This is a genomic window from Roseobacter sp. FCG-D35 (genome assembly GCF_033436665.1).
In the GTDB taxonomy this organism is placed as follows: Bacteria; Pseudomonadota; Alphaproteobacteria; order Rhodobacterales; family Rhodobacteraceae; genus JAWQFO01.
Window position 1 is genome coordinate 169,580 of record NZ_JAWQFO010000002.1, and the last position, 225,489, is coordinate 395,068.

The 225,489-nt window shown below is 66.3% G+C and carries 218 protein-coding genes and 3 tRNA genes (2 of these 221 only partly in view); 114 read left to right on the plus strand and 107 right to left on the minus strand.

What is annotated here, in order from left to right; translation table 11 throughout:
• On the minus strand, positions 1-88 hold the 5' portion of the coding sequence (locus R5H30_RS04935; protein WP_318326943.1) for a threonine-phosphate decarboxylase. It extends 884 nt beyond the left edge of the window; only the first 88 of its 972 coding nucleotides appear in the window; it begins with the start codon at positions 86-88; the stop codon falls past the left edge of the window.
• 146 nt (positions 89-234) lie between these two features.
• Here R5H30_RS04935 and R5H30_RS04940 point away from each other — a divergent pair, with 146 nt between their 5' ends.
• A complete protein-coding gene (locus R5H30_RS04940; RefSeq protein ID WP_318326944.1) occupies positions 235-618 on the plus strand; it encodes a response regulator transcription factor in 384 nt (127 codons plus the stop codon).
• Between the two features lie 28 nt (positions 619-646).
• On the opposite strand, the gene R5H30_RS04945 is transcribed toward R5H30_RS04940, so the two are convergent.
• The gene (locus tag R5H30_RS04945) at positions 647-1,621 is read right to left on the minus strand and encodes a glutathione S-transferase family protein (protein ID WP_318326945.1); all 975 of its coding nucleotides are present in this window, start codon (positions 1,619-1,621) and stop codon (positions 647-649) included.
• Positions 1,622-1,798: 177 nt separating this feature from the next.
• On the opposite strand from R5H30_RS04945, the gene R5H30_RS04950 reads away from it, so the two are divergent.
• On the plus strand, positions 1,799-2,161 hold the full coding sequence (locus R5H30_RS04950; protein ID WP_318326947.1) for a hypothetical protein: 363 nt from the start codon (positions 1,799-1,801) through the stop codon (positions 2,159-2,161).
• 18 nt (positions 2,162-2,179) lie between these two features.
• Here R5H30_RS04950 and R5H30_RS04955 read toward each other — a convergent pair whose 3' ends face one another.
• Positions 2,180-3,349, minus strand: coding sequence for a MalY/PatB family protein (locus R5H30_RS04955; protein ID WP_318326948.1), 1,170 nt, complete (start codon positions 3,347-3,349; stop codon positions 2,180-2,182).
• Positions 3,350-3,450: 101 nt separating this feature from the next.
• Here R5H30_RS04955 and def (R5H30_RS04960) point away from each other — a divergent pair, with 101 nt between their 5' ends.
• The 4 genes from def (R5H30_RS04960) to fmt are packed head-to-tail and all read left to right on the plus strand — an operon-like array spanning position 3,451 to position 5,891.
• Positions 3,451-3,969, plus strand: coding sequence for a peptide deformylase (gene def, locus R5H30_RS04960; protein ID WP_318326949.1), 519 nt, complete (start codon positions 3,451-3,453; stop codon positions 3,967-3,969).
• On the plus strand, positions 3,966-4,469 hold the full coding sequence (gene def / locus R5H30_RS04965; protein ID WP_318326950.1) for a peptide deformylase: 504 nt from the start codon (positions 3,966-3,968) through the stop codon (positions 4,467-4,469). Before def (R5H30_RS04960) ends, def (R5H30_RS04965) begins: the two co-directional genes overlap by 4 nt.
• The gene (gene def, locus R5H30_RS04970) at positions 4,466-4,963 is read left to right on the plus strand and encodes a peptide deformylase (RefSeq protein ID WP_318326951.1); all 498 of its coding nucleotides are present in this window, start codon (positions 4,466-4,468) and stop codon (positions 4,961-4,963) included. The genes def (R5H30_RS04965) and def (R5H30_RS04970) overlap by 4 nt, the downstream gene beginning before the upstream one ends.
• Positions 4,964-4,982: 19 nt before the next feature.
• Positions 4,983-5,891, plus strand: coding sequence for a methionyl-tRNA formyltransferase (fmt, locus tag R5H30_RS04975; protein WP_318326952.1), 909 nt, complete (start codon positions 4,983-4,985; stop codon positions 5,889-5,891).
• Positions 5,892-5,963: 72 nt separating this feature from the next.
• On the opposite strand, the gene R5H30_RS04980 is transcribed toward fmt, so the two are convergent.
• The 14 genes from R5H30_RS04980 to R5H30_RS05045 all read right to left on the minus strand — a co-directional run bounded on the left by R5H30_RS04980 (position 5,964) and on the right by R5H30_RS05045 (position 17,110).
• On the minus strand, positions 5,964-9,380 hold the full coding sequence (locus R5H30_RS04980) for an indolepyruvate ferredoxin oxidoreductase family protein (RefSeq protein ID WP_318326953.1): 3,417 nt from the start codon (positions 9,378-9,380) through the stop codon (positions 5,964-5,966).
• A 162-nt stretch (positions 9,381-9,542) separates the two neighbouring features.
• Entirely contained in the window at positions 9,543-10,175 is a 633-nt protein-coding gene (gene ureG, locus R5H30_RS04985; protein ID WP_318326954.1) for an urease accessory protein UreG, read from the minus strand.
• A complete protein-coding gene (locus tag R5H30_RS04990; RefSeq protein WP_318326955.1) occupies positions 10,172-10,819 on the minus strand; it encodes an urease accessory protein UreF in 648 nt (215 codons plus the stop codon). Before R5H30_RS04990 ends, ureG begins: the two co-directional genes overlap by 4 nt.
• A complete protein-coding gene (gene ureE / locus R5H30_RS04995) occupies positions 10,809-11,306 on the minus strand; it encodes an urease accessory protein UreE (protein WP_318326956.1) in 498 nt (165 codons plus the stop codon). Before ureE ends, R5H30_RS04990 begins: the two co-directional genes overlap by 11 nt.
• Positions 11,307-11,388: 82 nt before the next feature.
• On the minus strand, positions 11,389-13,098 hold the full coding sequence (gene ureC, locus R5H30_RS05000; RefSeq protein WP_318326957.1) for an urease subunit alpha: 1,710 nt from the start codon (positions 13,096-13,098) through the stop codon (positions 11,389-11,391).
• Positions 13,099-13,109: 11 nt separating this feature from the next.
• Entirely contained in the window at positions 13,110-13,547 is a 438-nt protein-coding gene (locus R5H30_RS05005; protein ID WP_318326958.1) for a hypothetical protein, read from the minus strand.
• Entirely contained in the window at positions 13,544-13,864 is a 321-nt protein-coding gene (locus R5H30_RS05010; RefSeq protein WP_318326959.1) for an antifreeze protein, read from the minus strand. The genes R5H30_RS05005 and R5H30_RS05010 overlap by 4 nt, the downstream gene beginning before the upstream one ends.
• 2 nt (positions 13,865-13,866) lie before the next feature.
• On the minus strand, positions 13,867-14,253 hold the full coding sequence (locus R5H30_RS05015; protein ID WP_318326960.1) for a carboxymuconolactone decarboxylase family protein: 387 nt from the start codon (positions 14,251-14,253) through the stop codon (positions 13,867-13,869).
• 11 nt (positions 14,254-14,264) lie between these two features.
• Positions 14,265-14,636, minus strand: a complete 372-nt coding sequence (locus R5H30_RS05020) for a lysozyme inhibitor LprI family protein (protein ID WP_318326961.1) — start codon at positions 14,634-14,636, stop codon at positions 14,265-14,267.
• Entirely contained in the window at positions 14,636-15,454 is an 819-nt protein-coding gene (locus tag R5H30_RS05025; protein WP_318326962.1) for a cyclase family protein, read from the minus strand. Before R5H30_RS05025 ends, R5H30_RS05020 begins: the two co-directional genes overlap by 1 nt.
• A 25-nt stretch (positions 15,455-15,479) precedes the next feature.
• Positions 15,480-15,785, minus strand: coding sequence for an urease subunit beta (locus R5H30_RS05030; RefSeq protein WP_318326963.1), 306 nt, complete (start codon positions 15,783-15,785; stop codon positions 15,480-15,482).
• Positions 15,782-15,952: a hypothetical protein gene (locus R5H30_RS05035; protein WP_318326964.1), complete on the minus strand. Its 171-nt coding sequence runs from the start codon at positions 15,950-15,952 to the stop codon at positions 15,782-15,784. The genes R5H30_RS05030 and R5H30_RS05035 overlap by 4 nt, the downstream gene beginning before the upstream one ends.
• 22 nt (positions 15,953-15,974) lie before the next feature.
• The gene (locus tag R5H30_RS05040; RefSeq protein WP_318326965.1) at positions 15,975-16,277 is read right to left on the minus strand and encodes an urease subunit gamma; all 303 of its coding nucleotides are present in this window, start codon (positions 16,275-16,277) and stop codon (positions 15,975-15,977) included.
• A gap of 5 nt (positions 16,278-16,282) precedes the next feature.
• Positions 16,283-17,110, minus strand: a complete 828-nt coding sequence (locus R5H30_RS05045) for an urease accessory protein UreD (protein ID WP_318327715.1) — start codon at positions 17,108-17,110, stop codon at positions 16,283-16,285.
• A gap of 294 nt (positions 17,111-17,404) precedes the next feature.
• Between R5H30_RS05045 and R5H30_RS05050 the strand changes: the two genes are divergently transcribed.
• The 7 genes from R5H30_RS05050 (at position 17,405) to R5H30_RS05080 (ending at position 23,162) form a co-directional block, all read left to right on the plus strand.
• Positions 17,405-18,331 (plus strand): choline ABC transporter substrate-binding protein, encoded by a 927-nt coding sequence (locus R5H30_RS05050; protein WP_318326966.1) that lies wholly within the window; start codon positions 17,405-17,407, stop codon positions 18,329-18,331.
• A gap of 92 nt (positions 18,332-18,423) precedes the next feature.
• Positions 18,424-19,257, plus strand: a complete 834-nt coding sequence (gene choW / locus R5H30_RS05055) for a choline ABC transporter permease subunit (RefSeq protein ID WP_318326967.1) — start codon at positions 18,424-18,426, stop codon at positions 19,255-19,257.
• Positions 19,254-20,267, plus strand: a complete 1,014-nt coding sequence (choV, locus tag R5H30_RS05060) for a choline ABC transporter ATP-binding protein (RefSeq protein ID WP_318326968.1) — start codon at positions 19,254-19,256, stop codon at positions 20,265-20,267. Before choW ends, choV begins: the two co-directional genes overlap by 4 nt.
• 258 nt (positions 20,268-20,525) lie before the next feature.
• On the plus strand, positions 20,526-21,026 hold the full coding sequence (locus R5H30_RS05065) for a type III secretion system chaperone family protein (RefSeq protein ID WP_318326969.1): 501 nt from the start codon (positions 20,526-20,528) through the stop codon (positions 21,024-21,026).
• A 39-nt stretch (positions 21,027-21,065) separates the two neighbouring features.
• On the plus strand, positions 21,066-21,881 hold the full coding sequence (gene proC / locus R5H30_RS05070; RefSeq protein WP_318326970.1) for a pyrroline-5-carboxylate reductase: 816 nt from the start codon (positions 21,066-21,068) through the stop codon (positions 21,879-21,881).
• Positions 21,874-22,212: a tRNA-binding protein gene (locus R5H30_RS05075; RefSeq protein ID WP_318326973.1), complete on the plus strand. Its 339-nt coding sequence runs from the start codon at positions 21,874-21,876 to the stop codon at positions 22,210-22,212. The genes proC and R5H30_RS05075 overlap by 8 nt, the downstream gene beginning before the upstream one ends.
• An 11-nt stretch (positions 22,213-22,223) precedes the next feature.
• The gene (locus R5H30_RS05080) at positions 22,224-23,162 is read left to right on the plus strand and encodes a 2-hydroxyacid dehydrogenase (protein ID WP_318326974.1); all 939 of its coding nucleotides are present in this window, start codon (positions 22,224-22,226) and stop codon (positions 23,160-23,162) included.
• On the opposite strand, the gene R5H30_RS05085 is transcribed toward R5H30_RS05080, so the two are convergent.
• The gene (locus tag R5H30_RS05085) at positions 23,159-23,749 is read right to left on the minus strand and encodes a thymidine kinase (RefSeq protein WP_318327716.1); all 591 of its coding nucleotides are present in this window, start codon (positions 23,747-23,749) and stop codon (positions 23,159-23,161) included. The two genes, R5H30_RS05080 and R5H30_RS05085, sit on opposite strands and share 4 nt — an antisense overlap.
• Positions 23,750-24,099: 350 nt before the next feature.
• Between R5H30_RS05085 and R5H30_RS05090 the strand changes: the two genes are divergently transcribed.
• Positions 24,100-24,963: a LysR family transcriptional regulator gene (locus R5H30_RS05090; protein WP_318326975.1), complete on the plus strand. Its 864-nt coding sequence runs from the start codon at positions 24,100-24,102 to the stop codon at positions 24,961-24,963.
• Between the two features lie 4 nt (positions 24,964-24,967).
• Here R5H30_RS05090 and R5H30_RS05095 read toward each other — a convergent pair whose 3' ends face one another.
• Both R5H30_RS05095 and R5H30_RS05100 read right to left on the minus strand, forming a co-directional pair.
• Positions 24,968-26,092 (minus strand): beta-ketoacyl-ACP synthase III, encoded by a 1,125-nt coding sequence (locus R5H30_RS05095; RefSeq protein ID WP_318326976.1) that lies wholly within the window; start codon positions 26,090-26,092, stop codon positions 24,968-24,970.
• A gap of 124 nt (positions 26,093-26,216) precedes the next feature.
• Positions 26,217-26,513: a hypothetical protein gene (locus R5H30_RS05100; RefSeq protein WP_318326977.1), complete on the minus strand. Its 297-nt coding sequence runs from the start codon at positions 26,511-26,513 to the stop codon at positions 26,217-26,219.
• A 220-nt stretch (positions 26,514-26,733) separates the two neighbouring features.
• Between R5H30_RS05100 and R5H30_RS05105 the strand changes: the two genes are divergently transcribed.
• Complete coding sequence (locus tag R5H30_RS05105) at positions 26,734-27,258, plus strand: VPLPA-CTERM sorting domain-containing protein (RefSeq protein ID WP_318326978.1); 525 nt, start codon at positions 26,734-26,736, stop codon at positions 27,256-27,258.
• An 84-nt stretch (positions 27,259-27,342) separates the two neighbouring features.
• Here R5H30_RS05105 and carB read toward each other — a convergent pair whose 3' ends face one another.
• Entirely contained in the window at positions 27,343-30,672 is a 3,330-nt protein-coding gene (carB, locus tag R5H30_RS05110) for a carbamoyl-phosphate synthase large subunit (protein WP_318326979.1), read from the minus strand.
• A gap of 376 nt (positions 30,673-31,048) precedes the next feature.
• On the opposite strand from carB, the gene R5H30_RS05115 reads away from it, so the two are divergent.
• Positions 31,049-31,210 carry a hypothetical protein gene (locus R5H30_RS05115; RefSeq protein WP_318326980.1) on the plus strand — a complete coding sequence of 54 codons (162 nt, stop codon included), beginning with the start codon at positions 31,049-31,051 and terminating at the stop codon, positions 31,208-31,210.
• Between the two features lie 96 nt (positions 31,211-31,306).
• Here R5H30_RS05115 and R5H30_RS05120 read toward each other — a convergent pair whose 3' ends face one another.
• Positions 31,307-32,068 (minus strand): alpha/beta fold hydrolase, encoded by a 762-nt coding sequence (locus R5H30_RS05120; RefSeq protein ID WP_318326981.1) that lies wholly within the window; start codon positions 32,066-32,068, stop codon positions 31,307-31,309.
• A gap of 78 nt (positions 32,069-32,146) precedes the next feature.
• Here R5H30_RS05120 and R5H30_RS05125 point away from each other — a divergent pair, with 78 nt between their 5' ends.
• A complete protein-coding gene (locus R5H30_RS05125) occupies positions 32,147-32,521 on the plus strand; it encodes a hypothetical protein (protein ID WP_318326982.1) in 375 nt (124 codons plus the stop codon).
• Here R5H30_RS05125 and R5H30_RS05130 read toward each other — a convergent pair.
• The 10 genes from R5H30_RS05130 to R5H30_RS05175 form a co-directional block, all read right to left on the minus strand.
• Positions 32,518-32,709, minus strand: a complete 192-nt coding sequence (locus tag R5H30_RS05130; protein WP_318326983.1) for a hypothetical protein — start codon at positions 32,707-32,709, stop codon at positions 32,518-32,520. The two genes, R5H30_RS05125 and R5H30_RS05130, sit on opposite strands and share 4 nt — an antisense overlap.
• A 79-nt stretch (positions 32,710-32,788) precedes the next feature.
• A complete protein-coding gene (locus tag R5H30_RS05135; protein WP_318326986.1) occupies positions 32,789-33,196 on the minus strand; it encodes a (R)-mandelonitrile lyase in 408 nt (135 codons plus the stop codon).
• Between the two features lie 47 nt (positions 33,197-33,243).
• Positions 33,244-34,503, minus strand: coding sequence for a hypothetical protein (locus R5H30_RS05140; protein WP_318326988.1), 1,260 nt, complete (start codon positions 34,501-34,503; stop codon positions 33,244-33,246).
• On the minus strand, positions 34,500-36,008 hold the full coding sequence (locus R5H30_RS05145; RefSeq protein WP_318326990.1) for a VWA domain-containing protein: 1,509 nt from the start codon (positions 36,006-36,008) through the stop codon (positions 34,500-34,502). Before R5H30_RS05145 ends, R5H30_RS05140 begins: the two co-directional genes overlap by 4 nt.
• Positions 36,005-37,003 (minus strand): VWA domain-containing protein, encoded by a 999-nt coding sequence (locus tag R5H30_RS05150; protein ID WP_318326992.1) that lies wholly within the window; start codon positions 37,001-37,003, stop codon positions 36,005-36,007. The genes R5H30_RS05145 and R5H30_RS05150 overlap by 4 nt, the downstream gene beginning before the upstream one ends.
• Positions 37,000-37,470, minus strand: a complete 471-nt coding sequence (locus R5H30_RS05155) for a DUF4381 domain-containing protein (protein WP_318326994.1) — start codon at positions 37,468-37,470, stop codon at positions 37,000-37,002. Before R5H30_RS05155 ends, R5H30_RS05150 begins: the two co-directional genes overlap by 4 nt.
• Positions 37,467-38,453, minus strand: coding sequence for a DUF58 domain-containing protein (locus R5H30_RS05160; protein WP_318326996.1), 987 nt, complete (start codon positions 38,451-38,453; stop codon positions 37,467-37,469). Before R5H30_RS05160 ends, R5H30_RS05155 begins: the two co-directional genes overlap by 4 nt.
• 4 nt (positions 38,454-38,457) lie before the next feature.
• Positions 38,458-39,447, minus strand: coding sequence for an AAA family ATPase (locus tag R5H30_RS05165; RefSeq protein ID WP_318326998.1), 990 nt, complete (start codon positions 39,445-39,447; stop codon positions 38,458-38,460).
• Positions 39,444-40,418, minus strand: coding sequence for an HAD family hydrolase (locus R5H30_RS05170; RefSeq protein WP_318327000.1), 975 nt, complete (start codon positions 40,416-40,418; stop codon positions 39,444-39,446). Before R5H30_RS05170 ends, R5H30_RS05165 begins: the two co-directional genes overlap by 4 nt.
• Before the next feature lie 73 nt (positions 40,419-40,491).
• Positions 40,492-42,150: an arylsulfatase gene (locus tag R5H30_RS05175; protein WP_318327001.1), complete on the minus strand. Its 1,659-nt coding sequence runs from the start codon at positions 42,148-42,150 to the stop codon at positions 40,492-40,494.
• A gap of 765 nt (positions 42,151-42,915) precedes the next feature.
• On the opposite strand from R5H30_RS05175, the gene R5H30_RS05180 reads away from it, so the two are divergent.
• Positions 42,916-43,428 (plus strand): universal stress protein, encoded by a 513-nt coding sequence (locus R5H30_RS05180; protein WP_318327002.1) that lies wholly within the window; start codon positions 42,916-42,918, stop codon positions 43,426-43,428.
• Positions 43,429-43,471: 43 nt separating this feature from the next.
• Complete coding sequence (locus tag R5H30_RS05185) at positions 43,472-45,130, plus strand: BCCT family transporter (protein WP_318327003.1); 1,659 nt, start codon at positions 43,472-43,474, stop codon at positions 45,128-45,130.
• A 52-nt stretch (positions 45,131-45,182) separates the two neighbouring features.
• Here R5H30_RS05185 and qhpR read toward each other — a convergent pair whose 3' ends face one another.
• On the minus strand, positions 45,183-46,259 hold the full coding sequence (gene qhpR / locus R5H30_RS05190; RefSeq protein ID WP_318327004.1) for an AraC-like transcriptional regulator QhpR: 1,077 nt from the start codon (positions 46,257-46,259) through the stop codon (positions 45,183-45,185).
• A gap of 94 nt (positions 46,260-46,353) precedes the next feature.
• Between qhpR and qhpG the strand changes: the two genes are divergently transcribed.
• From qhpG to R5H30_RS05225, 7 genes are read left to right on the plus strand one after another with little or no spacing between them, the layout of a single operon-like run.
• Positions 46,354-47,634, plus strand: coding sequence for a flavin-dependent monooxygenase QhpG (gene qhpG / locus R5H30_RS05195; protein ID WP_318327005.1), 1,281 nt, complete (start codon positions 46,354-46,356; stop codon positions 47,632-47,634).
• Complete coding sequence (gene peaA / locus R5H30_RS05200) at positions 47,631-49,145, plus strand: quinohemoprotein amine dehydrogenase subunit alpha (protein WP_318327006.1); 1,515 nt, start codon at positions 47,631-47,633, stop codon at positions 49,143-49,145. Before qhpG ends, peaA begins: the two co-directional genes overlap by 4 nt.
• Before the next feature lie 11 nt (positions 49,146-49,156).
• Positions 49,157-50,590, plus strand: a complete 1,434-nt coding sequence (peaB, locus tag R5H30_RS05205) for a quinohemoprotein amine dehydrogenase maturation protein (RefSeq protein WP_318327007.1) — start codon at positions 49,157-49,159, stop codon at positions 50,588-50,590.
• A complete protein-coding gene (qhpC, locus tag R5H30_RS05210) occupies positions 50,587-50,910 on the plus strand; it encodes a quinohemoprotein amine dehydrogenase subunit gamma (RefSeq protein ID WP_318327008.1) in 324 nt (107 codons plus the stop codon). The genes peaB and qhpC overlap by 4 nt, the downstream gene beginning before the upstream one ends.
• 7 nt (positions 50,911-50,917) lie before the next feature.
• Entirely contained in the window at positions 50,918-51,994 is a 1,077-nt protein-coding gene (gene peaD, locus R5H30_RS05215) for a quinohemoprotein amine dehydrogenase subunit beta (RefSeq protein WP_318327009.1), read from the plus strand.
• Positions 51,991-53,706, plus strand: a complete 1,716-nt coding sequence (locus tag R5H30_RS05220) for an ABC transporter ATP-binding protein (protein ID WP_318327010.1) — start codon at positions 51,991-51,993, stop codon at positions 53,704-53,706. The genes peaD and R5H30_RS05220 overlap by 4 nt, the downstream gene beginning before the upstream one ends.
• Positions 53,703-54,338, plus strand: a complete 636-nt coding sequence (locus R5H30_RS05225) for a hypothetical protein (RefSeq protein WP_318327011.1) — start codon at positions 53,703-53,705, stop codon at positions 54,336-54,338. The genes R5H30_RS05220 and R5H30_RS05225 overlap by 4 nt, the downstream gene beginning before the upstream one ends.
• A gap of 4 nt (positions 54,339-54,342) precedes the next feature.
• Here R5H30_RS05225 and R5H30_RS05230 read toward each other — a convergent pair whose 3' ends face one another.
• From R5H30_RS05230 to dctP, 3 genes are read right to left on the minus strand one after another with little or no spacing between them, the layout of a single operon-like run.
• Positions 54,343-55,638 carry a TRAP transporter large permease gene (locus tag R5H30_RS05230; RefSeq protein ID WP_318327013.1) on the minus strand — a complete coding sequence of 432 codons (1,296 nt, stop codon included), beginning with the start codon at positions 55,636-55,638 and terminating at the stop codon, positions 54,343-54,345.
• Positions 55,635-56,177 carry a TRAP transporter small permease gene (locus R5H30_RS05235; RefSeq protein WP_318327014.1) on the minus strand — a complete coding sequence of 181 codons (543 nt, stop codon included), beginning with the start codon at positions 56,175-56,177 and terminating at the stop codon, positions 55,635-55,637. Before R5H30_RS05235 ends, R5H30_RS05230 begins: the two co-directional genes overlap by 4 nt.
• A gap of 42 nt (positions 56,178-56,219) precedes the next feature.
• Entirely contained in the window at positions 56,220-57,224 is a 1,005-nt protein-coding gene (gene dctP / locus R5H30_RS05240) for a TRAP transporter substrate-binding protein DctP (RefSeq protein WP_318327015.1), read from the minus strand.
• A gap of 206 nt (positions 57,225-57,430) precedes the next feature.
• Between dctP and R5H30_RS05245 the strand changes: the two genes are divergently transcribed.
• The 3 genes from R5H30_RS05245 to R5H30_RS05255 are packed head-to-tail and all read left to right on the plus strand — an operon-like array spanning position 57,431 to position 60,012.
• On the plus strand, positions 57,431-58,462 hold the full coding sequence (locus R5H30_RS05245) for a Gfo/Idh/MocA family protein (RefSeq protein ID WP_318327016.1): 1,032 nt from the start codon (positions 57,431-57,433) through the stop codon (positions 58,460-58,462).
• Between the two features lie 15 nt (positions 58,463-58,477).
• Positions 58,478-59,248 carry an HpcH/HpaI aldolase family protein gene (locus R5H30_RS05250; RefSeq protein WP_318327017.1) on the plus strand — a complete coding sequence of 257 codons (771 nt, stop codon included), beginning with the start codon at positions 58,478-58,480 and terminating at the stop codon, positions 59,246-59,248.
• Entirely contained in the window at positions 59,245-60,012 is a 768-nt protein-coding gene (locus R5H30_RS05255) for a triose-phosphate isomerase (protein ID WP_318327018.1), read from the plus strand. Before R5H30_RS05250 ends, R5H30_RS05255 begins: the two co-directional genes overlap by 4 nt.
• Positions 60,013-60,026: 14 nt before the next feature.
• Here the strand turns inward: R5H30_RS05255 and dhaL are convergent, their stop codons facing one another.
• Positions 60,027-61,778 carry a dihydroxyacetone kinase subunit DhaL gene (gene dhaL / locus R5H30_RS05260; RefSeq protein ID WP_318327020.1) on the minus strand — a complete coding sequence of 584 codons (1,752 nt, stop codon included), beginning with the start codon at positions 61,776-61,778 and terminating at the stop codon, positions 60,027-60,029.
• A gap of 155 nt (positions 61,779-61,933) precedes the next feature.
• Here dhaL and R5H30_RS05265 point away from each other — a divergent pair, with 155 nt between their 5' ends.
• The 3 genes from R5H30_RS05265 to R5H30_RS05275 all read left to right on the plus strand — a co-directional run bounded on the left by R5H30_RS05265 (position 61,934) and on the right by R5H30_RS05275 (position 65,529).
• A complete protein-coding gene (locus R5H30_RS05265) occupies positions 61,934-63,106 on the plus strand; it encodes a fumarylacetoacetate hydrolase family protein (RefSeq protein ID WP_318327021.1) in 1,173 nt (390 codons plus the stop codon).
• Entirely contained in the window at positions 63,103-64,875 is a 1,773-nt protein-coding gene (locus R5H30_RS05270; RefSeq protein ID WP_318327022.1) for an IlvD/Edd family dehydratase, read from the plus strand. Before R5H30_RS05265 ends, R5H30_RS05270 begins: the two co-directional genes overlap by 4 nt.
• A gap of 66 nt (positions 64,876-64,941) precedes the next feature.
• Positions 64,942-65,529: a YdeI/OmpD-associated family protein gene (locus R5H30_RS05275; protein WP_318327023.1), complete on the plus strand. Its 588-nt coding sequence runs from the start codon at positions 64,942-64,944 to the stop codon at positions 65,527-65,529.
• A gap of 3 nt (positions 65,530-65,532) precedes the next feature.
• Here R5H30_RS05275 and kce read toward each other — a convergent pair whose 3' ends face one another.
• Complete coding sequence (gene kce, locus R5H30_RS05280; RefSeq protein ID WP_318327024.1) at positions 65,533-66,468, minus strand: 3,5-dioxohexanoate:acetyl-CoA acetone transferase; 936 nt, start codon at positions 66,466-66,468, stop codon at positions 65,533-65,535.
• A gap of 146 nt (positions 66,469-66,614) precedes the next feature.
• On the opposite strand from kce, the gene R5H30_RS05285 reads away from it, so the two are divergent.
• The 3 genes from R5H30_RS05285 to R5H30_RS05295 all read left to right on the plus strand — a co-directional run bounded on the left by R5H30_RS05285 (position 66,615) and on the right by R5H30_RS05295 (position 70,148).
• On the plus strand, positions 66,615-67,187 hold the full coding sequence (locus tag R5H30_RS05285) for a GNAT family N-acetyltransferase (protein WP_318327025.1): 573 nt from the start codon (positions 66,615-66,617) through the stop codon (positions 67,185-67,187).
• Between the two features lie 128 nt (positions 67,188-67,315).
• Positions 67,316-68,713: a hypothetical protein gene (locus R5H30_RS05290; protein ID WP_318327026.1), complete on the plus strand. Its 1,398-nt coding sequence runs from the start codon at positions 67,316-67,318 to the stop codon at positions 68,711-68,713.
• A gap of 100 nt (positions 68,714-68,813) precedes the next feature.
• Complete coding sequence (locus tag R5H30_RS05295; RefSeq protein WP_318327028.1) at positions 68,814-70,148, plus strand: c-type cytochrome; 1,335 nt, start codon at positions 68,814-68,816, stop codon at positions 70,146-70,148.
• 6 nt (positions 70,149-70,154) lie between these two features.
• Here R5H30_RS05295 and ugpC read toward each other — a convergent pair whose 3' ends face one another.
• From ugpC to R5H30_RS05325, 6 genes are all read right to left on the minus strand, one after another.
• Positions 70,155-71,156 (minus strand): sn-glycerol-3-phosphate ABC transporter ATP-binding protein UgpC, encoded by a 1,002-nt coding sequence (gene ugpC / locus R5H30_RS05300; protein ID WP_318327029.1) that lies wholly within the window; start codon positions 71,154-71,156, stop codon positions 70,155-70,157.
• A complete protein-coding gene (ugpE, locus tag R5H30_RS05305; RefSeq protein ID WP_318327718.1) occupies positions 71,156-71,992 on the minus strand; it encodes a sn-glycerol-3-phosphate ABC transporter permease UgpE in 837 nt (278 codons plus the stop codon). The genes ugpC and ugpE overlap by 1 nt, the downstream gene beginning before the upstream one ends.
• Positions 71,993-72,009: 17 nt before the next feature.
• On the minus strand, positions 72,010-72,891 hold the full coding sequence (gene ugpA, locus R5H30_RS05310) for a sn-glycerol-3-phosphate ABC transporter permease UgpA (protein ID WP_318327031.1): 882 nt from the start codon (positions 72,889-72,891) through the stop codon (positions 72,010-72,012).
• Positions 72,892-72,966: 75 nt separating this feature from the next.
• Entirely contained in the window at positions 72,967-74,277 is a 1,311-nt protein-coding gene (ugpB, locus tag R5H30_RS05315; protein ID WP_318327032.1) for a sn-glycerol-3-phosphate ABC transporter substrate-binding protein UgpB, read from the minus strand.
• 469 nt (positions 74,278-74,746) lie between these two features.
• A complete protein-coding gene (locus R5H30_RS05320; RefSeq protein ID WP_318327033.1) occupies positions 74,747-74,899 on the minus strand; it encodes a hypothetical protein in 153 nt (50 codons plus the stop codon).
• A 39-nt stretch (positions 74,900-74,938) separates the two neighbouring features.
• Positions 74,939-75,706: a DUF1194 domain-containing protein gene (locus R5H30_RS05325; RefSeq protein WP_318327035.1), complete on the minus strand. Its 768-nt coding sequence runs from the start codon at positions 75,704-75,706 to the stop codon at positions 74,939-74,941.
• A gap of 215 nt (positions 75,707-75,921) precedes the next feature.
• Here R5H30_RS05325 and R5H30_RS05330 point away from each other — a divergent pair, with 215 nt between their 5' ends.
• Positions 75,922-76,440, plus strand: a complete 519-nt coding sequence (locus tag R5H30_RS05330; protein ID WP_318327037.1) for a redoxin domain-containing protein — start codon at positions 75,922-75,924, stop codon at positions 76,438-76,440.
• Between the two features lie 117 nt (positions 76,441-76,557).
• Here R5H30_RS05330 and R5H30_RS05335 read toward each other — a convergent pair.
• The 3 genes from R5H30_RS05335 to R5H30_RS05345 all read right to left on the minus strand — a co-directional run bounded on the left by R5H30_RS05335 (position 76,558) and on the right by R5H30_RS05345 (position 78,025).
• A tRNA-Thr gene (locus R5H30_RS05335) sits at positions 76,558-76,633 on the minus strand.
• A 355-nt stretch (positions 76,634-76,988) separates the two neighbouring features.
• Positions 76,989-77,291, minus strand: a complete 303-nt coding sequence (locus tag R5H30_RS05340) for a lipid-A-disaccharide synthase N-terminal domain-containing protein (protein WP_318327038.1) — start codon at positions 77,289-77,291, stop codon at positions 76,989-76,991.
• Positions 77,288-78,025, minus strand: coding sequence for a glycosyltransferase family 2 protein (locus R5H30_RS05345; RefSeq protein ID WP_318327039.1), 738 nt, complete (start codon positions 78,023-78,025; stop codon positions 77,288-77,290). Before R5H30_RS05345 ends, R5H30_RS05340 begins: the two co-directional genes overlap by 4 nt.
• A gap of 147 nt (positions 78,026-78,172) precedes the next feature.
• Between R5H30_RS05345 and R5H30_RS05350 the strand changes: the two genes are divergently transcribed.
• From R5H30_RS05350 to R5H30_RS05360, 3 genes are all read left to right on the plus strand, one after another.
• Positions 78,173-79,600, plus strand: a complete 1,428-nt coding sequence (locus tag R5H30_RS05350) for an ArnT family glycosyltransferase (protein WP_318327040.1) — start codon at positions 78,173-78,175, stop codon at positions 79,598-79,600.
• A gap of 90 nt (positions 79,601-79,690) precedes the next feature.
• The gene (locus R5H30_RS05355) at positions 79,691-81,205 is read left to right on the plus strand and encodes an FAD-dependent oxidoreductase (RefSeq protein ID WP_318327041.1); all 1,515 of its coding nucleotides are present in this window, start codon (positions 79,691-79,693) and stop codon (positions 81,203-81,205) included.
• A gap of 100 nt (positions 81,206-81,305) precedes the next feature.
• A complete protein-coding gene (locus tag R5H30_RS05360; RefSeq protein ID WP_318327042.1) occupies positions 81,306-83,105 on the plus strand; it encodes an NAD(P)-binding domain-containing protein in 1,800 nt (599 codons plus the stop codon).
• 39 nt (positions 83,106-83,144) lie between these two features.
• Here R5H30_RS05360 and arsJ read toward each other — a convergent pair whose 3' ends face one another.
• From arsJ to R5H30_RS05375, 3 genes are read right to left on the minus strand one after another with little or no spacing between them, the layout of a single operon-like run.
• Positions 83,145-84,410 (minus strand): organoarsenical effux MFS transporter ArsJ, encoded by a 1,266-nt coding sequence (gene arsJ, locus R5H30_RS05365; RefSeq protein ID WP_318327043.1) that lies wholly within the window; start codon positions 84,408-84,410, stop codon positions 83,145-83,147.
• Positions 84,407-85,405 carry an ArsJ-associated glyceraldehyde-3-phosphate dehydrogenase gene (locus tag R5H30_RS05370; RefSeq protein ID WP_318327044.1) on the minus strand — a complete coding sequence of 333 codons (999 nt, stop codon included), beginning with the start codon at positions 85,403-85,405 and terminating at the stop codon, positions 84,407-84,409. Before R5H30_RS05370 ends, arsJ begins: the two co-directional genes overlap by 4 nt.
• Before the next feature lie 6 nt (positions 85,406-85,411).
• Entirely contained in the window at positions 85,412-86,245 is an 834-nt protein-coding gene (locus R5H30_RS05375) for an arsenate reductase/protein-tyrosine-phosphatase family protein (protein WP_318327045.1), read from the minus strand.
• Between the two features lie 108 nt (positions 86,246-86,353).
• Between R5H30_RS05375 and R5H30_RS05380 the strand changes: the two genes are divergently transcribed.
• From R5H30_RS05380 to R5H30_RS05395, 4 genes are read left to right on the plus strand one after another with little or no spacing between them, the layout of a single operon-like run.
• Entirely contained in the window at positions 86,354-86,701 is a 348-nt protein-coding gene (locus tag R5H30_RS05380) for a peptidoglycan-binding domain-containing protein (protein WP_318327046.1), read from the plus strand.
• Between the two features lie 42 nt (positions 86,702-86,743).
• Positions 86,744-87,241 carry a hypothetical protein gene (locus R5H30_RS05385; protein WP_318327047.1) on the plus strand — a complete coding sequence of 166 codons (498 nt, stop codon included), beginning with the start codon at positions 86,744-86,746 and terminating at the stop codon, positions 87,239-87,241.
• On the plus strand, positions 87,220-87,921 hold the full coding sequence (locus R5H30_RS05390) for a hypothetical protein (RefSeq protein WP_318327048.1): 702 nt from the start codon (positions 87,220-87,222) through the stop codon (positions 87,919-87,921). Before R5H30_RS05385 ends, R5H30_RS05390 begins: the two co-directional genes overlap by 22 nt.
• Positions 87,918-89,003: a tetratricopeptide repeat protein gene (locus R5H30_RS05395; RefSeq protein ID WP_318327049.1), complete on the plus strand. Its 1,086-nt coding sequence runs from the start codon at positions 87,918-87,920 to the stop codon at positions 89,001-89,003. Before R5H30_RS05390 ends, R5H30_RS05395 begins: the two co-directional genes overlap by 4 nt.
• Before the next feature lie 6 nt (positions 89,004-89,009).
• Here R5H30_RS05395 and R5H30_RS05400 read toward each other — a convergent pair whose 3' ends face one another.
• From R5H30_RS05400 to R5H30_RS05410, 3 genes are all read right to left on the minus strand, one after another.
• A complete protein-coding gene (locus R5H30_RS05400) occupies positions 89,010-89,942 on the minus strand; it encodes a calcium/sodium antiporter (protein ID WP_318327050.1) in 933 nt (310 codons plus the stop codon).
• A 233-nt stretch (positions 89,943-90,175) separates the two neighbouring features.
• A complete protein-coding gene (locus R5H30_RS05405) occupies positions 90,176-91,018 on the minus strand; it encodes a fumarylacetoacetate hydrolase family protein (protein WP_318327052.1) in 843 nt (280 codons plus the stop codon).
• Between the two features lie 13 nt (positions 91,019-91,031).
• Positions 91,032-91,772, minus strand: coding sequence for an SDR family oxidoreductase (locus R5H30_RS05410; RefSeq protein WP_318327053.1), 741 nt, complete (start codon positions 91,770-91,772; stop codon positions 91,032-91,034).
• A gap of 250 nt (positions 91,773-92,022) precedes the next feature.
• On the opposite strand from R5H30_RS05410, the gene R5H30_RS05415 reads away from it, so the two are divergent.
• The 6 genes from R5H30_RS05415 (at position 92,023) to R5H30_RS05440 (ending at position 98,312) form a co-directional block, all read left to right on the plus strand.
• Positions 92,023-92,907, plus strand: a complete 885-nt coding sequence (locus R5H30_RS05415; protein WP_318327055.1) for an MBL fold metallo-hydrolase — start codon at positions 92,023-92,025, stop codon at positions 92,905-92,907.
• Positions 92,908-93,036: 129 nt separating this feature from the next.
• A complete protein-coding gene (locus R5H30_RS05420; protein ID WP_318327720.1) occupies positions 93,037-93,618 on the plus strand; it encodes a VOC family protein in 582 nt (193 codons plus the stop codon).
• Positions 93,619-93,834: 216 nt separating this feature from the next.
• Positions 93,835-95,202 carry a hypothetical protein gene (locus R5H30_RS05425; protein ID WP_318327056.1) on the plus strand — a complete coding sequence of 456 codons (1,368 nt, stop codon included), beginning with the start codon at positions 93,835-93,837 and terminating at the stop codon, positions 95,200-95,202.
• On the plus strand, positions 95,199-95,990 hold the full coding sequence (locus tag R5H30_RS05430; RefSeq protein WP_318327057.1) for a COG3904 family protein: 792 nt from the start codon (positions 95,199-95,201) through the stop codon (positions 95,988-95,990). Before R5H30_RS05425 ends, R5H30_RS05430 begins: the two co-directional genes overlap by 4 nt.
• 64 nt (positions 95,991-96,054) lie before the next feature.
• Positions 96,055-97,218 carry an acyl-CoA dehydrogenase family protein gene (locus R5H30_RS05435; protein ID WP_318327058.1) on the plus strand — a complete coding sequence of 388 codons (1,164 nt, stop codon included), beginning with the start codon at positions 96,055-96,057 and terminating at the stop codon, positions 97,216-97,218.
• A complete protein-coding gene (locus R5H30_RS05440) occupies positions 97,218-98,312 on the plus strand; it encodes a CaiB/BaiF CoA transferase family protein (protein ID WP_318327059.1) in 1,095 nt (364 codons plus the stop codon). Before R5H30_RS05435 ends, R5H30_RS05440 begins: the two co-directional genes overlap by 1 nt.
• Positions 98,313-98,324: 12 nt before the next feature.
• Here R5H30_RS05440 and R5H30_RS05445 read toward each other — a convergent pair whose 3' ends face one another.
• Positions 98,325-99,992, minus strand: coding sequence for an FAD/NAD(P)-binding protein (locus R5H30_RS05445; RefSeq protein WP_318327060.1), 1,668 nt, complete (start codon positions 99,990-99,992; stop codon positions 98,325-98,327).
• Positions 99,993-100,125: 133 nt separating this feature from the next.
• Here R5H30_RS05445 and R5H30_RS05450 point away from each other — a divergent pair, with 133 nt between their 5' ends.
• Positions 100,126-100,680, plus strand: coding sequence for a thioredoxin family protein (locus R5H30_RS05450; protein ID WP_318327061.1), 555 nt, complete (start codon positions 100,126-100,128; stop codon positions 100,678-100,680).
• A gap of 122 nt (positions 100,681-100,802) precedes the next feature.
• On the opposite strand, the gene R5H30_RS05455 is transcribed toward R5H30_RS05450, so the two are convergent.
• From R5H30_RS05455 to R5H30_RS05465, 3 genes are all read right to left on the minus strand, one after another.
• On the minus strand, positions 100,803-101,654 hold the full coding sequence (locus R5H30_RS05455) for a shikimate dehydrogenase family protein (RefSeq protein ID WP_318327062.1): 852 nt from the start codon (positions 101,652-101,654) through the stop codon (positions 100,803-100,805).
• A 171-nt stretch (positions 101,655-101,825) separates the two neighbouring features.
• Complete coding sequence (locus R5H30_RS05460) at positions 101,826-103,040, minus strand: lytic murein transglycosylase (protein WP_318327721.1); 1,215 nt, start codon at positions 103,038-103,040, stop codon at positions 101,826-101,828.
• A 377-nt stretch (positions 103,041-103,417) separates the two neighbouring features.
• Positions 103,418-104,080, minus strand: a complete 663-nt coding sequence (locus R5H30_RS05465; RefSeq protein WP_318327063.1) for a Crp/Fnr family transcriptional regulator — start codon at positions 104,078-104,080, stop codon at positions 103,418-103,420.
• A 100-nt stretch (positions 104,081-104,180) separates the two neighbouring features.
• Here R5H30_RS05465 and R5H30_RS05470 point away from each other — a divergent pair, with 100 nt between their 5' ends.
• Positions 104,181-105,761 carry an arylsulfatase gene (locus R5H30_RS05470; RefSeq protein ID WP_318327064.1) on the plus strand — a complete coding sequence of 527 codons (1,581 nt, stop codon included), beginning with the start codon at positions 104,181-104,183 and terminating at the stop codon, positions 105,759-105,761.
• A gap of 128 nt (positions 105,762-105,889) precedes the next feature.
• Here the strand turns inward: R5H30_RS05470 and R5H30_RS05475 are convergent.
• Positions 105,890-105,973, minus strand: a tRNA-Tyr gene (locus R5H30_RS05475).
• Between the two features lie 109 nt (positions 105,974-106,082).
• Here R5H30_RS05475 and rlmB point away from each other — a divergent pair.
• Entirely contained in the window at positions 106,083-106,865 is a 783-nt protein-coding gene (gene rlmB, locus R5H30_RS05480; RefSeq protein ID WP_318327066.1) for a 23S rRNA (guanosine(2251)-2'-O)-methyltransferase RlmB, read from the plus strand.
• Positions 106,866-107,094: 229 nt separating this feature from the next.
• Entirely contained in the window at positions 107,095-107,562 is a 468-nt protein-coding gene (locus R5H30_RS05485; protein WP_318327067.1) for a CoA-binding protein, read from the plus strand.
• Between the two features lie 3 nt (positions 107,563-107,565).
• Here R5H30_RS05485 and R5H30_RS05490 read toward each other — a convergent pair whose 3' ends face one another.
• From R5H30_RS05490 to hisA, 3 genes are read right to left on the minus strand one after another with little or no spacing between them, the layout of a single operon-like run.
• Positions 107,566-107,874 (minus strand): phosphoribosyl-ATP diphosphatase, encoded by a 309-nt coding sequence (locus R5H30_RS05490; protein WP_318327068.1) that lies wholly within the window; start codon positions 107,872-107,874, stop codon positions 107,566-107,568.
• Positions 107,871-108,632 carry an imidazole glycerol phosphate synthase subunit HisF gene (hisF, locus tag R5H30_RS05495; protein ID WP_318327069.1) on the minus strand — a complete coding sequence of 254 codons (762 nt, stop codon included), beginning with the start codon at positions 108,630-108,632 and terminating at the stop codon, positions 107,871-107,873. Before hisF ends, R5H30_RS05490 begins: the two co-directional genes overlap by 4 nt.
• A gap of 48 nt (positions 108,633-108,680) precedes the next feature.
• Positions 108,681-109,400, minus strand: coding sequence for a 1-(5-phosphoribosyl)-5-[(5-phosphoribosylamino)methylideneamino]imidazole-4-carboxamide isomerase (gene hisA / locus R5H30_RS05500; RefSeq protein WP_318327070.1), 720 nt, complete (start codon positions 109,398-109,400; stop codon positions 108,681-108,683).
• Positions 109,401-109,536: 136 nt separating this feature from the next.
• Here hisA and R5H30_RS05505 point away from each other — a divergent pair, with 136 nt between their 5' ends.
• Complete coding sequence (locus R5H30_RS05505) at positions 109,537-109,929, plus strand: DUF2147 domain-containing protein (RefSeq protein ID WP_318327071.1); 393 nt, start codon at positions 109,537-109,539, stop codon at positions 109,927-109,929.
• Positions 109,930-109,965: 36 nt separating this feature from the next.
• Here R5H30_RS05505 and hisH read toward each other — a convergent pair whose 3' ends face one another.
• Positions 109,966-110,604 (minus strand): imidazole glycerol phosphate synthase subunit HisH, encoded by a 639-nt coding sequence (gene hisH, locus R5H30_RS05510; RefSeq protein ID WP_318327072.1) that lies wholly within the window; start codon positions 110,602-110,604, stop codon positions 109,966-109,968.
• A gap of 3 nt (positions 110,605-110,607) precedes the next feature.
• Positions 110,608-111,195, minus strand: coding sequence for an imidazoleglycerol-phosphate dehydratase HisB (hisB, locus tag R5H30_RS05515; protein ID WP_318327073.1), 588 nt, complete (start codon positions 111,193-111,195; stop codon positions 110,608-110,610).
• 144 nt (positions 111,196-111,339) lie between these two features.
• Between hisB and R5H30_RS05520 the strand changes: the two genes are divergently transcribed.
• Together R5H30_RS05520 and R5H30_RS05525 are read left to right on the plus strand one after the other, a co-directional pair.
• Positions 111,340-111,579: an Lrp/AsnC ligand binding domain-containing protein gene (locus R5H30_RS05520; protein ID WP_318327074.1), complete on the plus strand. Its 240-nt coding sequence runs from the start codon at positions 111,340-111,342 to the stop codon at positions 111,577-111,579.
• 2 nt (positions 111,580-111,581) lie between these two features.
• Positions 111,582-111,929 (plus strand): hypothetical protein, encoded by a 348-nt coding sequence (locus R5H30_RS05525; protein ID WP_318327075.1) that lies wholly within the window; start codon positions 111,582-111,584, stop codon positions 111,927-111,929.
• Between the two features lie 178 nt (positions 111,930-112,107).
• On the opposite strand, the gene R5H30_RS05530 is transcribed toward R5H30_RS05525, so the two are convergent.
• Positions 112,108-112,182, minus strand: a tRNA-Gly gene (locus R5H30_RS05530).
• A 241-nt stretch (positions 112,183-112,423) separates the two neighbouring features.
• Here R5H30_RS05530 and R5H30_RS05535 point away from each other — a divergent pair.
• Positions 112,424-113,287 carry a hypothetical protein gene (locus R5H30_RS05535; protein WP_318327077.1) on the plus strand — a complete coding sequence of 288 codons (864 nt, stop codon included), beginning with the start codon at positions 112,424-112,426 and terminating at the stop codon, positions 113,285-113,287.
• A gap of 16 nt (positions 113,288-113,303) precedes the next feature.
• Here the strand turns inward: R5H30_RS05535 and R5H30_RS05540 are convergent, their stop codons facing one another.
• Complete coding sequence (locus R5H30_RS05540) at positions 113,304-113,729, minus strand: VOC family protein (RefSeq protein WP_318327078.1); 426 nt, start codon at positions 113,727-113,729, stop codon at positions 113,304-113,306.
• Positions 113,730-113,951: 222 nt separating this feature from the next.
• Here R5H30_RS05540 and R5H30_RS05545 point away from each other — a divergent pair, with 222 nt between their 5' ends.
• Positions 113,952-115,187 (plus strand): hypothetical protein, encoded by a 1,236-nt coding sequence (locus R5H30_RS05545; protein WP_318327079.1) that lies wholly within the window; start codon positions 113,952-113,954, stop codon positions 115,185-115,187.
• Positions 115,188-115,236: 49 nt separating this feature from the next.
• On the opposite strand, the gene R5H30_RS05550 is transcribed toward R5H30_RS05545, so the two are convergent.
• Positions 115,237-118,680, minus strand: a complete 3,444-nt coding sequence (locus R5H30_RS05550; RefSeq protein ID WP_318327080.1) for a pyruvate carboxylase — start codon at positions 118,678-118,680, stop codon at positions 115,237-115,239.
• Between the two features lie 156 nt (positions 118,681-118,836).
• On the minus strand, positions 118,837-119,976 hold the full coding sequence (locus tag R5H30_RS05555; RefSeq protein ID WP_318327081.1) for an alpha-hydroxy acid oxidase: 1,140 nt from the start codon (positions 119,974-119,976) through the stop codon (positions 118,837-118,839).
• Positions 119,977-120,207: 231 nt separating this feature from the next.
• Here R5H30_RS05555 and R5H30_RS05560 point away from each other — a divergent pair, with 231 nt between their 5' ends.
• Positions 120,208-122,550: an ATP-dependent helicase gene (locus tag R5H30_RS05560; RefSeq protein WP_318327082.1), complete on the plus strand. Its 2,343-nt coding sequence runs from the start codon at positions 120,208-120,210 to the stop codon at positions 122,548-122,550.
• Between the two features lie 699 nt (positions 122,551-123,249).
• On the opposite strand, the gene R5H30_RS05565 is transcribed toward R5H30_RS05560, so the two are convergent.
• Positions 123,250-123,480, minus strand: coding sequence for a DUF1127 domain-containing protein (locus R5H30_RS05565; protein ID WP_318327083.1), 231 nt, complete (start codon positions 123,478-123,480; stop codon positions 123,250-123,252).
• A gap of 219 nt (positions 123,481-123,699) precedes the next feature.
• Here R5H30_RS05565 and R5H30_RS05570 point away from each other — a divergent pair, with 219 nt between their 5' ends.
• The 11 genes from R5H30_RS05570 (at position 123,700) to murD (ending at position 136,248) form a co-directional block, all read left to right on the plus strand.
• Positions 123,700-124,764, plus strand: coding sequence for an Mrp/NBP35 family ATP-binding protein (locus tag R5H30_RS05570; RefSeq protein WP_318327084.1), 1,065 nt, complete (start codon positions 123,700-123,702; stop codon positions 124,762-124,764).
• A gap of 127 nt (positions 124,765-124,891) precedes the next feature.
• Complete coding sequence (locus tag R5H30_RS05575) at positions 124,892-125,809, plus strand: PLP-dependent cysteine synthase family protein (RefSeq protein WP_318327085.1); 918 nt, start codon at positions 124,892-124,894, stop codon at positions 125,807-125,809.
• Between the two features lie 709 nt (positions 125,810-126,518).
• Positions 126,519-127,022: a division/cell wall cluster transcriptional repressor MraZ gene (gene mraZ, locus R5H30_RS05580; RefSeq protein WP_318327086.1), complete on the plus strand. Its 504-nt coding sequence runs from the start codon at positions 126,519-126,521 to the stop codon at positions 127,020-127,022.
• 3 nt (positions 127,023-127,025) lie between these two features.
• Positions 127,026-128,018: a 16S rRNA (cytosine(1402)-N(4))-methyltransferase RsmH gene (rsmH, locus tag R5H30_RS05585; RefSeq protein WP_318327087.1), complete on the plus strand. Its 993-nt coding sequence runs from the start codon at positions 127,026-127,028 to the stop codon at positions 128,016-128,018.
• Positions 128,018-128,374, plus strand: a complete 357-nt coding sequence (gene ftsL, locus R5H30_RS05590) for a cell division protein FtsL (protein WP_318327088.1) — start codon at positions 128,018-128,020, stop codon at positions 128,372-128,374. Before rsmH ends, ftsL begins: the two co-directional genes overlap by 1 nt.
• Entirely contained in the window at positions 128,371-130,152 is a 1,782-nt protein-coding gene (locus R5H30_RS05595) for a peptidoglycan D,D-transpeptidase FtsI family protein (protein WP_318327089.1), read from the plus strand. Before ftsL ends, R5H30_RS05595 begins: the two co-directional genes overlap by 4 nt.
• Before the next feature lie 19 nt (positions 130,153-130,171).
• On the plus strand, positions 130,172-131,653 hold the full coding sequence (locus R5H30_RS05600) for a UDP-N-acetylmuramoyl-L-alanyl-D-glutamate--2,6-diaminopimelate ligase (protein ID WP_318327090.1): 1,482 nt from the start codon (positions 130,172-130,174) through the stop codon (positions 131,651-131,653).
• Positions 131,650-133,104, plus strand: a complete 1,455-nt coding sequence (locus tag R5H30_RS05605; RefSeq protein ID WP_318327091.1) for a UDP-N-acetylmuramoyl-tripeptide--D-alanyl-D-alanine ligase — start codon at positions 131,650-131,652, stop codon at positions 133,102-133,104. Before R5H30_RS05600 ends, R5H30_RS05605 begins: the two co-directional genes overlap by 4 nt.
• Complete coding sequence (gene mraY / locus R5H30_RS05610; protein ID WP_318327092.1) at positions 133,104-134,186, plus strand: phospho-N-acetylmuramoyl-pentapeptide-transferase; 1,083 nt, start codon at positions 133,104-133,106, stop codon at positions 134,184-134,186. Before R5H30_RS05605 ends, mraY begins: the two co-directional genes overlap by 1 nt.
• Before the next feature lie 77 nt (positions 134,187-134,263).
• Positions 134,264-134,857 (plus strand): DedA family protein, encoded by a 594-nt coding sequence (locus tag R5H30_RS05615; protein ID WP_318327093.1) that lies wholly within the window; start codon positions 134,264-134,266, stop codon positions 134,855-134,857.
• Positions 134,854-136,248 (plus strand): UDP-N-acetylmuramoyl-L-alanine--D-glutamate ligase, encoded by a 1,395-nt coding sequence (gene murD / locus R5H30_RS05620; protein WP_318327094.1) that lies wholly within the window; start codon positions 134,854-134,856, stop codon positions 136,246-136,248. Before R5H30_RS05615 ends, murD begins: the two co-directional genes overlap by 4 nt.
• Before the next feature lie 77 nt (positions 136,249-136,325).
• Here murD and R5H30_RS05625 read toward each other — a convergent pair whose 3' ends face one another.
• Positions 136,326-137,507, minus strand: coding sequence for a BaiN/RdsA family NAD(P)/FAD-dependent oxidoreductase (locus R5H30_RS05625; protein ID WP_318327095.1), 1,182 nt, complete (start codon positions 137,505-137,507; stop codon positions 136,326-136,328).
• A gap of 138 nt (positions 137,508-137,645) precedes the next feature.
• Here R5H30_RS05625 and ftsW point away from each other — a divergent pair, with 138 nt between their 5' ends.
• From ftsW to R5H30_RS05695, 14 genes are all read left to right on the plus strand, one after another.
• Positions 137,646-138,815 carry a putative lipid II flippase FtsW gene (gene ftsW / locus R5H30_RS05630; protein ID WP_318327096.1) on the plus strand — a complete coding sequence of 390 codons (1,170 nt, stop codon included), beginning with the start codon at positions 137,646-137,648 and terminating at the stop codon, positions 138,813-138,815.
• 17 nt (positions 138,816-138,832) lie between these two features.
• The gene (locus R5H30_RS05635) at positions 138,833-139,915 is read left to right on the plus strand and encodes a UDP-N-acetylglucosamine--N-acetylmuramyl-(pentapeptide) pyrophosphoryl-undecaprenol N-acetylglucosamine transferase (protein ID WP_318327723.1); all 1,083 of its coding nucleotides are present in this window, start codon (positions 138,833-138,835) and stop codon (positions 139,913-139,915) included.
• On the plus strand, positions 139,912-141,318 hold the full coding sequence (murC, locus tag R5H30_RS05640; protein ID WP_318327097.1) for a UDP-N-acetylmuramate--L-alanine ligase: 1,407 nt from the start codon (positions 139,912-139,914) through the stop codon (positions 141,316-141,318). Before R5H30_RS05635 ends, murC begins: the two co-directional genes overlap by 4 nt.
• Positions 141,315-141,566 carry a DUF2484 family protein gene (locus tag R5H30_RS05645; RefSeq protein WP_318327098.1) on the plus strand — a complete coding sequence of 84 codons (252 nt, stop codon included), beginning with the start codon at positions 141,315-141,317 and terminating at the stop codon, positions 141,564-141,566. Before murC ends, R5H30_RS05645 begins: the two co-directional genes overlap by 4 nt.
• A gap of 2 nt (positions 141,567-141,568) precedes the next feature.
• Positions 141,569-141,829: a hypothetical protein gene (locus tag R5H30_RS05650; protein WP_318327099.1), complete on the plus strand. Its 261-nt coding sequence runs from the start codon at positions 141,569-141,571 to the stop codon at positions 141,827-141,829.
• Positions 141,826-142,779 (plus strand): UDP-N-acetylmuramate dehydrogenase, encoded by a 954-nt coding sequence (murB, locus tag R5H30_RS05655; protein WP_318327100.1) that lies wholly within the window; start codon positions 141,826-141,828, stop codon positions 142,777-142,779. The genes R5H30_RS05650 and murB overlap by 4 nt, the downstream gene beginning before the upstream one ends.
• Positions 142,780-142,863: 84 nt before the next feature.
• Entirely contained in the window at positions 142,864-143,742 is an 879-nt protein-coding gene (locus R5H30_RS05660; RefSeq protein ID WP_318327724.1) for a D-alanine--D-alanine ligase, read from the plus strand.
• Positions 143,730-144,608 carry a cell division protein FtsQ/DivIB gene (locus R5H30_RS05665; RefSeq protein ID WP_318327101.1) on the plus strand — a complete coding sequence of 293 codons (879 nt, stop codon included), beginning with the start codon at positions 143,730-143,732 and terminating at the stop codon, positions 144,606-144,608. The genes R5H30_RS05660 and R5H30_RS05665 overlap by 13 nt, the downstream gene beginning before the upstream one ends.
• 1 nt (position 144,609) lies before the next feature.
• A complete protein-coding gene (gene ftsA / locus R5H30_RS05670; protein WP_318327102.1) occupies positions 144,610-145,944 on the plus strand; it encodes a cell division protein FtsA in 1,335 nt (444 codons plus the stop codon).
• Between the two features lie 354 nt (positions 145,945-146,298).
• Positions 146,299-147,903, plus strand: a complete 1,605-nt coding sequence (gene ftsZ / locus R5H30_RS05675) for a cell division protein FtsZ (RefSeq protein WP_318327103.1) — start codon at positions 146,299-146,301, stop codon at positions 147,901-147,903.
• A gap of 207 nt (positions 147,904-148,110) precedes the next feature.
• Complete coding sequence (gene lpxC / locus R5H30_RS05680) at positions 148,111-149,034, plus strand: UDP-3-O-acyl-N-acetylglucosamine deacetylase (protein ID WP_318327104.1); 924 nt, start codon at positions 148,111-148,113, stop codon at positions 149,032-149,034.
• 203 nt (positions 149,035-149,237) lie between these two features.
• A complete protein-coding gene (locus tag R5H30_RS05685; RefSeq protein WP_318327105.1) occupies positions 149,238-150,104 on the plus strand; it encodes an outer membrane protein assembly factor BamD in 867 nt (288 codons plus the stop codon).
• Positions 150,105-150,141: 37 nt separating this feature from the next.
• Entirely contained in the window at positions 150,142-151,791 is a 1,650-nt protein-coding gene (gene recN, locus R5H30_RS05690; protein WP_318327106.1) for a DNA repair protein RecN, read from the plus strand.
• A gap of 71 nt (positions 151,792-151,862) precedes the next feature.
• The gene (locus tag R5H30_RS05695) at positions 151,863-153,548 is read left to right on the plus strand and encodes a chloride channel protein (protein ID WP_318327107.1); all 1,686 of its coding nucleotides are present in this window, start codon (positions 151,863-151,865) and stop codon (positions 153,546-153,548) included.
• Positions 153,549-153,552: 4 nt separating this feature from the next.
• Here the strand turns inward: R5H30_RS05695 and R5H30_RS05700 are convergent, their stop codons facing one another.
• The 3 genes from R5H30_RS05700 to cobT all read right to left on the minus strand — a co-directional run bounded on the left by R5H30_RS05700 (position 153,553) and on the right by cobT (position 157,678).
• Complete coding sequence (locus tag R5H30_RS05700) at positions 153,553-153,897, minus strand: DUF427 domain-containing protein (RefSeq protein ID WP_318327108.1); 345 nt, start codon at positions 153,895-153,897, stop codon at positions 153,553-153,555.
• A gap of 66 nt (positions 153,898-153,963) precedes the next feature.
• Positions 153,964-155,751 carry an aminopeptidase P family protein gene (locus R5H30_RS05705; protein WP_318327109.1) on the minus strand — a complete coding sequence of 596 codons (1,788 nt, stop codon included), beginning with the start codon at positions 155,749-155,751 and terminating at the stop codon, positions 153,964-153,966.
• A gap of 55 nt (positions 155,752-155,806) precedes the next feature.
• Positions 155,807-157,678: a cobaltochelatase subunit CobT gene (gene cobT, locus R5H30_RS05710; protein WP_318327110.1), complete on the minus strand. Its 1,872-nt coding sequence runs from the start codon at positions 157,676-157,678 to the stop codon at positions 155,807-155,809.
• A 237-nt stretch (positions 157,679-157,915) separates the two neighbouring features.
• Between cobT and R5H30_RS05715 the strand changes: the two genes are divergently transcribed.
• Positions 157,916-158,668 (plus strand): PRC-barrel domain-containing protein, encoded by a 753-nt coding sequence (locus R5H30_RS05715; protein ID WP_318327111.1) that lies wholly within the window; start codon positions 157,916-157,918, stop codon positions 158,666-158,668.
• Positions 158,669-158,784: 116 nt separating this feature from the next.
• Here R5H30_RS05715 and cobS read toward each other — a convergent pair whose 3' ends face one another.
• Together cobS and R5H30_RS05725 are read right to left on the minus strand one after the other, a co-directional pair.
• Positions 158,785-159,771 carry a cobaltochelatase subunit CobS gene (cobS, locus tag R5H30_RS05720; protein WP_318327726.1) on the minus strand — a complete coding sequence of 329 codons (987 nt, stop codon included), beginning with the start codon at positions 159,769-159,771 and terminating at the stop codon, positions 158,785-158,787.
• 120 nt (positions 159,772-159,891) lie between these two features.
• Complete coding sequence (locus R5H30_RS05725) at positions 159,892-160,521, minus strand: DnaJ domain-containing protein (RefSeq protein WP_318327112.1); 630 nt, start codon at positions 160,519-160,521, stop codon at positions 159,892-159,894.
• A gap of 74 nt (positions 160,522-160,595) precedes the next feature.
• On the opposite strand from R5H30_RS05725, the gene R5H30_RS05730 reads away from it, so the two are divergent.
• The gene (locus R5H30_RS05730; protein WP_318327113.1) at positions 160,596-160,853 is read left to right on the plus strand and encodes a BolA family protein; all 258 of its coding nucleotides are present in this window, start codon (positions 160,596-160,598) and stop codon (positions 160,851-160,853) included.
• Positions 160,854-160,863: 10 nt separating this feature from the next.
• Here R5H30_RS05730 and R5H30_RS05735 read toward each other — a convergent pair whose 3' ends face one another.
• From R5H30_RS05735 to R5H30_RS05750, 4 genes are all read right to left on the minus strand, one after another.
• Positions 160,864-161,352, minus strand: coding sequence for a DUF4177 domain-containing protein (locus tag R5H30_RS05735; RefSeq protein WP_318327114.1), 489 nt, complete (start codon positions 161,350-161,352; stop codon positions 160,864-160,866).
• A 189-nt stretch (positions 161,353-161,541) separates the two neighbouring features.
• Complete coding sequence (gene gatB / locus R5H30_RS05740; protein ID WP_318327115.1) at positions 161,542-163,053, minus strand: Asp-tRNA(Asn)/Glu-tRNA(Gln) amidotransferase subunit GatB; 1,512 nt, start codon at positions 163,051-163,053, stop codon at positions 161,542-161,544.
• A 173-nt stretch (positions 163,054-163,226) separates the two neighbouring features.
• On the minus strand, positions 163,227-163,730 hold the full coding sequence (locus R5H30_RS05745) for a hypothetical protein (RefSeq protein WP_318327116.1): 504 nt from the start codon (positions 163,728-163,730) through the stop codon (positions 163,227-163,229).
• A 4-nt stretch (positions 163,731-163,734) separates the two neighbouring features.
• Positions 163,735-164,976, minus strand: coding sequence for a hypothetical protein (locus R5H30_RS05750; protein ID WP_318327117.1), 1,242 nt, complete (start codon positions 164,974-164,976; stop codon positions 163,735-163,737).
• Between the two features lie 249 nt (positions 164,977-165,225).
• On the opposite strand from R5H30_RS05750, the gene R5H30_RS05755 reads away from it, so the two are divergent.
• The gene (locus tag R5H30_RS05755) at positions 165,226-166,029 is read left to right on the plus strand and encodes a transglycosylase SLT domain-containing protein (RefSeq protein ID WP_318327118.1); all 804 of its coding nucleotides are present in this window, start codon (positions 165,226-165,228) and stop codon (positions 166,027-166,029) included.
• Positions 166,030-166,035: 6 nt separating this feature from the next.
• On the opposite strand, the gene R5H30_RS05760 is transcribed toward R5H30_RS05755, so the two are convergent.
• Complete coding sequence (locus tag R5H30_RS05760; protein ID WP_318327119.1) at positions 166,036-166,473, minus strand: hypothetical protein; 438 nt, start codon at positions 166,471-166,473, stop codon at positions 166,036-166,038.
• A 36-nt stretch (positions 166,474-166,509) separates the two neighbouring features.
• Positions 166,510-169,059: an aminopeptidase N gene (gene pepN / locus R5H30_RS05765; protein WP_318327120.1), complete on the minus strand. Its 2,550-nt coding sequence runs from the start codon at positions 169,057-169,059 to the stop codon at positions 166,510-166,512.
• Positions 169,060-169,163: 104 nt separating this feature from the next.
• On the opposite strand from pepN, the gene R5H30_RS05770 reads away from it, so the two are divergent.
• The 9 genes from R5H30_RS05770 to R5H30_RS05810 all read left to right on the plus strand — a co-directional run bounded on the left by R5H30_RS05770 (position 169,164) and on the right by R5H30_RS05810 (position 176,775).
• Entirely contained in the window at positions 169,164-169,424 is a 261-nt protein-coding gene (locus R5H30_RS05770; protein ID WP_318327121.1) for a hypothetical protein, read from the plus strand.
• Between the two features lie 197 nt (positions 169,425-169,621).
• On the plus strand, positions 169,622-169,939 hold the full coding sequence (locus tag R5H30_RS05775; RefSeq protein WP_318327122.1) for a hypothetical protein: 318 nt from the start codon (positions 169,622-169,624) through the stop codon (positions 169,937-169,939).
• Positions 169,940-169,945: 6 nt separating this feature from the next.
• Positions 169,946-170,314 carry a VPLPA-CTERM sorting domain-containing protein gene (locus R5H30_RS05780; protein WP_318327123.1) on the plus strand — a complete coding sequence of 123 codons (369 nt, stop codon included), beginning with the start codon at positions 169,946-169,948 and terminating at the stop codon, positions 170,312-170,314.
• A 161-nt stretch (positions 170,315-170,475) separates the two neighbouring features.
• Positions 170,476-172,617, plus strand: a complete 2,142-nt coding sequence (locus tag R5H30_RS05785) for a malate synthase G (protein ID WP_318327124.1) — start codon at positions 170,476-170,478, stop codon at positions 172,615-172,617.
• Positions 172,618-172,715: 98 nt separating this feature from the next.
• The gene (locus R5H30_RS05790) at positions 172,716-173,141 is read left to right on the plus strand and encodes a GlcG/HbpS family heme-binding protein (protein ID WP_318327125.1); all 426 of its coding nucleotides are present in this window, start codon (positions 172,716-172,718) and stop codon (positions 173,139-173,141) included.
• 127 nt (positions 173,142-173,268) lie between these two features.
• A complete protein-coding gene (locus tag R5H30_RS05795; RefSeq protein WP_318327126.1) occupies positions 173,269-174,045 on the plus strand; it encodes a gamma-glutamyl-gamma-aminobutyrate hydrolase family protein in 777 nt (258 codons plus the stop codon).
• A 303-nt stretch (positions 174,046-174,348) separates the two neighbouring features.
• A complete protein-coding gene (locus R5H30_RS05800; protein WP_318327127.1) occupies positions 174,349-174,981 on the plus strand; it encodes an ATP-dependent Clp protease proteolytic subunit in 633 nt (210 codons plus the stop codon).
• 152 nt (positions 174,982-175,133) lie between these two features.
• Positions 175,134-176,399, plus strand: a complete 1,266-nt coding sequence (gene clpX / locus R5H30_RS05805; RefSeq protein WP_318327128.1) for an ATP-dependent Clp protease ATP-binding subunit ClpX — start codon at positions 175,134-175,136, stop codon at positions 176,397-176,399.
• A gap of 4 nt (positions 176,400-176,403) precedes the next feature.
• Complete coding sequence (locus R5H30_RS05810) at positions 176,404-176,775, plus strand: RidA family protein (protein WP_318327129.1); 372 nt, start codon at positions 176,404-176,406, stop codon at positions 176,773-176,775.
• 7 nt (positions 176,776-176,782) lie between these two features.
• On the opposite strand, the gene R5H30_RS05815 is transcribed toward R5H30_RS05810, so the two are convergent.
• Positions 176,783-178,567: an FkbM family methyltransferase gene (locus R5H30_RS05815; protein ID WP_318327130.1), complete on the minus strand. Its 1,785-nt coding sequence runs from the start codon at positions 178,565-178,567 to the stop codon at positions 176,783-176,785.
• 117 nt (positions 178,568-178,684) lie between these two features.
• Between R5H30_RS05815 and R5H30_RS05820 the strand changes: the two genes are divergently transcribed.
• Genes R5H30_RS05820 through R5H30_RS05830 form a run of 3 tightly spaced genes read left to right on the plus strand, consistent with a single transcriptional unit; the run spans position 178,685 to position 179,901 of the window.
• The gene (locus R5H30_RS05820; RefSeq protein WP_318327131.1) at positions 178,685-179,068 is read left to right on the plus strand and encodes an NADH:ubiquinone oxidoreductase subunit NDUFA12; all 384 of its coding nucleotides are present in this window, start codon (positions 178,685-178,687) and stop codon (positions 179,066-179,068) included.
• A 24-nt stretch (positions 179,069-179,092) separates the two neighbouring features.
• Positions 179,093-179,551: an outer membrane lipid asymmetry maintenance protein MlaD gene (gene mlaD / locus R5H30_RS05825; RefSeq protein WP_318327132.1), complete on the plus strand. Its 459-nt coding sequence runs from the start codon at positions 179,093-179,095 to the stop codon at positions 179,549-179,551.
• Positions 179,548-179,901, plus strand: coding sequence for a DUF2155 domain-containing protein (locus R5H30_RS05830; protein WP_318327133.1), 354 nt, complete (start codon positions 179,548-179,550; stop codon positions 179,899-179,901). Before mlaD ends, R5H30_RS05830 begins: the two co-directional genes overlap by 4 nt.
• On the opposite strand, the gene aat is transcribed toward R5H30_RS05830, so the two are convergent.
• The 3 genes from aat to accB are packed head-to-tail and all read right to left on the minus strand — an operon-like array spanning position 179,865 to position 182,379.
• Positions 179,865-180,500, minus strand: a complete 636-nt coding sequence (gene aat / locus R5H30_RS05835; protein WP_318327135.1) for a leucyl/phenylalanyl-tRNA--protein transferase — start codon at positions 180,498-180,500, stop codon at positions 179,865-179,867. The two genes, R5H30_RS05830 and aat, sit on opposite strands and share 37 nt — an antisense overlap.
• Positions 180,501-180,515: 15 nt before the next feature.
• Positions 180,516-181,868, minus strand: a complete 1,353-nt coding sequence (gene accC / locus R5H30_RS05840; RefSeq protein WP_318327136.1) for an acetyl-CoA carboxylase biotin carboxylase subunit — start codon at positions 181,866-181,868, stop codon at positions 180,516-180,518.
• Between the two features lie 10 nt (positions 181,869-181,878).
• The gene (gene accB, locus R5H30_RS05845; RefSeq protein ID WP_318327138.1) at positions 181,879-182,379 is read right to left on the minus strand and encodes an acetyl-CoA carboxylase biotin carboxyl carrier protein; all 501 of its coding nucleotides are present in this window, start codon (positions 182,377-182,379) and stop codon (positions 181,879-181,881) included.
• Between the two features lie 146 nt (positions 182,380-182,525).
• Here accB and R5H30_RS05850 point away from each other — a divergent pair, with 146 nt between their 5' ends.
• Positions 182,526-184,034 carry a class I adenylate-forming enzyme family protein gene (locus R5H30_RS05850; protein ID WP_318327139.1) on the plus strand — a complete coding sequence of 503 codons (1,509 nt, stop codon included), beginning with the start codon at positions 182,526-182,528 and terminating at the stop codon, positions 184,032-184,034.
• An 84-nt stretch (positions 184,035-184,118) separates the two neighbouring features.
• Here the strand turns inward: R5H30_RS05850 and R5H30_RS05855 are convergent, their stop codons facing one another.
• The 6 genes from R5H30_RS05855 to R5H30_RS05880 all read right to left on the minus strand — a co-directional run bounded on the left by R5H30_RS05855 (position 184,119) and on the right by R5H30_RS05880 (position 189,793).
• Entirely contained in the window at positions 184,119-184,295 is a 177-nt protein-coding gene (locus R5H30_RS05855) for a hypothetical protein (RefSeq protein ID WP_318327140.1), read from the minus strand.
• Between the two features lie 230 nt (positions 184,296-184,525).
• Entirely contained in the window at positions 184,526-185,281 is a 756-nt protein-coding gene (locus R5H30_RS05860) for an ABC transporter ATP-binding protein (RefSeq protein ID WP_318327142.1), read from the minus strand.
• A gap of 50 nt (positions 185,282-185,331) precedes the next feature.
• On the minus strand, positions 185,332-186,096 hold the full coding sequence (locus tag R5H30_RS05865) for an ABC transporter ATP-binding protein (protein ID WP_318327143.1): 765 nt from the start codon (positions 186,094-186,096) through the stop codon (positions 185,332-185,334).
• 11 nt (positions 186,097-186,107) lie between these two features.
• Positions 186,108-187,298: a branched-chain amino acid ABC transporter permease gene (locus R5H30_RS05870; protein WP_318327144.1), complete on the minus strand. Its 1,191-nt coding sequence runs from the start codon at positions 187,296-187,298 to the stop codon at positions 186,108-186,110.
• Between the two features lie 6 nt (positions 187,299-187,304).
• Positions 187,305-188,336 carry a branched-chain amino acid ABC transporter permease gene (locus tag R5H30_RS05875; protein ID WP_318327145.1) on the minus strand — a complete coding sequence of 344 codons (1,032 nt, stop codon included), beginning with the start codon at positions 188,334-188,336 and terminating at the stop codon, positions 187,305-187,307.
• A gap of 104 nt (positions 188,337-188,440) precedes the next feature.
• Entirely contained in the window at positions 188,441-189,793 is a 1,353-nt protein-coding gene (locus R5H30_RS05880; RefSeq protein WP_318327146.1) for a substrate-binding protein, read from the minus strand.
• Positions 189,794-190,019: 226 nt separating this feature from the next.
• Here R5H30_RS05880 and R5H30_RS05885 point away from each other — a divergent pair, with 226 nt between their 5' ends.
• Entirely contained in the window at positions 190,020-191,321 is a 1,302-nt protein-coding gene (locus R5H30_RS05885) for a short-chain fatty acyl-CoA regulator family protein (RefSeq protein ID WP_318327727.1), read from the plus strand.
• A gap of 63 nt (positions 191,322-191,384) precedes the next feature.
• Here the strand turns inward: R5H30_RS05885 and R5H30_RS05890 are convergent, their stop codons facing one another.
• From R5H30_RS05890 to R5H30_RS05940, 11 genes are all read right to left on the minus strand, one after another.
• Positions 191,385-192,131, minus strand: coding sequence for an ABC transporter ATP-binding protein (locus tag R5H30_RS05890; protein WP_318327147.1), 747 nt, complete (start codon positions 192,129-192,131; stop codon positions 191,385-191,387).
• Complete coding sequence (locus R5H30_RS05895; RefSeq protein WP_318327148.1) at positions 192,128-192,901, minus strand: MlaE family ABC transporter permease; 774 nt, start codon at positions 192,899-192,901, stop codon at positions 192,128-192,130. Before R5H30_RS05895 ends, R5H30_RS05890 begins: the two co-directional genes overlap by 4 nt.
• On the minus strand, positions 192,898-193,932 hold the full coding sequence (alr, locus tag R5H30_RS05900) for an alanine racemase (protein ID WP_318327149.1): 1,035 nt from the start codon (positions 193,930-193,932) through the stop codon (positions 192,898-192,900). Before alr ends, R5H30_RS05895 begins: the two co-directional genes overlap by 4 nt.
• A 75-nt stretch (positions 193,933-194,007) precedes the next feature.
• Entirely contained in the window at positions 194,008-194,802 is a 795-nt protein-coding gene (locus R5H30_RS05905) for a DUF1194 domain-containing protein (protein ID WP_318327150.1), read from the minus strand.
• A 47-nt stretch (positions 194,803-194,849) separates the two neighbouring features.
• Positions 194,850-196,343 (minus strand): replicative DNA helicase, encoded by a 1,494-nt coding sequence (locus tag R5H30_RS05910; RefSeq protein WP_318327151.1) that lies wholly within the window; start codon positions 196,341-196,343, stop codon positions 194,850-194,852.
• A 154-nt stretch (positions 196,344-196,497) separates the two neighbouring features.
• On the minus strand, positions 196,498-197,178 hold the full coding sequence (locus R5H30_RS05915; RefSeq protein WP_318327152.1) for an orotate phosphoribosyltransferase: 681 nt from the start codon (positions 197,176-197,178) through the stop codon (positions 196,498-196,500).
• Positions 197,179-197,244: 66 nt separating this feature from the next.
• Positions 197,245-198,279, minus strand: a complete 1,035-nt coding sequence (gene pyrC, locus R5H30_RS05920; RefSeq protein WP_318327153.1) for a dihydroorotase — start codon at positions 198,277-198,279, stop codon at positions 197,245-197,247.
• A 38-nt stretch (positions 198,280-198,317) separates the two neighbouring features.
• A complete protein-coding gene (locus R5H30_RS05925) occupies positions 198,318-199,115 on the minus strand; it encodes a phosphoadenosine phosphosulfate reductase (RefSeq protein ID WP_318327154.1) in 798 nt (265 codons plus the stop codon).
• A gap of 480 nt (positions 199,116-199,595) precedes the next feature.
• Complete coding sequence (locus R5H30_RS05930; protein WP_318327155.1) at positions 199,596-201,929, minus strand: glycosyltransferase family 2 protein; 2,334 nt, start codon at positions 201,927-201,929, stop codon at positions 199,596-199,598.
• 1 nt (position 201,930) lies between these two features.
• Entirely contained in the window at positions 201,931-202,551 is a 621-nt protein-coding gene (locus tag R5H30_RS05935; RefSeq protein WP_318327156.1) for a hypothetical protein, read from the minus strand.
• Entirely contained in the window at positions 202,548-203,579 is a 1,032-nt protein-coding gene (locus R5H30_RS05940; protein WP_318327157.1) for a glycosyltransferase family 2 protein, read from the minus strand. The genes R5H30_RS05935 and R5H30_RS05940 overlap by 4 nt, the downstream gene beginning before the upstream one ends.
• 222 nt (positions 203,580-203,801) lie before the next feature.
• Here R5H30_RS05940 and R5H30_RS05945 point away from each other — a divergent pair, with 222 nt between their 5' ends.
• Genes R5H30_RS05945 through R5H30_RS05955 form a run of 3 tightly spaced genes read left to right on the plus strand, consistent with a single transcriptional unit; the run spans position 203,802 to position 206,749 of the window.
• Positions 203,802-204,710, plus strand: a complete 909-nt coding sequence (locus tag R5H30_RS05945) for an AAA family ATPase (protein ID WP_318327158.1) — start codon at positions 203,802-203,804, stop codon at positions 204,708-204,710.
• 54 nt (positions 204,711-204,764) lie between these two features.
• On the plus strand, positions 204,765-205,487 hold the full coding sequence (locus R5H30_RS05950) for a hypothetical protein (protein ID WP_318327159.1): 723 nt from the start codon (positions 204,765-204,767) through the stop codon (positions 205,485-205,487).
• Entirely contained in the window at positions 205,487-206,749 is a 1,263-nt protein-coding gene (locus R5H30_RS05955) for a vWA domain-containing protein (RefSeq protein WP_318327160.1), read from the plus strand. The genes R5H30_RS05950 and R5H30_RS05955 overlap by 1 nt, the downstream gene beginning before the upstream one ends.
• A 4-nt stretch (positions 206,750-206,753) precedes the next feature.
• Here R5H30_RS05955 and purL read toward each other — a convergent pair whose 3' ends face one another.
• From purL to R5H30_RS05970, 3 genes are all read right to left on the minus strand, one after another.
• Positions 206,754-208,913: a phosphoribosylformylglycinamidine synthase subunit PurL gene (gene purL / locus R5H30_RS05960; RefSeq protein ID WP_318327161.1), complete on the minus strand. Its 2,160-nt coding sequence runs from the start codon at positions 208,911-208,913 to the stop codon at positions 206,754-206,756.
• A 147-nt stretch (positions 208,914-209,060) separates the two neighbouring features.
• Positions 209,061-209,495 carry a PRC-barrel domain-containing protein gene (locus R5H30_RS05965; RefSeq protein WP_318327162.1) on the minus strand — a complete coding sequence of 145 codons (435 nt, stop codon included), beginning with the start codon at positions 209,493-209,495 and terminating at the stop codon, positions 209,061-209,063.
• A 376-nt stretch (positions 209,496-209,871) separates the two neighbouring features.
• Complete coding sequence (locus R5H30_RS05970) at positions 209,872-210,777, minus strand: LysR family transcriptional regulator (protein ID WP_318327163.1); 906 nt, start codon at positions 210,775-210,777, stop codon at positions 209,872-209,874.
• A gap of 172 nt (positions 210,778-210,949) precedes the next feature.
• Here R5H30_RS05970 and R5H30_RS05975 point away from each other — a divergent pair, with 172 nt between their 5' ends.
• From R5H30_RS05975 to R5H30_RS06020, 10 genes are all read left to right on the plus strand, one after another.
• Positions 210,950-214,366 (plus strand): indolepyruvate ferredoxin oxidoreductase family protein, encoded by a 3,417-nt coding sequence (locus R5H30_RS05975; protein WP_318327164.1) that lies wholly within the window; start codon positions 210,950-210,952, stop codon positions 214,364-214,366.
• A 76-nt stretch (positions 214,367-214,442) separates the two neighbouring features.
• Positions 214,443-215,324, plus strand: a complete 882-nt coding sequence (locus tag R5H30_RS05980; RefSeq protein ID WP_318327166.1) for a lysophospholipid acyltransferase family protein — start codon at positions 214,443-214,445, stop codon at positions 215,322-215,324.
• 23 nt (positions 215,325-215,347) lie between these two features.
• Positions 215,348-216,157: a glutamate racemase gene (locus R5H30_RS05985; RefSeq protein WP_318327167.1), complete on the plus strand. Its 810-nt coding sequence runs from the start codon at positions 215,348-215,350 to the stop codon at positions 216,155-216,157.
• A 46-nt stretch (positions 216,158-216,203) separates the two neighbouring features.
• Positions 216,204-217,232 (plus strand): N-acetyl-gamma-glutamyl-phosphate reductase, encoded by a 1,029-nt coding sequence (argC, locus tag R5H30_RS05990; protein WP_318327168.1) that lies wholly within the window; start codon positions 216,204-216,206, stop codon positions 217,230-217,232.
• Positions 217,233-217,239: 7 nt separating this feature from the next.
• Entirely contained in the window at positions 217,240-217,683 is a 444-nt protein-coding gene (gene ccmE, locus R5H30_RS05995; RefSeq protein WP_318327169.1) for a cytochrome c maturation protein CcmE, read from the plus strand.
• 100 nt (positions 217,684-217,783) lie between these two features.
• Entirely contained in the window at positions 217,784-218,395 is a 612-nt protein-coding gene (locus R5H30_RS06000) for a holin-associated N-acetylmuramidase (RefSeq protein WP_318327170.1), read from the plus strand.
• Entirely contained in the window at positions 218,386-218,964 is a 579-nt protein-coding gene (locus tag R5H30_RS06005; protein WP_318327171.1) for a holin family protein, read from the plus strand. The genes R5H30_RS06000 and R5H30_RS06005 overlap by 10 nt, the downstream gene beginning before the upstream one ends.
• Positions 218,965-219,051: 87 nt before the next feature.
• Positions 219,052-221,019, plus strand: a complete 1,968-nt coding sequence (locus R5H30_RS06010) for a heme lyase CcmF/NrfE family subunit (protein ID WP_318327172.1) — start codon at positions 219,052-219,054, stop codon at positions 221,017-221,019.
• Positions 221,016-221,477, plus strand: coding sequence for a cytochrome c-type biogenesis protein (locus R5H30_RS06015; protein WP_318327173.1), 462 nt, complete (start codon positions 221,016-221,018; stop codon positions 221,475-221,477). Before R5H30_RS06010 ends, R5H30_RS06015 begins: the two co-directional genes overlap by 4 nt.
• A 73-nt stretch (positions 221,478-221,550) precedes the next feature.
• Positions 221,551-222,327 carry an enoyl-CoA hydratase-related protein gene (locus R5H30_RS06020; protein WP_318327174.1) on the plus strand — a complete coding sequence of 259 codons (777 nt, stop codon included), beginning with the start codon at positions 221,551-221,553 and terminating at the stop codon, positions 222,325-222,327.
• Positions 222,328-222,342: 15 nt separating this feature from the next.
• Here the strand turns inward: R5H30_RS06020 and R5H30_RS06025 are convergent, their stop codons facing one another.
• The 3 genes from R5H30_RS06025 to gltX all read right to left on the minus strand — a co-directional run.
• Positions 222,343-222,591, minus strand: a complete 249-nt coding sequence (locus R5H30_RS06025) for a hypothetical protein (RefSeq protein ID WP_318327175.1) — start codon at positions 222,589-222,591, stop codon at positions 222,343-222,345.
• 404 nt (positions 222,592-222,995) lie between these two features.
• Positions 222,996-224,291 (minus strand): citrate synthase, encoded by a 1,296-nt coding sequence (locus R5H30_RS06030; RefSeq protein WP_318327176.1) that lies wholly within the window; start codon positions 224,289-224,291, stop codon positions 222,996-222,998.
• Positions 224,292-224,375: 84 nt separating this feature from the next.
• Positions 224,376-225,489: the 3' portion of a glutamate--tRNA ligase gene (gene gltX, locus R5H30_RS06035; RefSeq protein ID WP_318327177.1), read on the minus strand. It continues 308 nt past the right edge of the window; 1,114 of the gene's 1,422 nt are visible here — the last part of the coding sequence; its start codon lies off the right edge, out of view; the stop codon is at positions 224,376-224,378.

Below are 225,489 nucleotides of genomic sequence, written 5' to 3' on the forward strand. Positions count from 1 at the left end.
CGCCATGCACGGCGATCGCGGCATCGAGACCGCCTCCGTGGTCGCGCTGGGGGGGATTCAGCTTCACGTTCCGTCCTGTCTGGCACATCGCAGGCCGGCTTTCGGATAGCGTCGGTCCCTGCGCCAGTGCAACGACGATCTTAACCGGAACCCGGAATTTTTAAGCACTTATTAAAGTTATGGGCCGAAAAATGGTGGGCAAACCGTCCAAACGAAAGGACGTCGGCGTGTGAGATGAGAGTTCTGATCGTTGAAAGCAGCCCCGAACTGGGAAGGATCTGGGAACGCCACCTGCGGAGGCTCGGGATGGTCGTGTTGCGTTGCGGCGGGCAATCGGAGGCTTTCGCGAAAATCGCGGTGGATGCGCCGGATGTCATCATCCTCGACCTCGTGCTGTCGGACGGGTCCGCGCTGGCGGTCTCGGACTACGCCAGCTACCGGCTACCGGACGCGCAGATCATCTTCGTGACCAACACTTCGTTCTTTTCGGACGGCTCGATCTTTGCGCTCGCCGCAAATGCCTGCGCTTTCGTTCAGAGCGAGACCCCGCCGGAGGATCTGGCGGCGATGGTCGAGCACTTCGGCAGCTCCGAACGTCGCGGGCCGCTCTGCGTCTGAGCATGGGTGGCGCGCCTCGGCCGGACGATCAGCTGCGATCGTGTGGCGCCAGGAAGTCCGACTCGGGGCCGATCGGCACGATCCGGTGCGGGTTTATGGTCTCGTGGCTGTAGTGGTAGTGACGCACGATGTGATCGAAATGGGTGGTCTCTGCCACGCCGGGCACCTGGTAGAGATCGCGGGTGTAGGCCCACAAGTTGGGATAATCGATCAGGCGGGCCCGGTTGCACTTGAAGTGATGGTAATAGACCTTGTCGAAGCGCAACAGAGTCGTGAGCAGGCGCCAGTCGGCCTCGGTGATACGGTCGCCCATCAGATATCGGCTGGACGCCAGGCGCTCTTCCAGCCAGTCCATCGTGTCGAAAAGCGGATGCACGGCCTCGTCATAGGCCTCCTGAGAGGTCGCGAAGCCGGACTTGTAGACGCCGTTGTTGAGCGTGTCGTAGATGCGGTCGTTGACCGGTTCGATATCCGCGCGCAAGTCCTCGGGCCAGTAATCGTCCGTGTTCCCGGTGATGCCGTCGAAGGCCGTGTTGAACATGCGGATGATCTCGGCCGATTCGTTCGACACGATCGTGTCGCGCTCTGAATCCCACAGGATCGGCACCGTCACGCGCCCGGTGAAATCCGGCTTGGCCCGCGTGTAGAGATCGCGCGCGAACGGCAGGTCGAATTGCCGGTCGCCCGTCGCACCGTCGAAGGCGGTGTCGAAGGACCAGCCATCCCCCATCATGTCGGGATGCACCACCGAGACGCCGATATGCGGCTCCAGTCCTTTCAGCGCCCGGAAGATCAGCGTGCGGTGCGCCCAGGGGCAGGCGTAGCTAACGTAGAGATGATAGCGACCGGAGGCGGCTTCGAACCCGCCCTCTCCGGAGGGTCCGGGGCTGCCGTCGGCAGTGATCCAGTTCCGGAACTTGGCGCTGTCCCGCTCGAACTTTCCGCCCGACTTCTTGGTGTCGTACCACTTGTCGCGCCAGGCGCCATCGACCAGCAATCCCATCGCTGTCTCCTCTTCTTGCCGGACCAAAGGTAACAGCCCGGCAGACAAGGCAAAGCCGACCGGCCGCGCACCCGCCCTGCGAGAATGCACAGGACGGAAACGTCATGCAGCCAAAGTTTACTTGATTTTCATCGGCGCTGTGGCACTTCTTGGCGCATAGTCCGGGGGGATTTGAAGATGGAAGCTGTTTTCTCGAAGGAAATCCAGGCAGGGCTTGACCAGGCCCGCATCGACGCGATGCGGCGCAGCTCGCGCCTGCGCATCGTCATCGGCGGAGAGGTGTATCCGGTCCTGCGCCTGTGGAAGTCGGGTTTCGCGCTCGAGGCCGGGCGCGCTCCGGGCTTGCGCGGGTTCGTGGACCTTTACGACGGGGCCAACCATCTCTTCCAGTGCCTTATCGTGGCAAGCGAGGAAGAAGCCGGCGAGCGCCTGTTCGAGTTCAAGCGCGCGACGGCCATCGCCCGCGGTCCGGCGCTGGATTTCGAGCGTTCTGCCAATGCGCCCGTCGCCCTGATCGAATCCGAAGACCGGGTCGCCTGAACCGTTCGGTCCTCCAGATTACTGAAGGTCGGCGAAGGCCTGTCCAAGTCGGTCGCAGGCCTCGGCCACGCGCGCCCGCGGCGTGGCGAGGTTGAAGCGCAGGAAATCCGCACCTCCCGCGCCGAACGTCGGGCCGTGGTTGACCGCGATCATCGCGTCCTGTTCGACCCGAGCCGTGAACTCGGCCGGGGACATCCCGGTCCCCGAAAAATCCACCCAGGCGAGATAGGTCGCCTCGAGCGGCATCGACCTGAGTCCCGGAAGAGCGTTCACCGCGTCGTCGAACAGACGCCGGTTGCCGTCGATGTAGGCGCAGAGGTCGTCGACCCATTGCGCGCCCTCGGGGCTGTAGGCGGCCATCACCATGTGCAGCCCGAAGCTGTTCGGCGACAGTCCCAGGGCCGTCAGTCTTTGCGCGAAGCGGGCGCGCATCTTTGGTTCGGCAATGATAACGTTGCCCACATGTGCGCCGGCGATGTTGAAGGTCTTCGTGGTCGAGTTCATCATCACCAGCCGGTCGGTCACGCCCGCGACGTTGGCCATGGGAACATGCGTGTGACCGGGCATGACGATATCCTGGTGGATCTCGTCGGAGACCAGGACCAGATCGTGGCGCCTGGCGAAGTCCGAGACCTCCCGCAATTCGGCCTCTGTCCAGACTCGCCCGCCGGGATTGTGCGGCGAGCAGAGCACCACCATCTTCTCGCTCCCGGTCATGGCAGCATCGTAGGCGTCGAAATCCATCTCGTAGCGCCCGTCGACCTGCACCAGCGGGCACTCGACGACCTCGCGCTCCGCGGCTTTGATGACGCGTGCGAAAGCATGGTAGACCGGGGTGAAGAGCACGATGCCGTCGCCGGGATCGGTATAGGCATCGACACAAAGCGAGATGCCGTTAACGAGGCCGTGCGTCGTAAAGATCCAGTCAGGATCGACGCTGTAGCCATGCCGCGTGTCCAGCCACCACCGGATGGCGTCCTTGTAGTCCCGGTCATCGCCGAAATATCCGAAAATGCCGTGGTCGACGAGCGATTGCAGCTTTTCGCGCACCACCTGCGGCGGGCGGAAGTCCATGTCGGCGACCCACATCGGGATCCCACGATCGGCGGGAACGCCGTAGACCTGCTCCATGTTGTCCCACTTCGCACAGTGGGTGCCGCGCCGCTCGATGATCTCGTCAAAACTCATTAAGTGCTCTCGCCTAGTTGTGCGCCGCAACCTAGCTTCGCGCTTGGCAGGCACAAGCCCCGCTTATTGCGATTGACCTCCGCTTGACCTAAATCGGCGACATGAAACGCAATATCCTTCTCCATCCCGATCCGCGGCTCAAGAAGGCCGCCGATCCGGTGGCCGATCTGTCCGACGACCTGCGTGCGCTGTCCGACGACATGCTCGAGACGATGTACGATGCGCCCGGGATCGGGCTAGCCGCGCCGCAGGTCGGCGTTCTCAAGCGCCTGATTGTGCTCGATTGTGTGAAGGAGGAAGGCGAGTTGCCGCGCCCGCTGGTGATGTTCAACCCTGAAGTCGTCGCATCCTCGGACGAAACCAGCGTTTACGAGGAAGGCTGCCTGTCGATCCCGGAGCAGTACGCCGAGGTGACCCGCCCGGCGGAGGTCGAGGTGCGCTGGATCGACCGCGATGGCACCGAACGGAGCGAGACCTTCGACAAGCTGTGGGCGACCTGCGTCCAGCACGAGATCGACCACCTCGACGGCAAGCTCTTCATCGACTACCTCAAGCCGCTCAAACGCCAGATGATCACCCGCAAGATGGTCAAGATGAAGCGCGAGTTGGCGCGCGGATGAGCGTTCTGCCGATTCTCACCTGGCCGGACCGGCAACTCGCCACGCCCTGCGAGCCCATCGCGCGGGTCGATGCTGCGGTCCGTAAGCTGGCCGAGGACATGCTCGAGACGATGTATGCCGCTCCGGGGCGTGGGCTGGCCGGGCCCCAGGTCGGCGTGTTGCGGCGTATCTTCGTCATGGACGCGGGCTGGAAAGAAGGCGCGCCGGCGCCGCTGGTCTTCGTCAACCCGGTTGTGACCGCGCTGGGCAAGTCGCGCGTGCGCGGATCGGAAGGGTGCCTTTCCATTCCCGGATTGATGGTCGAGGTCGAACGGTTCGAGCGCGTGCGTGTGGACTGGACCGATCTCGATGGCGCCGCCCGCTCACGGGAGTTCGACGGTTTCGAAGCGATCTGCGTGCAGCACGAAGCGGACCACCTGGACGGGATCGTGACTCTGAATCGCCTCGACCAGAACGCCCGCGCGGCGGCACTCGCCGCCTACGAAGGGTACGCGGCGTGAGCGTGCGCAAGCTGCTGCGCTGGCCCGACAAGCGGTTGCGGACGGCGGCGCAGCCGGTCGACGAGATCACCGACGAGATCCGCGCGCTCTGGGACGACATGATCGAGACGATGGACGCGATGCCCGGCGTCGGGCTGGCCGCGCCGCAAATGGGCGTCATGCTGCAGCTTGCCGTCGTCGACGCCTCCGAAGCGCGTGACCGGCGGCACCGGCTCGCCAACCCCGTGATCCTCGATACTTCCGCGGTGATGCGCGAGTACGAGGAGGCAAGCCCGAACCTGCCCGGCGTCTCGGCCAAGATCTCGCGCCCGCGTGGCGTGACGGTGCGCTTTCTCGACGAAAGCTGTGTCTGGACGCGGCGCGATTTCGTCGGTCTCGAGGCGACCAGCGTGCAGCACCAGATCGACCACCTGCAGGGCCGGATGTACTTTGACCGACTCGGCAAGGTGAAACGCGACATGCTGCTGCGCAAGGCGCGCAAGCTCAAGGGCTGAGCGGGACGGGAGAGCCGATATGCGGATCGTATTCATGGGTACCCCGGAATTCTCGGTGCCGTCGCTCGATGCGCTGGTGAACGCCGGACACGAGGTGCTCTGTGCCTATTGCCAGCCGCCGCGCCCGGCCGGTCGGGGCAAGAAGGACCGGCCAAGCCCGGTACAGACCCGTGCCGAGGCGCTGGGCATCCCGGTGCGGCACCCGGTCAGCCTGAAGGACGCCGCCGAGCAGGATGCCTTTGCCGCGCTCGGGGCGGAGGTCGCGGTGGTGGTGGCCTACGGGCTGATCCTGCCGCAACCGGTGCTCGACGCACCGCGGCACGGATGTCTCAACATCCATGGCAGCCTGTTGCCGCGCTGGCGCGGCGCCGCGCCGATCCACCGCGCGATCATGGCCGGCGACGGTGAGACCGGGGTCTGCATCATGCAGATGGAGGCGGGGCTCGACACCGGGCCGGTACTGTTGCGCGCCGCCACCCCGATCGGCGCGGAGGACACCACCGGCGCGCTGCACGACCGGCTGAGCGTGCTTGGCGCGCGGCTTGTCACCGAGGCGCTCGCGCAGTTGGGCAGCACCGTACCCGATCCGCAGCCCGAGACCGGCGTGACCTATGCCGCCAAGATCGACAAGGCCGAGGCCCGGATCGACTGGACCCGACCGGCGGTCGAGGTCGACCGGCAGATTCGCGGTCTGTCGCCGTTCCCCGGCGCCTGGTTCGAGGTCGACGGCACAAGGATCAAAGCCCTGGGGTCGCTTCTCGCGGAAGGGTCGGGTGCGCCCGGCACCGTGCTGCGGGACCCGCTACGCGTGGTCTGCGGCGATGGGGCTGTCGAACTCACCCGGCTGCAGCGCGCTGGCAAGGGAGCGCAGTCCGCGCAGGAGTTTCTCAACGGCCTGCCGTTGCCTGACGGTTCCACGCTCGGCTGAAACCGTCGCGTTCGCCTTTCCGCGCCGACCGCTAGTGCCTTCGCGCTCCTGCTGAGGGTCAGGACGGTGTTGTCAGCCGAGCAACTCCGCAACCTCGGCCTGGACCTTTTCCGCTGCCGCCTCCTTGACCGGGCCGTAGCCGCGGATGTCGAGAGGGGCGGCGGCAATCCGCAGCGCCCCGGTGTCGTCGAGCTCCGTCAGGCGACGAGGCAGGCGCTCCAGCACCTCTTCGAACCAGCCGATCAGCGCCACTTCGAGCTTGCGGTCGGCGTGGTAAGAAAACGGGTCGTACCAGCGGCCGCGAATGCTCTTCATCCCGGCGAGCACTCCGAAGGCCTGTCCCATCCAGGGGCCGAAGCTGCGCTTCTTCGGGTGTCCGCGCGCGTCCCTCCCCGCGGGCAGCAGGGGCGGGGCGAGATGGTATCGCACCTTGTAGTCGCCCTCGAAGGCTTCGGCGATGCGATCCGAAAAGCCGGTCTGGCTGTGCAGGCGCGCGACCTCGTACTCGTCCTTGTAAGCCATCAGCTTGAACAGGGATTTTGCCGCAGCGACGACGAGGTCCGCCGCTGCGTCGGGTGGCAGGGCCTCCGTGAAGGCCGCCAGCGTAGCGCAATAGCGCGCGGCATAATCCGCATCCTGGTAGTCGGTCAGGAAAGCGGCCCGGCGGTCGATCACCGCCTCTGGCGTCTCGTCGCGGGGTGCCTCGTCTGGCAGGGCCTCGCGCAGCCGGTCAGGGTTTTCGGCCATCACCCGTCCGTAGGAGAACGCCATCATGTTGCGCTCGGGGGTCACGCCGTTGAGCGTGATCGCCTCGCTCAGCGCATCCAGACCCACCGGCACCAGCCCCTTCTGCCAAGCAAAGCCGAGCATCATCATGTTGGCATAGACGCTGTCGCCCAGAAGCGCCTCGGCCATGCGGTTGGCGTCGAAAGAGGACAGGTTCTCGGCCCCGATGGCCCCGGCGATCACCTCGCGCCGGGTGTCGATCCTGAGGTCGGCATCGCGGTTCAGCACCAGGTCGCCGGTCGGCATCTCGGCGAGGTTCAGCACCATCTTCGTGCCGGACCGGTAATGCGCCGAGGCTTTCGGAGCAGAGGACACCACCGCGTCGCAACCGATCACCGCGTCGGCCTGCGCCTGGTCGATGCGGACCTGGTGGACCATCTCAGGCGTCGCGGCGAGGCGCACGTAGCCCAGCACGGTGCCGAATTTCTGCGCGAAGCCGGTGAAGTCGAGCACGCTCGACCCCAGTCCTTCGAGATGCGCGGCCATGGAGATCACCGCGCCCACGGTGATGACGCCGGTGCCGCCGACACCGGTGACCAGCAGGTCGTAGGGGGTGTCGAGATCGGGCAAGGCGGGATCGGGCAGATCGGCGGTCAGCGCCGCGACGTCGAAACCCGCGCCGTCCTTCCTGCGTCTTGTCGCGCCCTCGACGGTCACGAAGCTGGGGCAGAAGCCGTCGAGGCAGGAGTAATCCTTGTTGCAGGAGTTCTGGTTGATTGTGCGCTTGGTGCCGAACACGGTCGGTTTCGGCTCGACGCTCAGGCAGTTGCTCGCGACCGAGCAATCGCCGCAGCCCTCGCAGACCAGGTCGTTGATTATCACGAAGCGCTTGGGATCCTCCATCTTGCCGCGCTTGCGCCGCCGGCGCTTTTCGGTGGCGCAGGTCTGCTCGTAGATCAGTGCGGTGACGCCGGGGATCTCGCGCAGCTCGCGCTGGATCGCGTCGAGCCTGCCCCGGTCGTCGAAACTGGTGCCGGACGGGAACTCCGCGCGGTCGAACTTAGAGATGTCGTCCGAGAGCACGGCGATCCGGTCGACCCCCTCCGCCCGGCAGCTTTGGGCGATGGCCGCCGCCGAGACCGGTCCGTCGACGGGCTGGCCGCCGGTCATGGCGACGGCGTCGTTGTAGAGGATCTTGTAGGTGATGTTGGTCTTGGCCGCGACCGCCTGCCGGATCGCAAGCACGCCCGAGTGGTACCAGGTGCCTTCGCCGAGGTTCTGGAAGATGTGCTTGCCGCCGTTGAACATCGACTGGGCGATCCAGGGCACGCCTTCGCCACCCATCTGTGCGTAGCCGACGGTTTCGCGATTCATCCAGCTGGCCATGACGTGGCAGCCGATGCCCGAGGCGGCCTGCGAGCCTTCGGGCACGCGGGTCGAGGTGTTGTGCGGGCAGCCTGAGCAGAAATAGGGCGTGCGGGTCGCCCCCTTGACGTTCAAGAGTTGCGGCACGGTCTCGGTCAACCGGCGCGCTTTTTCGGGAAAACCCTCATCGGGGAAGAAAGCGTCAAGACGCGCGGCGATGATCGGCAGCAGCAGGCGCGGCGACAGCTCGCCCGTCCACGGCACCAGCGGGTTCATCTCCTCGTCGAACTTGCCGACCATGCGTTCGGGTTTGCGCCCCGGCCAGTCGTAGAAATGCTCCTTGAACTGGCTTTCGATGATGCCGCGCTTTTCCTCGATCACCAGGACCTCGCGCTTGCCGGTCACGAAGTCGAGCGCCGAGTTGTGCGCAAGCGGCCAGACCATGCCGACCTTGTAGATGTCGATGCCGAGGGTCCGACAACGCGCCTCGTCGAGCCCCAGAAGGCGCAGCGCCTCCATCAGGTCGAGATGGCCCTTGCCGGTCGAGACGAAGCCGAATTTTGCGCCATCGATCCCGTAGATCGCGTGGTCGATCGGGTTGGCCTCGACAAAGGCCTGCACCGCGTCGAGCTTGTGGCGGATGCGGGTCTCGATCTCGGGCGAGGGCAGGTCGGCCACGCGCACGTGCAGGCCGCCCGGCGGGGCGGTGTAGTCGGGCTGCACGAAAACCCGGTCGGCGGCCAATTCGACGGACTGGCCGGATTCCACCGTCTCGGAGATCGCCTTGAACCCGACCCAGGTGCCGGTGAACCGCGACAAGGCAAAGCCGTATTCGCCGAAGGCCTGGTACTCGGCCACCGAGGCCGGGTTCAGCGTCGGCATGAACCAGGCCATGAAGGCGACGTCGGACTGGTGCGGCATCGACGAGGAGACGCAGCCGTGGTCATCCCCGGCCACGACCAGCACGCCGCCCTTGGGCGAAGATCCGTAGGCGTTGCCGTGTTTCAGCGCGTCGCCGGAACGGTCGACGCCGGGGCCCTTCCCGTACCACATGGAAAACACGCCCTCGATCTCGCAGGCAGGGTCGAGCGTGGCCTGCTGGGCTCCGAGCACCGCTGTCGCCCCGAGATCCTCGTTGACCGCGGGCAGGAAGCGGATGTTTTCCTGCGCGACCAGCTTGGAATTGCGCCAGAGTTCCTGGTCGAGCCCACCGAGCGGCGACCCGCGGTACCCCGAGACGAACCCGGCCGTGTTCAGCCCCGCGGCGCGGTCGCGCCGGGCCTGGTCGAGCATGATCCGGACCAGCGCCTGGGTGCCGGTCAGAAAGACGCGGCCCTCGGTCTTGGTGTAGCGATCCGACAGCGCATATGTGGCGGGCGTGCGGGCGTGCTGGGTCATGGCTGGCTCCTGTCCGGACGGGACTCACCTCGTCAGTGTGCCAGAAGCCGAACGAAAGCGCTGGTCAGAATTACGTACACGAGCCGCCCGAACGGAAGATTTTTTCACGGCGCCGGGCCTTGCGAAACGATTTCTCTGGTTGTGCCGCGATCCGCGTCTTCGTCACGGATCTGCCGGGGTCAGCCCAAGCCCCGAGACGGCGCGCAATTCCTTGACGATGCGATCGACGCCCTCGCCGTGGCGCAGCGCCGCGAAGACAAATGGCCGCCCGGCGCGCATGCGCGTGGCATCCCGCTCCATGATTTCGAGCGAGGCGCCGACATGCGGGGCGAGGTCGGTCTTGTTGATGATCAGGATGTCCGAGCGGGTGATCGCCGGACCGCCCTTGCGCGGGATTTCCTCTCCAGCCGCCACGTCGATCACGTAGATCGTCACGTCGGCCAGTTCCGGCGAGAAGGTGGCCGAGAGGTTGTCGCCGCCGCTTTCGATCAGGATCGCTTCGACCTCGGGGTGGCGTTGCCGCATCTCGGCAACGGCGGCCAGGTTGATCGAGGCATCCTCGCGGATGGCGGTATGCGGGCATCCGCCGGTTTCGACCCCGATGATCCGGTCCTGCGGCAGGATCTGCAGGCGCATCAGCGCCTCCGCATCTTCGCGCGTGTAGATGTCGTTGGTAATGACGCCGATGGAATGTGTGGGCGATAGCGCCCGGGCCAGCGCCGCGGTGAGCGTCGTCTTTCCGGCGCCCACCGGGCCGCCGATGCCGATGCGCAGAGGTCCGTTCGGAGAAATCATGTGCGGAATACCCTCGAATGCTGGGTTTCGTGGCGCATCGCCGCGATATCAGCGGCGAAGCAGTGCGAGGCGAGGTCGTCGAGGTTTGTAGCGGCGGCATCGGCCGCGGTGTCGCGGATCAGCGCGCCGAGCCGCGCGAGCGCGGCCTGACCCTCGGTCTGGCCCAGCGGCACCAGCCGCACAGCGGCCGAGATGAGGTTGGCGGCGAAGGCATGCAGGTACATGCGTGCTGTCAGGCCCAGCGGCAAACCTCGACAGGCGGCGGCATGGCCGACCGCGACGGGATAGGTCAGCGCGCCGAGCTCGGTGTCCCAGATTGCATCGACCGTCGCCGCGAAGGAACGCCCCTGAGCCACGGTTTCCAGAAGCCGCTCGGACGAGGCCGCGAAGGCACGCGCCGTGGCGTCGATGCCGGGCAGACTGCCGGGGGTGGCGCGATAGGCCGCGGCCAGCAGTACGACGTCGGCGCGGCCACCGCCGTACGCCACGAGATCGACGAGCCACAACTCTAGAGTCTCCGCATCCCGCAGGTCGCCGGTGTCGATGACCTGCTCGAGCCCGTGCGAATAGGCGAAGGCCCCGACCGGGAAACCCGGCGACAGCCATTGCTGCAACGTCAGGATCGCGTCCGCCTCAGTGGTCATGGGCGTGCGGGTGCGCGTGATCGTGGTGATGGCCTTCGGGCCCGTGCTGGGCGCCGTGATCGTGCCCGTGGGTGCGTCCGTGCCCGTAAGCGCCGCCCTCCGGCGTGAAAGGCTCGACCACCTCGCGCACATGCGCCCCGAGCCGGTCGAGCATCCCGGCCATGACGTGATCGCGCTGGATCAGCAGACGGGTGGCTTCGATCTGGCAGGGCGTATGCCGGTTGCCGATATGCCAGGCGATGCGGTGCAGGCTGTCGCCGGATACCTCCAGCAGCGGCTCGGGTGCGGCGCGGATGCCGATCAGCGTGCCGTCCGTGGTCTCCAGCGCATCGCCGTGGTTCAGCGAGGTCGTCTGCGGAAGATCGACCAGCAGCCTCGCCCCGCCATCCGTGCCGAGCACCTTCCGGCGCAAAAAGCGGGCATCGTAGTCGAGCGTCACGGTGTCCGTGACGTCGTGGGCGTGGATGATCTTGTGTGCGGTCAGCATTGTCAGTTCCAGAAACTGCGGTCGAAAGCGGGTTGGCGTGGCACCGGGCCTTCTGACTGCGATACGGTTGGAATGTTCATGTTCAGAACAGGAAATACCGCTGCGCCATTGGCAGCACATCGGCGGGCTGGCAGGTCAGCAACTCCCCGTCGGCGCGGACCTCGTAGGTTTCGGGATCGACTTCGACCACCGGAAGGGCGTCGTTCAGTACAAGGTCGCGTTTTCCGATGCCGCGGGTCTTCTTCACCGCCACCACGTCCTTGGCCAGACCGAGTCGAGACCCGATGCCATCGGCTTCGGCCGCGGCCGAAACGAAGGTGACCGCAGAGCGTTCGACCGAGCGCCCGAAGGCTCCGAACATCGGCCGGGTATAGACCGGCTGCGGGGTCGGGATCGAGGCATTCGGGTCGCCCATCTGGGCCACGACGATGGTACCGGCCATCAGCACCATCTCGGGCTTCACGCCGAAGAACGCGGGGTTCCATAGCACCAGGTCGGCGCGCTTGCCTTCCTCGATCGAGCCGATCTCGTGGCTGATGCCATGCGCGATTGCGGGGTTCACCGTGTACTTGGCGATGTAGCGGCGGACCCGGAAATTGTCGTTCTCGCCGGTCTCTTCCGAGAGCCGTCCGCGCTGCTTGCGCATCTTGTCGGCGGTCTGCCAGGTGCGGATGATAACTTCGCCCACGCGGCCCATCGCCTGGCTGTCGCTGGCGATGATCGAAAAGGCGCCCATGTCGTGCAGGATATCCTCGGCAGCGATGGTTTCGCGCCGGATACGGCTTTCGGCAAAGGCCACGTCCTCGGGGATCGACTTGTCGAGGTGATGGCAGACCATCAGCATGTCGAGATGTTCCTCGAGCGTGTTGACCGTGAAGGGCCGCGTCGGGTTGGTCGAGGACGGGATCACGAATTCCTCGCCGCAAATCTTGATGATGTCTGGCGCGTGGCCGCCGCCCGCGCCCTCGGTGTGAAAGGCGTGGATCGTGCGGCCTTTCATCGCCGCGACGGTGTTCTCGACGAAGCCGGATTCGTTGAGCGTGTCGGTGTGGATCATCACCTGCACGTCCATGTCGTCGGCCACGCTCAGGCAGCAGTCGATGGCGCCGGGCGTGGTACCCCAGTCTTCGTGCAGCTTCAGCGCACAGGCGCCGCCGTGGATCATCTCGATCAGCGCGCCCGGCAGCGAGGCATTGCCCTTGCCGGAAATGCCGAAGTTCATCGGGAAGGCGTCGAGCGCCTGCAGCATCCGCCCGATGTGCCAGGGGCCGGGCGTACAGGTGGTGGCAAGCGTGCCATGCGCCGGGCCCGTGCCGCCGCCGAGCATGGTCGTGACGCCCGAATGCAGCGCGTCTTCGATCTGCTGCGGGGCGATGAAATGGATGTGGCTGTCAAAGCCCCCGGCGGTGAGGATCTTGCCCTCTCCGGCGATGGCCTCGGTGCCCGGACCCACGACGATGTCGACTCCCGCTTGCGTGTCGGGGTTCCCGGCCTTGCCGATCTTGTGGATGCGCCCGTTGCGCAGCCCGACGTCGGCCTTGTAGATGCCGGTGTGATCGACGATCAGCACGTTGGTGATCACCGTGTCGACGGCCCCGTCGGCGCGGCTGACCTGGCTCTGGCCCATGCCGTCGCGGATCACCTTGCCGCCGCCGAACTTGACCTCCTCGCCATAAGTCGTGAGGTCGCGCTCGACCTCGATCACGAGGTCGGTGTCGGCCAGCCGGACGCGGTCGCCTGTTGTGGGGCCGAACATGGCAGCATAGTCGGAGCGGGCGATCTTGGTGGGCATGAAGGTCTCTTTCAGAGAATGTCGTTGACGTAGAGCCAGAAGGCGAGGGCGGCGATACATGCGAGTAGCCAGTAGCCGCCCGACGTCGCTTCGATGGCGCGGCGCAGCAGCCCGCCCCTGTTGGCGTTGCGGTTGAACCCGAGCGCTTCGGTCGCAAGCACTTCGTTTTCGAGCCGCGTGAGATGCGTGAGCGAGGAGACGATGACGAGATAAAGCGTGAGGCAGCGCAGCCCGGCGAGTGCGAGGATAACGAAGGGAATGGCGCTGATGAAGATCCGCGCATCCTCCAGCCCCTCGACGATCCCGGTGACCGAGAAGGAGGCGAAGGCCGCGGCACCGGCCACGGCCAGCCGCTCGGTCGAGGTGATGAGCCCGATGTACTGGCGCATCGTCTCGCCCAGTTCCTTGTATTCGGCGAGCGCGAAATCCCTGTCGAAACTTTCGCTCATCGCAGCTTGGGTCCGCGTTTGGCCAGCCGTCGCGAGTTTGAGCGGGTCTTCTGGCGCAGCGGACGGATCGCCACGTCCAGCACCTCGTCCGGGCGCTTGCCGCGCATCGCGGCGAAGGCGGCGTTGAGCGCCGACTGGGTCATCGCGCCGGCCTTTTCGCTGACCATGCGCTGACGCTCGAACGGCGTGACGTTCCAGAACCCGGCAAATCCCCAGAGACGCATCGCGATCACCGCCTGCGCCTCGGCGGCCAGAAACCCGACCTGCAAGCCGGACTGGACAAGATCGAACGGGGAGGGGGCACGGGACCGCGGCATCGTCAGGTTCCTTCCGGTAGGAATTCGGGGTCGACGGGAACTTGCAACGCGGTGGCGAGCGCATTCGTCTGGCTTGCCATCGCGATCACCGACAAAAGCTCGCCGTGCTGGGCGGCGGTCATGCCCTTGGCGCGCGCAGCCGCCGTGTGCGATGTGATGCAGTAGTCGCAGCCGTTGGTGACGGAGACGGCGATATAGAGCATCTCCTTGACCAGCGGATCGAGTTCGCCCGGGCCCATCACCAGCTTCAGGCGCGCCCAGGTGGCGGCGAGAAGGGCGGGGTCGTTGGCCAGCGCGCGCCAGAAATTGTTGATGAAATCGGTGCCGCGTGTCGCGCGGATGTCGTCGAAGACGGCTCGCACCTCGGGGCTCGCGTCGGCGTCGCTCACAAGAGGCGCGGTCAATTCAGCAGGCCCCCGAGATCGGCGTTGCGCTGCTCGGTCAGACGGCGCATGCAGCTCCAGTAGATCAGCGGCGCGATCGAGCCGCCGGCGAATGTCGCCTGTTCGTAGGCGCAGGTGGCGTCGCGATGGGCAAGCCAGGCGCGCTGGGCGCCGAGAAGCTGGTCGCCGAGACCCATGCCGTCTGCCTGCGGCTTGACCTGCGACCAGAGCTGGTTGAGCGTCGCATCGGCCTGCGACCACTCGATTTCGGCGCAGCGGTTCATGTCGAGCTGCGTGACCGCGTTGGCGCAATCCTGCGCCTGGCCCGTCACGGGAAGCAGGACGGCCGCGAGGGCCGCCACTGCGAGATATTCGGGTCCGCGCCGCATCACACCATCGCGAAGATGCGGGCCGGGCCGCCGGTGCCGCCGGCGTGGTTCGGCGCGCCGACGACCAGGGTCGCCCCGGCGGGTGGGACCTCGCCCAGTCCCTTGATGTTCTCGATCCCGTAGCGCCCGGCGGGAAGCCAGGCGTAATGGGTGGCGAAATCGCCCGACTGGCCGAAATCGAGCGACAGCGTGTCGACGGCCATCGCCGAGGCGGTGGTCTCTTCGAGCAGCATCTGCGTGGCCTCGATATGGAAGCCGGGGAAATGCATCCCGTTGTCCGACCGGCCGACATAGGCGTCGCTTTCGACCTTCTCGGCCCAGCCCGAGTGCATCGCGACGCAGGCGCGTTCGGGAATCGGGCCGTTGGCGTCGATCCAGGCCTTCAGATCGTCGGGCGTGACCTGCGCGTCGGGATCCGAGGCGGCGCGCTCGTGGATGTGGATGACGCAGAGCGGCACCACGAGATCCTCGACCGGGATCTCGTCGACGCTTGCCCCGTCGGCCGAGAAATGCAGCGGCGCGTCGATATGCGTCGCCGTGTGTTCGTTGATCGCAAGGTCGTAGAGGTTGAAGCCGTCCTTCTCGAAGGCGAACTTCTGGGTCATCGAGATGCCCGGCTCGCCGAAGAAGGTCGGGAATTCGGGCGACAGCTTGTGCGTCATGTCGACGACGCTGCCGTGGCCCGCCGCCAGCGCCTTTGGCGCCGTGGCGATGCCGCCGACCGTGACGGCCGCGCCCGCGGCCGCCGATGCGCGGAAGAAGTCTCGTCGCGACAGCATCCTGTCCTTCACAGAGTTGATTACGCAGATGTCGCACATGGTCCTTCTCCCTTGGTTGCGGCGATCACAGATCGCCCATGATCTCCTGGTTGAACCCGTAGACCCGGCGCTGGCCACCGTACGGAATCAGGTGAACCTCGCGGCGCTGCCCCGGTTCGAACCTGACCGCGGTGCCCGCGGCGATGTCGAGCCTGCGCCCGTGCGCGGCGGCGCGGTCGAAGTCGAGCGCCGGATTGGTCTCGGCGAAATGGTAGTGCGATCCGACCTGCACCGGCCGGTCGCCGGTGTTGGCGACCATCAGCGTGACGGCCTCGGCCCCGTCGTTGAGCGTGATCTCGCCCGGGGCCGTCATCACTTCGCCCGGGATCATTTTTGACGCCACGCGATGAGCGCTGCACCGGCGACGGCGAGCAGCCCCGCGAGGATCGGCCCCCAGACCGCACTGTCGGCATGCGGATGCAGATGCGCGCCCTCGTGGGCCAGCGCGGGGCTGGCGACGGCGAATGTGGCGAGGATGAGGGAAGGTCGGCTGATCAAGGTCTGTGGCTCCTTTGCGGGGTCATCGGATCGGGTTGTGAACGGTCACCAGCTTGGTGCCATCCGGAAATGTGGCTTCGACCTGCACGTCGTGGATCATCTCGGGCACGCCCTCCATGCACTGGTCGCGGGTGATCACCTGCGCACCGGCCTCCATCATCTCGGCGACCGAGCGTCCGTCGCGCGCGCCTTCGACCACCGCGTCGGTGATCAGCGCGATTGCCTCAGGGTGGTTCAGCTTGACGCCGCGGTCGAGGCGGCGGCGCGCCACATCGGCGGCCATCGAAATCAGAAGCTTGTCCTTTTCGCGGGGGGTGAGCTGCATGTGGTTCAAAGTCTCCAGCTGGTCGGCAGTCGGTCGTCGGTCAGACGGCCGAGCACGGGCAACAGAACCTGCCGCAGCTCGAAGCCGTCCCGGGCGAGCAGGCGCAGGTGCAAGACCCCGTCCGAGAGAAGACTGGCACCGCCGCGCCCCTCGATCAATCCCTGCAAACAGCGCATTTGTGCTTCGGCCTCGGGCGCGCAGACAAGCACGCTCGCCATCGCCCGCGCGCCGCCGCCGATCGCGGGGCGGTCGAGTTGTGCGGCCACGTCGCCGTGCAGGTGCAGCCCGTCCCGGAAGAGCGGTCGGCCTGCGCGGCGCACCTCGACCCGGTCGTCGAAGCGGATGGCACGCAGATCCTCGCCGCGCGCGGTGCGCCCGAAGATCAGCGGCTCCACCATCACGAAGCGCGCGGTCTCCGCCAGATCCACGGTCAGCGACCGGTGCAGGGCCGCGCCCTCGAAGAGGATCGTCTCCTGCGGCAGCCAGTGAAGCCGCGCATCTGCCTCGGCCTCGAGCCGTGTGGTCACGCACCCGGTCTGGCCGTCCTGCGCGCGGTAGACCCGTTCGGCGGCCTGTGTGGTCAGCACCAGCGCCGAGTCGCGCCCGGCACGGCCCGACAGTTCGAACCGGTCGCCGCCGGTGACGCCGCCGGCAGTGTTGACGAGGATCGCCGTCACCGCGGTGCGGCTGCGCGGAAACAGCAGTTTGGACGCGCCGGACTGGTGCAGCGCGGCGATGTGGCTGCCCCCGTCGCGGGCCTTGGTCGCCAGCCTGGCGCTGCCGATGGCGCGCGGCTGGTCTCGGTGGGTCGCCTGGGGCGGGGCGGGCGTCATCAGCACAAAAGGCGGCCTTCGGACGGGTGGAACTTCCCGCGGACCTTGTCATGCGCAGGGCGGCGAAGGCGAGTCTCCGCAGCGGCGCGGGCGCGGCGCGGCGGCGCACTGCCGCTTTTTTGGGCAGCGTTACACGCCCTCCGGTCCTGCGCCTTCAACCCCCGCGAGAGGCGAGGCCGGAGACAGGGGTGGTGCGACCGGTCCGGGTCAAGTAAACCCGATTGCAAATACGTCGTTCTGCCCCATTATCGGGCGAAACACCGAAGAAAAAACAGATCACGGGGAGCTCCATCCATGACGATCAGACTGACCACATCGGCCCTCGCGCTGAGCCTCGCGGCCGGCATGGCCTCGGCGCAATGCGACAGCGTCACCTTCTCGGACGTCGGCTGGACCGACATCACAGCAACCACGGCGGCCACGACGGTCGTGCTCGAGGCGCTGGGCTACGAGACCGACATCAAGATCCTGTCAGTGCCGGTGACCTACACCTCGCTCGCCAATGGCGACATCGACGTGTTCCTTGGCAACTGGATGCCGACGATGGAGGCCGACATCGCCCCCTACCGCGAAGCCGGCACCGTCGATACGGTGCGCGCCAACCTCGAAGGCGCCAAGTACACGCTCGCGGCCAACAAGGCGGCGGCGGATCTCGGCGTGACCAGCTTCGGCGACATCGCCGCCCAGCAGGAGGCGCTCGACGGCAAGATCTACGGGATCGAGCCGGGCAACGACGGCAACCGCCTGATCCAGTCGATGATCGACGAGGATGCCTTCGGCCTGTCGGGATTCGAGGTCGTCGAAAGCTCTGAGCAGGGGATGCTGGCACAGGTCGCCCGCGCCGACCGCCGCGAGGAACCGGTGGTATTCCTGGGCTGGGAGCCGCACCCGATGAACGCCAATTTCGACCTGACCTACCTTGAGGGCGGCGACGATTACTTCGGGCCCAACCTCGGCGGGGCGACGGTGCACACCAATACCCGCGCAGGCTATGTCGGTGAATGCGAAAACGTCGGCAAGCTGCTGACCAACCTCGAGTTCTCGCTGGCCATGGAGAACGAGATCATGGGCGCGATCCTCGATGACGGGCAGGATCCGCCGGAGGCGGCAAAGGCCTGGCTGTCGGAGAACGCGGACGTTCTCGACGCCTGGCTCGACGGCGTGACGACCAAGGACGGCGGCGATGCCGTCGAGGCAGTCAAGTCGGCCATCTCGGGCTGACAGCGTCCGGACCGGCCCGGCGCGCCTGACAGCCGGGCCGATCCCCGCGGGCGTACCCCGCCCGCCCGGCGCACCGATCCCGGAAGGTTGCGATGAACTGGCTCACCGAAAACAAGATCCCGGTCGACGACGCGGCCGAGGCCGCGTTCGACTGGCTGCAGATCAACGGCGCGTGGTTCTTCGACAGCCTCGCTCTGGCGATGGAACGGCTGATCGACGGTATCCTCTGGCTGCTGCAGTCGCCGCCGCCGCTCTTGATCGTGGCGATCTTCGCGCTTCTGACCTGGGTGATCCAGCGCGACTGGAAGGTGGTGGCCTTCGTGATCGTGGGCTTTCTGTTCATCCTCAACCAGGGGTACTGGGAGGAGACCACCGAAAGCCTGACGCTCGTGCTGTCGGCCTGTCTGGTCTGCATGGGCATCGGCGTGCCGATCGGCATCGCCGCGGCGCACCGTCCGCGCCTTTATGCCTGGATGCGGCCGGTGCTCGACCTGATGCAGACCCTGCCGACCTTCGTCTACCTGATCCCGGCCATCGTGTTCTTCGGCATCGGGCTGGTGCCGGGGTTGATCGCCACGGTGATCTTCGTGCTGCCGGCGCCGATCCGCCTGACCCAGCTTGGCATCTCCTCGACGCCGACGGCCCTTCTGGAAGCGGCCGAGGCCTTCGGGGCAAAGCCGAGCCAGACGCTGTGGAAGATCGAACTGCCCTATGCGTTGCCGCAGATCATGACCGGGCTCAACCAGACCATCATGCTGTCGCTGTCGATGGTGGTGATTGCGGCGCTTGTGGGCGCGGACGGGCTCGGCGTGCCGGTTGTTCGGGCGCTCAACCAGGTCAATACCGGCCTCGGCTTTGAAAGCGGGCTGATCATCGTCGTCGTGGCGATCATGCTCGACCGGATGCTGCGTGTGGGCGGCAGATGACCAACGCCGTCGAGTTCGACAACGTCTCCATCGTTTTCGGCGAACGGCCCGAGAAGGCGCTGCCGCTGATGGACGCCGGCAAGTCGCGGGCCGAGATCCAGGAGGCGACCGACCAGGTGCTCGGCGTGCACGACTGCACGCTCGACGTCGCCGAGGGCGAGATCCTTGTGCTGATGGGCCTCTCGGGATCGGGCAAGTCGACGCTTCTGCGCGCGGTCAACGGGCTGAACAAGACCGCGCGCGGCACGGTGCGGATCAACGACGGCGACTGGTCCTGCGACGTCGCCCACGCCGCGCCCGCGGATCTGCGCCGGGTGCGGCGCGAATGCGTTTCGATGGTCTTCCAGCAGTTCGGTCTGCTGCCCTGGCGCACGGTGCGCGAGAACGTGGCACTGGGGTTGGAATTGTCCGGCGTGCCCCGGGGCGAGCGGCTGAAACGTGCCGACCGGCAGTTGCAGCTTGTCGGTCTGACCGACTGGGCGGATCGCAAGGTGGGCGAGCTTTCGGGCGGCATGCAGCAGCGTGTCGGACTGGCGCGTGCCTTTGCGACCGAGGCTCCGATCCTGTTGATGGACGAGCCGTTTTCGGCGCTCGATCCGCTGATCCGCACGCGGTTGCAGGACGAGTTGCTGGACCTGCAGCGCGAGCTGAGGCGTACGATCATCTTCGTCAGCCACGACCTCGACGAGGCCTTTAAGCTCGGCGGGCGGATCGCGATTATGGAAGGCGGCCGGATCGTGCAATGCGGCACCCCGCGCGAGATTTTCTCCGATCCCGCTTCGGATTACGTGGCCGAGTTCGTGGCCAACATGAACCCGCTTGGCGTGCTGACGGCGCGCGATGTGATGGGCCCGGCGAGGCCCGGCGGCCCGACCGTCGAGGCGGAAACGCCCGTGCGCGAGCTCATCGGACGGCTCGGCGAGACGGGCGAGGGCCTGACCGTCGAGGAGGACGGCCGCGCAATCGGCACGGTGAGCGCGCAGAGCATCGTGACGCGCCTCTCTGAATAGCCGCCCGCAGGAAACCTCGCGCGGCACACCCTCCTTCGTTCGTTAATCCCGGATCAACCGGAAGCAGCATTTTGGGGCGGGGTTAAAACATTCCCCAACTTATTGCGGTAATCCACAGAATAAGGCTTGCAAGCAACGCGCAAGGATCGCACCATATCTTGTATAGGCGCGGGGGATCGCCCCGGTCTGTAGCACAGGCACCTAGCTTTGGGGCCACTCACGGACCTCATCGCTAGAGCGACAATAAGAGGTGGCGTTATGGCCCTTTCCGAGCAGTACCTGGAAGAAGACATTCATCCCATCGACATCGTCGAGACCCTCGCGGCGCACCACGAGTGGGACTTCGACCGGATTTCCGACGAGCAGATCGCCATGGCCGTGGAAGGCCAGTGGCGCACCTACTCGCTCACGCTCGCCTGGTCGGCCTACGACGAAACGCTGCGCATGGTCTGCACCTTCGACATGGAGCCGCCCGACGAAAAGCGCGGCGAGCTCTACCACCTGCTGAACCTGATCAACGACCAATGCTGGGCGGGCGCCTTCACGTTCTGGCCCGAGCAGAAGATGATGGTGTATCGCTACGGGCTTGTCCTTGCCGGCGGGCACGTCGCGTCGGCGGACCAGATCGACACGATGATCGGGGCCGCCGTGCTCAGCGCGGAACGCTACTACCCGGCGCTGCAACTGCTCGCCTGGGGCGACCGAAGCCCGGAAGAGGCCTTGCAGGTCGCCATTGCGGAGGCCTACGGGCGCGCCTAAGACTCGCCCCCGAACAGGGACAGATGTTTGGGGGATTTCATGCAAGACAGTCGTATCGCGGCGCAGGGCCTTGTCCTGCTGGGCTGCGGGAAGATGGGTTCGGCCATGTTGGCCGGCTGGCTCGATCGCGGCTTGCCGGCCACAAGCGTCTGGGTCGTCGATCCGCACCCGAGCGACTGGGTGCGGGGCACCGGCGTGCACGTCAACGCCGACCTGCCCGCGGCGCCGGCGGTCGTCATCGTCGCGGTCAAGCCGCAGATTATGGCCGAAGCGCTGCCGACGCTGCAGGCGATGGGAGAGGGCGAGACCGTCTTTGTCAGTATCGCGGCGGGAACGACAATTTCCCATTTCGAGAAGACGCTCGGGGCGGGAACGCCCATCGTCCGGGCGATGCCGAACACGCCCGCCGCGATATCGCGCGGGATCACGGCGATCGTCGGCAACGATAGGGCAGGCGCAACCGCGTTGGACGAGGCCGAGGCGCTGTTGCGGGCTGTCGGCGCGGTCGTTCGCCTCGAAGACGAATCCCAGATCGACGCGGTGACCGGGGTCAGCGGGTCTGGGCCGGCCTACGTGTTCCACATGATCGAGTCGATGGCCGCGGCAGGCGAAGCGGAAGGGCTGGCGCCCGAGCTTGCGCTGCAATTGGCCAAGGCGACGGTCGCCGGTGCCGGGGCGTTGGCGATGGAGGCGGACGAGCACCCGTCGCAATTGCGGCGCAACGTGACCTCGCCCAACGGCACCACGCAGGCGGCGCTCGAGGTTCTTATGGACGAGAGTGACGGTCTCCCAACCCTGCTGAAACGCGCGGTCCGGGCGGCGACGGAACGTTCGCGGGAGCTGGCCGATGGCTGAGATCAGTTTCGACGAGTTCCTCAAGGTGGACATCCGCGTCGGCACCGTGACCCGCGCCGAAGCCTTTCCCGAGGCCCGCAAACCGGCCTACAAGCTCTGGGTCGATTACGGACCCGAGATCGGGGAAAAGAAGTCCTCGGCGCAGATCACGGTGCATTACGCGCTCGAAGACCTCGTCGGCATGAAGGTGCTCGGCGTGGTCAATTTCCCGCCGCGCCAGATCGGGCCGTTCATGTCCGAGGCGCTTGTACTGGGCGCGCCGGACGCGGAGGGCGAGGTGGTGTTGCTACGCCCGGACAAGGACGTGCCAAACGGAGGACGGATGTTTTGACCAGGGTCTGGATGACGCGGCCGTTGCCGCAGGAGGTACAGGACGAGGCGGCCAAGCATTTCGATGTAACCGTGCGCGAGAACACCGCGCCGATGAATTCGGACGAGTTGCGGGCGGGGCTGCGCGACTACGACGGCGTGATCCCGACATTGGGCGATCTCTACACGCCGCAAGTTTTTGACGACGTGCCGGACCCGCGGTGCCGGATCCTCGCCAACTTCGGCGTCGGCTACAATCATATCGATGTGACGGCGGCGACCGCCGCCGGGCTGGTCGTGACCAACACACCAGGCGCTGTCACTGAGGCCACCGCCGACACCGCGATGACGCTGATCCTGATGAGCTGCCGCCGCGCCGGAGAAGGAGAACGGCTGGTGCGCGCAGGCGAATGGGAAGGCTGGCATCCCACCCAGCTGCTCGGGTTGCATCTTGGCGGCCGCACGGTCGGGATCGTCGGCATGGGGCGCATCGGTCAGGCCATCGCGCGGCGCTGTCATTCCGGGTTCGGCATGAAGGTGGCTTACCACTCGCGCTCGCCCAAGACGCTCGATTTCCCCGCCGAGCGCAAGGAGAGCCTTTCGGATCTCGCCCGGGCGGTCGATGTCATGGTCGTGGCGGTGCCGGGCGGAGACGAAACCCACCACCTCGTCGATGCCAAAGTGCTGGCGGCGATGCAGCCACATGCCCATCTGGTGAACATCGCCCGTGGCAACGTGGTCGACGAGGCCGCGCTGATCGCGGCGCTGGAACAGCGGCGCATTGGCGGGGCGGGTCTCGACGTCTACGAGTTCGAGCCGAAGGTGCCGCAAGCGCTCAAGGCGCTCGAGAACGTGGTGCTGCTGCCGCATATCGGGACCGCGGCGCTGGAGGTTCGGACCGAGATGGGGCTGATGAGCGTGGAGAACCTGCGCGCTTTCTTTGCCGGTGAGGCCGTGCCGAACCCGGTCTAGGCCGGAGCGTCGTCACCGACCGCCGCGCGCCAGTGACGCCGGCACAGCGACAGGTAGGTCTCGTTTCCGCCGATCTGCACCTGCGCGCCCTCGCGAAGCGCCTTGCCGTCGGGACCGAGCCGAACGACCATCGTCGCCTTCTTGCCGCAATGGCAGATCGTGCGCACCTCGCGCATCTCGTCGGCCAGCGCCAGCAAAGTAGCGGAGCCGGGGAACAGCTGGCCGCGGAAGTCGACGCGCAACCCGTAGCACATTACCGGCACCCGCAGGTCGTCGACCGCGCGGGCCAACTGCCAGACCTGCTCTTCCGAAAGAAATTGCGCCTCGTCGATGAAGACACAGGCCACCGGTCCCGCCTTTTGACGGGCTTCGATCTTGCCAAAGAGTTCTTCTCCGGGTTCGAACGTGTCGGCGTCCTGCCCGATCCCGATGCGCGAGGCTATGCGGCCCTCTCCGGCGCGCCGGTCGAAGCGCGCGGTGATCAGGTAGGGGACCATGCCGCGTTCGCGGTAGTTGTGCGCGGCCTGCAGAAGCACGGTCGATTTGCCGGCGTTCATGGTCGAGAAATGAAAGTAGAGCTTGGCCATGCGCGCCGGGATACGGCAGGCCGCAGGATCGGGCAAGAGCGGGCGGACCGTCGTGGTCACCGTGCGGTGCGCCAGTGCAGACGCCGGGGCCAGGACGGGACGCGCCAACGCAACCGACCGCAGGCTTCGACGATCCGGTGCAGGGCGCGCGGCCCTGCTCCGGCGTGGCGCGCGTAGAACTCTGTTTCCGCGTCGCGGCACGTTCTGGCACCCTCAAACGAGGAAAGACCTCTCGGCGGCAGGATCAGAAGGGGCGTGGTCATGATTTGTCCTTTCTTCTCTCTTCGGTTGCCAACAACCTAAGGATCGCCGAACCTGTCTGTAACGACATGAGATGAAGAGGTCGTTTCATGAATGAAAAGGATGAATTCGACCGACCGGGCCCGGCGGAGGGCAAAGCGGGACGCGGTGCTGGTGTCGATTGGGATGATCTGGCCGCTTTCCTGGCCGTCGCGCGCACTGGCGGGCTTTCGGCTGCCGCGCGCGAGATCGGGTCGAGTGCGCCGACGCTGGGTCGCCGGATGCGGGCACTCGAACGCGCGCTCGGGCGCGAGCTTTTCGTGCGGCGCACCCATGGCTACGAGCTGACAGAGGACGGTGCGCGGCTGTGCGCCGACCTGCGCGTGGCCGAGGCGTCGATTGCGCGGGCGACGGCCTCGGCGGCAGAGGATGTCCTGCCTCTGGTCAAGGTCGCGGCCGGAACCTGGACCATGCTGTCGCTTGCGGAAAACCTGAAAGCGTTTGCCGGCGATCCTCCGGACCTGCGCCTGCGGCTGCTCTCCGGCGAGGACGTGCTGTCGATCCCCCGGCGCGAGGCGGCCATCGGCTTTCGCACCCGGCGCCCGACCGAGGCGGGGCTTGCGGGACGGCGGCTCCGTCCCGTCGCCTTCGCCGCCTATGCCGCGCCGGGTGCGCCGGAGGACTGGATCGTGGTGCGTGCAGGCACCGCCTCGGCCCGCTGGGTGGCCGAGCGCTGCGGCGACCGGATCGCGGTCGAGACCACGGCGCCGAGGCTGGCGCTCGATCTCGCGTTGAACAGCTTCGGTCGCGTCCTGCTGCCGACATTCATCGCTGACGCGCAGCCCGGCCTCGAACGCTGTAGCGAAGATGTCGCGGAACTGTCTCACGACCAGTGGCTTGTCACCCATGACGAGGACCGCAGGCTGCCCGAGGTGCGCCGGGCGCTCGACAGGATCGCCGAGGTGTTCGGGTGAGAGCTCAGGCGTGCCGCTCGACCAGCACCGACCCCACCGAATAACCGGCTCCGAACGAGCAGATCAGGCCGCGGTCGCCGTCCTTCAGATCGTCCGAGAATTTCGAGAAGGCGATGATCGAACCGGCGGAGGACGTGTTGGCGTAGTCCTGCAGGATGTTCGGCTGCTCGCCCGGCTCGGGCTCGCGCCCCAGAACCTTGCGCCCGATGAAATCGTTCATCGTCTTGTTGGCCTGGTGCAGCCAGAGCCGCTTGAGCTCCGCCGCGTCGAGACCTTCGTCGGCCATGTGGTCCGCGATATGCGCCGAGACCATCGGCAGCACTTCCTTGAAGACCTTGCGGCCGTTCTGCATGAACTGCATGTCGCGCCGGTCTTTCATGCCATCAGGACGCGAGCGGCGCAGGTAGCCGTTGTTGTTGCGGATGTTGTTTGAGAACTCGGTGGCACAGCGCGTCGAGCGGATCTTGAAGTACGGACCCGTCGCGGCCTCCTCGGTCTCGATCAGCACCGCGGTGGCGACATCGCCGAAGATGAAGTGACAGTCGCGGTCGCGCCATTCGAGATGCGCCGAGCAGATCTCGGGGTTGACGACCAGCGCCCCCTTGATGCTGCCGGACCGGACCATGTCGGCCGCCGCCTGAATACCGAAAGTGGCCGAGGAACAGGCGACGTTCATGTCGAAGGCAAAGCCCGGGACGCCCAGAAGCTGCTGGATCTCGATGGCGACGGCCGGGTAGGCGCGTTCCATGTTGGAGGCCGCGCAGATCACGGCACTGACGTCCTCGGGGCGCTTGCCGGCCTGCTTCAGGGCCGCGCGCGCCGCCGTGACGGCCATCTCGGCCATGATCGAGGGTTCGTCGTCCGAGCGCTGGCGCAGCAGCGGATGCATCACCCGGGGATCCAGAACGCCTGTCTTGTCGACCACGTGGCGCTGTTCGATCCCGCTGGCCTTGACGATGAACTCTTCCGAGGAATGCTCCTTTGCGGCAAGCGTTCCGGCGGCGATCTGCTCGGCGTGCTCGGCGTTGTAGAGATCGGCATAGGCGTTGAAGGCCGCGACCAGCTCGGCGTTGCTGATGATGTCTTCGGGCGTGAAGACACCGGTGCCGGTGATGACGGGAGTTGGCATCCTGATAGCTCCAGACGGTTAGGCGTCCAGTATCGCCAAGATACCGGCCAAAGACCAGCGCGCCGGACCCGTCACAAGACCCGGAACGCGCGGGGAGCGCCCGTTCCGGCCGGGTATCGTCGCGTCAGCCGCGCGGGACCGAGTAGATCACGAAACCTTCGCGCCGGTCGACTTCGATCGCGCCGGTGTCCGTGACGAAGACCCCGAGGTTCTCCATGTCCTCGGGGCAGCCGACCAGATCGGCGGAATCGTCCAGGAACTGATTGGTGTAGTCGTCCTCGCCGAGCCTGCGGCACGAGTCGTTCATGAATCGGTATCCGGTGCCGAAAAACGGCAGCGAGCCGGTCACCGGGTCCGGTTCAGGTGCGGTGGTCGCGCAGGCGGCCAGAAAGGCCGCGGGAATCAGTGCAAGGGATCGCATGTCATGGCTCCGTCGGTATGTGGGTGATAGCCTAGCAAAGATGATCCGGCCTGTCCCGTACTACCCGTTTGCCGAGAAAAGCGGCATTGCCCGGTTCAACACGGCAAAATTTCGCCAATAAGTAGAATTCGCCTATAAGTTGACACAATTCGGCCTCACTAGTTGACCTACCGTGGACCACAACGCCTGTAAGTTAAGGTTAACCAGGAAAGGTTGAACTATGTTCAAGAAACTTCTTCTCGGTGCGGCGCTGGCATTTGCCGCGCAGACCGCACAGGCCTCCCTCGTCGGCGACAGCTTCAGTTTCAATCTGCAGGAAGACGGCGCACCGACTGCGCTGATCAATGCCATGCCGACCGTCGGCAGCGGCCCGGAAATCTTCAGCGTCGATATCAATTCCGGTCTCTTTCTCGCGGATATCTCCGACGACCTGCTGACGCTCGTCATGGCCGAGTTCGTGCCGATCGGCGCCACGACATGGAGCTTTACCGGCCTCGACTATTCCGACGGTTCGGTCATCTCCGGCTTTACACTGCTGAACGGCAGTTCGCCGGTCGGCACCGGCTTCGGCTCCGATTTCCTGACGGTCAACATCGGCGACATCTCCGCGCCCGGCATATGGGTTTTCAACATCGCCACCGAGCCGGGAACACCGCCGTCGGTGATTCCGTTGCCCGCCGGTGGGGCGCTGCTGATTGCAGGCCTCGGGAGCCTGATCCTTTTGCGCCGGCGCGCCCGCGGCTGATCGAAAATTCCCGCCCGGCACGGGGCGGGTCATGCCGATTTCCCTCGGCAAACAAGAACGCCCGGCCTCGGCCGGGCGTTTTCGTCAGCCCTGGAGCGCCTTGACGCCCACCTCGCCGTCAGCCTGGGCGCGGATCGCGAGCGCCGCCGCAAAGCTGCCGGCCGCGGTCGTGAAATACGGAATCTTTTCGTAGAGCGCGATGGAACGGATCGACTTGGAATCCTCGACGGCCTGCGCCCCCTCGGTCGAATTCATCACCAGGTGGATCTCGCCGTTCTTGAGCATGTCGGTCACGTCCGGGCGACCTTCGTAGACCTTGTTGACTACGTCGCAGGCCAGATCGTGCGCCTGCAGCCAGGCCGCGGTGCCGCGTGTGGCGACGATGGAAAACCCGAGGTCGAGCAGAATGCGTGCAGCGCTCAGCATGTCATCGGTCTTGTCGTCGTCCTTGATCGACAGGAAGGCGCAGCCTTCGGTAGGCAGCTTCATGCCGGCGCCCATCTGCGCCTTGAGGAAGGCGCGCGGGAAGTCGCGGTCCCAGCCCATGACTTCGCCGGTCGAGCGCATTTCGGGGCCGAGGATGGTGTCGACGCCGGGAAAGCGGTTGAAGGGCAGCACCGCCTCCTTGACCGAGAACCAGGGCATGTCGGGATCGGCCAGCGTCATCGGGTCGCCCAGCGGCAGGACATCCTCGTAGGCGGCATTGGCGTCATAGGGCGCGCGCATCGCGAAATTGGACAGCGGCTCGCCCGCCATGATGCGCGCAGCGATCGAGGCGATGGCCGAGTCGGTGGCCTTGGCGACGAAGGGCACGGTGCGCGAGGCGCGCGGATTGACCTCGATGAGGTAGATTTCGCCGTTCTTGATGGCGAACTGGACGTTCATCAGCCCGACGACGTTGAGCCCAAGTGCCAGCTTGCGCGTCTGCTCCTTGATCTCGTCGATCAGCGAGGCCGACAGAGAGTAGGGCGGCAGCGAACAGGCGCTGTCGCCGGAATGCACGCCGGCTTCCTCGATATGCTGCATGATGCCGGCGACATGCACGTTCTCGCCGTCGCAGAGCGCGTCGACATCGAGTTCCACGGCTCCCGAGAGGTAGCTGTCGAGCAGAACTGGGCTGTCGCCCGAGACAACCACCGCGTCGCGGATGTAGCGCTCGAGCCCGGCCATGTCGCGCACGATCTCCATCGCCCGCCCGCCAAGCACGTAGGAGGGGCGGATCACCAGCGGAAAGCCGATGCCCTCGGCGATTTCCAGCGCCTCGGCGTCGGAATGCGCGATGCCGTTCCTCGGTTGTTTCAGTTCGAGACGGTTCACAAGGTCCTGGAATCGTTCGCGGTCCTCGGCGAGGTCGATCATGTCAGGGGTCGTCCCGAGGATCGGGATACCCGCATCATGCAGCGCATTGGCAAGTTTCAGGGGGGTCTGGCCGCCGAACTGGACGATCACGCCGTGCAGCGTGCCCGCCTCCTGCTCGACGCGCAGGACTTCCATCACATGTTCGAAAGTCAGCGGCTCGAAATAAAGCCGGTCCGAGGTGTCGTAGTCGGTCGAGACCGTCTCGGGGTTGCAGTTGACCATGATGGTCTCGAAGCCCGCGTCGGTCAGTGCATAGCAGGCGTGACAGCAGCAGTAGTCGAACTCGATCCCCTGGCCGATCCGGTTCGGACCGCCGCCGAGGATGACCACCTTCTTGCGGTCCGAGGGGCGCGCCTCGCATTCCACCTCGCCCCAGACCGGAGCTTCGTAGGTCGAGTACATGTAGGGCGTCTGCGCCTCGAACTCGGCCGCGCAGGTGTCGATACGCTTGAAGACCGCCGTCACGCCCGCGTCGATCCGGGCCTTGCGCACCGCGGCCTCCGACTGGCCGGTCAGGATGGCAAGCCGCGCATCGGTGAAGCCCATCATCTTCAGATGCCGCAGCGCGGCCTCGGACGTCGGCAGGCCGGACTCGGCCACCTCGGCCTCGGTGTCCACGATTTCGCGGATGCGGGCGAGGAACCAAGGATCGTACATGGTGACGCCGTGGATCTCGTCGTCCGAAAGCCCGTGGCGCATCGCCTGGGCGATGGTGCGCAGCCGGTCGGGGGTCTGCTGGCTGATCGCCTTGACCACCGCCGCCTTTTCCGGGGCACCGGGAATCTCCACCTCGTCGAAGCCGGTCAAGCCGGATTCCATCGAGGCCAGCGCCTTCTGCATCGATTCGTGGATCGTGCGGCCGATCGACATCGCCTCGCCCACCGACTTCATCGCCGTGGTCAGCGTCGGCTCGGCGCCGGGGAACTTCTCGAAGGCGAACTTCGGGATCTTCGTCACGACATAGTCGATGGTCGGCTCGAACGAGGCCGGCGTGACCTTGGTGATGTCGTTGTCGAGCTCGTCGAGCGTGTAGCCCACGGCGAGCTTCGCCGCGATCTTGGCGATCGGAAAGCCGGTGGCCTTCGAGGCCAGCGCGGAGGAGCGCGAAACGCGCGGGTTCATTTCGATCACGACCATGCGCCCATCGTCGGGGTTGATCGCCCATTGCACGTTCGACCCGCCGGTCTCGACACCGATCTCGCGCAGCACGGCAATCGAGTGATTGCGCATGATCTGATATTCCTTGTCGGTCAGCGTCAGCGCCGGGGCGACGGTGATCGAGTCTCCGGTATGCACGCCCATCGGGTCGACGTTCTCGATGGAGCAGACGATGATGGCGTTGTCGGCGGTGTCGCGCACCACCTCCATCTCGAATTCCTTCCAGCCCAGCAGGCTTTCGTCGACGAGGATCTGGCCGGTGGGCGAGGCGTCCATGCCCGAGCGGCAGATGCGTTCGTAGTCGTCGCGGTTGTAGGCCACGCCGCCGCCGGTGCCGCCCATGGTGAAGGCGGGGCGGATGATCGCAGGAAGGCCCACGTCCTCGAGCGCCGCGAGCGCCAGCCGCACGCCGCCCGCGAGGTCCTTCTTGCCGTTGAGTTTCGGCGCGGTGACGATGGTGGCGCGGGGATTCTCGATCCCGAGCCGGTCCATCGCTTCGCGGAAGAGCTTGCGGTCCTCGGCCATCTCGATGGCGGCGCGCTTGGCGCCGATCATCTCGACCCCGAAGCGGTCGAGCACGCCCATCTCCTCGAGCGCGAGTGCCGTGTTCAACCCGGTCTGGCCGCCCATCGTCGGCAGCAGCGCATCCGGGCGCTCCTTCTCGATGATCTTGGCGACCATCTCGGGCGTGATCGGCTCGATGTAAGTGGCGTCGGCGAGCCCGGGATCAGTCATGATCGTCGCCGGGTTCGAGTTCACCAGGATAACCCGGTAACCCTCTTCCTTGAGTGCCTTGCACGCCTGCGCGCCGGAGTAGTCGAATTCGCACGCCTGGCCGATGATGATGGGGCCGGCGCCGATGATCATGATGGATTTGATATCGGTTCTTTTCGGCATGTCCCGGGCCCCTCGTGCAAGCAAATTGTCTGCGTTATAGGCATGCGCCGCCTGCGCGCAAGGGGCGATCCGCCGCGATCCTGGGCCAATTGGGGTGTGCCGCGCCCCGGACATGCGGCGGGCTGGCGAAGAGCTGCCATCGGGTCGGTGATTTCCTGCAATAGAACCGGGAACGAACACCGTGTCTTGGCATACGGCGGCCCACCAAAAGGACAGCCTTGTGCCGTCGTCACGGCAGTCATGACGGATGCGCATCCCTTGCAGATGCTGCATGGCAGCATTCGAAACCTGTGCGTTGTGCAAACCCGCGCGCGATACCAGTTTGAGGGCACGGGAGACGAGGTGTTTCCCGAACCGGACACAAAGGATCTACGCAATGGCACTGATCGAAAAACTCCGCACCGCCGCGCACAAGCGGGCCGTCTACAACCGCACCGTCCGCGAACTCAGCACCATGCCGCTCGACACCGCGCTGGACCTCGGCCTTTACCGCGAAGACGCACGCGCCAACGCGCACCGCGCCGTTTATGGATACTGACGGCAGGCCCTGCGGGGCGGACAGACACAAAGACTGAAACGGGCAGGTCGCAAGGCGCTGCCCGTTTTTCTTTCCAGAGGTGGGACCGCGCGCCTGTCAGAGGTCCATCGACAGGAAGGCCCGCAGCGCCGCCTCGAATTCGCGCGGCTTGTCGGCATGCAGCCAATGGCCCGCCTGCGGGATTTTCGCGAACCGCGCCTCCGGAAAAAGCGCCTTGATCGGTTCGCGGTGCTCGGTACGCACGTAATCCGACCCTGCTCCGGACAGGAAAAGCGCTGGTCCGTCGAAGCGCTTGTCGACCTCGGGAAAGGACAGGATCTTGTCCATCTCGGCGGCCAGCGTGTCGAGGTTGAGCCGCCACCGCTTGCCGGCGACATCCAGCGACTGGGTGAAAAAGCTCTGCAGCGCCGGTTCGACACCAAGCGCGCCAAGCTGCGCTTCGGCATCCGACCGGCGGCTCACGGTTTCGAGATCGACACCGCGCATCGCGTCGATGAACTGCATCTGGCTGTGACCGTAGGCCACGGGTGCGATGTCTGCCACGATGAGCCGGTCGAGAAGATCCGGCCGTTCCAGCGCCAACATCATGGCGGCTTTCCCGCCCATCGAATGCCCGCAGACATGCATCGGCGCACCGAGATGTTCGATCAGCTCCGCAAGATCCGCTGCAAGATCGGCGTAAGCGTGGGTCTCGGTGCGCGGGCTGCTGCCGTGGTTGCGCAGGTCGCAGGTGACGACACGGTAGCTGTCCGACAGGCGCTTGGCGATCACACCCCAGTTGCGGCCCGACCCGAAGAGGCCGTGCACGATCAGAAGACGCGGCGCCTCTGCGGAGCCGAATTCGGTGTGGGCGAGCATTGGTAGTGGCTATCGGTTTTGGCCACGGGAGACCAGAGCCATTGCGCAGCCGCACAGGTCGGGACTATTCTGCCGCGGATGACGGGGGATACCGAGATAACGCGCCGCGCGGAGGCGCTGAAACTGCTGCTGAAGGAACGGCTCGGCGTGGGCGGGCGCGATCTTGCCGTGGCGCTGCGGCGCGCGCGCTGGCGATTGCCGCGGCGGCTGCGGGGACAGGCGGACATGGTCGCCTCGGCCGCGCGCATGGGCGCCAACCCCAAGCTGGCACGGCGGCTGAACGGTCCGGCGCTCGATGCGGCGTTCCGCGATCTGCGCGGGTATCTAAAGGGCATCGACGTCGGCGAGGTGCGCAAGGACCGCATCCTTGGCTGGCTCAGCGTCATCGTCTTCGACCTGATCCTCATCGCCGGCGCTTTCGTGCTCTGGCTGTGGTGGCGCGGCTACGTCTAGGCGTCTTTCGCGACCGGCAGGGTCGCGGATGCCGGCATCCCGGCCATCTCATGCTTGTCCGAATGAACGCCAACCTTGCCGAACGGGCAAGGCACAGCACTCGGGTCGCTGGTTGCGACGCTGGCGACAAGGCCGAGAGCGATGGCAAGGCTGGTCACGGGAATGGAGTTTCTGAGGGGCAGGCGCATGTGGATCTCCGGCGTTTTTGCGTGACGTCGATGGTTCCACGTACCGATTGAAGAAATCCGTCGCGGAAATTGCAGGAAATCAATCCTGCGGGGTTCCGAGGTAATCGTCGTCTGACACCTGCTCCAACCAACTGACCGGGCTGCCGTTCTCGACCTCCTGGATCGCGAGGTGCGTCATCGCACAGTCCGGGGCCGCGCCGTGCCAGTGTTTTTCTCCCGGCGGGATCCAGACGGTGTCGCCGGGACGCAAGGCGCGGACGGCTTCGCCTTCCGTTTGCGCACGGCCCGCGCCGGAGAGAACGAACAGCGTCTGGCCCAGCGGATGCGTGTGCCAGGCTGTGCGCGCGCCCGGCTCGAAGGTGACCGCGGCCGCGCGCACCCGCGCAGGCTCGGCGGCAGACACAACCGGATCGATCCGCACCCGACCGGTGAAGTACTCCTTTGGACCTGTCTCGGATGGCCGACTCCCGGCCCGCATGATGTCCATCGTTTTTGCCTTTCTGTTGGTTCGGTGGCGGGCAACTCCGCGGCCTGTCAGCTCGGGTTGAGCGGTGCCAGCGTGACGTTGCCCGGTTCGACCCGCCCGCGGCCCCTTTGTTGAAGCGCCACTTTGAGCGCAGTCCAATCGGCATCTGGCACCTGGTCGGGGTGCGGTCCGAAGCGGTGCGCCCCGATGCGCGTCATCGCCTCGGATATCGCCTGCAGACGCGGCGCTTCCGTGACTGGCGCGCGCCGGGCCCATTCGTCGATCCAGCGCCGTGCGCCGTCGAGATCGCGCGCCCGAATCGCCCGCATGGCCTCACGTTCCGCATGGGCCTTGCCGGCCAGACGGGCCGCCTGACGCGCGTGCCGCGCCGCAACCAGCCGCGGCCAGGCAAAGCGCAGCAGCAAAGCCAGCGCGACAAGCACGGCGACGCCGGCGGCGATCAGGCGCGGATCGAGCCGGTCGGCGAGGGTGGGCTGGTCGCGCGGCGGCCCGCTCACTGAGACGTCGAAACCCTCGACGCTCGCGGTTTCGATCTCGCCGGTGTCGAGGTTGTACCAGTCGAGCGTCAGCGCCGGCACCGTGCCCGCACCGCCGCCCGCGGCCATGAGCGTCTCGCTTTCTACCCGCGTGCCGGACAATTCGCCGCGGTTCTCGGCCTCGGTGATCCTCGGCTCGTCCGGGTAGATGTCCACTCCGGTTATCTGCACGTCGCTCAGGAGCGGCGGCAGGACGATCGGCGAGGCGCCCTCGATCGTCGCCGTGACCGTCCGGGTCACACCGGCACCGAGATCGAGGTCCGTGGTCGGACCCGAAAGCTCCTGTTCCAGTGAAAGCCCGGTTGCGGCGATGAAGGGATCGAGCCCCTCTGCGCCCTGCGGCAGCACGCCTGCGATCGACACCGGGTCGGTCTCGACCGTGACCACCAGCGGATCCGTTGCGGCGCCGGTCTCTGGATCGGCATAGGTCACGCGCACTGACCGGGACGGAATATCAAAGCGACCCGGCACCATCGGCGACAGTCGGTAGCGCCGGCTGACGCCTGACCAGGTCTCGCCGTCGACGTTCTGGCTGGTGGGGTTCGTGGAGTTTTCCGGCAGCAGGACGCGCAGGTTCGGCATCTCGAAGCTCGGGAATTCGACCGGTTTCGGCATGAAGGTGGGCACCAGCACCGTGACCCGCATCGTCAGGTACTGGCCGGGGATCGCCTCGGTCTCCTCCATATCGATGCGGACCACCGGCGCGGATGCATCCTGCGCGGCCAGTGAGACCGGCACCATCAGAAGCAGGATCGCGAACCAGCGCATCATCGCCGCGCCGCCTCGATCGCGAAACGCTGGCGCAGGAAGTCGCCGGTCTGCGTGTCCACCGTGTTCATCCACTGATCGGCCGTCAGCAGGCCTTCGCCATCCTCGCTGGCCTCGATCTGGGTATCCGCGCCGCGCGCCTCCTCGTTGTCGAACACGATGTCGTCGGCGCCTTCGCCGGTGTTCTCGCCGGTGTCCGACTGCTCGCGCGTGGTCTCGACGTAGTCGAGGATGCGCTTGGCCGTTTCGAGGTTCTCGGCCGCGCCGGGAAAGTCGGGGTCGCGTTCGAGCGTCGTCTCGTAGGCCGCAATGCCGTCGCGATAGGCGCGGCTGCGGATATGCGCGAGACCCTCGGCAAAGGACGCCTCGGGGGTCTCGATCCGGTGGAACGCCTCTGCCGCGGCTTCGTACTGGCCATCCCTGAACATGGCGAAGGCCTTCCACATCGGATCGGTGAAGCGCTCGGCGGCAACGTCGAATTCCTTGCGCTGGTAGGCAAGGCGGCCCTGCTGGTCCGGGGTCAGGAACCAGTCGGCGATGCCGTCGGCGCGCGCGGGATTGGCGGGTGTCATGCCGCCCGCGAGCGTCAGCAGGATCACCCAGCGCATCGTCCAGCCGCGCCGGAACCAGAACAGCGCCACGAAGGCTGCAGGCCAGGCCAGCACCCAGCCGCGATCGTCCCAGGGCTGCGTGCCGTCCTCCGTCAGCGCGCGCTGGTAGGCGGCATTGAGACTGCGGTCGAGCGCGCGAATGTCGGCATCGTCGGGCGTCACCCGAACGACCGGGACGTCGCCCGCATCGCCACCCGAGCCCTCGGGCAGCACGGCGAGGACCGCGAGGCTGTCCGCTGCGGTTCCGTCGCCGTCGTCCGGTGCGGGTTGGGGTGGCGCAGGCGTGTCGGTCACCAGCAGGATGCCGCCGGGGGTCTGCTCGCCCGCGAGGATGTCGCGCGCCATGGCGAGCGCATCCTCGGCGTTGTCCCCCTCGTCCGGCATCACCTCCGGCAAAAGACCTTGCAGATAGGGATGCAGGACATTGGCGTCCTCGGTCATCGGAACGACGGAATGCGCCGTGCCGCCATAGGCGACAAGGGCCGTGCGTGCGCCGGCGCGCAATTCGACCAGGTCGCGGATCTTCTGCTTGGCACGCTCGAGACGGGAGGGCGCGACATCGTCCGTTTCCATAGACGGCGCGACCTTCAGCGCGATGACCACGGGCGCGGTCTGCGCCACGAAGGGGTCCGGTACGCGCGACCACGTCGGACCGGCGGCCCCCAGGACCGCCAGCACCAGGCCGAGTGCGACGAGGTCGATGGGCAGGATGCGGCGGCTTTCGCGTCCGCCGACGCTGAGCGCGTCGCGCAGATGCGGGGCGAGCCCCTCGACCACCAGCGGGCCGGCCGCGACCCGGCGCCGTGCGAGCCACCACAGCAAGGCGATCATCGGCAGCAGCAGCAGGGCCAGAGGACGCAGGAAGTGGAATGCCTCGAGAGCGACGGCCAAATTCATGCGGCGACCCTCGCGCGTCCACGCCTGCCGCGCCGTCCGCCGAGGCCGCGTGCCGCGACCGTCAGCGTGCCCAGCAGCGCGGCAAGGCCCAGCGGGATCCAGGCCAGCGCCTGGCGCGGACGGTAGGAGAGCGTATCCGTTGTGCGCGGGGCGAGGTCGTCGATGCGGTCGTAGACCTCCGTCAGCCCTTCCTGGTCCTCGGCGAAATAGAATTCTCCACCGGTCCGGGCGGCGATGTCCTGAAGCGTCGGGATATCGACCTTTTCCTCGCCCGAGGCGTCCGGGTCGCCGACGGCGATGGTGTAGATCTCGATGTCGCGATCGTTCGCGATTTCGGCAGCATTCACCGGGCTCATCCGGCTCGCCGTGTCGGTGCCGTCCGACAGCAGGATCAGCAGACGCTGGTCGACGTCGCTGGCCTCGAAGGTCCGGATCGCAAGCCCGATGGCATCGCCGAGCGCGGTATGGGGTCCGGCCATGCCGACCTCGGTCTGCGCCAGCAGATCGGTGATGGTCCGCAGGTCCTCGGTCAAGGGTGCCTGAACGTAGGCCTTCGTGCCGAAGACGATCAGCGCCATGCGGTCGCCCTCGCGGTCGGCGACGAAGCCATCGACGACCGAACGGACCCCGGCCAGACGTTGAGTGTTGTCGCCGTCGCTGCCGGCAAAGTCGCGGGCGTCCATCGAGCCCGAGATGTCGATGGCCAGCACCAGATCGCGCGCGGCCTTCTCGACGGTCACCGGATCGCCGACCCGTTCCGGCCGGGCCATCGCCAGCACGATCAGCGCCCAGATCACCACGCCGGCGATGATCTGAAGGCGCGATTTCGTCAGCACCACCGACCCCGGCCCGGCCTCGGTTCCCGCGGCATCGACGATGCGCCGGAAGAAGGGAAAGCGCAGGGCCGGCACGCGCTCGCGGTGCGGCGCGATCAGCCGCCAGACCAGCGGCAGCGGCAGGGCCAGCAAGGCCCAGGGGAAGGCCAGCGAGATCATGTCGCGCGCGCTCGCCTGTGGTGCCGAATCCAGTCCGCCACCGCGGCGCCGAGCCCGTCCGGGGCAGGGGCGCCGCTGTAGGGGGCGCTGGTCACCGCGCGCCCGGGACCGGTGCTGAAATCGCCCGAGGGCAGTGTGCGGTCCAGAAAGGCAAGCCAGTCCGCGCCGGACAGCCCGGCCACGTCATGGCGCGGGAAGGCCGACAGGGCCGTGCGGCGCAGGATCGCGGCTACGGCTTCGGCATCATCGCCGGCAGCCTCGAGCGCGCGCAGCGCGGCGCGCCGGTAGGCGTTGGCGCGCCGGTGCGCCGCGAGCCGGTAAAGACCGTAGCCGACCAGCGCCAGCAGCAGCAGCGCCAGCGCCACCCAGCCCCAGGTCTGCGGCATCATCGACACCGGTGCCGGTTCGTCCGGCGGCACGATCTGGTCGATCAGGTCGACAAGGGAGACTGGCCCGTCCTGGTTCATCGCCGCGCCCCGGCAAGACCCATCAGGCGGCGCATCTGGGTTACGCTGTCCTCGGCGGTGGTCAGAGGCAGCACCGGAACGCCAAGCGACCTCTGCCAGTCGAGGATCGCGGCAAGCCGGCCCTGGGCCATGTCGGCAAGACTGCGGTGCGTCGCCCGGTCGCCGGTGTCGATCTCCGCCTGCAGGGCACCGTCGGAGACCACGAAGCGCGCGTCCGGCGGCAGGTCGTCCGCAAACGGATCCGAAACCAGCCCGATCACCAGGTCGTTGCGCCGCGCGAGCCCCGCCACGAGGCGATGCGTGGTCGCGTCGACCTCGTCGAAATCGCTGAAGATCAGCACGAGATGATTGCGCGGCGCAATCCGGGCAACCGACTCAAGCACCCGGTTCATCGGCATGGGCGTGGCAGGCGGGGCATCCGCGGCGAGCAGCGCGTTGGCCTCGGCAAGGGCGGTGAGAAACGTGGTAAGCGCGCGGCGGCTTCGGGCCGGACGGATCTCGGCGATGGTCTCGTCACCGAAGACGATGCCGCCGACCCGGTCGCCCTGGTCGAGAATGCGGTGCGCGGCAAGGGCGGCACATTCGCCGGCCGTCACCGCCTTCATGTTCAGCACCGAGCCGAAGAACATCGACATGCGCTGGTCGACGACGATCAGGGTCGGGCGGTCGCGCTCTTCGGTGTAGACGCGGACATGCGGCGTGCCGGTGCGCGCCGTAACCTTCCAGTCGATCGTGCGGATGTCGTCATTGGGCAGGTAGTCGCGCAACTCCTCGAAGTTCAGCCCGCGCCCGCGCAGGCGTGACGCGTGGCGACCATTGAGGATGCTGCGCGCAGGCTGGCGCGGCAGGAAGCTGATCCGCCGGGCCTGCGCCTCGAGCGCGCGAAGGTGCGGCAGGGTCAGACGGATGCGTGGATCGCTGTCCTCCGGGGCGGAGACCTGCGGCATGGTGCCGGTGCGTATGCGGGCGGCCTCGTCCCTCATCGGGTCACGGCAGGGCGACCTGCTTGAGCAGCTCCTCGACGACCTTGTCCGGCGTGACGCCTTCGCCCTGCGCCTCGAACGTGAGGCCAAGCCGGTGCCGCAGCACGTCGGGCGCGATCGCGCGCACATCTTCGGGGTCGACATAGTCGCGGCCCGCCATCCAGGCGTGGGTGCGCGAGCATTTGTCGAGCCCCAACGATGCGCGCGGGCTTGCCCCGACTTCGATCCAGCGCTTCAGGTCGTCGCCGAACTCGGCGGGAATGCGGGTCGCGTTGACCAGATCGGCCATGTAGCGTTCCATCGCCTCGGAAACATGGATCGCCCCGATCTCACGCCGAGCGTCGAAGACGGCCGATTGCGGGATCGGGGCGGGTTTCTCCTTCGCGGGCGCGCCTTCGCGTTCTTCCATCGCGGCGATCTCCTCGCCCCGTACGAGCTTGATGACCTCGACCTCGTCCTCGACCGGCGGGTAGGTGATCATCACGTGCATCAGGAACCGGTCCATCTGCGCCTCGGGCAGCGGGTAGGTGCCTTCCTGCTCGATCGGGTTCTGGGTCGCCATGACCATGAACAGCGGCTCCATCCGGTGGGTCTTGCCCGCCACCGTGACCTGCCGTTCCTCCATCGCCTCGAGAAGTGCCGCCTGCACCTTGGCGGGCGCCCGGTTGATCTCGTCGGCGAGCACGATATTGGCGAAGATCGGACCCGGCTCGAACCGGAACTCGGACTGGTCGCCGGACTGGTAGTAGACCTCCGTTCCGGTCACGTCCGAGGGCAGCAGGTCGGGCGTGAACTGGATGCGGCTGAAATCGGCCTCCATGTTCTTTGCCAGCGCCTTGATCGCCCGGGTCTTGGCAAGGCCGGGCAGACCTTCGACCAGCAGGTTGCCGTTGGCGAGAAGCCCGATCAGCAACCGGTCGATCACGTCGCGCTGGCCGATGATCGCCTCGCCCATGCGCACGCGCAGGGCGTCGATCTGGTCGCGTGAACTCACTGGTTGCCCATCCATATCCGGCTCCAGTCCTGCGCCATGTCGACAAGCGTCCAGCCACGTTCGCCGGCCTCGTCGAGGCCGCGGTTCAGCACCCCGATATGACCCTCGCGGTCGTAGGCGAATTCGCGTTCGCCGTCGGTGTGATGCACGATCAGGCCAAAGCGCGGCCCGTCGCCGGCCGTGGTCCATTCCAGCATGGCGAAGTCGCCGTCCGAGTTTCCGCTGGCGAAGATCGGGCGCTGGCCGATGTGGCGCATGATGCCGACGGGCTTGCCTTCCTTGTCGTCGACGAAGGACACGCCGCCGTCTTTCATGACCGTCGGCGTCCCGCTGTCTGCGGAATAGGAGGTGTTGCCTTCGGTGCCGACCACCTGCCACGGGGGTATTCCGTAGGCCTCCTCGGAGATGGCGCGGATGAAGTCGATCCCGCCGCCCGAGACGATGTAGGTGGTGAAATCCTCGTCGCGCAGGTAGCGCAGCAGTTCGACCATTGGCTGATATGTCATGTCGGAAAAGACCATCCCGGTCGTGGGATGCGGCGTTGTGGTCAGCCAGTCGTATGCCGAGGCCTTGAAGTCCTCGGGCGTGATACCGCCGTGCGAGACATTGATGACCTCGACCAGACCTTCCACCCCGCCCGCCATCATGCCTTCCATGTCGCCCTCGGCAGCGGCCTTGAGCACGTCCGACCCGAGGATCGAAGGATCGTCGGCCGCCTTCTGTTTCAGGACGTCGATGGCGTAGAGAAGCTGAAAATACGCGGGCTGTTCGGCCCAGAGGTTGCCGTCGTTGTCGAAGACTGCGATGCGGTCGTGCACGGGTACGAAGTCTTCGGACGCCGGATCGGTCACGGCCTCGACAAAGGAGATGATCGCAACCTTGCTGTCGCCCGCGTTCCAGGACGGCAGCGGGTCGGCAAGGCTCGGGAACGCGAGCAAGGCAAGAAATGGCGTGGCGAACAGGGCGCGCATGATCGTCTCCAAAGGAAAATTCGTCGAAAGACCGCCCCGGACAGTCCGGGGCGGCCCGATTTCGTGGCGATCATTACTGCGTCGTCGTCGGCTCCGAGAGCTTCTCCATTACCTTGTCGAGGCTGAAAGACGCTGCCTCCTGACGCGGCGGGTACTCCTGGAATGTCTCCAAAAACTGCGCGACGTACTGCTGCGCCGGAACTAGCATGAACGCGCGGTCGAGCATCCAGTCATAGTAGGTGTTCGACGTGCGATATGCGCGCTCGTAGGGGTCGCGGCGCAGGTTGAAGATCAACGGCGTTCGCAGCGGCGTGAGCGGTTCGATCCACGCGCGCAGGGTCGCCCATTCCTTCTGCTCCAGGAAGGTGATCTTCCAGTCGGCGTAACGCAGCGCCATCAGATCGCCGTCATCCGAGAAGTAGAAAATCTCCTTGCGGGGGCTTTCGTCGGTCTCGCCGGTCAGCATCGGAAGGATGTTGTAGCCATCGAGATGTACGCGGTAGTCACGGCCTTCGCCGACTTCGGCCACCGTGATGCCGTCAAGCAGGTCTTCCTTGATGGTCGTGTTGCCCGCGGCAGCGAGGAAGGTCGGCAGCCAGTCCATATGGTGCACGATCTCGTTGCTGATCGTGTCCTCCGGAATCTTGCCGGGCCAGCGCACCATCGCCGGGACGCGCCATGCACCTTCCCAGTTGGTGTTCTTCTCACTCCAAAACGGCGTCATCGCCGCGTCCGGCCAGGTGTTCATGTGCGGGCCGTTGTCGGTCGAGTAAAACACAATGGTGTTGTCCTCGATGCCAAGCTCTTCGAGCTTGTCGAGGAACATGCCGATGTGCATGTCGTGCTGGATCATGCCGGCCTGGTATTCGCTGAGGCTGCGCCCGGCGATTTCATTGGCCTGCTGGCGGAAATCATCCGCGACGTGGGTGCGGAAGTGCATCCGCGTCCCGCTCCACCAGACGAACCAGGGTGTGCCCTCGTTGGTTTTGCGCTCGATGAAGTCGATGGCCGCGGCCGCGGTTTCGTCGTCCACCGTTTCCATGCGCTGGCGCGTCAGCGGACCGGTGTCCTCGATTTCCCCGTCCGCGGACGAGCGGATAACGCCGCGCGGGCCGAAGCGCTCGCGGAAGGTCTCGCCGCCCGGGAGCACGAGATCGTTCGGATAGTCCTCGTTCTCCGGTTCTTCCTCGGCGTTGAGGTGGTAGAGGTTGCCGAAGAACTCGTCGAAGCCGTGGTTGGTCGGCAGGTGCTCGTCACGGTCGCCGAGGTGGTTCTTGCCGAACTGGCCGGTGTCGTAGCCTTCCGCTTTCAGCAGGCCGGCGATGGTCGGATCCTCGACCTGCATGCCCTCTTCGGCACCGGGCAGACCGACCTTCGACAGGCCGGTGCGGAATACCGACTGTCCCATGATGAAGGAGGACCGGCCCGCGGTGCACGACTGTTCGCCGTAGTAATCGGTGAACATCATGCCTTCGGCTGCGATGCTGTCGATATTGGGTGTTTCGTAGCCCATCAGGCCCATCGTGTAGGCCGAGATGTTCGACTGGCCGATGTCGTCGCCCCAGATCACCAGGATGTTCGGCTTGTCGCTGCTGCCGCCTTCGGCAGCCTGTTCCGTGCCGGCGTCCGTCTCTTCAGTGGTCGTGTCCTGAGCGAACGCCGTACCACTGGCAAAAGCAAGAACGAGGGCGGCAAGGCCCGCCCGTCTTGCGTGTCGTAATTCGATTATCATGAAGTTGCTCCCTGCTTGAGGACATCCGCCCCGTACCGACGGTTGAATCAGTTCCAGCCGCCTCACAGAGGGATACTAGTGCATCGTGACCCCGCGTCATGCCATCTTCAACCCAAATTTTCGCGCGCGGTCATGTGTCTGGTATTGGCGGGCTGTAATACCCGCGTGACACTTCGATTCGCGTTCCGGATAAGCGTGCCAACGGCCGGAAAACCGCGTCGCTGCGGCACCGCCGTCGCGGGGCCTTGGTGATGCCCGGCAAGATTTAGCGCTAGAATTCTGCAAGTTGCCCGGCCGATGCGGGGCGAGAGCAGGTCGGCTGGGGTGCGCAGACTTCCGCGTCGTACCCCGGCACACACGGCTTGGCGGCGTTGGGGGGCAAGGTCATGCGGCCTGTCCTTCGCAACTGCGCGCAACAGGCGTTCCCGTTCGGCGGCCGGGTGCCACGCGCCGTTGCGCGAGGGTCAGGCGCGCGCGGCGGGCCGTCCCGCCAAAGGTCCGAGTTCGGGGTGGTATCGTCGCGCTCTGGTTGCATTGCGTCACTAGTGCGTCGTGTCGTGACCAGACCGCGACATACGAGGCCGTGGCGACCCGAACGGTCGACCACAGCCTGCCGAGCGGGTGCAACGGGCGCGACGGCACGGCCTGTAGGCCCGGCCCATAGGTGTCCTCGCCCCGTCCCGCATCGCCGGCGTTGCGGGACATCAAAATTTCTTTTGGCCACCGGCGTTTGAAAGTTGTGACCAGAAATGCGACACTTTGAACGTGACCGGGCGGCAGACCCGGCGGGATCCCGAAAGTGCGCGGCGCACCGCGCAGCCGGAAACGGGCCGCTCTGGGCGGCCGGATGCAGGAGGGAAGATGTTCAGCAAGATTGCCGTACCCGTGGATCTGGCGCATGAGGCCGGGCTCGCGAAGGCGCTCAAGGCCGCATTCGAACTGGCTAGGGCCGGAGGAGCCGAAATCTGTTTCGTCGGCGTGACGGCCACGACGCCGGGCGCGGTTGCCCGGACACCGGAGGAATTCAAGAGAAAGCTTGCGGATTTCGCCGCGGCGCAGGGCGATGCCGCCGGCGTTTCCACCTCCGCGCACACGATCCTGAGCCATGACCCGTCGGTGCAGATGGATCGCGAGCTAGAGAAAGCGATTGCCGATATCGGTGCGGATCTGGTCGTGATGGCGACACACTTACCCAACGTCAGCGATTATGTCTGGTCCGGGCACGGCGCTCATGTCGCAGCCCACAGCAAGGCGTCCGTGCTGCTCGTGCGGGACTGAGGTCCGCGCTCCGGCGAACCATCAGAACAGGAAAGGAGGCCAAATGGCCGAACAGACACCTGAAATGGAGGGGCTCGAGGGAATTCCCAGCCCCGATGGCACCGTTCAGCTCATAGAGACCGAGTATGAGGTCGGGCAGGACAACGTCGAAGGCACCGTCGGTCCCTTCGGCTTCGACATCCACAATCCCGTCTTCCTGATCTCCGGCGCGACTATCGTTGCCTTCGTCTTCTACACGCTCGCGCTCCCCGAGCAGTCCGGCGCGCTTTTTGGCTGGCTCTTCGGCGCGGTCACCAAGGGATTCGACTGGTTCTTCCTCGGAGCGGCCAACATCTTCGTGCTGTTCTGCCTCGTGCTGATCGTGACGCCCTGGGGCAGCGTGCGTCTCGGCGGAACCGAGGCGGTGCCGGACTACAGCTACATCGGCTGGTTCGCGATGCTCTTTGCCGCCGGCATGGGCATCGGCCTGATGTTCTACGGCGTCTCCGAGCCGATGAGCCACTTCTCGTCCGCGATGGCCGGTGTCACCGAGGAGAACGGCGTTCGAACCGACTGGGCGCCGCTGGGTGGTGCCGCCGGTGATGCGGATGCGGCGGTCAGGCTGGGCATGGCGGCGACGATCTTCCACTGGGGTCTGCATCCGTGGGCGATCTATGCGGTGGTGGCACTGTCACTGGCGCTTTTCACCTACAACAAGGGTCTGCCGCTGACGATCCGTTCGGCCTTCTACCCGATCTTCGGAGATGCGGTCTGGGGCTGGGCGGGCCACGTCATCGACATCCTCGCGGTCTTCGCCACGCTCTTCGGCCTCGCAACCTCGCTGGGCTTTGGTGCCACGCAGGCCAATGCGGGTCTCAATGAACTCTTCGGCCTGCCAATCGGCTCGACGACCGAGGTCATCCTGATTTCGGCCATCACCGCGGTGGCGCTGGTCTCGGTCATGCGCGGCCTCGACGGTGGTGTGAAGGTGCTGTCCGAGATCAACATGGGGCTGGCCTTCCTGTTGCTTCTGTTCGTGCTGCTGGTCGGACCGACCGTCTACCTGATCCAACTCTTCTTCGGGTCGCTTGTGGCCTATCTCGAGTACCTGCCGGCGCTGTCGAACCCGATCGGGCGCGAGGACACCAACTTCAGCCAGGGCTGGACCGCCTTCTACTGGGCCTGGTGGATCAGTTGGTCGCCCTTCGTGGGCATGTTCATAGCCCGCGTCAGCCGTGGCCGCACGGTGCGCGAGTTCGTGATCTGCGTACTGCTGATCCCGTCGCTGGTCTGCGTGCTCTGGATGTCGGTATTTGGCGGAACGGCGCTGCACCAGGTCATCACCGACGGCTATACCGAGGCGCAGGACGCGGCGCTCGAGCTCAAGCTCTTCAAGATGCTCGACGTCATGCCGCTGGCCGGGATCACCTCACTGGTGGGCATCATCCTTGTGGTGGTGTTCTTCGTGACGTCGTCGGATTCGGGCTCGCTGGTGATCGACACGATCACCGCCGGCGGCAAGATCGACGCGCCGGTGCCGCAGCGGGCCTTTTGGTGCATCTTCGAAGGCGCCGTGGCGATCGTACTGCTGCTCAGCGTCGGCGGATTGCAGTCATTGCAGTCGATGGTCATCTCGACCGGGCTGCCCTTCACCATCGTGCTGCTGCTGATGTGCTTTGCCATCGCAAAGGGTCTGTCCTCGGAACGGCAGGCGATGAAATAGGCGAGACCGCGGGAGCCGCTCTGGCGGCTTCCGCACTTTAACTTCCGGTCAGTCAGGAGAGGTCCGGCGACCAGGTGCGGCGGAACCGCGCCGGTGTAATGCCGAGACGGCGCGTGAAGGCGCGTTCAAAGGCGCTCGCCTCCGAATAGCCGAGCCGCTCGGCGATCTCGGGGATCGGTAGCGGCGTCTGGCGCAGCAGAAGCCGCGCATGACCCTCGCGGCAATCCGCCAACAACTCGGCAAAGCCCGTGCCCTCGTCTTCGAGCCGCCGCCGCAGGGTACGGCGCGACATGCCGAGGGCCTGAGCGATGTGGGTCTGATCGAGCGCATCGGTGCCGAGTGTCATCGCGATCAGGCGACGCACGCGGGTGCGCAACGCCGCGGAGCGTTCCGAGGCCAGCGCTTGGCGTGTCAGGTCCGAGGCAGCCCGGCGGAATCGATCCGGCGCGCATCCCGGCATCGGCCGGTCCAGCAGGGATGTCGGGAAGCTGATGAAATTTTTCGGCGCAAGATAGCTGATCCGGCAGTGCGGGCTGAGCTGTGCCACCCGGTCCGCGCCGTTGGGCGCATGTTCGAACCCCATGGCCAGCGGCTGCCAACCGGGTCCGGCGACGCGGGCGATCATCGTGCGGAACACGCCGATGGTCAGTTCCGCATCCTGGTCGCGCGGCCAGATGTCGGGGTCAAGAATCCGGTAGGACAAGGTCGCCTCGTCGTCCTGCAGCTCGAGGCGAAGTTCGGTATCGCTCTGCACCGAGGCGAAGGCCTGCTCGACAAGACGCAGTGCCGCGCCGAGCGTCGGGGCGGCCAGCGCCGCCCGACCGACGTCGCCGATATTGGCGAAATCGAACCGCGATCCGACAAGGCGGCCGAAATGCGGGGCGTGCAACCGTTGCGACGCCATCTGGTTGAAGGTGACGAAAGAGGTCAGCGGCAGCGTCGACACCCCGGTCGCGACGTCCGGTGCAGCGATCCTGCCGGCAACGCAGACCTCGCGCATGTCCCCCCCGAGTTCTCGAATCACGGAAAAGGGATCGCGCATCGCGGAGGCGACGATCTGGGCGGCTTGAACCATGTGGACATGACCCTGGCTGCAACTGTCGCCCAGCTTAGCACCGGTTTCGGCCATGACGGAAGCGTCCCCGGGCCCGACGGGGCGCGTGTGGTCCAGTTTGTCCGGAATTGTCGGATTGCCTGACGCGGCGTCGTCCTAGCCTGAGACGATGGGTGGGATCGCGAGAACAGACAGGTGTGACATCGCCATCGCGGGCGGCGGCCCGGCGGGCGCGCTGGCCGCGATTCTGTTGCAGCGCGCAGGCGCGCGCGTGGCGCTGGTCGATGCGGGCACCGGCACGGACCGTCTCGAAGGCGCGGCTCCGCGGCTGGTCGCTGCCTTGAGAGCCCAGAGGATCGGGATCGCCGGCCTCGGACCCTTGCTGCCACGCCGGGCGCGCTGGGGTGATCTGGCCGAGGTGCCGAACCGCGAACACGCGCTGCGCCGCCCGGCCTTCGATGCGGGTTTGCGGGCGCAGGCGGCGGATGAGGGGGTCCACCTCGTCGCGGGCACGGTGCGCCGCGTGTCGCCGGGCCGGATCGAGATCGTGGATCGACCTTCGATCACCGCCGGTCTGGTCTTCGAAGCGCGCGGACGGCGCGCGCCTGCAGGCCCGGCGCATCTGCGCGGCCCAGCCAGCATCACCATCGGCGGCTGGGGCGCGCCTTGCGACGGCGCCGAGGTCGTGGCGGGCGCGCACGGCTGGCGCTGGAGCATCGGCGCGGATGGCCCGAGCTGGCGACAGGCGACGCTGTCGGCTCGGGCGCTGCGCACGGGGCTTGCGGAGGCCTGGGGACGGCTCTGGGACCTGCCGTTGCCGCAAGACCCTCACGTTCACGCTTCCGAGTTGCGCCTGACCGCGCCGGACCTCGACCCGGCGCTTCCGCGCCTAGGCGATGCGGCGGTGGCGATGGATCCGCTGTCGGGCCACGGTCTGTTCTGGGCGCTGGCCTCGGCGCTGCAGGCGGTGCCTCTCGCTCGCGCGCTGTTCGACGGAGCGGCGCAACTGGCCGGTGATTTCTACCGGGACCGGGTCGCGGGCACCTTCTGGCGGCAGGCCCGCGTCGGACGCGACTTCTACCGGCTGGCGAACCTCGACACGCCGTTCTGGACCGAGCGCCGAGGCTGGCCCGACGACCTCGCCGCCGAAACCCCTGCGCCGGAAACGGTGCGGATCACGCCGCGCGTCATCGTCCGCGACGGACGGCTGGCGCGGGCCGAGGTGCTGGTAACGCCGCAGGAGCCCGATGGCGTCGCCTTCGTCCACGATGTCGAGATCGCGCCGATCCTGTCGCGGCTCGGCGCCGCCCCGCTTCCGGACCGCGCGGATTTTGCCGCGCGCATCCTGCCGCATGTTCCGCCCGACCGGGCGGGACGGGTTCACGACTGGCTGACAAGCCGCGGCATCGCGACCGCGGACCGGCCGTTACACAAGGAGGTTCTCCAATGACACGACTGACCGGCATCGCGGCCCTGGCGGCGGCGACGGCCCTGACCGGAGCGGCGGCTTCCGCCGACGAGGCGCTGCTCGAGGCGTCCTGCGGCGGTTGCCACGCCGTGACTGACAGCGGACTGAGCCGCATCGCGGGCCAGCGCAAGACGCCCGAGGGCTGGCTGATGACAATCGTGCGCATGCGCATCGCCCATGACGTCGACATCTCGGAGGCCGATCAGAGCGCGCTGGTCAGCTACCTGTCGGACACGCAGGGCATGGCGCCCTCGGAGACGGCGGACTGGCGCTATGCGCTGCAGAAAGACCCCGCGCATGTCGAGCAGAGCGAGGAGCCGATGGCCTCGATGTGCGGGCGTTGCCACACGGTGGCGCGCGCGGCGCTGCAACGTCGCACGGCGGACGAGTGGATGACGCACATGCATTTCCACGTCGGCCAGTTTCCGACGATCGAGTACCAGGCGCTGGGCCGCGACCGCGAGTGGTTCAGGATCGCGACCGAGGAGATCGCGCCCTACCTCGCCGAGACCTATCCGCTGGAAACCGAGGCCTGGAGCGCTTGGCAGGCCGCGGAGAAACCGCAGGTCGCCGGCGACTGGGTGGTGCTGACCGACCTGCCGGAACATGGCGCGGTCTACGGCGTGCTCAGCGTGTCGGGCGACGCCTCGCCCTATGCGTTGTCGGGATCGCTGACCGCGCAGGACGGCAGCAGCGTCGATGTCGGCGGGCAGATGAACCTCTACACCGGGTATGAATGGCGCGGCAGCGTGACCATCGACGGCACCGCATACCGTCAGGTACTGGCGGTCTCCGAGGACGGATCACGGCTCGAGGGCCGGCAATTCCGGACCGACGACGACAGCCTGGGCGGCATGTTGAGCGGCGCGAAGGCCGGTGGCGATCCGGTGCTGCTGGGCGTCGTGCCCGAAGCAGCCGCGCCGGGAACGGTGACGGCGCAGGCGGTGGGCGTGGGCCTGGATGACCTTGGCGCAGGCAGCACCGAGGCCAATGCCGCCGGCGCCACCGTGACGCTCGAAGGGGCCGCGGGCGAGGTGGCGACCCTGGCCGCTGGTGGCGATGAGGCGACGGTCGCCTTTTTCGACGCCGTCGACCGGCTCACGGTCGAGCCTGCGTTCACCATCGCCCGTGTCGGCGGCGGATCGGACGTCGGCCCCGCGCCGGTACCCGCCCAGTTCAAGGCGATCGGCTGGTGGAACGGCCCCGACGGCCAGCCGGAGACCGAGGACGACATCCGCGTGGGCGCGCTCGACGCGGACTGGTCCGTGGAGAACCACAACGAGATGGCCGCGCAGATGGAGGACGCGAAATTTGCCGGGACCATCGAGGCCAACGGCATCTTCATGCCCGCCGTGGCGGGCCCCAACCCCGAGCGTCCGTTCTCGACCAACAACGCGGGTGATCTGAAAATCGTCGCGGAAGCCGGCGGGCAGAGTGGCGAGGCGCAGCTGATCGTGACGGTCCAGCGCTTCATCGACCCGCCCATCCGCTGAGGAGGACCAAAATGGGATATCTGCATTTCCAACCCCAGAACGCCCACAGGGTCCGGGTGGAGGAGCGCGACATGCTCTTCCACGTGCCGACGACGTCGCTTTTCGAGCTCGACGCGCTCGACGGCGAGGTGCTGGGATTTCTGGCCGAGAAGGGTCAGGTGGCCGAAGCCGACGTGCGCGACCGCTTCGCCGGGCGCGACCCTGCCGATGTGGCCGAAAAGCTTCGCGGGCTGCTTGATCTCGAGATCGTCACCGATGGCGGGCCGCCGAAAGCCGAACGGCCCGCGATCCGGATCGAGAACTTCCCGCTCTCGACCATCGTGCTCAACGTCAACACCGGCTGCAACCTGGCCTGCTCCTATTGCTACAAGGAGGATCTCGACACGCCGAGCAAGGGCCGGAAGATGGCCTTCGACACAGCGGTCAAGAGCATCGATCTGCTGCTAAAGGAAAGCCCGGACCGCGACAGCTACAACATCGTCTTTTTCGGTGGCGAGCCGCTGTCGAACCTGCCGCTGATCAAGGACGTCGTGGCCCATGCCGAACCGCGCTTTGCCGCGCTGGGCAAGGAGGTGAGCTTTACCCTGACTACCAACGCGACGCTTCTGAACGAGGGGCTCGTCGACTGGCTCGACGCGCATCGCTTCGGCCTGACGGTCTCGATGGACGGTCCCAAGGCGCTTCACGACCTCAACCGCAAGACGGTCGGCGGCAAGGGGTCCTATGACGCGGTCGCAGCCAAGGCGCGGATGCTTCTGGCGCGCTACCGCTCGCGCCCGGTGGGTGCGCGGGTGACGCTGACGGCGGGGGTCACGGCGGTCGAAGAAATCTGGGATCACCTCAAGAACGATATCGGTTTCGCCGAAGTCGGGTTCTCGCCGGTGACCTCCGGCGACATGACCGCCTTCAATCTCGACGGCACGGAACTGCTGGAGGTGTTCGAGGGCATGAAGTCACTCGGGCGGCGCTATCACCGTGAGGCGCTGGAGGGGCGCAACATCGGCTTTTCCAACATGCACCAGCTGATGCAGGACCTCTGGGAAGGCCGGTCCAAGGCGCTGCCTTGCGGGGCGGGCGTCGGTATGCTTGCCGTCGATCACGAGGGCACGCTCAACCTCTGCCACCGTTTCACCGGCTCCGAGATGGAGACCTACGGCACGGTCGACAGCGGGGTGAAACGCAAGGAACTGTCGAGCTTTCTCGAAAGCAGGCTCGACCGGACCGACAAGGGCTGCGCGACCTGCCGCATCCGCAATCTCTGTGCGGGCGGCTGCTACCACGAAAGCTATGCGCATTTCTCCGACCCGCTGATGCCGGCCTACCACTATTGCGACCTGATGCGGGACTGGGTCGATTTCGGGATCGGGGTCTACGGCGACCTGATCGCGACGAACCCGTCCTATTTCCACGATCACATCGCGCCGAGGAGGGCGAACAACAAATGAAACCGATGAACCAGAAGGCCGCGCGTACGCTGCAGGCCGCGTCCGAGGACAAGATGGACGAGGTCCGCGCGATGCAGACCGTCACGGCGGGCTGTTCGACCACCTTCGATCCGGGTTGGGAGGTCGATCCCTTCGGTGGGGTCGCCGCACTCTGCCAGCCGATGGAGGCGGATCTTTACGGCTGCTCGGACCCCTGCTGGTGGCCCGCGCAGGTGCCCGACACGATGGTCACCTACCCCGATTGGAGCGCCGATGCCCCGAACGCCGCCGACGACTGGCGTTCGCTCGGCACCGTGTTCCCGAAAGACGCCAACACGTGAGGATGCCATGAGACAGCTCAGTATTCTGGCGGCCGTCCTGCTGGCCGCAGCACCCGCAGGCGCCAAGGACCTGCTGGTCACCATCGCCAAGCCCGGCAACCTCTACGTCTTCGACGCGGCGGCCCGGGAGCTGGTCAAGGACTGCCCGCTCGAGGTCGAGATGAGCCCGGCGGTCATCCAGATGTCGCCTGACGGCACGGTGGCCTACGCGCTGGTCAATCGCTGGGAGGACGTGATCGGCGTGAACATCGAGACCTGCGAGCGGGTCTTTTACGCCGCCCAGTCCGAGGCGGATATCAAGCGCCGCTCGATCGCCTCGCTGGCGGTGTCGCCGGACGGGGCCGAAGTCTACACGATCCGCAATCCCGTGAAGCACCACTCGGACCGCTACGAGGTCATGGAGCCGGAGTTCGCCGTTTTCGACACGAGCTCTGGAACCGAGGCGCAGCCGGTGCGGACCTATCCCGCGCCGCGGCGCTCGACGGTGATGCAGACCGGCGACGACGGCACGGTCTATGTGGGCGGGCATGACATCTACGCCATCGACCCCGCCTCGGGCGCGGTCTCGGTCAAGATCCCGAACGCCTCGTGGGAGCGCGAGAAGTACAGCCCGCCCGACGTTCTGGCCTTCTGGCCGGTGGGAAAGCAGAACGACGAGTTCATGCTGATGTATACCGCCGCGGTCTTCGCCGATGATGCGATGACCGAGATCGCCGATTTCGTCTGGGGGTTCTCCTCGGTCGATCTGGAAAGCGGCGAGACCACGCTGCAGGATTTCGCCTCGCTCGAGGTGCTGATGTTCTCGGGCGTGCGTGATCCGAACGCGGAGAACCTGCTCTACGGCGTCTACACGCAGCTTTCGAAGCACGACGTGGAGACCCGCGAGCTGATCAAGCGCGTGGATCTGCCGCACACCTACTACGTCATCAACATCTCCTCGGACGGGCGCGAGCTCTATGTCGGCGGCACCAACGACGACATCGGCGTCTACGACGCCGAGACGCTCGAACGCATCGGCGAGATGCTCGTGCCCTCGGGCGGCGACATGGGCACCGCGACGATGCAGATCGTGCAGGCCGAGTGACGGCCGGCGCGAACATCGCAAACACGCGCGCGCGCCTTCCCGAACGGGTGGGCGCGCGGCTGTTCGACGACCGCTCCGCGCGCTGGCTCATGCCGGTGCTGCAGGTCCGGGGGCGGGTGATCGCACTGCTGTTCGGGCTGGGTCTCGTCGCGGCGGCAATGGCGTTGGCGCCGCCTTACCTGACCAAGCTGGTGATCGACGAGGGCCTGGTGGCGGGTGACCGGCAGGCGCTGATCCTTTGGTCGCTGGCGTTGCTCGGCGTGGGCTTTCTGAGCCTCGGGCTCGGCGCGTTCAATTCGCTCATCCACATGCGGGCGTCGGTCGCGATGCTGGCCGACCTGCGTGCGGCGCTGACACGCGCCGTGCTCGAACGCTCCCCCGGGTGGCGCGCGCAGCGGCGCACTGGCGAGATCCTCGCGCGCATCGACGGCGATGCCGGCGAAGTGCAGCAATTCGCCTTCAACGCGCTGCTCACCGGTTCTTCGAGCCTGCTGCGGCTGGTGGGCGGGGCGGTTATGCTCTTCGTGCTGAGCTGGAAACTGGCGCTTTTGGCCGTAGCCCTCGCGCCGCTGGAACTGGCGTTTTTCGCCTGGGCGCGACCGCGCACCGAGCGGCTGGCGCGCGAGACCCGCGAGGAACGCGGCCAGTTCGCCGGCAATGTGGCCGAGATGATCGCGGGTCTCGGCGCGATCCAGGCGGCACGGGCCGAAAGACCCGTCGCGGAAGGCATCGCGCGGCAGCAGGGACGGCTCAACGCGGCGCTCTTACGGGCGCAGGTCTGGGGCGAGGTCACGCGGGCCGTGCCGTCGAGCCTTGCCGCCCTTGTGCGGGCCGCGATTTTCCTCGTCGGCGGACTGATGGTGATCGGCGGCGACTGGCCGCTCGGGTCGCTGATTGCCTTTATCGCCTATCTCGGCTTCCTGACCGGGCCGATGCAGTCGCTGATCGGGCTGTGGCACGCGCAAGCGCGGGTGAAAGCGGCCCTCGACCGGTTGTCCGAGGTCATGACGTCGCACGAAGGCCCGCGCTGGTCCTCGAACCCTGTCTCCTTGCCCGAAGGTGGCGGCGAAATTCGCTACGACGCGGTCTGGGCGGGCGCCGAGGGGCAGGCGATCGTGCAGGACGTGAGCTTCGAGGTCCCCGCCGGTGCCAAGGTCCGGCTGGCCGGGCCGAGCGGGATCGGCAAGTCGTCGCTGCTGGCGCTGCTGCAACGTCACGGCGACCCGCTCTCGGGTCGCATCCTGCTTGACGGTCAGGACATCCGCAGCCTTGCGCGCGCCGACCTGCGCGGCGCGGTTGCGCTCGTTCCGCAACGCCCTTTCCTGATGCGCGGAACGGTGGCCGAGAACCTGTCGCTGTCGGCCCCGGATACGGGTCGCGATGCAACGCAGGCGATACTCGACGCGCTGGAACTCACGGACCGCTTCGTCCCTCACGGCGGGCTCGATGCGGCGCTGGGCGAGGATGGGCTGACCCTTTCGGGCGGTGAACGCCAGCGGATCTGCCTCGGTCGCGCGCTGCTGCGGCCCTTCCGGGTGCTGGTGCTGGACGAGGCCCTGTCCGAGGTCGATGCCGAGACCTGCACGAGGATCCTGCGCTTCGTCGACACGCATTTTGCGGATCGGACACGCCTCATCGTGACCCACGGCAATGCCGTAGCATTTGGTCGTTTCGACACCACCGTGGATGTCTCGCAACGGCGGGTGCAATGACGCTCGTGGCGCTGATCGACGGCCCGCTGGCGCAAGATCACCCGGCGCTGATGCAGAGGATCGAGGTCGTGCCTTCGGCCGTCGAGGACAGTCCCGCAGGGCGACATGCGGCGGCAATGGCAGAAACGATCCTGACTGCGGCGGCGCCGACACGATTTCTCAGCCTGCCGGTCTTTCCCGGTGCGTTGTCGGCGAAGGTGACGCATCTGGTCCGCGCTCTGGAGGCTGCCGAGGAAAGCGCGGCTCCGATCGTGCATTGCTCGCTGGGCCTCGCGCGCGACGATCCGTCGGTGAGCAAGGTCGTGGCGCGGCTGGTCGCGTCCGGGCGTCACGTCGTTGCGGCGGCGGCGGCGCGGGGCGGCCCGGTCTGGCCTGCGGCGCTTCCGGGGGTGATCTCGGTCCAGGGCGATGCGCGCTGCGGTGCCGCCGACTGGTCCTTGCTCGATCTGTCGACCGCCCGCTACGGGGCTGCGCCGCGACATCCGACCGATCCGGCGATCGCCGGGGCCAGCGTGGCGGCCGCGCAGATGACCGGGCTCCTCGCCGCGATGCTGGCAGACGGAGAAACCGACCCGGAGCGCGTCTTGGCCGAAAGGGCTGCATTCAGGGGACGCGAGCGGCGAACCGGCTGACCATTCAGGCGTCGTAGCCGAGCAGGCGCGGCAGGAAGAGCACGATACCTGGGAACAGGATCATCGCCAGCAGGGCCAGGATCAGCACAACGACGAAGGGCCAGACCTCGCGGATGATCTCGACCAGCGGGATCCGGGTCACGCCGTTGATCACGAAAAGCAGGATGCCGTAGGGCGGCGTGATTAGGCCGATCATGCAGTTAACCACGGCCACCACCCCGAAATGCACGAGGTCGATGCCAAGCTCGCGGCAGGTCGGCAGGAACAGCGGGATGATCACGAGGATGAGTGTCGTAGCATCCAGCAGGCAGCCCAGCAGCAGCAGGATCAGGTTGACGCAGAGCAGGAACGCCAGCGGGTCGATCTCGAGCCCGAGCATCACCTGGGCCATCATCGCGGGGATGTTCTCGGACGCCACGATGTAGTTCAGGATCAGCGCACCGCCGATGACGATCCCGACCGCGGCCGAGGATCGCGCGCTTTCGACGAGGATCCCGTAAAGCCCGCGCAGGCTGAGGGCGCGGTAGAAGAGGGCGGCAAGTAGCAGCGCATAGGCGGCGGCCACGGCGGCGGCCTCGGTCGGCGTGGTGACGCCGCCGTAGATGCCGTAGAGCAGGATCGCGGGCATCAGCAGGGCCGGAAAGGCGGTGAAGAACTGTCCAGGCAGGGCCGACAGCGGCACCGGCTCTTCCAGCCCGAAGCCGCGCCGGCGCGAGATCATGGCGTTCATCGCCATCAGCACGGCGCCCATCAGCAGGCCCGGAACGATCCCGCCGAGAAAGAGGTAGCCGATCGAGGACCCGGAGACGAGCGCGTAGAGGACCATCGGTATCGAGGGCGGGATGATCGGGCCGATGGTGGCCGATGCGGCGGTGATCGCGGCGGCATAGCCCGGCGGGTAGTGGCCCGAGCGGGTCATCATGCCGATGATGATCTTGCCGATGCCTGCGGCGTCGGCCACCGCCGAGCCGGACATGCCCGAAAAGATCAGCGAGGCCACGACGTTGACATGGCCCAGCCCGCCGCGAAACCGCCCGACGAGCGCGACGCAGAAGTTCAGCAGCCGGTCCGAGATTGTACCGGCATTCATGATGTTGGCGGCGACGATGAAGAGCGGCACGGCCAGCAGGATGAAGCTGTTGTAAAGCCCGTCCATCAGCGTCTTGCCGGCGACGCCGACACTTTGTCCGGCGGCGAAGAGGTAGACGAAAGAGGCGATCAGGATCGCGTAGGCGATGGGCGCGCCGATCCCGGCCAGCAGAAACAGCGTGCCGATGCAGTAGAGGAATTCGGCACTCATTCGTCGAGACGCCCGTCGCTGTGGGGCTCGTGTTCCTCCGCGCCATGCCGCCAGACGTATCCGGCACGCCAGGCGTAGCGCAGGGCGACGACGATCAGGAACAGTGCGTAGATCGCGTAGATGTGGCGCATCCGGATCCAGTCTCCGAACAACTGCGACAGGGTGGCGGTTTTCTTGAGGCGCAGGATGGCGAAGCGCGACCATGTGGGTTCGAGCGACCAGAGCAGGCCGATGCAGATGACCACCGCTCCGATGATCGCGAACCACCGGCGGGTGGCCGGGCGCACATGGTTGTAGAGCACGTCGAAGGTGACGTGATCGCGTTCGCGGACGATGAAGGCGTTGCCCCAGAACACCAGCCAGACCCAGAGCGCGAGGCAGAATTCAAGCGTCCAGCCGTAGCGGGTGGGATCGAGCAGCGGTAGGCGTTCCGCGATGCCGGGAATGCGCGCGGTGTAGCGCACCGCGATCTGCAGGATGAAGGTGAGGAACATGGCGGCCATCATCGCGGCCGCCACGCTTTCCGTGGCGCGGGACATCCATCGCAGAGTCTGCTTCATACGGGTGCCCCGCGCGCGCGATCAGTTGCCGAGCGCGTTGACCTGTTCCAGCACGCCTTCGGGCCAGGAGGCGGCGAACTCCGAGTCCTGGTAGACGCCCTGCACGTGCGTGCGGAACGCGGCGACGTCGGGCTCGTAGATTTCCAGCCCCTGTTCCTCGAGGAACGAGACCAGCTCTTCTTCCTTTTGCAACTGGGCCTGCCGGGCACTTTCGGCAGCATCGGTCGCGGCCTGCTGGACGACACCTTGCTGCTCTTCGCTCAGCCCGTCCCAGACCGCCTTCGAAAACGCGATGTAGTTGAGATCGACGAGATGCGCGGTCAGCGCGATCTGCTGGGTCACCTCGTAGAACTTGGAATCCACGACCGTCGGCAGCGGGTTGTCCTGCCCGTCGACCGAGCCGGTCTGAAGCGCAGTGTAGACTTCCGTGAAGGCCAGCGGCGTTGGGTTCGCGCCGAGCGCCTGGCCAAGGAACTGCCAGGCGTCCGTGCCGGGCATCCGCAGGTTCACGCCCGAGAGGTCGTCGGGCGTCGTCACGGTCAGCTCGTCCTTAGACTGGCGCAGGTTCACGTGGCGCTTGCCGAGATACATGACCGCAAGCAGCTTGACGCCGAGCTCGTCCTCGACGGTCTGCTTGAACGGGTCCATCAGCGGATTGTTGAAGACGGCGACCTGATGCTCGGCGGACTGGTGGACGTAGCCGGTCGCGAAGATCGAGAATTCGGGGAAAAAGGTCGCAAGCTCCTGTGCCGAGGTGATCGACATCTCCAGATCGCCGTTGGCGATGCCTTCGAGCTCAGACCCCTGCGCCACGAGCGAGGCGTTGTAATGCGGCTCGTAACTCGCGAAATCCGATACCGCAGGGCCGAAGACCTCCGCGAGCGCGATCGAGCGCTGGTCTGTGTCCGTGGCCGGTGTCGACAGGCGCAGCGTGACCTTGTCCTGCGCGACGGCCGGAGCGACGGCGAGCGCAAGGCTGGCGGCAGCCGCGAGAAGCACGCCGCGGCGTGCGAGGGCGATAGGCATGGTGATCCTCCCTGATCTGTTCCGGGCAGCCCTCCGGCACGCCCGCGGTGCCGTTATACCGCAGTTTGCACCGCTCTCAACCGCGCGCGACGCGGGCGGGTAGGCTGCGACGGCCGAGAACGTCCTTGCGTCACGGCGGCCGCTGGCGGAAGAACGGGGCACGCTCCGCGGCGCCAAGATCGCGGCGAAAAGGGGAGACGATAGGTATGGCAGGGATCGCTGTTGCCGGTGCAGGTCTGATCGGAACCCGGCATCTTGCCGCGCTGCGTGCGGCGGGTCTTGCGATCCATTCGGTGATCGACCCGCTGCCCGAAACCGCCGAGGTGGCGCAGGCCTACGGCGTCGCGCACCACACCTCGCTTGCAGCGGCGCTCGCGGCCGGGCCATCCGGCGTGGTTCTGGCCACGCCCAACAGCCACCACAAAGACGGCGCGCTTGAGTGTATCGCGGCAGGCGTCCCGGTGCTGATCGAGAAACCCATCGCCACCGGTCTTGCCGACGCGCGCCGCATCGTCGAGGCCGGCGAGGCGGCGGGGGTCGCGGTTCTGACAGGTCATCACCGGCGACATCTGCCGGTGGTAAGTGCGGCGCGCGAGCGGATCGAACGCGGCGCTCTGGGGCGAATCGTGGCCGCGCACGCGATGTTCTGGCTGGCAAAGCCCGACAGTTACTTCGAGACGCCCTGGCGCCGGGCCGCCGGGGCCGGCCCGACCTTCATGAACCTGATCCACGACATCGACATGCTGCGGTTCCTGCTTGGCGACGTGGTTCAGGTGCAGGCTGTGCAGTCGAACGCGGTGCGGGGCAACCCGATCGAGGACGCCTGCGCGGCCGTCCTGACCTTCGAGGGCGGGGTGCTCTGCACCGTGCAGGCCTCGGATGCCATCGTCGCTCCCTGGTCCTACGAGTTGACCGCGCACGACAACCCGGCCTATCCGCCGACCGGCGAGAACGCGGTCTGGATCGGCGGCACCCACGCATCGCTTGCCCTGCCGCGCGGCGAGGAATGGAGTGACGGCGGCAAGCGCGACTGGTGGCAGCCGATCTCGCGCACGACGCTGCTGCGCGCGGCCGGCGACCCGCTGGTCGCACAGATGCAAAATTTCGCCGCTGTCATCCGCGGCGATGCCGCGCCGGTCTGCTCGGGACGCGACGGGATGGAATCGCTTGCAGTTCTGATCGCGATCAGGACTGCTGCCGCTACCGGCGGCGCGGTGGTGCCGGGCGAGGACGGATAAGAAAGGGGTTCACCGATGGATCTGCCGAGAAACGACTTCAAGGCGCGGCTGAAAAAGGGGCCGCATCTCGTGGGGATCTGGAACTCGATTCCCGGCAACACGGTGACTGAGATGCTCGCCGCGAGCGGCTTCGACTGGGTGCTCATCGACACCGAGCATTCCCCCATCGAGACCGCTGAGCTGTTGCCGGCGCTTCAGGCCGTGGCCGGCTATCCCGGCACCTCGGCGGTCGTGCGGCCCTATGCCAACGACACCGTGCTGATCAAGCGCGTGCTCGACATGGGCGCGCAAACGCTGCTGCTGCCCTATGTCCAGACCCGCGCCGAAGCCGAGGCCGCGGTCTCGGCAATGCGCTACCCGCCGCAGGGCGTGCGCGGCGTCGCCGGGCTGACGCGGTCCAGCCGGTTCGGGAAGATACCGGGCTATGCCAAACGCGCGTCGGAGGAACTGTGCCTGATCGTGCAGGCCGAGACCGTTCAGGCGATCGAGAACCTCGAGGCGATCGCGACCGTGGACGGGGTCGACGCGGTGTTCATCGGGCCCTCCGATCTCAGCGCGAGCATGGGATACCCCGGCGAACCCGATCATCCGGAGGTGCAGGCGAAGATGGAAGGTGCCTATGCGACGCTCAAGTCCCTCGACGTGCCCTTCGGCATCCTGTCGCTGAACGAGGAGGTCTGCGCCCGCGCGATGGCGCAGGGCGCGGCCTTCACGGCGGTCGGCGTCGATGCGGCGCTGCTGGGTCGCAGTGTCGATGCGCTGCGCGCGCGATTCCCGGCCGGATGACCGCGCCGCGCTACTGGATCGGCACCAGCTGGAAAATGAACAAGCTGCGTGCCGAGGCCGAGCTTTTCACCGCGGCACTTGCGAATTCCGAAGTGACCCGAGATCCGCGCATCCAGCGCTTCGTGATCCCGCCCTTTCCGCTGCTGCGCGAGGTGCGCCAGAGACTCGGCGACACCTCGGTTATGGTCGGTGCGCAGAACATGCACTGGGCCGACGCGGGCGCCTGGACCGGAGAGGTCTCGCCGCCGATGCTGGTCGATTGCGGCATGGACATCGTCGAACTGGGCCACTCGGAACGCCGCGCCCATTTCGGCGAGACCGACGAAACGGTGGGGCTGAAAGTCGAGGCGGCTGTGCGCCACGGGCTGGTGCCGCTGATCTGTATCGGCGAAAGCCTCGCCGCGCGTGAGGCCGGGCAGGCGCGGGGCGTGCTTGAGGCGCAGTTGCGTGGCGCGTTCGCGCGCCTGTCGGAGGATCAGACATCCGCGCCGATCCTTCTGGCCTATGAACCGGTCTGGGCGATTGGCGACGGCGGCGTGCCGGCGACGGCGGACTATGCCGATGAGCGCCATGCCGAGATCGCAGCGATCGCCAAAGAGCTTCTGGGGTCGCGCGTGCCTTGCCTTTACGGCGGGTCGGTGAATTCGCAGAACTGCGCCGAACTGATTCGCTGCCCTCATGTCGACGGGCTGTTCATCGGCCGTGCCGCCCGGGACGTCGAGGGTTACCTCGAAATTCTGTCGCGCTGTTCGGCGGTGATCTGAGGGCAGGGACGGGGCTAGAGACCGGCCTCGCGCGCTGCCGCGGCGAAAGCGCGGATCATGACGGCGGCGGATTCCGCCCCGGCGTCGACGTGGCCGACCGAGCGCGCGCCGAGTTTCTTCGACCGGCCGCGCCGGCTTTCCATATCGCGCGTGGCTTCGGCCCCATCCGCGGCACCCTCGGCTGCAGCCTCCAGGCACTCGGTGATGGTGCCGCCGTCCGAAAGCCGCGCCTTTGCCGCCTGGACCGCCGGACCCCAGGCGTCGACCATCGTCTTGTCGCCCGGCACGGCACCGCCACGATGCATGATGCCCGCGGACATGCCATCAAGCCAGGCCACCGTCGCGCCGGCATCGAGGTTGAGCCGGCCGGCCACCGCATCGCCGGCCGCCGAGAAGGCCGAGGCATAAAGCGGGCCCGCCGATGCGCCGACGGCGTCAAGAAAAGCCTGCGCCACGGTGCGGCATGTCTCGGCCGGCGGTGTCTGCGCGTCGGTGTTGTCCAGCGCCCCGAGAACCGCCTTCCAGCCGATCTCCATCGTCACGCCGTGGTCGCCGTCGCCGATGGCCCCGTCGAGTTCGCTCAGCCGGTCGCGCTCGGCAAAAATCGCCTCGGCCGCCGCTTCGAGCATCGTCCGGAAGATCGCGGGCGTCAGCGCGCCGTCGGTCATCAGCGCCGACCGGTCCGCTGACACCGCGGTCTGCGTTCCAGCCGTCGCGCGATGCGTGCGGGGGCCGGCGGATGCGACGTCGGACGCGCCGACGCGCAAGGCCGGGGTCTCGCAGGGATGGTCGAGCCATCTCTGAAGCTCCGGGTCAAGTTTCATCAGGGTGATCGACGCACCACCCATCTCGAGCGAGGTGCAATATTCGCCGACCCAGCTATGGTGGATTTCGACTTCCCGCTCCGCAAGCGTCTCGGCCAGACGGCGATGCAACAGGTAAAGCTCCAACAGCGTGGTCGAGCCCAGCCCGTTGACCAGCACCGCCACCTTGTCTCCGGCAGCGAGAGCCAGTTCCTCGAGGATCGGCGCCAGCAGCCGGTCGGTCACCGCGTCGGCGCTCTCTGCGGCGATGCGTTCGACGCCGGGCTCGCCGTGAATGCCCATGCCGATTTCCATTTCGCCGACGGGGATGTCGAAGTTGGCCTTGCCGGTCTGCGGCATCGAGCAGGGCGAAAGCGCCACGCCCATCGTGCGGGTGGCGTCGTTGGCGCGTTTCGCCGCCGCTTCGACTGCCTCCAGCGACAGCCCCAGATCGGCCGCGGCCCCGGCCACCTTGAAGACGAAAAAGTCACCGGCAATGCCGCGCCGTTCTTCGCTTTTCTCCAAAGGGGCCGAGGCGATGTCGTCGGTTACCACGAAGCTGCGCGCGGTGATCCCTTCCGTGCCGAGACCTTCCTCGGCCATGCCGAAGTTCATCACGTCGCCGGTATAGTTGCCGTAAAGAAAAAGCACGCCCGCGCCGCCGTCCGCGGCCCGGCCCGCATCCATGATCTGCGTCGGCGAGGGCGAGGCGAAGATGTTGCCGAGGGGCGCGGCATCCGCGAGACCGCGCCCGACATAGCCCGCGAAGGCCGGTTCGTGTCCCGAGCCGCCGCCGACGACGATGCCGACCTTGCCGTCGCGCGGACCGTTGCGGGCGACGATGGCGCGCCCGGTCTCGCCTTCGACGGTCAAGAGATGCGGATGCGCAGACACCATGCCGGCGATCAGTTCCTCGATCAGCGCCTCGGGGTCGTTGATCAGTTTGCGCTGTGTTTCGGCCATATGTTCCCCCCCGTGGTGTGCTGCACGGGAAAGCCTAGCAACCGTCCCTTGCCCTTGCCAGAGGCAAACACCGCGACGGCATTTGGGGCTTGAGGTCGCCGCCGCCTTGCTGATCTATGTCACCGGGGCGACAGAGCAGGGGGAGATCGCGACAGATGACACCGGAGACAGCAAACCCGGGCGCCGAGGATATCCTGCCGGATGATCCCGGCGCGCTACTGGTCGGGCGGGTCTGGTCCGAGACCGAGGGCGGACCCTGCCCGGTGCTGGTGCGCGACGGCGCGGTGCTGAACCTTTCGGGTCTCGCGCCGACGGTGTCGGGACTTTTCGAGCTCGACAATCTGGCGGACCGACTGTCAGGCGACTTTCCGGCCCTCGGCCCGCTTGACGGATACCTCGATGCAGGCGGCGGGCGCGGCAAGCTGGGCAGCCTTCTGGCGCCCTGCGACCTTCAGGCGGTAAAGGCGGCCGGGGTGACATTCGCGGGCTCGATGATCGAGCGCGTGATCGAAGAACGTGCCAAGGGCGATCCGGCAAAAGCCGACGCGCTGCGCCGCGAGATCGCCGAGGTTCTGGGCGGAAGCCTGCGCGGCGTCGTGCCGGGATCGGACAAGGCCGCCGCCGCCAAGACGCGCCTGCAGGAACTCGGGCTCTGGTCGCAGTACCTTGAGGTCGGGATCGGTCCCGATGCCGAGGTCTTCACCAAGTGCCAGCCGATGGCGGCGGTGGGCTGCGGCGCGGACATCGGGGTGCATTCCGCCTCGAAGTGGAACAACCCCGAGCCTGAAGTTGTGCTTGCCGTGAATTCGCGCGGCGAGATCCTCGGCGCGACCTTGGGCAACGACGTGAACCTGCGCGACGTCGAGGGCCGTTCCGCCCTGCTGCTCGGCAAGGCCAAGGACAACAACGGCTCGGCGGCGATCGGTCCGTTCATCCGGCTTTTCGACGACGGTTTCACGCTCGATACCGCCTCCGCACTGACTGTCGCGCTTGACATTCGCGGGGCCGACGACGGGTTCGAGCTGTCGGACGTGTCGCACATGACCGAGATCTCGCGCGCGCCGGCGGATATCGCGGCACAGACCTGCAACGCGAGCCATCATTACCCCGACGGGTTCGTCCTGTTTCTCGGGACCATGTTCGCGCCGACCAAGGACCGCGATGCGCCGGGGCAGGGTTTTACCCACCACGACGGCGACGTTGTCGCGATCTCGACGGCGCCGCTCGGACGGCTGGTCAACACGGTGCGCGCCTGCGACGCGATCCCGCCCTGGACCTTCGGAAGCCGCGCGTTGATGGAAAACCTGGCCGGACGGGGACTGCTATGACCGAGAAGAGACGCCTGCGCAGCCAGGACTGGTTCGACAACCCCGACCACGCCGACATGACCGCGCTCTACATGGAGCGGTTCATGAACTACGGGCTGACGCCGGAAGAGCTGCGCTCGGGCCGTCCGATCATCGGCATCGCGCAATCGGGCAGCGACCTGTCGCCCTGCAACCGGCATCACCTCGACCTTGCCAAGCGCACCCGCGAAGGCATCCGCGATGCCGGCGGGATCCCGATGGAATTTCCCTCGCACCCGATCTTCGAGAACTGCCGACGCCCGACCGCGGCGCTCGACCGCAACCTCGCCTATCTCGGGCTGGTGGAGATCCTGCACGCCTACCCGATCGACGGGGTGGTGCTGACCACGGGATGCGACAAGACCACGCCGGCGGCGATCATGGCCGCGGCGACTGTCGACATCCCGGCCATCGTGCTGTCGGGCGGGCCGATGCTCGACGGGCATCACGAGGGGCAACTCGCGGGCTCGGGCATGGCGATCTGGAAAGGGCGCAAGGCCTATGCCGCGGGCGAGATCGACAAGGAGGAATTCCTGCAGCAGGCGCTCAGCTCGGCCCCCTCGGTCGGGCATTGCAACACCATGGGCACCGCCTCGACGATGAATGGTCTCGCCGAGGCGCTGGGGCTGTCGCTGACGGGGTGTGCGGCGATCCCCGGAGCCTACCGCGAGAGGCACCAGATGGCCTATCGCACAGGGCGCCGCGCGGTCGAGATCGTTCACGAGGATCTGCGCCCGTCGAAAATCCTGACCCGTGACGCGTTCCTCAACGCAGTGCGGGTCAACTCGGCCATCGGCGGCTCGACCAACGCGCAGCCGCATCTGACGGCGATGGCGCAACATGCCGGGGTCACGCTGCAGCGTGAGGACTGGCAGGTCCACGGTTACGACATTCCGCTGCTCGCCGACGTGCAGCCCGCCGGCAAGTGGCTGTGCGAGGCCTATCACCGCGCCGGCGGCGTGCCCGCGATCATGTGGGAGTTGCTGCAGGCCGGCAAGCTCGACGGCGATTGCCTGACGATCACCGGCCGCAGTATGGCCGACAACCTCGAGGGGCGCGAGGCGCGCGACCGGGATGTGATTCGGCGCTACGACAACCCGATGATGGAGCGTGCGGGATTCCGGGTGCTGTCCGGTAATCTCTTCGACTTCGCGATCATGAAGACCTCGGTGATATCGGAAACTTTCCGCAAGCGCTATCTGTCCGAACCGGGACGTGAGAACGTCTTTCGCGCGCGCGCCGTGGTCTTTGACGGGTCCGAGGACTATCACGCGCGGATCAACGACCCCGACCTCGACGTCGATGCCGACAGCATCCTCGTGATCCGCGGCTCCGGCCCGTTGGGATGGCCGGGATCGGCCGAAGTGGTCAACATGCAACCGCCCGACAGGCTGCTGAAACAGGGCATCGCGAGCCTTCCGACGCTGGGCGACGGGCGCCAGTCGGGCACGTCCGACAGCCCCTCGATCGTGCATGCCTCGCCAGAAAGTGCCGCCGGTGGCGGTCTTGCGTGGCTGCGCACCGGAGACATGATCGAGATCGACCTCAACGAAGGCACCTGCAATGCGCTGGTGGACGCGGCCGAGATCGAGGCGCGCAAGGCACAAGGCGCACCCGAGACGCCAGAGGACCGCACGCCCTGGCAGCGCATCTACCGTGCCGAGGCAGGACAGCTTGCCGACGGGGCGACGATGAAATCCGCCGAGGGGTTCCACCGCATTGCCGCGAAGCTGCCACGCCACAACCACTGAGCGGGCCAGCGCCCTGTTTGCCACGGCACCCGCTCGGGAACAACCTCGATTTGCGAGGAGGAGGCGATGGGCCAGCCGGACCGCCGCTGCGGGATCTATTTCGACAAGCTCGAGCGCTGGCAGGATGTGGCGCGGGCCCTGCGTGGCGTCTTGCTCGACAGCCCGCTTGACGAAGCCTTCAAGTGGCGCAGTCCGGTCTACACGCTGGGAAAGGCCAATGTCTGCAACATCGGTGTCGCAAAGCCCTATTGCGCCATCGGCTTCTTCAAGGGCGTACTGATGCAGGACCCGGAGGGCCTTCTGGTCGCCCCCGGGGCGAACTCACGGGTGATCCGCATGGCGAAGTTCACCACCGCCGAAGAGGTCGCTGCGCAGTCCGGAACCCTCGGTCACCTGATCGCCGAGGCGGTGCGATTGGAAGAGGTGGGCGCGAAGATCGACCTGCCGAAGGACGACTTCTCCTACCCGGACGAATTGCGGCAGCAGATGGCGCAGGACGCCGAGCTAAAACGCGCCTTCGAGGCGCTGACCCCGGGCCGACAGCGCGGCTGGGTGCTGCATTTCGCGCAGCCGAAACAGTCCAAGACGCGCCTGTCGCGGATCGAAAAGGCCCGCGGCAGGATCCTCGACGGCAAAGGCATGCACGACCGATGAGTCTCAGAACGCGACCGTGTCTCCACCCTTGAGCGACAGGATCTCGCGCGCCTCGTCCGGCGTTGCAGCCGCCAGTCCCAGCCCCTCGATGATCTGCCGCACCTTGCGCACCTGCACGGCGTTCGAGGTCGCGAGCGTGCCCTTGCCGGCCCAGATGCTGTCTTCCAGCCCGACACGCACATTGCCGCCAAGGGCGGCCGCCTGCGCCGCGATGCGGAACTGGTTCGAGCCCGCGCCCAGCACCGACCAGCGGTAGTCGTCGCCGAACAGCCGGTCCGCCGTGCGCTTCATGTGCAGCACGTCCTCGGGGTGTGGCCCGATCCCGCCCAGAAGACCGAAGACAGATTGCACGAAGAACGGCGGCTTCACGAGCCCACGGTCGGCGAAATGCGCAAGATTGTAGAGGTGCGAGATGTCGTAGCACTCGAACTCGAACCTTGTGCCGTGGCCGTAGCAGGTTTCGAGAACATACGCGATGTCCTTGAACGAGTTGCGGAACACCAGATCGCGCGATCCTTCGAGGTGATCGCGCTCCCAGTCATGCTTGAAATCCTTGTACTTCTCCAGCAGCGGAAAGAGCCCGAAGTTCATCGAACCCATATTGAGCGAGGCGACCTCGGGCTGGAACTGCGCGGCGGGGCGCACGCGCTCCTTGACGCTCATGTAGGGGCTGCCGCCGGTGGTGATGTTCACCACCGCGTTCGTGCCCTGCTTGATGCGCGGCAGGAAACGCGCGAATCCCTCAGGCGTCTGGTCGGGCTTGCCGGTCTCGGGATCGCGGGCATGTAGGTGCAAGATCGCCGCTCCGGCCTCGGCCGCCGCAATCGCCTCGGCGGCGATCTCGTCCGGTGTCACCGGCAGGTGCGGCGTCATCGAGGGCGTGTGGATCGACCCTGTGATCGCGCAGGTGATGATGACCTTGCCGTTCTGTCCGCCCATGTCCCGTCCTCCTGTCGCGCCACCTTCCGCGATAGAGGCGACAATGCCAATCCCGGGCTCTTGCACTCGGGGACGCGCCGATGAAACCTTGCGGCGAATGTGGCGGGATGCGGGGCGACATGACGCGAAATGGCAATGACCGTGCGATGGAACGCGCGCTATATGAGGCGCTGCGCGGCGATGCCTTCTATGCTTCACTCGAAGCCGCCGCGGAGGATCCGGCGCGCGCGCACGAGGCGATGCTGGACTATTACACACTGTCGCTCGATGAGGCGCGCGGCTTCGGTCGGCTGGTGACCCTGCCACCGCCCGATGCCGGAGCCGCGCTGTGGTTTCCGCCGCTCGCGGATGATCGTGCGAGGGCCAAGGCTGAGGCGAAGCGTCGGGCCTTGGCAAAGGCGATGGGCGACGCGCCATTGCGGCTCTACGACGCGATCAACGCCTCGATGGCGCGCACCACGTCGACCGTCACCGAGCCGACCGATTGGTACTTGTCGATCCTTGGGGTCGACCCGGCGCAGCAAGGCCGCGGACTTGGGGCCGGTCTGCTGCGTCCGGTTCTGGAAGAGACGGACAGGGCAGGGGTGGCGACATATCTCGAAACCTTCACGCCACGAAACGAACCGTTCTACGAGCGTCTTGGTTACCGCTGCGCGGGGCGATTCGACGAGGCGGTTACAGGGGCGAGTTACGCCGTGATGCGTCGGCTCGCCGCGTAGCAGGGCCTCCAGGACACGCGAACATTCCGGACCGGGCGGCGTCTGCGGCCCCGGCTTGCATGGCGGATGGACATGCTCTAGGTCCGAAGCCGTGATGATCCGCGGTGCCGGATCGCCCGGATGACCAGATGTCCCCTGCCTTTCTTGCCGACCGGCTTGCCGCCTGCCTGCTGATCCTGCTGACCGGTCTCGTGACTGTCAGTGAATGGGGCGGCCCCTTGGCGACCTGGATGATCCCGTCCGTCACGCTCAGTGTCCTTCTGCTGCTTTCGCTTCGCGTGCGCCCGGCGCGACTTGCCTTCGTTGCGGTCGGCGTGCTGCTCACGGTGCTGCTGGCGTGGCGCGGGCAGGACTGGCAGGCGAACGCGACCAAGGGGCTGGGCTCGGCGGCCTTCATCGCCGCTTTCTTCACGGCACTGTCGACCCTTCGCAACGTGGCCGAGACCTCGCCCGCGATCCAGGCCGGGGGCACCTTTCTCGCCCTGCAACCGCCGGGACGGCGCTATGCCGCGCTGACCGTGGGCGGGCATCTTTTCGCGCTGCTTCTGAACTACGGCGCGATCTCCCTGCTTGGCGGACTGGCCTCGACCAGCGCGCGGGCCGAATCCGATCCCGAGATCCGGCGGCACCGCACCCGGCGCATGCTGCTGGCGATCCAGCGCGGCTTCATCGCCTCTTTGCCCTGGTCGCCGCTGGCCTTTGCAATGGCGATCACCACCGCGCTGATCCCCGGCGCGCGCTGGGCGGACGCGGTGGTGCCGGGCCTCGTGTCTGCTGCGATCATCACCGTCACCGGCTGGGCACTCGACACGATCTTCAAACCCCGGCTGTCGCACCCGCCGCCCGCGCGCGGCCCGGTCGAGGGCTCTTGGGCGCTGATGCTGCCCCTGTTGGGCCTGCTGGTCCTGCTGGGCATCAGCGTGAGCCTGCTGCACGCGGTGACCGGCGTCCGGGTCGTCGGCATCGTCATGCTCGTGGTTCCGGTCATCGCGCTGGCCTGGGCGCTGATCCAGGATCGGGGTAGTGCCTTGGACGGCGCGTTGCTTCGGCGGCTGGCGGGCTACATTGACCGCGACCTGCCGGGCTATCGCGGCGAGATCACGCTTCTGATGATGGCAGGCTACATCGGCACCGTCGGCGCGCCGCTGCTGGCGCCACTGGTCGCCGCCGCGGGCCTCCACCCCGAGGACCTGCCGGCCTGGCTTGTCCTTGCCGGGTTCGTCTGGCTGCTGCCTGTGCTGGGCCAGCTCGGGATGAACCCGATCCTCGCCGTGACGCTGATCGCGCCACTGATCCCGGAGGCCGCCGAAATGGGCGTCAGCCCCGCCGCGATCGTGACCGCACTGGCTGCGGGTTGGGCGGTCAGCGGCGTCAGCTCTCCGTTCACCGCGACCACGCTTCTGATCGGCTCCTTCGGCGGTGTCAGTGCTCTGCATGTCGGGCTGCGTTGGAACGGCGCCTACGTGATCGTGGTCGCCACGCTGCTGACGATCTGGGTTCTCGCCTTCGCCTTCCTGCTGTCCTGACATCGGGTGATGCGCTGCCGTGCGCGTGACATTGGACGGCGCACCTGTCTCACCCTAGGTTTACCGCGACAGCCGAGTGACGCTGCGGGAGGGACAGACGATGACGAAGCCAAGCCTGCGTGCGCCGGGTGCGATGGCCCCCTGCCGTCATATGCTAATGGTGTTGGCCTTTTCACTGCTTTGCCCGTCGGCCGAGGCGCAGGAGTTCTTCACCCTCAAGGGCCATGGCGGCCCGATCAAGGGCATCGCGACCGCGCCGGACGGTACGGTCCTCACGGCGAGTTTCGACAATTCCGTCGGCCTCTGGCGCGACGGAGAACCGTTTTGGCTGGAAGGTCACGCGGCGGCGGTCAACGCCGTGGTCTTTGCGGGCGGCACCCGTGTCGTCTCGGCGGGCGACGATTTCACCCTGCGTCTCTGGGATACCGAGGCCGGAACCGGGCGGGTTCTGGGCGAACATCTCGGCAAGATCATCCGGTTGGTGGTCTCACCCGATGGCGCCCGGGTCGCGTCTGCAAGCTGGGACGGTACCGCGCGGATCTGGTCGCTGGACGGGGAAGACGCTGAATTGGCGCTCGAAGGGCACGAAAGCGCGGTGAACGATGTCGCCTTCTCGCCGGACGGGACCCGTGTCTACACCGCCTCCGCGGACGGCACGATCCGGGTTTGGGACTCCACCACTGGCGCGGCAGAAGGACAGCTGGTGCGCCACGGCTTCGGCGTCAACGCGCTGGTGCTGGCGCCGGACGAAAGCTGGATCGCCTACGGCGCCGTCGATGGCGGCACGCGCGTCCTTTCGTTGCCCGAGGGTACCGCTGTGCAGGACTTCACGCTCGACCGCCGTCCGATCCTCGCCATGGCTCACAGCCCGCAGGCGCGGCGCATCGCCGTGGGGGACGCGCAGGGCTTCATCATGATGGTCGACACCGAAGGCTGGCGTATCTCCGAGGATTTCCGCGCCAGCCTGACCGGACCGATCTGGGCCCTGGCGTTCTCGTCGGACGGGCAGAACATCCATGCCGGCGGGCTCGACAACGCGATGTACAGCTGGCCCTTGGCCGGTCTCGACGCCGCCCAGGCGATGCCGGACGCGGAGCGCAGCTTTCTGACACCGCCCGAGGAGATGTCGAACGGCGAGCGTCAGTTCCAGCGCAAATGCTCGATCTGTCACACGCTGGGACCCGACGGCGCCCGCCGGGCGGGACCGAGCCTGCACGGGCTTTTCGGACGGGCCGCCGGTAGCCTTGACGGATACAGCTATTCCGACACGCTTGAGACCGCCGGCATCGTCTGGACCGACGAGACCATCGACAGGCTGTTCGACCTCGGTCCGGATCACTTCATTCCCGGCTCGAAGATGCCGATGCAGCGCATCACCGCGCCGCGCGACCGGCAGGATCTCATCGCCTTCCTGCGCGCGGCGACCGCCCCCTGAGGCCGGTCAGAGGCGCCGACCCTCGGCGTCAAACAGCATCGCTTGCGCGTCGTCCCAGTCGAGACCTGCGCGGCTGCCTTCTTCGGGGATCGGCGTTCCGGCGTCCTGGCGCACCGTGACCTGCGTGCCGTCCGCCATGCGCAGGTGCAGAAGCGTCTCGGCCCCCAGCGCCTCGGCATTGGCGATCTGCGCACGCACCCGCCCCGGTTCGGCCAGCCGCAGGTGTTCGGGGCGGATGCCGAGCTGCGCGCCCGCCGGGCCGGCGTCGAGCATGTCGGCATCGAGGAAGTTCGTCGGCGGCGAGCCGATGAACCCGGCCACGAAGGCGGTCTGCGGATCGGCGTAGACCTCGAGCGGCGCGCCGATCTGGTCGGCGCGACCGGCGTTCATCACGATCATTCGGTCCGCCAGCGTCATCGCCTCGATCTGGTCGTGCGTGACGTAAAGCGAGGTCACGCCCAGTTCGCGCTGTAGCGCCTTGATCTCGAGCCGCATCTGAACCCGCAGCTTGGCGTCGAGGTTCGACAGCGGCTCGTCGAAAAGAAACACCGCCGGCTTGCGCACGATGGCCCGTCCCATCGCGACCCGCTGACGCTGGCCGCCCGACAGCTCCCGCGGCTTGCGTTTGAGGAAAGGTTCGAGTTGCAGCAGCCGCGCCGCGGTCTCGACGCGCGCGGCAATCTCGGGCTTCGGCACCTTCGCGATCTTCAGCCCGTAGGCCATGTTGTCGAACACGCTCATGTGTGGGTAGAGCGCGTAGTTCTGAAACACCATTGCGATGTCGCGATCCATCGGCTCGACGTGGTTCACCGGCCTGCCGCCGATCTCGACCTCGCCGCCGGTGACCGTCTCGAGCCCTGCAACCATGCGCAGCAGCGTGGACTTGCCACAGCCCGAGGGGCCGACGATGACAATGAATTCGCCATCGGCGATCTCCATGTCGACGCCGTGGATCACCTCGGTCTTGCCGAAGGATTTTTTGAGGTCCTTAAGGGCTACGGTCGCCATTACTTCTCGCTTTCCACAAGTCCGCGGATGAAGAGCCGCTGCATCCCGATCACCACGATCACCGGCGGGATCATCGCGAGGATCGAGGTCGCCATGATCACCGGCCAGTCGGCGATGTCGTCGCCGCTGGGGAACATCTGCTTGATGCCCATGACGATGGTGTTCATTTCGGGGTCGGTGGTGATCAGGAGCGGCCAGAGATACTGGTTCCAGCCGTAGATGAAGAGGATCACGAAGAGTGCGGCGATATTGGTGCGGCTCATCGGCAGCAGGATGTCGAAAAAGAACCGCATCGGGCGCGCCCCGTCCACGCGCGCGGCCTCGGCGAGCTCGTCCGGCACCGTCATGAAGAACTGCCGGAAGAGGAAGGTCGCCGTGGCCGACGCGACCAGCGGCAGGATCAGCCCGGAATAGCTGTTGAGCATCCCGAAGTTGGCCGCGACCTCATAGGTCGGCACGATGCGCACCTCGACCGGCAGCATCAGCGTCAGGAAGATCAGCCAGAAGAAGACATGCCGGCCCGGAAAGCGGAAGTAGACGATGGCGAAGGCCGATAGCAGCGAGATGGCGATCTTGCCGAGCGCGATGCCAAGCGCCATGACCGCCGAGTTGAAGAGCATCACCGCGACCGGCGCGTTGATGCCCGAGACCAGCGCCTTGGAATAGTTGGCGATCAGCTGGTCGCCCGGCAGCAGCGGCATCGGCGGGCGCACGATTTCGGGTTGCGAGACGGTCGAGGCGACGAAAGCCAGCCAGATCGGGAAGAAGATGAAGGCGACACCGACGATCAGGCCCAGGTGCGTCAGCCAGTGCCCCGCGCCGCGCCGCTCGACCATGCCCTCTCGATCCGCCATCAATAGTGCACCCGGCGTTCGATGAACTTGAACTGCACCACGGTCAGCAACGAGACGATCACCAGCAGGATCACCGACTGCGCGGCGGAGGACCCGAGATCCTGCCCGACGAACCCGTCCGAGTAGACCTTGTAGACGAGGATCGTGGTGGCCTGCTGCGGGCCGCCGGCGGTGATCGTGTGGATGACGCCGAAGGTCTCGAAGAAGGCGTAGATGATGTTCACGACCAGCAGGAAGAAGGTGGTCGGCGAGAGCAGCGGAAAGACGATGGTGCGAAAGCGGGTCCAGAACCGCGCGCCGTCGATCGCCGCAGCCTCGATTACCGAGCGCGGAATGGCCTGCAGTCCGGCGAGGAAGAACAGGAAGTTGTAGCTGATCCGTCCCCAGGAGGAGGCCACGACGACAAGGCCCATCGCCTCGGCCTCGTTCAGAACGTGGTTCCAGTCATAGCCCAGCAGGCCGAGATACCAGGTGACCACGCCGACGCGGGTGTTGAACATGAAAAGCCAAAGCACGCCCGCAACCGCCGGGGCCACGGCATAGGGCCAGATCAGCAGGGTCCGGTAGGTGCCGGAGCCCTTGATCAGCCGGTCGGCGAGCACCGCAAGATAAAGCGCCACGGCCATCGAGACCACGGTCACGAGAACCGAAAAGACCGCCGTGGTCCAGAACGAGGCGCGGTAGTAGGGGTCGCTCAGGAGGTATTCAAAGTTGCCGAGGCCTACCCATTGCATCGAGAGGCCGAAGGGGTCGGGGATGAACAGCGATTGCCAGATTGCCTGGCCGGCGGGGTAGAAAAAGAAGACGGCGGTCACGAGAAGCTGCGGCAGCACCAGCAGGATCGGCAGCCAGATGCCCTTGAACGTGACCCGCTTTTCCAACCCTCGGACCTCCCGGCCTAAGCAGGCCGTGCCCGCCAAATCCGGGCGGGCACGGTAGGTTTCAGACCTGACGTATCAGTTCGACGCCTGCTCGAAACGACGGAGCAGCTGGTTGCCGCGCTCCGCCGCACTGTCGAGGGCGGCCTGCGCGTCCTTGTCGCCGGACCAGACGGCCTCGAGTTCCTCGTCGATGATCGTGCGGATCTGGTCGAAAGATCCCAGCCGCAGGCCCTTGGAATTCGCCGTGGGTTCCTTGGCGGTCATCTGCTCGACGGCGATGTCGGTGCCGGGGTTCTCGTCATAGAAGCCCTGTTCGCGCGTCAGGTCGCCGGCGGCCGAGGTGATCGGCAGGTAGCCGGTGTCCTGGTGCCACTTGGCCTGGATCTCTGGCGAAGACAGGAAGTTCAGGAAGGCCGCGACGCCTGCGTACTCCTCGGCTTCATGCCCTTCCATGACCCAGAGCGATGCGCCGCCGATGATGGTGTTCTGCGGCGCGCTGCCTTCGCCTTCCCAGTAGGGCAGGGGCCGCACGTCGAAATCGAACGTGGCCTCTGCCTTGATGCCCGCGTAGCCAGCCGAGCTTTCGGTGAAGAGCGCGCATTCGCCGGCCCGGAAATTCGCGCCGCCCTCGTTACGGCGTCCGGCATAGACGAACTTGCCGTCCTGCGCCCAATCACCCATCGCCTGCACATGCTTGACCTGCAGCGGGCCGTTGAGTTCGAGCTCGGTGTCGAGACCGGCAAACCCGTTGTCCTGAGACGCGAACGGCACATCATGGTAGGCCGACAGGTTCTCGAGATGGATCCAGCTTTGCCAGGCGGTGGTCATCGGGCAGTCGACGCCAGCTTCGTTGAGCTGGGTCAGCACCTCGCCCACCTTGTCCCAGGTCGACAGGTCGGTGTCGGGGTCGATCCCGGCTTCTTCGAGCTTGTCGCGGTTGACCCAGAGCACCGGGGTCGACGAGTTGAACGGCATCGACAGCATCTCGCCATCGGTGGTGGTGTAGTAGCCCTTGACCGAGCCGATAAAGGCGTCGGGGTCGAACTCGGCACCGGCGTCGGACATCACCTCGTAAACCGGCTTGATCGCGCCCTTAGCGCCCATCATGGTTGCCGTGCCAACCTCGAAGACCATCAGGATGTGCGGCTGCTCGCCGGCGCGGAAGGCGGCGATGCCGGCGTTCAGGGTCTCGGAATAGTTGCCCTTGTGCGCTGCGTTCACCGCGTAGTCCGACTGGCTGCCGTTGAAGGTCGCGACCTGCTCGTCGACGAGTTCACCGAGACGCCCGGTAAATGCGTGCCAGAATTCGATCTGCGTCTGCGCCGCGGCAGACTGTGCGAGGCCCAGAATAGCGGCGGCGGCCAGGAACGATGTCGAATGCTTCATGTTGTCTCTCCCATGACAGGTTATTGATACATCAAAAGGCCTTGGCCCTGCGGGCGGACCTTTCCGCAGCCTTCTGCGCGGTCAACGTGACAGCTGCGTGTCACGTCTCCTCCTCTTACCGCACGGAAGGATCCATCGGCTTCCCCGAAGCCGGGGAAGCGGGGTGTCGGGAAATCGGCGGCCCTATGGCGCACCGGTGTCGCGCTGGCGCGAACTGGTACACCGCCGGCATCGGCAGAGTGCCGGGCGCGAAGAATATCACAGTCTGCCGGTCCGACCTTGGTCACGATCTGTCCCGTTCCACCCTGCCTCAGCATCATGGCATAGCGGCGCATTTGCAAACGATGATTGCAGGCAAAGTCCGCACACAGGGGCAGGCGCGGCGCAGCCGCCGATCAGCGGGTAGGCCGGGCTACTTGATCGGCGGCCCGGCAAACGCGAACTCGCTTGGTGCAGGCTCGGTGCGTCGTCAGAGGGCGTCGAAACCCGTCGCGTCGATATCGGCGACCGCGTCCTCGCCGACGGATTGCAGACGGTCATCGGACGACTGGTAGCCGCTGTCCGGCGGGGTGCAGGCCGCGAGGGCCGTCAGCATAAGCGCGATGGCTGCAAATCGTGTCACGTCGGTCTCTCCGTTGGCATGTTCGAAGTGTTCCAAGGCCTACCGCGAGGCTTGCGCAGCCGGAACCGGCATGACGGCAGCCTCTTGCCGAGACTGGACGGGATCAAGCGCATCCGACGTGCCCGCGATCTCGAGGATCAGCTTCCGGCGCACGGTGTCGGCGAAACTTGCCCGGTTCTCGGCGGTGACCATGAAGGCCCCGGGTCCGCCAATGATCCGCTCACGATACTCTTCCTCGAGGTTCGCGCCCGCGCGCCGTCCGTCCTCGGGGCGCAGGATCGGCAGCGCGTTGATCGTGATCCCGGCCGCAAGCACCTCGGCGCGCGCCTCGGCGATGCCGGGACCCGACGAATTGCGGATGCTGTCGCCGGAAAAGTCGATGACGGCGCGCGGCGCGAAAATGTCGTTGCGCTCGATCAGGCGCTTGCCGTCGAGAAGGGCCGCGCCGATCGCATTGCTCCCGTAGGCCTGGCGCGGCGGACCGATCAGAGCCCGCGCAAAAGCCTCGGCACTTTCGGGGCCGTCGACGATCATCCAGTCGACCACGACTGCAGTGTTTGTCGCCCATTCGACGTAGGTCACTGCAATCGACCCGTAGGTGGAGGTGCGAATGGCGTCGAGTACCTGCGGGTCGGTCATCGCCTGCGCGTATCCCTGCCGCTGGAAGGCAAGTTCCTCCTCGTCGATCGAGCCGGAGGCATCCGCCAGCAGGACCAGCTCCAGGCCGGTTTCGCGCTGCGTCTGCGCTGCCGCGGGGGAGGCGGCAAAGCTGCACAGGATCAGCAGGTAGGTCGCGACACGCGGCATGAGATCAAGCTTAGGATGACGGGCGAGCGTGACAAGGGCGCGGCTGCGGCGACATCGCCTTGCCCCCATGTACGGAACCAAGCATGGGGCGCCCCGGACCTGGCCGGTCGCTTGGCGAAAGCGCTTGTTTGACCCCTCGCCCGGAAGGCATACCTGCGCAGGGCGACATGGGCGGGATGGCCTGCCGCAGGCTCGCCCGGATGCGAGGAGAGCACATGACCGCGAAAAGACCGGACGTCGGCGCGCCGATTGGCGAATTCACCTTCGAAACCGTGAACGGGAACAACCCGGTGACCGTCGGCACCCGCAAGGAGCGCTGGACGATGCTGTTCGTCTACCGCGGGCGGCATTGCCCGCGCTGCAAGCGCTTCCTGGGCAAGCTCGACGCGATGCTGCCGCAATGGACCGATGTGATGGACGTCGTGGTGGTCTCTGCCGACGACCGCGAGAAGGCGCAGGCCGACCGCGACGAGTTCGGCTGGAGCTTCGATCTCTGCTACGGGCTGACCGAGCCGCAGATGCGCGACCTCGGGCTTTACGTCTCCGAGCCGCTTTCGGAGGCCGAGACGACACACCGGTTCGCGGAACCCGGAGCCTTCGCGATCCGTCCCGATGGAACGCTCATGCTGGTCGACATCTCCAACGGCCCGGCCGCACGGCCCGATCTCGACGAGCTGCTGGACGGTATGAAGTTCAACATCGACAAGGACCGTCCCGTTCGCGGCACCGCCTGACACTATGGGCGCTAACATCGCCGGTCGGAGCCGATACCGCTCCGGCCGGAGTTGGTCGATGGCATGCCATGGTCATGGCCGCTCTGAATGGCGTTTATGGGTGCAGAAGAATTTGGGTGGTGCCGCTGAAGGGACTCGAACCCCCGACCCCATCATTACGAATGACGTGCTCTACCAGCTGAGCTACAGCGGCCCCGGGACCCGGACAGGTGCGGGCGACGCGAGGCGGTCCGTTGAATGGCCGCGTTCACGCTGCGCGGCTTTTATCCGGCAACGCCTAGGCGTGCAAGACGATTAGTCGGGTGATTTGCACTTGGTGCCGCGCCGCTTCTGAAGGCTCCGATCTGCTGCGAGCGCGCGGTATCAAAGCTGTGCGAGAAGGGGCGCGCGGTTCCAACTGTCCCTGCTGGAGGTCGGCTACTTGGATCGGGAGCGACGAGCCGGGAGATTGCGAGGGACTGCGCGCAGCGCAACGCATGGCGTTCGCAAGTCTTGCGCCGTGCCAATCAGGTGCGTGACTGACATGTGTCCGCGCCCTCGGTCGGATCTCAGGCGCGCTTCTTTTCGGCGTGGATGAGCCAGAGGTTCCGGATGTAGATGAACAGCCCCATCGATTGGCCCAGGATGAAGACCGGGTCCTTGCGATAGAGCGCGTAGGTGAAGAGGATCAGTCCACCCCCGACCGAAAAGTACCAGAAGGCCAGCGGGATGATCGAGCGGCGTTCGCGCTCGGAGGCGATCCACTGGACGAGAAAGCGCGCCGTGAACATCAGTTGACCGAAGAGGCCGAACATAACCCACCAGAATTCGACCCAGCTGTCGACCTGCAGGAATTCGAGGATCGCGTTCATTCTTCGTGCCTTTCTTCTTCTTTGATCCGTGGCTTCTTGGCCCGTCTCAGCAGCCACAGCACCCCGAGCAGGTCGACCGCCCCGACCAGGCCGCGCTGCCAGTTGGAGTATTTCGACTGACCCTCGACCCGGGGCCGGTGGCTCACGTCGACATGCGCAACGTCGTAGCCGGCACGCTTGAAGAGCGCCGGAAGATAGCGGTGCATGTGATCGAAGTAGGGCAGGTCGAGGAAAGCGTCACGCCGGAAGGCCTTGAGCCCGCATCCGGTGTCGCGGGTGCCATCGTTCAGAAGCCGCGCCCTGAGACCGTTGGCGAATTGTGAGGCGAGCTTTTTCGACACCGTGTCCTGGCGCCCGACACGTTGCCCCGCCACAAGACCCAGCGTGGCGGGCGCACTTTCGGCCAGAAGTGGCGCGCAGAGGTTAGGCAGTTCCTCGGGCGGGTTCTGCCCGTCGCCATCGAGCGTGCAGACGATGCGCCCACGGGAATGGGCGACCCCGGTGTGGACCGCGGCGCTTTGCCCGCCGCTGCGATCATGGCGCACCAGCCGGATCCGCGGATCGCCCTTCATGCGCGTTGCGACGACCTCGGTGGAGGCGTCCGTCGAGCCGTCGTCGACGACGACGACCTCGAAATCCGGGCCGGGGGCGCAGGTCTTGACAATGCCGTCGATGAGCGGCCCGATGTTGCCGGCCTCGTTCTTTATCGGCACAACGATGGAGATCTCGGTCATGAACTGGCTCTTATCGAGAACGGACGTCGGAATGGCTGCGTCAGACGGATCAGCGGCGGAAAGGCATCGGACCTCCGGACAGCCGGCGCAAACGCAATACAGAGGGATCGCCGGGGCCGCAATCCCGGCCACGGGTCGGCACGCCGGATGACCGGACGGCGTTTCTGGCCCGGTCTGATCCTTGCCTATTTCACCTTCCACACCGTCTACCGCGCGCTGCTGGGCGGCGGGCTCGGCCTCGACGAGGCCGAGATGTTCCTTCAGGCACAGGAGTTCCGCTGGGGATACGGTCCGCAGCTTCCGCTCTACGGATGGCTGCAGCACACGGTTTTTCTTGTCGCGGGACCGTCGCTGTTCAGCCTGTCGCTGTTCAAGAACGCCTTGCTTTGCGGCATGGTATTGACGCTCTACGGCATCCTGCGCACGCGCTTTATTCCGATGACCGCGGGCCCGGTGGCGCTTTCGCTGCTGCTCTTGCCGCAGATCGCCTGGGAAAGCCAGCGCTCGCTGACCCATTCGGTGCTCGTCAGCCTCTGCGCCATGCTCTGCCTGGCGGCTCTATGGTGGATCGCGCGGCGGCCCTCGACGGCGGGGTTCGTCTGCCTCGGGCTCGTGCTCGCGGCCGGGGGGCTCGCCAAGTACAACTTCTACCTGATGCCCGCCGCAGCGGCGCTGGCCATCCTGAGCTTGCCAGACATGCGGGAAAGCTTCCGCGACAAGCGCCTGATCCTGTCCCTCGTGATCGCCGCTCTTCTGCTGGCATGGCCTTATTGGTGGATCTACCAGAATCCGCAACTGGCCTTCGCTACGGCGACCAAGCTGCGCGTCGAAGAGCACCTGAGCTTGCTAACGCGCGCGGCCAAGGGCCTGCTTGCGATCGGCGCGGGGACGCTCAACTTCCTGCTGCTGCCCACCGTCGTGGTCGGCGCACTCTGGGGGTTCCGCCGCAACGGCCAGACGGCGCCTCCCAATGACCTCGAACGTCTTTTGCGCCGCACGGTGCTCTTCGGGATGGTGTTGCTCGCCGTCGCGATCGTGCTGGCGGGGGGGACGAACTTCCGCGACCGATGGCTCCAGCCGTTGCTGATCTTCTCGGCGCCAGCGCTTGTGCTCTGGCTGCTGCCGCGCCTGACCGGGCAGGGACGGCGGGCACTCTTGCGGGTCTACGGGGTCATCGCGGCGGTGGTGGTCTTGGGTTTGCCGGTGCATTACTTCCGGAACGATGCCGATGTCGCGGCCCCCTTCCCGACGCTCGTGCCGCAGATGGAGGCCTATCTGCAGACGCCGGAGACCGCGATCATCGCGCATCAATGGCTGGCCGGGAACATCCTCTACGTGGCGCCGCACCTGACGCTGATCAACGAGGCCTACGCCGAGGTGCGTCCCGATCCAGACGGCGACTACGTGCTGGTCTGGAAAGAGGACGATCCGGCCGAGGGCGCGCGGCGGCTGGCCGAGTATTTTCCCGACCGTCCTGGCTGGAGCCTTGTCGATCACAAGGTCCTGCGCGCCCCGTTCCGGTTCGACGCGGACGAGATCATGACCTTGTCCATCGCCCGCGTGGCAACCCGCTGATCTTCGCGTGAAGGTTGCATTTTGCGGTGCCGGTGGTAGTTCTGGTGCAGCGCACGTAACGTGCGTGCCAATTTCAAGCCGGTCCGGCGCATGACGAACCACTATTCGGATTTCAGTGAAGACAACCCAGCCGACCTTGTCATCGTCGGCGCCGGCGCCGCCGGCCTGAGCGCGCTCAGCGTCGCCACCGAATATCTGCCGCGCAATGCCCGCATCGTGCTGATCGAGCGCCGCGAACGGTGCGGAGGAATGTGGAACTCGGTCTACGACCACGTGCGCCTGCACCAGCCGCACGGAAGCTTTACCGCCGGCAACATTGCCTGGGACTGGTCGAAACCGCGCGGTTACCTTGCGAGAAAACCGGAGGTGCTGGCGCATCTCGGGCGCTGCTACGACACCTTCCGCACGCGCGTCGGGCTGATCGAACTCTTCGGACACGAGATGACCGGCTGGCAGGAGGCGCAGACCGATGCCGGGTCGCGGGTGGAGGTCACCTGTCGGGCCGCCGGGACGGGCGCGGCCGAGGTCCGCATTCATGCCAAGCGCTTGATCCGTGCGCCGGGCTACGATGTTGCGGCGCTCGAACCGCTGACGCTTTCCTCGAAAGCCGTGGTCAGCACGACGCCTGAAAAACTTGCAGGGGTTGCCGCAAAGGATGGCACTGCGCCGATCTGCATCGTCGGCGGCGGCAAGACCGGGATGGACACCGCGCTGTCGGTGATCCGTCGCGACCCGGACCGGCGCGTCACCCTGCTGACCGGGCAGGGCACGATCTTTGCCGATCGCGAGAAGATGTTTCCGCCCGGGGCCGGGCGCTGGTGGCGGGGGCAACTCGTCCTGTCGCTCTTCGGCGACATCGCCATGCGGTTCGACGGCGACAACGAGGCCGAGGTCTTCGAGCACTTCCGCGACACTTACGCGGTCAGCCCGGACGGGCGGGGCGAGCGGTTTCTCTACGCGCTGATGTCGAAGTCCGAAAGCGACGAGATCGCCGCCGGCGCCGTCGAAATCCTGCCATGTTACCTGCAGGACGTCGTCGACACCGCGTCGGGTCCGGAACTGCGCCTGCGCAGCGGAAACGCCCGGGACGTGGAACCGGGCACGATCTTCGTCAACTGCACCGGTCACGTGCTGCATTCCGGAAGGTCCTACGAGCCCTACGTCTCTTCCGGCGGCGCGGTGATGACCGTGACGCCACGCTCCTGCATCAACTTTCAGAGCATCTTGTCGTCCTACTTCCTCACGCACCTGATGTTCATGGATCGCCTGCGCGAGGTGCCGCTTTACGAAATGGATTTCGAAGCGCTTTATCCGAAGGGTGCCAAGATCTTCCAGATGGCCTCGATGACCCACTCCTGGATGAACATCGTGATGCTGATCGGTGAGATGCCGCTTCGGGTCCTCAACGGCTTCGGCGCAGATCTCGACCGCTGGTTCCCGCTGCATCGCCGGACTGCCGGTTTGATCGACGTCAAGATGAACCGGGGGCGGTATCTGGCGCATGGCCGTGCGGCGCTCGATCGGGTGCATGCGCGGTTCGGCATTCCCTGCGGGCCAATCGTTTCGGGCGGCGAGGTGCGGACCGCAGATCTCGTCGCACCCTGACATACGACCTTTGGACTAGTCCGTTTCCGGGGGAAAGGACTTTGTGATCGCGCCATTCGCTGCGATCCTCGAAGCTTGGGTTCAACATGGGAGGAGACCAATGCTGGACACGACGATCGACGCGCAGGTGACGCAGTTTCTCGATGCGTTCGGAGAGGCGCTGGCGGCGAAGGATATCGCGCGGGCTACGGAGATGTTCGAGGAGGACGGATATTGGCGTGACCTCGTGACCTTCACCTGGAACCTCAAGACGATGGAGGGCCGCGAAGAGATCGCGGACATGCTGACGCATCAGCTCGAAGCGACGGAACCCTCGGGCTGGCAGCTGGCGGAAGGCGAGCCGCCGACGGAGGAGGGCGGTGTCGTCACCGCCTGGATCAGCTTCGAGACCGCCGTCGCGCGCGGCTACGGGCTGGTCCGGCTCAGGAACGGCAAGATCTGGACGCTGCTGACCACGATGGCCGAACTCAAGGGCCACGAGGAACCGAAAGGCCTTGCCCGGCCACTCGGCGCCAAGCACGGCGCAGGCAAGAACCGCACGACGTGGCTCGAAGAGCGCGAGAGGGAAGAGGCGGACCTCGGCTACGGGACGCAGCCCTATGTCGTCATCGTCGGCGGCGGGCAGGGCGGCATCGGCCTCGGGGCACGGCTGCGCCAGCTCGGCATCCCGACGATCATCCTCGAGCGCAACGACCGCCCCGGCGACAGCTGGCGCAAGCGCTACAAGTCCCTCTGTCTGCACGACCCGGTCTGGTACGACCATCTGCCCTATCTCAAGTTCCCGGACACCTGGCCGGTCTTCTCGCCCAAGGACAAGATCGGCGACTGGCTGGAGATGTACACCAAGGTCATGGAGCTCAACTACTGGACCCGCTCCACGGCCAAATCCGCAAGCTACGACGCAGAGAGCGGTTCCTGGACGGTCGCCGTCGACCGGGACGGCGAGGAGGTGATCCTTAAGCCGAAACACCTGGTGATGGCGACGGGCATGTCCGGCAAGCCCCGGATGCCCGAATTCCCGGGCATGGAGCGGTTCAAGGGCGACCAGCATCATTCCTCGGCCCACCCCGGCCCGGACGCCTACCGCGGCAAGAAATGCGTGATCGTGGGATCGAACAATTCCGCTCACGATATCGCCGCGGCACTCTGGGAACACGACGCCGACGTCACGATGGTTCAGCGTTCGTCCACCCACATCGTCCGGTCGGACACGTTGATGGAGATCGGTCTTGGCGCGCTCTACTCCGAGGAAGCCGTGGCCAGCGGCGTCACGACCGAAAAGGCCGACCTGATTTTCGCCTCGCTTCCTTACGCGATCCTGCACGAGTTCCAGATTCCGGCCTATGCCGAGATGAAGAAGCGTGATGCCGACTTCTATGCGGGGCTCGAGAAGGCGGGGTTCTGGCTCGACTGGGGCGATGACGACTCGGGGCTGTTCATGAAGTACCTGCGCCGCGGGTCGGGCTACTACATCGACATCGGCGCGAGCCAGCTCATCATCGACGGCGAGATCAAGCTCAAGCGCGGACAGGTAACCGAGGTCGACGAGACCGGCGTCATTCTCGACGATGGCACCCATCTCGACGCCGACCTGATCGTCTATGCGACCGGCTACAATTCGATGAACGGCTGGGTCGCGGACCTGATCGGCCAGGATGTCGCAGACAAGGTCGGCAAGGTCTGGGGCCTTGGGTCGGACACCACCAAGGATCCCGGCCCTTGGGTCGGCGAACAGCGCAATATGTGGAAGCCGACGCAGCAGGACGCGCTGTGGTTTCACGGCGGCAACCTGCACCAGTCGCGCCACTATTCGCAATTCCTCGCGCTGCAGCTCAAGGCACGAATGGAAGGCATCGACACGCCGGTCTACGGCGTGCCCGAGACCCATCACCTGAGCTGACGGCGTCGCGCGCCCGGCACCTCCCCGCCGGGCGCGCCATTAGACCGTCGCGGGCCGCTGTACGCCGGTCTCCAACCGCCGAACGGCCAGCCAACTCAGAAGCAGTAGCACCGCCGCCGTTCCAAGGCAGAGCGGCAGGCCGCCCAACTGGTAGCTGGCCCCCGACAGCACCGTTCCGACCAGTCGTCCCGCCGCGTTGCTCATGTAGTAGAAGCCGACGTCCATCGTCACGCGGTGCGCGTCGGTGAAGGCGAGGATCAGGTAGGAGTGCAGCGCGGAGTTGACGGCGAAGACCGCGCCGAAGACCAGGAGGCCCGCGATCAGCGTGACCGTCAGCCAGGTGGCCGGGCTGCCTGCCGTCCAGACCAGCGCCGCAAGAAAGGCGGGGATCACGATCAGCGCCGCGACCCAGTGCCGGGCCAGACCGACAAGCTCCGCCGCGGGTCGGTCCGCGGCGCGCAGGATGCGCGGCGCATTTGCCTGCACCCAGCCATAGAGGATCGTCCAGACCGCCATGAAGCTGCCGATGGTGAAGAACGCCGCGCGGTTGCCGGCTTCGCTGCCATCGGACAGGACGGCATAGAAATAGACCGGGATGCCGACCACGAACCATACGTCCCGTGCGCCGAAAAGGAAGAACCTCGCAAGACTCAGCCGGTTGATGTTGGCGTTCTTGGAAAACACCTCGCGGAACTTGGCGTCTTTGCGGCCGAGGGGCAGCCCGGTCGGCATGCGCAGCACGGCCGCGGCCAGGATCACCGCCAGCACGGCCGCCATCCCGAGTACAGAGGGCACGAAGCCCGCGACCGCTAGCAGACCGGCCCCAAGCAGGAAGCCCAGGCCTTTCACCGCGTTCTTCGAGCCGGTCAGCAGCGCGACCCAGCGAAACAACCCGCCGTCACCGTCCGGAGCCAGCAGCTTGACGGCGCTTTTCGAGCTCATCTTTGCAAGATCCTTGGCCACGCCGGACATGCCCTGCACGAGCATCACGAAGACAACCGAGGCCGCCACGGTCCAACCCGGGTCGAGGCGCGCCAGCGCCAGGAGCGCGACGATCTGCAATCCGAGCCCGGCATAGAGCGTCCGGGTCAGACCGAAGCGCGCCGCGATCCAGCCGGCGGAGAGGTTCGTCACGACGCCGGCGATCTCGTAGAGCACGAAGAGGTAGGCCAGCTGCACCGGCGAGAAGCCCAGCGTGTGGAAGTGCAGCAGCACCAGCATGCGCAGCGCACCGTCGGTCAGCATGAAGGCCCAGTAGGCGGCCGTGACGGTCACGTAGGCCGCAAACCCCTCCGGTCTGCTCACAACGAAGCTCCGACCATCTGCGCAACGTCGACCAGCCGTTGTGCGTAGCCCCATTCGTTGTCGTACCAGGCATAGACCTTGAGCTGGGTGCCGTTGATCACCATCGTGCTTGGCCCGTCGATGATCGCGCTGCGCGCGTCATTGGTGAAATCCGACGACACCAGCGGGCGCTCCTCGTACCCCAGGATGCCGTTCAGCGGGCCGTCGGCGGCGGCTTTGAAGAGGGCGTTGACCTCTTCGGCGCTGACGGCGCGGCGCATCTCGAAGACGCAGTCGGTCAGGGATGCGTTGAGCAGGGGCACGCGTACCGCATGACCGTTCAGCTTGCCGGTCAGTTCCGGGTAGATCAGCGTGATTGCGGTGGCCGATCCCGTGGTCGTCGGGATCAGGTTGGTCAGCGCCGAGCGTGCGCGCCGCAGGTCCTTGGCGGGGCGGTCGACGATGGTTTGGGTGTTGGTGACATCGTGGATCGTCGTTATCGAGCCGTGGCTTATGCCGATCTCTTCGTGCAGAATTTTGATCACGGGGGCAAGGCAGTTCGTGGTGCAGCTGGCCGCCGTGACGATGCGGTGGCGCGCGCCATCGTAGGTGTCATGATTGACGCCGTAGACGATGTTCGCGGTTTCCCCGTCCTTGACCGGTGCGGACACGACCACTTTCTTGACGCCGGCCTCGAAGTAGGGCGCGAGCTTTGCCGCCGTCTTGAAGACCCCAGTACAATCGATGACCACGTCGACGCCGTCGAGCGGCAGATCCTCGATCCGGCGCTCGGAATGGCAAGGGATGCGCACCTCGTCGATCGAGATCGCGCTTTCGTCAGGCGCGAATTTTGCCGGCCACCGCCCATGCACGGAGTCGAACTCCAGCAGATGCGCATGCAACGCCGGATCGCCCACCGCATCGTTGACGAAGGCCACGTCCGCGCCGCGCTCGAGCAGAGGACGAAGCGCGAGTTTTCCGATACGGCCCAAGCCGTTGATCGCGTAAGTTGTCATCTTGGGTCAGGTCTCTTTCTCAAGGGTCATCATTCCGATCTCGTCGATGCGATGTTGCAGCGAGGCGCGGTCCAGCGTCGAGATCGGCAGCGCGACGAAGGCTTCGATCCGGTTGCGCAGCATGCCGTAGGCGGTCTGGAAGGCGAGACGGCGTTCCGCGGGCGTGCCTTCGGCCCGGGCCGGGTCCGGAGTGCTCCAGTGGCCCGAGATCGGCTGGTCCGGCCAGGGCGGGCAATCCTCGTTCGCCGCAAGATCGCAGACCGTGAAGACGAAATCGAACCTCGGCGCGTCGTCGCCCTGATATACTGAGGTCGACTTGGCCCGCAGGCCGCCCGTCGCGTGGCCCTTCTGCTCGAGCATCTCGACCGCGATGGGGTTGAGGTCGGAGCGCGCCGCGGTCCCGGCCGAGAACGCCTCGAACCTGTCGCCGGCCAGATCGCGCAGCAGCGTCTCGGCGAAGATGGAACGCGCCGAATTGCCGGTGCAGACAAAGAGTACCTTGTAGGGTCTTTCGGTCATGAGAGATCTCCGGTCTCCGAGTTCGGGAAGCAGATCCGCGCGCCCGCGCAGACCGTCGAGAAACAGGGCCGACATCAGCGCCCGCGCCGTTTCCATGTTCACCTTGTAAAGCAGCCGCGTGCCGTCGCGGCGCTGAACGACGAGACCCGCCCGCAGCAGCGCGGACAGATAGACCGATGCCGTGTTCGGCCTGAGGTCGAGGGCATCCGCGATGTGACCGGCCGGAACCTCGTCTGGCCAGCGCCGCATGAGCAGCCGGTAGACCGCGAGGCGCGGCGCGTGGCCGAGGGTGGCGAGTCTGTCAGCGATTACTAATTCCATGAATCATGAAATACGGAAACATTAGCCAACGCGCAAGGTGCGGCAACTGCGTAGCGCAAATTCGAGCGGGGTTGTACACTGGGCCGGCCAGCCAAGGAGGAGTTGAACATGACACACCTCACCCGACGCGCCGTGATCGCGCTCCTGGTTCTGTCGCCTGCGGCAGCACATGCCGGTGCCAGCATCTCGCGCAAGGACGGCAGCGCCTATTCGCCGAACCTTGTCCGGGCGGTCCAGCGTGCCCTGTCCGAACGCGGATACGATCCCGGACCGGACGATGGGGTGATGGGGCCGCGCACGGCCGATGCGATCTATGCGTTCCGCGCCGCCGAAGGACTCGAGCAGCGCGACGAACTCGATGACCCGCTGCTGATTGCGCTCGGGCTGGCCCAGGCCCCGGATGTCCCGGAGGCGTCGCAGAACGCGCCGGACAGTGACGGCGACGCCGGCAGCTAGATGGCGGATGCGACGGGGCAGTGCAGGGTCTGTCGGCACGAGATGCCCGCGGGCGCACACAAATGCACCGAATGCGGGGACTACCAGACATGGCCCGCGCGCATCGTCGCAGGCTTCGACCTCAAGGGGATCCTCGCGCTGTTGCCGCTGCTGACGCTGATCTACGCCTTTCTCGCCGAACGCCTCGAGTTTCCGCGCTCGAGCCTCGCCGCAACCGCGCTGGAGTGCCGCGCGGACGGCGTCAGTGTCTTCGCCAGCAATCCCGGCAACCGAACGGCCCTGGTCCGTGCGGCGCGCTTTATCGCGGGCGATGACGCGCCGGGCGCGCTGGACATGCCGCCGCCGGAGGAACGGGTGTTCGAGGCCGGGGCGGCGCGGATCCTGGACCTTTCCGTCGACCGGGCGCGCAACCCGAATGGACTGGCGAGTTTTCAGGCGCTCGCGCAGGAGGGCTGCACGGTCGCGGTCGAGATCACCTACCTGACCCATGACCAGCGCAACGAGACGGAGGCGACCTCATGCGACTGTCCGCGCTCCTGAGCCTGCTCATTGCGTTGATCGCCGGCTCCGGCGCCTGGGGCCAGGACCGCACCAGCGTGCATCTTTTCCGCTATGGCAGCACCACTGCGGCCGATGCCGAGATCGCCTTTCAAGACTTCCGCGACATGATGGTCGCGAAACTTCCGCGCCTTGCCTCGGAGCTCGAAGCGCTGGGGCTGAACATCGACGCCGGGCAGCTCGCCCGGCTGGCGCTCGAACCGGTGCCGAAGCCGGGGTCCGACGGTTCGGAAATCGCCGACCCGGTAGAGCTGATCCCGACACTCGAGAGCCGCCGTCTGCACTGGAGCCAGACCGGCGCGCTGGCGCTGCTGACCGGGCGGGTCAAACGCCTCGATCCCACCGAACTGGCGATCCGCAGCAGTTTTTTCCTCGGCGAACTCGGTCGCGGTTCCGGCACCGAGACCGTCGATGTCGAACTGCGTTTCAGCGATGCCACCTATGACACGACCAACGACAGCCATTCGGTCGCCGTGCTTTATGCGCTCGCGCTCGAAGTGCTGCCGGGGTGCACAAGGAAGCCCGACGTCTACATGCTCCTGACGCAGGCCGATCTGAGGGCCCGGGCGGTGGCCGAGGAGGACCCTAGCCTCGGCGCGCCCCTGACGGCGCTGGTCGCGAAGGGCGTTGACACGGCAAACCGCGAATGCCCGTCGCAATGAGACGGGCGATCTGTGGCCTCGTGGCCTGTCTGCTCGGGCCGCCGCTTTGGGCAGACAGCACGGTGAATCCTGACCCGATCACGGTCTATTTCCCGCAACTCGAAAGCAAAGGATTCCTGGGCCGCAACGTCGCCACCGTCCTGTCGCTGCAGCTTGCGCAGACCGGGCGACAGGCCCCGTGGCCGGAGAATCCCGACGGCGACGATTTCAACCTCGCGATCATGGCGTGGTCGGACGAGCCGATGACGCGGCAGAGCCACGAGGGCGCCGAGGCGGAGGCGCGGCGGCGCGATCTTCTGGCACAGATCGTGATCTGGGGTGAGACGCGGTCCTACGCGGGCGAGGTGATCGCCGATCTCAACGTGACGTTGCCGACCTTCGCCGCACCGGGCGACTGTGGCGGGGGCAAGTCCTGCGATTTCCGCGATGCCAACTTCGAGACCTGGACGCTGACCCGGTCGGGGCACAGGCTGTCCGTCGGACCGCCGCGCCGGCGGTTTTCGCTGTCCGCAGTGCGGCTGGAACCGGACATCGTCGAGACCTTCCGGCGGATCGACGGGCTGGCGATCCGTCAGCGCATCGACGGTGGCCCGGTGCTGGGGCGCACCGGCACGACCCTGCGCTTCCTGGAATTCAACCCGCGCCTGCCAGAGGCACCGACGCGCCTGACCAGCGGCGGTGTCACCGGCTACGTGACCCTGCCCGAACTCAGCGAGGGGGCCTCGGAATTCTCGGCGATGGTCGGTGGGTTGCTGCAACTCTACCGCGGCGACTGGGAGCGCGCGATCGAGAGCTTTTCCGCCGTGCTCGACAGCCCCGCCTCGCGGGCGCCGCTTAAACTCGATGCGCTGCTTTTGCGCGGCATGGCGCGGTTCCGCGACGGCGGGGACGGCGGTGCGGATTTCGCGCGGGCCCGAGACCTCGCCCCGTTCGATCGCAGGGCGGTGCAATACGCGGTCATGGGCCACATCGCACGCGGCGACGACCTCGGAGCGGCACGCACCTTGCTGGAAGAGAAGGCGTTTCTCTTCTCCGCCGACGATCCCTGGCTCGCCGCCGCGCGCACGCTGCTGGACCGCTGAGCGGCGTCAGAACAGCCCGACCCCGAGCCATGCGACATAGGCCGCGTAACCGGTCAGAAGCACTGCGCCGGTGGCGCGTCCCAGGGTCCCGCGCAGGGCCACCAGGATCAATGCCAGCGTGGCGCCCAGCATGACCCAGACGTCTGTCGCGGCGATCTGAGGCGGCACGGCGATCGGCGTGACCAGCGCCGTGACGCCGAGGATGCCGAGTACGTTGAAGATGTTGCTGCCCACGACATTGCCGAAGGCGACCTCGGGCTGTCGCCGGAGCGCGGCCACGACAGAGGTCGCAAGCTCGGGCAGGGAAGTGCCGAGCGCCACGACGGTCAGGCCGACCACCGCTTCGGGCACGCCCATGTCAGCGGCCAGCATGACGGCGGCACCGACAAGCAGGTGCGCGCCTACGATGGTCAGCGCGATCCCGCCCGCGGCTTCGGCCACCGCGCGCCAGGCCGGTGTTCGGGATGGGGCCACGGCCTCGGGCTCTTGGGATACCGCTTCGGCGCGATAGGCGATGAGCAGATAGGCTGCGAGTCCGGCCAGCAACACCAGGCCGAAGCCGCGCTGCAGGCTGCCCCCGAGCACGACCGCGACGCCAAGCAGGGTCGCGGCCAGCAGCATGGCCCCGTCGCGCCGGAAGGCCCGCCGATCGACCGTCACAGGGTAGACAAGCGCGGCAAGCCCGAGGATCAGCAAGATGTTGCAGATGTTGCTGCCGACGACGTTGCCGACGGCTATGCCCGGCAGGTCGCGCCAGGCCGCCTGCAGGCTCGTCACAAGCTCCGGTGTGGACGTGCCGAAGCCCACGACGGTCAGGCCGACGACAAGCGGGGAGACGTTGAGCCGCAGGGCGAGGGTGACGGCACCCTGCACCAGCAGATGCCCGCCGAGAACAAGCAGACCGAGGCCGCCGGCGATGGCGATGAGTGTCAGGGTCATGTCAGGCCTGTCGCATCGGGGCGCGAAAGCCCTCGGTGCGCCGATTTTCCTGGCCTGAACAGGAGCTGATTTCGAGTGTTGCGGGGGCGAAGTCGCGCGGGCGTGTCACCGTGCAAGGTTCCGTTCGGGCGTGCGCAGGATCGCCTGCGACCGGATCCGCCCGAAGCGGCAAATGGCCCGCCCGCCGCGCCCTTGCAAGTGGCGCGACGGGGAATCTTTTACGTCGTGCCGCCTCAGTCGGCGATCACGTCCTGGCGCTGTTCGCCGAGCCCCTCGATCCCGAGTTCGACGACGTCGCCGGCCTTGAGGAACTGCGGCGGCTTGAACCCGAGGCCCACGCCCGGAGGGGTCCCGGTCGAGATCACGTCGCCGGGATGCAGCGACATGAACTGCGACAGGTAGGACACCAGGTGCCGGACCCCGTAGACCATCGTGTTGGTTGATCCGTCCTGCTTGGTTTCGCCGTTCACCTTGAGCCACATCTTGAGGTTCTGTGGGTCAGCCACGGCGTCGCGCGTGACCAGCCACGGGCCGATCTGGCCGAAGTTGTCGCAGCTCTTGCCCTTGGTCCAGGTGCCCGCGCGTTCGAGCTGGAACTCGCGTTCGGACACATCGTTGGTCAACGCATACCCCGCCACGTGGTCGAGCGCCTCGTCTTCCGAGACGTACTTGGCGGTTTTGCCGATCACCACCGCCAGCTCGACCTCCCAATCGGTCTTGGTCGAACCGCGCGGGATCACGATGGGATCGTTCGGCCCGCAGATGGCCGAGCTTGCCTTCATGAAGATGACCGGTTCCGGCGGCACGTCCATGCCGCTTTCGGCGGCGTGGTCGGCGTAGTTGAGACCGATGCAGATGAACTTGCCGGTCCCGCCCACGCAAGCGCCGAGACGGCTGGACGGATCGACCATCGGCAGGCTTTGCGGGTCGATGCCGCGCAGCTTCTCGAGCCCGGCATCCAGCAGCACCTCGCCCGCGATGTCGTCCACGATGCCGGACAGGTCCCGGATCGTGCCGTCCTCGGCCATCATGCCGGGTTTTTCGGCGCCGCGGTCTCCGTGTCTGAGTAGTTTCATGCTTTCTGCTTCCTCATATGTTGGCCCAGCCGCCGTCGATGACATGGGCGACGCCGGTGGTGTATGCGCTCTCGTCCGACGCAAGGTAGACGACGAGCGCGGCGATTTCCTCGGGTCGCCCGATGCGCCCGATCGGCTGGCGCGCCACGAAGGCGGCCCGGGCTGCCTCGTAGTCGCCGGTTGCTTTCAGCCGGTCTTCCAGCGACGGGCTTTCGACCGTGCCGGGGCAGATCGCGTTGGCGCGGATGCCCTGCTGGATGAAATCGGCGGCGATCGACTTGGTCAGGCCGATGACGCCCGCCTTCGAGGTGCCGTAAACGAAGCGACCCGGGGCAGCGATGACCGACGAGGCCACCGAGGACATGTTGATGATCGACCCGCCGCCGCCGGCGATCATCCCGGGCAGGAAGGCGCGGCACATCCGGTACATCGCCGTCATGTTGAGATCGAGCGAGAAAGCCCATTGCTCTTCGTCGCACTCGAGGATCGTGCCTCCGGCGACGAAGCCCGCGCAGTTGAACAATACGTCGACGCCGCCGATCTGATCCGCAGCCTCGGTCACGGCGGCCTTGTCGCGCACGTCGAGCAAGCGGGTCTCCGCCACGTCCGGCGCCAGCGCCTCGAGCGTGTCGCGGTCGATGTCCGTGGCAATCACGCGGGCGCCCTCACGCGCCATCGCCCGTGCCGAGGCCAGGCCGATCCCCTGTCCCGCCGCCGTCACCAGCGCGGTCTTGCCCGCAAGCCGTCCCGTCATTCAATTGTCCCCCGCAGTCCTGTCCGCGACGCGGGTCCATTTGCCCGGCCGCGCGACGTCCCGGCGAACTTTCCCGCTGCGCCCGGGACAGTCAAGGGAGCGCGGCCGCATTTGTGGCGCCGCCGGAGCGAGGCGCATCGCATCGGTGCCGATCGACGCTTGATAAATTCAGTGTTTCGAATATGTTTGAGACAGCCCCGCGAGGCTCCTGTGCCCAAGGCCAATCGCCGGCCCACCCGAGGACCCGACAATGACCGACCATCCCATCGACATGAGTGTCCACCCCGACATCACCGCCTATTTTGACCCCGAGACCAACACGATCAGCTATGTCGTGCGCGATCCCGGTTCGACCTCCTGTGCGATCATCGACAGCGTCATGGATATCGACTACGCCGCCGGGCGCATAACCTATGACCATGCCGACGCCATGATCGCCGAAATAGAAGGCAAGGGGTTGCAGCTCGAGTGGATCATCGAAACCCATGTCCATGCCGATCACTTATCGGCTGCGCCCTACATCCAGCAGAGGCTGGGCGGAAAGATCGGGGTCGGCGAGAAGATCATGGAGATCCAGGAGACGTTCGGGAAGATCTTCAACGAGGGTACCGAGTTCCAGCGTGACGGATCTCAGTTCGACAGGCTGTTCACCGACGGCGACACCTACAGTGTCGGCGACATGCAGTGCTTCGTCATCTACACGCCCGGCCACACGCCCGCCTGCATGACCCATGTCATGGGCGACGCGGCCTTTGTCGGCGACACGCTCTTCATGCCCGACGGCGGCTCGGCCCGGGCCGATTTCCCGGGCGGCGATGCCGGCGTGCTCTACGACAGTATCCAGAAGGTTCTGAGCCTTCCCGACAAGATGCGGCTTTTCATGTGCCACGACTACGGGCCGAACGGGCGCGACATCCAGTGGGAGACGACCGTGGCCGAGGAAAAGGCGCACAACATCCACGTCGGCGGCGGCAAGACGCGCGAGGAGTTCATCAAGTTCCGCACCGAACGTGACAAAACGCTGGCGATGCCAAAACTCATCATCCCGTCGCTGCAGGTGAACATGCGCGCCGGCGAGGTGCCGACCGACAAGGACGGCAAGCCGATGCTCAAGGTGCCGCTCAACGGTCTTTGACCACCGAGCGATCCGCTTTCGGCACAGGTCTTGTGCCAAGGCGCACGAAGGCGCGGGTTGAGCCTTGGAGCACGCGGCTTATGCTTCCCGCAAACGCAAAAAAGGGGAGGGCGCGCCATGGCGGGCGATATACGCAAATTGCAGGTGCAGGGGGTGCATCACATCACGCTCGTCGGGGCCGACCGCCAGACGTCGATCGATTTCTGGGAAGGCGTGCTGGGCATGCCCTTCATCTTCGACCAGCCGAACCTCGACGATCCGGACGAGGGGCATCTCTACTTCGATCCCGGCGACGGGCGGCTGATCACGATCTTCACCAACGAGAATCGCAAACCGAACCCTGACCGGACCCCGACCGATGCAGGCTGCGTGCATCACCTGGCGTTCAACGTCAGCATGGCCACCTTCCGGCAGGCGGTCGGGCGTCTCGACGCGCGGGGCATACAGCATTCGGGTCCCAAGGATCGCGGGTTCATGGACTCGATCTACTTCACCGATCCGATGGGGCTCTTGATCGAACTGGCCTGCTACCGCTTCGAGCCGCCCGAGGGGTGTCGGCACGCCGATGTCATGATCGAGGCGCACCGGATCCGGGTGGAGCGCGGCGATTACAACATCCAGGAAGAGCACCTCGCCGACGCGATCGAGCGGCTGGTTTATCGGACCCAAGGGACTCTTTCCGAGGACAGGTCGGCCAAAAATCCATATTGAATCAATGGCTCACAGGGCATTTCTCATTTTATGCGCGAGGCAGGTCCCATAAGGGGCGCGGGCGGATTTGAGCGGGCGGCGATACCGTCCGGATCACGGGCCGGCCTGCATGCCCGTGCCAAGTTCTTTTAAATTGTCCACAAGCGCATATCTTTAGTCGGTGCTCTGCCGTCCGACCCGGCGCGACACGAGCGCGGGGTGGAAGGGGTGCGAGACATGGTAGAGCAGAAGACGCGGATCACGGCCGCCGAGGCCAAGGGGCTTCGCACGGCCAAGGAACTCGAGCGGCACCTTGCATGGCTCGACACGTTCACACCGGCAGCGCTGGGCGTGCTCGCGACGGCTTCGGGCATCTACACCTATCTCGGCGTGTCTTCGCTGCTCGAAGACAATGGCGCGGTCACCTTCTTCGCGGCACTGGCCTATTCCATCGCCGTGTCCGTCGGCATCTTCGTCTTCTGGAGCTACATGCTGCGGCTGCTGCCGTCGATGCGGACTGCTTCGGGGTTCATCGGTCTGACGCTCTCCACGATCGTCGGATCGCTGACCATCATCGCGATGTCGAGCTGGCTCAACGCCGCGGCCCTTGCCGGTTCGGCGGCGGTCGAGCAGCATCTCGAGAACACCGTCCGCGATTACCAGTCCTCGCTGGAACAGGCCCATGATATCGCGCTGAGCGGGCAGTCCTTGTCGCGCGAGGTCGAGCGCGCGCGCCAGAGCTTCCAGGATCTCGCCGACCAGGAACAGGCCGGCAACCTCTCGGGTGCTGCCGGGCGCGGCAGCGTGTTCCGTGTACTGACCCAGAAATCCGAGGAGTTGCGCAATCTCGAAGAGCAGATTGCCACCCAGCAGGAACCCATCGTCCGCGCTTACGCCGAGGGCAATCGAATCCTGGCCCGGATGCGCGAGCTGACCGTCGGCACCGGCCCGGTCGACGCGCGTTCGGTCGTCTTCTCGGAGGAAAGCGTCAAGCTTGCCGGCGTGATCGCGCAGCTCAACCAGTATTCCGTGGCGCCGCTGGTCTCGCGGGCGGCAGATGACCTCTCGGCCTCCATCGTGCTGCCGGAACTCGACGGGCGCACGGCCGCGGTGCAGGGCGCCCAGACCGCGACGATCCAATCGATCGTCGAGGCGCTGCAATACCGTAGCCAGACGCTGAAGGCCGCGGCCGAAGAGGTGCGCCAGATGCCGCCGCCGGCCGAGACCGCCTACAACCCGATCTCCAGCGCCGACGCGGTGATCCGCTACGCCGAGAATTTCGTTCCGTCCTGGGCCGGGGCCATCGCGATTGACCTCCTGCCAGCGGTGCTGGTCTTCGTGCTGGCAATCACGCATGCGGCGATCCGGTCGGGCCGCGACGGGCTCAATATCGAGGATACGCTGACGCTTGCCGATCTCAAGGCGGCGATGGCGGCGATGCGCGATGTCGAGGCGACGATGGGGTCGGCCGATGCCGCGATCCTGCGCCGCGCCACCGACGCTACGGCCGATCGCGCCACCGACACAGCCAGTGACACCGCCGCCGACCCGGTCACCGAGCGCAACGGACAGGGCAACGGGTTGCGGACCGGAACGCACTCATGAGTACTGAGGCCGACCGCGCCGATGGTGGCGCGATCCGCAAGGGCGTGCGGCTGGTGCTCTTCGCCCAGATCGCGCTGGCCGGCCTGCTGGTGCTGTCGCAGCTGCCGGACCGCATGCTGTTTCCCTCCTTCGACACGGAGGCGCTGCCGACCGGTCCGGTAAGCCCCGGCGACCAGCGCCGCCGCTTTCGCGAGGACGATACGAACCCGGCCTACCTGACCCGAGAGGGCACCCCGGCACTGCCACAACCCGACAGTATGCCCTCGACCCTCGATTTCAGCATTCACGAGGTCGAGGGGCAGGGACGCACCCTGCGCCTCATGGGCGCGATCGCACCGGGAGACGCCGAGCGGCTCGAGGACTATCTCGGCACGCTCGGCACGCCGCCGGATCTCGTGGCGCTCGACAGCCCCGGCGGCGTCGTGGCCGAAGCGCTCCGGCTTGGCCGGCTGATCCGCGAGCGCGGCTACCCGACCGGCGTTCTCTCGGGCTCGACCTGCGCTTCCTCCTGTCCCTATGTGCTGGCCGGAGGAACCGAGCGCATCGTCTCCCGCAACGCGGCAGTCGGCATGCACCAGCATTACTACGAGGCCGAGCCGCTGCTGCCAGTCTTCATGGTGGTCAAGGACATCCAGCGCGGTCAAGGGCTGACGATGGACTACCTGATCGAGATGGATGTTGATCCGGCGGTTATGCGCTACTCGCTCAACACGCCGCCCGAGGCAATTTACATCCTCGTCGAGGACGAGTTGACCAACAGCCGCCTTGCGACGCGCCTGATCGACTGATCCCCGGCATTGAACAATCCGGCCGTGTCGGGTTCTCTGGATCCGGACAATGCGAGGCGGGAACATGCGGGACGCGGGCAGCGACGATCATCGGGACATTCGCGATGCGGTGCGTGCGCTCTGCGCCGACTTCCCGGCTGAGTACCACCGTTCGGTCGACGCGCGCCGCGGCTATCCCGAGGAATTCGTTGACGCGCTGACGCGCGCGGGCTGGATGGCGGCGCTGATCCCGGAAGAGTACGGCGGCTCGGGGCTGGGGCTGACCGAGGCCAGCGTCATCATGGAAGAGATCAACCGCGCGGGCGGCAACTCGGGCGCCTGCCACGGCCAGATGTACAACATGAACACGCTGGTCCGGCACGGTTCGGAAGAGCAGCGGAAGCGCTACCTGCCGAAGATCGCCAGCGGCGAGCTGCGCCTTCAGTCGATGGGCGTCACCGAACCGACGACCGGTACCGACACAACGCAGCTCAAGACCACCGCCGTCCGGAAGGGCGACCGCTACGTGATCAACGGCCAGAAGGTCTGGATCAGCCGGGTCCAGCATTCCGACCTTATGATCCTGCTTGCCCGGACCACGCCGCTGTCCGAGGTGGCGAAGAAGTCCGACGGGCTTTCGATATTCCTCGTGGATGTCGCCGAAGCGATGAAGATGGGCATGGAGGTGCGCCCGATCCTCAACATGGTCAACCACGAGACCAACGAGCTGTTCTTCGACGATCTCGAGATCCCGGCCGAGAACCTGATCGGGGAAGAGGGCAGGGGATTTCGCTACATTCTCACCGGTCTAAACGCCGAACGTGCGCTGATTGCGGCCGAGTGCATCGGGGACGGCTATTGGTTCACCGACCGGGTGACGGATTACGTGCGCGAACGCCGGGTCTTCGGACGGCCCATCGGGCAGAACCAGGGGGTCCAGTTCCCCATCGCCGAGGCCTTTATCGAGATCGAGGCGGCCAACCTGATGCGCTATCGCGCCTGTGCGCTCTACGATGCCGGCGAGCCCTGCGGAGCCGAGGCGAACATGGCCAAGTACCTCGCGGCCAAGGCCAGCTGGGAGGCCGCAAATGCCTGCATCCAGTTCCACGGCGGCTTCGGATTTGCCTGCGAATACGATGTCGAACGCAAGTTCCGCGAGACCAGGCTCTACCAGGTCGCACCGATCTCGACCAACCTGATCCTGTCCTACGTCGCCGAACACGTTCTCGGCCTGCCGAGGTCGTTCTGATGCTGCCGCTCGAAGGGCTCACGGTCGTCGCGGTCGAGCAGGCGGTGGCGGCGCCCTTCTGCACCTCGCGGCTGGCCGACGCCGGGGCGCGCGTTCTCAAGATCGAGCGGCCGGAAGGGGATTTCGCACGCGGATACGACGACGTGGCCGCGGGACAGTCGAGCTATTTCGTCTGGCTGAACCGCGGCAAGGACTCGGTCGTGCTGGACCTCGCGACGACGGACGGGCGGGACAGGCTGGTCGGGCTTCTGGAAGAGGCCGACGTCATGGTCCAGAACCTCAAGCCCGGCGCGCTTGAGCGCCTCGGGATCGACCTCGACGCGCTGGCCCGTGCCAATCCGCGCCTCGTCACCTGTTCGATCTCGGGCTACGGCACCGACGGGCCGATGGCCGACCGCAAGGCCTACGATCTGCTGATCCAGGCCGACAGCGGGCTCTGTTCGATCACCGGCGGTCCGTCCGAACCGGCGCGCGTCGGCGTGTCGATCGTCGATATCGCGACGGGCGCCACCGCCTATGCCGCGATCCTCGAAGCCCTGATCCGGCGCGGGATCACCGGTGCGGGCGCGCGGATATCGATCTCGATGTTCGACGTGATGGCCGACTGGCTGACCGTGCCGCTCATGAACCACGAAGGCGGCAACACCCCTCAGCGCATCGGTCTCGCGCATCCCTCCATCGCGCCCTACGGCATGTTCGACACGAAGGCGGGACCGCCGCTGCTGATCTCGATCCAGAGCGACCGCGAGTGGCGGCGGCTGTGTTCGGTTTTCATAGCGAACCCGGCGCTGGGAACCGATCCGCGCTTTGCCACCAACGTCGCGCGGGTCCGCAATCGGGCCGAGACCGATGCGATCGTCGCGCGAGCCTTTGCCGAGCGGTCGGCGGAAGAGGCGACGGCGGTCCTGCTCGCCGAGGGCATCGCCGTGGCGGCGGTCAACGACATGGACGGTCTGGCCAATCATCCGCATTTGCGCCGGATCACCGTCGACACGCCGAACGGCCCGGTGTCCTACCCCGCGCCCGCGCCGGTTTTCGCGGGCGAAACGCGCCGCTACGGCGCCGTTCCGGGCATCGGTGACACCCTCGGTTAGCGCGGCGCCGGGCTAGGCGGCGCCACTCGTCCCGAAGCGTTCGGACAGACGCGCGACGCACCCCTCGGCCCATCGGCCGGTGGATGCGCCGAAACAGTCATGCACGGAATCCGCGGCGATTATGCTGCCGAGCGCCAGACGGCCCAGCAGGCACAGGCCCGGCTGCGGCTTGCCTTCGGCATCGACAATCCGGCCGTCGGGCCGGGTCAGAGCACCCAACTTGTCCGAAACCGCGCCGATCCGGCCGGTCTCGCGCAGGTCGACGAAGAGCGACCCAGAAACTTGGGCCAGCTCGGGCGAGGGCAGAACCGCGTCGACCATCGCCGTCGCCACGAAGCGCGCACCGTCCGCGTCGATCTGCCAGCCCTCCCGGACCGGGATGATATCGGGATCGTCCGCAGCCGCGAGAACGACGCGGCCCGCGTCAATCAGGGCGAGCATCTCGCGGGCCGCGCTGACGGGGGGCCCGTAGGAGTACCGCTTGAGCGCCTCGTCGAAACCGACCAGCGTGGCGCGGGTTTCCGCCGCGATCTCTTTCGGGTTGAACCCGCGTCGCAGTTCGTTCTGCCACTTCCGCCAGACCTGCCCCGTGACATAGCCCACCGACGGCGCGGATGCGCCTTCGGCCATCGCGATGCCGGCGCGCAGCAACTCGGTCGCCGCGCCGGTCTCCTGCGAACCGGGGTCCGAGGTTTCGGCGTCGAGCCAGCGGTCCACATCTTCCGCTGCGACCGCGACACCGCAGTCACGGAGGATGCGCCGGATCGCGGGGGCCAGCGCCTCGGCCAAGGTTGAAAGCGCCGTGTCGGGCGCTGCGGTCACGGCCCGTGCCAGCCGATCCTCGAACCGCGCCGTCTCTTCGGACGTCGGGTCGTAGCGCGCATCCTGCCGCGCGTCGGCCGGCTTCGGAAACGGCGGTTTGCCGTCCAGCGAAAACGGCAGAATGCGGGCCGGTTCCTGCCCCGAGGCGACGTAGCGCCCGGCCTCGAAGCGCCCACCCGCGCCCAGTGTCAGCAGGCGCAGCACGTCGAGCGTCGACAGGCCGAGCCCGCGGATCGCCACGTCGCGCCCGCGCCAGTCCCGCGCCGCCTGAAGCAGCGCATTCGCGGGATAGGCCGGCACGAGATCGAGCTTGCGGGTGTCGGCATGGCTCTGCCAGCGCGCTAGCTGGTCGTCCGGTGCGGTTTCGGGCTGACCCGGCGTCAGCAGCACCTCGTCGTAGGGTCCGAGGCGTGTCTCGCCGCTGATCAGGCAGAAGCCCGCATCGGTGGTCTCGATCCGGTCCACGCGCTGCGGGCGCAGCTTCAGGCGCAGCCGCCGGGCGTTGTCGTCGAGGTTCTCGAAGCGGGTCTCGAAATAGTCGCCCAGCACGCTGCGGGCGGGGTAGTCCTCGGCGCCGATACCCTCCGGCAGGCAGTCGCGAAATCCCGCGATGCGCGTCTCGGCAAAGACCGGATCGGGCAGAGACAACTCGCGCACGGGAATGTTCAACAGGCACAGGTCGCTCTGGTCAGGTGCGAAGTTCGGACCCGCGCCCGGACGCTCGCACGGATCGAAGATGTCGACGTCGATGTCCGGCAGGTCGTCGGGATAGCGGCGGGCGAGCGATTCGAGCGCTCCAAGCCCGCGTGGCCCCATGCCGACGACAGCAAGCCGGGGCCGCGGTCTTTCCAGTTCCAATGTCGTCCTCCTTGTGCCGTCCCTCCGGTCTTAGCCTGCGCCCGCAACCGGTCAAGCGCGGCGGCGCGGCGGCTTTTGTCGGGAGCGCGTCGGCGCTAGACTGGCCGGACGCTGGGAAACGGGAGGCAAGATCATGGCCGCACAGCACGCCCCGGTCTGCGATTTCGACTGGCCGGCGCCGGATTTCACCCTGCTCGCGACCGACGGGCGCACCTATCGCCTGTCTGACCTGCGCGGGCCGCACGGCGTTCTGGTGATGTTCATCTGCAACCATTGTCCCTACGTTCTGGCCGTGCTCGAGCGGCTGATCCGCGACGCGAAGGCGCTTCAGGCGGAAGGCATCGGCGTCGCGTCGATCTGCTCGAACGATGCCGAGGCCTACCCCGCGGACAGTTTCGAGAACATGGCGAAGCTGGCCGAGGCGCACCGCTTTTCCTTTCCCTACCTGCACGACGCCGACCAAAGCGTCGCGCGCGCCTACGGCGCCGCCTGCACGCCGGATTTCTTCGGCTTCAACGCCGAGGGCGGGTTGCAGTACCGTGGGCGTCTCGACGCTTCCGGTCGCCACGCGGCGCCTGATGGCGCGCCACGCGAGCTTTTCGACGCGATGCTTATGGTCGCGCGCACCGGGCGCGGCCCGAAAGAGCAGGTGCCCTCCATGGGCTGCTCGATCAAGTGGAAGGCTTGAGCGTCACGGTCTTCGGCTATGACGCGCCTGTGTGGCAGCGGTCGGGATCGAAACAGGGCTGAGGCGCGCAGACCTGGGCTCTTTGATAGGGGAACGCCCGATATTGCACGCACGGCACGAACTTAGGCATCCTCGGATGGCCTCAGGAGCGCGTCGCGCAGGGCCGTCTCGTCGACCGGCCGGCCGGAAAACAGGCTCCAGGCGTGCACCCCCTGGTGAAAGAAGAGTTCCCACCCGGACAGTAAGCCGAGCCCGTGGCTCGCGGAATCGCGCAGGAATTGTGTGTCGCGGGGCGTGTAGACCGCGTCGAACGCCCATTCCGCCCCCGCTAGCGCTGTGCCGTCGAGCGGCGTGCCCTCGTAGCCGGACATGCCGACCGGGGTGCAATTGACCACGCCCGCGACGCCGTCCGCGGCGGCTTCGGCATGTTCGTGAATGCTGACGACTGCGTCGGGTGCGGCCGCGGCGATGCTCTTGGCCAGGCCTTTGGCCTTGCCCGGTTCGCGGTCGCACAGGCGGATCTCGCGCGCGCCCAGACCCGCGAGAGCGAAGGCGATCGCCCTGCCGACGCCACCCGCGCCGATCAGGAGTACGGCGCCTGGCGCGGCGTCTCCGCGCACACGGGCATAGGCGGCCTGGAAACCGGTAAAGTCGGTGTTGTGCCCGCGCGGTCCCTCCGGATCGAAGATCACCGTGTTCACCGCCCCCATGACCCGAACCAGCGGGTCGTCGATCCGCACGCGCGCAGAGGCCAGTTCCTTGTAGGGGTAGGTCACGTTGATGCCGCGGTATCCTGCGGGAGCGCAGCCGTCGAAGACCTCCTCGAAGCTCTGCCCGAGGTCGCGCGGCACCAGCCGGTCATAGCGTACCGCGAGCCCGTTCTGACGTCCGGCAAGCCGGTGCAGCAGCGGCGCCTGCGACCGCGCGATGTTGTCGCCGATCAGCCCAAGCAGCAGGTCGGGTGTGGTGCTCATGGTCCGGTCGATCTTTCGTGGTTGGCGCGCCGCCGGATTGTGCGACGGCGCCTCGAAGCTGTGTTTCCTGTCCGCGAACTGAATGCCTCTCCCTCGCGGGCGTCAAGCAGTCGCAATGCGCCGAATGTGAAGTTGTTGTCTTGGCAAGGCGCCGGCGACCCTATGCTATACTCACGGCGCGAGGGCGCGCACGATCGCTCGGTCCGGAAAGCAGGTCTCGGCCCGCCCGGTCTCGGCCTGCCAACGCCCGATCGAGCGGCGCGTGCGGAATCCAGGCAGCCCGTCGGCCCCGCCGACGTCATGGCCTTCGGCCTCGAGGGCGCGCTGCATGGCCGCGATCTCCGAGCGCAGCAGATCGTCGACCGGCGACCAGCTGGTTGCGAAGGGTGGGGTGCCAAAGGCGATCCGGTCCCCGACATGGCCCACGAAAAGCGCGTAAAGGTCGCTCGTGTTGTAATCCTTGAGTACGTAGAAATTCGGCGTCACGATGAATGCCGGTCCGTGGCGGCCCGCCGGCATCATCAGCGACCCGGTCTCATCGCGTTCATGGGCCGGGAAGGGGCGGCCGCCGACGCGCCGGATGCCCAGATCCTCCCAGTCGCGGATCACCCGACCCTGGTCGGGACCTTCGAGCGCGCAGGAGAGGCCAGCAGGAAGCGTCACCTCGAACCCCCAGTCCCGGCCGGACACCCAGCCGTGCCGGGCAAGATAGGTCGCGATCGAGGCGATGGTGTCCTCGGCCGAGCGCCAGATGTCCGAACGCCCGTCGCCGTCGCCGTCGGCGGCATAGGACAGGAAACTCGACGGCATGAACTGCGGCTGCCCCATCGCGCCGGCCTGGCTGCTTTTCATCGACGTCTTGGGAACGTGCCCGGCTTCGGCGATGCGCAGCGCGGCAAGCAGTTCGTCGGCGAAAAAGTCGCGGCGCAACCCCATGAAGCCGCGCGTGCCGAGCACGCGGAAGACGTCATGCGGAATCGCGGCGCGCCCATAGGCGCTTTCGCGGCCCCAGACCGCGAGGACGATGCGGCCCGGCACGCCAGTTTCGGCCTCGACCCGCGCCAGCGTGGCTGCATGCCGCCCGGCCATGTCCCGCCCGCCGCGCACCGCCGCGTTCACCACGCCGGACCTGAAGTAGACCGACGGCGCGCGGAACTCCGACTGGCCTTGCCGGCGCGGTGCATCGGGGTCGCTGCCGGGGGGCACCAGTCCGGACAGATCCCAGTCGAGCGTCACCCCTTCGAATGCGGCATCGAACACCGCCTCCGAGATGCCTTCGGCCTGCGCCGCGGGTCGGATCGTGGTTTCGAGCCAGCTCCGGAAGTCGGCCTCGACCGCCGCGCGGTCCGTGGCGTGACAGGCCGTGGCCAGGCCCGCGCCGAGCATCAGCCCGAGGGCCAAGCGGCGCGTCGGTGTGACGAAGCTGGCCAGTCGGCTGACCGTGCGTGCCAACCGTGCGCGCGCGACCTTTTCCTGTGGTATTGTCATCACGACCTCGTTGTGCCGGTTCCGGTTCCGATTTCGGGCCTCGCCGCGATGATGCCCCCGGTCCGAAGCAGCGTCCACTGCGAAGGGCTCCGACCGCAACTTGGAGTGGATCAAGCGATACGGTAGGGCGCAGCGTCCGTCGAGGCCGCCGAAATGTCCAATCGCGGACCGGATCGCCGACGCGGGGAAGCGGGTTGCAGTCCGGCGCAGCACGATCCCGGCGCGTCCCCGCTGTGATCGTCCTCGCCGAAGGGGCCGACAACAGGGAACGATCGCTATTCCTGCGCGTACCGCGCAAGCGCCGGGGCGTCGTTCACCTCGATCCTGTTGTACCCGCGCTGCAGCCAGGCTTTCCTTTCGAAGTCGCCGAGGCAGCGGTTCACCAGTTTGCGGGACACGTTGGACAATTGGCCGAGTTCGGTTTGCGACAGGCGGATGGTGCCTACTGGCGCACCGTCCCCGATGCAACGGATCAACACCGCGGCCACGCGTCGCGACGGGTCGGCGATCAGAAGGTCGTCGACCGCACGCAAAGCTAGGTTGGTGTTGATCAGCAACATCTGGCTGAACCGGCGTATCCACTCGGGATCCTCGGCGGCCAGCCTGTCCATCGCAACCAGCGGCAGATGGAAGAGCACGCTCGGGACGACCGCCTGAAGCCCTATGATCCGCGCCGACCGGCTGAGAAACGCGCCTTCGCCGTACCAGAGACCGGGCTGAGCAAGATGCGCGATCTTCGGGCCTGCGGGGCTTTCGGAGATGGAAACCGCGATTTGGCCTTTCAGAACCGCATAGCAGCCCCCCGGCGGATCCCCGACCGAGAACACCATTTCACCAACGTCGAAGGACTGCTCCCGACCCAGGCCGAGGACCGCGTCCTGAACGGCGACCGGCTGATGCGCAAGCCAGCCATTCGTCCTGAGCAAAGTCCGTGACACGAATTAAATCTACGGCTTTGTCCGGATGGGAACAATCGTTGTCGACGGGGGTGCTACCGTGACGGTTGTAACCTGCATTGTCCAACTGGGAGATGACCATATGAGATTGTTGTGTTTCGCGGCTGCGACAAGTCTCGCCTTGAGCGCCGGACTTGTCCAAGCGCAGGTGGCCGAGCGGCCGAACATCCTCGTGATCTGGGGGGACGACGTCGGATGGGCGAACCTATCGTCCTACAACCACGCGGTCATGGGGTATTCCACGCCCAACATCGACCGCATCGCGGAAGAGGGCATCCTCTTCACCGACCACTACGCGCAGCCAAGCTGTACCGCCGGACGCGCCGCCTTCATAACCGGCCAGTACCCGATCCGCTCGGGCATGACGACGGTCGGGCAACCCGGTTCGCCTCTCGGCCTGCAGGTCGAATCGCCGACGCTTGCGGAAGTGCTCAAGGCCGAAGGCTACAGGACCGGACAGTTCGGCAAGAACCATCTCGGCGACCGCAACGAGCACCTGCCGACCAACCACGGGTTCGACGAGTTTTTCGGCAACCTCTATCACCTCAACACGCAAGAGGAATCCGAACAGCGTGACTACCAGCGGTTCGCCGAGGAATACGCCGGATCGCTTGAAGCCTATGAAGAGCAGTTCGGCACCCGGGGCGTGCTGCACAGCTTCGCGACCGAGACGTTCGATGAAACCGAAAGCGAGCGGTTCGGCGTGGTGGGCAACCAGACCATCGAGGATACCGGACCGCTCACGCAAGAGCGGATGCACACCTTCGACAGCGAGGAGATGATCCCGAAGGCGCTCGACTTCATGGCCGCCTCGCAGGACGCGGGCGAGCCGTTCTTCGTCTGGATGAACACCAGCCGAATGCACCTTTACACCCGCCTGCGCGACGAAAGCCGCTATCTTGCCGAAGAGTTCACCTTCGAGGACGACTTCTACGGCTCTGGCCTCATCGAACATGATAACGACATCGGTCGCGTCCTCGACTGGCTCGACGAGCGCGGTCTGAGCGAGAACACGATCGTCTGGTACTCGACCGACAACGGGCCGGAACATTCCTCGTGGCCGCATGGCGGCACGACCCCGTTCCGCGGCGAGAAGATGACCACCTACGAAGGCGGGATCCGCGTACCTTCCATTATTCGCTGGCCGGGTAACATCCTTGAAGGTGCAACACTAAACGGCATGCAGGCGCATCAGGACATGTTCACCACGCTGGCGGCGGCAGCCGGGATCGAGGATCCGGTGACGCTGGTGCGCGAGGAGATGGACCAGTACATCGACGGGGTGAACAACCTTCCCTACTGGACCGGCGACGCCGAGCGGTCAGCGCGGACGCACATCTTTCACTACTACGAAAGCGTGCTGACAGCCGTCCGGATGGGCCCGTGGAAGTTCCACTTCTCCACCAAGGAAGACTACTACGCGAATGTCATTCCGCGTACTGTGCCGCTGGTCTTCAACATCCGCTCCGATCCCTACGAGAGCTACGACTCGTCTGATTCCTACGGCCACCTGATGCAGAAGGTATCCTGGCTGATCCAGCCGATGGGCGTGCTGATGGCCGAGCACCTGCAGTCCTTGGCCGATTACCCGCCGGTCCAGGGCGGGTCGTCCTTCGACATGTCCAACGTGGTCGAGGAGTTCATCAACAAGCCGCGGCAGTAGAGCGGTCTTCCGACAGATCCGGCCGGGGCATATCCCCGGCCGGACACCTGCCCACAGGCAAACTCACCCGGCCACCGGGTGCTTTGCCGCGGCCTGCAGACGTCATGTCGTATCGGAAGAGGAAATTCTGGTGGGCGACCCTGGAATCGAACCAGGCGTGCGTCTCCGCGAGGGAGTTACAGTCCCCTGCCACACCTTGCGGCCTGTCGCCCACCGTTCGCGCATTGCGCTGAACGTGGAGGCGTGATTACAAGCGGGGTCTCAGGGCGTCAAGGCGAAAACATGCGGGTTTCGGCGCCATTTCCGGGCGGGGTGAAGGCGATGAAAAAACCGAAGTGGGTAGTCCAGAAAGAGCAGGACAAGAAGGCCTCCGAGCGCGAGACGGTTTGGCTGTTCGGGCTGCACGCGGTGCGCGATGCGTTGGGCAATCCGCGGCGCGAGAAACTGCGGCTTTTCGTGACGCCGAACGCGCGCGACAAGCTGGAAAGCGCCATTGCCGCGGCGGGCATCGCCCCCGAGGTCGTCGATCCGCGCAAGTTCCGCGCGCCGATCGATCCCGGTTCGGTTCATCAGGGTGCCGTGCTCGAGGTCAAGCCGTTGTCCTGGGGCAGTCTTGCCGACGTCTGCATCGGGGCCGAAGCGCCGCGGGTGATCCTGCTCGACCGGGTGACCGATCCGCACAACGTCGGTGCCATCCTGCGCTCGGCCGAGGTGCTGGGCGCCTCGGCGGTGATCGGCACGCGGCATCATTCGGCGCCCGAAACCGGGGCGCTTGCCAAGACCGCAAGTGGGGCGCTCGAGCGCCAGCCCTATTTGCGGGTCCGCAACCTCGCCGACGCGATCCGCGAGCTTCAGGACATGGGGTATCTCGTGCTCGGCCTCGACGGGGAGGCGGAGCAAAGCGTCGAGGAGGCCGTGGCGGGGCGTCAGAACGGTGCGGTGGCGCTGGTTCTGGGCGCTGAGGGGCCGGGCCTGCGCGAAAAGACGCGGGAAACGGTCGATGCGCTGGTGCGCATCCGCGCGGCAGGACAGTTCGGCTCTCTCAACGTCTCGAACGCTGCGGCCATCGCACTCTACGCCAGCCGCACCGCGGAGGACGCGTGATACCGGGTACGGCAATCATGTCGCCACCGCGCACTGTTCGCGGCGCCCTGTGATCACGGATTCGCGACGTCCTCTTTTACCGCGCCGATAGCAACCTATCTTTCAAGTACATCGGCGGGCCCGGAACGCCTGTCGATCAAACTCTGTCCCTCGTTCCGTACCTGCAGCGCCCATGCTTAGAGCATCGGGCGCTCTTTTTTTCCAGAGGCTGCAAGGCTAGCCTGCACGCATGAGCTATTCCGACGACCTGTTGCGGACCATCCTGAAACGCACGCGGCGCATCGCGGTCGTGGGCGTGTCGATGAACCCGGTGCGGCCCAGCTACTACGTCGCGCGCTACCTGTCGCTAAAGGGATTCGAGATCGAGCCGGTCAATCCGGGTCACTCGGGAGCCGAGATCTTCGGGCGCAAAATCCATGCCAGCCTGTCGGAGATCGGCCAGCCGGTCGACATGGTCGACATCTTCCGGCGTTCGGAAGCCGTGCCGCCCATCGTCGACGCAGCACTTGAGGTCTTTCCCGACCTGCAGACGATCTGGATGCAGATCGGCGTCGAGAACGCGCAAGCCGCCGCCAAGGCCGAGGCGCGTGGGGTCACGGTGATCCAGAACCGCTGTCCGAAGATCGAGTATCAGCGCCTGTTCGGAGAGCTGCGCATGGGCGGTTTCGCAACCGGGGTGATTTCCTCGAAGCTCTGAGCGTCAGCCGCGCGCGGCTTTCTCGGCGAGGCCCGAGCGGGATTGGCGGCGTTCGAGTTCGGCCAGCACGTCCTCAAGCGGCACGTCGCGCGCGGCCAGCATGACAAGCAGGTGATAGAGCACGTCCGCGGCCTCGGCGGTCAGCGCGGAGCCGTCGCCTTTCACGGCCTCGATGATCGCCTCGACGGCTTCCTCACCGAATTTCTCGGCGCATTTCTCGGGGCCCTTGGCCAGCAGCTGCGCCGTCCAGCTTGTATCGGGATCGGCCGATTTGCGGGCAAGGATGGTGGCATAGAGATCGTCGAGGGTCATGTCAGCCTCACCGGGATGCCCGCACCGGCCATGTGCGCCTTGGCCTCGGCGATCGTGAACTCTCCGAAATGGAAGATCGAGGCGGCAAGAACGGCCGAGGCGCCGCCTTCGGTCACGCCTTCGACGAGATGATCGAGCGTGCCCACCCCGCCCGAGGCGATGACCGGCACGCTCACCGCGTCCGAGATCGCGCGCGTCAGCGGCAGGTTGAACCCGGCCTTGGTGCCGTCGCGGTCCATCGAGGTCAGCAGGATCTCACCCGCGCCCTTGGCGGTCACCGTTTCGGCAAATTCGACCGCGTCGATGCCCGTGGGCCGGCGGCCGCCGTGGGTGAAGATCTCCCACTTTCCGGGGCTGACGGTCTTGGCGTCGATGGCCACGACGATGCACTGGCTGCCGAACTGGTCGGCGGCCTCGGCCACCACATCGGGGTTGGCGACGGCGGCGGAGTTGAACGACACCTTGTCGGCTCCGGCGAGCAGCAGCGCGCGGACGTCGGCCACGGTGCGCACCCCGCCGCCGACGGTGAGCGGGATGTAGCAATGCTCGGCCGTGCGGGTGACGAGGTCGAACATCGTGCCGCGGTTCTCGTGGGTGGCGTGGATGTCGAGAAAGCACAGCTCGTCCGCGCCGGCCGCGTCATAGGCGACGGCGGCGTCCACCGGGTCGCCCGCGTCACGCAGGTCGACGAAGTTCACGCCCTTGACCACGCGGCCATCGGCCACGTCGAGGCAGGGGATGATGCGGGTCTTGAGCATGGCTCTCCTCTAGCGGGCAGATACCGGCGGAGCAAGCGTGGCAGGCGCTCAGGACTTGAGCGCGGCCAGCGCCTCGGCGAGGTCGATGGCGCCGTCGTAAAGCGCGCGGCCCGAGATCGCGCCCGAGATGACGCCGGTCTGCATCAGCGCGCGCAGATCGTCCAGTGAGGATACGCCGCCAGAGGCGATCACCGGGATCGACACGGCGCGGGCGAGGTCGGCGGTGGCCGCGACGTTCGGCCCGCCCATCGCCCCGTCGCGATTGATGTCGGTGTAGATGATCGCCGCCACGCCCGCGTCCTCGAAGCTGCGGGCCAGATCGGTGGCGTCCACGTCGGTTTCTTCGGCCCAGCCCTTGGTGGCGACGCGTCCGCCGCGTGCGTCGATGCCGACGGCGACCTGACCGGGAAACGCCTTTGCGGCCTCGCGCACGAGGTCCGGATTCTCGACCGCGACGGTGCCGAGGATCACCCGCGCAAGTCCTTTTTTGAGCCAGCGCTCGACGGTGGCCATGTCGCGGATGCCGCCGCCGAGCTGGGCGGGCACCTTGCAGGCGGCGAGGATCGCCTCGACCGGTGCCGCGTTGACCGGCTGCCCGGCGAAGGCGCCGTTGAGATCGACAAGGTGCAGCCATTCGCACCCCGCCTCCACGAAGGCCTGCGCCTGGGCCGCCGGGTCGTTATTGAAGACGGTCGACCGCTCCATATCGCCGTGAATGAGGCGCACGGCCTGGCCGTCCTTGAGATCGATGGCTGGGTAGAGGATCATCGGAGGCCGTCCTGTCGTTGGCGAATATCGTCGCCGCCGCTTCTGCACCGACGCTGCGGCATTTGCAACGCGACGTCGGGTCAGGCTTGCCCGGTCGCGGCCGTGCGGCAGTCTGACCCCAAGGAGGACCTGACCCATGAGAACGATTCTGATCGCCACCGTCGCGACCCTGAGCGCCACCGCGGCGCTGGCCGCCGACCCGATCTACGGCACCTGGCAGACCGCCAAGGACGACAACGGCAACTTCGGCCATATCGAGGTCGCGCCCTGCGGCGCCAAGATCTGCGGCACGCTCGTACGCTCGTACAATCCCGATGGCACGCAACTGCAGTCGCCGCATGTGGGGCGACAGATCATCTGGGACATGCAAGCCCAGGGCGGCGGCGCCTATGCGGGCGGCAAGGTCTGGTCGCCGGACCGCGACAAGACCTACAACTCCAAGCTCGCGCTTTCGGGTGACCAGTTGAAGGTGTCGGGCTGCGTCATCGGGATCTGCCGCGACGGCGGGACCTGGGTGCGAGTGAAGTAGGTAAAGACCCGGACGCCGCGACCTCGGGTTGCGGGCTCACGGCTTCCAGGACAGGAAGTTTGCGATCATCCGCAGCCCGGTCGCCTGGCTTTTTTCGGGGTGGAACTGCAGCCCGATCCGTGTCCCATTCCCGACGATGGCGGTGACCGGGCCGCCGTAGTCTACATGTGCGATGCGGTCACCCGGCGTGGTCAGCGCCATGTGGTAGGAATGCACGAAATAGGCGTGATCGCCTGATGTTACCCCGTCGAGCACGGGGTGGGGCGCGTCGATCACCAGATCGTTCCAGCCCATGTGCGGCACCTTGAGCGCGGGATCGTTGGGCGCGATGCGCACCACCTCGCCGTCGACCCAGGCCAGTCCGTCCGTATCCTCGTATTCGCGGCCCAGCCGCGCCATGAGCTGCATGCCGACGCAGATGCCCATGAACGGCCGGCCACGCTCTTCGACGGCTTCGCGCATCGCGGCGTAAAGCCCGCCCTGGCCCTTGAGTGCCGCCATGCAGGCCGGAAAAGCCCCGTCGCCGGGCAGCACGATCCGGTCGGCCTGGGCCACGACCTCGGCGTCTGAGGTCACGATGACCTCGCCGGCATCCACCTCGCGCGCCATGCGTTCGAACGCCTTGTGCGCCGAGTGCAGGTTGCCGCTTTCGTAGTCGATCAGGACCGTGTGCATCGGTCAGAGCGCGCCCTTGGTCGACGGAATCTCGCCCGACTTGCGCGGATCGGTTTCGACCGCCTGGCGCAGGGCGCGGGCCACGGATTTGAATGTGGCCTCGGCGATGTGGTGGCTGTTGATCCCGTGCAGCGCATCGACATGCAGCGTGATCCCGCCGTGGGTCGAAAGCGCCTGAAAGAACTCGCGCACCAGTTCGGTGTCGAACGTGCCGATCTTGGGCGTCGGCAGGTCGACGTTCCAGACCAGGAACGGCCGCCCGGACAGGTCTAAGGCCGTGCGCACCAGCGCGTCGTCCATCGCCAAAAGGCACGACCCGTAGCGCACGATCCCGCGCTTGTCGCCTAGTGCTGCGGCAACGGCCTGGCCGAGTGCGATGCCGGTGTCCTCTACGGTGTGGTGATCGTCGACGTGCAGGTCGCCCTTGGCGCGCACCGTGATGTCGATCAGCGAATGCCGGGCCAACTGGTCGAGCATGTGGTCGAAGAAACCGACGCCGGTCTCGATGTCATAGCGCCCCGAGCCGTCGAGGTCGACGCTGACGGAAATCTCCGTCTCTGCGGTGGCGCGGGTGATGGAGTGGCTGCGCATGGGATCTGCCTCGTCTTCAATCGGCGCCCTTATAACAGTCGCGCGAGCGCCGCCAAGGTGCGAGATCGGGGATTGCGGCGCATGTGCCGGATGTGCCAGCCTGCGGCGACGGGCCGTGCCGGTCCGCAACCCGGAAAGGCCCGCATGTCGAGTTGCGTTTTCATCCAGATCCGCTGCAAGCCGGGAACCACTTACAAGGTCGCCGAGGATATCGCCCTGCGGGAAATCCACTCAGAACTCTATTCGACGAGCGGCGACTTCGACCTGCTGATGAAGCTCTACATCCCGAAGGATGCCGACGTGGGCAAGTACATCAACGACCATCTGCTCGACATCGAGAACATCGAGCGTTCGCTGACAACGATGACCTTCAAGGTCTTCTGAGCGTGCGCCGGCTTCTTCTCTGTCTCGCCGTGTGCGTCGCGCCGCCCGTGCTGGCGGCCCAGGAATCCGCCGGCAAGGTCTATTCCGGGCGCGAGGCCTCGGCGCTGCGCTGTGCCAATGCGATGGCCTTCACCGCTGTCGCGCTCGACAGCGTGGGCGCGCTGGCCCCCGGCGAAAAGGACGTGATGCTGGGCGTCACCATTCGCATCCTCGAACGTCATGTCAGCGGGACATGGGAGCAGAAGAAGCAGGCGCTTGCCGTGATCCGCGACCGCCACGATCCGCAGGACACGCTCGACGACTTCCGGCGCTACGCCGAAAGCTGCCTGAAGGAATTCCCGATCAACTGAATGGTGCGGCACGTTCCGGTCTGCGCTCTCCGGAACATGCGCGATCGGCCGCGGACCGGCGTCTCGCCGGAAGAGACCGTCTGTCGTCGAATTTGCGAGGTGGTGTCCGAAACGCGGCCGAAAAACAGAAAGGGCCGCGTCAGCGGCCCTCTGCATGTCCCACTTCGGGTGGGAAAATTGGAGCGGGCGATGAGATTCGAACTCACGACCCTTACCTTGGCAAGGTAATGCTCTACCCCTGAGCTACGCCCGCATCCTTGGGTGAGGCGTCAGATACCGACAGGCGGCAGGGGCCGCAAGAGGAAATTTGCGGCTGTTCGGAATTTCAGCGCAATCGTCCGGGGTGCCTTGGCGTCAGCTGGGCGCAATCGGCAGGCCCACCGCCCGCGCTTCAGATATTTTCGCGACCGATTCGACCACAAATAGCCGCGAAAACCGGCGCGCATCTCAAAGGTGTGCGGGCTTGCACGACATTTTGGCAAGAAAAAGGCGGAATGATGCACGCATCGGGTGAATATTGTGTTTATGCCTTTCCTTGGTGCCGCATCCGCTCTAATTTGCTGGCAGGACGTAACGATTATTTTGAGGTAATCATGAAACGGAGTCTGACCCTCGCGTGCGTGCTGTCATTGATGGCGACCGCCGCTTTTCCCTCTTCGGTCGGTTTTTCTGCGCGTGTCAGCGGCAAGGCTGATGCGCCCAAATTCAAGATCATCAACACCAGCGATGCCGCGCGAATTAAGTCGATCACTGTCGTGATGGGCGACAAGTCCTATGAGTTCGACCGCGTCGGCGCGCTGCGCGAGAGCTTCGGCGGCAAGACGAAGCTCAAGAAGGGCAGCACCAAGAACGGCAAGGGCGGGACCAACAAGGTCAAGGCCAAGTTCCGCGGCTTCGGTGCGGGTGAGCACATCAAGTTCAAGGGCGAGATCGACGAGGACGGAAGGGCCTCGACCACCGAGAACTACCGCAAGACCCTGTTCAAGAAGGGCAAGGTCATCGTCAAGTTCTCTGATGGCACCAAGCTCAAGCAGAAGCTGACGGTCAAGAAGGCCGAGGGCGACAAGACGCGCAAATCCAAGAGCTACAAGTTCGCCAAGAATACCTACATCGACAGCGATCCGCTGGCCATCGTCGGCGTGCGTCCGGGTGGCAGCAATGGTGGTGCCGGTGGCGCATTCGGTGGCGGAAGCAACGGCGGCACAATCCCGGGGACCGACCTGATCGCGATGGGCGGCGGCTCGGAAGGTGGATCGAAGGTCGAACTGGTTCCAAACCCGTTGCCGGCCGGTGGCCTGCTGGCGCTCTCCGGTCTCGGCGCGCTGGCGATGATGCGTCGCCGCCGTCGGAAGAGCTGACGCCGCTTCAAAGCATTTAGGAAAGACCCGGCTTCGGCCGGGTCTTTTTGTTTGCGTCTTCCTCCGGCGCGTACTGGATCAGGTCCCAGCGATTGCCGAAGGGGTCGCCAAAAACCGCCACGATCCCGTAAGGCTCTCGGCGCGGTTCTTCCTCGAAAGCGACCTCCGCGGCGCGAAAACGGGCGTGATCGCGGGCGAAGTCATCGGTTTCGAGAAACAGCCAGACGCGCCCGCCACCCTGTTCTCCGACCGCGGCGCGCTGGCGCGCGGTCCGGGCTTCAGCCAGAACGATCTTCGTACCGCCGCCCGGCGGGCAGATCACGATCCAGCGCTTGTCGCCTTGCGGCACGTCCTGCACGACGCTGAACCCCAGTTTCTCGACATAGAATTCCAGGCCCGACGCGTAGTCGGGGACCAGAATCGAAACCGCATTCAGGCGCATGCCCGCCTCCCTTCTTGCCAACTGTTCCGCCGGAAACTGGAACAGAGGACACCCCGTCGCAAGCGCGGCATCAAATTGCCGCATTTCGACACTAATCGGATACGGTTCGCGCAGCACCGGCTTGTTCTGTCAAAGCCGAAGCAGCGCGGCCGGCGGAGGTAACAAGTGAAAGGCATCGCCATGACCATCCATAAAAGTCTGCGGGCGCTCGGAGTAACCCTCATGCTCTCGGGAGCCCTCGGACTGACGATTAACACCGCGCTCGTGGATGTCGCCCATGCGAAGGGCAACGGTGGCGGTAAGGGCGGCGGCAACGGCGGTGGCAAAGGCGGCGGTAACGGCGGCGGCAAAGGTGGTGGCAAGGGCGCGTCCGGCGAGAACGGAAAGTCGGGCAAGAGCGGAGCCAGCCGTGGCAAAAGCGGCGGTTCCAAGGGCGGCAACGGCTGGGGCCGGTCCGGCAAGTCCGATCGTGGCACCAAGTCTGGCAAGGGGTTGCTGGGCAGCCTGTTCTCCAAGCCGTCGAAATCCGAGCGGATTAACCGCGGCCAGGCCAAGAAATCAGGCAGCGGCGTCGCGCGCACCACGTCCGCACGCACGAAGCCGTCGAGGGCCCCGACGAAATACGCCACCGCGACCTCGACCCGGCCGTCGCTTCGGCCCGGACACACGAAGCGACCGGGCCGTTACGCTGCGGAACTTGGCCCGCTGAACGCGGCTCACGCCAATATCAACGGTCTCAGGAATGCCGCTCCCAACAGCATGCCGGGGCGTCTCAACACCTATCGCGAGGCGGTACTGGCACAGCGCGCAACCGGCCCTGTCCTCGGACTTGCAGCTACCACGCTGAGCGGCGCTCAGACCGACGCGCTCGTGGCTCAGCAGTCGCTGCTGTCGGCGCAGGAAGAGGTCGCCCTCGCGCAGGCCGCTGTTGCCGCGGCGACCCCGGGCACGCAGGAGGAGGCTGATGCGATCGCGCGGCTCGATTCGGCGCGGGCGCAGGCGGCGCTGGCCGCCGACACTGTCGTCGAGACCGATGCCGCGCTGACGGCTGCGCAGGTCGACTTCGACTTGGCCGAGATGGCCGTGGCGGATGCGGATCAGAAGGTCGAGGAAAGCTTTGCCGCGCTGCCCGGGTCGGCCGACCTTTCGGACGGCGCCAAGTCGCACCTCGACGGTCTTCTGGGGCTGTCGCCCGACATTGACCCGGACGTGCCGGACGACGGCCGGTCGGCGGATGACGACGCCGCTGCGCCGGACACCGATGGCGAAGAGACCGGGGACGGCGATGTCGCTACCGAAGACGGCGCAGACGGCGTCCTAGACGAAGACGCGCCCGTCGCCGACGAAAGTGGCGATCCCGACGCGCAGGAAGAGCCCGCGCACGATTCGGAACTTGCGGAGGGCGACGCCGAGGCCGAGAACGAAGACGAAGACGAAACGCTTGTTTCGTTGAACTGACCCTGCCGGACACCGAAGGCGCGCCCTGACTTTGGCGCGCCTCGCCTTTTCAGCCGTCCAGTTCGACCAGAAGGTCCTTGGCGTCGATCTGTGCGCCCGGCGTGACATGCACGGCCTTGATCACCGCGTCGCGCTCGGCGTGGATGCCGGTCTCCATCTTCATCGCCTCGATGGTCAGCAGCAGGTCTCCGGACTTGACCTCCTTGCCCTCTTGCGCGGCAACCGAGGCCACAACCCCGGGCATCGGCGCGCCGACATGGGCGGAATTGCCCAGCTCGGCCTTCGGGCGCTGCGCGGTCGTGGCCTTGACCGCCCGGTTCGGCACCCGGATGACCCGGGGCTGACCGTTGAGCTCGAAGAACACCCGGACATCACCATCAGGGTTGGTCTCGCCCACCGCCTGCAGCCGGATTTCCAGCGTCTTGCCGGGGTCGATCTCGGCCGAGATCTCCTCGCCCGGTTCCATGCCGTAGAAGAACGTCTTTGTCGGAAGCGCCCGGACCGGTCCGTAGGTCCGGTGACGGCCCATGTAGTCGAGAAAGACCTTGGGATACATCAGGTAGCCGCTGAGATCCTCGTCGTCGACCTCCTTGCCTTCCATCGCCTCGGACGCTTCGCGGCGCAGCGCTTCGAGGTCGGCAGGCGGCAGATGCTTTCCGGGACGTTCGGTGTTGGGCTTCTCGTCCTTGAGGACCTTCTTCACGATCCGGTCGGGGAAGCCGCCCGGCGGCTGGCCGAGGTTGCCGCGCATCATGTCGATGACCGAATCCGGGAAGGAGACGTCCTTTTTCGGATCCTCGACCTCTTCGCGGCTCAGGCCCTGCGTGACCATCATCAGCGCCATGTCGCCCACAACCTTCGACGACGGCGTCACCTTGACGATGTCGCCGAACATCTTGTTGACCTCGGCATAGGTGCGCGCCACCTCGGGCCAGCGTTCCGACAGGCCGAGGCTTGCCGCCTGCGCCTTGAGGTTGGTGAACTGCCCGCCGGGCATTTCGTGCAGGTAGACCTCGGAGGAGGGCGCCTGCATGCCGGATTCGAACGCTTCGTAATGGGCGCGGACCTCTTCCCAGTAGTCCGAGACCTCGCGCACCGCACCCATGTCGAGCCCGGTATCGCGGTCGGTGTGCCGCAGCGCCTCGACCACCGAGCCGAGCGTCGCCTGCGAAGTATTGCCGGAAAACGCGTCCATCGCGCAGTCGACCGCATCGACCCCAGCCTCGGAGGCGGCGAGGATCGTGGCGCAGGCAACGCCAGCGGTGTCGTGCGTGTGAAAATGGATCGGCAGGCCGACCTCGGATTTCAGAGCCCGGACCAACTGTCGCGCGGCCGACGGTTTCAGCAACCCGGCCATGTCCTTAAGCCCGAGAATATGGGCGCCCGCGTCGCGCAGCTCCTTGCCCATCTCGACGTAGTACTTCAGCGAGTACTTGGCCCGGTCCGGGTCGAGGATATCGCCGGTGTAGCAGATCGTTCCTTCGCAGATCTTGTTGTTCTCGATCACCGCGTCCATCGCGACGCGCATGTTCTCGACCCAGTTCAGGCTGTCGAAGACGCGGAACACATCGACGCCGGTAACCGCGGCCACGCGCACGAATTCCTGCACCACGTTGTCGGGATAGTTGGTGTAGCCGACCCCGTTGGAGCCGCGCAGCAGCATCTGGGTCATCAGGTTCGGCATGGCCGCGCGCAGATCGCGCAGCCGCTGCCAGGGGCATTCCTGCAGGAAACGGTAGGCCACGTCGAAGGTGGCCCCGCCCCAGCACTCGACCGAGAAAAGCTGCGGCAGGTTGGCCGCATAGGCCGGCGCGATGCGGATCATGTCGATCGAGCGCATGCGCGTCGCCAGAAGCGACTGGTGCCCGTCGCGCATCGTTGTGTCGGTGATCAGCAACTGGCGTTGCTGGCCCAGCCAGTCGGCGACCGCCTGCGGGCCTTTCTGTTCCAGCAGGTTGCGCGTGCCCATGCGCGGAGAGCTTTCGCGCAAGCGGGGCGGCGTCGGGTCCTTGGCATGGGCCGGGCGCGGCGTCTCCTTGGTCTCGGGGTGTCCGTTCACGGTCACGTCGGCGATATAGGTCAGGACCTTGGTGCCGCGGTCGCGGCGGCGCGAGAACTGGAAAAGCGCGGGCGTCTCGTCGATGAACTTGGTCGTGTAGGTGTTGTCGAGAAACGTCGGGTGTTTGAGCAGGTTCTCGACGAAGGCGATGTTGGTCGACACGCCCCGGATGCGGAACTCGCGCAGCGCCCGGTCCATGCGCGCGATCGCGGCCTCGGGCGTCTGCGCCTTGGCGGTCACCTTGACCAGCAGCGAGTCATAGTAGCGCGTGATCACGCTGCCCGAATAGGCCGTGCCGCCGTCGAGGCGGATGCCCATGCCGGTCGCCTCGCGGAAGGCGGTGATGCGCCCGTAGTCGGGAATGAAGTTGTTCTGCGGGTCCTCGGTGGTGATCCGGGTCTGCAGCGCGTGGCCGGTGAGCTTCACCTCGTCCTGGGTGGCCTTGCCGGTCGCCTCGGCGATGGTCTTGCCCTCGGCGATCAGGATCTGTGCCTGCACGATATCAATGCCCGTGACTTCCTCGGTCACGGTATGCTCGACCTGGACCCGCGGGTTGACCTCGATGAAGTAGAATTTCTCGTCGGCCATATCCATCAGGAACTCGACCGTGCCGGCGCATTCGTAATCGACATGGGCGCAGATCTTGCGCCCGAGCTCGCAGATCTCGGCGCGCTGTTCTTCGGTGAGGTAGGGCGCCGGGGCGCGTTCCACGACCTTCTGGTTGCGGCGTTGGACCGAGCAGTCGCGCTCGTAGAGGTGATACATCCCGCCGTGCTTGTCGCCGAGGATCTGCACCTCGACATGCCGCGCCCGCTGGATCATCTTCTCGAGGTAGCCCTCGCCATTGCCGAACGCCGCCTCGGCCTCGCGCCGGCCCTCCAGAACCTTCTCCTCGAGCTCGGCTTCCCTGAGGATCGGGCGCATGCCGCGCCCGCCGCCGCCCCAGCTGGCCTTGAGCATCAGCGGATAGCCGATCTCGGCAGCCTCCTTGCGGATCTTGTTCATGTCGCTGCCCAGCACCTCGGTCGCCGGGATCACCGGCACGCCGGCCTCGATCGCGACGCGTCGGGCCGAGGCCTTGTCGCCGAGCGCGCGCATGGTCTCGGCTTTCGGTCCGATGAAGGTGATGCCGTTCTTGACGCAGGCGTCGACGAAATCGGGGTTCTCGGAGAGAAGCCCGTAGCCCGGATGGATCGCGTCGGCGCCCGAGGCCTTGGCCACCCGGATCATCTCGTCGATGGCGAGATAGGCCGCGACCGGTCCCAACCCCTCGCCGATGCGGTAAGCCTCGTCGGCCTTGAACCGGTGCAGGCCGAGTTTGTCCTCTTCGGCGTAGACCGCGACCGTCTTCTTGCCCATCTCGTTGGCGGCCCGCATGATACGAATGGCGATCTCGCCGCGGTTGGCAATCAGGATCTTGCGGAATTCGGTCATGGCTCGCCTCGGTTCGGCGGGTCGGCCGGCGCATGGCGACCCGGGACAATGCAGGGGCTGCGGCACCCGCCGGAACCGCCGGTGCTGCAACGCGGCAATCGTGTCGGGTTTTTCGCGGACTGTCCAGCGGAAGGCGCCGGGCGGGGTTGCACCAGCTCAGCCCAGCGTGGTCGGGGCCGGCAAACTCCTGAGGTCGCGCGCACCGAGTTGGCCCATGTTCGCGGCAAGGTCGCGCGACAACAGAGATACCAGATGGTCGATGCCCTCCGGCCCCAGTGCCGCCAGTGCGAAATGAAAGGCCCGGCCCATCATCACGTAATCAGCCCCGAGGGCGAAGGCCCGCAGGATGTCGAGACCGGTCTCGAAACCGCTGTCGATGATCACCGGCAGCTTGGTCGCGGCGCGGATACCCGCGAGCGCTTCGATGGTCGCGGGGGCGGCGTCGAACTGGCGACCGGCGTGGTTCGAGATCCAGATCGCATCGACGCCCGCCGCTTCGAGACGGGTGGCGTCATCGGGGCGCATGACGCCCTTGATCATCAGCGGGCCCTGCCAGTGGTCGCGCAGCCAGTCGACGTAGTCCCAGTCGGGGCTGGTGCGCAGCAGGTAGCCGGCATGGGCGGTCGAGGCGAGGCTGGTTGCGGTCGCGTCGGTGTACTTGTCGAGCATGCGCATGCGCGGCATGCCGGTGCGCAGGGTGGCCAGCGCCCAGGCCGGGCGCAGAGCGACCTGTGCCAACAGGCGCGGCGTGAGGCGTGGCGGTTGCGTGAGGCCGGACCGGGTCTGGCGTTCGCGGCGCGAGGCCACCGGCACGTCGACGGTAAGCACGAGGCCGGTGAAGCCCGCGTCGCGGGCCCGGGCCAGCATGTCCTGGCGGATCTCGGGGTCGCGTGGCGGGTAGAGCTGGAACCAGGCCTGCGGGCCGAGGTCGGCGGCGACATCCTCGGGCATCCGGCTGGCGACGGTCGACATGCAGTAGGGAATGCTCGCGCGCGCCGCGGCCCGGGCGAGATGATGTTCGGCGTCGGGCCAGATCAGCCCCGACATGCCCACCGGTGCGACGCCGAAGGGCAGCGGCAGGTCCCGTCCGAAAAGCCGGGTGCCGAGATCGGGCGTGAACTCGCCGTGCAGGACCGAGGGCATCAGACCGACGCGGTCGAGCGCCATCCGGTTGCGCGACTTCGTCGCCTCGGTCCCGGTGCCCGAATCGAGATATTCCCAGACGAATTTCGGAACCCGCCCGCGGGCCCGGGTGCGCAGGTCGGACAAGGCGGGGTAGCGGCTGTCGGCGGTCATGCCGACCAGAATGCCCAGATTGCGCGGCTTGTCCATCGTCGCAGGCGGGCGCGCGGCCTGACAGGGCGGGAGCCTCCGGCGGGGATATTTTCGAACCAGAGAGGGGACGTGCCGTGTCTGGCTGACCACGGGGCGTAGCCCATGCGACCCGACGTCCGATGGCGCCGAAACGGTCGGAACAAAAACCGAACGTGACTTTTCTCCGATCGCCCGGCGGGGTAGGGTGCGGGCATGAGCACATTCGACGATACCGATGCCTTCGAAGGCGCGTCGCTGTCGGCGCGCGCGATGGCGGCGCGACCGGCGCCCTACCTCGACGGGCTGAACCCGGCGCAGCGCGCCGCGGTCGAGCAGCTCGACGGTCCGGTGCTGATGCTGGCCGGGGCCGGGACCGGCAAGACCCGCGCGCTGACCGCGCGGATCGTTCACTTGCTGAACACCGGGCGGGCGCGGCCCAACGAGATCCTCGCGGTGACCTTCACCAACAAGGCCGCGCGCGAGATGAAGGACCGCGTGGGCCGAATGCTGGGGCAGACGGTGGAAGGCATGCCGTGGCTCGGCACCTTTCACGCGATCTGCGTCAAGCTGCTGCGCCGGCACGCGGAGCTGGTCGGGCTGAAGTCGAACTTCACCATCCTCGATACCGACGACCAGATCCGGCTGCTGAAGCAGTTGATCGCGGCCGAGAACATCGACGACAAGCGCTGGCCGGCGCGCCAGATCGCCGCGATCATCGACGGCTGGAAGAACCGGGCGCTGACGCCAGAGAAGGTGCCCTCGGGCGAGGCAGGGGCCTACAATCACCGCGGCACCGAGATCTACGCCCAGTACCAGCGTCGCCTGCGCGAGCTCAACGCGGTGGATTTCGGCGACCTGCTGCTGCACATGGTCGGCATTTTCCAGGCCCATGAAGACGTGCTGGAACAATACCGGCGCTGGTTCGCCTACATCCTCGTGGACGAGTACCAGGACACCAATGTCGCGCAGTACCTCTGGCTGCGGCTGCTGGCGGGCGGGCATCGCAACATCTGCTGCGTCGGGGACGATGACCAGTCGATCTATGGCTGGCGCGGCGCCGAGGTGGGCAACATCCTGCGCTTCGAGAAGGATTTCCCGGGTGCGAAGGTGGTGCGGCTGGAGCAGAATTACCGCTCGACCCCGCATATCCTCGCTGCAGCTTCCGGCGTGATCGCGGCCAACGAGGGCCGGCTGGGCAAGACGCTCTGGACCGAGGCCGAGGCGGGCGAAAAGGTCCGGCTGATCGGCAACTGGGACGGCGAAGAAGAGGCGCGCTGGATCGGCGAAGAGATCGAGGCGATGCAGGGCGGCACCCGCGGGTTGCGCAAGATGTCGCTCGACGACATGGCGATCCTGGTGCGCGCGAGCCACCAGATGCGCGCCTTCGAGGATCGGTTCCTGACCATCGGCTTGCCGTATCGCGTCATCGGCGGTCCGCGCTTCTACGAGCGCATGGAGATCCGCGACGCGATGGCCTATTTCCGGGTCGTGGTCAGCCCCGAGGACGACCTCGCCTTCGAGCGGATCGTGAACACGCCGAAGCGCGGGCTGGGCGACAAGGCGCAGCAGAAGATTCAGACGACGGCGCGGCGCGAGGGGCTGAGCCTCGTCGAAGGCGCACGGCGCCTGGTCGAGGACCGCGAGATCGGCGGCAAGGGCGGCGTGGCCTTGATGCACCTTGTCGAGGGCATCGACCGCTGGGGCCGGATGCTGAACGATCGCGACCTCGGCCATGTCGAGCTGGCCCAGATCATCCTCGACGAATCGGGCTACACCGAGATGTGGCAGAACGACAAGACGCCCGAGGCGCCGGGCCGGCTGGAGAACCTCAAGGAACTGGTCAAGGCGCTCGAAGAATTCGAGAACCTGCAGGGGTTTCTCGAACACGTCAGCCTGATCATGGACAATGACAAGGGCGATGCGGACGAGAAGGTGTCGATCATGACCCTTCACGCGGCCAAGGGGCTCGAGTTTCCGGCCGTGTTCCTGCCCGGCTGGGAAGATGGGCTTTTCCCCTCGCAACGCTCGATGGATGAAAGCGGGCTCAAGGGGCTCGAGGAAGAGCGGCGGCTTGCCTATGTGGGGATCACCCGGGCCGAGGAGGTCTGCACGATCAGCTTTGCCGCCAACCGCCGGGTCTTCGGGCAATGGCAATCCTCGATGCCGTCGCGGTTCATCGACGAGTTGCCGCCCGAGCATGTCGAGGTGCTGACCCCGCCGGGTCTCTACGGCGGCGGATACGGCGCCGCTGCCCCGCAGTCGACGCTGCATGACCGCGCGGCCGAGGCCAATGTCTACAATTCTCCGGGCTGGAAGCGGATGCAGCAGCGCGGCAGCGCGCGGCCGGTGAGCCAGCCGCGCGAGGCGCGCAACACCGTGATCGACCTGACCGCCGTCTCGAGCTTCGACATGGGCGAGCGGGTGTTTCACCAGAAATTCGGCTACGGCGCGATCATCGGGATCGAGGGCGACAAGCTCGAGATCGATTTCGAGAAGGCCGGTGTCAAGAAGGTCGTGGCCAAGTTCGTGACCGGCACCGACGATATCCCGTTCTGACCGGCGCGACCGCGCCGGTTTTCTGATCCGCACGTCTGACGCAAACGAAAACGGCGGTTCCCGGGAGGAGGGAACCGCCGCCGTCGTGATCCGCGGGGTCAGGGAGGAGAATTCCCCGCAGGGTATTCTTGCGACGCGATCTGCGCCGCCGAGAATGCGATCCGGCGGCTTCCCAGGGAGGAGGAGGGGAGCCGCCGGTGCATTCCACCGCGGGATCAGGGAGGAGGAGGATCCCCGCGGTGTTCCTGCGGCCGAAGCCGCCTTGTCTTGCAGCGCGGCGGTTCCCGGGAGGAGGATGGGAACCGCCGCTGCTGTGCACCGCGGGGCTGGGAGGAGGAGAGCCCCGGCGATGTGTCTTGGCGCGTCTGGCGCCTGCTGTCTCGGGCGCGGCGATCCCGAAGGGAGGAGGGGATCGCCGCTGCCATGCACCGCGGGGTCAGGGAGGAGGAGGATCCCGCGGTTTTGTCTGCGGCTGGTCTGCCGCTGTGTTCGCAGTGACGGCGGTTCCGAGGGAGGAGGATGGAACCGCCGTCGCCATGCGCATCCGGGCAAGGGAGGAGGAAAGCCCGGTAGCGTCTGGGTGCAGCCCTAAGGCTGCGGTGTCAGGGGCGACGACATCAGGGAGGAGGAAGATGTCGCCGCCTATTTACAGACATCCCAGGGAGGAGGAGGGGAATGCCTGATCCGTATTCTGTGTGCTCAGCCCTTGAGGCCGGCCGCTTCTAGCGCCACCTGGCGAAGCTGCGAACGATGAAGGCCGAGGTCGGCCAGCTCGCGGTTGCTCAGAGCGTGCAGTTCGTTGAACGTCGCGCGGTAGACCCGGCGCTTTGCCTGGCGCTCGGCTGCGGCTTCGAAGAAGGTTGCGGAGTAGGCGAAGGCACGCTCCAGCAGGCTGGAGGAGTTCGCCGCGGTGTTTGTCATGTAGGCCATGTCGATTGCCTCTGGTTCTCTTGTTCTGTTGCCCTCCATAATTAGGCGATTGCTGCAGCTGCACAATAGACACCTGATCAATGCTGCCATGCAGCGAACGCATGGGGATGTTGCGTCATTTTATCGTTGCAAGCGAACAGTTTACCTAGGGTTCGCTGCACTGCTGCGTTAGCGATAACCAATGCCGCGAGAAGTGGCGGGACCGAGGAGAAAATGGGCATGATGTTAACACGCGAGGACATTCTCGAGGCCTTGTCGCAGGTGCGCCTGCCCGATGGCCGCAGCCTGGTCGAGCACGATCTGATTCGTGCCGTCACCCTCGAGGGCGGTGCCGTGCGCTTCGTGATCGAGGCGCCCGACCCGGATATGGCTGCGCAGCTCGAGCCGGCGCGACAGGCCGCTGAGGAAGTCGTGCGCAACCTAGAAGGCGTGAGTTCGGTCTCGGCCATGCTGACCGCACACGGTCCGGCGAAACCGGCGCCTTCGCTCAAGGTAGGCGGGCACCCAAAGGCCCAGTCCGGCCCGATCCGGCCCGCGGGCGTCGCCCGCATCCTTGCGGTCGCGTCCGGCAAGGGCGGCGTCGGAAAATCCACCGTGGCATCCAACCTCGCTGTGGCTCTGGCGCGCGCCGGGCGCCGGGTCGGGCTGCTCGACGCGGATATATACGGTCCGAGCCAGCCGCGCATGATGGGGGCCTCGGGGCGGCCGGCAAGCCCGGACGGCAAGACCATCATCCCGCTCGAGGCGCATGGGGTGAAGCTGATGTCCATCGGTTTCATGGTCGAGGAGGGCAAGGCCGTGGTCTGGCGTGGTCCGATGCTGATGGGGGCCTTGCAGCAGATGCTGGGTCAGGTGGAGTGGGGCACGCTCGACGTTCTGATCGTCGACCTGCCGCCCGGAACAGGCGACGTCCAGCTGACGCTCTGCACCAAGGCCGAACCAAGCGGCGCGATCGTGGTCAGCACGCCGCAGGACGTGGCGCTTATCGACGCGCGCAAGGCGATGGACATGTTCGCAACCCTGAAGACGCCAGTGTTGGGCCTGATCGAGAACATGAGCCTTTTCGTCTGCCCCGAGTGCGGCCACGAGGCGCATATCTTCGGTCACGGCGGCGTCGCCCACGAGGCCGAACGGCTCGGCTTGCCGCTGCTCGGTACGTTGCCGATCGACCTCGACACCCGGCTTGCCGGGGATTCGGGAACGCCAGTGGCCGCGCAGGGCGGGCCGGTTGCAGAAGCTTATGCGCGTATCGCCGAAGGGCTCGTGAAGGGCGGCATGGCCTGACAGTGTCGCCAACGCGTTTGCCCAAGGATATCGCAAGGGCCTGCGATTGACGTTGCGGTCCCAGCCCCGTTAGGCCTGTAGCGCAGCGCCCACGCGTATCGCGGGGCAGAGGTCGGAAAGGACCGCCATGACCGCGACCGTGCTCGATCTCATCGGCAATACGCCCCTTGTGGAGCTTCGCCGCTGCTGGAGCGGACCCGGCCGCATTCTCGCCAAGGCCGAGTTCATGCAGCCGGGCGGCAGCGTCAAGGACCGCGCCGCCAAGGCCATACTGCAGGCCGCGCGCAGCGATGGGCGCTTGTCGCCGGGCATGCCGGTGGTCGAAATGACCAGCGGCAACATGGGGGCGGGGCTTGCGGTCGTCTGTGCCGCGCTCGGCCATCCGTTTGTCGCGACGATGTCGGCCGGAAACAGCCCTGCGCGGGCGCGCATGATGGAAGGTCTCGGGGCCGAGGTCGTGCTCGTGCCGCAGGTCGACGGCTGTCCGGGGCAGGTCACCGGGGCCGACATCGCAGCGGCGGCTGAAGCGGCTGTCCGCATCGCGCGGGACCGCGGCGGTTTCCTGGTCGACCAGTTCAACGCGCCCGAAGGCGTCGCCGCCCATAAGGAGACCGGGCGCGAGATCGCGCGGCAGGCCGGGCATGTCGATGCCTGGGTTGCGAGCGTCGGCACCGGCTGCACGTTCATCGGCGTCGCCCGGGCGCTGAAGGCGATCGACGCCCAGACTCTGTGCGCTGCCATCGAACCTGTCGGCAGCGAACCGCTTGCAGGCGGAGATCTCTCCAAGCCGCGGCATCTTCTGCAGGGCACCGGCTACGGCGTAGCACCGCCGCAATGGGATCCCGACCTGATGGATCTCGGACTTTCGGTCACCGACGAGGAGGCCGAGGCGTGGAAGCACCGCCTTGGCGCGGACGAGGGGCTTTACGTCGGCTATTCCGCCGCCGCCAACGTCTGTGCGGCGGCCAAGCTGCTGGGCTCCGGCCGGCTCGAAGCTGGAGCGACGGTGGCGACTGTGCTGTGCGACACGGGTCTCAAGTATTGAACTGACCGGAATTGCCGGGTCCGCCGGTCGCGCCGCGCACCCGTGCGGGCGGCGCATGGGAATTCACGGGACGGATGGGAAACGATGGGACGGCGCTCCGCCAGCCGTCGTGATGCGGCCTCAATCCGAATCAAATTTCCTCGATTCGGCTTGAATCTTCCCGCACATGACCGGGGTTTTTTCAGAACGAAAGCCGAACAAACGACTGACCATCGTATGTGGGTAGAAGTTTTTTGGGAAATCGTGGGAAGTTTGTGCCCAGCACATCCTGCATCTATATATTGTGTCTTTCAGTGTAAGGTTTGTCTAATTGAGCGATTTTTGCAGCGTTTTTTGCAGCATGGCTACGCGCAGCTGCTTGTGGATATCTCTAGGGAAAACAACTGGCAGGCAAATTTTCATTGTCAGACCATGAATTCCCATAGTATCCCTAATGCATCGGATGAAAACGACACGGGGCACCAAACGACCCCACACTCACAAAAGCTAGAGCAGGTTTCATACAGGCTAATCGCTTTCATCAGACCAAAGAGATCCGGCGCGCGGGCGAGCAGACATCCCCCCAGATGGCGCGTGCAGCTGGACCTACCCGCACAGCGGGACGAGGGCGGCGGGTTGATCATAGCAGCAGATCAACCCGCCGTTTCCATATTCAGGGCGGGGCGATGCGGGGGAACCCGCAAGGGTCTCGCGGAACAGGGACGGGACGGTGAGCCGCAGGTTCAGAGGCGAAGGGACTCACAAGGTCGATGGCAAGGGGCGGGTGTCCATCCCGGCCTCTTTTCGGCGTGTGATCGAAGCCTCCGATCCGAACTGGGAGACCGGGAAGGCGCCTGAACTCGTCATCGTCTACGGGGATCACCGCCGCAACTTCCTCGAATGCTACACGATGGAGGCCATCGAGGAGGTCGACGCCAAGATCGCGGCGCTGCCGCGCGGATCCAAGAACCGCAAGATTCTCGAACGCCTGTTCAACGGGCAGTCGTTTCCGACCTCGATCGACGACACCGGGCGTCTCGTGCTCCCGGCCAAGCTGCGGTCGAAGATCGGGCTCGACAACGAAGCCTTCTTCATCGCCGCCGGCGACACCTTCCAGATCTGGCACCCCGACACCTACGAGACTGAGGAACAGGCCGACACCGAGGCATGGCTGGACGATCAGCCGGAAGATTTCGATGTCCTGGAGCTTCTGGATGGCGCGCAGGGGGGCTGAACCATGGCTGAAAAGCCCCGTCCTGACGCATCCTCGCCGCATGTTCCCGTTCTGCTTCCCGCGATCCTCCGCGCTGTGGCGCCGGTCCAGGGCACCTGGCTTGACGGGACCTTTGGTGCCGGCGGCTATACCCGCGGCTTTCTCGAGGCCGGCGCCGCGCGGGTCATCGCCGTCGACCGCGACCCGCTGGCCTTCGACATGGCCCGGGACTGGGCCGGAGCTTACGGGGAGCGGCTGGTGATGCAGCGCGGCGTCTTCTCGGAGCTCGACAACTACGCGACGGACCTCGATGGCGTGGTGCTCGACCTTGGCGTCTCGTCGATGCAGCTCGACCAGGCCGAGCGCGGCTTTTCCTTCATGCGCGACGGCCCGCTTGACATGCGGATGAGCCAGGAGGGTCCATCGGCCGCCGACATCGTCAACGAGGCCCCCGAAGAACGGATCGCCGACATCCTCTACCAGTACGGCGAGGAACGCGCGAGCCGGCGCATCGCCAAGGCGATCGTCAGGGCGCGGGCCGAGGCGCCGATCACGACCACGCTGCGCCTTGCCGAGATCGTCGAAAGCTGCCTGCCGCGCCAGAAACCGGGCCAGTCGCACCCTGCGACGCGCAGCTTCCAGGCGCTTCGGATCGCCGTCAACGACGAGTATGGTGAGCTTTTCCGCGGCCTGATGGCGGCCGAGCGGGCGCTAAAACCTGGCGGCAAGCTGGCCGTCGTCACCTTCCATTCGGTCGAGGACCGGATGGTGAAGCGATTTCTCGCCGCGCGCGCCGACACCGGCGGGCAATCCAACCGGTATGCCCCGGAAGTCACCGAGCGGCAGGCGCAATTCCGGCTGCTGTTGCGCAAGGCGATCGCCGCCGACGCCGACGAGGTCGCGCAGAACCCGCGTGCCCGGTCCGCCAAGCTGCGCGTGGCTCAGCGCACCGACGCGCCGGCGGGAGAGGTCGATGCAAAGTCCATCGGAATGCCGGTGGTGAAGGAGTCTTCGTGATGCGTACCGTGCTCTACATCCTGACCGTTCTCGGCGTGGTCGGCCTCGCCTTCTGGGCCTACCGCGAGAATTACGCCACCCAGGCGGCGCTGTCGCATGCCGCGGACTTGCGCCAGAACATCCGCGAGCGGCACGAGCGCCTCGCGGTTCTGCGCGCCGAATGGGCCTATCTCAACCGTCCTGACCGGCTGCGCGATCTGGCCGAGCTCAACTTCGACCGGCTGGGCCTCCTGCCGTTGATGCCCGATCAGTTCGGCCGGGTTGACGAGGTGAGCTATCCCAAGCCGCCGGAAGTCGAGATCCTGAACGCCATCGAGGTGTCGCACGTGCCGGGTGACGTGGAGGAGGCGCAATGATCCGCACCCCGCTCCGCCCGCTCGCCCGCATCCTCGAGGCCCGTGCCCGGGGCGAGAACCCGGCCGCCATCGAGCGTGAGAACATCCGTATCCGCCACGAGCAGATGCGCGACCAGGCGCGCCAGCGCGCCGAAGGCCGGCTCCTGGTGCTGGGCCTCTTCTTCGTTGCGGCCTTCCTCGTGGTCGGCGCGCGCATGGGATTGCTGGCGACTTCGGTTCCGACCGAGCCGCGCGCGGCGATCCCCGGCAGCCATTTCAGCGCCAGTCGCGCCGATATCGTTGACCGGCACGGCCGCCTTCTCGCCACCAACTTCGAGACCCACGCGCTCTATGCCCAGCCGCCGCACATGATCGACCCGGTCCATGCCGCGCGCGAACTGGTCAAGGTGTTTCCCGATCTCAAGGAAGAGCGTCTGCTCAAGGACTTCACCGGCAAGCGCAAGTTCCTGTGGATCAAGAAAAAGATCAGTCCGGAACAGATGCAGGCGGTGCACGAGATCGGCGATCCGGGCCTCCTCTTCGGGCCGCGCGACATGCGGCTTTATCCCAACGGCACGCTGGCCGCGCATGTTCTGGGCGGGGCGAGTTTCGGCAAGGAAGGCGTCAGCAAGGCCGAGGTCATCGGTGTCGCGGGCGTCGAAAAGCAGTTCGATGACTACCTGCGCGACCCGGCCAACGGCAACAAGCCGCTGGAGCTGTCGCTTGATCTTACGGTGCAGGCCGCGGCCGAGCGCGTGCTTTACGGCGGCATGAAGCTGATGAATGCCAAGGGCGCGACCTCGATCCTGATGGATGTGAAGACCGGCGAGGTGATCTCGGTCGTCTCGCTGCCGAACTTCGATCCCAACGACCGGCCGCGTGCGGCGGTGCAGGGCGATCCTTCGGACAGCCCGCTTTTCAACCGCTCGGTACAGGGCGTCTACGAGCTCGGCTCGACCTTCAAGATCTTTGCCGCCGCGCAGGCGATGGAACTTGGTTTGGTCAACCCCCAGACAGTCATCGACATCCGCGGGCCCCTGCGCTGGGGGCGCTTCCGGATCCGGGATTTCCATAACTACGGCAAGGAGTTGACGGTCGACAAGATCATCGTCAAGTCCTCCAACATCGGGACCGCACGTCTGGCGATGCAGATCGGCGCCGAGCGCCAGCGCGAGTTTCTCGACAAGCTCGGCTTTCTCGAGACCACCGGATTCGAGATCGTCGAGGCAGCGACGGGCAAGCCGCTTCTGCCGAAGAAATGGTCCGAGCTCAGCGCGATGACGATCTCATACGGACACGGGCTCTCGGCCTCGCCGATGCACCTTGCGGCGGCCTATGCCGCCATCGCCAACGGCGGATTCAAGGTTAGCCCCACGATCATCCGGCAGGCCGCGCCGGTGCAGGGCGAAAGGGTCATGTCGGATCGGGCCGCGCGCGAGGCGCGCGCCATGCTGCGCCGGGTGGTCACAGAAGGCACGGCAAGCTTCGGCGAGGTCAAAGGCTATGCCGTCGGTGGCAAGACCGGAACTGCGGACAAGCCGAAACCGCGCGGCGGATACTATGACGACAAGGTCATCGCCACCTTCGCGTCGATGTTCCCGGCGGACGATCCGAAATACGTTCTTGTCGTCACCCTCGACGAGCCGGTCGAGACCTCCGGGTCCGAGCCACGCCGCACCGCCGGCTGGACGGCGGTGCCGGTCGCGGCCGAGATGATCCGGCGCATCGCGCCGCTGCTCGGGCTCAGACCGACCGTTGAACCGGCAGAGAGTGAGGTTATAACGCTCACGAGCAATTAAGCCGGAAAGACAGGGCGGGATGGGCGAACAGGCAAAGACACTGGCCTCGCTGGGGCTGACGGCCCGGGGCGGGCGCAACCCCGAGATCACTGGGCTGGCGGTCGACAGCCGGGCGGTCCGAGACGGCTTTCTCTTTGCGGCCATGCCGGGCTCGCGCATGCACGGGGGCGAGTTCATCACTTATGCGCTGCGCATGGGGGCTGGCGCGGTGCTGACCGATGCCGCCGGGGCCGCCATCGCCGCAGAGGATCTCGAAAAGTCGGACGCCGCGCTGATCGTCACCGACGCCCCGCGCGAGGCGCTGTCGCGCACCGCGGCGCTTTGGTTCGGCGCGCAGCCGAAGACCATGGTCGCGGTCACCGGGACCAACGGCAAGACCTCGGTCAGCACCTTCGTGCGCCAGATCTGGATGGAACTTGGCCTGCCGGCGATCAACCTCGGCACCACCGGGGTCGAGGGCGGTTGGTCCGCGCCGCTGGCGCATACCACGCCCGAGCCGATCACCCTGCATCGGGTGCTTGCCGAGGCCGTTGCGCAAGGCATCACCCATGCCTCGATGGAAGCGTCGAGCCACGGGCTCGACCAGCGCCGGCTTGATGGGGTGACGCTGATGGCGGCGGGGTTCACCAACTTCACGCAGGATCATCTCGACTATCACGAAAGCTTCGAGGCCTATTTCGACGCAAAGGCCGGCCTTTTCTCGCGCGTTCTGCCCGAGGACGGCACGGCGGTGGTCAACACCGACGATCCGCGCGGGGTCGACATGGCGGCCATCGCCAAGGCGCGCGGCTGCGAGGTGATCACCGTGGGCCGCGACGGCGGTGACCTGCACCTCTCGGGGCAGCGCATGGACGCCACCGGGCAGGACGTGCTTTTCGATTTCCACGGCAAGCGCTACCAGACCCGGCTCAACCTGATCGGCGGATTCCAGGCCGATAACGTGATGCTGGCCGCCGGGCTGGTGATCGCCTGCGGCGCGGAACCCGGCCGCGTCTTCGAGACGCTGGCGTATCTGACCACGGTGCGCGGGCGCATGCAGTTGGCCGCCACGCGCCAGAACGGGGCCACGGTCTTTGTCGACTACGCCCACACCCCCGGCGCCATCGCCACAGCGCTCGAGGCGATGCGCCCGCATGTCATGGGTCGCCTTGTCGCCATTATCGGTGCCGGCGGCGATCGCGATCGCACCAAGCGCCCCTTGATGGGGCAGGCGGCGGCGGCCCATGCCGACGTGGTCTTCGTCACCGACGACAACCCGCGCTCGGAAGACCCGGCGGCGATCCGCCAGAACGTCATGCTGGGCGCGCCCGAGGCGATCGAGGTCGGCGACCGTGCCGAGGCGATTCTGCGCGGGGTCGATGCGCTTGGGCCCGGCGACGCGCTGTTGATCGCCGGCAAAGGCCACGAGACCGGCCAGACCATCGGCGACGATATTCTGCCTTTCGACGATGCCGAGCAGGCCAGCGTCGCGGTCGCCGCCCTCGACGGACGGCTGACGTGAGCCTCTGGACCAGCGTCGAGGCCGTTGCGGCGACCGGCGGAAAATCTGCGCAGGATTGGACTTGCGACGGCGTGTCCATCGACACCCGCACCCTGCAGCCCGGCGATCTCTTTGTGGCATTGAAGGATGCGCGCGACGGCCACGACTTCGTTGCGCAGGCGCTGGAAAAGGGCGCAGCGGCCGCCCTCGTCAGCCGAGTGCCGGACGGGGTTGCGGAGGATGCGCCGCTTCTCGTCGTCGATGAAGTGCAGGCGGCACTCGAGGCCCTGGGCCGGGCGGCAAGGAAGCGCAGCGAGGCGCAAGTGGTGGCGATCACCGGCAGCGTCGGCAAGACCTCGACCAAGGAGATGTTGCTGGCGATGCTCTCGGCGCAGGGGCGCACCCATGCCTCGGTGGCGAGCTACAACAACCACTGGGGCGTGCCGCTGACCCTGGCGCGGATGCCTGCCGATACCGAATACGCGATCATCGAGATCGGCATGAACCATCCCGGCGAGATCGCTCCGCTGTCGCGCCTCGCGCGTCCGCACGTCGTACTGGTGACGACCGTGGCCGCCGCGCATCTCGAGGCTTTCGAGAATATCGAAGGCATCGCCGTCGAGAAGGCGTCGATCATCGAAGGGTTGGAGCCCGGCGGCATCGCGGTGCTGAACAACGATGTCGAGACCGCCGCGATCCTCGTCGCCAAGGCGCAGGATTGCCGCGTGCGTGACGTGGGCTTCGGCGAACACGGCTTCGATTTCCGGCTGACGTCCGTCGATATCCGCGGCGACACGACGGTCGTGCAGGCGACCGCGCGCGAGGCGCCGTTGCTGTTCAAGATCGCCACGCCTGGACGGCACTACGCGATGAATGCGCTCGGCGCGCTGGCGGTGGTCGATGCGCTGGGGGCGGACCTGGCACTGGCCGTCACGGCCCTTGGTCGCTGGTCGCCCTACAAGGGCCGCGGCGTGCGCGAGACAATCCACCTCGACCCAGCCGACACCAAGATGACGCTGCAACTCATCGACGACAGCTACAACGCCAACCCGACTTCGATGGCCGCTTCGCTCGAGGTGCTGGCCGCGGCGCAGGTGACCCATGACGTCGGTCGCGTCTCGAAAGGCCGCCGCATCGCAATTCTCGGCGACATGAAAGAGCTTGGACCCGATGCCGTGGCGCTGCACGCCGGTCTCGCGCATCTCGAGGCGATGCAGCACATCGACACCGTGCACTGCGTCGGACCGCTGATGAAATCGCTCCACGACCTTCTGCCCGAAGCACGCCGCGGCGCCTGGACGGAAAGCGCGGATGAGATGTTGCAGGGTCTGGGCCGCAAGCTCGACAGCGGTGACGTCGTGGTCGTCAAGGGATCGCTCAGCATGAAACTGGGCCAGATCGTTGACGCGATCCGCAAAATGGGACATGCCCCGCTGACCCCGGACGGCCCGGAGGAAACCAAGGACACCTGATGCTCTACTGGCTGACGCTGCTGTCGGACGGCGGCGACTTCTTCAACCTCTTCCGCTATATCACCTTCCGCGCGGGCGGGGCGTTCCTGACTGCGCTGGTCTTCGGCTTTCTGTTCGGGCCGCCGCTGATCAATGTGCTGCGGCGTCGCCAGGGCAAGGGACAGCCGATCCGCGACGATGGCCCCGAGGGACATTTCGTCAAGGCCGGCACGCCGACAATGGGCGGGTTGCTGATCGTTGGTGCGCTGCTCACCTCGACGCTGCTCTGGGCGCGGCTCGACAACCCCTACATCTGGGTCGTGCTCTTCGTGACGGTCTCCTTCGCCGCGATCGGCTTTGCCGATGATTACGCGAAGGTCAAAAAGCAGTCGAGCGCGGGCGTCCCTGGAAAGGTGCGCATCCTGCTGGGGCTGCTGATCGCCGGGCTCGCGTCCTTCGTCGCCGCCCAGTACCACCCATCCGACTTGCAGTACCAGCTGGCGCTTCCGGTCTTCAAGGACACGCTTATCAACATGGGGCTGTTCTTCGTGCCGTTCTCGATCCTCGTCATCGTCGGCGCGGCCAACGCCGTGAACCTCACCGACGGGCTTGACGGTCTGGCGATCATGCCGGTGATGATCGCCGCCGGTGCGCTGGGCGTCATTGCCTATGCCGTGGGCCGGGTCGATTTTACCGAGTATCTCGACGTGCATTATGTTCCAGGAACCGGCGAAATCCTGATCTTCACCGCCGGGCTCTTCGGCGGCGGCCTCGGGTTTTTGTGGTACAACGCCCCGCCGGCGGCCGTCTTCATGGGAGACACCGGTTCATTGGCTCTGGGCGGCGCGTTGGGCGCCATCGCCGTGTCGACCAAGCACGAGATCGTGCTTGCCATCGTCGGCGGGCTTTTTGTGGTCGAGGCGCTCTCGGTCATCATCCAGGTGCTCTATTTCAAGCGCACCGGCAAGCGGGTTTTCCTGATGGCCCCGATCCATCATCACTACGAAAAGAAAGGCTGGGCCGAAAGCACCATCGTGATCCGGTTCTGGATCATCGCCCTGATCCTCGCGATGATCGGGTTGGCGACGCTCAAGGTGCGCTGAGAGGCGTCTGCGATGCGCGCCCATCGCCCCACAGGCCAGCATCCTGCCCGAGTGGTGATCGCCATGACGTCCGGAAGATGCCGGACATGAGCGGCTTCGAGGCGCTCTTGACACAATACGGCCTGCCGCTGGTCTTCGTCGGCTGTTTTCTCGAAGGCGATGCCGCCGCCGTCGTGTCCGGCGGGCTGGCCCACAGCGGCACGCTGCCGCTATGGGGCGTGCTTGGCCTTGTTTTTCTGGGTGCGTTTCTCGCCGACACGATGTGGTTCGTGCTCGGGCGCAGGCTGCCCCACTCGCCGCGGTTCGCACGCCACCTCGAAAGCCGGGTGGGGCGCAGCGCGCGCGATCTCGTCGCGCGCAACCCGGTCCTGGTGATCCTCGGGTTCCGCTTTGTCTGGGGCACGCGGATCGCCGTTCCCCTGACGCTCGGAGCCTCGATGCTGCCGGCGCGGCTGGTCCTGTCGCTCGACGCGCTGGCCTGCATGGTCTGGGCCGGAACGCTGGTGGCGGTCGGTTACGGCATCGGCGCGACGCTGCTCAACCTGCTGGACCTTGGCTTTCACGCCCATTTCGGCCTAGTTCTCGCCGGCGGCATCGCGGTTGCGCTGATCCTCGGCTGGATCGGCCGGCGCGTGTTGCGCAAGGATCGTGCCGGAAGGGGAACAGGATGATCGTCGCGCGCGGCTTCGAAGGCAGGAAGGTGGCGGTGCTGGGATTGGGCCGGTCTGGCCTCTCGGCGGCCCGGGCGCTGGCCGCGGGCGGGGCCGAACCGGTGTGCTGGGATGACAATCCGCAGGCCCGTGAGGCGGCCGAGGCCGAGGGGTTCGCCTGCACACATCTGCGCGGCGCACGCGATTTCGAGGACATCGCCTGCCTTATCGTCAGCCCCGGCATCCCGCATCTCTATCCGGCGCCGAACCCGGTGATCGCGGCGGCTCTCGAGGCTGGCGTGCCCGTGGACAACGACATCGGCGTCTTCTTCCGCTCTTTCGGGTCGCGCGACTGGGCCGAGTTCGACACACCGCCGCGGGTGATCGCGGTCACGGGTTCGAACGGCAAGTCGACCACCTCGGCGCTGATCCACCATGTTCTCGCCGAGGCCGGACGCCCGAGCCAGTTGGCGGGCAACATCGGGCGTGGCGTGCTCGACATCGACCCGCCGCGCGACGGCGAGGTCGTGGTGCTCGAGCTTTCGAGCTACCAGACCGAACTCGCGCGGGCGCTGACCCCGGACGTGGCGATTTTCACCAATCTCAGCCCGGATCACCTCGACCGCCATGGCGGCAAGGGCGGGTACTTCGCGGCCAAGCGCCGGCTTTTCTCCGAAGGCGGGCCGGACCGGGCGGTGATCGGGGTCGACGAGGAAGAGGGGCTGTTTCTCGCTGGGCAACTCGCCGAAGGCCGCGCCGACGACCGGGTGATCCGCATTTCCGTCGAGCGCAAGCTTGCCGGACCGGGCTGGCTGGTCTTCGCCCGCAAGGGATTCCTGTCGGAATACCGCAAAGGCCGGCAGGTGGGATCAATAGACCTGCGGGATGTGCCGGGCCTGCCGGGGGCACACAACCACCAGAACGCCTGCTGCGCCTATGCCGCCTGCCGCGCGCTGGGGTTGGCGCCAAGGCAGATCGAAACCGCGTTCCACAGCTTCCAGGGCCTGCCGCATCGCAGCCAGCTGGTGGGCGAGGCCGGCGGCGTGCGCTTCGTCAACGACAGCAAGGCGACCAACGTCGACGCCGCCGCCAAGGCGCTTTCGGCCTTCACGTCGATCCGTTGGGTCTGCGGCGGGCTGGAAAAGGAAGGCGGTCTGGCCGGTCTTTCGGGGGCGTTGAGCGGCGTGCGGAAAGCATATGTCATCGGGCGCGAGGCGGCGAAGTTCGCCCTGCAACTTGACGTCGAGGCCGAGGTCTGCGGCACCATGGCAGCGGCGGTGGCACGGGCGGTCGAAGAGGCCGAACCGGGCGACGTGGTGCTGCTGGCCCCGGCTGCGGCGAGTTTCGACCAGTACGACAGCTTCGAACGGCGCGGTGAGGATTTCACGGCCGAGGTCGCGAAGTACCTTTAGGCGACGGCCGATGTCTGCGGTGGGCAACTTTCCCAAAACTTATGAGTCGCCGTGTCGCGGTCGGCGCGCTGATTCCGTCACAGGGTTGGTTTCAGCGCCCGCGCGGCAGCCATGGCCGAGGACCAGGCCCACTGGAAATTGTAGCCGCCGAGCCAGCCCGTCACGTCGACCGCCTCGCCGATAAAATAAAGGCCCGGCACCGCCTTGGCCTCCATTGTCTTCGAGGACAGCGCGTCGGTGTCGACACCGCCCAGCGTGACCTCGGCCGTGCGGTATCCTTCGGTCCCCGCGGGCTTCAGCGTCCAGTCGGAAAGCTGGTCGCACAGGCCGGCGAGCGCCTTGTCCGACTGGTCCGCGAGGTTGCCCTCCAATGCCATCTCGGCGGCCAGAAGAGGAACGAGGCGAGCCGGCAGATGGGCAGAAAGCGCGTTGGTCAGCTTGCGCCCGCCTGCCGCCTGCCGCTGTGCGCGCAAGGCTTTCAACAGGCCGCCTGCCGGGTCGAGGTTGACCGAAACCGTTTCGCCCTCGCGCCAGTAGGAGGACGCCTGCAACACCGCCGGCCCGGACAGGCCGCGGTGAGTGAAGAGCAGCGCCTCGTCGAAGGACGCGCCGCCAGCGGTGACGCGTGCCGATGCGGAGACGCCGGAGATCGCGGCAAAACGGCCCTCGGGAAAGGTGAAGGGCACCAGCCCGGCGCGGGTCTCGGTGACCGCAAGCCCGAACTGCCGCGCGAGGTCGTAGGCGAACCCGGTCGCGCCCATCTTCGGGATCGACTTGCCGCCCGTCGCCACCACCAGCCGGCGCGCGGTGACCGGGGTGGTGACCCCGTCGCGTTCGAGCACGAAAGTGAATCCTTCGTTGATCTTTGCAAAGTCACGTGCGGTCGTTTGCAAATGCAGCTCGACCCCTGCCGCCTGCATCATCTTGCGCAGCATCGCGATGATGTCCTTAGCCGAGGTATCACAGAAAAGCTGCCCCAGCGTCTTCTCGTGCCAGGCGATGCCGTGACGGTCCAACAGGTCGATGAAGTCCCATTGCGTGTAGCGCGCAAGCGCCGACTTGGCGAAATGCGGGTTGGCCGACAGGAAGGCTTCGGGGGCGCAGTGCAGGTTGGTGAAGTTGCAGCGCCCGCCGCCCGAAATGCGGATCTTCTCGCCGGGAGCCTTCGCGTGGTCGACCAGCAGCACGCGCCCGCCCGCATGGGCGGCGCACATCATTCCGGCAGCGCCCGCGCCTATGATCGCCGTCTCGACCTGCATGGGGCGCAACTGGCCCGAATACCTTGCATTTGCAAGGCTTCGCAGGCGCTTCATGCTGGCGCGGTGGAGATTTTGCCGCTACACTTCGCCCCAGATCCCGCAAAGGGACGCGACGAGGCAGACAGCAAGGCAGTTTCCATGACTGAAATGGTCTATGGCACCACGCCCGTTCAGGGTGGCGAGCCGATCCTCCCGAAATGGTGGCGCACCATCGACAAGTGGGCCATGTCCTGCATCCTGATCCTGTTCGCCATCGGCGTCCTGCTCGGGCTGGCCGCCTCGCCGCCCTTGGCCGCCAAGAACGGTTTCGAGCCGTTCCATTACGTGCAGCGGCAGGCGGTGTTCGGCGGGGCCGCCCTTGTGGTGATGATGGTCACCTCTATGATGTCGCCGGTCATGGTGCGCCGGCTCGGCGTGCTCGGCTTTCTCGTCGCTTTCGTCGCAGTCGCGCTGCTGCCCTTCTTCGGAACCGATTTCGGCAAGGGCGCGGTGCGCTGGTTCTCGATGGGTTTCGGGTCGGTGCAGCCGTCCGAGTTCCTCAAGCCCGGCTTCATCGTCGTGACCGCCTGGCTGATGGCCGCCGCTGCGGAACTCAACGGTCCGCCGGGACGGACATGGTCCTTCGCGCTGTGCATCGCCATCGTGCTGATGCTGGCGATGCAGCCCGATTTCGGACAGGCCTGCCTGGTCCTGTTCGGCTGGGGCGTGATGTATTTCGTCGCTGGCGCGCCGATGCTGCTGCTCGTGTGCATGGCAGGCGCCGTGGTTGCCGGCGGCACGCTGGCCTATTCCAGCTCGGAACACTTCGCGCGCCGCATCGACGGGTTTCTCAGCCCCGATGTCGATCCGACCACGCAGCTTGGCTATGCCACCAATGCCATTCGCGAAGGCGGGCTTTTCGGTGTCGGCGTGGGCGAGGGTACGGTGAAGTGGTCGCTGCCCGACGCGCACACCGATTTCATCATCGCGGTGGCGGCGGAAGAGTACGGGCTGGTGCTGGTGCTGGTGATCATCGCGCTGTTTGCCACCGTTGTCGTCCGCTCGCTGTTGCGCCTGCTGCGCGAGCGTGACCCCTTCATCCGCCTCGCCGGCACGGGGCTTGCCTGCATGCTCGGTGTGCAGGCGATGATCAACATGGGCGTCGCTGTCCGGCTGCTGCCGGCCAAGGGCATGACGCTGCCTTTCGTCAGCTATGGGGGCTCGTCGGTCATCGCCAGCGGCATCGCCGTCGGCATGCTGCTGGCCTTCACCCGCACCCGACCGCAGGGTGAGATCAGCGACCTGCTGGCACGGGGCAGGGGGCGGTGAGCGGACAGCCTCTTCTGATGATCGCCGCGGGCGGCACCGGCGGGCACATGTTCCCGGCCCAGGCACTCGCCGAGGCGATGTTGCACCGGGGCTGGCGCGTCAAGCTGTCGACGGATGCGCGCGGCGCGCGCTACACCAAGGGCTTTCCGCATTCCACCGAGATCGAGGAGGTCAGCAGCGCGACCTTCGCGCGCGGGGGGGCTTTGGCCAAGGCCGCGGTGCCGCCGCGACTGGCCGCCGGCGTGGTCTCGGCGCTGTGGCGGATGTGGCGCGACCGTCCTGCGGTCGTCGTGGGCTTTGGCGGTTACCCGACGATCCCGGCGATGTCGGCCGCCTGGCTGATGAAGCTGCCGCGCATGATCCACGAACAGAATGGCGTGCTCGGCCGCGTCAACGAAGTCTTCGCGCCCAAGGTCGACGTGGTGGCCTGCGGCACCTGGCCGACCGCCTTGCCGGAGGGCGTCGAGGGGGTGCACACCGGCAACCCGGTGCGCGCCGCCGTGCTCGAACGCGACGGCGCGGGGTACATCCAGCCGGGCGACTACCCGATGGAGGTGCTGGTGATCGGCGGCAGCCAAGGCGCTCGGATCCTCTCGGACGTCGTGCCGCCCGCCATCGCGAGCCTGCCGCTCGGGATTCTGCGCAACGTCCGGGTCAGCCACCAGGCCCGCGACGAGGACCAGGAGCGTGTCGCGGAGTTCTACCGCGAGAATGGTGTGCAGGCCGATGTGCAGCCCTTCTTTCACGACATCCCGCGGCGGATGTCCGAGGCGCAGCTGGTGATCTCGCGCTCGGGTGCGTCGTCCGTGGCCGACATTTCGGTCATCGGACGGCCGTCGATCCTCATTCCCTTCGCGGCGGCGGCGGCCGATCACCAGACCGCCAACGCCCGCGGGCTGGTCGAGGCGGGGGCTGCGATCCTGGTGCCGGAGTCGAAGGCGACCCCCGAGGCGCTGGGCGAGCAGATCCTCACGGTGCTGGACAATCCCGACGGTGCGATGCAAATGGCCATCGCCGCGCACACGGTCGCCCGTCCGGATGCGACGGAAAATCTGGTAGAGCTGGTGCAACAGCTGGCGGACAAGGAACAGGAACAATGAGCGCAGCAACGAAACTGCCGGGCGACGTCGGACCGATCCATTTCGTCGGCATCGGCGGCATCGGAATGTCCGGCATTGCCGAGGTGCTGCTGAACCACGGCTATACCGTTCAGGGCTCAGACCTGAAAACCTCGAAAATCACCGACCGGCTGACCGAGCTTGGCGCGCAGATCTTCGAAGGCCAGTCAGCCGGCAACCTGCGCAACGCCGAGGTTGTCGTCGTTTCCTCGGCGATCAAGCCGGGCAACCCGGAACTCGACGCGGCGCGCGCGATGGGTCTGCCGGTGGTGCGCCGGGCCGAGATGCTGGCTGAGCTGATGCGGCTCAAGTCCAATGTCGCCATCGCCGGGACGCACGGGAAGACAACGACGACGACGATGGTGGCGACCCTGCTGGATGCCGGCGGTTTCGATCCGACGGTGGTCAATGGCGGCATCATTCACGCCTACGGCTCGAACGCGCGCAAGGGCGAGGGCGAATGGATGGTGGTCGAGGCCGACGAGAGCGACGGCACGTTCAACCGGCTGCCCGCGACCATCGCCATCGTCACCAATATCGACCCCGAGCACATGGAGCACTGGGGCGATTTCGACACCCTGCGGAAGGGCTTCCTCGATTTCGTGTCGAACATCCCGTTCTACGGGCTTGCGGTCTGCTGCACGGACCATCCCGAGGTGCAGGCGCTGGTCGGCCGGATCAGTGACCGGCGTGTCATGACCTACGGCTTCAACGCCCAGGCCGACGTGCGCGCGCTGAACCTGACCTACGAGAACGGCATCGCACATTTCGACGTGGCGCTGCAGGCCGAGGACATCCTGATCGAAGGCTGCAGCCTGCCGATGCCGGGCGATCACAACGTGTCGAACGCGCTGGCCGCCGTGGCCGTGGCGCGGCACCTCGGTATGAAGGGCGACGAGATCCGCACCGCACTGGCCCGCTTCGGCGGGGTCAACCGGCGTTTCACGCGTGTTGGCGAAGTGGAAGGCGTGACAGTCATCGACGACTACGGCCACCACCCGGTCGAGATTGCGGCCGTACTCAAGGCGGCGCGGCACGCGACCGCCGGACGCGTCATCGCGGTGCACCAGCCGCACCGCTACACGCGCCTGTCGAGTCTTTTCGACGACTTCTGCGCCTGTTTCAACGACGCCGACGTGGTCGGTATCGCCGATGTCTACGGTGCCGGAGAGGATCCGATCCCGGGTGCGTCGCGCGACGACCTCGTGGCCGGGCTGATCCGCCACGGGCACAGGCACGCCCGTGCGGTAACCAGCGAGGACGACCTCGAAAGATTGGTGCGCGAGCAGGCGCGGCCGGGCGACATGGTGGTCTGCCTTGGGGCGGGCACGATCAGCGGTTGGGCCAACAACCTGCCGGGCCGACTTCGGAAAGGCGCGGCATGACACCTTCGTTGATCCTCGCTGCGGTCTGGGCGCTCGCCGCGAACGTTCTGGCCATGATCCCCAGCAACGACAACCACTGGCGCCGGGCTTACGGGCTGATCGCCGCAGGCATCCCGATCGTCGGCTTCGTGACCGCCCAGCACGGGCCCTGGGTCGGCCTCGTCGTGCTGATCGGCGGCATGTCGGTGCTGCGCTGGCCGGTAATCTACCTCACGCGCTGGCTGCGCCGAATGACGCTGAGGCAGTGAAAATGGGACTTCTGGTTTCGTTTCTGACCGTGCTCTGGATGCTCGCCTGCGGATACTACGGGCTTCGCGGCAACCTGCGCGGCTTTCTCTGTGCGCTGGCGGCCGGGTTGGCGCCGCTGGCACTGGTCCTGACGTTGGTGCTCGGGGCGGGCCCGACCGAAACGGTCTTCGCCCAATCGCTGGCCTCGGCCTTCCTTTTCGCCATCGCCTCCGGGCTGACCGGACACCTGCTGTCGCGCCTCGCGCCGTGGCGCCGGTCGTGAGCGGCCTGCCGCAGGTTCGCGGCAGGCTGACCCCCGGCAAGCCGCTCAGCGAACTGACCTGGCTGCGGGTAGGCGGCCCGGCGGACTGGTTGTTCCAGCCGGCCGATCTGGAGGATCTGCGCGCCTTCCTGCGCGACCTCGAACCGGCGGCCGAGGTCTTTCCCATCGGCGTCGGATCGAACCTGATCGCGCGCGACGGCGGCATCCGCGCCGTGGTGATCCGGCTGGGACGCGGGTTCAACGAAATCACGATCGACGGCGATCGCGTGATCGCGGGGGCCGCGGCGCTCGACGCGCATGTGGCGCGCAAGGCGGCGGATGCGGGCATCGACCTTACCTTCCTGCGCACCATCCCGGGCACCATCGGCGGCGCGGTCAAGATGAACGCGGGCTGTTACGGCACCTACACCGCCGACGTCCTTGTCTCGGCCCGGGCCGTGACCCGCTCCGGCGAAGTGGTCAATCTTGGGCCCGACGATCTGAAATTCGCCTACCGTCAGAGCGCACTCCCCCAGGACTGGGTGCTGACCGAGGCCACTTTCGCGGGTCCGGCAGGGGAGCCGGATGCGCTGCACGCGCGCATGGAGGAACAACTGGCCAAGCGCGACGCGACGCAACCCACCAGGGATCGCAGCGCCGGGTCGACCTTCCGCAACCCGGCAGGGTTCTCGTCGACGGGGCGCGCGGACGACGTGCACGACCTCAAGGCCTGGGCGGTCATCGACAAGGCCGGACTGCGCGGTGCGCGCAGGGGCGGCGCGCAGATGAGCCCCAAGCATCCCAATTTCCTCGTCAATACCGGCGAGGCGACGGCCGCCGATCTCGAGGGGCTGGGCGAGGAAGTGCGAAAAAAGGTTTACGATTCCAGTGGCATCACGCTAGAATGGGAAATCATGCGCGTCGGCGAACCGGCGGCTGAACAATCGACCGGAAACCGGCGAAAACCATAAAGAAAAGGGCCGCAAAAAGGTCCGGGCAGAGAAGGCACCAAGGTGGGTCAGTCGAGCAGGACACCCCCGAAAGTGGCGGTATTGATGGGCGGCGCGTCCGCCGAGCGCGAGGTGTCGCTGTCGAGCGGACGATCGTGCGCAGCCGCCTTGCGGGACGAAGGCTACAACGTGGTCGAGGTCGATGCCGGCCCCGACCTGTCGCAGGTTCTTTCCGACCTCGCGCCCGACGCCGTGCTCAACTGCCTGCACGGGCGCTGGGGCGAGGACGGCTGCGTCCAGGGCCTTCTGGAGTGGTTGCGCATCCCCTATTCGCATTCGGGCGTGCTGGCCTCCTCGCTGGCAATGGACAAGCAACGCTCGAAGGACGTGTTCGCCACGGCCGGGCTGCCGGTGGTCGAGAGCATCATCGCGCCGGCATCCGAGGTGTGCGCGCGCCACGTCATGACGCCGCCCTATGTCGTCAAACCCAACAACGAGGGCTCGTCTGTCGGCGTCTACCTCGTGCACGAGGAAGCCAACGGGCCGCCGCAACTCGACCCGTCGATGCCGGATACCGTGATGGTCGAGGCCTTCGTGCCGGGCCGCGAGTTGACGACGACGGTAATCGGAGATCGGGCGCTGTCGGTGACCGACATCCTGACCGACGGCTGGTACGACTATGACGCCAAGTACAAGCCCGGCGGCTCGCGCCACGTCGTGCCTGCCGATATCCCGCGGCAGATCACCGACCTCTGCCTCGATTACGCGCTGCGCGCCCATCGGGCGCTGGGCTGTCGCGGAGTGAGCCGGACCGATTTCCGCTGGGACGAGGCGCGCGGGGTCGACGGGCTGATCCTGCTCGAGACCAACACGCAGCCGGGCATGACCCCGACTTCGCTGACGCCCGAACAGGCCCAGGCCGAGGGCATGAGTTTCGGCCAGCTCTGCGCGTGGATGGTGGAGGATGCCTCATGCGATCGCTGATCGGACGCCTGTCGCCCTCCCGCTCGGACCCGGCGCCGTCGCGCTGGTCCTGGCGCATGCAGCGCCTGATGCTCACGCCGGCCTTCCGGTTCTCGCTGCGTTTCGGCCTGCCGCTGGCGCTGGTTGTCGGAGCCATTACTGCATGGCTTTCGGATCCGGCCCATCGCGCCGAGGTCGCAGCCTTCGTGTCCGAGACGCGCGCAGCGCTCGAGGAACGCCCGGAGTTCATGGTCCAGATGATGGCCATCGACGGGGCCGGGGACGCGCTGGCGACGCAGGTCCGCGCCGCGGTACCGATCGACTTCCCGGTCAGTTCCTTCGACCTCGACCTGTCGCAGATCCGCGCCACGATCGCAGCACTCGACCCGGTGCGCGCTGCGGGCGTGCGGATCCGGCCCGGCGGGGTGCTGCAGATCGAGATCGAGCCACGGGTGCCGGCGGTGATCTGGCGCACGCGTACCGGCCTCACGCTGCTCGACGAGGGTGGCGCGCGCGTCGGGCCGCTTGCGCTGCGCGCACTCCGGCCCGATCTGCCGCTGATCGCCGGAGAAGGGGCGGACAAGGAGGTGCCGGAGGCGCTGGAACTGGCCGGAGCGGCGCTGCCGCTCGGCGGCCGGTTGCGCGGGATCGTGCGGATGGGCCAGCGGCGCTGGGACATCGTGCTCGACCGCGACCAGCGCATCCTGCTTCCCGAGATCGCGCCGCTGCAGGCGCTGGAACGGGTGATCGCAATGGAAGGCGCACAGGACGTGCTCAGCCGCGACGTGGCAAGGGTCGACATGCGACTTTCGGCGCGGCCGACGGTGCAGATGAACGAGAACGCCAGCAAGGACTGGTGGCAGATCAGGCAGGATTTGGGGCAGTGAGATGATGGATCTTTATTCCAGGCAGCGCAGTATGCGCAACATGCGCAAGATGGCGATGCAACGCGGCGTGATTGCGGTGCTCGACGTCGGCACCTCCAAGATCGCCTGCCTCGTCCTGCGCTTTGACGAATCCGGCCGCCTCGGCGAAGAGGGCGAGATCGGCTCGCTGGCTGGCCAGTCCGGGTTCCGCGTGATCGGCGCCGCCACCACGCGGTCGCGCGGTGTGCGCTTCGGCGAGATCAGCGCCATGCAGGAAACCGAACGCGCGATCCGGACCGCGCTGCAGGCGGCCCAGAAGATGGCCGGCATCCGCGTCGATCACGTGATCGCCTGCCTGTCGGGGGCCGAGCCGCGCTCCTACGGGCTCGACGCCAAGATCGACCTCGACGGCCAGACTGTCAGCGAAGAGGACGTGGCGCGGGTGCTGGCGCGCTGCGAGGTGCCGGACTACGGCGAAGGCCGGGAGGTCCTGCATGCACAGCCCGTGAACTTCGCCATCGACCACCGCAGCGGTCTGTCGGACCCGCGCGGACAGATCGGCAACGAGGTTTCGGTCGACATGCACATGCTTACGGTCGAGGCCACGGCGGTCCAGAACCTCGCGCATTGCATCAAGCGCTGTGATCTGGAACTGGCCGGGGTCGCCTCGTCCGCCTATGTCAGCGGCATCGCGGCGCTGGTCGAGGACGAGCAGGAGCTTGGGGCGGCCTGCATCGACATGGGGGGCGGATCGACCGGCGTGTCGATCTTCATCAAGAAACACATGATCTATGCCGACGCGGTGCGCATGGGCGGCGATCACGTCACCAGCGACATCTCGATGGGCCTGCAGGTCCCCGCCGACAAGGCCGAGCGGATGAAGACCTTTTACGGCGGCGTGCATGCCACCGGCATGGACGACCGCGAGCGCATCGACATCGGCGGCAACACCGGGGATTTCGAACACGACCGGCGCACGGTCAGCCGGGCGGAACTGATCGGAATCATGCGCCCGCGCGTCGAGGAGATCCTTGAGGAGGTGCGCGCGCGGCTCGATGCGGCGGGGTTCGATCACCTGCCGAGCCAGAAGGTCGTGCTGACCGGCGGCGGCAGTCAGATCCCCGGTCTCGACGGGCTGGCCAGCCGCATTCTCGGCCAGCAGGTGCGCCTGGGCCGTCCGCTGCGCGTGCATGGCCTGCCGCAGGCGGCAACCGGGCCGGGGTTCTCCTCTACCGTGGGCCTGTCGCTTTTCGCGGCGCATCCGCAGGACGAATGGTGGGATTTCGACATTCCCGCCGAGCGCTATCCGAACCGGTCGCTGCGCCGGGCGGTGAAATGGTTCAGGGACAACTGGTGACGAGGTAAATTCGGCGTAGTGACGCCTGCGGAAAGCCGTGCTAACTTATCCACAAGGTCCCGAAGAGACCCGCCGGGCAGGCTGAGCAGTTTGCCTTAAAATTGAACGAATCTCCCGTCAGGATGGCGGTGCCGTGTGATGGCGCGCTTCCCAGATACAGGTGGCGTGTGTCCGCGATCCACTATTGGTTGACGTCTAGGCACGATGTTGCCTAGACACGGGAAAAATACGCCCAGATTTTGCGGTTTCAGCGAGATTTCGGGATGACGGATGCAGTGTGAGCGGCTAAGATTGGCCAATTATGCGAAAAAAGGCCCAGGCAGATGGGCGGACAGACATACAGGCGGACACAAAATGACTCTGAACCTTTCGATGCCCGGTCATGACGAACTGAAGCCCCGTATCACCGTGTTCGGGGTTGGCGGTGCGGGCGGCAATGCCGTCAACAACATGATCGAGAAGCAGCTGGACGGCGTCGAGTTCGTCGTTGCCAACACCGACGCCCAGGCGCTGCAGCAGGCGCAGTGCGAAAACCGCGTGCAGCTCGGCATCAAGGTCACCGAAGGTCTGGGTGCCGGTGCTCGCGCCACCGTCGGGGCGGCCGCCGCCGAGGAAAGCATCGAACAGATCGTCGATCACCTCGCAGGCGCGCACATGTGCTTCATCACCGCCGGCATGGGCGGCGGCACCGGGACGGGTGCCGCGCCGATCATCGCGCAGGCGGCGCGCGAGTTGGGCGTTCTGACTGTCGGTGTCGTGACCAAACCCTTCCAGTTCGAGGGCGCCAAGCGGATGCGCCAGGCCGAGGACGGCGTCGAGGCGCTGCAGAAGGTCGTCGACACGCTGATCATTATTCCGAACCAGAACCTGTTCCGGCTCGCGAACGAAAAGACCACCTTTACCGAGGCCTTCTCGATGGCCGATGACGTGCTCTACCAGGGTGTGAAGGGCGTCACCGACCTCATGGTGCGCCCGGGCCTGATCAACCTCGACTTCGCCGATGTCCGCGCGGTGATGGACGAGATGGGCAAGGCGATGATGGGCACCGGCGAGGCCGAGGGCGAGGATCGCGCCATCCAGGCGGCCGAAAAGGCAATCGCGAACCCGCTTCTCGACGAGATTTCGCTGCGCGGCGCCAAGGGCGTGCTGATCAACATCACCGGCGGCCACGACCTCACGCTCTTCGAACTCGACGAAGCGGCGAACCGCATTCGCGAAGAGGTCGACCCCGAAGCGAATATCATCGTCGGCTCGACTTTGGACACGGACATGGGCGGCACGATGCGCGTCAGCGTCGTCGCCACCGGCATCGATGCGACCGACGTGAACACCGAAATGCCGGTGCCGCGCCGCTCGATGTCCGCGCCGCTGAAGCAGACCGTGGCCGCCGAAGAACCCCAGGACGCTCCGGCCGACTACGACGAACCGGTCGTGGCCGAGGTGGCCGAAGCCGCCGAAGAGCCGTCGCTCTTCACCGGTCTCGACGCACGCGAGGAGGTATCGGAGAACTACGAGGAGGTCGCGGCCGACGACGATCTTCCGCCGCCGGCCTACCAGCCCAAGGTCGCGGCCTTCGAGCCGCGCCGCGAAGAGCATGAAACCGAGGCCGAGACCTTCGTCGCGCCCCGCGCCCCGACGCCGGGCACACCCTCGCCCGAAGCGATGGAACGCCTGCGCCAGGCCGCCGCCAAGGCTGCCCCGCAAGGCATGCAGCGTCCGCAGCCGCAAGAGCCCTCGGGTGCGGCCGGCGAGCGCAAGAGCTTTGGCATCAACTCGCTGATCAACCGCATGACGGGCCATGCCGAAGGCGCCGGGCGCGAGCGTCCGCAGGCGGCCGTTCGCCAGCAGCCGCCGGTCCAGAACCGGGCGACACAGGCGGCGCCGCAGCCGGTCGATCACTCCGATCCCGAGCAGGAAAAGATCGAGATTCCGGCTTTCCTGCGGCGTCAGGCGAACTGATCCGTTCACATTTGACGACAGACGGGTCGCCATCAGGCGGCCCGTTTTTCTTTTGATGGCAAAGGCTTGTACGGAGACAGGCGCCAATCCGCCAGATTGTAACAAATGTATTTCAGTCGGTTGCAAAGATTGAGTTGAGGCCCAAAGGCCCTCTCCCTAACTGTCTGTCGCAACAAGGGTAAAACCCGACAGGCGTGTGAGGTCATGGTGCAAACGACGATTAAATCCCCCATCAGCTTTTCCGGCAACGGCTTGCATTCCGGCCGTCCGGCGACGCTGACGATCCGTCCTGCGATGGCAGAGCACGGGATCTGGTTCTCGCGCACCGACGTCATGGTGGGCGACCGCCTGATCCCCGCGCGTTGGGACGCGGTGAACCGTTCGCCGCTCTGCACGCGGCTCGAAAACGCGTCCGGTCTTTCGGTTTCGACGGTCGAGCACCTGATGGCGGCCCTTGCCGGCTGCGGTGTGCACAACGCGTTGATCGAAATCGACGGACCCGAGGTGCCGATCCTCGACGGATCGTCCGCGCCCTTCGTGCGCGCCATCGTTCAACGTGGGCTGCGCAAGCTCGACGCACCGGTGCGCATCTTCGAAGTCGCGAAGACCGTTACCGTGTCCGAAGGCGAGGCCAGTGCGACCCTGGCTCCGGCGGACACGCTGCGCATCGATTTCGAGATCGATTTCGCGGACGCCGCCATCGGCCGGCAGGCGCGGTCGCTGGTGATGAACAACGGCAGCTTCGCCCGCGTCCTGTGCGACAGCCGCACCTTCTGCCGGCAGGCGGACGTGGACGCGATGCAGGCGAACGGTCTGGCGCTTGGCGGCGAGCCGGGCGTGAACGCGGTGGTCTTCGACGGCGACGCGGTGGTCAGCCCAGGTGGTCTGCGCCACGCGGACGAACCGGTGCGCCACAAGATGCTCGACGCTCTGGGCGATCTGGCGCTGGCGGGCGCCCCGCTGGTCGGGCATTACACCGGCATCCGTGCGGGTCATTCGCTGACCAATACATTGCTTCGCAAGCTCTTCGCCACACCGGGCGCTGTGCGCATGGTCACATGCGACGCGGCGACAGCGGCACGGCTGCCGGGGTACGGATTGATCTGGGACGAGATCCCGGCCGTCGCCTGATCCCCGCAGCATGTCACCGAAACAACGGTCGACCCGTACGCGCGGCACGGTGCCGCAGTGCCGTGCGCCGGGTGCAACCTTTCGCGCACAGGCGACGGCCAAAGGATCCGACGGCCATTTTGCCACGGAAACTATTGTGCTAGGACCGGGGCAAGCGTACCCATGCACGGCGTACGGAGTTCAATGATCGAGGGTGGCAGGGAATGAAGCTGGCTGGGTCCCGGATTCGGGTGATCGGTGCCGTCGTTCTCGTCGCCACGCTGGCCGCCTGCGGGGGCAGCGACCGTCCGCGCACAGGAGGCTTTTTCGGCGGCGAGGAGATTCCGCTGGAGAATTTCTCGGCCCGCCAGATCTTCGAACGCGGCGAGTACGAGCTGAACCGCAACCGCCCCTCGGACGCGGCTTTCTACTTCGCCGAGATCGAACGGCTCTATCCCTATTCCGACTGGGCCAAGCGCGCGCTGATCATGCAGGCCTACGCCTATCATGAGGACGAGGACTATCCCAACAGCCGCTCCTCGGCGCAGCGTTTCATCGATTTCTATCCCGACGACGACGATGCCGCCTACGCGCAATACCTGCTGGCGCTCAGCTACTACGACCAGATCGACGAGGTCGGCCGCGACCAGGGCCTGACATTCCAGGCGTTGCAGTCGCTGCGGGACGTGATCGAACGCTACCCGGACAGCGATTACGCGCGCTCGGCGATCCTGAAGTTCGACCTCGCATTCGACCATCTCGCGGCGAAGGAAATGGAGATCGGGCGCTACTACCTGCGCCGCGATCACTATACTGCAGCGATCAACCGGTTCCGCGTCGTGGTCGAGGACTTCCAGACCACCTCGCACACGCCCGAGGCGCTGCACCGCCTGGTCGAGGCCTACCTGTCGCTGGGGCTTGTCGCCGAGGCCCAGACCGCCGGTGCGATCCTGGGCTACAACTACCAGTCCACCGACTGGTACCAGGACAGCTACAAGATGCTGACCGGGCGCGGGTTGAAACTGGAAGCGACCGGTGACAACTGGCTGAGCCAGATCTACCGGCAGACGGTCCAGGGGCGCTGGTTGTAACCTTGCGCCCGTCCGGACCTTCCGCGACCTTCTGACCATGCTGCGCAGCCTCGACATCGCGGACATGCTGATCATCGAACGTCTGGAGCTCGAGTTCCAGCCGGGTCTGAACGTGCTGACCGGAGAGACCGGGGCGGGCAAGTCGATCCTGCTCGACGCGCTGGGGTTCGTGCTGGGTTGGCGTGGGCGGGCGGACCTTGTCCGGCAGGGGGCCGAACAGGGTGAGGCGGTAGCGGTCTTCGACCTTTCGCCCGGTCACGCCGCGCATGCGATCCTGGACGAGGCCGGGCTGCCGGGCGGCGACGAGCTGATCCTGCGCCGGGTCAACACGGTCGAGGGTCGCAAGACCGCCTGGGTCAACGACCGGCGCTGTTCGGGCGACGTGCTGCGCAGGCTGGGCGACACGCTGGTCGAACTGCACGGCCAGCACGACGACCGGGGATTGCTGAACCCGCGCGGGCACCGCGCCATCCTCGACGCCTTCGGTGGGCTCGACACCCTGCGCGCAGACGTGCGCGCGGCCTGGACCGCGCGGCGCAAGGCGGGCGAGGCGCTGGCGGCGGCCGAAGCCGCGATCCGCGACGTGCGCGCCGAGGAAGAGACCCTGCGCGACTGGGCCGAGGAACTCGACAGGTTCGATCCGCAACCCGGAGAAGAGGCAGACCTCGACGCGCGGCGCCGCCTGATGCAGGGCGCGGAAAAGATCCGCAATGACGTGGTGCGCGCCCACGAGGCGCTGGGCCAGAACGGGGCCGAGACCGCGATGTCGGACGCGCTGCGTTGGCTCGACGGGGCGGCAGCCGGGGCCGATGGGCATCTCGACGAACCGATGGAGGCGCTGGCCCGGGCGCTGGCCGAGCTCGACGCGGCAAGCGACGGCATTGCGCGGGCAATCGACGCGCTGTCCTTCGACCCCGACGAACTCGACGGTATCGCCGACCGCCTTCTGAGCCTGCGCGAACTTGGCCGCAAGCACCGCGTGGCGCCGGACGAATTGTCCGCCGTGGCTGACGATCTGCGCAGCAAGCTCGCCGCACTCGATGCGGGCGATGCCGATCTGGCGCGGTTGCGCGCGGCACTGGCCGCGGCCGAAGCGGACTACGACGCCGCGGCGGAACGGCTCGGGACAGCGCGGCACGACGCGGCCACCCGGCTCGACGCGGCAGTGCGCGCGGAACTTGGCCCGCTCAAAATGGAGCGCGCCGAGTTCCGCACCGAGATCGTGCCCGAGGCTCCGGGGCCGGACGGTCGCGAAGCCGTGGCCTTTACCGTTGCCACCAACCCCGGCGCGCCCTCCGGACCGCTCAACCGGATCGCCTCGGGCGGCGAACTCAGCCGGTTCCTGCTGGCGCTCAAGGTCTGTCTTGCGCAAGGGCAGGCGGGGCTGACGATGATCTTCGACGAGATCGACCGCGGTGTCGGCGGCGCGACGGCCGACGCTGTCGGGCGCCGTCTGGCCGCGCTGGCCGCGGGCGGGCAGGTGATCGTCGTCACCCATTCGCCGCAGGTGGCGGCCCTGGGCGCGCATCACTGGCGGGTCGAAAAGCGCGTAACCGGCGAGACCACGACCTCGACGGTGGTTCCGCTGGCCCCGGCCGATCGGGTCGACGAGATTGCGCGCATGCTGTCGGGCGACACGGTGACCGATCAGGCGCGGGGCGCGGCCGAGGCGCTTCTCGCAGGCTGAGCGCGGCCGCGCCGGGCCTTTTCCCCGCGCCGCGACTGGCCTAGACAGGGAGACGGGGACGACAGGATCCGATGGCCGACCGCGCGCGCACCTATTTCTCCGAACAGCTGACACTCGCCGTGACTTCCTGCCGCGACGGGCTGCAGGTGCTGCGCCATCGCGGGCCGAGCCAGATCCAGTTCTGGTTCATCGCGCTGGCCGTCGGCATCGGTGCGGGCTTCGCGGCGCTTTTCTTCCGCAAGGGGATCAATGCGTTACAGGCGTTCGTCTACGGCACGCAGGACGTCCAGCGCCTGCACAGCTTCGCTTTGTCGCTGCCGTGGTACTGGGTGCTGTTGGTGCCGATCTGCGGTGGCCTGCTCACCGGCATCATCCTGCACGTCTTCACCCGCGACGGGCGAGTGCGCTCGGTCGCGGACGTCATCAAGGGGGCAGCGCTCAAGGACGGGCGCGTCGAGCCCAAGGCGGGCCTGGCCTCGGCGCTGGCCTCGCTGATTACGCTCAGCACCGGCGGCTCGACCGGGCGCGAGGGGCCGGTCGTCCACCTTGCCGCGGTGATCTCGACCTGGGTCAACCGCCGCATTCATGCCGACGGCATCACCGGGCGCGACCTACTGGGCTGCGCCGTCGCCGCCGCCGTCTCGGCCAGCTTCAACGCGCCCATCGCCGGGGCGCTCTTCGCGCTCGAGGTGGTGCTGCGTCATTTCGCCGTGCATGCCTTCGCCCCCATCGTCATCGCCTCGGCGGCCGGAACGGTGATCAACCGGCTGGAATTCGGCGGCGTGACCGAGTTCATCTTGCCGGCGGGCGAGCTGCGATTCTACGTCGAGCTGCCCGCCTTCCTGATCCTCGGCCTGATCTGCGGGCTGGTCGCCGCCTTCTTCATGCGCTCGATCTTCTGGGCCGAGGATTTCGGCACCTTCGTCCAGAACCGCGCCCGCATTCCGCGCTGGCTGCGTCCAGCGATCTCGGGCGCGATGCTTGGCGGGTTGGCGATCTGGTTCCCGCACATCATCGGCGTCGGCTACGAGACGACCTCGCTGGCCCTGACCGGCGAGTTGGTCCTGCGCGAGGCGATCGTCTTTGCGGTGCTGAAATGCGTGGCTGTCGCGATCACCATGGGCGGCCGCATGGGCGGCGGCGTCTTCTCGCCCTCGCTGATGATGGGCGCGCTCTGCGGGCTGGCCTTCGGGATCGTCGCCACCGCGGTTTTTCCCAACGTCTCGGGGTCGGCCAATCTCTACGCCCTGGCGGGCATGGGGGCGGTGGCGGCCGCCGTGCTCGGCGCCCCGATCTCGACCACCCTTATCGTCTTCGAGATGACCGGCGACTGGCAGACAGGGCTTGCGGTGATGGTTTCGGTCTCGCTTTCCACCGCACTCGCCTCCCGGCTCGTGCATCGCAGTTTCTTCCTGACCCAGCTGGAACGGCAGGGCATCCATCTCGCCGCCGGACCGCAGGCCTACCTGCTGTCTCTGTTCCAGGTCGACAAGATCATGCGCCCGCCCGACCACCCGCTTGCCGCGGACGAGGAGGTCTGCTGGCAGATGATCCGCGACGGGGTCTACATCGACGCCGCGGCGACGCTCGAGGTCGCCATGCCCACCTTCGAGGCGCAACCGACGCGATTCATCCCGGTCGTACGCCTCGTCGGCGAGGACGCGCCACCCGAACTGCTGGGCGCGCTGTTCCATGTCGATGCGCTCAAGGCCTACAACCGGGCGCTGGCCGCGACCGCGGCCGAGGAACACTCCTGAGGCCTCAGATTTCCTCGACGGTCACGTCGTCTCCGGTCACGAAGGCGAGATAGCCCTTGATCCGCGCCATGTCGGGCAGGGGATCCTCGTAGGACCAGACGGCGTTCTCCAGCGTCCGGCTCTTGGTGACGACGTTGAAATAGCTCGCATCCCCCTTGTGCGGGCAATGCGTCGACTTGTCGGTGCGGTCCAGGAAGGCCATCGCGATGTCGTCGCGCGGAAAGTAGATCACCGGCGGATAGTCGCCCTCGACCAGTTCCAGTGCCGCGCTGCTCTCGCCCAGTACCGCGCCGCCGGCGCGCACCGACCATATGCCGTCCGCCTTGGTGATCGTGATATGATCGGCCATTCCATCCCCCTTGCGATTGCCAAGAACCGTCGCGGCCAAGCATGACAGGACCGTGACAGACGCGCCTCAGATCGGCGCGGTCGCGGCATCCAACCACGTTTTCGCAGGCTCCGATAGACGTGGCCCGATCTTTTCCGCGACCTCCGCGTGATACGCGTTCAGCCAGTCGCGCTCGGCCCGTGTCAGCAACTCCGGCACGACCAGCCGGCGGTCGACCGGCACGAAGGTCAGCGTGCGCCAGTCGAGCATGTCGCGGTGATTGTCGCCGCCGGGCAGGGGGTCTGCCCTGCGGCAGACAACGAGGTTCTCGATCCGGATGCCGAAGGCGCCCTCGCGGTAATACCCCGGCTCGTTCGACAGGATCATGCCGGGTTCCAGCGGTACCGTGCTGATCCGGCTCAGCCGCTGCGGGCCCTCGTGCACCGACAGATAAGCCCCGACGCCGTGGCCCAGCCCGTGGTCGAAATCCTGGCCCGCGAGCCACAGCGGCATGCGACCCACCGCCTCGATGTCGCGCCCGGCCAGCCCCTCGGGCCAGCGCAGCCGGCTCATCGCGATCATGCCCTGCAGCACGCGCGTGAAGGCGTCGCAGGCCTCTGGCGGCGGCGCGCCGATGGCGATGGTCCGGGTGATGTCGGTGGTCCCGTCGAGGTACTGTCCGCCGCTGTCGATCACGATCAACTGGCCGTCCTGCAAAGGCGCGTCGGTCTCCTCGGTCACGCGGTAATGCATGATCGCGCCATGTGGTCCGGTCCCGGCGATGGTCTCGAAGCTGATGTCCTGCAGCGCATTGTCGCTGCGCCGCAGGCCTTCGAGCTTGGTCACGACCTGTGTCTCGGTGAGGCTGTCTGGTGCCTGCGCGTCGAGCCACGCCAGAAGCTCGACCACAGAAGCCCCGTCGCGCAGGTGTGCCGCGGCGCTGCCTTCGATCTCGGCGGCGTTCTTGCGCGCCTTCGGCAGGGCGCAGGGATCGGTCGAATACACCGGATCCGCCAGCGCCTCGGCCACGATCATCGGCACGGTCTGCTTGTCGACGCGGACAGGACCGTCGAGTGCGCCAAGTGCCGCGATGAAGTCCTGCGGTGCGTGCACGGTCACATCCGGGCCGAGATGGTCCCTAAGGCCCTCGAGCTTCGCATCCGCCATGAAAAGCTCAACGCGGCCATCGGCGTGCAGCACGGCAAAGCCCTGGGCGATCGGGTTGCGCGGGATGTCCGCGCCTCGGATGTTCAGAAGCCAGCAGAGCGAATCCGGCAACGTGATTGCCGCCGCCACCTGGCCCGCATCGACAAGCTCGGCGCCCAGCCGGGCGCGCTTGTCGTCATGGCGCTCGCCCGCGAACTCGAGCGGGTGAACGTTCGCAGGTTCCATCGGTGGCTCGGGCTGGTCCTCCCAGATCCGGTCGACGAGGTTCGCCACCGCCCGCATCTCGATGCCGCTGCCCGCAAGGCTCTCGGCCAGCGCCTCCATCTGACCGACCGAGTGCAACCAGGGATCGAACCCCACGACACCGCCTTCGGGCAGGTGCTCGCGCAGCCATGCGCCCAGCGACACGTCGGGCCAGGGCACGGGCGTGTAGCAGGGCGCGACCTGTGCCTTGACCTGCGTCCGGTAGCGCCCGTCGACGAAGACACCCGCCACCGCCCGCAGCGCCGCGCAGAATCCGGCCGATCCGGTGAAACCGGTCAGCCAGGCCAGGCGCTCGTCATGGGCGGCGACGTATTCGCCCTGATGCGCGTCGGCGCGCGGCACCAGGAATCCGTCGAGCCCCTCGGCCTCGAGTTCGGCCCGCAAGGCATCGAGCCGCGGCGGCCCCTGTTCCGGGCGTGCGGTGACCGCGAAGGACTGAAACATGCAGCGTTCCCCTGCTTCTCTGGTTGATAAATATCCCCGCCGGAGGCAGGCCAGTCTAGCTGGCCTTCCGGATCCCCATGATCCGGGCCCGCGCCCGCGGATCCTTGTCGAAAAGCGCCGCCAGCTGCTCGGTCATCGCCCCGGCCAGCTGGTCGACGTCGGTGATCGTGACCGCGCGGTCGTAGTAGCGCGTCACGTCATGGCCGATGCCGATCGCCAGCAGCTCGACCGCCTTTCGCTTCTCGACCATTGCGATCACGTCGCGCAGGTGCTTCTCGAGGTAGCTGGCGGGATTCACCGACAGGGTCGAATCGTCGACCGGTGCACCATCCGAGATCACCATCAGGATCTTGCGCGCCTCGGCCCGCCCCAGCATCCGGCGGTGCGCCCATTCCAGAGCCTCGCCGTCGATGTTCTCCTTCAGCAGGCCTTCTTTCATCATCAGCCCGAGGTTCGTGCGGGTGCGCCGCCAGGGCGCGTCGGCGGACTTGTAGATGATGTGGCGCAGGTCGTTGAGCCGGCCCGGCTGCTGCGGCCGGCCCTCGTTGAGCCAGGCCTCTCGGGCCTGTCCGCCTTTCCAGGCCCGCGTCGTGAAGCCGAGGATCTCGACCTTGACGTTGCAGCGCTCGAGCGTGCGCGCGAGCACGTCGGCGCAGATCGCAGCGATCGAGATCGGCCGGCCGCGCATCGAGCCGGAATTGTCGAGCAGCAGCGTGACGACCGTGTCGCGGAACTCGGTGTCCTTCTCGACCTTGAAGGACAAGGGCGTCGTCGGGTTCGCCACGACCCGCGCAAGGCGCCCGGCGTCCAGAATGCCCTCCTCGAGGTCGAATTCCCAACTGCGGTTCTGCTGCGCCTGCAGGCGGCGCTGCAGTTTGTTGGCCAGCCGTCCGACGGCCCCTTTCAGCGGTTCGAGCTGCTGGTCGAGATACGCGCGCAGGCGTTCCAGCTCGACAGGTTCGGCGAGATCCTCGGCATGGATGATCTCGTCATGGTCCGACAGGAACACCAGGTAATCCGGATCGGCCTCCGAGGCGGGTTGCGGGGCAGGGGGCTCGAGTGGCGCCTCGCCCTCGGGCATCTCGGCCTCCTCGCCCAGTTCTTGGTCGGCCATGTCGTCCATCGACACCTGCGCTTCGGCGGCGTCCTGCTGCTCGTCCTGGGACTGTTCGGGCGAGGCGTCGGCTTCGTCTTCCTGGTCGTCCTGTCCGGTGCTGTCGGGCTCTTGGTCTTCCTCGTCGCCGTCCTCCGCCTCGTCCTGCTGGTCCTCGTCGATCTCGTCGGGATCCTCGCCCAGCTGGTCGCCATACCCGAGGTCCGAAATGATCTGCCGGGCGAATTTCGCAAAGGCGGCCTGGTCGTCGAGCGTGCCCTGCACATCGTCCAGCGTGCCGCCCGCCTGGTCCTCGATGAAGCCGCGCCACAACTCCATCGCGTTCCGGGCACCCGCGGGCATGTCGCGCCCGGTGGCGAGGTGGCGGATGAGGTAGCCCGCCGCCACCGACAGCGGCACGTCCGAGGACTGCCGCACCTGGTCGTAGCCCTTTCGCATCGCCTCCCAGGCGATCTTGGCGTCGATGTTCTGCGCGGTGCCGGGCATGTCGCGCGCGCCCATCGCCTCGCAGCGCGCCGTTTCCATCGCTTCGTAGAGATCGCGCGCCATTTCGCCCTGCGGCTGGTACCGCGCATGGGTCTGGCCGTTGTGATAGCGCCGGTGCAGCGCCAGAGCGTCGGCCGTGCCGCGCGCCAGCAGCACCTCGTCGCGGGTCATCCGGCGGCTGACCTGGGGCAGGCGCATCGCGTCGCCGGACATGCCCGCGGGATCGACCGAGTAGCTGACGTTGAGCTCGGCATCGTGCGCCATGACCTTGGTCGCCTCGGCAAGCGCCTTCTTGAACGCGTCGGCCGGATTGTCGGACTGCTTCATGGCTGCGAGCCTCGTGTGGCGGATGTCGTAGGTCTGGCGCAGGTTTCGCAGCTTTTGCAGGCAGGGTCAAAGGGGCGCAGGAGACCCCGTCGCGGGACCCGGTCGGCGTGTTTTCGCCCATCGCGCGATTTCCCCGAGGGAACCGCCGTCGGGGATGCGCAGTTACTCCGGCACATCCCGAAGCGCGGTGCGAAGCAGTTTCGCCCGCGGACTGAGGACTTGGAAAGGAGACCCGAGATGAGCAATTTCATGCAACAGACCAGCCGCCTGGCTCTTGTGGCCCTGCTGTCGACCGCACCAGCCTATGCGTTCGCGCAGACGGCCACCGACGAGGCCACCGAAGAGCCTGCCGCCGAGGCGCAGGTCGAAGGCGATGCCACGGCAGAAGTCGAGGGCGACGCCGAGATGCCGGCCGCCGACAGCGAAACGGCCGAAGCACCTGAAGCCGACACCGAAATGCAGGAGACCGACAGCGCCGAGGCGCCGGTCGAGGAAGCGCCCGCGGCTGATGCAACGGCCGAAGCTCCTGAAGCTGACGTGGCACAGGACGGCATGGCGACCGAGACCGCCGAAGCCCCCGCGGAAGAACCTGCCAAGCCGGTCGAAGGCCAGATCGTGATGCAAAGCGAAAGCACGATTCTCGCGGAAGATCTGATCGGCTCGAACGTCTACTCGTCCGCGGGTGAAGACGTCGGCGAAATCGACAACCTGATCATCAGCCTCGAAGGCGCGGTCGAAGGTGTCGTCATCGGTGTCGGAGGCTTCCTCGGCATTGGCGAGAAAGATGTCGCCATCGGCATGGACAGCTTCTCGACCACGACCGACGACATGGGCAACGTGCGCCTCGTGACCTCGGCCACCAAGGCCGACCTCGAAGCCGCCGAATCCTTTATCACGGCCGCTGACCAGGCAGCGCAGGCCGCCGCCCAAGCGCCCGCGGCCGATCCGGCCCTCGGTACGGGCACTGCCCCGGCAGCCGACGGAAACTGATCGCACCTCAGAAGGTGCAGGGCCGCCCCGGTCTCGGGGCGGCCCATTTTTTTTAAATGATGTTTGATGCGTGCCCGAGTATCGCGGGCTGATACCGGTTTGAGGCCGACGGTCGATCAGCCGAGGCTGACGTTGGCCGCGCTCTCGGGCAGTTCCTCGTCGAAGAGGCGCTGGTAGAACTCGGCCACGGTCTGGCGTTCCAGCTCGTCGCACTTGTTGAGAAACGACAGCCGGAACGCGTACCCGATGTTGCGGAAGATCTCGGCGTTCTGTGCCCAGGAGATCACCGTCCTTGGACTCATCACCGTCGAAAGATCGCCGTTCATGAAGGCGGTCCGGGTCAGGTCCGCGACGGTGACCATCTGCTTGATGGTCTTGCGGCCCTTCTCGGTGTTGTAATGCGGGTTCTTGGCCAGAACGATTGCGGTCTCCGCGTCGATCGACAGGTAGTTCAAGGTCGCCACCAATGACCAGCGGTCCATCTGGCCCTGGTTGATCTGCTGGGTGCCGTGGTACAGTCCCGTCGTGTCCCCAAGACCGACCGTGTTCGCGGTGGCGAAGATGCGGAAATGCGGATGCGGCGTCAGCACCTTGTTCTGGTCGAGCAACGTCAGCTTGCCGTCGACTTCGAGAACCCGCTGGATCACGAACATTACGTCGGCCCGTCCGGCGTCGTACTCGTCGAAGACGATGGCCGTGGGATTGCGCAGCGCCCAGGGCAGGATGCCTTCCTGGAACTCGGTGACCTGCTTGCCGTCCTTTAGCTTGATCGCGTCCTTGCCGATCAGGTCGATGCGGCTGATGTGACTGTCGAGATTCACGCGCACCGTGGGCCAGTTAAGCCGCGCCGCGACCTGTTCGATATGGGTCGACTTGCCGGTGCCGTGATACCCCTGGATCATGACGCGGCGGTTGTGCGAGAACCCGGCGAGAATGGCGAGCGTGGTGTCGGGGTCGAACTTGTAGGTCGCGTCGAATTCCGGCACGCGGTCGGTGCGCTCGGCGAAACCCTTGACGACCATGTCGGTGTCGATGCCGAACTCTTCCCGGACCGAGATCTCCTCGGTCGGCTTCACCTTGATATCGAGTCCGCCGTCCGCCATCGCCTTCCTGTCCTTGCTCATTTTGCTCCCTTTCGGAGGCACGTGTTCGCGCGCGCCGTGGTGCAACATATCGCGGGCAGGCGCAAGGGAAAGGCGGCACTGCCGCCGGACCAGAGGGTGTCAGTCCTTGAAGTTGCGGCTCACCTTGATCTGGTCCCAGGCCCAGACGACCTGCTGGAGCTGTTCCTCCTGGCTGCGGTCGCCGCCGTTCATGTCGGGGTGCAGCACCTTGATCAGCGCCTTGTAGGCCTTGCGCGCCTCGGCCTTGGTCCAGTGATCCTGACCTTCGAGGATCTCGAGCGCGCGGCGTTCGGTCGGCGGCAGGCGGCGGCCGCCGCCATTGGATTTGCGCCCGGGGTTCTGGGTGCCGTTCGCGCCCAAGACCTGGTGCGGGTCCTCGATGCCGAGCCGCGCCCATGCGCGCTGCTCGGGGTCGCCGAGCGGTTTCGTGGCGCGTTCCCAGACCTTGTCCTTGGACATCTGCGCGTTCATCTCGGCTTCGGTCGTGCCGTCGAAGAAGTTCCACTTGAGATTGTACTCGCGCACGTGCTTCTGGCAGAACCAGAAGAAATCGTCGAGGACGTCGGGCGCTTTCGGCGCGCGATACTTGCCGGCCTCGTTGCAGCCCTCGTGATCGCAGACCCGGGTCGACGTCTCCGACGCACCGGACATGCCTCGGCGTCCGCGCGGGTTCTTCTTCTTGGCGGAAGACACGGACATGTCGAATCCGAAGGGATCAGGCTTGGGCATGTTTGGAACCTTTCGACTCAAGGCCAGTCAGTTTAAACTCTGCGGCGCAGGTTTGAAGGGGGCAGGTGAAAAAAATGACCAAGACACAGCAGATTGAAGATCGCCTTCGCGATGCGTTCGCGCCTCGGGTGCTGGAGGTTGTGGACGACAGCGAACGCCACCGCGGACATGCAGGTTACACGGACGGGGGCGAAAGCCATTTCAATGTGGCGATAAGGGCCGAGGCCTTCAAGGACATGAGCCGGATCAGGCGGCATCGTGCCGTTCACGAGGCACTGGGTCCAGACCTGATGAGCCGGATCCACGCGCTGTCGCTCGACATCGGCGAATGACGCGGGCGGGTTAGTCGCCCGGCTTGCGGAAGCTGCGGCTCGCCACCAGCTGCTTGAGCGACGAGGTGACGCCCGAGACGTCGCTGGCTTCTTCGACCCCGTTGTCGCGCAGCATGCGCGAGGCACCCGCGCTCTGCGACGGGTCCGACCGGGTCGACAGGTCCGACGTGTCGTCCTCTTGCACGCTCTCACCCTCGGGTTCGGTCGCGTCCTGCTGGGCCTCTGGCGCCGCCAGCAGCGCCGGTTCGTCCGGAAGCGCCTGTACCGCGCGCTCGCGCCGGAACACCAGCACGTTGCGCCACTCGGTGGTCGTCGAAGCGAGGCCGGAGCGTTCGAGCGAGGGCAGTGTCTCGGCGCGCTGATACTCCCAGCCGGCGGCCCCCATGCGGTTCATCAGGTCTTCCAGCGCATAGGAAAACCGCGCTTCGGGGGTCTTGATGCCCTTGGCCTTCAGGCCCTTGGCGGGCGCAGGTACGACGCGGTATTCGAAGCTTGTCATGGATCCCCCGGGGACGGTTGAGGCCTGCTCTATAGCAAGGGGTTTCAAGGCGGGGAAGGGCAATGCGGCGCGGTCGGTACGTCATCTCGCGTTGCGCGTGGAACCGCAAATGACTTGCGCGACACGCGCCCGCGGTTGTGACGAGGCGACGTCCGACCGCCAGAACCAGCGCGGCGGTGCGCGTGACGGTCAGCCCGCGAGCTTGCGCGACACGATTTCGTTCACGGCTTTGGGGTTGGCCTTGCCGCCGGTCGCCTTCATCACCTGGCCCACGAACCAGCCTGCAAGCTTGGGGTTCTGCTTGGCCTTCTCGACTTGGGCGGGGTTGGCGGCGATGATCTCGTCCACCGCGGCCTCGATCGCGCCGGTGTCGGTCACCTGCTTCATGCCGCGTTCCTCGACGATCACCGCCGGGTCGCCGCCCTCGGAATAGACGATCTCGAAGAGATCCTTGGCGATCTTGCCCGAGATGTCGCCCTTCTGGATCAGGTCGATGATCGCACCGAGTTGCACGGCCGAAATCGGGCTTTCGGTGATGTCGTGATCTTCTTTCTTGAGCCGGCCGAAAAGTTCGTTGATGACCCAGTTCGCGGCCATCTTTCCGTCGCGGCCCGCCGCCACCGCCTCGAAGTAGCCCGCCGAGGCGAGATCGGCGGTCAGCACCGAGGCGTCGTAGTCCGACAGGCCGAAATCGCCGATGAAGCGGGCCTTCTTCTGGTCGGGAAGCTCGGGCAGGTTGGCCGCGATGTCGTCCACCCAGCCCTGCTCGATCTCGAGCGGCAGAAGGTCGGGGTCGGGGAAATAGCGGTAGTCATGCGCCTCTTCCTTGGAGCGCATCGAGCGGGTTTCGTTGCGGTCCGGATCATAGAGCCGCGTCTCCTGATCGACGATACCGGCGGCTTCGAGAATGCCGATCTGACGACGCGCCTCGTAGTCGATGGCGGCCTGGATGAAACGCATCGAGTTCATGTTCTTGATTTCGCAGCGGGTCCCGAGATGCGAAAAATCCTGGGTGGCCTGGTACTTTTCGTAGTCTCCCGGACGGCAGACCGACACGTTGACGTCTGCGCGAAGGTTGCCGTTCTGCATGTTGCCGTCACAGGTGCCGAGATAGCGCAGGATCTGGCGCAGCTTGACCACGTAGGCTGCGGCTTCCTCGGGTCCGCGCAGGTCGGGGCGCGAGACGATCTCCATCAGCGCGACGCCGGTGCGGTTGAGATCCACGAAAGACATGTTCGGGTCCATGTCGTGGATCGACTTGCCGGCGTCCTGTTCGAGGTGAATGCGCTCGATCCGCACATGGCGCGCGGTCCCGTCGCCCATCTCGACCAGCACTTCGCCCTCGCCGACGATGGGGTGGTAAAGCTGGCTGATCTGGTAGCCCTGCGGCAGGTCCGGGTAGAAATAATTCTTGCGGTCGAAAGCCGAGGTCAGGTTGATCCTGGCCTTCAGACCCAGCCCGGTGCGCACTGCCTGCTCGACACAGAATTCATTGATCACCGGCAGCATGCCGGGCATCGCCGCGTCCACGAAGGCGACGTTGGCGTTGGGCTCGGCCCCGAAGCGTGTCGAGGCTCCCGAAAACAGCTTGGCGTTCGAGGTGACCTGGGCATGGACCTCCATGCCGATGACGAGTTCCCAGTCGTGCGTGGCCCCGGAGATCACCTTGGGTTTCGGCGTGTCATATGTCAGGTCGAGCATGGCGGAGTCCCGGTCAGTCTGGCGATTGCCGCGGTCATAGATCAGCGGACAGTGTGGGGCAAGGGCATCGGCCGGTACGGCCTTCGGTCTGGCGGCAGGGCGTCGATCCGCGTCGCTTGCTCATGCAAACGCAGCTTCGAAAAGCGGGTGGGACGTGCCGGACCCGACCCCTGCTAGCCGGTGCCGGTGTCCGGCTGTGGCAGCTCCGACCACTTGAGCCGCGCGACGCCCTTGATGCACCCGTGCAACTGGTGCCGTTCGATCAAGCGGCTTTCGATTCCGAAATCGGGCGCGATGGATACCGCCAGAAGCCTGTCGAACTCCTGCGCGAAGTCGATCCGGAGGAGCCGCGGCTCGGCGTAAGGCGCGATGCAGGCGATACGTAAGGTGGTGTCCTGCCGGTCCCGGTCGAGGCTCAGGCCATGCGCCACCACGCCATGCAACTCGGCCAACGCCTCGTAGACCGGCAGGTGCCGGCCCGTGGCCTCGTGGTAAAGCTTCGCGGTCTGCAAGAGCGCCCGGTAGGCTAGGCGCACCCTGGCGTCCGGATCGACCTCCGGCGCGATCTCGCCGGGCTCCGCTGTCCCTTGTCGGCGATACCAGTCGATCCAGTCGCCGCTGTCCCAATGTACGGCGTCCGTCGGTATTTCCCAGCTTTGCGGGGGGCCTGCGATCATCGGCTCAGACCGGTCCGGACACCGGACCCTGCTCGGTGAACCGGATCTGCTGGCCGGCGGCGATCTCCGAGGTGAAATGGTCCGCGAGAAAATCCAGCGCCGCGCGCCGCTCGGCCTCGGCCTGGCGCGGCGTGAGACGCCCGGCAGCAGCGCCGCGCCGCTCTTCCAACCAGACGTCGGGGTGAAGTTCGCGCAGGTGATCGCGCACGATCCAGTCCGCGCAGGCGGCGATGCGCGCGCGATTGGCGTCGGCGCGCGGCGACGGCGACGGCGCGTCCGTGCGCAGGGTGGAGAGCGCCGCAGCGAACAGATTGACCGTGGTCTGCGAGGGGTCCCGGGCGAGGATGTCGCGCAGGCCGTCGATGAAGAAATCCACGTCGAGTGCTGCGCAGGCCGCGTCGTCGATCCGGATCGCGTCGAGCATGACCCAGGTGTATCCGCCTTCGCCCCAGCGCGCGCGGGTCCGCGCGGCGCAGCGCACGGCCTCGCGCTCGAGCGTGTCGCGCGCGCCGAAGGCCGTGGGCAGTAACTGGCGCCCGAGCGAGCGCATCGGGGCCGGGTTGTCCATGTCGAGGTCGATCAGGGTCTCGTAGTCCGGCACCACGCGGTGGCGCGCATCCACACGTCCAGCAAGAAGGCCGCAGGTGGCGGCGGCGACCAGCGGCGCACCGATTGCACGGGCCTCATGCGGACGCAGCAGCGCCTCGGCGCGTTCGAAGTGCCGTGCCGCGAGAACCGCGCGCCGCTTGCGGAACAACCGCCGCGACGTCTTGGCGCGCGCAGCATCGACATGAGCCACGGCGAGAACGGCGGCCAGCATGGGATCGTCGACGGTCCGCGCGAACAGCGCCCGCAGGTGAGCGTCGCGTGCGCTGGGTCCGCGCCGCTGGATGCGGTCCAACCGGGGTGCGAGATGACGCCGTGCACCTTGTGCCAGAAGCTCGGCCTTGGGTTTGCCGCCGGGCGTCTTGTCGCGCGCCGCGTCGCAGTCGGCCAGTCTTTCGGATAGCCGGTGCCACTGCCCCTGCGCGGCAAGCTGGTGGCCTTCGTCGCGCAACACGTCACGCCTGCGCGCCTCGGCACACGGATCGGCACAGGCGATGTGAAGGGCTCCGGACGGCGCGCGCCGGGTGTTGATCTCGGCAAGCCAAGACAGGCCTGCGCCCACGCGCGACCGTCTCCGTCGCGATGTCGAAATGTCGTGGTCCGGGAAGGAAATGCTCGCGCCTTTGAAAAAATGTGTCATGTCATAACTCGTTAACCTTGGATGCCCAAAGGGATCGCCTTTTTCTTGGGCGCAAACGTGGCGGGCGGGCGTTGAACTCGCGCCCATTGGTGCGCGCTGGCCGACAATGCGGGCAGATTGTCCACGAATCCGGGAATAGGCCGCGCGGTTTCGACTTGAGCACGAAGTCGCTCCCGCGAGGGTTATTCGCGCCGCCGCGGCCTTCAGTGCTCTTGTCACGGCAGAGAATCACCGGTCTTATTCCGACCCATGCGCCTGTTTTGCCTGCTCCTGCTCCTTTGGCCCGCGGCTCTCGTCGGGGCGACCGCGGTCGCCGGCCTGGCGGCACCGGCAGAGGCGCCGGAGCCGGATGTGGTGACCGCGGTCACGCCGTTGGCGCTCGATGCGCATCGCGACCTTCCGCGCCCGCCGGCGATCCGGCCGCTGCCGCCACCGCCGCCGCCCGAGGCCAAGCCGCTGCCGTCGCACCTGCCCAAACCGCCCGCGCGCGAGGTCGGCTTGCCCCAGACCCGCTGGAGCCATATGGCCGAACACGCGCTGTGGAACCGGGTGGCGATCTCGGCACTCAAGGCGCATGGCCGGCCGCTGACCGACACCATCCCGGACGACATCGGCGAATGGTGCCCGCATTACCCGCAGGCCACGACACGCCAGCGCCGGGCGTTCTGGGTCGGCATGATGTCGGCGCTGGCCAAGCATGAAAGCACCTACCGGCAGGGCGCCGTCGGCGGCCGCAACCAGTGGTTCGGTCTGTTGCAGATCTACCCCGGTACCGCGCGCAGCTACCGCTGCAATGCGCGCTCGGGCGAGAGCTTGCGCCGGGGCGGAGCCAATCTCAGCTGCGCGGTGCGCATCATGGCGCGAACGGTGCCGCGCGACGGGGTGATCGCGGCCAAGCGCGGGCGCTGGATGGGCGTCGCGGCAGACTGGGCGCCGATGCGCGTGACCTCGAAGCGCCGCGACATGCAGGCCTGGCTGCGCAAGCAGCCTTATTGCGTGGCGGTCAAGACGGTGCGCCCGCGGATGCGACCGGGTGATCCGTCGTCGGGCTGAGACGCCTCAGCCGACAAATGAGAAATGGTGGCGCTCGACCGCGATACCGCGCGCCGCAAGCGCGGCTTCGAAGGCGCGATGCGGCGGCGTTGCTTCGAAGGGCAGGCGGTACTTGTCGCGGGACCGGGTCACGATCGTCGCCCGCACCGACAGGTCGAGTCGGGTGTCGAGCCTCACGAAATCGATCTCGGACAGGGTCACGCGCCCGCTGCGGCGCCCGGAGTGCCAAGTAAGCGAGACCGGATCGATCTCGACGCCCGCGGACGGGTCCGCGATCCAGTCCCGGCAGGCGGGCAGGGTGAAGAGCGCCAGCGCCGCCATCAGCCACCCTGCGGCCTCGAAGGCAAGGTAAAGCGCGAGGAGCACGGCCCAGGTCGCGAGAACGCTCGCCGCCACCGCCGGGCGGCGCCCGCGCCCGACCCAGTGCCAAGTCTCAGCGCTCAAGGCTGCGGCCGTGCGGATGCGCGAGGCTGTAGCCGGTCAAGCGTTGCGGATCCGGGTCAGCATCTCGGTGGTGTCGCGGCTGAGGTCCGGGGTTGCAAGGATCCGGTCGAGCGCCTCTGCGATCAGTGCCTGGCGTCGTGTGTCATAGCGCCGCCAGGTCTGGAAGGCCGAGCACATGCGCGCCGTGGTCTGCGGGTTCACCGGGTCGAGCCGAATCAGCCAGTCCGCCAGCAGCCGGTAGCCGCTGCCATCGGCGGCGTGAAAACCCGCGTGGTTCATCACCAGCGCCCCCAGCACGGCCCGGAACCGGTTCGGGTTCTTCCAGTTGAAGTCGGTGTGCCGCGTCAGCCTTTCGGCGGTGCCGGCGGCCTGGTCGGGGTTGGCCTCGATGACCTGCAGTGCGAACCATTTGTCCATCACCAGCCGGTCATCTCGCCATTGCGCTTCGAAACTCGCAAGAGCTTCACGTCCGCGACCGGCACGCACCAGGCAGGCCAGGGCGCCGATCTTCTGGGTCATGTTGCTGGCGTTGTTGAACTGGACCTGCGCGGCGGCGCCGAGATCGCGCCGGGTCTTGAGCGCGAGGACCGCCCCGGTCAGCGCACGCTTGCCGGCCTGCTCCGCGTCGGGGGCGTAGTCTTCGTGAACCTGATGGCGGCCGAAGACATGCGTCAGCAGGTCCGCAAGATGTGCCGCGAGCGCCTTCTGCATGTTCTGCCGGGCCCGCCAGATTGCGTCGGGGTCGGGCGTCTCGCCCATGTCGTACAGCGCCGTCGCCAGATCGCCCTGCGACGGCAGCGACAGCATCAGCGCCCGGTAGGCGGGATCGAGCGTGTCGTCCGCCAGGACGGCATGGATCCCGTCGAGATAGGCCGGATCGGACTTTGCGCCCTCGCGGATCATCGCGATTAGGCTTTGGCGGGCCAATGTCCGGCCGGCGTCCCAACGGTTGAACGGGTCGGTGTCATGCGCGAGCAGGAACGCATTCTCGCCCTCCGGCACCGCGCGTTCGAGGATCACCGGGGCCGAGAAACCGCGCAGGATCGACGGCACCGGGCGCCCGTCGAGCCCGTCGAAACGGAAGCTCTGCGTGGCCTCGGTCATCTCGAGCACCTGCGTCGCGCGCACCTCGCGGCCGTCCACGCCAAGAAGGCCGACAGCGATCGGGATCACCTGCGGCGCGGGCTCCGGCGTCGCCTTCGAGGGCGCGAGGCTTTGCGTGAAGGTCAGCGTGTAGGTGCCGTTCTCGAAGCTGTCCTCGACCTTCAGACGCGGCGTTCCGGCCTGGCTGTACCAGCGCTTGAACTGTGTTAGGTCGCGGCCGGTGGTATCCTCGAAGACCTTGAGCCAGTCCTCGATGGTGCAGGCTTGCCCGTCGTGACGCTCGAAGTAGAGATCGAGCGCCTGTGCGTAGGCGTCGTCACCGACAAGCCGCTTGAGCATGGCGATGACCTCGGCGCCTTTCTCGTAGACCGTCGCGGTATAGAAGTTGTTGATCTCCTGAAAGCTCTCGGGGCGGACCGGGTGGGCCAGCGGGCCCTGATCTTCGGCGAACTGACGCGCGCGCAGGTCGATCACGTCGCCGATGCGCTTGACCGGGGCCGAGCGCATGTCCGAGGTGAACTGGCTGTCGCGAAAGACCGTCAGGCCTTCCTTGAGGCAAAGCTGGAACCAGTCCCGGCAGGTGATCCGGTTGCCGGTCCAGTTGTGGAAATACTCGTGCGCGATGATCGCTTCGATGCGCTCGAAATTGGCATCGGTCGCGGTTTCGGGACTCGCCAGGACGGCCGACGAGTTGAAGATGTTGAGCCCCTTGTTCTCCATCGCGCCCATGTTGAAATCGTCGACCGCGACGATGTTGAAGACGTCGAGATCGTATTCGCGCCCGTAGACCTTTTCGTCCCAGCGCATCGAATCCTTGAGCGCCTGCATCCCGAAGGCGCATTTGTGCAGGTCACCCTTGCGGACCCAGAGATTGAGGTCGACATGCCGGCCCGCCCGCGTGACGAAGCTGTCCGAATGGGCGACGAGGTCACCCGCCACAAGCGCGAAGAGGTAGGCAGGCTTGGGCCAGGGGTCGTGCCAGGTCGCGCTGTGATGTGCGCTGGCCGTCGGATTGCCATTCGACAGCAGAACCGGGTGCGGGCCGTTTATGGTGACGGTGAAGATGCTGAGCACATCCGGTCGGTCCGGATAGTATGTGATCTTGCGAAACCCTTCGGCCTCGCATTGTGTGCAGTACATGCCGTTCGACATGTAGAGACCCTCGAGCGCGGTATTGCCCTGCGGATCGATCTCGACCTCCGCCTCCCAGAGAAACGGCTTGTCGGGCACGTCGCAGGTCAGACCTTCGGCGCTGATCGTGGGCGAAACGGACGTGCCGTCGATGCTGGCGGAGATCAGCTTGAGATCTTCGCCGTGCAGGAAGAAGTTCCTGTCGCCCTCGGGCTTCGGGACGAACCGGATGGACGCGCGCACCCGTGTGGCGTTGGGGACGAGATCGAAGACCAGTTCCACGCTTTCGACGTCGTAGCCGAAAGGCTGGTAGTCCTTGAGGTAAATGGTCTTCGGGGCGGCGTCACGCATGGGGGGCTCCGGCGGCGGTGGGAACTTTCGGGTGCCCGGCACGTTAGGTCTGCAACCAATCGCCCGCAAGCGGGTTCCATACGTCTTGAGGAAAGGAGAGCGCCATGTCCGCACCCGACACGAACCTCGACAAGCAAAAGCGCCGCCACCGCCCGTCACTGATCGGCATTTGGGCCGCATTGGCCTTTGGCGCAATTATCGCCCTTCTTCTCGTCTTCAACGTATTCGGCGATGCCGAAGAAGAGCTCAACGTGGGCACTGCCAGCGAAACGATTGCACCCCAGAGTGCGGAAACGGGTCAGGGCTCAGAGGCGACCACGACCGAGACAACCGGCACAGCCGCAGAGGGGACAGACGGCAACTGATCCGGGATTCCCTTCGTCATGACACCAGCCCGGCCATTCGCGGCCGGGTTTTTTTGTGCAGCGCTACAAGCCGACCGTATGCGGCCACAGATTTACCATTAAGTCATGTTTTCAGCGATTTCGTTGGAGAATTTTCCCGCTTTGCGTATTTTCCACGCTGGAATTCTTGCCATCGAAATGTTTGTAACGAGGTCATCATGAGAGTTATCAAGGCCGCGCTCGCAGCGCTTAGTTTCATGCTCGCCGGTTCCGCCAGTGCCGCCATTGTCGTGAACGGCGATTTCGAAGACGTCAATTCCTCAACGCCGGGCGCCGGTCTTGCAAATGGACGCTCGCTGTCGACGCTCGCGACGTCCGGCGGGGGATGGGATATCTATTCGGCGTTGCCGGGTTGGACCACCGTTGAGGGTGCCGGCATCGAGGTGCAGACGAACCGCACGCTGCGTTCGATCGATGCGCACAGCGGTCAGCACTACATCGAACTCGACAGTCGGAAAAATTCGACGATGATGTAGACGCTTATGCTGGGCGCCGGCAAGTACGATCTCAGCTTCTGGTACAGCCCGCGAAAGCGCAATGCAGCGACGAACGGCATCTCCTATTCGGTGCTCGACAGCGCTTCGAACAGCCTGCTTGCCGGAACCGTGACCGGTCCGAATGCACTGCAGGGCACTGCGGTGGGTGCCTGGACGAAGGTCACGGCGCGCTTCGAGGTCGCTTCCGGCGGCTCTCCGGTTTCGCTGTTGTTTTCGGCCACCGGCGCCTCGGACGGTCTGGGCGGGTTCGTCGACGACATCGCGATCAATTCTGTGCCGCTTCCCGCCGGCCTGCCGATCCTGATGACCGGGCTGGCCGGGTATGCCTTCCTGCGGCGCCGCAAGGCCGCCTGACCCCGGCCGACCCACCCACCCACGATCGAAGAAGCGGCGTCCTCATGGGCGCCGCTTTTTTTGCGCGGCACTGCTCCGGCGCGATACGCGACCGCTTGTTGCCTATAGGAAACTTTTGCCTTACCTCCTCGGACGTTGACCACGTGAAGGGGAGGAGCGGCATGGCCGATCGCGTCGATAGAAACGGCTTGCAGGTGGATGCGGCCCTGGCGGCATTCATCGAGGACGCGGCTCTGCCCGGCACTGGCGTCGATGCAAGCGCATTCTGGGACGGGTTTTCGCAGCTCGCACATGAATTCGCGCCGGAAAACCGTCGGCTGCTCGAGATCCGCGAAGAGCTTCAGTCCAGGATCGACGACTGGCATGTCGCGAACCGTGACCGGCCGCACGATCATGATGCCTACTGCAATTTCCTGCGCGAAATCGGCTACCTTCTGCCCGAGTGCGACGATTTCAAGATCGAGACCGCCAATGTCGACGCGGAAATCGCCAGCGTTCCCGGCCCGCAACTTGTCGTGCCGATCACCAACGCCCGTTATGCGCTGAACGCCGCAAACGCGCGTTGGGGCAGTCTTTATGATGCTTTCTACGGTACCGACGCCATGGGATCGGTGCCGCCCACGGGCGGCTATGACCGTGGCCGTGGCGCGCGCGTCGTGGCCCGTGCGCGCGTGTTCCTGGACGCAGCCTTCCCGCTCGAGGGCACCAGCCATGCCGATGCGCGGCGCTACCACGTGCAGGGCGGTGCGCTGCTTGTCGATGACATGCCATTGGCGCAGCCCAAGAAATTCGTCGGCTACCGGGGTCATCCCAAGGCGCCCGACGCCGCGCTGCTGTGTAACAACGGGCTGCACGTCGAACTCGTGTTCGACCGCACCCATCCGATTGGAAGCCGCGATCAGGCGGGGCTTGCGGACGTGCGGATGGAAAGCGCGGTGTCGGCGATCATGGATTGCGAGGATTCCGTGGCCTGCGTCGACGCCGAGGACAAGATCGGCGCCTATGCCAACTGGCTCGGCCTGATGAAAGGCGACCTCGAGGACACCTTCGAGAAGGGCGGCAAGCAGGTCACGCGCAAGCTTGCGGAGGATCGCAGCTACACCGCGCCGGATGGCGGCGAGGTGGTGCGCAAGGGCCGCGCCCTGATGCTGGTGCGCAACGTCGGCCACCTGATGACCAACCCCGCCATCCTGCTGAAGGACGGCGCGGAGATCTTCGAGGGGCTGATGGACGCGGCGATCACCACGCTGATCGCCATGCACGACCTCAAGCGCGAAAGCGGCAACTCAGTCGAAGGCTCGGTCTACGTCGTCAAACCCAAGATGCACGGGCCCGACGAGGTCGCCTTCGCCGACCGGACCTTCACCGAGGTCGAGAAGATGCTCGGCCTGCCGCAGTACACCGTGAAGCTCGGTATCATGGACGAGGAGCGTCGCACCAGCGTCAATCTCAAACAGTGCATCCGCGCCGCCCGGCACCGCTGCGCCTTCATCAACACCGGCTTTCTCGACCGGACCGGCGACGAGATCCACACCTCGATGGAGGCCGGACCTTTCAGCCGCAAGGATTTCATCAAGCGCAAGGCCTGGATCGGGGCCTACGAGAACCGGAACGTCGACATCGGTCTGGAATGCGGGCTTTCGGGCAAGGCGCAGATCGGCAAGGGCATGTGGGCGATGCCGGACCAGATGGCGGCGATGCTGGAACAGAAAATTGAGCATCCGAAGGCCGGGGCAAATTGCGCCTGGGTGCCGAGCCCGACGGCGGCCACCCTGCACGCGCTGCACTACCACCAGGTCGACGTCTTCGCGGTCCAGGACAAGCTGCGCAAGGGCGGTCCGCGCGCGCCGGTCGACACGGTGCTGGACGTCCCGCTTGCGGCCTACCGCCAATGGAGCGACGCGCAGAAGATGCGCGAGGTGGAAAACAACGCGCAGGGAATCCTCGGCTACGTCGTGCGTTGGATCGACAGCGGAATCGGCTGCTCGAAAGTGCCCGACATCAACGACGTCGGTCTGATGGAAGATCGCGCGACCTGCCGGATCTCGGCTCAGCACATCGCCAACTGGCTGCATCACGGCGTGGTCGACGGGCAGCAGGTGATGGGGGCGCTGCGCAAGATGGCCGAGATCGTCGACCGGCAGAACGAGGGCGATGCGGACTACCGGCCGATGGCGCCGGGCTTCGACGGCATCGCCTTCCAGGCCGCCTGCGACCTGGTGTTCAAGGGCCGGTCGCAGCCCTCGGGTTACACCGAGCCGATCCTGCATGAGCGCCGGCTCGAGCTGAAAGCCGCGCGGTAGCGCCGGGCCATCGGGCGGAACGAGGGGGCTGTCTGCCCCCTCGCGCTCCCCCGAGGATACTTGAGAACCAGAGAAAATCGCGACAGGGAGGGCGGAACATGGCCGTGACATTGAGAAAGGCGCGGACGATCATCCGCAAGGCGCTCGAAAAGGGGCGCGAGATGGAGTTCAAGCCGCTGTCGGTCGTCGTACTTGACGCCGGCGGTCACGTGCTGGCCTTCGAGCGCGAGGACGGGGCGAGCCCGGGCCGGTTCGGGATTGCCCAAGGCAAGGCCCATGGCGCGGTGATGCTGGGGATCGGCGGCAAGGCCCAGATGGCACGGGCCGAGACCCAGGCCTACTTCATGGCTGCCGTGAACGGGGTCTACGGCGGCAAGGTCGTGCCCGTGCCGGGGGGTGTGTTGCTGCGCGACCGCAAGGGCGCGGTGATCGGCGCGGTGGGTGTGACCGGAGATACCTCGGACAACGACGTGGTCGCGGCGATGGCCGGGATCGAGGCCGCGGGTCTGACCGGCGAGGCGTGATGCCCGAAAGGCGGGCGTTCCGCCGGTCTTGGTATTCGCGCACACCCGCCTGTGCGCCCGCGACCTGTTCAAGGCTGCCGGGCGCCGCTAAGGTCGCCGCGGAATGCGACGAGGAGACAGCCAAGGCATGACCCGACCGATCATCGGCATCATCGGAAACCGCGCCCTGCTGAACGATCAGTACCCGGTCCATGCCGGCGGCACGATGAATTCGGATGCCGTGGCCTCGGTCTGCGGCTGCATGCCGTTGCTGATCCCGGCGGACCCGACCTATGTTTCGGTGCCGGAACTGATGCGGACCTGCGACGGGTTCCTGTTCACCGGCGGCCGCGCGAACGTGCACCCGGAGGAATACGGCGAAGAGGCGACTCAGGCGCATGGTGCCTTCGACCGGGCGCGCGATGCGATCACGCTGCCGCTGATCCGCGCCTGCGTGGAGGCCGGCCAGCCGATCCTCGGGATCTGCCGGGGCTTCCAGGAGGTCAACGTGGCGATGGGCGGCTCGCTTTACCCCGAGATCCGCGACCTGCCGGGGCGCATGAACCACCGGATGCCACCCGACGGAACGCTCGAGGAGAAGTTCGAGCGCCGCCACGTCGTGACCTTCAGCGAAGGCGGGGTGTTCCATCACCTGATGGGCGCGGCGCAGGTGATGACCAACACGCTGCACGGGCAGGGCATCAAGGTGCAAGGTCCGCGCATCGTGGTCGACGGGCATGCCGACGACGGCACGCCCGAGGCGATCTATATCGAGAAGGCCCCGGGCTTCACGCTGGCCGTACAGTGGCACCCGGAGTGGGACGCGGCCAACGATCCCGTGTCGCGCCCGCTTTTCGCGGCTTTCGGGCGGGCTGCGAAAGCCTGGGCCGAGGGGCGGCAGGTGACGCCCGCGCAGGTGGCCTGACCGGGCGCGGGTCGATTGCCCAGCGGTTTCGGCAGGTGTGGAAGCGCGTCGCTTTTTTCTCAGTTCGCGAGAAGTGTGCCCGGGCAGATTGTCGAGGCGGATGAAGGGTTTCCGGGCTGGAGGTTAGAACATGAGCGATCCGCGGACGGCGCGATGCCGAACCGCCGGGTGACCCAAAGTGAGCCGCAACGCGACCGGGTCGGGGGGCCGGCCCCCCTTGCAGCCCCCGGACGGCACCACTAATCTTTAGGAAAGGGTTTGGCAGGTATGGTCCCGCCGACCGGCAGCAGACAGGCAGCTTCCATGAAAGATCCGTACGAAACCTACATGAATACGCTTGTCCCGATGGTGGTCGAGCAGACCAGCCGGGGCGAACGCGCCTACGACATCTTCTCGCGCCTGCTGAAGGAACGGATCATCTTTCTGGCCGGTCCGGTGCATGATGGAATGTCCTCGCTGATCGTCGCCCAGCTTCTGCATCTCGAGGCAGAAAACCCCTCGAAAGAGATCAGCATGTACATCAACTCGCCGGGCGGCGTGGTGACGAGCGGCCTGTCGATCTACGATACGATGCAGTACATCAAGCCAAAGGTCTCGACCCTGGTGATCGGGCAGGCGGCGTCGATGGGCTCGCTGCTGCTGACGGCGGGCGAAAAGGGCATGCGCTTTTCACTGCCCAACAGCCGGGTCATGGTACACCAGCCCTCGGGCGGCTACCAGGGTCAGGCGACGGATATCATGATCCACGCCCAGGAGACCCAGAAACTCAAGAACCGGCTCAACGAGATCTACGTCAAGCACACCGGCCAGACGCTCAAGAAGGTCGAGGAGGCGCTCGAACGCGACAACTTCATGTCGCCCGAAGAGGCCAAGGACTGGGGCCTGATCGACGAGATCGTCGAGAGCCGTGGCAAGGCCGAAGAGGCGGAGAAATAGCGCCCGGAACGCTACGTGGGCTCTGCCGATTTGCGATTGTGGACCTGCCGGGGCTGGCCTAAGCTGGAATTGGTTTGTTTCGCAGGGGCAAGGCGGCAGGGGTCGCACGCTCTGAGATAATGAGATTTGGACGGTAACCTGGAAGGGTTGAGATGGCTACGAACGCGACCGGCGACAGCAAGAACACCCTCTACTGCAGCTTCTGCGGCAAGAGCCAGCACGAGGTCCGCAAGCTAATCGCCGGCCCGACGGTGTTCATCTGCGACGAATGCGTTGAACTGTGCATGGACATCATCCGCGAGGAGACCAAGGCCAGCGGGCTGAAATCCTCGGACGGGGTTCCGACCCCCAAGGACATCTGCGCGGTGCTCGACGATTACGTGATTGGTCAGGCCACGGCCAAGCGGGTGCTGTCGGTGGCCGTCCACAATCACTACAAGCGCCTGAACCACGCCCAGAAGGGCGGCGAGATCGAGCTAGCCAAGTCCAACATCCTGCTGATCGGGCCGACGGGCTGCGGAAAGACGCTGCTGGCCCAGACGCTGGCGCGCATTCTCGACGTGCCGTTCACCATGGCCGACGCCACCACCCTGACCGAGGCGGGCTATGTCGGCGAGGATGTCGAAAACATCATTCTCAAGCTGCTGCAGGCGTCGGAATACAACGTCGAACGCGCGCAGCGCGGCATCGTCTACATCGACGAGGTCGACAAGATCACCCGCAAGTCCGAGAACCCCTCGATCACCCGCGACGTGTCGGGCGAGGGCGTGCAGCAGGCCCTGCTGAAGCTGATGGAAGGCACGGTCGCAAGCGTTCCGCCGCAGGGCGGGCGCAAGCATCCGCAGCAGGAATTCCTGCAAGTGGACACCACCAACATCCTGTTCATCTGCGGCGGTGCCTTCGCGGGTCTCGACCGGATCATCGCGCAACGCGGCAAGGGCTCGGCGATGGGCTTTGGGGCCGACGTGCGCGACAAGGACGAACGCGGCGTGGGCGAGGTGTTCAAGGACCTCGAACCCGAGGATCTGCTCAAGTTCGGCCTGATCCCGGAATTCGTCGGCCGTCTGCCGGTTCTGGCGACGCTGGAGGACCTCGACGAGGAGGCGCTGGTCACCATCCTCACGCAGCCGAAGAACGCGCTGGTCAAGCAATACCAGCGGCTTTTCGAACTCGAGGACACGACGCTGACCTTCACCGACGACGCGCTCACCGCCATCGCCAAGCGCGCGATCGAGCGCAAGACCGGTGCGCGCGGCTTGCGCTCGATCCTCGAGGACATCTTGCTCGACACGATGTTCGATCTGCCGGGGCTCGAGTCGGTCACCGAGGTCGTGGTGAACGAGGAAGCGGCGAACTCCGACGCGGCGCCACTGATGATCTACGCCGATTCCGAGAAGTCCCCGGCGACCGCCGGCTGAGCGGATGGTCCGCCGCATTTCCACCGGCGGTGAATTCGAAAAGCGCGTCGGCTACTGCCGCGCCGTCGTCGCGGGTGGCTGGGTGCATGTCGCCGGCACCGTCGGGCAGGGCGAAGGCGTCGAGGAACAGTGCGGGTCCGCGCTCGAGATCATCGGTCGTGCCTTGACCGAGGCGGGGTGCAGCTTTGCAGACGTCGTGCGCGTGACCTACATGTTGCCGGACCGAGCCGAGTTCGAACCGTGCTGGCCGATCCTGAGCGAAACCTTCGGGGCCAATCCACCAGCGGCGACGATGATCGAATGCGGGTTGATCGATCCCAAATACCGGATCGAAATCGAGGTGACGGCAATGCTGCCACCGGGCCAGAGGCGCTGATCCGCGCTCAACCCGCGTCCGGCACGAACCCTTTTGCGATCAACTCGGCGATGGCGTCGCGCGACACGGGTGGCCAGGCTGGTACGTCGCGCGATACGAATCCCGAGTCTATCAGCGCCTGACGCACCGCGGGCAGGTCGGGTTGGCCGATCGCCAGGCGGTTCCGGGTGCTGCCGCCGCGTCGCCAGAGCTGCTCCAGCGCGTCGATCACCAGCGGACTTCGGCCGGAGAAATGCGTGAGGTGTGCAGCGATCTGGTCGGTGGCGCCAGACGGGCGTCGCTGGAGGATCGCAATGCGCTGTCGCTCAGTGGCGACCATGGCGCAGACATGCAGGGCCGAGCCATCGCAGGCAACGATCCGCCGGGCGGCCTTGTAGCGAGCGATCTGCGTGCACAGGTCATGCGCCTGCGGGTGGAAGATCTCGTAACCCTCCCGGGCCAGGCAGGTTTCGAGCTCCGCCTCTCCGAGCAGGCCGCCGCGGCCCGGACCCAGACGGCTTCGGCTGATGTAGAGCCGCTCGGGCCCGTCCGGTGCCACGTCCGCGGCAAAGCGGTGCCGCATGGCGCGGCGAAACACGTCGGTTCCGGCCACGATCCGGCCCAGCCCGAAGCCCTGCCCGGGGACCAGAAGTTTCGCAACGCGCACCGGCTCGGTCGCCACCTTCAGCGGCAGCTCCGAGCCCATCAGGGCGATCCAGTCCCGGTGGAACCCGGTCAGCTGCGCGCCCACGCGGGGCCGCTTCGGGATGAAGAGGATGCCGTCGAGTCCGTCCGCCTCCGGCGCGTCCAGCGCCCAGAGGCGCGAGGTGCTTTCGGCGACAAAATGCGCGAAATTCGACCACAGCACGCCGCCCCAGAGCCAGCGGCCATCAAGCGTGGCAGACGGCGTTGCAGGCATATCGGGGGCCATAGTGAGTGGCCGGTGATTGCGCCACAACGCGGCGTGCCCGCAGTGTCGCCCATCGGCGTACAGTACCCCGGCTGGCTGGACGAAACCGGGTGCCAAGGGCGGCACCACGGTGGCGTCCCGCAGCATGCGCAGGCTGCACGACCAGCCGCCATCCGGGTCCGGCGGCGCGTCGGCCGTGTCGACCTCGACCGCGCGGGTGCAGCACCAGACCCGCCGCGTCGAGACCGCGGCGCGTCTGCGGAAACCGGCGCGGCGCAGGATATCCTTGCATTCCCGCATGCCGTCCGCGCCATAGACGCCGGGATGGAACTCGACCACCACGCCGCGGACCCCGGCGAGGTCGGCGTGCCTCAACAGATCGAGCTCACCCCCTTCGATATCCATAATCAGGATCGACGGTCTGAACGCGCGCCGCACGCCCTCAAAGGACGCGGTCGCGACCTCGATACGCCGCGACGGGCCGCGCGGCTCAGCGAGGGAGGCCCCGAGAAAGCTCGAGCGCAGGTGAAAGGCCACGGTGTCGGGCCGGTCCGGGCCGCTGAGGACGACGGCGTTTCGCAACTCGACCTGGTCATGTCCGTTGAGCCGGTGCAGCGCGCGCGCATGCGGCATCAGGTCTGGATTGGCCTCGTAGGACAGGATCGCCTCGGGCGCACAGCGCCGAGCCACGACGCCGCCCACGACGCCAAGGCCGGCGCCGAGCTCCAGAACCCTGTCGTCCGACCTGACGATGTCGAGCGCGCCGGCGATCTCGTGTCGCTCGTAGCGCCCAGCGTCTATCCGCGCGATCCGTCCGGGCGTCAGGAAGGGCGAGGCGGGCACCCGGACGCCGTGGCATTCCGCCGCGATGGATGGGGCGCTGATGGGGTCGGCCTCTGTCATGCCGACGATGCTACAGGGCGCGCAGCGCCCGTGCCAGCGGTCGCGGGCACGCAGAGGCGCACTGGACCTCGCAGGCCGGCTGGTGCATACACGACCCGAACGCAATCGGAGCATCCCATGGGCATCCTCAACACCCTCCTGCGCGCGGTGACCTGGTGGAACGGCCAGACCCTGAACACCCAGCTTTACACCTGGCGCAAGGGCAACAAGGTCGGCGAGGACAGCCAGGGCAACATCTTTTACCAGAGCAAGGACGGCGCCAAGCGCTGGGTGATCTTCAACGGCGAGGCCGAGGCAAGCCGCATCGACCCCGACTGGCATGGCTGGCTGCACCACACCTGGGACACGCCGCCGAGCAAGGAACCGCTCAAGCACAAGCCTTGGGAAAAGCCGCACCAGGAGAACCTGACCGGCACGCCGCTGGCCTACGCGCCGAAAGGCTCGATCCGCCGGGCGGATCCGGCCCCGCGCGGCGATTACGAGGCCTGGTCGCCGGAATAACGCCTTAACAGAGGCCGAGCAGTCATGTCGAACAACACCACCGAAGTCATCGTGGGCGGCGCGGTGCTGGCCGCGGCCATCGCCTTTGCGGTCTATGCCGGGCAAGCCACCGGCGTTACCGCCGGACGCAGCGCCAGCTATCCGCTCGAGGCGAGTTTCCGCAGCCTCGAAGGCGTGAACGTCGGCACCGACGTGAAGCTGGCCGGGGTCAAGATCGGCACCGTGACCGACGTGCGGCTCAATCCCGAGACCTACCGCGCGGATACCGTGGTCTCGGTACAGGACGGCATCGCCATTCCGGACGACAGCGCCATCGTGGTGGCGTCCGAGGGTCTTCTGGGCGGCAACTTCATCGAAATCGTGCCGGGCGGCTCACCATTCTTCTTCGAGCCGGGCGACGCCATTACCGACACGCAGGGCGCTGTGAGCCTGATCTCGCTGCTCCTGAAATTCGTCAGCGGCGACGGCGGAGGCGGCGAGTGAGGTTTCTGGCACTGGTCCTGTGCCTGCTGGCCGGGACCGCCGGAGCCCAGCAGGCCGAACGCGGGCAGGGCGTGATCCTGCGCGCGCTCGACAAGTTCAAGGGCGAGGTTCGGGACATCGAATTGCGCATGGGCGGGGCGGCGGCCTTCGGGTCGCTGGAAATCTTCCTCGTCGAATGCCGCTATCCCGCCGGAAACCCGGCAGGCGACGCCTGGGCCGAGCTCGAGATCGCCGAAGCCGGCAAGGCGGGCACGGCCTTCACCGGCTGGATGGTCGCCTCGTCCCCGGCGCTCAGCGCCATGGACCACCCGCGCTACGACGTCTGGGTGCTGCGCTGCATCACCTCCTGAGGGCTGCGCAGCGGTGGCGCGGTAAAACTGGCGTGGCGCTGCTTGGCGTCCTCGAGCCGCGCGTGGTAGACCGCACGCGAGATCTCGATCCCGCCGAGCGAGGCAAGGTGATCGGTCAGGAATTGCGTGTCGAACAGCCTGAACCCGCCTTCGTTCAACCGGTCGACCAGACAGGCGAGCGCGATCTTCGAGGCATCGCGGCGGCGTGAGAACATGCTCTCGCCAAAGAATGCCGCCCCCAGCACGACCCCGTAGACCCCGCCGGCCAGCAAGCCGCGCTCGTCCCAGACCTCGAGGCTGTGTGCCTGCCCGCGCTGGTGCAGGGCGATGTAGAGGCTGCGAATCTCGGTGTTGATCCAGGTGTCCGGCCGGTCGGCGCAGCCGTCGAGCACGCCGTCGAAATCGCGGTTCACCGTGATCTCGAAGGTCGTTCGTCGCATCGCGCGCCGCAGGGAACGCGACATGTGGAAGCCGTCGAGCGGCAAGACGCCGCGCCGGCGCGGATCGACCCAGAAGATCTCCGGGTCGTCGCGGTGCTCGGCCATCGGGAAAATGCCGATGGAGTAGCCGTGCATCAGAAGATCCGGGGTCAACTCCATGGGCCAGCTTCGGCGTCAGCCGCCGCCGAGATTGGTCTCCAGCCACCGCTCCAGCCAGTGGATGTTGTAATCTCCGGTCTGCAGGTCCTCTTCCTGCAACAAGGCGTCGAAGAGCGGGACCGTGGTGTCGATCCCGTCCACGATCAGCTCGCCCAATGCCCGCCCAAGCCGCGCCAGCGCCTCGGGCCGGTCGCGGCCATGCACGATCAGCTTGCCGATCAGGCTGTCGTAGTAGGGCGGGATCCGGTAGCCGTCATAAAGCGCCGAATCCATCCTCACGCCAAGCCCGCCCGGTGCATGGTACTGCGTGATCCGGCCCGGGCTCGGTGAGAAGCTGGGCAGCTTCTCGGCATTGATGCGCACCTCGATGGCATGGCCGTTGATCTTCAGATCCTCCTGCACGAAGGACATCGGCTTTCCGGCCGCCACGCGGATCTGTTCACGCACGAGATCGACACCGAAGATGCCTTCGGTGACCGGGTGCTCGACCTGCAGACGGGTATTCATCTCGATGAAGTAGAATTCGCCGTTCTCGTAGAGAAACTCGATGGTGCCCGCGCCGATGTAGTTGATCCGCGCCACCGCGTCGGCGCAGATCTTGCCGATGCGCGCACGCTCCTCCTCCGAGATCGCGGGACCGGGCGCTTCCTCGAGCACTTTCTGGTGACGGCGCTGCAGCGAGCAGTCCCGCTCGCCCAGGTGGACGGCATTGCCCTTGCCGTCGCCGAAAACCTGGATCTCGATATGGCGCGGCGTGGTCAGGTATTTCTCGATATAGACCTCGTCATTGCCGAAGGCGGCCTTGGCCTCGGCCCGCGCGGTGGTGAATGCGCGTTCGATCTCCTTTTCGGAGCGTGCCACTTTCATCCCGCGCCCGCCGCCGCCGGCGGTGGCCTTGATGATCACGGGATAGCCGAAGTCCGCCCCGATCCGCTTGGCGTCCTCGAGCGTCGGCACACCGCCGTCCGATCCCGGCACGCAAGGCACGCCGAGCGCCTTCATCGTTTCCTTGGCGGTGATCTTGTCGCCCATGATCCGGATATGTTCGGCGGTGGGGCCGATGAAGGTCAGGTCATGATCCTCGACCACCTGCACGAAACCCGCGTTTTCCGACAGGAACCCGTAGCCCGGGTGGATCGCCTCGGCCCCGGTGATTTCGCAGGCCGAGATGATCGCCGGGATCGACAGGTAGCTCTGGGAGGACGAGGGCGGGCCGATGCAGACGCTCTCGTCGGCCATGCGCACGTGCATCGCGTCGCTGTCGGCGGTCGAATGCACCGCCACCGAAGCGATGCCCATCTCGCGGCAGGCGCGCACGACGCGCAGGGCGATCTCGCCGCGGTTGGCAATCAGGATCTTGCTGAACATGGCGCGTCTCCTATTCGAGGATGACGAGCGGAGAGCCGTATTCGACCGCCGCGCCGTCCTCGACGAGGATGCGCTTGACGGTGCCCGCGCGCGGCGCCGGGATGTGGTTCATCGTCTTCATCGCCTCGACGATGAGCAGCGTGTCGCCCTCGGCGACCTTGGCACCGACGCTGACGAAGGCGGGCGCGCCGGGTTCGGCCTGCATGTAGACCGTGCCGACCATGGGCGAGGTCACCGCGCCGGGATCTTCCGCCGGATCCTCCGGCGTGCCGCTCGATGCGGCGGCCGGCGCGGGGGCAGGGGCGGACGAGGCCGGCGGGGCGGGTACCGCCGCCGGGGCCGGCGCGGCCTGGGTCACCGCCTGCTGGAGATGGCGGCTGACTCGGACATTGAGGCTGTCGTCCTCGGCATAGTCGCGCTTGACCTGCAACTCGGTCAGATCGTTCTCGCGCAGGAGTTCCGCAAGGGCCTTGATGAAGGCCACATCGGCGTCATGGTTCTGTCTGGTCATTCTGTCCTCAACCGGTTCTGGCGGGCCCTCTTTGCCTCCGGCCCTTGCTCTTGATTTTCGCTTATAGGGGATGGGTGCTGCCGTGGAAAGCCGCCTCTTGCGGGGCCGCCGCCGTCGGTTACGCTGCCATTCAAAGAGGAGTCGCCATGAACATCGCGCATTGGCTGGCACGCACGGCGCAGGCGGACCCGCGCAGGCCGGCACTGTTCTCGGGCACACGCGCAGTCGCCGACTACGGCAGGTTTTTCGAGCGTGCCGGTGCCGTCGCGGGCTGGCTCTCGGCACAAGGGGTGGGTCCGGGCGATCGCGTCGCCATCTTCATGACCAACGCGCCGGACTATCTCACGGTGCTCTGGGGAGCCTGGATCGCCGGGGCTGCCGTGGTGCCCGTGAACGCCAGGCTGCACCCGCGAGAACTCGCCTTCATCCTGGACGACGCCGAAGCAAAGCTTGTCTTCGCCTCGCCGGCGCTGGCCGGTGCACTTGCAAAAACGCCTGCGCCCCCGCGCGTCGTCCCGGTTCCGGGTGCTGCGTTCGAGACCTGTCTTGCGCACCCTCCCGCCGCATTTATCGCGCACCGGGGGTCGGACGCGCTCGCCTGGCTCTTCTATACCTCGGGAACCACGGGCCGTCCGAAAGGGGTCGTCATCACCCACGGCATGCTCGCCGCGATGTCGCTGTGCTACCCCGTCGACGTCGACCCGGTGCGCCCCGAAGACGCCACGCTCTACGCCGCCCCGATGAGCCACGGTGCCGGGCTTTATACGGCGATCCACACGCGCATCGGCGCGCGCCACGTGATCCCGACCTCGGGAGGCTTCGATCCCGCCGAGATTTTCGCACTTGCCGCGCATTTCCGCGACGTCCAGATGTTCGCCGCTCCGACTATGGTCCGGCGTCTGAGCGCCGCGGCCCGCGAAAACGGCGCGACCGGGGAAGGGTTGCACACGATCGTCTATGCCGGCGGACCGATGTACCGTGCCGACATCCTCGAGGCGGTCGATCTCTTCGGGCCGATCTTCGTGCAGATCTACGGGCAGGGCGAGTGTCCGATGGGCATTACCGCGCTGTCGCGCCACGATGTCGCCGACCGCACGCATCCGCGCTGGGACCAACGCCTGCAATCGGTCGGTCGCGCCCAGTCGGCCGTCGAGGTCGGCATCGCCGACCCGACCGGCGCGCCGCTGCCGCCGGGCGAGATCGGCGAGATCGTCGTGCGCGGCCCGACGGTCATGCCGGGCTACTGGCGCAATCCGACTGCGACGGCGGACACTCTGGTCGATGGCTGGCTGAGGACCGGCGATCTCGGCATGATGGATGCGGACGGCTACCTGACCCTGCGCGACCGATCCCGCGACCTGATCATCACCGGCGGGTCGAACGTCTATCCGCGCGAGGTCGAGGAGGTGCTGCGCGCCCATCCGGGCGTTTCCGAGGCCTGCGTGGTCGGGGCGCCCCATGCCGAATGGGGCGAAACGGTGGTAGCCTTCGTCGTCGGCACGGCCCCCGAGGCCGAACTCGACGCGCTCTGCTTGGAAAACATCGCGCGCTACAAGCGGCCCAGGACCTATATCCGCGTCGCGGACCTGCCCAAGAACAACTACGGCAAGGTGCTAAAGACCGAGCTGCGCCGGCGCCTCACGGACCCGGACTGAGCCGCCCCCTCTCTGGTTGGAAAATATCCTCGGGGGGCCGCCGCAGGCGGGCGGGGGCAGATAGCCCCCTCCGGCAGCGGCCGCCTAGCGCAGCGGTCCGGAACGGCGCACGTTGCCGTGCCAGTCCTCCACCGGCGCCTGGATGGCCGCTGCGTCGTCCGCGGCCGGAGGCGTCACCGGGCCGGCCAGCAGCGCGCCCAGAAGCGCCCCGGCGGCAAGCAGCGAGACCGTGCGCAGCGCGCTTGCGCGACTGTTGGCCACGGTGACGGGAAGGGGTGGACAGGTTGAGACATTCATGACGCGAAACTCCGAAGAAGATCAGTTCTGCGTTCTATCTAGACAATGAGAGTAATTCACGAAAACGAATTGATGTGCGTGCCTGCATCAAGAACGGTGATGAATCGACCACGCAGCACCGCCCAACAATGCAACGGGCCCTCCGAGGAGAGCCCGTGCCGATCGTTAACAGAGAGAGACGGGTAAGACCTGGATCAGATGGCGAGGTACTCGGCGCGCAGTTCCGCATTCTCCAGCACCTCGGCGGCAGTGCCGTCGAAGACGATGCTGCCGGTGTCGAGGATCACCGCGCGATCGGCGAGTTGCAGAGCCCGGACCGCGTTCTGTTCGACGAGGATCGTGGTGATACCCTGTTCCTTGATCACGGTCAGGGTCTTCTCGATCTCGTCGACAATGACCGGCGCCAGTCCCTCGTAGGGCTCGTCGAGCAGCAGCACCTTGATGTCGCGCGCCAGAGCCCTGGCGATCGCCAGCATCTGCTGCTCGCCGCCCGAGAGCGTCACGCCCTCCTGCGTCCGGCGTTCGCCCAGGCGCGGGAAGAGTTCGTAGATCCGCTCGAGCGACCAGCCCATCGGGGGCGCGATCTGGGCCAGCTTGAGGTTTTCCTCGACGGTCAGCCCGGCGATGATCCGGCGATCTTCGGGGACGAGGCCCAACCCCGCCTGCGCCGCCTGGTGGCTGGCCATGGAATGCAGAGGCTGGTGATCGAGCCAGATCTCGCCCTTCTGCAACTCGGGATTTCCCAGGCGCGCGATGGTGCGCAGGGTCGAAGTCTTGCCGGCGCCGTTGCGTCCGAGCAGGGCGAGGATCTCGCCTTCGTGGACGTTGAAGCTGACGCCCTGCACGATGTAGCTCTCGCCATAATAGGCATGGATGTCCCAGACCGACAGGAAGGCCGGAGCCGTCGCGGCCTGGTTGGCGTGTTTCGAGAAATCGGGTTTGACGTTCATGAACCTTTCCTTTCGGGCGGCCGGGCCGAACCCGCCGCGCAGAAGCGATGTCAGTGACCGGCGGTGGATTCGCCCAGGTAGGCCTCGCGCACCTTGGGATGGCCCTTGATGTTCTCCGGGGTGTCCTCGACCAGCGGCGTGCCCTGTGCCAGCACGGTGATCCGCTCGGCCAGCGAGAACACCACGTGCATGTCGTGTTCGATGATGGCGATGGTGATGTCGCGCTCGTCCTTGATCTGCTTGAGCAGGTCGATCGTGTTGTTGGTGTCCGCCCGTGCCATTCCCGCCGTCGGCTCGTCGAGCAGCAGAAGGCGCGGTTCCTGGCTGAGGCACATGCCGATCTCGAGCCGGCGCTTGTCGCCGCGCGACAGCGCGGCGGCATGCATCTCGCGCTTGTCGAGCATGTTCATGTCCTCGAGCGCCTTCTCGGCCCGCTCGATCACGTCGGCCTGGCGGACCACGCGGGTCAGCGCGTTGAGTTCGAACGACCCGTCGCGCTTGGCGAAACACGGGATCATCATGTTCTCCATGACCGTCAGGTCGCCGAAGATCTCGGGCGTCTGGAACACCCGGCTGATGCCCATCTGGTTGATCTCGTAGGGCTTGCGGCCCAGCACCGACTGGCCGTCGAACATGACCGATCCGGTGTCCGGGATCAGCTTGCCGACGAGGCAATTGAGCAGCGTCGACTTGCCCGCCCCGTTCGGTCCGATGATCGCGTGGACCGAGTTCTCGGCCACGCTGAGGTTGACGTCGGCGAGTGCCTGCAACCCGCCGAAGCGCTTGCCGACATTCTTGATCTCGAGGATTCCCATCGACCTGCTCCTTATTCCGCCGGATGGCGCTTGCCGTCGGTCGTGTCCTCGTCGCGCTTGCGGCGCCCGAAGAGACGACCGATGCGCTGCCCGCCCTGCACCAGCCCGCCGGGCAGGAAGATGACGACGAGCATGAACATCAGGCCAAGGGTGAGATGCCAGCCCTTGCCGACGAAGGGATGGATGATGAACACCAGAGCGTTCTCCAGACCGTCGGGCAGGACCGCGAACCACTGGTGCAGGATGTTGTCGTTTATCTTCGAGAAGATATTCTCGAAATACTTGATCATGCCGGCCCCCAAAACCGGGCCGATCAGCGTGCCCGCACCGCCGAGAATGGTCATCAGCACCACCTCGCCCGAGGCGGTCCACTGCATCCGCTCGGCGCCGGCCAGCGGGTCCATCGAGGCCAGCAACCCGCCCGCGAGCCCGGCATACATCCCCGAGATCACGAAGGCCGCCAGCGCGTAGGGCCGAGTGTTGAGGCCTGTGTAATGCATGCGCTGCTGGTTCGACTTCACGGCGCGCAGCATCAGCCCGAAGGGCGAGCGGAAGATTCGGATGGCGATGTAGAACATGACCATCATCACCACGGCGCAAAAATAGTAGCCGGCGTTGAACTGCCACAGCCATGGGCCGACGTCGACGGCATGGGTCGCACGCATCTCGAGCCCGAAGAGATGCGGCAGGCGCGGCGAGCTGGAACTCATCAGGATCTGCGGATCGGTTGCATAGACCTGCAGCCCGGTCTCGCCATTGGTGATCGGGGTCAGCACCGAGTAGGCAAGCGCAAAGGACATCTGCGCGAAGGCCAGGGTCAGGATCGAGAAGTAGATGCCCGAACGCCGCAGGGAGATGTAGCCGATCAGCAGCGCGAACAGGGCCGAGACGATCACGGCGAGGATGATCGCCGGGATGATGTTGTAGCCCAGCAGCTTGAACATCCAGACCGCGGCGTAGGATCCCACCCCGAGGAAAGCGGCGTGACCGAAGCTGAGATAGCCGGTCAGGCCGAACAGGATGTTGAAGCCGATCGCGAAGATCCCGAAGATCACGAAGCGCTGCATCAGGTCCGGGTAGCCCGCGTTGAACTGCGACAGCTCCGAGGCTTCCGGGAACGGGTTGAGCAGGATCGGCGCGAACAGGCAGAGCACCGAGACGACGATGAAGAGGGTGAGGTCTTTTTTTCTGAGGCCCAGCATGTTTCGTTACTCCTCCATCACGCCCTTGCGTCCCATCAGGCCGCGCGGGCGCGTCAGCAGGACGATGATGGCGACGAGGTAGATGATGACCTGGTTGATCCCGGGGATCAGGTCGATGACCTCGGTCATCGAGGCGAAAGCTTCGAGGACGCCCAGCAGGAAGCCTGCCAGGACGGCCCCGGGCAAACTACCCATACCCCCGACGACGACCACGACGAAGGAGATGACGAGGAAGTCCATGCCCATGTGGTAGTTGGGAGACAGGATCGGCGTGTACATGACCCCGGCCAGGCCCGCGACACTGGCGGCGATGCCGAACATCAGAGTGAAGCGCTTGTCGATGTCGATGCCCAAAAGGCCGACGGTCTCGCGGTCGGCCATACCGGCGCGCACGACCATCCCGAAGGTGGTGAATTGCAGGAAGCAGAAGACCGCGCCGATGATCAGCATCGCGAAGGCGAAGTAGACCAGGCGCCAGTAGGGGTAGATGACCGTGTAGGGATCGAAGCCCAGCAGCACGCCGAAATCGAAAGACCCCTTGAAGGCGCTCGGGGCCGGCGTCGGGATCGGGTTGGCGCCGAAGAAATACTTGACGATTTCCTGGAGCACGATGGCGAGACCGAAGGTGACGAGAATCTGGTCGGCATGCGGGCGCTTGTAGAAATGCTTGATCAGGCCGCGTTCCATCGCGTAGCCGACCGCCAGCATCACCGGGATCGCGAAAAGGATCGCCAGAGGCACCGACCAGTCGATGATCGCAGATCCCACGCCCTCTCCGAACCAGCTCGAGACATAAGGCGTTTCGACCTTAAGCGGGTTGCCGAGAAAGTCGGTGCGCGTCTCGTCGATGGTCGTGGTCGACAGGGTCAGCAGGCGCTGCAGGGTGACCGCGCAGAAGGCGCCGATCATGAACAGCGCGCCATGGGCGAAGTTCACCACGCCGAGGGTGCCGAAAATGAGTGTCAGACCCAGCGCGATCAGCGCATATGCCGACCCCTTGTCGAGGCCGTTCAGGATCTGGAGGATAATTGCGTCCATGGCGTGTCCCACCTATCGCATGGCCCTTGGCAGCGTTGCGCGCCGCGCGGGGCGGTGGCGCACGTTTCCGTGCGCCACCGCGTTTTCATGAAAGTCGGGCCGGATCAGGCGCCGTTGTTGCACTCGCCCAGGGAGGCCTCGGGGCCGCCGAACATCGGGTGATCGGGGGCGTAGGTGACCTGCTCGACCGGCGTGACCTCGACGATCTCGAGCGTGTCGAACTCCGAGGTCGGGTTCTCGCGGCCGCGCACGACGAGCACGTCCTTGAAGCACTGGTGGTCCTCGGCGCGGTAGAGTGTCGGGCCGTTGCCCATGCCGTCGAACTCGAAGCCTTCGAGCGCCTCGGCCACCGCGCAGGGCGCGAAGGATCCGGCGCGGGTCACGGCGTCCGCGTAGAGCAGCGTCTGCACGTAGCAGGTATGCGCCGAGTTGGACGGCGGGCGGCCGTACTTCTCGCCGAAGGACTTCACGAAGGCCTTGGTGCCTTCGTCGCTCAGCTGCCAGTTCCAGTTCATCGAACCGTAGATGCCCTTGATGTTGTCGCCGGCACCGGCGGCCATCAGCTCGGAGTAGAGCGGCACGACGATCTTGAAGTCCTTGCCGTTGACCTGCTTGTCGAGCAGTCCGAACTGCACCGCCTGGGTCAGCGAGTTGACCATATCGCCGCCGTAGTGGTTCAGGATCAGCGTATCGGCGCCCGACTGCAGAACCGGGGTGATGTAGGACGAGAAGTCGCCCGCGCCGACGGGCGTCAGCACCTTGTTGGCGGTTTCCCAGCCGATCGCTTCGGTCGATGCGATCAGCGATTCCTCCTGGGTCCAGCCCCATGTGTAGTCCGCGGTCAGGTGATAGGCGCGACGCCCGGTGCCGAGGTCCTTCTCGAGGATCGGGCCGAGGGCGGCGCCGGACATGTAGGCGTTGAAGAAGTGGCGGAAGCCGTTCGCCTTGCGGTCCTTGCCGGTGGTGTCGTTGGAGTGGGTAAGGCCGGCCATGAAGATGATCCCGGCCTCCTGGCAGAGCGCCTGAACGGCCACGGCGGGACCCGAGGACGAGCCGCCGTTGATCATGATCACGCCGTCCTTCTCGATCATCGAGCGGGCCGAGGCGCGCGCGACGTCGGTCTTGGTGGCGGTATCGCCGGTCACGAACTCGACCTTCTTGCCGAGGATGCCGGTGCCGTCGAGCACCTTCGAGGAGAAGGTGTTGAGCATGCCGCCGTCACCTTCGCCGTTGATGTGCTGCACGGCGAGTTCCTGCGCGCGAAGCTCGTCGAGCCCTTCTTCCGCGTAGGGCCCGGTCTGCGGCACGTTGAAGCCGATCTTGACAGAGCTGCCGGTGGGTTCGTTCGTGAAGCTTTGCGCCCAGGCGGCGGAGGTGAAGATCGTCGGCGCGGCCAGGCCCGCGCCGGCGATCGCCGACGTCCTGAGCAGCCCGCGACGGGTGAAGTTCGATGCCATGTTGTTCCTCCCAGTGATTTTGCGGGCCCGGCGGCCTCTCCCGCAGGCCCGGCGCACAAAAGTGCAAATACGATAAGGCGGGCAAAACGAAAATTGCGCAACAAGTGCCTTGAATGGCTGAACATTTCTGTAAATAAATGCACAAGTCGAAGCGCAAATCTGTAAATTACATGATGTTGCGGTGCAGAAACCCCTTGAGATTGCAGGGGATTGGGAGGACGTCGGGATGGCAGGCGAGGGGCTGACGGGCAGCCGGATCCGCGAGCGGCGCTCGGTCGCCGGGCTGCGGCAAGCAGAGCTTGCCCGGATGCTGGGAATTTCCGCCTCCTATCTCAACCTGATCGAGCACAACCGCCGCAGAATCGGCGGCAAGCTGCTGCTCGACATCGCCAGGGCCTTGGGCGTGGAGCCCTCGACGCTGACCATCGGCGCCGAGGCCGCGCAGATCGCGACGCTGCGCGAGGCGGCGATGCGCGCGAACCTCGCCGCCGAGGAGGTGCAGCGCGCCGACGAGCTTGCCGGACGGTTTCCGGCCTGGGCCGAGGTGCTGGCGGCAGGCCACCGGCGCATCTCGACGCTGGAGCGCACCGTCGAAACGCTGACCGACCGGCTCGCGCATGATCCGCAGCTTGCCGCCTCGGTGCACGAGTTGCTCTCGACGGCGGCATCGATCCGGTCGACCGCCTCTATTCTGGCTGACGAGCCGGACCTCGACGCAGAATGGCGCGAACGCTTCCACGGCAACCTCAACGAGGACAGCCGGCGCCTGGCCGAAAGCTCGCGGGCGCTGGTGGGCTATCTCGATGCCGGTCAGGGCAACGAGGAGGGGGCAAGTTCGCCGCAGGAGGAGGTCGAGGCCTTCCTGGCCGAAAACGACTACCTGTTCCCGGCGCTCGAAGCGGGCGAGGACGGCATCGATGCCATCCTGGGATCGGCGGACAGCCTGCGCTCGAAGGGCGCGCGCAGCATTGCGCAAGGCATGCTGGGACAGATCGCCCAGGACGCCGCGCGGGTTCCTTTGTCGCGCCTGCGCGACACACTGGGCGACAGCCCGCCCGACCCGGTGGCGCTGGCGCGGACTCTGGAGGCGCCAGTGGTCATGATCCTGCGCCGTCTGGCGAGCCTGCCGGAACTGAATGCGGGGCTGGTGGTGTGCGATCGCGCCGGCAGCCTGCTGTTTCGCAAGGCGACGCGGGGGTTCGTGATCCCGCGGTACGGATCGGCCTGCCCGCTCTGGCCGCTGTTCTCGGTGCTCTCCGACCCGGGACGCGTCGACTTCACGCCGCTGGTCCAGCTGGGCCGGGGGCGCGCGGGCTTTGCCTGCTATGCCACCGCCGAGACAGTCGGCGCTCCGGCCTACAACGCGCCGCCGCTGGTGCAGGCCACGATGCTGCTGCTGCCGCGGCCCGAGTTCGAGGAGGAGACAACGGACGGGACGTGTGTCGAGGTCGGCTCGAACTGCCGGGTCTGCCCGCGCAAGGCCTGCCCGGGCCGGCGCGAACCGTCGATCCTGAGCGAGGGCCTCTGAGCCGCCAGCCGTTTTCTGGTCAGAAAACGGGCCGGAAAATTGCAATTTTCCGGGGCCGGCCGTCTAGCGCACGGCCTCGATCGGTCCCTCGGCGCGACCGTGGATGAACTGGTCGAGATGCGGATCGCCGGAGGCGTCCATCTCGCTCACCGGGCCGGTCCACTTGATGACCCCGTCATGCAGCATCGCCACGGTGTCGGCGATCGCGCGTACCGAGGTCATGTCATGGGTGATCGTCATCGCGGTCGCCCCCATCTCGACGACGATCTCGCGGATAAGCTCGTTGATGACACCCGCCATGATCGGGTCGAGCCCGGTGGTCGGTTCGTCGAAGAAGATGATCTCGGGTTCCGCGGCGATCGCGCGCGCGAGGCCCACGCGTTTTTGCATCCCGCCCGAAAGTTCGGCGGGAAGCCGGTCGGCGACATCCGGTTTCAGGCCCACCCGGCGCAGTTTCTCGACGGCGATCTCGCGCGCCTCCTCCTTCGGACGCTTGAGCGAGCCGCGCAGCAGGCGGAAAGCCACGTTCTGCCAGACCGGCAGGCTGTCGAACAGCGCGCCGCCCTGGAAAAGCATCCCGAAGCGAGCGAGAAACGCGTCGCGGTCGCCTTTCGAAGCATCCTTGCCGTCGACGGTGATCAGGCCGGAATCGGGCGGGATCAGTCCAAGGATGCATTTCAGCGCAACCGATTTGCCGGTGCCAGAGCCGCCGATGATCACCAGCGAGGTCCCTTTCGGCACGTCGAGCGTCACGCCGCGCAGCACGTGGTTGGCACCAAAGCTCTTGCGGACGTCCTGCATCGTGATCATAGCGAGAAAAACACCCCCGTGAGCACGAAGTTGGCGGCCAGGATCAGCACGGCGGCCGCCTCGACCGATCCCTTGGTGGCCGCCCCCACGCCCATCGCGCCGCGGCCCGAGGTCATGCCGTAATAGCAGCCCATCAGCGCCGCAAGGAAACCGAAGACCGCCCCCTTCACAAGGGATGAGATGACGTCGAGCGGTTCGAGGAAGTCGACCGTGTTCTGGATGTAGGCGGCGGCGTTGAAGCCCAGCGTGCCGGTGGCGACTGCGTAGCCGCCGAAAACGCCGATGATATCGCCCACCGCCACCAGCAGCGGCACAGCAATGAGCGCGGCCAGCACGCGCGGCACGGCGAGGTACTTCATCGGGTGGGTCGAGAGGGTCACAAGCGCGTCGATCTGCTCGGTCACCTTCATGGTGGCGATCTCGGCGGCGATCGAGGAGGTCACGCGCGCGGCAATCATCAGCCCGACGAGCACGGGCCCGAGTTCGCGCACCATACCGATGGCCACGATCTGCGGCACCACCGCCTCTGCGTTGAACCGCGCGCCGCCGGCGTAGATCTGCAGGGCCAGCGCGCCGCCGGTGAAGATCGCGGTCAAGCCCACCACCGGAAGCGACAGCCATCCGATGTTGAGCAGCGCATGGGCAAACTCGCGCCCGTAGAAGGGCGGGCGCAGGAAATGGCTCACGGTGTCGAGACCAAAAAGCGCCACGCGCCCGATCGCCGCCAGCATCCCCAGAACGGTGCGGCCAAGCAGGGCCAATGGTGTCATTCGGCGTAGACCCGGCGGTACCGACCGCGCAGTCCGGTCAGCACCTCGTAGCCGATCGTATCGGAGAACCCGGCCACGGTATCGACGGACTGGTGCGAGCCCATGAGTTGCAACGTCTCGGGCTCGCCCTGAACCTCGGTTACATCGACGCCGATGAGGTCCATCGACACACGCCCCGCGACCGGAACCGCGACGTCGCCGTGATGCAGGCGTGCGCGCGGCCCCATGGCCCGGATGAGCCCGTCAGCGTAACCAGCTGAAATCGTTGCGATCCGGCTGGGGCGTTGCGCCGTCCAGGTCGCGCCGTAACCGACCGTTTCGCCGGCCTCAACGTCCCGCACCTGGATGACCGGAATATCGAGCGTGACCACGGGTGCGGCGTCGACGAAGGGCAGGCCGCCGTAAAGCCCGATGCCCGGCCGGGTCAGGTCGAAGTGATAGTCGGGTCCCAGCAGGATGCCGCCCGTCGCCGCCAGCGAGCGCGGAGCGTCGACACCTTGGGTCATCTCCGCGAAGGCCTGCAACTGCGCCGAATTCATCGGGTGATCCGGCGTGTCCGCACAGGCCAGGTGCGACATGATCAGCGTGGGGTTCTGCGACATCGCGATGTCGCGCAGCGCCGCCCATTCCGCCGGCTCCATGCCAAGCCGGTTCATGCCACTGTCGAGCTGCAATCCGAAGGGGTGTCCGGGCAGGCTTTCGACGTGCTGCAGCATCTGGTCGACCGAGTTGATCATCGGGACCAGATTGGCCGCGCGCAGCAAGGCGGTGTCACCGGCCATGTGGCCGGAAAAGACGCTGATCACGGGTCCCGGACCAAGCGCCTTGCGCAGCGCGGCACCTTCCTCGGCGACGGCGACGAAAAATTGCCGTGCGCCTGCGGCGGCAAGGGTCCGCGCCACCGGCGCCACGCCCAAACCGTAGCCGTCGGCCTTGACCACCGCGCCGGTCTCGACGCGGGTCTGGCGGTCGAGCGCACGCCAGTTGGCGGCGAGCGCGTCGAGGTCGATGGTAAGCGTGCCGGTGGCCATGCGCCCGTTCATGACAGGATCGTGCGCAAGGTCAAGCCTCGGCGCGGGTCCGCGGCCGGCTCTCGCGGGCTCGCCTTACGGAATGTCGAAGTAGCGCCGGTTCTCCTGCCATTTCTTCTCGCCGATCAGGCAGTCGTAGGGCTCATCGGCCCTGTACTGGACCGGAACCGCTTCGGGAGGGACCGAGGCGATCTCGAGCACCAGCTTGCGCTTGACCGCCTCGGCGAACTGGTCCCAGTTCAACACAGGGATCACGAAGGCGCCGGGACCGCCGATCACGCAGTTGCGGTAATAGGCGTCGAGGTCCGGAATGCCCCAGATCTCGCTGAAGGCGTCGCTGGTCATTAGCGGCAGGCCATTGATGACGAGCCCCTCCGCCAGTGCTGCGTCGCGCGACGCCAGCACCGGTCCGCCCTGGTTGTTGGGCCCATCGCCCGAGACGTCGATCACCCGTCGCAGCCCGTCATATGCATTCTCGCGGATGTCGCGCGCCGCGTAGTCGAGCGCGCCGGAGATCGAAGTGCGCCGCATGCCGTTGTTGAACCGCGCGGTGATCGCGTTGGCCACGCCCACGGCGTCTTCCAGTGAGGCCAGGACAGTCCACGGCACGACCACGGTCTGCGAGCCTTCGCCGGCCCATTCGACATAGGTGATCGCGATGCGCCCCAGAAGGCCGCCCTCGACGGCCGAGATCACCTCGTCGCTGACCAGCGCCGCGGCATACCCCCGGCGCTGGATCTCGAGTTCGACCGCGGACATCGAGCGCGACACGTCGACGGCGAGGAACAGTTCGACGTCGACCTCGGTGGTCTCGGCCGCGACAGTCAGCGGAAAAAGAAGCAGGGCGGCGATGGCGGCGGGCAAGCGCATAACGCCAAGTCCGCCAGAAAACGCGCCTCCTGTCCAATCACGAATGGTCAGTGGCCGTGTTCGATGCCTTGTTGCCAGGGCTTCACGAGATTGCCGAACCGGGTGAAGCGACCCTCGAAGGACAGCTCGACCGTGCCGATCGGGCCGTGGCGCTGCTTGCCGACGATGACCTCGGCGCGCCCGTGCAGGCGCTCCATTTCTTCCTGCCAGCGCCCCATCGCCTCGAGATCGTGGTCCGAGGGTTTTTCGCGTTCCTTGTAGTATTCCTCGCGGAACACGAACATCACCACGTCGGCATCCTGCTCGATCGAGCCGGATTCGCGCAGGTCGCTGAGCTGCGGGCGCTTGTCGTCGCGCGACTCGACCTGCCGCGACAGCTGCGACAGAGCGACCACCGGAATGTCAAGCTCCTTGGCGATGGCCTTGAGCCCCATGGTGATCTCGGAAATCTCGTTGACCCGGTTCTCCGAGCGCCCGGTGCCTTTGACGAGCTGCAGGTAGTCGACCATCAGCACGTCGAGCCCGTGGGTGCGCTTGAGGCGACGAGCGCGGGCGGCCAGCTGGGCGATCGGGATTGCCGGCGTGTCGTCGATGAAAAGCGGACAGGCCTCCAGCGCCTTGGCCGCATCGACGAAGCGGCGGAACTCGGCCTCGGTCATGTCGCCCCTGCGGATCTGTTCGGACGGAATCTCGGCGGCTTCCGACAGGATCCGCGCGGCCAGCTGTTCGGCGCTCATCTCGAGGCTGTAGAACCCGACGACGCCGCCCTCGACCGCTCCGTCGGACCCGTCCGGCAGCGACCCGCGCCGGTAGGCCTTGGCGATGTTGAAGGCGATATTGGTGGCGAGCGAGGTCTTGCCCATCGACGGGCGCCCGGCGAGAATCAGAAGGTCCGACTTGTGCAACCCGCCCAGCTTCTTGTCCATGTCGACGAGGCCGGTGGAGATTCCCGCCAGCCCACCGTCGCGCTGGTATGCGGCATTCGCGACATTCACCGCGTCCGTCACCGCCTTGAGAAAGCTCTGGAATCCAGAATTGACCTGGCCCTGTTCGGCCAGCCCGTAAAGCGCCTGCTCGGCCTCGACGATCTGCTCGCTGGGGCCCGAGGCCACGTCGACGTTCGCGGCCTTCGACGAGATGTCGCGGCCCAGCTGGATCAGGTCGCGGCGCACGGCTAGGTCGTAGATCATCTGTGCGTAGTCGCGCACCGCGAAGGCCGAGACGGCCGCACCGGCCAGCCGCGCGAGATAGGCCGGACCACCCAGCTCCTTCAGGCCCTCGTCCTCTTCCATGAAAGCCTTCACGGTGACCGGCGAGGCGAGGTTGTTCTTGGCGATCCGCGCGGCACAGATCTCGTAGATGCGCGCGTGCACCGGCTCGTAGAAATGCTTGTCGCTGATCACCGAGGCGACGCGGTCATAGACGTCGTTGTTGGTCAGGATCGCGCCGAGCAGCTGCTGCTCGGCCTCGATCGAATGTGGCATCGTGTCCGGCGCCTGGACCTGCACCGCGCCGGAATCGATCTTGAAAACTTCGCTCATGGCTGCCCCGCCCGTTGTTCTTGTCCCCAGGGCCGACCTCTTATCCGACACGCCCGCCGGGTGGCAAATTGTATAACGTGTGGAAAAGCCGGTATTACCGCAGGCTACACCATGCGGGCGTTCCTGTCAGGTCAAATACCAGATCTTGCGGTCTTCAGTCCGCTTTCCGCGCATCCTGCCAGGCGCGCGGCGCGTCGAGAAAGCTTTCCACCTCGCGCAAGGTCGCCGCGTCGAAGGCGCCTTGCGCGCGCGCCTCGGCCAGCACGTCGCGCCATGTGCACAGGTGATGCAGCGCAACCCCGTGATCGCCCAGCGTCTTTTCGGTGTCCGGGAAGATTCCATAGTAGAAGATCACCGCTGTGTGCCCGCAGGTCGCCCCGGTTTCGCGAATCGCGTCGACGAAACTCAGCTTCGATCCGCCGTCCGTCGTCAGATCCTCGACCAGCAGCACCCGCTCGCCTTCCGTCATCGCGCCCTCGATGCGCGCGTTGCGCCCGTAGCCTTTCGGCTTCTTGCGCACGTAGGTCATCGGCAGCCCCATGCGTTCGGCCACAAGCGCCGCGAAGGGAATCCCGGCGGTCTCGCCGCCGGCGATATTGTCGAAGGCCTCGAAGCCCGCGTTGCGCATCACCGTGACAGTCAGGAAATCCATCAGCGTCGCGCGGATGCGCGGGAACGAGATCAGCTTGCGGCAGTCGATGTAGGTCGGACCCGGCAGGCCCGAGGAATAGATGAAAGGCTCCTCGGCGTTGAAATGTACCGCCTTGATCTCGAGCAGCATGCGCGCCGTCAGGCGGGCCATTTCGGAAGCGTCTGGATAGGCCGAGGGGATCATCGCGGGTCCTTCGTTTCTCTGGTTCTCAAATATCCCCGCCGGAGGCGGAAAGTTCTTCGGCGCGCCTCAGGCCACGCGCCACGCGGGCGTGAACCCGGGATCGAAGACCGTGACCGGGCCGTCCTCGGTTGCAACGCGCTCGGGGCAGGGGCCGGTGGCGCGTTCGAGCGTCAATGTCGCCGCGTTGACTGGCAGATCGTAGAAGGCCGGGCCGTTCAGCGAGGTGAACCGCTCCAGCCGGTCGAGCGCATGCTCTTCTTCAAACACATGTGCCAGGATCGCCATGGTGTTGGGCGCCGTGAAGCATCCCGCGCAGCCGCAGGGCAAGAGCTTGTTGGCGTCGGTATGCGGCGCGCTGTCGGTGCCCAGAAAGAACCGCGCCGCACCCGAAGTCGCCGCTTTGCGCAGCGCCAGGCGATGGGTCTCGCGTTTGGCCACCGGCAGGCAGTAGTAATGTGGCCGAATGCCGCCGGAGAGGATGTGGTTGCGGTTGATCACCAGGTGATGGGTGGTGATCGTCGCACCCAGCGTGTCGTCCTGCGCCCGCGCGTAGTCCACCGCGTCCGACGTGGTGATGTGCTCCATCACGACCCGCAGCCCGGGCGTGGCGCGCCGGATCGGGTCGAGCACGCGGTCGATGAACACCGCCTCGCGGTCGAAGATGTCGATGTCGGGGTCGGTGACCTCGCCATGTACGCAAAGCGGCAGACCGATCTCCGCCATCCGCTCGAGCACCCCGCGCACCTTGTCGAAGTCGCGCACGCCTCTCGACGAATTCGTCGTCGCGCCGGCCGGGTAGAGCTTGACCGCCTTGACCAGTCCCGAGGCATGGGCGGCGGCCACATCCGCGGGATCGGTCTCCTCGGTCAGATAAAGCGTCATCAGCGGCTCGAACACGGCACCCTCGGGCAGGGCTGCGAGGATGCGCTCGCGATACTCCGCCGCCTGAGCGCCCGTCACCACCGGCGGGACGAGGTTCGGCATGATGATCGCACGGGCGAAATGGGCGGCGGAATGCGGCAGCACCGCCTCCAGCATGGCGCCGTCGCGCAGGTGCAGGTGCCAGTCGTCGGGCCGGCGGATCGTGAGCGTCTGGGTCATGGCCCGGCGCTAGCACAGCGCGCCGCGCCGCGCCAGCCTCAGGACGCCTGCAGGCGCTGCAGCTTGTTGAGAAACCGCCCGTCGTCGAGACGCGCGGCGACATTGCGGCAGAGCATTTCGGCAAGTCCCGTGCGCTCGTCGCGCTCGAGGCGGGCAAGCAGCCTGCGCAGGTAGGGCGGGTGGTCGCGCCGGGCCCGCATCATCATCGAAAACGCGTGCCGTTCGAGGCTCATGTCCGCGGCCATCGCCAGAAGTTCGTAGAGCACGTCCATTTCCAGCAGGTCGGTCTGCAGCGCGGACCCCATGTTCGGCAGCGTCAGCCGGGTGACGTGCGGTGCCGCGAAAAGCGCCGCGTGCATCGCATCCTCGCGTTGCATCGGGTCGTAGATAACGTAGGCGCGCGCGGCGGCGTCCAGCATCCGCGGCGCGTAGCCGTAGCGCCGGCGGAAGTCGATGCGCCGCAACTCCACGAAGCGCGGATCCCACCCGGCGAGATCCGGGTCGAGCGTGGCCTGCGGCTGGATGGCCAGAACGCGCGCACCGGGTGCGGCAACGGAAAACGCCGCCGCGGCATAGCCGCAGGGACCGGCGCCGTAGAAAAGGACCTCGTCGTAGCCGTCGAAGACGCCCTCGTCGGAAAGGTTGTCGAAGAAGGCGAAAACCGCTGGATCACGGAACCAGGTGTCGCCGTCGCAGATCAGCCCCATGTGCGACCAGCCGAACCCCTGCGCCATGTCCCAGCCGAACGGGTGGCCGGAGGGTGACAGCGCCTGGATGCCCTGCCGGCTTTCGAAACTGACGAGCAGGGTCGGTCCGCCGTTGACGAAAGCAGCCATATGACGCCCCCCGAGATCCCGGGCGTACCCGTGCTCATCGGCGACCGACCGGATTCCCGCGGTCCAAGTCGCCTTGTCGAGCGTTTTGAGGGGTGGTCCAAAATCCGGAGCCGAAATCGTCATATCATACCTATTCTCGTACCGCGCGAAAAGCGGCGCACAATCCTGTCAGTCTATAACGCAGTCGTTCCAGAAATGGTCGGGTCGTTGTGAAAACAGTCTGTCGCCAGCGGACGACCTATCTGAAAACATGAAAAAATTCGTGGTTATCATGTTGGCCAAGCTCGGCCCGCGAGTAAAGGTCATTTCTTCTCACAGCACCGTGCGCCCGTTCTCCGGCGCCCCGCGTCATTTCGCAGGGCAAAATGCCCTCTCCCGCCCGCGCAGAGACCGGAAATCGGCGTCGGGGACGCGCGTCCGGGCCATCATCGGACGCCCGGGCTCTGGTAAGGTCGTTTCGATCCGAAATTTCCTAAAGGATCAGCTCTCGGTATCGACCGCCATCGCGTAGGCCGCGCGTTCGACTTCGCTCAGCTGGACACTCTGTACCTGTTCGGCCAGCGCGGCGAACTCCGGGGTGGCGCGCAGCGTCTCTGCCCTGTCCCGGTGCCAGTCGAGCCCGGCGCGATGCAGCGCCCGCAGCCGCTCGTCTTGCATCAGGCGGTCGTATTCCGCGCGCAGGCGCGCAGTGTTGCGCTGGATCGTGAGGTCGCGGTGGTAGCTCCAGTCCATTCTGACCCAGTAGTTGAGGCCGATGCTGCGGTCGACATGCAGAGCCCGGCCGCGCTGGCGCTTGACCAGGAAACTGTCGAGCGAGCGGAGCGCATAGTGGTTGAGCTGCACCAGATCGTAGCCGATCGAGCGCCGCGAATTGCGCCAGCCACTGCGCAGCACTTCCTGGGTCATGTCGGCACCCGAACCGTTGACCCACTTGACGCGTTCCTCGGCGCCTGGCACCAGCTTGTTCGGGCGGTGGCAGCTGATCTTGCGATACGCCCCGATGTTGCGTGTCAGCGTCTTGAAGCCCCAGGCGGTGTGCGGCTTGGGGCAATGCCTCGGCGCGCAGCGGTCGAATTGCACGGTGACGAGCCGGTCCTGAAGGCGATGAACGCCGTTGTGTCCGAAAAGCCGCCATGTCATGGCGACGTTCGTGGCATCGGGCACGGCGGCGCGGAGCGCGTCGAGCGTGCCGTCGCCGGTGCGCACGTTGATGAATTCGTCGACGTCGATATGCGCGAACCAGTCGGCCTCGCGCACCACCGGATCGGTCAGGGCTCGGTCGAGCGCATGCTGCTGGGGCGACGGACCGGACCAGTCGTCGTTGCGGCGGTGGTCGCTCACGCCCAGTTCCGAGAGCCGGTCCAGCATCTCCTGGGTGCCGTCGCTGCAGTCGTTGGAGTAGATCACGAAGTGTCCGACGCCGATGGCGCGGTGATGCGCGATCCATTCCAAGAGATAGGGCGCTTCGTCCTTCATGCAGGCGATGATGACCGTGCCGCCGCGACCCGGCGAGGACAGCCGCGCCGGCGCAGGTGCGTAGGGTTCGACAGGCAGATCCTCCAGCAGGTTGCCGATCCGGTCATGCGGTGCAAAGCGCGACGTTCGCAGACCGATGTAATGCCGGACAGCCTGCGGGGTCATGAGTTGCCGGGCGGAGTCGCTCATGGACGCAACGTCGGGTTTTGTTGTCAGGTCCATGTCCTCACTGGCCGCCGGGGTGCTGCCCGCGTGGTCGATGCGCCACATGAAGGCCAGCAGGTACTGGGAGGCGCGAAAACCCTGGCCTGGGTCGGCTTCGCGCCAGTCAGGGCCCATGGCCGGAGGGTCCAGCGCCGCGCCAAGCACGGGGAAGCGCCGCGCCAAAACCGTATTGTCTTCCGCGAATCGCCGGGACAGGGCCGAAAGGCCGCCGTCGTCGGGCGGCGGACCCGGCACTGCGATCTCGGACAGCAACTGACGCCAGAGCGCGTGCGGCAGCTTGCGCTGGCCGGGTGCGAGAAGCTTCAGCACGAGGGCGTTGAAAAGGCGGAACCGCGCAAGGCTCGCGGCGGAGTCCGGTTGTTGTGGTGTTTGGTCTTCGGCCTTGCCGATTGTCTGTTCGATCCCGAAGGCTGCACGGATTTCCTCCGTCACCGTTGGCCCGTCAAAGAGATTCGCATCGTAGCCGCGAAGCTGGACCGAAGCGGGCCCGAAAACCGAACCCCAGCAGTCGACGAGCGCCGTGTAGTCGAGCCAGAAGGGCGGGCCCTGCGTTTCCTCGAAGATCCCGGCCGCGGGCGCGATCGCCGGCATGGCGGCAATGCAGGCGTCCCACCAGCGGTCCTTTGCGGCAAACTTCAGGTCGCGGTCCAGCGGTATTGCGCGGCCCATGCGCAGTTGCCTGGCGTAACTCTCGCAGAGCATCCGTGACTGTTCCGCGACATGGGCGGTGACCCGCACCTCGCTGCCGAATCCCGAGAGAAAATCGCGCAAACGCTCCATCTCGCTGATGCGCCAAAGGGATGTCCCAAGATGCGCCGATGACAGGATCAGAACCTCCGGCTCGGCGCGTTCGACCTCGCGTCTCAGCGCCTGCGCCAGCTCGTCCCTCAGCGCGGCCTGACGTGCGGGATCCTGCAGCGCGTGGTCGCAGCGCAGCGGGTCGAGACGGTCGGCTTCGGTCACCGCCATGAAAAGCCGGGCGTGATCCTCGACGCCCGGGCTGCGCGGGAACAGCACGCCCTTGCGCAGAAGCTGGTTACGCTTCGAGGCCAACACCGACTGCAGGCGCCGGGTGCCGGACGGGTGCGGCCCGATGTGCAACTCGATCCGCATGTCAGCCCGCGACCCGGCTCGCGTTGGCCCGGCCCCACCAAGCCAGCTCGCAACCGACATGGGCCGAGATCAGTTCCGGCGCCCGCGGATCGGCGATATCATACTCCAGGAATGCAGGATCGCCGGCAAAGAAGGCGCGCAGATTGGCGTAATGCCCCGCGATCCAGGTCTGACGCTGCTTGGTCGTCTCGCCGAAGCCCTGCGGCAGACCGGGAACAGCGGCTTCGGGCAGGCGGCGGGTTCCGAGGTCGGACCAGCCCAGCATGGACTGCGACAGCGCGAAGCCGTCGCGGTTCGACGCCAGAAAGCGCAGATCCGGGTGATGTCGCCGCAGCGCGCGGATCAGCGCGAAGTCGGTCTGCGGCCAGAGGGAGCGGCCCTCGCGCAGCAGGCCGATCTCGGTCAGAGCTGTGAATGGTCCGAGCCCCGTGCCCGGATCCCCGCAGGCGAAGTAGCTGTCATAGAGCAGATCGGCCACAAAGCGCCCGCGCAAGGCAGGATCGCGGGTTTGTCGGGGCCCGATGCGATAATCGGCGACCTTGAACCCCGTCCGGCGCAAAGCGCGGGCCAGCGTCGTCGTGCCGGTCCTCGGCAGGCCGAGGTTGACGATCCGCAAGCTCACGGGTCGAGCCCCAGCTCAGCCAGCAACGCCTCTTCCTGCGGCGGAAGCTTGCGAGCGGTGCGCAGATCGTCGCGCAGGCGGCGGTAGTCGGGGCGCTCGAGCAGTTCCGCGATCCTGTCGCGGTGCAGCCGGACGCAGCGGGCGTGCAGCATGGCGATCTCGGGGTCTTGCTTGAGTTCGGCCAGGGCCTCCTCGACACCGGCAAGGTGCCGCGCGATGCTGCGGTCCTCCCAGGCCGGGTCGTTGCGTTCGCGCCAGTAGGCCAGGTCAAAGGCGCGGTCCTCGCGGTTCACGTCGCCGCGGTCGGTCTTGACGAGAAAGCTGTCGAGACTGCGCAATGCGTAATGGTTGAGCGTGGCGTAGGTTCGCGCGCCCTTTGCCGGAAACCGACGGATGCGGCGCGGGTTGGCTGCGGTCAGGAATTTCCGCGGGACCGCGCGGCCGGCGCCGTCGGTCCAGCGCGGGTGCCTGGCCTCGGGAAGATTTCGCCGAAAGAACGGCCTGTGCGCGAGGTACTGGTGCAAAGGAAAGTCACGCCGCACCAGTGTCTTGACCTCAATCGCCGTCTCGCCGCACCAGATGTCGGGATTGTGGCTGCGGTGGAACTGAGCGATCACCGGGCGATCCTCGAAGGCATTGACGTCGTCGTTGGCGAAGAACTGGAAACTGACGCTGATCGCCTGCGGATCGCCGCAGGCCGCGATCAGTGCGGGAATCGTGTGATTGCCCACGTGGATGTTCAGAAACTCGTCCACGTCGGCGATCCAGACCCAGTCGGCGTCACTGACAACCGCCTGTGTCTGCGCGTGCTTGAGCGCCTCCATCTGCATCGTGCGTCCCTCCGCCGGGTTCGGCAGATGCGTCACCAATCCGCGCAGGGCCAGGGCGTCGAGCAGGTCGTCGGTGCCGTCGGTGCAGTCGTTGGAATAGAACAGGAAATCGGTCACGCCGATAAGGCGGTTGAAGACGATCCATTCCAGCAGGAAGGGGCCTTCGTTCTTAACGCATGTCACAGCCGTGATGCGCATGTCAGGCCGGTCTCCCGCTCGATATGGTCCGCGACACCGCAGCACTCCGAACCGCTTGCCGCCCGTATGATCCTGCCTCCGGGATCCGGCTCAAACCTCTGAAAATGCGCTTGAACCATGCCAGCATGCGCCGAGGCGGTCAATGTGACGCCGCCACTCGGCCATTGGCGGCTTGACGGCGCGCGGCGGGGATGCAGTCTGGGGTCGCAGAGGAGAGCAGCGATGACCAAGCCGGCCACGATCGACGCGGTTCAGGAAATGCTGGGCGCGGAAGGCTACATCTGCGGCCGCGCACTCGGCACGGTGGTCTTTCTCGCCCTCACGCTGGGTCGGCCGCTGTTCTTGGAAGGCGAGGCCGGCGTCGGCAAGACCGAGATCGCCAAGGCCCTGGCCGCAGGGCTCGGTCGTCGGCTGATCCGGCTGCAATGCTACGAGGGGCTGGATGCGGCCTCGGCGGTCTACGAATGGAATTTTCCGGCCCAGATGGTGGCCATCCGCACGGCCGAAGCGGCGGGCGGGGCCGACCGGGGCGCGTTGCGTGACGAGCTTTTTAGCCACGACTACCTGATTGAACGCCCGCTGCTGCAGGCGATGATGCCGGACGAGAACGGCGCGCCGGTGCTCCTGATCGATGAACTCGACCGCACCGACGAGCCCTTCGAGGCTTTCCTGCTCGAAGCGCTGAGCGATTTCCAGGTGACGATCCCGGAACTGGGGACGATCCGCGCCCCCGAGCCGCCCATCGTCATCGTCACCTCGAACCGCACGCGCGAGGTGCATGACGCGCTCAAGCGGCGCTGCCTCTATCACTGGGTCGACTATCCCGAATTCGCGCGCGAGATGGAGATCCTGCAGGCCCGCGCGCCGGAGGCCGCGGAGACCCTGAGCCGCGAGGTCGTGGCCTTCGTCCAGCAGTTGCGCACCGAGGACCTGTTCAAGAGACCGGGCGTCGCCGAAACCATCGACTGGGCCAAGTGCCTGCTGGCGCTCGACGTGATCGAACTGAGCCCGGAGGTCATCGCCGACACGCTCGGCGCGATCCTGAAGTATCAGGACGACATCCAGAAGCTGCAGGGATCCGAAGCCAAGCGCATCCTCGACGAGGTAAAGGCGTCTTTGGAGCCGGCGTGACAGGTATTGGGCATCTGCTAGACTGACGGCAGGCAGGACGGAGAAGGCGCGGCCGTGGAATTAGAACCGATCAGCGCGACAAGGATGATCGCCTTGATGCTGGCCGGTGGCCTGTTTGCCTGCGTGGGTCTGTACCTCATGATCCGCCCGAGGCCGCAAGGGGCGGCCAAGATCGAAGTCTTTGGCCTGAAATTCGAAAGCTCGTCTGCGGGATTGCTGGTTTTCATCGTCGGCGCAGCTTTTCTGGCAGTGACTCTGGTCGTCCCTGAGAAAGACAGCGAGACATCGGTCGTCCCGGAAACGCGGAAACCAGTAGACGATCAAGCCGCGCAAGACAGTACCGCCGGCTCAAGCGATACTGCGGTGAAGCCCGAGAACGGCGGCAAATCCAACACCGCCTTGCTGTTGCCTGCCGATCCCGGCGCGACGGAGGTGGAGCCGAACGACAAGGTGCAGGACGCCAATGGCATGGAAATCGGGGCCACCGTAGAAGGACGGCTAAAGCCGGGCGACGTCGATCGTTACGTTATCGGAACCGAGGGACATGAAGGCGATCTGCTGATTGTCACCCTGCGAAAAGTAGGTGGCGAAGATATCTACGGCGAAACCTACAATTCCGATGAACGTCGGACCGGACAGCTGTCGCCTTCGGGATTCGGTGCGGATGTGGAACGCGTCAGGATCGACGGCTTGAAGGTGTATGTCATGGTATCTCTGTGGCAGCACGGAGATAGTCCCGCGACTTACGAGCTGACGTCCCGGATCGAAGCTGAGTAATGGCCCAATACCTCCCCCTCGACCTTCCCGAAAACCCGCAGCTCGCCGGGAACATCACGCATTTCGCCCGGGCCTTGCGCCGGGCCGGGCTGCCGATCGGGACCGGGCGGATCATCGATGCGATCCGGGCGGTGGAGACGGCTGGCTTCACCGACAAGCGCGACTTCTTCTGGACGCTGCACGCGTGTTTCGTGAACCGGCCCGAGCACCGCGCGGTCTTCGCGCAGGTGTTCCGGCTTTACTGGCGCGATCCGCGGTACCTTGAACACATGATGTCGATGATGCTGCCGGCCGTGCGCGGGGTGCAGGAAGAGCGCAAGGCCGACGCCGGCTCGAAACGCGCCGCCGAGGCGCTGCTTGACGGGGCCGAGGCGCCAGAGACCACTGCCAAGGAAGAGGACGGGGACGAGGATATCGAGATCGAGATCGACGCGAGCCTCACGGCGTCCGTGGAGGAACGCCTGCGCTCGCTTGATTTCGAGCAAATGAGTACCGAGGAGATGGCCGCGGCCAAGCGCATGCTCACACGGCTCAGCCTGCCGGTCGATCCGATCCGCTCGCGCCGCACGGCGGCAAGCCATGTCGGCCACCGCGTCGATGCGGCCCGGACCCTGCGGGCGGCAATGAAGCAGGGCGGCGAGTTGCACGAGATCGCGCTCAAGACGCAGCGCCCGCGCTGGCCGAACCTCGTGGTGCTCTGCGATATCTCGGGCTCGATGAGCCAGTATTCCCGGACCGTGCTGCATTTCCTGCACGCGGTGAGCAACGCCAAGGGCGCAGGCTGGGCGAAAGTGCATGCGTTCACCTTCGGCACCCGCCTGACCAACATCACCCGGCATCTGCGCCAGCGTGACGTCGATGCCGCGCTTGCGGCTGCCGGGGCCGAGGCGCAGGACTGGGAAGGCGGCACGCGGATCGGGTCCTGCCTCGAGACCTTCAACCGCGACTGGTCGCGCCGGGTGATGGGGCAGGGCGCGGTGGTGCTGCTGATCACAGACGGGCTCGACCGCGACGATCCGGACAACCTCGGCCGCCAGATGGAGCGGCTGCACCTGTCGTCGCGCCGGCTGATCTGGCTCAACCCGCTGCTGCGCTGGGACGGTTTCGCGCCCAAGGCGCGGGGCATCCGGGCGATGCTGCCGCATGTCGACAGCTTCCGCGCGGGCCATTCCATCGCCTCGCTGGAAGAGCTTGCCGCGGTGATCTCGAACCGCGACGACGTCGGGCAGAAGGCGCGGCTGATGGCGCTGCTTGACGCCTGAGACGTCAGGCCACCGCCTGGGCGAAGCTTGACCGGTAGAGGGTCGACAGTTCGGCCAGGGGGGCAGATACGCCACCGAAGCTCACGGCGTCGCCGCCGAATTTTCCGACCGCCGCGATCGTCAGACCCGCAGCGCCGGCCGCCGTCACCAGCGCCTCGGCCGCGTCGAAGCTGCAGGCGATCAGGTAGCGGCCCTGATCCTCGCCGAAAAGCGTCGGCGTGTCGCCGGCTTCAAGTTGCACCCCGAGACCGGACCCTTCGGCCAGTTCGAAGGCCGCCAGCGCCAAGCCGCCGTCCGACAGGTCCGTGCAGGCGCCGATCAGGTCACGATGCGCGCGGATGAATTCGCCATGCGCGCGTTCGATGTCGAGATCGACATGCGGAGCGTCCCCGTCGGTGCGGTTGAACACCTCGCTCAAAAGCGCCGACTGGCCGAGGTGACCGGTGGTCTCTCCCAGCACCAGGGCGAGGTCGCCCTCTTGGACCCGCGTGCCGATGGCGGTTTCGCCGTCCGCGATGAGACCGACGGCGCCGATGGTCGGCGTCGGCAGAATCGCGGCACCGTCGGTTTCGTTGTAAAGCGAGACGTTGCCCGAGACGATCGGCATGTCGAGGGCAGAGACCGCTTCGCCGATGCCCTGAATGGCGCCTACGAACTGGCCCATGATCTCGGGTTTTTCAGGGTTCCCGAAGTTGAGGTTGTCGGTGGTCGCCAAAGGCTTCGCCCCCACCGCGCAGAGGTTGCGGTAGGCCTCGGCCACCGCCTGCTTGCCGCCCTCGACGGGGTTCGCCTTGACGTAGCGCGGGGTCACGTCGGCGGTGAAGGCCAGTGCCTTGCCGGTGCCGTGCACCCGGACTATTCCAGAGCCGATCCCCGGCGTGCGGGCGCTGTCGGCCATGACCATCGTGTCGTACTGCTCGAAAACCCAGTTCTTGGCGGCGTAGTTCGGGCTCGAGATCAGTGCTTTCAGCCCGTCGATGGGATCAATGCCGGGAACATCCGCCAAGGGCTCGGCAGGGGGCGTCGCGACCCAGGGCCGATCGTATTCAGGCGCCGTGCCCGACAGGGCCTTGAGCGGCAGGTCGGCTTTCACCTCACCGTCGAGCATGATCAGGAAGCGATCCTCGGCGATGGTCTCGCCGACGATGGCGAAATCGAGGTCCCACTTGTCGAAGACCGCCTTGGCTCGGGCTTCGAGTTCCGGGCGCAGGACCATGAGCATCCGCTCCTGGCTTTCCGACAGCATCATCTCGTAGGCGGTCATGTTCTCTTCGCGCACCGGCACCTTCTCGAGATCGAGGCGGACTCCGAGATTGCCCTTGTCGCCCATTTCGACGGCGGAACAGGTCAGACCCGCGGCTCCCATGTCCTGAATCGAGATGACGGCACCGGTCTCCATAAGTTCGAGGCAGGCTTCCATCAGGCGCTTTTCGGTGAAGGGATCGCCGACCTGAACCGTGGGGCGCTTTTCCTCGATGGTATCGTCGAATTCGGCCGAGGCCATCGTGGCACCGCCGACGCCATCGCGCCCGGTCTTGGCGCCGAGGTAGACCACCGGCATGCCGACCCCCGAGGCCGCGGAGTAGAAGATCTTGCCCGTCTCGGCCAAGCCGGCTGCAAAGGCGTTGACAAGGCAGTTGCCGTTGTAGGCCGCGTAGAACCGTACCTCGCCGCCGACGGTTGGAACGCCAAAACAGTTGCCGTATCCGCCGATACCCTCGACGACGCCGTTTACCAGTTGCCGGGTCTTGGGATGGGAGGGCTCGCCGAAGCTGAGCGCATTCATCGCCGCGACCGGCCGCGCGCCCATGGTGAAGACGTCGCGCAGGATGCCGCCGACGCCGGTGGCCGCGCCCTGGTAGGGTTCGATGTAGGACGGGTGGTTGTGGCTTTCCATCTTGAAGACGACCGCCTGGCCGTCGCCGATGTCGACAACGCCAGCGTTTTCGCCCGGGCCGCAGATAACCTGTGGACCCGAGGTCGGCAGGGTACGGAGCCATTTCTTCGACGACTTGTAGGAACAGTGTTCGTTCCACATCGCCGAGAAGATGCCGAGTTCCGTGAAGGTCGGCTCGCGTCCGACGATCTCGAGGATGCGCTCGTATTCGTCGGGCTTCAGCCCGTGTGCAGCGATCAGCTCGGGCGAGATGGCAGGCTCGTTCATAAGTTGGTCGTCCCCCGGTGGCGGTCAGCCCGTCCTTACTGGATGCCTGTGCCGGGGGAAAGGTGCGCGAAAAGGCGCAAAGCACGAAAAAGGCCGCATCCCGAAGAATGCGGCCCCAAGAAGCCCTTTCGGGCATACGGCAGTCGGTTATTGGAGAATAACCGTCGCTTTATCTTCGCCCGAGTCCGACTCACCCGAGCCTGCGGCCGCGGTGTTGATCTCGGTTTCGGTGGCGTTCAGACCAACGACGTTCTCGTTGATACTAACGTTGGCGGGCGACACGGTGATGTCGAGCCATTCGGCGTCAATCGTGGTACCTTCGTCAACTTCGACGAAGAACTTCGCGTCACCTGTGCCGTCACTCATCACCTCGGTAATGGTCCCGAGGCGCGTACCGTCGCTCAGCACCACATCGGCGCCCTTGGCGGACAGCATCGTGCCTTCGATGTCATCGGACAGTTCAAGGCGGTGATTAGCGTCATAGCCTTTCTGCATGCCCTGATTGCCGGTCTCGGCATAGGCGAGGGGAGCCCCTGCGAGGGCGGCGATGGTTGCGGTCGTCATGAGGATCTTGCGTGTCATGGTGTGTCCTTTCCTCTCACTTGCTACGGGCACACAACGCCTTCTCCCGTTTCACGTTCCAGCCAAGTCGGTCACGACGGATCACGGATTGGTCACGGAAACGTATGTATCGGGACATGATCCCGGAGGGCCGGATCCATGCTGTCGTGACGGCGAAATCGCGATGGCATCTGGCCCCGCGCGCGCGCGCGGTTGCGCGCGAAAAAAAAGGCCGAGCACGAAGCTCGGCCAAGTCCAACAGGGAGGTTTGAAGAAACAGCGCTGTGCGCCCGTAATCTTCGAAAGCTCAGATAGGCGGCGAAATGCCTTCGATCAAGGCAGATTGCGAACTCTGGACATCATGCCCGCTATGCGCAGGTTGCATGGCTTGGTGAGATCAGGTTTTCTGCTTGTTTCGCAACAGCTTGCGGTAGGTGATGATCTCGTCCTGGACGAAGTCGCGGAACGCCGCGATACGCTGCGAATGCCGCAACTCCTCGGGGTAGGCAAGAAACACCGGCACTTCGGCGGACTCGACGTCCGGCAGGACCTGAACGAGATTCGGGAAATCTTGGATCAGGTAGTCGGGCAGCACGCCGATCCCGAGGTCGTTAAGCACGCCCTGAAGCACACCGAAGTAGTTGTTTACCGTCAGCATCGATCGGATGTCGTAGGTCATCAGGTGCTGGATCAGCTGCAGACCGGCGCCGACCTGGTCGCTTTCGGTGTTCTGGCAGATCAGGCGGTGATCGGCGATGTCCTCGATCTCTTTCGGCTCGCCGCATTTGTCGAGGTAGGCCGAGGTCGCATAAAGGCACATCCGCACGGACATCAGGCGCTTTCGAATGAGGTCGGCCTGGCTGGGTTCCTTCATACGTATCGCTACGTCGGCCTCGCGCATGGGCAAATCGAGCACGCGCTCTTCCAGCATCAGGTCGACCTTGAGGTCGGGATACTGGTCGTAAAGCTTGCCGAGACGCGGCGCGAGCCAGAGCGAGCCGAAGCCCGTCGTCGTGGTCACGCGCAGCTCTCCGAAGACCTCGTCCTCGCTGTCGCGGATCCGCGCGGCGGCGGTGTCGAGACGCTTGGCCATCGCCGAGGTGGCGTCGAAAAGAAGTTCGCCCTGCTCGGTGAGAATCAGTCCGCGGGCGTGCCGGTGGAACAGGGTGGTGTTGAGCTGCTCTTCGAGCCCGCGGATCTGGCGACTGACGGCCGACTGCGACAGATTGAGCTTTTCACCGGCATGCGTGAGCGACCCCGCGTCCGCGACGGCGTGAAAGATTCTGAGCTTGTCCCAATCCATGGCGCAACGTTTCCCGGGTTCCGCACCGCTCTAGCCTCATAAGCGCGAAAAATACAGCGCGGTCTCGCTGACCTGTGTCGGTTTGCCACAAATCATCTATGCAGGTCAGCCATTTTGACCTATTATTGGCCTACATATATGCAAGACTGACGCTGTCGGGAGGAGAGCCGCGATGAGCAAGCAGAAGATCACACTGAACGATCGCTTCGACCTGGAAAAAAGCCCCGTGCTGCTGAACGGCACGCAGGCGCTGGTCCGGCTCATGCTCATGCAAAAGGCGCGCGACCGTGCTGCCGGGCTGAACACGGCGGGATATGTGACCGGCTATCGCGGCTCACCGCTGGGTGCCGTCGATCTTCAGATGCAGCGCGCGCTCAAGCATCTTGCCGAACATGACGTGACCTTCCAGCCGGGGCTGAACGAAGACCTGGCGGCGACCGCGCTTTGGGGCGCGCAACAGGCCGAGGTGCGCGGCGAGGGTAAGTTCGATGGCGTCTTCGGGCTCTGGTACGGCAAGGGTCCGGGGGTCGACCGGTCCGGCGACGTGATGCGCCATGCCAACATGGCCGGCACCTCCAGGCACGGTGGCGTGCTGATGGCGATGGGCGACGATCACACTGGCGAATCCTCGACCGTGCTGCACCAGTCGGAATGGGCGCTGGTGGATGCCTACATGCCGGTGGTCAGCCCGGCGGGTGTGCAGGAGATTCTCGACTACGGGCTCTACGGCTTCGCGCTCAGCCGCTTTTCCGGCCTCTGGGTGGGCCTGAAGACGATGAAGGACACGGTCGAGGCGACCTCGGTCGTCGAAACTGGCCTTGATCGCTACAATTTCCTGGAGCCGGAGTTCGACATGCCGGAAGGCGGGCTCAACATCCGCCTGATCGATACGCCGCACGCGCAGGAAGCGCGGATGATCGACTACAAGCGCTTCGCCGCCGAGGCCTTCTCGCGTGCCAACAAGATGGACCGCCGCGTCTGGGGCAAGCCGGGCGCCAAGATCGGCTTCGTCGCCGCCGGCAAGAACTGGCTCGACCTCGTGCATGCGCTGAGCCTGCTGAACATCGGCGAAGAAGATTGCGAGCGTCTGGGAATCACCACCTACAAGGTCGGTCAGACCTTCCCGCTCGACATGACCTCGTTCCATGACTGGGCCGAGGATCTCGACCTGATCGTGGTCGTCGAGGAGAAGCGCAAGCTCATCGAGATCCAGATCAAGGAAAGCATCTTCGACGACCGTCAGGGACGCCGCGTCTACGGCTGGTACAAGGGCGGTGCGGGCGGCATGCACCGTGACGAGCTTTTCCCGACGCGCGGCGCGCTCGACCCGATCATGATCGCCGAGAAGCTGGGCGAGATCCTGATCGAGGAAGGCCGCGACGGCGAGGCGCTGCGCGCGGGCCTGAACCTGCTCAAGGACGCCCGGCGCAACGACAATGCCGAGGAGATCGCGGCACGGCTGCCCTATTTCTGTTCTGGCTGTCCGCACAACACGTCGACCAAGCTGCCCGAGGGCAGTCGGGCCTATGCCGGGATCGGCTGTCACTACATGGTGCAGTGGATGGATCGCGAGACGACGGGTTTCACCCACATGGGTGGCGAGGGGGCCAACTGGATCGGCGAAGCGCCGTTCTCAAAGCGTCCGCATGTCTTCCAGAACCTCGGCGACGGCACATACAACCACTCGGGCGTGCAGGCGATCCGCGCGGCGCTCGCCGCCGGCACAAACATCACCTACAAGATCCTCTACAACGACGCCGTCGCGATGACGGGCGGCCAGCACAACGAAGGCGACCTCGATGCGCCGCGCATCGTGCGCGAGCTGCAGGCGATGGGCGTGCCCAACATCGCCGTTGTCTACGACGAGAAGGAAGACGTCGATCCGAAGGCGTTCAAGGGCGTCGAGGTGCTGGAACGGGCGCACATGCAGTCCGTGCAGGAAAAGCTCGCCGAGACCGAGGGCGTTTCGGCCATCGTCTACATCCAGACCTGCGCCGCCGAGAAACGCCGCCGTCGCAAGCGTGGCACCTTCCCCGATCCCGACAAGCGCGTCTTCATCAACACCGATGTCTGCGAAGGCTGCGGCGATTGCGGGGTGCAGTCGAACTGCGTCTCGATCGTGCCGGAAGAAACCGAATTGGGGCGCAAGCGGGCCATCGACCAGTCGTCGTGCAACAAGGACTATTCCTGTCTCAAGGGCTTCTGTCCGTCCTTCGTGACGCTCGAAGGCGCCAAGATCCGCAAGGAGCCGACGCAGGCGCTCGATCTGCCCGACCTGCCCGCGCCCGACCTGCCGCAGATCGACGGCACCTGGAACGTGGTCATCACCGGTGTCGGCGGCACCGGCGTCGTGACCATCGGTGCGGTCATGGCCCAGGCCGCGCATCTCGATGGCAAGGGGGCGGGCATGATGGAAATGGCGGGCCTCGCGCAGAAAGGCGGCGCGGTGCACATCCATTGCCGGCTGGCGGAAAAGCCCGCCGACATCAGCGCGATCCGGGTCGCCACAGGCGAGGCGGACGCGGTGATCGGCGGCGACCTTGTCGTGTCCGCCGGAGCCAAGACGCTCGGCCTGATGCGCACCGGGAAGACAGGCGCGGTGGTCAACAGCCACGAGATCATCACCGGCGACTTCACCCGTGACACGACCTTCCAATTGCCGGTCGAACGGCTGGAACTGGCGCTGCAGGCGCGCCTGAAGGACAAGCTCGACCTTTTCGATGCGTCAGAGCTTGCCAAGGCGGCGCTGGGCGATTCGATTTTTTCCAACATGATGATCTTTGGCGCGGCCTGGCAGCGTGGTCTGATCCCTCTGAGCCAGGAGGCGATCACAGAGGCGATCACGCTGAACGGGGCGGCGGTCGAGCGCAACCTACGCGCCTTCGAGATCGGGCGCTGGGCGGTGCTGCATCCTGAGGAAGCCGCCCGGATGGTCGAGCCCACGGTGGTCGAACTGCCCAAATCGCCCGAGGAAAAGATCGCCTTCCGCGCAGACCATCTGACCGACTACCAGAGCAAGCGGCTGGCCAAGCGCTACCGGCGCTTCCTCGAACGCTTCGAGGACGAGGACGTGCGCGACGCCGTGGCCCTCGGCTATCACAAGCTGCTGGCCTACAAGGACGAATACGAGGTCGCGCGCCTGTTGCTGTCCTCGCGCGAGAAGGCCAAGGCGGAATTCGACGGCGATTTCGACATGCGCTTCCACCTTGCGCCGCCGCTTTTGGCGCGCAAGGGGCCGGACGGACGGCCGGCCAAGCGCAGTTTCGGGTCGTGGATGGAACTGCCGTTCCGGATGCTGTCGAAGATGCGGTTTCTGCGCGGCACCTTCCTCGATCCCTTCGGCTACGCCTCCGAACGGCGGATGGAGCGGGCGCTGATCCGGCAGTACGAGGCCGACATGGTCGAGGTGTTGCCGAAACTCACGACCGAAACCCGTGAGGCAATCATCGCGCTGGCGGAACTGCCGTTGCAGATCCGGGGCTTCGGGCCGGTCAAGCTGGCCAACGAGCAAAAGGCCGCCAAGCGCCGCGAGGAATTGCTGGCGGTGATCAGCTCGGGCGGAAAGGACCTTGCGCAAGCCGCCGAGTGAGCGGCTTCACACGGGTTTCACATTCGTCCGGCACAGAGGGCCACCACCTTCCCGACGGCAGGAGCCCGAACCGACGATGGGTCTGATTCGTCCCTCGATCGCCCGCGACATAAGCTACGCCCATTCGGCGACGAGCCGGGGCGGGCGCACGATGATCCGGCTGATGGAAAACGCGACGGGGCGCATCCGCCTGATCCGGCGCGCCGACGGCTACCAGGACGATGTCGCGCTGGGGCGGGGCTTTTTCGAGGTGATGGCGGAACGCTACGGTCTGACGCTCGACGTGGTTGGCGGCGCGCTTGCCAACATCCCGCGCGACGGCCCGCTCATCCTGATCGCCAATCATCCCTACGGCATACTCGACGGTCTGATGATGGGCTATATTCTCGCCAAGGCCCGCGGCGATTTCCGCATCCTTGCCCACAACGTGTTCCGCAAGGCCGATGAACTCGACCGCATCGTCCTGCCGATCAGCTTCGAGGAAACGCGCGCGGCGCTCGATCTCAACATCGCCACCCGCAAAACCGCGCTCGACTACCTCGCGCGGGGCGGTGCCATCGGCATCTTTCCCGGCGGGACCGTCAGCACCAGCGCGAAACCCTTCTCGCACCCGATGGACCCGCGCTGGCGCAGCTTCACGGCGCGCATGGTCGGCAAGAGCCGCGCGACGGTGGTGCCGGTCTACTTCGACGGTCACACAAGCCGGATGTTCCAGATCGCGAGCCATCTGCATTACACGCTGCGCATGGGGCTGCTGATCAAGGAATTCCGCAAGCGCGTCGATACGCCGGTGCGCGTGGTGATCGGTGATCCGATCGACCGGACCGTCCTCGACCCGCTGCGGCAAGACAGCAAGGCAATGATGGATTTCCTGCGCAAAGCGACGTATGAGCTTGCCCCGGGTCCGGAAAAGCGTTTCGATCTGGGCTACGAGTTCGAAGACAAGCACCGGAGCTGATGCCCCGGGCAGGAGCCGGGGACATGGCGGTAGGAATTTTCGACAGCGGCCTGGGCGGTCTGACCGTCCTGCAATCGGTCGAGGCGCGTCTGCCCGACGTGCCGCTGGTCTACATGGCCGATTCCGCACACGCGCCTTACGGTGTGCGTACCGCCGACGACATCTACGAGCTGACCTGCGCCGCGGTGCAACGGCTTTTCGACGAGGGTTGCCGCCTGGTGATCCTCGCGTGCAACACGGCCTCGGCGGCTGCGCTGCGGCGGATGCAGGAAAGCTGGGTGCCGACCGACCGGCGCGTGCTGGGCGTCTTTGTGCCGCTGATCGAGGCGATGACCGAACGGCGCTGGGGCGACAACTCCCCGCCGCGCGAGGTCGAGGTGAAGCATGTCGCACTCTTCGCGACTCCCGCGACCGTCTCCAGCCGCGCTTTCCAGCGCGAACTGGCCTTCCGCGCCATCGGGGTCGACGTCGAGGCACAGGCCTGCGGCGGCGTCGTGGATGCGATCGAGGAGGGTGACATGATCCTCGCCGAGGCGCTCGTGCGCAGCCACGTCGACGCGCTGAAGCGCAAGATGCCCTCGCCCGATGCCGCGATCCTCGGCTGCACGCATTACCCGCTGATGCAGAAGACCTTCCAGGACGCGCTCGGGCCCGATGTGCGGGTGTTCAGCCAGGCCGGCCTCGTGGCCGACAGCCTTGCCGACTATCTGGTGCGCCATCCCGACATGCTGGGCGAAGGCAAGCGGCGGTTCCTGACCACGGGAACCCCCGAGCGCGTAAGCGACCGCGCGACGCAGTTCTTGCGACGACAGATCCGCTTTGAAGCCGCCTGAGGGCGCGACCACATCCTTACGACCAAACACGAACCAGGGGCAGACAATGACCCACAATATCGCAATTCTGGGCGCATCCGGCTACACGGGCGCCGAGCTGATCCGGCTGATCTCCGGCCATTCGTCAATGCAGATCAAGGCCTTGGGGGCCAATTCGAAAGCGGGCCAAAGCATCGCGCAGGCCTTCCCGCACCTGCGCCATCTCGACCTGCCGGAACTAGTCACGATCGACGAGATCGACTTTTCCGAGATCGACCTGTGCTTTTGCGCCCTGCCGCACAAGACCAGCCAGGAGGTGATCCGGGCCTTGCCGAAGGATCTGAAGATCGTCGACCTTTCGGCCGATTTCCGGCTGCGCGACCCCGAGGACTACACCAAGTGGTACGGCAACCCGCACGCGGCGCTGGAGCAGCAGGGCGAAGCCGTCTACGGGCTGACCGAATTCTACCGCGATGACATCCGCGGCGCGCGGCTGGTCGCCGGAACCGGCTGCAACGCCGCGACCGGTCAGTTCTCCCTGCGCCCGCTGATCGAGGCCGGAATGATCGACCTCGACGAGATCGTTCTCGACATGAAATGCGCCGTGTCGGGTGCGGGGCGGAGCCTCAAGGAAAACCTGCTGCATGCCGAGCTCTCCGAGGGCTATCACGCCTATTCGGCGGGCGGGACGCACCGGCATCTGGGCGAGTTCGACCAGGAATTCAGCAAGCTGGCGGGCCGGCCCGTGCGGGTCCAGTTCACGCCGCACCTGATCCCGGCCAACCGGGGGATCCTGTCGACCGGGTATGTCCGGGGCGATGCACGCGCGATCCACGACACGTTCATCGCGGCCTATGCGGAGGAACCTTTCCTCGTCGTGCTGCCGTTCGGCGAATTGCCGAGCACGCGGCACGTCCGGGGCTCGAACTTCTGCCACATCGGCGTCGTCGCGGACCGCATCGAGGGTCGTGCGATCGTCGTGGCCGCGCTCGACAACCTCACCAAGGGTTCATCGGGGCAGGCGTTGCAAAACGCCAACCTGATGCTAGGACTGGAGGAGACCGAGGGGCTGTTGATGGCCCCGCTGTTCCCGTGAGACGCCCGTGAAAAGCCTGAAGAAACAGCGCAGGATACAGGTGATCGCCGTCGCGACGGTGGCTCTGGTGCTGGCCACCGGCCTCATCGGCTATGCGATGCGCGACGGCATCAACTACTTCCGCGCGCCCAGCCAGGTCATCGCCGAACCGCCCGCACCCTCGGAGGTCTTCCGCATCGGCGGGCTGGTCGAGGAAGGCTCGATCGTGCGCGGGCAGGGCGAGACGGTCAGCTTTTCGGTGACCGACGGCGGCGCCTCGGTGCCGGTCACCTACACCGGCGTCCTGCCTGATCTCTTCGCCGAGAACCAGGGCATGGTCGGCACCGGGCGCTACGTGAACGGAACCTTCGAAGCCACTGAAATCCTGGCCAAACACGACGAGAACTACATGCCGAAGGAAGTCGTGGACGCGCTCAAGGATCAAGGCGTCTACCAGGAACCCGGCAGCTGATGGTCCAAGGGCCGTCCCCCACCGTCACGGTGGTCTCAGCCCGAATTAACGCAGCCAAGCGATAACTCCCGGCCATCGACAGATGAGCCAGGGGGTGGGAATGCAATCGGTCAGGCAGATTGCCACGGAGATCGTGGGGCGCGAAGGCGGCTACGTGAACGATCCGGACGATCCGGGCGGGGCGACCAATTTCGGCGTCACGATCCACACCATGCGCGCGCTCGGGCTCGACCTCGACCGCGACGGCGACGTGGACGCGCGCGACGTGCAGGCGCTGACCCGCGACCAGGCGATCGACATCTTCGTGCGCCACTACTTCGACAAGCCGCGTATCGCCGAGCTGCCCGAGACGCTGCAGGCCAGCGTTTTCGACATGTACGTCAACGCCGGTGCCAATGCCGTCCGCATCCTGCAGCGCCTGCTGTGCGACATGGGCGAGACGGTGGCCGTGGACGGCGCGCTGGGTCCGCAGAGTATCGCGGCGAGCCATATCGCGCACCGCCAGGCGCAGGGCTATCTCGCCGATGCCTACGGTATCGCCCGGCGCAACTACTATTTCCGCCTTGCCGACCGGCGTCCGGCCAGCCGCAAATACGCCCGGACCCGAGCGGGCGGCAAGGGCGGTTGGATCCGCCGGGCCGAGGAATTCATCACGCCGCGTTATCATCTCAGCGACCGGCAGTTTCAGCAAAGGGTGGCATCATGGGGCTGATCGACGGGCTTCTGAACATGGTCTTCGGCGGCGGGCGCAACGCGATCCGCGAAACCGTCGGCATCTTCCGTGAAAACGCCGAAGCAGGGGCCGCGCGCGCGCAGGTCGTCCAGGGACAGGCCATGGTCCAGCACGGGAAAGAATTCGAGGGACACACCCGCCGCGGCTTTGACGGCTTCATGGACGGCGTCAACCGCATCCCACGTCCGGCGCTGGCGCTGGGCACGCTGGGGCTGTTCGTTGCCGCGATGGTCGACCCGATCTGGTTCGCCGAGCGCATGCAGGGCATCGCGCTCGTGCCCGAACCGCTCTGGTGGCTTCTGGGCGTGATCGTCTCGTTCTACTTTGGTGCGCGGCACCAGCAGAAGACGCAGGATTTCCAGCGCACCATCGCCACCACGATGAGCCAGGTCCCGCAGGTGGTCGAGAACATCCGGACGCTGCGCGCGCTGCGGGCCGACAGCCCAGGGGCCGCCGACGCCGGCACGGACACCGGCCTTGCCACGGCGGCGGTCCAGCCCGAGACAAACCCCGCGCTCGATGCCTGGCGCAAGGCACGGGCCGCCTGAGCGGAGGCATCCGGGCCGCGACAATGTGAACGCCCGCGCGCGCCGATTCCCGTTGGAGCCGGTGGGCGCGGGGCCTATAGTCCGGGCATGATCACCGAGCTTGGACATTTCGCCCTCATCCTCGCCTTCGGCGTGGCCCTCGTACAGATGACCGTCCCGATGATCGGCGCCTCGCTGCGGCGTCCCGGCTGGATGGCGGTGGCGGAACCCGCGGCCATCGCGCAGTTCCTGCTGACAGCCTTTTCCTTCGGCGCCCTGATGCATGCCTTCATCGTCTCGGACTTCAGCCTGAGGCTGGTGGTCGAGAACAGTCACTCCGCCAAGCCGCTGATCTACAAGATCTCCGGAACCTGGGGGAACCACGAAGGCTCGATGCTGCTGTGGATCCTGATCCTGACGCTCTTCGGGGCGCTGGCGGCGGTCTTCGGCGGCGCCCTACCGCCGACCCTGCGGGCGCGCGTGCTCGGAGTGCAGTCGGCTATCGCCGTGGCTTTCTTCGCCTTTATCCTCTTCACCTCGAACCCCTTCACCCGCCTGTCGGTCCCGCCCTTCGACGGGCAGGATCTGAACCCGCTGCTGCAGGATCCCGGCCTCGCCTTCCACCCGCCGTTCCTCTATCTGGGCTATGTCGGCCTCAGCATGGCCTTCAGCTTTGCCGTCGCGGCGCTGATCGAAGGCCGCGTCGACGCCGCCTGGGGACGCTGGGTGCGGCCTTGGACGCTGGCGGCCTGGGTGTTTCTGACCATCGGCATCGCCCTCGGCTCATGGTGGGCCTATTACGAGCTTGGCTGGGGCGGCTTCTGGTTCTGGGACCCGGTCGAGAACGCGTCGTTCATGCCCTGGCTGCTGGGTGCGGCGCTGCTGCATTCGGCGATCGTGGTGGAAAAGCGCGAGGCACTGAAAAGCTGGACCATCCTGTTGGCGATCCTCGCCTTCGGCTTCTCGCTCATCGGCACGTTCATCGTGCGCTCGGGCGTGCTGACCTCGGTGCATGCCTTTGCCAACGATCCCGAGCGCGGCGTTTTCATCCTGATGATCCTCGCGTTCTTCGTCGGCGGCGCGCTGATCCTCTTTGCCGCGCGGGCCTCGGCGATGGAGGCGCGCGGCGTCTTCGGGCTGGCGAGCCGGGAAACCATGATCGTCGCCAACAATGTGCTGCTGGCGGTCTCATGCTTCGTGGTCTTCATCGGCACCATGTGGCCGCTGGTGGCCGAGATGTTCTTCGACCGCAAGCTCAGCGTCGGCCCGCCCTACTTCAACTGGGCTTTCACGCCGATCATGGCCGTGCTCGGGCTGCTGCTGCCATTGGGCGCGATGCTGCCTTGGAAACGCGCCCGGATCGGCCGCGTGCTCTACCAGCTGCGTTATGTGTTCGTTCTGGCCGTGGCGCTCGGCGGGCTGGTCTTCGCGATGCAGACCGGGCGTGGGCTGCTCGGGCCGATCGGCATGTTTCTTGCCGCCTGGATCGTGATGGGCACGATCGTCGATCTGGCGCAACGCACCGGCCGCGGCGCGGGGCGCCTGCGCCGGCTTGTCCGCCTGCCACGGGCGGACTGGGGCAAGGCCGTGGCCCATACCGGGCTGGGCGTGACCATGCTGGGCGTGGCGGGGCTGACGGCCTGGACGGTCGAGGACATCCATGTCGCGCAGTTCGACGAACCCTTCGAGGTCGGCGCCTACACGCTGACGCTCGATGACGTGCGCGACATCGAGGGGCCGAACTACCTCGCCACCATCGGGTTCCTGACACTCGAGCGCGACGGGCGCGAGATCGCGCAACTGCGCCCCGAAAAGCGCGTCTACCCGGTGGCGCAGATGCCCACCACCGAGGCGGCGATCGACTACGACCTCGCCCGCGACGTTTATGTCGTGCTTGGCGACCGGCAGGAGAACGGCGGCTGGGCAGTGCGCACCTACATCAAGCCGCTGACCAACTGGATTTGGATCGGGTCCGGCCTGATGGCGCTGGGCGGGCTCCTGAGCCTGTCAGACCGGCGCTTCCGCGTGGCGGCCGGTGCGCGCCGCGCTGGCCCGCGGCCGGTGGCGGCGGAATGAGAGGGCTCGCGGCGTCCATCGCGCTCTGTCTTTGCCTCGCCGGGGAGGTCCTGGCGGTGCTGCCTGACGAGGTACTCGATGATCCCGCGCTTGAAGCGCGCGCGCGGGACATCTCCAAGGGCCTGCGCTGCCTCGTGTGCCGCAACGAGAGCATCGACGAAAGCAACGCGAGCCTTGCGCGCGACCTGCGCATTCTCGTGCGCGACCGTCTCGTGGCCGGTGACAGCGACGAAGAGGTCGTCGATTTCATCGTCGCGCGCTACGGCGAATACGTTCTGTTGCAACCCACCGCGACGGGCGCCAACTGGCTGCTCTGGGCCGCCGGTCCCGCGATGCTGATCCTCGCAGGCGGCATGGGGCTGCTCTACGTGCGCCGGCGGACGCAGGCGGCCGCTCCGCAAGAGCAGGGCCTCTCCCCCGCCGAAGAGGCACGGCTGCGCGAGATCCTCAAGGACTGACGCCCGGTTCCGCTTTTGGCCGCGGCAACGGGCTGCTATGGCTGGGCCGGATTTCGGAGGCGGAGGGCTTTTCGTGGAATACCAGACCATTCTCTACACGCTCGACGAGGGCGTCGCGACGATCACGCTGAACCGGCCCGATCGGATGAACGCACTGACGACGCAGATGCGCGCCGAGATCGCCTATGCCGTGACCGACGCCGGCAAACGCGCCCGCGTTTTGGTTCTGACCGGCGAGGGCAAGGCCTTCTGCTCGGGCCAGGACCTCGGGGACGGTGCCTCGGCCGCCAACCTCGATCTCGAGCGCACCTTGCGCGACGAGTACACGCCGATGCTGCGGTCCATCGTGGAATGTCCGGTGCCGACAATCGCCGCCGTCAACGGCCCGGCCGCCGGGGCAGGGGCCAACCTCGCACTGGCCGCCGACGTGGTGATCGCCACCGAAAGCGCCTATTTCATGCAGGCATTCTCGCGCATCGGCCTGATCCCGGACGCCGGTGGCACCTACTTCCTGCCGCGTAGCATGGGCACCGCGAAGGCGCTTGGGGCTGCGCTCTTCGCCGAGAAGATCACCGCGCGTCAGGCCGACGACTGGGGCATGATCTGGGAGGCGGTGCCGGACGAAGGCTTTGCCGAGCATTGGCGCGCGCGTGCCGCGCATCTCGCCGCGGGACCGACGGCGGCCTACAAGGCTGCCAAGGACGTGATCCGGGGCAGCTGGGACCGTGGCTTCGAAGAGCAGATCGCCTTCGAGGCACATGAACAGGGCCGGTGCGGCAAGTCGCGCGACTTCAAGGAAGGCGTTCTGGCCTTCATGGAAAAACGCCCCGCACGGTTCGAGGGGCGCTGACGGCGGGCCGCGAAATCAGCGTTCCTGCAGAACCACGTCGCCCGGGCCCAGCCGCATCCTGCGGGCCGTCGCGACGACCAGCAGCGGCAAACCGTCGGCGTAGACGGTCTGCACCTGCGCCGACTGACGTTCGACCGTGATCCGGGGCCGGCGCGCGCCGCGCGGGTAGGACAGCGACACCATGTCGAGCCGGTCGGGTGTCTCGACACTGATCATCACCTTGCCGGTCTCAGTGTGGAAAACGTCGAAGTCAACCGCCTGCACGGGCGGCACCTCGGGGGTGGGATCTTGCGGGTCTGTTGTTCGAACCATGGTACCTAGAAAATCTTTCACGTCACTTGAATGGGTTTCCGATACCCGGTCGGTGCCGGGCCTCGCGGGCGGAAGTCGGAAGCCTGCAGGCGCCAATACCGCCCGGACTTTCACGTGCCTGACCCGAGTCTAGGCCGAGCGATTCCGGCCGGTCAAGAAACCGGCCGCGATTGTCCCGGCCTCGAAGACAGTGGCATAATCGCGGCAAAACTGCAGCAATCTGGAGCCAAAGGGATGGGATTCTTGTTGGACAGGCCCGCTGCCAACCCTTTTTCCTGCGAATCACTCAAGCTGCCTGGAAACGAAAAAACCGCCTCCGGAGGGAGGCGGTTTTGCTTGAGTCTCGATGTCGGCGATCAGCGGTTCTCGATGTCCACGTAGTCGCGCTGGGTCTCGCCGAGATAGAGTTGCCGCGGACGCCCGATCTTGAGTTGCGGGTCCGAGATCTGCTCTTTCCACTGCGAGATCCACCCGACGGTGCGCGCCACGGCGAAAATCGGCGTGAACATCGCGGTCGGGAAGCCCATCGCCTCGAGGATGATGCCCGAATAGAAATCGACGTTCGGGAACAGCTTCTTGTCCGAGAAATACGGATCGGCCAGGGCCGCGGCCTCGAGTTCCTTGGCGACCTGCAGGATCGGGTTGTTCTCGACGCCCAGAAGTTCGAGCACCTCGTCGGCGGACTGCTTCATCACCTTCGCGCGCGGATCGAAATTCTTGTAGACCCGGTGCCCGAAGCCCATCAGGCGGAACGGGTCGTCCTTGTCCTTGGCACGCGCGATGAACTCGGGGATGCGGTCCGGCGTGCCGATCTCGTTGAGCATCTCGAGGCAGGCCTGGTTGGCCCCGCCGTGCGCCGGGCCCCATAGGCAGGCGATGCCTGCGGCGATGCAGGCGAAGGGGTTGGCGCCCGAAGACGAGGCCAGCCGCACGGTCGAGGTCGAGGCGTTCTGCTCGTGGTCTGCATGCAGCGTGAAGATGCGGTCCATCGCACGGCTCAGCACCGGGCTGACGACGTATTCCTCGGCTGGAACCGAGAAGCACATGCGCAGGAAGTTCGACGCGTAGTCGAGATCGTTGCGCGGATAGACGAAGGGCTGCCCGATGGAATACTTGTAGGCCATCGCCGCGATCGTCGGCATCTTCGCGATCAGGCGGATCGAGGCGACCTCGCGCTGCCAGGGGTCCGAGATGTCCGTCGAGTCGTGGTAGAAGGCCGACATCGCGCCGACCACGCCGACCATCGTCGCCATCGGGTGCGCATCGCGGCGGAACCCGCGGAAGAAGTTGTGCATCTGCTCGTGGATCATCGTGTGATTGGTCACACGGCTTTCGAAGTTCTCCAGCTCGGCGGGCGAGGGCAGTTCGCCGTAGAGCAGCGCGTAGCAGACTTCGAGGTAATGCGAGTTCGCGGCCAGCTGGTCGATCGGGTAGCCGCGATGCAGCAGTTCACCCTTGTTGCCGTCGATGTAGGTGATCGTGCTGTCGCAGGCGGCCGTCGAGGTAAAGCCGGGATCGTAGGTGAAGACCCCGGCCTGCGCGTAAAGTTTGCGGATGTCGATGACCTCGGGTCCCGCGGTCGGGCTCAGCACCGGCAGATCGTAGCTTTTGCCGTCGATGGTCAGTGTGGCGGTTTTTGTGTCGTCGGCCATTCGTGATCCTTCCTGTCATCCGATGCGGGTGCGCCCGCTTGTGAAACCGGAGTTTGTCCGGTCCGGTTCATACCCGCTGATCCTTCACGACGGCTGTACCGCGTCCCGGGTGGCGGCGTCCTGCAGCCTGGCCAGCGTTTCCTCGCGTCCCAGGACCAGCATCATGTCGAAAACTGACGGTGTTGCAGAGCGCCCCGCGAGAGCGGCGCGCAGTGGCCCTGCCAGCTTGCCGAACTTGGTGCCGCGTTGCTCGGCAAAACCGTTGAGCGTGGCCTCCAGACTTTCCCGCGACCAGCTAGCATTTTGCAACTGCGGCGTCAATTCTCTCAGCAATTCCAGGGCATCGCCGTCCAGCGATTTGGCCGCCTTCTCGTCCGGCGCGATCGGGCGATCCGCCAAGATGAATTCCGCCTTTTCAATCAGTTCCGGAAAGGTCTTCGCGCGATCCTTGATGCAGTAAAGCGCCGCTTCCAACCCTTTGGCCTTTTCCGGTTCCAGGGCGGGTCGACCGGCCGCGGCCAGGTAGCCTTCCGCTTCTTGCCGCAGTGCAGCATCCTCGGTGATCGCGATGTGTCGCCCCGACAGGTTCTCGAGCTTTTTCATGTCGAAGCGCGCGGGGCTTTTCCCGATCCCGTCAAGGTCGAACCACGCGCGGGCCTGCGCGTCGGTGAAGAACTCGTCGTCGCCGTGGCTCCAGCCCAGCCGGGCCAGGTAATTTCGCATTCCGGCTGCCGAATAGCCCATCGCCTGGTATTCGTGCGCTCCGGTCGCCCCGTGGCGTTTCGACAGCTTCTTGCCATCCGGTCCGAAGATCAGCGGGATATGCGCCCAGACCGGCACGTCCCAGCCCATCGCCTGATAGATCATCATCTGCCGCGCGGCATTGTTGAGGTGGTCGTCGCCGCGAATCACGTGGGTTACGCCCATGTCGTGATCGTCCACCACCACGGCCAGCATGTAGACCGGTGTGCCGTCCGAGCGCAGCAGGATCATGTCGTCGAGCTGGTCGTTGCCGATCACCACGTCGCCCTGCACCACGTCGCGGATCACCGTCTGGCCGTCGAGCGGCGCCTTGATGCGGATGGCATAGGGCGCATCGGGGTGGGTCGCCGGATCGGCGTCGCGCCAGGGCGAGCGGTAGAGCGTGCTGCGCCCCTCGGCGCGCGCGGCCTCGCGGAAGGCGGCGATCTCGTCCTGG

Bases quoted from the DNA above. Each gene is read 5' to 3' on its own strand.
- R5H30_RS04940 (WP_318326944.1), top strand. From the start codon at position 235: ATGAGAGTTCTGATCGTTGAAAGCAGCCCCGAACTGGGAAGGATCTGG.
- R5H30_RS04945 (WP_318326945.1), bottom strand. From the start codon at position 1,621: ATGGGATTGCTGGTCGATGGCGCCTGGCGCGACAAGTGGTACGACACC.
- R5H30_RS04950 (WP_318326947.1), top strand. From the start codon at position 1,799: ATGGAAGCTGTTTTCTCGAAGGAAATCCAGGCAGGGCTTGACCAGGCC.
- R5H30_RS04955 (WP_318326948.1), bottom strand. From the start codon at position 3,349: ATGAGTTTTGACGAGATCATCGAGCGGCGCGGCACCCACTGTGCGAAG.
- def (WP_318326949.1), top strand. From the start codon at position 3,451: ATGAAACGCAATATCCTTCTCCATCCCGATCCGCGGCTCAAGAAGGCC.
- def (WP_318326950.1), top strand. From the start codon at position 3,966: ATGAGCGTTCTGCCGATTCTCACCTGGCCGGACCGGCAACTCGCCACG.
- fmt (WP_318326952.1), top strand. From the start codon at position 4,983: ATGCGGATCGTATTCATGGGTACCCCGGAATTCTCGGTGCCGTCGCTC.
- R5H30_RS04980 (WP_318326953.1), bottom strand. From the start codon at position 9,380: ATGACCCAGCACGCCCGCACGCCCGCCACATATGCGCTGTCGGATCGC.
- ureG (WP_318326954.1), bottom strand. From the start codon at position 10,175: ATGATTTCTCCGAACGGACCTCTGCGCATCGGCATCGGCGGCCCGGTG.
- R5H30_RS04990 (WP_318326955.1), bottom strand. From the start codon at position 10,819: ATGACCACTGAGGCGGACGCGATCCTGACGTTGCAGCAATGGCTGTCG.
- ureE (WP_318326956.1), bottom strand. From the start codon at position 11,306: ATGCTGACCGCACACAAGATCATCCACGCCCACGACGTCACGGACACC.
- ureC (WP_318326957.1), bottom strand. From the start codon at position 13,098: ATGCCCACCAAGATCGCCCGCTCCGACTATGCTGCCATGTTCGGCCCC.
- R5H30_RS05005 (WP_318326958.1), bottom strand. From the start codon at position 13,547: ATGAGCGAAAGTTTCGACAGGGATTTCGCGCTCGCCGAATACAAGGAA.
- R5H30_RS05010 (WP_318326959.1), bottom strand. From the start codon at position 13,864: ATGCCGCGGTCCCGTGCCCCCTCCCCGTTCGATCTTGTCCAGTCCGGC.
- R5H30_RS05020 (WP_318326961.1), bottom strand. From the start codon at position 14,636: ATGCGGCGCGGACCCGAATATCTCGCAGTGGCGGCCCTCGCGGCCGTC.
- R5H30_RS05025 (WP_318326962.1), bottom strand. From the start codon at position 15,454: ATGTGCGACATCTGCGTAATCAACTCTGTGAAGGACAGGATGCTGTCG.
- R5H30_RS05030 (WP_318326963.1), bottom strand. From the start codon at position 15,785: ATGATCCCGGGCGAAGTGATGACGGCCCCGGGCGAGATCACGCTCAAC.
- R5H30_RS05040 (WP_318326965.1), bottom strand. From the start codon at position 16,277: ATGCAGCTCACCCCCCGCGAAAAGGACAAGCTTCTGATTTCGATGGCC.
- R5H30_RS05045 (WP_318327715.1), bottom strand. From the start codon at position 17,110: ATGACGCCCGCCCCGCCCCAGGCGACCCACCGAGACCAGCCGCGCGCC.
- R5H30_RS05050 (WP_318326966.1), top strand. From the start codon at position 17,405: ATGACGATCAGACTGACCACATCGGCCCTCGCGCTGAGCCTCGCGGCC.
- choW (WP_318326967.1), top strand. From the start codon at position 18,424: ATGAACTGGCTCACCGAAAACAAGATCCCGGTCGACGACGCGGCCGAG.
- choV (WP_318326968.1), top strand. From the start codon at position 19,254: ATGACCAACGCCGTCGAGTTCGACAACGTCTCCATCGTTTTCGGCGAA.
- R5H30_RS05065 (WP_318326969.1), top strand. From the start codon at position 20,526: ATGGCCCTTTCCGAGCAGTACCTGGAAGAAGACATTCATCCCATCGAC.
- proC (WP_318326970.1), top strand. From the start codon at position 21,066: ATGCAAGACAGTCGTATCGCGGCGCAGGGCCTTGTCCTGCTGGGCTGC.
- R5H30_RS05075 (WP_318326973.1), top strand. From the start codon at position 21,874: ATGGCTGAGATCAGTTTCGACGAGTTCCTCAAGGTGGACATCCGCGTC.
- R5H30_RS05080 (WP_318326974.1), top strand. From the start codon at position 22,224: ATGACGCGGCCGTTGCCGCAGGAGGTACAGGACGAGGCGGCCAAGCAT.
- R5H30_RS05085 (WP_318327716.1), bottom strand. From the start codon at position 23,749: ATGGCCAAGCTCTACTTTCATTTCTCGACCATGAACGCCGGCAAATCG.
- R5H30_RS05090 (WP_318326975.1), top strand. From the start codon at position 24,100: ATGAATGAAAAGGATGAATTCGACCGACCGGGCCCGGCGGAGGGCAAA.
- R5H30_RS05095 (WP_318326976.1), bottom strand. From the start codon at position 26,092: ATGCCAACTCCCGTCATCACCGGCACCGGTGTCTTCACGCCCGAAGAC.
- R5H30_RS05100 (WP_318326977.1), bottom strand. From the start codon at position 26,513: ATGCGATCCCTTGCACTGATTCCCGCGGCCTTTCTGGCCGCCTGCGCG.
- R5H30_RS05105 (WP_318326978.1), top strand. From the start codon at position 26,734: ATGTTCAAGAAACTTCTTCTCGGTGCGGCGCTGGCATTTGCCGCGCAG.
- carB (WP_318326979.1), bottom strand. From the start codon at position 30,672: ATGCCGAAAAGAACCGATATCAAATCCATCATGATCATCGGCGCCGGC.
- R5H30_RS05115 (WP_318326980.1), top strand. From the start codon at position 31,049: ATGGCACTGATCGAAAAACTCCGCACCGCCGCGCACAAGCGGGCCGTC.
- R5H30_RS05120 (WP_318326981.1), bottom strand. From the start codon at position 32,068: ATGCTCGCCCACACCGAATTCGGCTCCGCAGAGGCGCCGCGTCTTCTG.
- R5H30_RS05125 (WP_318326982.1), top strand. From the start codon at position 32,147: ATGACGGGGGATACCGAGATAACGCGCCGCGCGGAGGCGCTGAAACTG.
- R5H30_RS05130 (WP_318326983.1), bottom strand. From the start codon at position 32,709: ATGCGCCTGCCCCTCAGAAACTCCATTCCCGTGACCAGCCTTGCCATC.
- R5H30_RS05135 (WP_318326986.1), bottom strand. From the start codon at position 33,196: ATGGACATCATGCGGGCCGGGAGTCGGCCATCCGAGACAGGTCCAAAG.
- R5H30_RS05140 (WP_318326988.1), bottom strand. From the start codon at position 34,503: ATGATGCGCTGGTTCGCGATCCTGCTTCTGATGGTGCCGGTCTCACTG.
- R5H30_RS05145 (WP_318326990.1), bottom strand. From the start codon at position 36,008: ATGAATTTGGCCGTCGCTCTCGAGGCATTCCACTTCCTGCGTCCTCTG.
- R5H30_RS05150 (WP_318326992.1), bottom strand. From the start codon at position 37,003: ATGATCTCGCTGGCCTTCCCCTGGGCCTTGCTGGCCCTGCCGCTGCCG.
- R5H30_RS05155 (WP_318326994.1), bottom strand. From the start codon at position 37,470: ATGAACCAGGACGGGCCAGTCTCCCTTGTCGACCTGATCGACCAGATC.
- R5H30_RS05160 (WP_318326996.1), bottom strand. From the start codon at position 38,453: ATGAGGGACGAGGCCGCCCGCATACGCACCGGCACCATGCCGCAGGTC.
- R5H30_RS05170 (WP_318327000.1), bottom strand. From the start codon at position 40,418: ATGCGCGCCCTGTTCGCCACGCCATTTCTTGCCTTGCTCGCGTTCCCG.
- R5H30_RS05175 (WP_318327001.1), bottom strand. From the start codon at position 42,150: ATGATAATCGAATTACGACACGCAAGACGGGCGGGCCTTGCCGCCCTC.
- R5H30_RS05185 (WP_318327003.1), top strand. From the start codon at position 43,472: ATGGCCGAACAGACACCTGAAATGGAGGGGCTCGAGGGAATTCCCAGC.
- qhpR (WP_318327004.1), bottom strand. From the start codon at position 46,259: ATGGCCGAAACCGGTGCTAAGCTGGGCGACAGTTGCAGCCAGGGTCAT.
- qhpG (WP_318327005.1), top strand. From the start codon at position 46,354: ATGGGTGGGATCGCGAGAACAGACAGGTGTGACATCGCCATCGCGGGC.
- peaA (WP_318327006.1), top strand. From the start codon at position 47,631: ATGACACGACTGACCGGCATCGCGGCCCTGGCGGCGGCGACGGCCCTG.
- peaB (WP_318327007.1), top strand. From the start codon at position 49,157: ATGGGATATCTGCATTTCCAACCCCAGAACGCCCACAGGGTCCGGGTG.
- qhpC (WP_318327008.1), top strand. From the start codon at position 50,587: ATGAAACCGATGAACCAGAAGGCCGCGCGTACGCTGCAGGCCGCGTCC.
- peaD (WP_318327009.1), top strand. From the start codon at position 50,918: ATGAGACAGCTCAGTATTCTGGCGGCCGTCCTGCTGGCCGCAGCACCC.
- R5H30_RS05225 (WP_318327011.1), top strand. From the start codon at position 53,703: ATGACGCTCGTGGCGCTGATCGACGGCCCGCTGGCGCAAGATCACCCG.
- R5H30_RS05230 (WP_318327013.1), bottom strand. From the start codon at position 55,638: ATGAGTGCCGAATTCCTCTACTGCATCGGCACGCTGTTTCTGCTGGCC.
- R5H30_RS05235 (WP_318327014.1), bottom strand. From the start codon at position 56,177: ATGTCCCGCGCCACGGAAAGCGTGGCGGCCGCGATGATGGCCGCCATG.
- dctP (WP_318327015.1), bottom strand. From the start codon at position 57,224: ATGCCTATCGCCCTCGCACGCCGCGGCGTGCTTCTCGCGGCTGCCGCC.
- R5H30_RS05245 (WP_318327016.1), top strand. From the start codon at position 57,431: ATGGCAGGGATCGCTGTTGCCGGTGCAGGTCTGATCGGAACCCGGCAT.
- R5H30_RS05250 (WP_318327017.1), top strand. From the start codon at position 58,478: ATGGATCTGCCGAGAAACGACTTCAAGGCGCGGCTGAAAAAGGGGCCG.
- R5H30_RS05255 (WP_318327018.1), top strand. From the start codon at position 59,245: ATGACCGCGCCGCGCTACTGGATCGGCACCAGCTGGAAAATGAACAAG.
- dhaL (WP_318327020.1), bottom strand. From the start codon at position 61,778: ATGGCCGAAACACAGCGCAAACTGATCAACGACCCCGAGGCGCTGATC.
- R5H30_RS05265 (WP_318327021.1), top strand. From the start codon at position 61,934: ATGACACCGGAGACAGCAAACCCGGGCGCCGAGGATATCCTGCCGGAT.
- R5H30_RS05270 (WP_318327022.1), top strand. From the start codon at position 63,103: ATGACCGAGAAGAGACGCCTGCGCAGCCAGGACTGGTTCGACAACCCC.
- R5H30_RS05275 (WP_318327023.1), top strand. From the start codon at position 64,942: ATGGGCCAGCCGGACCGCCGCTGCGGGATCTATTTCGACAAGCTCGAG.
- kce (WP_318327024.1), bottom strand. From the start codon at position 66,468: ATGGGCGGACAGAACGGCAAGGTCATCATCACCTGCGCGATCACAGGG.
- R5H30_RS05285 (WP_318327025.1), top strand. From the start codon at position 66,615: ATGGAACGCGCGCTATATGAGGCGCTGCGCGGCGATGCCTTCTATGCT.
- R5H30_RS05290 (WP_318327026.1), top strand. From the start codon at position 67,316: ATGTCCCCTGCCTTTCTTGCCGACCGGCTTGCCGCCTGCCTGCTGATC.
- R5H30_RS05295 (WP_318327028.1), top strand. From the start codon at position 68,814: ATGACGAAGCCAAGCCTGCGTGCGCCGGGTGCGATGGCCCCCTGCCGT.
- ugpC (WP_318327029.1), bottom strand. From the start codon at position 71,156: ATGGCGACCGTAGCCCTTAAGGACCTCAAAAAATCCTTCGGCAAGACC.
- ugpE (WP_318327718.1), bottom strand. From the start codon at position 71,992: ATGGTCGAGCGGCGCGGCGCGGGGCACTGGCTGACGCACCTGGGCCTG.
- ugpB (WP_318327032.1), bottom strand. From the start codon at position 74,277: ATGAAGCATTCGACATCGTTCCTGGCCGCCGCCGCTATTCTGGGCCTC.
- R5H30_RS05325 (WP_318327035.1), bottom strand. From the start codon at position 75,706: ATGCCGCGTGTCGCGACCTACCTGCTGATCCTGTGCAGCTTTGCCGCC.
- R5H30_RS05330 (WP_318327037.1), top strand. From the start codon at position 75,922: ATGACCGCGAAAAGACCGGACGTCGGCGCGCCGATTGGCGAATTCACC.
- R5H30_RS05340 (WP_318327038.1), bottom strand. From the start codon at position 77,291: ATGAACGCGATCCTCGAATTCCTGCAGGTCGACAGCTGGGTCGAATTC.
- R5H30_RS05345 (WP_318327039.1), bottom strand. From the start codon at position 78,025: ATGACCGAGATCTCCATCGTTGTGCCGATAAAGAACGAGGCCGGCAAC.
- R5H30_RS05350 (WP_318327040.1), top strand. From the start codon at position 78,173: ATGACCGGACGGCGTTTCTGGCCCGGTCTGATCCTTGCCTATTTCACC.
- R5H30_RS05355 (WP_318327041.1), top strand. From the start codon at position 79,691: ATGACGAACCACTATTCGGATTTCAGTGAAGACAACCCAGCCGACCTT.
- R5H30_RS05360 (WP_318327042.1), top strand. From the start codon at position 81,306: ATGCTGGACACGACGATCGACGCGCAGGTGACGCAGTTTCTCGATGCG.
- R5H30_RS05370 (WP_318327044.1), bottom strand. From the start codon at position 85,405: ATGACAACTTACGCGATCAACGGCTTGGGCCGTATCGGAAAACTCGCG.
- R5H30_RS05375 (WP_318327045.1), bottom strand. From the start codon at position 86,245: ATGGAATTAGTAATCGCTGACAGACTCGCCACCCTCGGCCACGCGCCG.
- R5H30_RS05380 (WP_318327046.1), top strand. From the start codon at position 86,354: ATGACACACCTCACCCGACGCGCCGTGATCGCGCTCCTGGTTCTGTCG.
- R5H30_RS05385 (WP_318327047.1), top strand. From the start codon at position 86,744: ATGCCCGCGGGCGCACACAAATGCACCGAATGCGGGGACTACCAGACA.
- R5H30_RS05390 (WP_318327048.1), top strand. From the start codon at position 87,220: ATGCGACTGTCCGCGCTCCTGAGCCTGCTCATTGCGTTGATCGCCGGC.
- R5H30_RS05395 (WP_318327049.1), top strand. From the start codon at position 87,918: ATGAGACGGGCGATCTGTGGCCTCGTGGCCTGTCTGCTCGGGCCGCCG.
- R5H30_RS05400 (WP_318327050.1), bottom strand. From the start codon at position 89,942: ATGACCCTGACACTCATCGCCATCGCCGGCGGCCTCGGTCTGCTTGTT.
- R5H30_RS05405 (WP_318327052.1), bottom strand. From the start codon at position 91,018: ATGAAACTACTCAGACACGGAGACCGCGGCGCCGAAAAACCCGGCATG.
- R5H30_RS05410 (WP_318327053.1), bottom strand. From the start codon at position 91,772: ATGACGGGACGGCTTGCGGGCAAGACCGCGCTGGTGACGGCGGCGGGA.
- R5H30_RS05415 (WP_318327055.1), top strand. From the start codon at position 92,023: ATGACCGACCATCCCATCGACATGAGTGTCCACCCCGACATCACCGCC.
- R5H30_RS05425 (WP_318327056.1), top strand. From the start codon at position 93,835: ATGGTAGAGCAGAAGACGCGGATCACGGCCGCCGAGGCCAAGGGGCTT.
- R5H30_RS05430 (WP_318327057.1), top strand. From the start codon at position 95,199: ATGAGTACTGAGGCCGACCGCGCCGATGGTGGCGCGATCCGCAAGGGC.
- R5H30_RS05435 (WP_318327058.1), top strand. From the start codon at position 96,055: ATGCGGGACGCGGGCAGCGACGATCATCGGGACATTCGCGATGCGGTG.
- R5H30_RS05440 (WP_318327059.1), top strand. From the start codon at position 97,218: ATGCTGCCGCTCGAAGGGCTCACGGTCGTCGCGGTCGAGCAGGCGGTG.
- R5H30_RS05450 (WP_318327061.1), top strand. From the start codon at position 100,126: ATGGCCGCACAGCACGCCCCGGTCTGCGATTTCGACTGGCCGGCGCCG.
- R5H30_RS05455 (WP_318327062.1), bottom strand. From the start codon at position 101,654: ATGAGCACCACACCCGACCTGCTGCTTGGGCTGATCGGCGACAACATC.
- R5H30_RS05460 (WP_318327721.1), bottom strand. From the start codon at position 103,040: ATGCTCGGCGCGGGCCTGGCCACGGCCTGTCACGCCACGGACCGCGCG.
- R5H30_RS05470 (WP_318327064.1), top strand. From the start codon at position 104,181: ATGAGATTGTTGTGTTTCGCGGCTGCGACAAGTCTCGCCTTGAGCGCC.
- rlmB (WP_318327066.1), top strand. From the start codon at position 106,083: ATGAAAAAACCGAAGTGGGTAGTCCAGAAAGAGCAGGACAAGAAGGCC.
- R5H30_RS05485 (WP_318327067.1), top strand. From the start codon at position 107,095: ATGAGCTATTCCGACGACCTGTTGCGGACCATCCTGAAACGCACGCGG.
- R5H30_RS05490 (WP_318327068.1), bottom strand. From the start codon at position 107,874: ATGACCCTCGACGATCTCTATGCCACCATCCTTGCCCGCAAATCGGCC.
- hisF (WP_318327069.1), bottom strand. From the start codon at position 108,632: ATGCTCAAGACCCGCATCATCCCCTGCCTCGACGTGGCCGATGGCCGC.
- hisA (WP_318327070.1), bottom strand. From the start codon at position 109,400: ATGATCCTCTACCCAGCCATCGATCTCAAGGACGGCCAGGCCGTGCGC.
- R5H30_RS05505 (WP_318327071.1), top strand. From the start codon at position 109,537: ATGAGAACGATTCTGATCGCCACCGTCGCGACCCTGAGCGCCACCGCG.
- hisH (WP_318327072.1), bottom strand. From the start codon at position 110,604: ATGCACACGGTCCTGATCGACTACGAAAGCGGCAACCTGCACTCGGCG.
- hisB (WP_318327073.1), bottom strand. From the start codon at position 111,195: ATGCGCAGCCACTCCATCACCCGCGCCACCGCAGAGACGGAGATTTCC.
- R5H30_RS05520 (WP_318327074.1), top strand. From the start codon at position 111,340: ATGTCGAGTTGCGTTTTCATCCAGATCCGCTGCAAGCCGGGAACCACT.
- R5H30_RS05535 (WP_318327077.1), top strand. From the start codon at position 112,424: ATGATGCACGCATCGGGTGAATATTGTGTTTATGCCTTTCCTTGGTGC.
- R5H30_RS05540 (WP_318327078.1), bottom strand. From the start codon at position 113,729: ATGCGCCTGAATGCGGTTTCGATTCTGGTCCCCGACTACGCGTCGGGC.
- R5H30_RS05545 (WP_318327079.1), top strand. From the start codon at position 113,952: ATGCTCTCGGGAGCCCTCGGACTGACGATTAACACCGCGCTCGTGGAT.
- R5H30_RS05550 (WP_318327080.1), bottom strand. From the start codon at position 118,680: ATGACCGAATTCCGCAAGATCCTGATTGCCAACCGCGGCGAGATCGCC.
- R5H30_RS05555 (WP_318327081.1), bottom strand. From the start codon at position 119,976: ATGACCGCCGACAGCCGCTACCCCGCCTTGTCCGACCTGCGCACCCGG.
- R5H30_RS05560 (WP_318327082.1), top strand. From the start codon at position 120,208: ATGAGCACATTCGACGATACCGATGCCTTCGAAGGCGCGTCGCTGTCG.
- R5H30_RS05565 (WP_318327083.1), bottom strand. From the start codon at position 123,480: ATGGCCTACATGACAAACACCGCGGCGAACTCCTCCAGCCTGCTGGAG.
- R5H30_RS05570 (WP_318327084.1), top strand. From the start codon at position 123,700: ATGATGTTAACACGCGAGGACATTCTCGAGGCCTTGTCGCAGGTGCGC.
- R5H30_RS05575 (WP_318327085.1), top strand. From the start codon at position 124,892: ATGACCGCGACCGTGCTCGATCTCATCGGCAATACGCCCCTTGTGGAG.
- rsmH (WP_318327087.1), top strand. From the start codon at position 127,026: ATGGCTGAAAAGCCCCGTCCTGACGCATCCTCGCCGCATGTTCCCGTT.
- ftsL (WP_318327088.1), top strand. From the start codon at position 128,018: ATGCGTACCGTGCTCTACATCCTGACCGTTCTCGGCGTGGTCGGCCTC.
- R5H30_RS05595 (WP_318327089.1), top strand. From the start codon at position 128,371: ATGATCCGCACCCCGCTCCGCCCGCTCGCCCGCATCCTCGAGGCCCGT.
- R5H30_RS05600 (WP_318327090.1), top strand. From the start codon at position 130,172: ATGGGCGAACAGGCAAAGACACTGGCCTCGCTGGGGCTGACGGCCCGG.
- mraY (WP_318327092.1), top strand. From the start codon at position 133,104: ATGCTCTACTGGCTGACGCTGCTGTCGGACGGCGGCGACTTCTTCAAC.
- R5H30_RS05615 (WP_318327093.1), top strand. From the start codon at position 134,264: ATGCCGGACATGAGCGGCTTCGAGGCGCTCTTGACACAATACGGCCTG.
- murD (WP_318327094.1), top strand. From the start codon at position 134,854: ATGATCGTCGCGCGCGGCTTCGAAGGCAGGAAGGTGGCGGTGCTGGGA.
- R5H30_RS05625 (WP_318327095.1), bottom strand. From the start codon at position 137,507: ATGCAGGTCGAGACGGCGATCATAGGCGCGGGCGCTGCCGGAATGATG.
- ftsW (WP_318327096.1), top strand. From the start codon at position 137,646: ATGACTGAAATGGTCTATGGCACCACGCCCGTTCAGGGTGGCGAGCCG.
- R5H30_RS05635 (WP_318327723.1), top strand. From the start codon at position 138,833: ATGATCGCCGCGGGCGGCACCGGCGGGCACATGTTCCCGGCCCAGGCA.
- murC (WP_318327097.1), top strand. From the start codon at position 139,912: ATGAGCGCAGCAACGAAACTGCCGGGCGACGTCGGACCGATCCATTTC.
- R5H30_RS05645 (WP_318327098.1), top strand. From the start codon at position 141,315: ATGACACCTTCGTTGATCCTCGCTGCGGTCTGGGCGCTCGCCGCGAAC.
- R5H30_RS05650 (WP_318327099.1), top strand. From the start codon at position 141,569: ATGGGACTTCTGGTTTCGTTTCTGACCGTGCTCTGGATGCTCGCCTGC.
- R5H30_RS05660 (WP_318327724.1), top strand. From the start codon at position 142,864: ATGGGCGGCGCGTCCGCCGAGCGCGAGGTGTCGCTGTCGAGCGGACGA.
- R5H30_RS05665 (WP_318327101.1), top strand. From the start codon at position 143,730: ATGCGATCGCTGATCGGACGCCTGTCGCCCTCCCGCTCGGACCCGGCG.
- ftsA (WP_318327102.1), top strand. From the start codon at position 144,610: ATGATGGATCTTTATTCCAGGCAGCGCAGTATGCGCAACATGCGCAAG.
- ftsZ (WP_318327103.1), top strand. From the start codon at position 146,299: ATGACTCTGAACCTTTCGATGCCCGGTCATGACGAACTGAAGCCCCGT.
- R5H30_RS05685 (WP_318327105.1), top strand. From the start codon at position 149,238: ATGAAGCTGGCTGGGTCCCGGATTCGGGTGATCGGTGCCGTCGTTCTC.
- recN (WP_318327106.1), top strand. From the start codon at position 150,142: ATGCTGCGCAGCCTCGACATCGCGGACATGCTGATCATCGAACGTCTG.
- R5H30_RS05695 (WP_318327107.1), top strand. From the start codon at position 151,863: ATGGCCGACCGCGCGCGCACCTATTTCTCCGAACAGCTGACACTCGCC.
- R5H30_RS05700 (WP_318327108.1), bottom strand. From the start codon at position 153,897: ATGGCCGATCATATCACGATCACCAAGGCGGACGGCATATGGTCGGTG.
- R5H30_RS05705 (WP_318327109.1), bottom strand. From the start codon at position 155,751: ATGTTTCAGTCCTTCGCGGTCACCGCACGCCCGGAACAGGGGCCGCCG.
- cobT (WP_318327110.1), bottom strand. From the start codon at position 157,678: ATGAAGCAGTCCGACAATCCGGCCGACGCGTTCAAGAAGGCGCTTGCC.
- R5H30_RS05715 (WP_318327111.1), top strand. From the start codon at position 157,916: ATGAGCAATTTCATGCAACAGACCAGCCGCCTGGCTCTTGTGGCCCTG.
- cobS (WP_318327726.1), bottom strand. From the start codon at position 159,771: ATGGCGGACGGCGGACTCGATATCAAGGTGAAGCCGACCGAGGAGATC.
- R5H30_RS05725 (WP_318327112.1), bottom strand. From the start codon at position 160,521: ATGCCCAAGCCTGATCCCTTCGGATTCGACATGTCCGTGTCTTCCGCC.
- R5H30_RS05730 (WP_318327113.1), top strand. From the start codon at position 160,596: ATGACCAAGACACAGCAGATTGAAGATCGCCTTCGCGATGCGTTCGCG.
- R5H30_RS05735 (WP_318327114.1), bottom strand. From the start codon at position 161,352: ATGACAAGCTTCGAATACCGCGTCGTACCTGCGCCCGCCAAGGGCCTG.
- gatB (WP_318327115.1), bottom strand. From the start codon at position 163,053: ATGCTCGACCTGACATATGACACGCCGAAACCCAAGGTGATCTCCGGG.
- R5H30_RS05745 (WP_318327116.1), bottom strand. From the start codon at position 163,730: ATGATCGCAGGCCCCCCGCAAAGCTGGGAAATACCGACGGACGCCGTA.
- R5H30_RS05750 (WP_318327117.1), bottom strand. From the start codon at position 164,976: ATGACACATTTTTTCAAAGGCGCGAGCATTTCCTTCCCGGACCACGAC.
- R5H30_RS05755 (WP_318327118.1), top strand. From the start codon at position 165,226: ATGCGCCTGTTTTGCCTGCTCCTGCTCCTTTGGCCCGCGGCTCTCGTC.
- pepN (WP_318327120.1), bottom strand. From the start codon at position 169,059: ATGCGTGACGCCGCCCCGAAGACCATTTACCTCAAGGACTACCAGCCT.
- R5H30_RS05770 (WP_318327121.1), top strand. From the start codon at position 169,164: ATGTCCGCACCCGACACGAACCTCGACAAGCAAAAGCGCCGCCACCGC.
- R5H30_RS05775 (WP_318327122.1), top strand. From the start codon at position 169,622: ATGAGAGTTATCAAGGCCGCGCTCGCAGCGCTTAGTTTCATGCTCGCC.
- R5H30_RS05780 (WP_318327123.1), top strand. From the start codon at position 169,946: ATGCTGGGCGCCGGCAAGTACGATCTCAGCTTCTGGTACAGCCCGCGA.
- R5H30_RS05785 (WP_318327124.1), top strand. From the start codon at position 170,476: ATGGCCGATCGCGTCGATAGAAACGGCTTGCAGGTGGATGCGGCCCTG.
- R5H30_RS05790 (WP_318327125.1), top strand. From the start codon at position 172,716: ATGGCCGTGACATTGAGAAAGGCGCGGACGATCATCCGCAAGGCGCTC.
- R5H30_RS05795 (WP_318327126.1), top strand. From the start codon at position 173,269: ATGACCCGACCGATCATCGGCATCATCGGAAACCGCGCCCTGCTGAAC.
- R5H30_RS05800 (WP_318327127.1), top strand. From the start codon at position 174,349: ATGAAAGATCCGTACGAAACCTACATGAATACGCTTGTCCCGATGGTG.
- clpX (WP_318327128.1), top strand. From the start codon at position 175,134: ATGGCTACGAACGCGACCGGCGACAGCAAGAACACCCTCTACTGCAGC.
- R5H30_RS05810 (WP_318327129.1), top strand. From the start codon at position 176,404: ATGGTCCGCCGCATTTCCACCGGCGGTGAATTCGAAAAGCGCGTCGGC.
- R5H30_RS05815 (WP_318327130.1), bottom strand. From the start codon at position 178,567: ATGACAGAGGCCGACCCCATCAGCGCCCCATCCATCGCGGCGGAATGC.
- R5H30_RS05820 (WP_318327131.1), top strand. From the start codon at position 178,685: ATGGGCATCCTCAACACCCTCCTGCGCGCGGTGACCTGGTGGAACGGC.
- mlaD (WP_318327132.1), top strand. From the start codon at position 179,093: ATGTCGAACAACACCACCGAAGTCATCGTGGGCGGCGCGGTGCTGGCC.
- aat (WP_318327135.1), bottom strand. From the start codon at position 180,500: ATGGAGTTGACCCCGGATCTTCTGATGCACGGCTACTCCATCGGCATT.
- accC (WP_318327136.1), bottom strand. From the start codon at position 181,868: ATGTTCAGCAAGATCCTGATTGCCAACCGCGGCGAGATCGCCCTGCGC.
- accB (WP_318327138.1), bottom strand. From the start codon at position 182,379: ATGACCAGACAGAACCATGACGCCGATGTGGCCTTCATCAAGGCCCTT.
- R5H30_RS05850 (WP_318327139.1), top strand. From the start codon at position 182,526: ATGAACATCGCGCATTGGCTGGCACGCACGGCGCAGGCGGACCCGCGC.
- R5H30_RS05860 (WP_318327142.1), bottom strand. From the start codon at position 185,281: ATGAACGTCAAACCCGATTTCTCGAAACACGCCAACCAGGCCGCGACG.
- R5H30_RS05865 (WP_318327143.1), bottom strand. From the start codon at position 186,096: ATGGGAATCCTCGAGATCAAGAATGTCGGCAAGCGCTTCGGCGGGTTG.
- R5H30_RS05870 (WP_318327144.1), bottom strand. From the start codon at position 187,298: ATGCTGGGCCTCAGAAAAAAAGACCTCACCCTCTTCATCGTCGTCTCG.
- R5H30_RS05875 (WP_318327145.1), bottom strand. From the start codon at position 188,336: ATGGACGCAATTATCCTCCAGATCCTGAACGGCCTCGACAAGGGGTCG.
- R5H30_RS05880 (WP_318327146.1), bottom strand. From the start codon at position 189,793: ATGGCATCGAACTTCACCCGTCGCGGGCTGCTCAGGACGTCGGCGATC.
- R5H30_RS05885 (WP_318327727.1), top strand. From the start codon at position 190,020: ATGGCAGGCGAGGGGCTGACGGGCAGCCGGATCCGCGAGCGGCGCTCG.
- R5H30_RS05890 (WP_318327147.1), bottom strand. From the start codon at position 192,131: ATGATCACGATGCAGGACGTCCGCAAGAGCTTTGGTGCCAACCACGTG.
- R5H30_RS05895 (WP_318327148.1), bottom strand. From the start codon at position 192,901: ATGACACCATTGGCCCTGCTTGGCCGCACCGTTCTGGGGATGCTGGCG.
- alr (WP_318327149.1), bottom strand. From the start codon at position 193,932: ATGGCCACCGGCACGCTTACCATCGACCTCGACGCGCTCGCCGCCAAC.
- R5H30_RS05905 (WP_318327150.1), bottom strand. From the start codon at position 194,802: ATGCGCTTGCCCGCCGCCATCGCCGCCCTGCTTCTTTTTCCGCTGACT.
- R5H30_RS05910 (WP_318327151.1), bottom strand. From the start codon at position 196,343: ATGAGCGAAGTTTTCAAGATCGATTCCGGCGCGGTGCAGGTCCAGGCG.
- R5H30_RS05915 (WP_318327152.1), bottom strand. From the start codon at position 197,178: ATGATCCCCTCGGCCTATCCAGACGCTTCCGAAATGGCCCGCCTGACG.
- pyrC (WP_318327153.1), bottom strand. From the start codon at position 198,279: ATGACCCAGACGCTCACGATCCGCCGGCCCGACGACTGGCACCTGCAC.
- R5H30_RS05925 (WP_318327154.1), bottom strand. From the start codon at position 199,115: ATGGCTGCTTTCGTCAACGGCGGACCGACCCTGCTCGTCAGTTTCGAA.
- R5H30_RS05930 (WP_318327155.1), bottom strand. From the start codon at position 201,929: ATGCGGATCGAGTTGCACATCGGGCCGCACCCGTCCGGCACCCGGCGC.
- R5H30_RS05940 (WP_318327157.1), bottom strand. From the start codon at position 203,579: ATGCGCATCACGGCTGTGACATGCGTTAAGAACGAAGGCCCCTTCCTG.
- R5H30_RS05945 (WP_318327158.1), top strand. From the start codon at position 203,802: ATGACCAAGCCGGCCACGATCGACGCGGTTCAGGAAATGCTGGGCGCG.
- R5H30_RS05955 (WP_318327160.1), top strand. From the start codon at position 205,487: ATGGCCCAATACCTCCCCCTCGACCTTCCCGAAAACCCGCAGCTCGCC.
- purL (WP_318327161.1), bottom strand. From the start codon at position 208,913: ATGAACGAGCCTGCCATCTCGCCCGAGCTGATCGCTGCACACGGGCTG.
- R5H30_RS05965 (WP_318327162.1), bottom strand. From the start codon at position 209,495: ATGACACGCAAGATCCTCATGACGACCGCAACCATCGCCGCCCTCGCA.
- R5H30_RS05970 (WP_318327163.1), bottom strand. From the start codon at position 210,777: ATGGATTGGGACAAGCTCAGAATCTTTCACGCCGTCGCGGACGCGGGG.
- R5H30_RS05975 (WP_318327164.1), top strand. From the start codon at position 210,950: ATGAGCAAGCAGAAGATCACACTGAACGATCGCTTCGACCTGGAAAAA.
- R5H30_RS05980 (WP_318327166.1), top strand. From the start codon at position 214,443: ATGGGTCTGATTCGTCCCTCGATCGCCCGCGACATAAGCTACGCCCAT.
- R5H30_RS05985 (WP_318327167.1), top strand. From the start codon at position 215,348: ATGGCGGTAGGAATTTTCGACAGCGGCCTGGGCGGTCTGACCGTCCTG.
- argC (WP_318327168.1), top strand. From the start codon at position 216,204: ATGACCCACAATATCGCAATTCTGGGCGCATCCGGCTACACGGGCGCC.
- R5H30_RS06000 (WP_318327170.1), top strand. From the start codon at position 217,784: ATGCAATCGGTCAGGCAGATTGCCACGGAGATCGTGGGGCGCGAAGGC.
- R5H30_RS06005 (WP_318327171.1), top strand. From the start codon at position 218,386: ATGGGGCTGATCGACGGGCTTCTGAACATGGTCTTCGGCGGCGGGCGC.
- R5H30_RS06010 (WP_318327172.1), top strand. From the start codon at position 219,052: ATGATCACCGAGCTTGGACATTTCGCCCTCATCCTCGCCTTCGGCGTG.
- R5H30_RS06015 (WP_318327173.1), top strand. From the start codon at position 221,016: ATGAGAGGGCTCGCGGCGTCCATCGCGCTCTGTCTTTGCCTCGCCGGG.
- R5H30_RS06030 (WP_318327176.1), bottom strand. From the start codon at position 224,291: ATGGCCGACGACACAAAAACCGCCACACTGACCATCGACGGCAAAAGC.